We start from the raw sequence: 230,686 nt of genomic DNA on the forward strand, positions 1-230,686 counted from the left end.
TAAGCGTGTCGTAGTAATCCACCGGATAGGGCTGCAAATACCCATCATTCAGATTGGCCACTGCACTTAATTTCCCATCAGCAGACCTGAACGTACTGAGATTATCCAGTGAAAAGTGCACCAACCGGGCCCGTACTCCCTGTGCAAAAGGAAACCGCCTTTTCTGCTTCAGATTCAAATCGTAGACAAAGGCTTCCCCCTCAGAAATAAATAGAATCTCATCTTCTACAAACCCTGCCCTTACCAGCACTAGCCCAAAGGCATCAGGTCCCTCCGAGAGTTTATTTTCAGCCAAAACCTCTCCCAATTTATTGACCACAAAATAATGCCCATCCATACTGACTTGTTTCACCAGCAGGTATAGTTCCTTTTCATGATGGTAATCAAGCACACGTACAGGCTCCAGAATATCTATGACCAACGAGTCTACTTTTACCAGTTCAAATTCACGGTCAGAAAATACGTGTGGCTGATTTTTCCCCACAGGAAATCAAGAGTCCCAGCAGGCAAAACGAAAGAGAAAGAACCTTCATTTGATTATATTTTTAGCCAATCTACTAAAATTTAGTAGGACATAAAATCCCCATTTCATCATAAGGAAAAAGAGACCGGAGCAGCAAACTAAAATCTCATTACCGAACTGCTAAAAAGTGTAAGGGCATTTCCAAAAACCTAACACCACCTTTGGAAACTCTTGATACCAAACAAAGCCAATTAAAAATTGGTGAAGATATGAGGGTGGAATTACAAATTCCACCCAGACCAAACTGACATTAAATTACACCTAGAGATGGCAGTTAAACCCTGAAAATCATAACAAAGGCAAGCTTTCGGTCAAAGCCCACCACACTTTTTAAGATTCATCTTTGCCCACAAAAGGGACTTATTTGAATCCGTTCTTAATTTGGAAGTACGAAAACATAGTTCCTGCAAAAAAACTAATAGACAGAAAAACAAAAGCCAATATTGATATGAATTCATCGGAGGTCGACGTAATCAGGAAATCATTTTTCCAAAAAAGATAAATCAGGAAACCTGTAGAAAACCCCAGCATAACACAATTAAATATCAAACGTTTCATTTTAATTTATATTTTTTATTTGTCTAGAAGTCTGAATCAATTAAAAAAGCAGTCTCCCGCAGATAAGCCAGTGCCTATTCCCGCAGCCATTGCCTGTGTCATCAGCCAACCTGTTGCTGCTAAACTTAGTCCTCCTGTTGCTGGAGTTGCAATGATTAATGCCGCAATTCCTATTCCTCCAGCCACCATTCCAATACATCCCGGCATACTCCCCCCGCTCACCATTTCCATTTTTCCAATACTTAACTCTTTCATAGTTCTTGTTGTTTAAAGTTAGAAATTTGATTAACTAATACCTAAACTTAAATCCAATCCACTGCAATTTCCTTGCAGTCAATCACTTTTCTTATTAAAAAAATAGCTTTTTTTCTCTTTACTATAACTAATTTCCTTATTTAAGGTAAGACGCAGGTCATCCAGTAGAATATATATCATACGCTCCTTCAAACCCAGTTTGCTGGCCAGTTCTTTCGGACTCCCAGTCTTCTCCTTTTCAATCAGCTCTATAAGCAACTTCGTCCGTTCGTAGTATTTCAATCCTCCCATAATCTTAGCTGTTTGGTTGAAGTAGTTGGTTGATCGCTCTGCTGTAGGCATTTTCATTGTGCATGAGTTCTTCATGCCTTCCTGAATGGATAATCCTTCCTTCTTTCAACAGAAGGATTCTATCTGCTCTGGCTGCTAATGTCGGTTGATGGGTAATCAACAGCAGGCCGGCTTTTCTCTGGCGGATATATTTTCTAAGCAATCCGAGCAACTGATCTTCCAACTCAAAATCCATGGCTGCGGTAGCCTCATCGAGAATCAGGATCTTTGGCTGTCTGACAAGTGCCCGTACTATCCCCACCAGCTGACGCTGCCCACCGGAGAGGTTTCGTCCATCCTCTCCACAAAGGCTCATCACGCCTTGTGGCAATCCTAGAAAAAGCCCCCAAACCCCCAACTCTTCACCTACCTTAGCAATCCGCTCTAGCTCTTTCGGATCGCTACTCATTGCGATATTATCAAAGACCGTGGAATTGAATATTTTCTCCTTTTGATTGACTACGCCCAGTGTACTTCGCCATTGGGACAAGGAATACTCACTAGCAGGATAGCCGTTCAATTTGATCTCTCCCGACTCAGGACTATAAAACCGCTGAATCAAATCCACCACGGTACTCTTCCCTGTTCCAACCGGAGCAAATAGCGAAATATGTTCTCCAGGCTGGATAAGAAAGCTCACCTCCTTTAGAATTTGGCTTCTACCCGGATATCGAAAACTTACTTCATCCAATTCAAGTAAAGGAGCTTTTGCGGAATTTCCCTTTTCGACATTTAAATTTTCCTCGGTCTCGGTTTCCAAACCTGCAATTTCAAAAAGCCGGTCAAAAGCCACCTTGGCCTCCTGAAACTGTATATTGGCGACCACCAACCCTGCTACTGCCGGAATGGTCGTACTGCCTACGGAAATCAATGCCATCAATTCACCTAAAAGTAACTCTCCATCAAAAATCAGATAAACCCCGGTACCGAACAGCAAGCTGAGAAAGATTGCCACGATCAACTGTGTCCAAAAAGAAAAGCTGTTACCAATGATCGCCAGTTCGTAGCCTTTGCTCTGATATATGCCATAGACTTGCTCGATCCGATGCTGATATTCTGCTTCCTTTCCGTAGGATCTCAGTACATGCATCCCCGTCAGACTATCCACGTATTGGCTTTCGTTCTGAGCGTGTGCAGCCATGACTTCTTTTTGCTTTGCCAAAATTGGACCATTATATCTCCAACCTGCAATCAAAAAGCTCAATACACCACCCAGACAAATCCAGCCTATCAACAAGGATTGGTAAAACACAAATGCAAGGGAAACGATCACCACAAGTAGATTGATAATCACTGTTCCCGTAATTAGCGAGACGGTATTTCTTATCCTCAAAGAATCGTTCATTCTCGCAATCAAATCCCCTGTGCTATACCCTCTAAAGTAGCTCATCGGCAATTTCAAAATCCGCTGTATAAAAGAGGACACTATCCGCACGTTCAGATCCCGCCCCTGCCTCGCCATAAAAACACCTTGGACATATCCCAAAACTGCCCGAAACCCCAAGAGAACGCAAAGCGCAATGACTCCGAACAGGGCTTTCTCATAAGCCTGATTAGGTAAAAAATCATCAATCAGCCGCTGGGAAAAAATGGCAGTAGAAAGACCCGTGATAGCCATCAAGCCACCTAAGACAGTGGCCACTACTAAAATTGGTATATCTTCTTTGATCAGCGACACAAACCAGCCCCTTTTGGCTTGGGACAAAGCAGTTTTCTTTTGAAACGATTCAGTAGGTTCAAGCCGAAGCAATATCCCCGATTTCCATTGTTCCGCCAGTTCGGAATCTGTTAGTCCTAAAATTCCTACACCCGGATCACTTACCCAGTGTTTTTCCTCAGCAAACCCAAAATAGACAATGTAATGTTCCCAGTTTTGGTCTTGAACCACATGCAAAATAGCCGGACCGGATAGTTCTGCCAGATGATGTTTTTCAGCCTCAAATCCTTTAGCTTCGTACCCAATCTTTTGCGCAGCTTGGATCAATCCAAGTAAGGTCGTACCACTTTGGGTAGTTCCGCTAATATCCCTGAGTTTTTCCTGGGAAAATTCAGCTCCATAATAATTCGAAATCGTACAGAGACAAGCTAAGCCGCAGGCATATTCCCCCAACTGAGCTACATGATATTTCTTAAGCTTTTTTGGAGAAAAAATCATGGTGTGGTCTCCCTTCCTTGGTTAAGTTTTTCAAGAATCAGATCAATCTTCAAAGGACCGGTATAATTCTCTACAAGACTACCTGCACTGTTGTATAAAAACAAAGCAGGAACACCTTTGACCCCATAATAACCTGCTACCTCCATTTCCGAATCAATTAAAAAATGTACATTTTCACTGCTACCCAATCCCAATTCTTTAATAAATCCCAAGATTTCTTCCAGGGGTTCAACTGTCACAAAAATTAAATTGTACGCTTCAAATTCTGTGATCCGTTTGGATATTGAGCTCAATTCCATCTGGCAGATTTCACAGCTAGAGTTAAAATACATCAAAAGGGTAGCTCTATCCGCGGCTCGTTTTTCCAACGAGTGGAAATTACCCTCTGTATCTTTCAGCGTGAAATCAGGAATTTGAGAGATCTGTTCTTGGATTATTCCTTTTTGTTTGTCTTTTTTCAAAATTGAATACCCCAAGTAGGCAATCGCCGAAACTAGAATCAGAGTAAGAAATAACAAGATAATTTTACGCATAGCTTTAAAAATTATTAAGTGAAGTTGAGCGTTAAAAAGAGGATCAAAACCAGCCAGAAAATCAAGGTAAATAAATATGATGTAAGTACCACTTTGGCACTGTCACCCCAGGGAAGCACTACTTCCTGCTTGAAAAAATACACCAGCAAGAAGCAATAAGCCAACTCAAAAAGATTGACCAATTGAAGAGGATAGATCAGTAAGCTATTGAGTTCACCGAGATCAAAAAGTCCCAAAACAGAAAGAGGATAGAATACAGCAAACTCATTGTAAGTAAAATCTCCGGCAGATACAATTACAACTTTAACCAACCCTGCAATCACCAAGATGCTCTCTGCGAAAACTGCCACTTTGAAAAGTCCGGCTAAATTGGCTCCCTTATGAAGGTTGGCAAAGAAAAGCCCAGCATACAGAATTAGTGCTATTAAGCAACACTTCACGAGCAAAAGCAAAAAGGTAAACAACACGCTGAATTTATTCCAATAGCGCATATCCTCCAGCGCATCCAACAAGACATTCTCCGGAATCTCCATCTCGGTTTGCTCCGCAAAAGCATTGAGCACCATCCCTTCCACATCCAGCAAAAAGTAGGAAATCAGGAATAAACTGAGCGAATAAAAGACAAGCAGTAAAAGTATTCTCATAAAAACCGGTTATGGAAAAAGAAGAATTAAGAACAATAATTAAAATCTGATTTAAAAAAACAATAATAGCTTAGTTCAATTAAATCTTGGATTAATTCAAAAAATAACAAAAACAAGTAATATCAAAATGTAATTTCTCCAACCACTGCTTTTCGAGATATCTTTAAAATATAATTTTTAAAATACCCGAAAAACAACCGTCAATTTTTTCTTAAAATTTCAAAAAAACCCATAAGCCCAATTTATCAATCAACTTAAGCCCTTCTCCCTCAACTTATAAATATAATAGCACTGATAGTCCTTTTCATACTCATGAAGTTCGGCTTGATCGCCGGTTTGCAAGTACCTCCTTGGTCCTACATTGAGTCTTAGCCTTCCGGGAAATAAAAAGCGTATCATAAGGGCTAGCGACAACTAATCCCTTACATAAAAAACATTCATGAACTAGGGTTTCACAAACGGAAATGAAAGAAAAACTTCCTTTTCGTGTAATCCGCGCTGATCTGCGTCTTTATCTGCGAAATTCTGCGGGAACTATTTTAGACTTTCAGAAAAAAGCCCACCTAGTATCAACTAACTAAATGGGCTCTTCAACAGCTTAACTATGATCAAAAGTAAAACCTTCGAGGTCTTGAAGACCTCAAAGGTTACTTCAAATTCTTATACCGGATCCTCTTCGGCTCTACATCTCCAAGTCGTTTCTTTTTATTCTCTTCGTAGTCGGAGAAGTTTCCTTCAAACCACACCACTTGAGAATCTCCCTCAAATGCCAGGATATGCGTACAGATTCTATCCAAGAACCATCTGTCGTGGGAGATGACCACTGCACAGCCACCGAAGTTTTCCAAAGCTTCTTCCAGCGCACGAAGGGTATTCACGTCCAAGTCATTGGTAGGCTCATCAAGCAGCAATAGATTTCCGCCCTCTTTCAGTGTCAATGCCAAGTGAACTCTGTTGCGCTCCCCACCGGAAAGCACACCCACTTTTTTCTCCTGATCTCCTCCACCAAAGTTAAACTTGCTCACATAAGCACGTGCATTCACTTCTTTATTGCCCAGCATCATCAGTTCATTTCCTTCGGAAATCGTCTGATAAACCGTTTTATTCGGATCAAGGGCATCGTGGCTTTGATCCACGTAAGCCAACTGTACCGTTTCCCCAACTTCGAAATTACCTGCATCAGGTTTTTCCTGCCCGGTGATCAGTTTGAAAAGTGTGGATTTACCTGCGCCGTTTGGCCCGATCACACCGACAATTCCGCCTTGAGGCAGGGCAAAAGTCAAGTTTTCGAATAGTAGCTTATCTCCAAAGGCTTTCGAAACCCCATTTACTTCGATCACTTTCGCTCCCAGACGAGGTCCCGGAGGGATAAACAGTTCGAGCTTTGCTTCTCTTTCTTTGGATTCCTCTCCTACCAGTCGATCATAGGCACTCAAACGTGCTTTCCCTTTAGCCTGACGGGCTTTTGGTGTCATTCTGATCCATTCCAGCTCTCTTTCCAAAGTCTTCTGACGCTTGGATTCGGTTTTCTCTTCCTGCTTTAACCGATTCTGCTTCTGATCCAGCCAAGAGGAATAATTCCCTTTCCAGGGAATACCTTCGCCACGATCCAGTTCCAGAATCCACCCGGCCACATTATCCAAGAAATACCTATCGTGGGTTACCGCAATTACGGTTCCCTTATAATTCTGCAAGTGCTGCTCCAGCCAATGCACAGATTCAGCATCCAGGTGGTTGGTCGGTTCATCGAGTAGCAATACATCCGGCTCTTGGAGAAGTAAGCGACAAAGTGCCACCCGTCTCTTTTCACCACCGGAAAGATTGGCGACAAGGGCATCACTAGGCGGCAGTCTAAGCGCATCCATAGCTTTATCCAGCATCACATCAAGCTCCCAAGCGTTGGCTGCATCCAGCTTCTCCTGCACCACTCCCTGCTTCTCAATCAAGTCATTCATCGCGTCAGGATCTTCCATAAGTGCAGGATCCATGAATTTCTCATTGATTTCTTCAAATTCCTTCAACAAGGCGACTGTTTCCGAAACTGCCTCTTCCACTACCTCTTTCACTGTTTTGGTAGGATCGAGTTTTGGCTCCTGCTCCAGCATGCCTACAGTGTAGCCCGGAGACCAAACTACTTCTCCCTGAAACTCCGTATCCATTCCGGCGATTATTTTTAAGAGGGAGGATTTACCGGAACCGTTCAAACCAAGGACTCCGATTTTGGCTCCATAAAAAAATGAGAGGTAGATATCTTTGAGGACTTTTTTCTGTGGCGGATAAATTTTTGAAACTCCTGCCATGGAAAAGATGATTTTTTCTGAACTCATGCGTTATATTTTTACTTTAAAATTGCACTTAGGCATCAAAGATGGCAAAAAAACCGCTTTCTTAGGATAAGTGCTTTTGAATTAATTAATTTGCGGAAATTTGAAAACCGCCACCTAACCTACTGTAGAACAATGGAGCATCCGTATGGATATATCAAAGACAACAAAGTTTATTTGAGGGGTTTTTTGGGACAGGAAGACAGGGTAATCGGTGAAGTAAAAGAAGATGAGGCCTCTACACTCAAATATTTTGAGGAAAGATTTGAACAACTCAAAGAAAAAGTAGCCAAACTCAAGAATGATATTCAGGAAAATCAGAACAAAGGTTCTTTCCTGATGAAGCTCATTCACCTCAGAGAGTCTCTTATGCATTCCGATGCATTGGGGGATTTTGAGCCACTGATCAACGACCTAAGCCAACAAGAGGAGTACTTGAACGAGATTATTCAGGTAAATCGAGCCAAAAACCTTGAAGTAAAAAAAGGGTTGATTCTGGAAGCCGAAGAAAGAAAAGACGATACTGACTGGAAAGAAACCACTGAGTTTTACAAAGAGCTCAAACTTCGGTGGATCAAGACCGGTCCTGTGGACAAAGAAAATCAGGAAGAAGTCGAGAATACCTTCAATGCACTGGTGCAGTATTTCTTTGAAAACAGAAGACATTTCTTCGAGGGTCTCGCTCTTCAAGCTGAAGAAAACATCAAAATATACGAATCGCTGGTGGAGCAAGCCAGGGAAGCGCATGATTTCCCTGACGCCAAAATTGCATTCGATATCTCAAAGAAGATCCAACGCCAATGGAAAGAAGCAGGCAAGGTACCTGCCGAAAAGAGGCAGCCACTTTGGGATGAATTCTCCCGATTGAACAACCGTATTTTCTCCCGATATAAAAGAACGCTCCAGACCGGCCCGCAAATGAACCCTCGGGAGCTAATGAGGAAGATAGATACCTTGACAGAGGAAATCAAAGGATTGGCGGCTAAACCTACCTCCTATGAACTCATCGGTAGAGCTAAAATAATTCAGGAAGAATGGAGAAAACTTCCCCCGAGAAAACCAAGAGAGGCAAATTTGACGGTCAGGTCTTTCCAGTTCTTCTCGGATATCGTATTTGAAAAAGCATTCCTTGAAAAACTGGTTCATGGCAAATACCCTGACTTTGACGAGAAACCTGAAGCAGAGCAAACTCAGATAAAGGTTGCTTTATTGAAAGATTTATTGCGTAGAGATCAAACTGAGCTGGAAGCGGCACAAAACAATACGGAGAATTTCCGCGTTCAGTCAGCTGATTTTGATATTATGATGAAGAAAAAATTATTTGCTGTGAAGAGGAAAGTTGATGTCAAAAATTATATTTTGAAACAACTTTCTTTTAAATAGTCTGTACACCACTGAATATTTCAAAAAAAGAATAATTTTGCAACCCTTAAACTCCGGAACTCCTTTAAAATAAACATTATGTACTGGACACTCGAATTAGCATCCTATTTAGAGGACGCACCCTGGCCAGCCACCAAGGATGAATTAATTGATTATGCCATCCGATCCGGCGCACCAATGGAAGTAGTAGAAAATCTACAAGAATTAGAAGATGATGGCGAACCTTATGAGACCATCGAAGAGATTTGGCCTGATTACCCAACCAAAGACGACTTCTTCTTCAACGAAGACGAATATTAAATTTAAAGCCCTGAGAGATTCAGGGCTTTCTTCTTTTTTTCAAGTATCTAACCACCAGAACCTCCGTGGGTGTTTTTCTCATGTAGAAACGGTTATTGAAGCTTCAAGTTTGGTCTTCAGACTTGGTCCTACCATAATGAAGTCTCTTGACTTCTATTTCAATTTCACAACATAGCAGTCTGAAGACTGCATTTAGCAAGGCACAGCCAACCGCTGCGCCCCAGCCACTGCGACTGATCCCTGACCATTTCCACTCTCTACAATCCCAAGACCTGTCTCAGCCTAGAATATCCCGTCTTACTCACCGGCACTTTTAGACCATCTCTAAGTATAACCAGGTAATTATCCCGCTCATAAGGCTCTATTTTGGTGATCTCATTCAAATTAATCAGGTAAGATCTATGTACACGTACAAATCTGGCCGGATCCAGTGCTTCCTCCAGAGATTTCATCGTCATTTTCTTCAAGTATTTGCCGGTAAGTGTATGAATGGCTATGTAATCATCTTCGGCTTCGAAAAAACTCACCTCATGCGTAGGGATGATCTTGATTTCGTTCTTGACACGCACGACCAGACGGTTCCGCTTCTCTGCCAATTCATTCAGTTTGGGAGTGGATTCTTTAACTGCCCCTTGCTGCTGGGACAGAAATCGCTCTATAGCTTGGGCAAATCGCACTTGAGAGAATGGCTTGAGCAAGTAATCAATAGCCATCGCATCAAAAGCCTTCAAAGCATACTGATCAAAAGCCGTGGTGAAAATCACCGCCGGAGGTTCATCGAGCAGTTCCAGCATTTCGAAGCCGGTGATTTTAGGCATCTGCACATCCAAAAAAATCAAGTCGGGCTCATGCTCGTGGATGGCTTTAAGCCCCTGAAACCCATTCTGACATACTGCGGCAAGTTCAAACTGAGGGAAATCTGCTAAAAATTCCCGGACAATACCCGCTGCCAACGGCTCGTCGTCTATAATTAACGTCTTGATCATTTCTGTTGGGGGATTTTTAAAATTACGCTAAAAATCGAGTCTGTTGACTTAGATTCCAGCAGATCCTTTCTGCCAAAAAGCAAAAACAACCTGCGGTCCACCGAACTCAACCCAAAACCTGTTCCCTTGGGTGCAGCCATCTCCGGATCGAATGGATTCTCGATTTTGAGCATCAAATAGTTTTGTTCTTTGAACGCCTGAAGGGTTATCTTCACATCTTCGGTGATTCCGTACAGTCCATGTTTGATAGCATTTTCAAGTAAGGGCTGAATTAGAAGTTGTGGCAAGCGCATCTGCTTTACTTCGTCACTTACTTCAAATACCACCTCCAATCTATGTCCGAAGCGGACGTGCTCTATATCGAGATACATTTTAAGGTAACTCAATTCCTCTTCTAGGCTAACCCACTGCTGATGATCCTTTCGGATCGTCCCCCGCAGGAAATCTGAAAGCTGAAGCACCATCTCTCTGGCCTTCGCAGGCTGAGAAACAGTCAACGCACTGATAGAATTGAGACTATTGAACAAAAAATGAGGCTGAAGCTGCTGTCGCAGCTGGGTCAATTCAGCTTCTCTGGAGAGTTCATTCATCATAGCCTCTCTTTTCTGGGCTTCATCCTGCTGCTCTAACTTGGATACTACGATAGCAATCAACGCCACCAGAATCTCCGCCAAACTCAATATAGTCCAGCGAAGATAAAAATGGGATTTCAGGAAGACCACATACATCTCCTTATCAGAATACACCCACTTCAGCATGTATTGATGCCCTAAGACAGCCACAAAGCTAAACACTAGAGGCAATCCCAGGAGTAACCAATTGTTGCTCCCTTTCGGGATGTAGAAGCCGAAAACCCGGTCCAGCATAGTAACACCCATAGAAAAAAGCATGGCAAAAACCAATGAATCCACAATAGCGGTGGACTGGTCGACTCCGTAAAACAGGAGGAGCCCAAACGTACCAAGGAACCAGATTACTCCGGCTCCCTGGATGATCCAGTTACTTTTGGTTGGGTTGGAAAATGCTCTTGAAAACAAAAGTTTGGGGATTTACAGGATGGAATTTCGTTAATATGATTTGATTTCCAAACCGCCGAAGAAGACTGTTCCTCTTATCACCATGACCTTATCCGATTCTACCTCAGACTGACGATACACTCTTTTGTCTTCTACCCCTGCGGCTATGTTGGTGACTTCTACACGTACATCCCAATGAGGAGGCACCACCAGCTTGATAGCTCCGAATATCACATCTACCTGAAGTGTCACCATCCCTGAAAAATCAGACTGCGTAAGATCCAAATCAATCCCACCAAAAGCAGCTGTCAATTTTCCTCCCTGAAAATTCTTGGTAAGCATCCTCTTATTGATGCCGCTCATAATAGAATCAATAGAAACGCTGTCCGAATAACTTATGCCTGAGACACCTGACATGCCTGCGTAAGATTTATCCTTTGCGGACTCGTTGGTGAAGGAGGTTTTTTCTCCTTTATTGTAATCTTCGCTTGAGGTGGCCGAATAAGTCGATTTATGCTTTATTTTGTCCTGTATATCATTTAGCACTTGGTGTTCCCTTCGCTTCTTTGTGATCAGGTAGATCCCCACAAGAATCAATGCTATCGGAAATACAAACCGCTGAATGCCAAAATGAAAATTAAATTCCCGCTCTAACAGAAAGTATGTTCCCAAGCCTAGCATTATGATTCCAAAAAAACTTTTGAACTCATGCTTGACCAGTGTAATCACGCCTATCGCTATTAATATCATCGGCCACGAAAGCAGCCAATCGGGATAGAAAACATTAAGCTTTCTAAGTAAAATCAGGACACCTACAGCCAAGATTACAAATCCGAAGATCATGCCTCCATCATTGTTGTTTATACGATTTCGACTCATCATATTGTTATTTTATTGATGACCGAAAGTACAGAGAAGGGTAATCTCTAAAAACATACAAAAGGCCAATGCAATCCAAAAGTCGGTAAAGCCCACAAAAAAGTCGGTAAAATCCCGAAGGAAATCTTACCGATTATCCGATAGTTGCTTAGCTGCAAGAAATTCTGCGTACCCCATATCTTCAGGCGAGGTGAGTTTTATGTTTTCAGGGTTTCCCGAGATCAGGGTCACCTGCCAGCCTTGGTTTTCATAGACTGTAGCATCATCGGTAAACTGCTGAAGTTCCGTCACTGAAAAAGCTTTCTTGATTTTTTCCACTTGAAAAGTCTGTGGTGTCTGCACCAATCGAAAATATTGCCTCTCTTCGTAAAATGACTTTCCATTATCCGTAAGCTTTCTGATAGAGTCTTTTAATGCGATCACAGCAACGGCACTTCCGGACTTAGCGGCCACTTCAAAGCTTTCTGCAATAACCTTTTCCTCTACAAACGGTCTAACCCCGTCATGTATCGCTACTAACTTGGTGTCAGGATTCAGGGAATCCAATCCATTTCTCACCGATTGAAATCTGGAATTTCCCCCGGCGACCAAACGATGGGGAATAGTGAATTTATATTCCGCACATAGTTCCTTCCAGTACAAAAAATCATTTTCCGGCAATACCAGTATCAAATCAGTAGCCGGATCCACCCGATAGAAAACAGAGAGTGTTCGCATCAGTACCGGTTCCCCGGCTACGGGCAAATATTGCTTGGCAATAGGCCCACCCATTCGAGTACCTCTTCCTCCTGCTACCAGGATTGCAGCTTTGTTTGTCATAGTATTTTTGCGCAAAAGTAAGAATTCAGATTTCCCGGGGTTTTACTGCAAAGTTATATCTGTGTGAAGATACAAACTATGATGACTAGGTCTGCAAAAACGGGGATTAAAGCAAACTGCTTAAACATGGCTTCAACTTCGCTCTTCCTTACATCAAACCCTACGAAAACCTCCCTACACTCCCCCGTTAAAAGATATCCAGTAAAACCTCTCATGAATCGGCAACTTCACTACCTGGGATGAAAAAACCCGCCAAGTCCAGCTTCTGGAGAAGCAGGATAACTGCCACCTTTGTAAAACCTTTGTGTCCTCTGTCGTTAAACAAAAAAAGCTCCGTTTTGGAGCTTTCAGTATTAAAGGATCAACATTGCGTCTCCATAGGAGAAGAATCGATATTTCTCTTTGATGGCTTCTTTGTATGCTTTCATGATCAAATCATAGCCTCCAAAAGCTGCTGCAGTCATTAGCAAAGTTGACTCCGGCAGGTGGAAATTAGTGATCAGTGCATTTGCAATTTTGAATTCGTATGGAGGAATGATAAACTTATCCGTCCAGCCTGCACTGGCTTTCAATCGGCCGTTTGCAGTCACGGAGGACTCAATAGTCTTCAGGGAAGTGGTTCCTACAGCCACTACTCTCTTTTTGGCATCCAGTGATCTATTTACCAATTGCACCGTGCCGCTGGGGATTTCATAATTCTCCGAATCCATCTTATGCTTAGTCAGATCTTCCACGTCTACCTGACGGAAAGTTCCAAGACCAACATGCAAGGTAATAGGAGTCACATCCACACCTTGAAGTTCCAGTCTTTTCAGCAAATGAGGGGTAAAGTGCAAGCCGGCTGTAGGTGCAGCTACCGCTCCCACATTCTTGGCAAACACCGTTTGATATCTTTCTTTATCTTCCGCTTCCACTTTTCTTTCGATAAACTCCTTCAAAAGAGGGGTTTCACCAAGCGTATCGATCGTCTTATGGAATTCTTCTTCTGTCCCGTCAAACAGGAACCGAATGGTACGTCCTCTGGAAGTAGTATTGTCAATCACCTCTGCTACCAGGTCAGAATCACCAAAGTAGAGCTTGTTACCTACTCTGATTTTTCGGGCAGGATCTACCAAAACGTCCCATAATTTCAATTCGGCGTTTAATTCTCTCAATAGAAAAACTTCGATTTCTGCACCGGTTTTTTCTTTATTTCCGTATAGCCTAGCCGGGAAAACTTTAGTATCATTGGTAACAAAGACATCACCCTCACCGAAGTATTCGGTAATATCTTTGAAAACTCTGTGTTCAATTTCACCTGTATCCCGATGGAGAACCATCAATCTGGATTCATCCCGATTTGCTGCAGGATAAAGAGAGACTAGTTTTTTTGGAACGTCAAATTTGAAATCCGATAATTTCATAGGTAAGTTTTAGATGTCTTGAGTGATTTAGAATAACTCTAAAAAATGCAAAGATACTAACAATATCAGGCAATTTCAGCTAACTTAACAAATTGTTTTAAACCAACTTCATAGGCATGCTCTTTTTCAAACTCTCATGGGAAAGTTTTCGCTTTGCGATATCAGCATTGAAAACCAATCTAACCCGTACCATATTATCTCTTCTCGGAGTTACAGTGGGTATTTTCGCCATCATAGCTGTATTTACATTGGTCGATTCTTTGGAAAGCAATATTAAATCTTCCTTCTCATTTTTAGGCACCAATGTGATGAGAGTTGACAGATTTCCCTTTGCAAGCGGCCCGCAGGATTATCCTTGGTGGAAATATTTCCGCAGGCCTCCGGGCACTGTCGCCGAATATGAATTCTTGCAGCAAAGACTTACAGCTGCTGAAGCGGTCACTATTTCAGCATCAGCCACTACTACCGTCAAAGCCGGAAGCAATGCCTACCAAGGCATGTCTCTCACAGGGGCTGTTTATTCCTATCAGGATGTGTACGAGGTTGATTTGGAAGAGGGCAGATATTTCACCCAATCAGAAATCAAGGCTTCCAGAAACTTAGCTATCGTAGGAAGGAAAATCGCAAACACCCTCTATCCGCAACAAGATGTAATCGGAAAGCAGATCAAGATAAAAGGAATGAAATTCACCGTGATCGGGGTATTTGAAGAAGAAGGCGAAGGATTGTTTGACGCACCTTCCAAGGATGAGGCATGTCTGATTCCTTACGGGGCTTTTAATAAAATGTATTACACAGGAAGAAACGGCATGGAACCGACCATCGCAGTCAAAGGCTTGGAGGAGGATATAGGATTAGTAGCCTTAGAAAACGAAATGACGGGCTTACTTCGCGCCAAGAGAGGTTTAAGACCAAGAGATGAAGACAATTTCGCTTTGAATAAAACTGAATTTATTCAGAATGCCATCGGATCCATCTTTGATGTAATCTCAGTGGCAGGGTGGGTTATTGGAGGTTTTTCGATTCTGGTAGGAGGATTCGGTATAGCAAATATCATGTTTGTCTCGGTGCGGGAACGAACCAATATCATCGGCATTCAAAAATCTTTGGGAGCAAAAAATTACTTTATTCTGTTTCAATTCCTATTTGAATCCGTCTGCTTGAGCCTGATAGGAGGCATCACCGGAATATTCATTGTCTTCCTGCTGACCTTTATCCAACTGGGCAGCCTGGAAATAGTGCTTTCTCTTGCCAACATCATGCTTGGGCTCGGCGTATCCACTATCATCGGAGTAGTTTCAGGGATAGTACCTGCCACGCTCGCAGCACGAATGGATCCTGTAGAAGCGATCAGAACAACATAAAACAAGCGCAGTAAGCCATAAAATAAAAAGAGGGTGGTCATTCTGACACCCTCTTTTTTACTTTATACTCAGCGATAGTCCTGCGACTTATTCCTGCTCTACAACCTCACTTTCACTTACCCCTTTGGAGGAAGATAAGCCTGATGCAGATTTGATTTTTACCTCTAGCTCATCCATCAGCTCGGGATTATCAAGAAGTAGGGTTTTCACAGCCTCCCTACCCTGACCAAGCTTCTCCCCATTGTAAGAGAACCATGAACCGGCCTTTTTGATAATATCCAACTCTACTCCCAGATCAATTATTTCTCCCACTTTGGAGATCCCCTGCCCGTACATGATGTCAAATTCTACAACTTTAAATGGCGGAGCTACTTTATTCTTCACCACTTTCACTTTGGTTCTGTTACCTAGAATATTATCAGCACTTTCCTTGATCTGACCGATTCTTCGAATATCAAGCCTCACCGAAGCATAGAATTTCAAGGCATTACCACCGGTAGTAGTCTCCGGATTGCCAAACATCACACCGATCTTCTCACGCAGCTGGTTAATGAAGATACATGAACAGCCCGTCTTGTTGATCGCACCGGTAAGCTTACGCAAAGCCTGAGACATCAATCTGGCCTGAAGTCCCATTTTGCTGTCTCCCATATCACCTTCCAGCTCGCCCTTAGGCACCAAAGCAGCCACGGAGTCAATCACAATGATATCGATGGCGCCGGAGCGGATCAAATGCTCAGCGATTTCAAGTGCCTGCTCTCCGTTGTCAGGCTGGGAGATCAGAAGGTTTTCAGTATCGATTCCCAGTTTTTCCGCATAGCTTTTGTCAAACGCATGCTCTGCATCGATGAAGGCAGCTAAGCCACCTGCCTTCTGTGCCTCAGCAATACAGTGCAACGTCAATGTAGTCTTTCCTGAAGATTCCGGCCCATAAATCTCTATCACGCGGCCACGTGGAATCCCTCCTATCCCCAAAGCAATATCCAACCCTAGCGAGCCGGTAGAGATAGCGGGAATATCCACAACCTTGTTATCGCTTAGCTTCATTACGGTGCCTTTGCCGTAAGTCTTGTCCAGCTTGTCGATAGTCAGTTGCAGGGCTTTTAATTTTTCAGCGTTATTACTCATGCTTTTATTTTGTTAGAATCTATAGTTATATGAAAGTAAATAAACAGCAGTCTATAAGCAAGACGTGCGGTACTATTGTTTTGGACTGGCAAATTCGTAATTTTAATCGCCTTTCGGCACGTTTTTTCGTAATACCTATAGAATACCGCCCTTTTCGTCAGGTATTGTCATTAAAATTTATGAAAAGAATCTCCGGATTACTTATACTTCTTTTTTCCCTTACCCTATCGGATCTCGCAGCTCAAGGTCAAATAGGCAATCTCCCCTTTACTTTCGGAGAGGAATTGTCATTTGAAGTATCCTACGGATGGTTAAATCTTGCTGAAGCAAAAATGCATATTTCCAAAAGAGCCCAGGATCAGAATGACAAACCCCATCACAAGATTGACGTGTATGGCAAAACCAAAGGGGCTGCGACTATTTTTGGGAAGGTAAATGACAACTGGGGCACATACCTGGATGTAGAAACCATGCTGCCATCCTTATCCTACAGGCATATCGAAGAGGGGAAATATAGAAAGCACGAATTCGTCCACTTTGACCAGCCAAACAAGAAAGCTGTAATGAAGCTTTATGACAAAGAGAACAGGAACCTGAAAGAAACAAAGGACTTTGATTTGCCCGGTCAGGTACAGGATCTGGTCAGTGGTTTCTACTATTTGAGATCGCAAGATCTACGGAATCTAAAGGAAGGAGAAGCAATTGTAATCAGAGGATTCTTCGATAAAGAAATATATAACATAAAATTAATCTACGAAGGCACCGAAACACTGGACACCAAGCTGGGAAAGAAGGAAACGTACATTTTCTCACCCCAGTTGCCGAAGAACAAACTATTCAGGGGGGAATTCCCCGTGAAGGTGTGGGTCACAAAGGATCAGAACAAAATCCCTGTAAAAATCAAGGCAAATCTCTTCATCGGTTCATTGAATCTGGATATAACTTCAGCAAAAGGACTAAAGAACCCTTAATTCAAATTTTCATAATATAGCGGTAACATTGCCCTGGGAATGCGAAACAAAATGCCAGTATACCTACCAAATGGCAACAGCATACCATCTTTTATTTGGCATCAATCCTTAAATATTCCTTAATTTTAATGCAAACATTAAGAAATCACTGATGAGCGATAAGCAAAAAATCAAAGTTCTGGTAGTTGACGACGAACCTGATATTGTTGAAATCCTGAAATACAATCTTCTAAAAGAAGGCTACGATGTAGCCACAGCGGAAGATGGAATGAAAGCAGTAAAGACTGCTGCAAAATTTTTGCCTGATGTGATTCTACTGGACATCATGATGCCTCATCAGGATGGTGTAGAGACATGCCTGCAGATCAGACAGATTCCGGAACTCAAAAACACCTTCATAATTTTCCTCACGGCCCGTATGGAAGAATATTCCGAAGTGGCCGCATTTGATGTCGGTGCAGATGACTACATCACCAAACCTATCAAGCCTAGAGCATTGATGAGCCGGATTTCAGCCTTGTTTCGGCGTGAGTCCAAAAAAGAACAAGAGCAGATCCAGATTAAAATCAGAGATCTGGTCATTGATCGTGGAAGTTATACCATAGACAAGGCAGGGAAGACCATCATCCTCCCGAAGAAAGAATTCGAACTCTTGTATTTTCTGGCCAAAAACCCCAATATAGTATTCAGTAGAGACGAACTTCTTCAAAATATATGGGGAGCCGATGTTTTTGTGTTGGCCCGAACTGTAGATGTACACATCAGAAAAGTACGTGAGAAAATCGGAGAAGACTACATCACTACCGTAAAAGGAGTAGGCTATAAATTCGAATTAGGGCAATAGATGTTTACCACCTCCAGAGGAATTTCATTAATCCTGGCTTTAGCTATTTCAGCTCTGGTGGCAGCATTTTTATCCTTAGTGGAAGGAGCTACCCCAGTTCTCCTTTTTGTGGCGTGGGGGGTATCCTTTTCATCTGCATACCTGCTGATCTCATTCATGTTGGAATTTCTGATTTTCAAAGAAATCGGAGACATCTACTCGCTTTTGGAAAAAATCCAACGAAAAGACCTGTCTGAGATCAGTGAAAAAGGGAGGAAAGGTTCAATTTCTCCCTTGCGAAAGATCAATAAAGTCATCAACTCCTATGCGATCGCCCGACAAAAGGAAATTGACACACTTCAAAAAAATGCCGAATTCAGAAGAGAATTTATCGCGGATATCTCGCACGAATTAAAGACTCCGATCTTCGCTACTCAAGGTTATATCCATACCCTGCTAGATGGAGCTATCGATGACAAGCAGGTACGCATGAGGTTTCTGAAGCGTGCCGCCAAAAGTCTGGATTCGCTGGATGTATTGGTTCAGGACTTACTTACCCTGAACCAAATGGAAAGTGGAGTAATCAAGTTTAACTTCACCCAATTTGACCTCAAAGAACTCTTGGAAGAGGTCATAGAGGAGCTTGAGCACAAAGCTTCGAAGAGGGAAATGCACATACAGTTTGAGTTTGAGCCCAACAAAACATTTATCACCTCGGGAGATCGTCAGAAAATTTATCGGGTTTGTCAAAATCTCATTTTCAATGCCATGAAATACAATCACAATGGCGGAGAGGTGAGAATAGCCATGAAGACCCAGAAAAGTACTATTCAGGTGGACGTGCAGGATGATGGTCAGGGAATCCCCCCTGAAGACCTGAAGCGGATATTTGAGCGTTTCTACAGGGTAGAAAAAAGTAGAAACAAGAAAGAAGGGGGCACTGGGTTAGGACTAGCCATCGTGAAGCACATTCTCGAAGGCCACAAAAGCAAGATTTCCGTCAGTTCTACCGTAGGAAAAGGATCGATTTTCAGCTTCTCCCTTCCCTTAGTGAAAATAGACTCCCCCGAAGAAAAACTAAAAGCGGTAACTGGCTAAGAATAAAAGTAGGAGAAGTTTTTTAGCCATCCATTTTTATCCTACTTTTGCAGCCTCAATTGAAGAGGCAGGAGAATCCATGAAGAAAGTAGATTTTGACAATCTTATTCTGTTAGAAAACGAGGATTACCTGGTAATCAATAAACCGCCGTATCTATCAAGCTTAGACGATAGGCACGAAGCGCAGAACATCCTAGACCTAGCCAAGGCACACACCCCCGATTCACAACTGTGCCACAGATTGGACAAGGAAACTTCAGGATGTCTAGTGATTGCCAAGAATCCAGCGGCCTACAGGCATTTGGCTATGCAGTTTGAAAGCAGAAAAGTAAACAAAGTCTATCATGCGGTGGTAGAAGGGATCAAGGAATTCAGCAATGAGCTGGTGGACCGAAATCTTTTGGCCAACAACAAAGGAATCGCCAAAGTAAGTAAAGAAGGCAAGCCTGCGAAGACGATTTTCAACACGTTGAAGACGTACTACGCCCATACCTTAGTCGAGTGCAAGCCCATCACGGGAAGACTGCATCAGATCAGGGTACATTTGGCTTACCTGAAGTCTCCCATTTGCGGAGACACTTTATATGGAGGCAACCCTTTGTATCTTTCTTCTATCAAGCGTCGCTTCAATTTAAAAAAAGAGACAGAAGAATTACCAATTATGCAGCGAGTTTCGCTTCATGCTTATTCGATTGGATTTGAGGGTTTGGACGGTACGGAAATATTCGTAAATGCGCCTTATCCGAAGGATTTCAAGGTTTTGGTCAATCAATTGGAGAAAACCGGCTGAGAAATCCAGATCGAGAAAGCGGTGGAAACAACCGAAAATGCATAGTGGTAAAATGCTAAGCCTGTGAAAATTAGGACTTAGTCTTGGAAATATTTTGCATCAAAAATAAAATACTCCTATCTTTGTGTCCCTTTTTGAGGGTGAAATAAATTTAACAAGCTAAATATTAAACAGTTACACAGTGGATACTTTGAGCTATAAGACCGTATCAGCCAATGCCGCGACTGCAGATAAGCAATGGGTGGTAGTGGATGCCCAAGCTGCAGTTTTGGGTAGATTGGCTAGTGAGGTAGCGAAAATCTTGAGAGGTAAAACGAAGCCAAGCTTCACTCCTCATGTTGATTGTGGTGACAACGTCATCGTAATCAACTCAGACAAAATCAGACTAACTGGTGACAAGTGGGACTCCAAAGTTTATGTGAGACACACTGGCTATCCAGGCGGACAGCGTATTTCTACGCCAAGACTTTTGAAAGAGAAATCTTCAACAATCTTGATCGAGAAAGCTGTAAGGGGCATGTTGCCTAAAAACAGATTGGGAAGAAAATTATACGGCAACTTGTACGTGTATGAAGGATCTGAGCATCCACATACTGCGCAGCAGCCTAAAGCCATCACTCTTTAATCGTCTATTTCATGGAAATGATCAACAAAATCGGTAGAAGAAAAACCTCTGTAGCCAGAATTTACATGACTCCGGGCAAAGGTGACATCACCGTTAACAACAGATCTCTGGAAGTTTACTTCCCATTTGATCTTCATCAGATCGTCGTGAAGCAGCCTCTAGCCCTAGTAGGCGTGGACGGTAACTACGACATCCAGATCAATGTAGACGGAGGAGGAATCAAAGGTCAGGCAGAAGCAGCCCGTATGGCTATCTCCAGAGCTTTGTGCGAATTCGATGCTGAGCACAGACCTGCATTGAAAAAAGAAGGCTTCCTTACCCGTGATCCTAGAATGGTAGAACGTAAGAAGCCGGGACGTAGAAAAGCAAGAAGAAAATTCCAGTTCTCTAAACGTTAATACCGGATATTCTTCCTTATTAAGAAAAACACATTTTATAATGGCCAAATTAGAATATAAAGACTTACTAGATGCTGGTGTTCACTTCGGACACTTGACGAGAAAGTGGGATCCGAGAATGGCTCCATACATTTTCATGGAGAAAAATGGTATCCACATCATCGATCTTAACAAAACGCTTGCTAGCCTCGACGAAGCATCTAATGCTATCAAGCAAATCGTACGCTCAGGCAAAAAAGTGATGTTCGTAGCTACCAAAAAGCAAGCGAAAGATCTTGTAGCTGCTGAAGCGAAAAGACTTAACATGCCCTTCGTAACCGAAAGATGGTTAGGCGGTATGTTGACCAACTTCGCTACTATCCGCAAATCATTGAAGAAAATGTCCGGTCTGGACAAATTGATGAAAGAGGAAGCTTATAAGAACCTTGCGAAGAAAGAACGTTTGATGGTTTCACGTCAGAAAGACAAAATGGAAGACGTTCTTGGCGGTATTGCCGACTTGAGCAGACTCCCTGCTGCACTTTTCGTAGTGGACATCAAAAGAGAACACATTGCAATCGCTGAAGCAAAAAAGCTTGGTATCCCTGTTTTCGCATTGGTAGATACGAACTCTAACCCGAACGAGGTAGATTTCCCAATCCCTGCCAATGACGATGCTTTCAAGTCCGTTTCTTTACTGGTTAAAGCGTTCGGCGCAGCTATCGAAGAAGGTCTTTCTGAGCGCAAGAAAGACAAAGAAGAAGCTAAACTTTCTGAAGAGGAAGAAGCTAAGAAAGCTGTGGACGCTGAAACAAAAGAATAATCCACAACTTGATTTGAAATAAATTAAAAATTGAACATCAGGTTTCGGCCTATGTTCAATTTTTTTGTTTTATCCTATTCTTCTAAGGTGCCAGCCACCCGGAAGTATCTATATTAATCCTTCGGACAGACTTTCTTGCGGAAGCTGTCCAGAAGGCCACAAAAGAATTTATCCCGTTTTATTTTAAACTGATAACACAATGGCAATTACTGCACAAGAAGTAAACAAATTGAGACAAATGACCGGTGCCGGTATGATGGATTGTAAAAAAGCTTTGACCGAATCAGAAGGTGATTTCGAAAAAGCTGTGGACATCCTCAGAAAGAAAGGTCAAAAAGTATCTGCTTCCAGAGCTGATCGTGAGACTAAAGAAGGTGTAGCTGTAACTAAAGTGTCTGAAAATGGTGCTAAAGGTGTGTTGCTTACATTGACTTGCGAAACTGACTTCGTGGCTAAAAATGATGGCTTCGTTAGCTTTGCTAATGAATTGCTTGATCTTGCTGTAGCGAAAGACGCTTCTTCTGTAGAAGAACTTTATGCGCTTCCTTTCGAGAATTTGACTGTTGCTGAAAAAATCGTTGAGATGACAGGTAAAATCGGTGAGAAAATCGAAGTTTCCCACTTCGAAATTATCGAAGCCGAGACAGTTGTTCCTTACATCCACTCTAACGGTAAATTAGGTGTATTGGTAGGATTGACCAACACAGGCGGAATCAATGTAGAAGAAGCAGGTAAAGATGTAGCCATGCAAATTGCTGCAATGAACCCTGTTGCCCTGGACAAAGACGGTGTAGACGCATCTTTGGTAGAAAGAGAAATCGAAGTAGGAAAAGAGCAAGCAAGAGCTGAAGGCAAGCCTGAAGAAATGCTTGAAAAAATCGCTTTGGGTAAACTGAACAAATTCTACAAAGAAAACACCCTATTGAGCCAGTCTTTCGTGAAAGACAACAACAAAACTATTGCTCAATACCTTGATGGTGTAAATAAAGGAATGACAGTTTCTGCATTTAAAAGAGTTTCCATCGGTTAATCCGAATTGGATATACAGATTATCAAAAAAACCTCTTCAATTAATTTTGAAGAGGTTTTTTTATTAAACTAATGAGATCCAAGTCTGAAGACCTTGAACCAAGAAAGATAATATTTCAATCAAAAATGCTTCCAGCCCTGCGCCTTAATCTGCACGGCAGTCCCACTTTTAGTAACCAAAAATTTTCCTTCTTCCGGCTTGGTGATATGCCCAATGAAGTGGATATCGGGATGCTTTTCCAGCTTTGCAAAATCCTTCTGATCAATGGTGAAAAGCAATTCATAATCTTCCCCCCCATTCATCACACAGGTGATCGGATCAAGGTTCAATTCAACAGCCGTGTCAAAAGTCTGCTTGTCAATCGGCAACTTATCTTCATAGATCGTCGCTCCCACTCCCGAGGCTTTACAGATATGAAAAATCTCCGAGGCCAGTCCATCCGAAATATCCATCATACTGGTAGGCACCACTCCCATTTCGCGGAATTCGTGGATAATATCCACACGTGCGTCCGGCTTAAGTTGGCGGCCGGTGACAAGGGTATATTTACCTAAATCGGGCTCCATATCAGGATTGGCCAAAAAGACCTCTTTCTCCCGCTCCAGAATTTGCAATCCCACCAAAGCAGCGCCAAGGTCGCCAGTCACACAAAGAATATCATTTTCCTTAGCTCCTGACCGATAAGAAATTTGCTCAGGTTTGGCTTCACCGATCGCCGTCACAGAGATCACCAAGCCACTCCTAGAAGCAGTTGTATCCCCTCCAATGAGATCCACACCATAATGCTCACAAGCAGCATGGATGCCTTCGTACAATGCATCAATCGCCTCCACAGAGAATCTGTTGGAAAGTGCTATGCTCACTGTGATCTGCTTGGGTATAGCATTCATAGCTGCCACATCGGATACATTCACCGCTACCGCTTTGAAGCCCAAGTGAGGCAAGGGCGCATAGGATAGATCAAAGTGAACTCCTTCTACCAACAAATCAGTGGTGACGACCTTCACAAAATCACCGGCTTCAATCACCGCAGCATCGTCTCCAATGCCCTTCAAAGTACCCGGATTTTTAATAACAACTTTTTCATTCAGGTGATCGATCAAGCCGAATTCACCCAAATCACTTATTTCTGTTCTTTTTTCTGACATACTATTGATGACCTCCCGCTAAGGCGCAGAGGCGCTGTTTTTAATTTTTTTATTGATTGATACTCTCGAGCATTCTTGATTTTACAAAGGACGATTTACGAGATTACCGGCAGAGGTGATATCTTTTCCCAAACCTTACCACTTTCCAACCTTGCTACAAATCCCAATTTTGAATTGAAAATATCGAATGATGAACGTCGAATAATAAATGTCGAATTCACCCCCTCTCCTGACACAACTCAATCAAAACTCCATTGGTGCTCTTGGGATGCAAAAATACCACTAATTTATTGTCTGCGCCCAGTTTCGGCGTTTCATTCAGGATCTCAAATCCTTCTTTCTTTAAACGCTGCATTTCGGCAGCTATATCTTCCACATCAAATGCAATATGATGAACACCCTCAGATTTCCTTTCCAGATATTTGGCAATAGGACTGGCGGCATCGGTTGCCTGCAGTAATTCCACCTTTGTTTCTCCCACTTGAAAAAAGGAAGTCACTACTTTTTCACCATTCACTTCCTCCGTCTTAAAGTGTTCTTTTCCGATCAGCTTCGCAAAAAGTGCATTGGATTCCTCCAGATCCCTCACCGCTATACCTATATGCTCGATTTTCCTCATGTTATAATTTGCTATATTTGCAATGAATCTTTTCGGGAGCAATTCTGTTTTCCCCATACTTCAACTTTAGACAAAGTAATAAATAAAGATATGATAATCGTTTCTGACAAAGCCAAAGAGCGTATCCTGCAGCTCAAAAAAGAGGAAGGACGCGCAGAAAATGAAAATATTAGGGTTTCTGTAAAAGGCGGTGGCTGCTCAGGTCTGATGTATGACTTGGGTTTTGATGGCGCTCAGGTAGAAACCGATCACGTTTTTGAAGATAAAGGCGTGAAAATCCTAGTAGATAGAAAAAGCTTACTTTATCTGGCAGGAACTACGCTGGAATTCACTGATGGACTGAATGGCAAAGGCTTTCAATTCGTCAACCCAAATGCAAGCAGAACTTGCGGATGTGGTGAAAGCTTCTCCGTTTAAGGTTTACTTAAATTAATTATTAGAAGGCAATCGTATCAGATTGCCTTTTTTAGTACATTTTTTTTTGAAGGTCTCAACTAGTTTCAGCAGATATTATGCACTAAAAAGGGCGCTGATCTCCGTTGAATATTCTTGATAAAAACCTCTTTTTCATCTCCGTTTGTGTTTGTGCTTGGCATGCCGTCGGCATGCTCCCGAAGAACAGTCCAAATTCAGGTAGTTTTTCGCAAATTTTCCCAGAAGCTGAATTCATGGTATAATCCACCCGCTCAGTCAAACTAACCAAATAATTTCACTCAGTCACCATGCGTTTTTGATCCTTTTCCCACTTTGAAAAAGGATCAAAAACTCAATGAAAACATTTCTTTCCTCACCTGCCGTTTATTGCCTCCTATAATTAAAATGGGGTTAATTATAACAAAAACAGGCAAATAGTTATGAATTATTAACATACTCTCAATCTAAACTTTTAAATTTGACTACGTTAGTCTCAGATAGACAACTACTTTATAACCTAAATCAACTTAAATGAAGAAAAGTTTACTAAGTCTACTGGCTCTTTTTATGCTCTTCAGCATAGAGTCATTAGCTCAGAACCGAACTATTTCCGGTGTAATTATTTCCGCTGAGGACAATCTTCCTCTTCCCGGAGTAAACATCAGGGTGAAGGGCACCTCAAAGGGTGCAATCACGGACGTGGATGGAAAATATTCCATCGAAGCGGCATCAGGAGAGACTTTGGTCTTTTCGTTTGTAGGATTCACTTCCCAAGAGATTCTCATCGACAATAGAAGCATCATAGATCTAACGATGAGTGTAGATGATAGAATCCTGGGAGAAGTAGTAATCGTAGGGTATGGCACAGTGGAAAAACGGGAATTAACCGGTTCAGTTGGTCAAATAAACGCCGAAGCAATTCGTGATGTACCGGCTTTGGGGGTAGATCAAGCTCTCCAGGGTAGGGTTGCCGGTGTTCAAATCACTCAAAACTCCGGAACTCCCGGCGCAGGTATTTCCATGCGTATCAGAGGCTCATCTTCTATATCGGCATCTAATCAGCCTTTATTTGTCATCGATGGAGTGCCTATGACCACAGGAGATCCATCCCAGCTAGGTTTTGGAGGCCAAACTACCAACGCATTAGCAGACCTTAATCCAAGCGATATTGAATCGATGGAAGTATTGAAAGATGCTGCTGCCGCTTCTATCTATGGCTCTAGGGCAGCCAATGGAGTAGTCCTAATCACTACCAAAAGAGGATCTGATCAAAAAACCCAAGTCAACCTCAATGTATATGGAGGAACTCAACAACTCTGGAAAAAACCCAATTTTCTGGATAGAAGAGGTTATCTGGATCTAATGAATGATGCCATTGGAGACTTTGTCGCCGAGGATTTTGGGGTGGATAGAGCAGACGTCACTGATACTGATTTGCTTGATTGGTTCTATGGAGGTATTCCTTACGAAGAAACTGTAAATACAAACTGGATAGATCAAGTGACAAGAAGTGCTCCTATCCAAAACTATGAACTCAGTATAAGTGGTGGAAACGAGAAGACGAAATATTACTTATCCGGTAACTATTTTGATCAGCAAGGAACTGTAATCAATTCTAGCTACAGTAGAATATCAACCCGCTTCAATCTAGACCATAAGGTGAACGATCGTTTTGATATTTCCTTCAATTCGGGGATAAGTAGAGCTGTTCAGAATAGAATAGTATCTGATAATACCCTTAATGGTCCTTTTGCAAACTCATTGGCAGCATCTCCTTTGTGGCCAGTTTATGAAGAAGACGGAGCCTATACCCGTCCACAGTTCTTCTACTCCAACCCGGTAGCTGAAGGAACTGAAAATGACAATGACAACCAATCCATTCGGATTTTCACTAATGTCCTTGGTAAGTATCGTATTATCGAAGGATTGAACGTCAATGTCCGAGCTGGAGCAGATATACTGAATTTTCAGGAGAGAAGGTATACTCCAAACAATTATCCGGGCAGTTCTTCCGCAGCGGAAGGCGGGTCTGGATCATTTGCCACGTACAACCCCATCAAATGGGTGGCGGAAGTATTCGTGGATTACACAAAAACTTTCAATGATATTCATAATATAAGTCTTGTAGCAGGACACAACAGGGAAGAGAATCTGATCTCTTCCTCCTTTGTCAGAGGTATTCAATTCCCCGGTGAAAGATTTAGATATATTGGAGCAGCTGCATTGGTAAATGAAGGAATCAATGATTTTGTAGGGTGGGGATTGGAATCCTATTTCGGTAGAGTTAATTACAATTACAATGAGAAGTATCTTTTGAGCGGTTCATTTAGAGCAGATGCCTCTTCCCGATTTGGCCCGAATAACAGGTGGGGTTATTTCCCTTCAATATCAGCAGGATGGAGAATTAACGAAGAGAATTTCATGAAAGACGGAAATCTATTTTCAGATTTGAAAATCCGCGGTTCATTTGGGCTTACAGGAAATCAGGAAATTGGAAATTTCTCTTGGAGAGGACTTGTTGAATCCGGGAATTATTTGGGAGGATCTACTATTGTTCCTGCCCAATTGGGAAATCCGGATCTGAAATGGGAGAATACCGCACAGACCGATATAGGTATTGATTTTGGCATTTTCAACGGCCGCCTTAATGTAGTAGCCGATTACTATTACAAGAAAACAACGGATTTGTTATTTAACAGGCCATTACCTACGCAGAACGGATACCTTAATTACCAATCCAATATCGGGGCTGTCGAAAACAAGGGCTGGGAATTCACACTTTCAACCGTAAACATAGACAAGCCCAACGGTCTAAATTGGAGAACGGACTTAAACTTAACATTCAACAAGAATAAGATTCTCGAACTGTATAATGGAGAGGATGTATTCTACGGTTTTGGTGGCAATTCCATTGTATTGAGAGAAGGACAGCCGATCGGTACATTCTATGGACTTATATCGGATGGTGTATTCGCTACTCAAGCTGATGTTCCCGAATCCAGACAAGAATTTGGAATTCAGGCAGGAGACATCAACTATAGAGACGTCAATGGTGATGGAGTAATTACTGATGATGATTTTACAATTATCGGAAATGCACAGCCTAAGTTCTTTGGCGGTCTGACAAACACATTAACCTACAAGGGATTTGACTTACAGCTCTTCATGCAGTTTTCTTATGGAAATGAGATATGGAATGCAGCAGGATCCTATCAAGAAGGCATGTTTGCAAACTACTTCGATGATAACAACAAAGCTACTGTAGAAGGAAGATGGAGGTCTGAATCTAACCCGGGCAATGGATCAATCCCAAGAGCTTCAGTAGACGTATCAGCAAATAGAAACAACCAATCCAATTCGAGTAGATTTATTGAGGATGGATCTTACCTGCGGGTTAAAAACCTCGTACTGGGATACAAACTGCCTCAGCCTCTAATCGAACGATTGAGTTTGAGAAGTGTAAGATTGTATGCTCAGGCCCAAAACCTACTTACTTTCACCAACTACTCCGGATTTGATCCGGAGGTAAATTTTGATGGGACTTCCAATACAACTATTGGAGTTGACTTCTACACCTTCCCACAACCAAGAACCTATACTTTCGGCGCTAACATTGGATTTTAATCGTCATGAATAGAAAAAACATATATCAATATATCGTATTGGCACTCTTTGCTGTTTCCTGTGACACACTGGATCAGGAGCCTGTCAATAGAATCGACGTAGATGGTGCGATTACCACCAATGCAGGTTTACAATTCGCGCTTAAAGGCATGTATGACGGCATGCAAATCGAAGATTATTATGGATTTAGGTACTTGTTGTATCAAGATACTTATACTGACAATCTGGCCCACTCAGGCACATTCTCTACCGATCAGGAAGTAAGCTCAAGAAGGATCAACCCTTCCAATCTCCAGCTTAGAACCACTTGGAGAAGAATGTATGAGGTAATCCGAAATGCGAATTTTGTACTTTATTCCATTCCGTCTGTGGACAATATCTCAGAAGAAGAAGCTTCCGCAATTGAGGCAGAAGCCCGCTTCATTCGAGCTTTTGTACATTACGATCTGCTGAGAGTTTTCGGAGGTATTCCGATCATGACAGAGTTTGTTGAAAACACAAATGCTCTAATTCTATCTCCACGTGACTCGGAAGAGGAGGTCTATAATTTTCTTATCAGTGAGTTGACTTTTGCCGAAGCAAACTTAGGAAACACAGCTGACAGACCTTTCAGAGCCGGGCCGGGGGCAGCGACCGCATTACTAGCCAGAGTACAGTTGCAAGCTGGAAATTACGCTGAAGCTGCTACCAAAGCATCTGAGGTTATCGAATCAGGGAATTATGCTCTTCAGACTTCATACTCGGATTTGTTCTCCATAAAGGGGAACAATGAGATGATTTTGGAGCTTAATTTCACCAATACGGATGGCGATCAAAGCTTACTTGCCATTGCTTCAGACCCTGCTACAGGTGGCCAGAAGTTCTATTTAAGACCTCCTTTCTTCAACGCTTTCCAAGCTTCAGGAGATCAAGGAGACGTGAGATTTGATGCATCCGTATTGGATAATGGCTCAAGGCTGAGAGCAGTGAAATATTACAGATCTTCTACCAGTGACGACAATGTCCCACTTCTTAGATTAGCTGAAATGTATCTGATCCGAGCAGAGGCTAATGCAAGATTGGCAGGAAGCGGAGCATTATCAAACCTTAGTATCATTGACGATATCAATGTAATCAGAGGAAGAGCAGGATTGGAAGAATTAACAAATGCTGATCTTCCTACTGTACAGCGTGCTCTGGATGAAATACTGGTTCAAAGAAGATTTGAATTCGCTTTCGAAGGACATCGCTACTCTGACCTACAGAGATATGGACTAGTCTCAGGATTATTCCCTGCCAATGAGCAATTCCGTGTTCTATGGCCAATCCCTCTTCAGGAGATCGAAGTCAACAATAACTTGGTCCAAAATCCGGGATACTAGAAATTGTCAGTATCACAGTCTTAGAAAAGGTTGCTTTCGCTCAATGAAGGCAACCTTTTCTTTTAACCCGGATTATGCATTAGGTTTCGTGATGAAGCCATTAATTGCAAGAAAATCAGGTTGTTTGGAGAGTGAGGCATAGCACAGCTATGGTGAACTCGAAAACAGCAATGAAATGGCTGATTTTGAAGCAATTAATGGCTGCAATAGAATTACTAATGCATATTTCGGGTTTAATTAACCATCATTTTAGTAGAGTAATTTAATTTCGATGGCTCCATTTCTTACCTTTGCAGCCATTATATAAACCCCAACTATGGAAGAGCAAATCAAAAAAATCCAACTCAATGACTTGCACGTTGCCCTTGGAGGCAAAATGGTGCCTTTTGCAGGATATAACATGCCTGTACGCTACAGTTCTGATAATGAAGAGCATCTCTGTGTGAGAAATGGCGTTGGCGTTTTTGATGTCTCTCATATGGGCGAATTTATGGTAGAAGGACCCGAGGCCCTAAACCTTATCCAAAAAGTCACCTCAAACGATGCTTCCAAGATCGTGAATGGACAAGCACAATATTCTTGCTTCCCCAATGAAACAGGCGGAATAGTGGATGACCTGATCGTCTACAAGTTTTCTGAAGAAAAATACATGCTTGTGGTGAATGCTTCAAACATTGACAAGGATTGGGATTGGGTAAATAAGCACAATACCATGGGTGCCAAGCTCACTAATATCTCAGACGAGATATCACTTTTTGCTATTCAGGGTCCAAAAGCTATAGAAGCAGTACAAGCTTTGACTCCGGTTAATCTAGCCGACGTGAAATTCTATCATTTTACCGTTGGCGAATTTGCGGGAGTGCGGGATGTGATTATCTCTGGAACCGGCTATACAGGTGCCGGAGGATTTGAAATCTATGTGAAAAACGAAGATGCAGAAAAAGTCTGGAAAGCAATTTTTGAAGCGGGAAAAGACTTTGACATCAAGCCAATAGGCCTGGGAGCAAGAGATACACTTAGAATGGAAATGGGCTATTGTCTATATGGAAATGACATCACTGATACTACATGTCCATTGGAAGCCGGTTTGGGCTGGATCACCAAATTCACCAAAGATTTCACCAACTCTGAAGCACTAAAAGCTCAGAAAGAAGCCGGGGTTACCAAAAAATTAGTGGGATTTGTCATGCAGGAAAGAGGTATCCCAAGGGGTCACTATCCAATCGTAGATGCCTCAGGAGAAGTAATCGGGGAAGTAACATCAGGAACACAATCTCCAAGTATGGGTGTAGGAATCGGTTTGGGCTATGTGAAAACCGACTTCAGTAAAGCCGGAACAGAGATCTTCATTCAGGTACGAAATAAGAACCTTAAAGCTCAAGTGGAAAAACTTCCACTATTGAAAAAATAAATGAAACAAGTAGAAATCTGCTTTAGCCCGGAATTAATTCACTTACATGAACTGCAAGGAAAACTGGTGGTGGTGGTGGACATATTCCGGGCTACTTCCACCATGGTGGCTGCGCTGGCAAACGGCATCTCTGAAATAAAAACCTGTGCAGATCTGGAAGAATGCCGCGCTATGGCAGCTAACGGCTACCTGATCGCCGGAGAAAGAAACGGGATCACCGCGGAAGGCTTCCAACTGGGAAACTCCCCCCTAGCCTATTTGACAGGTAAGTACCGGGGCAAAAGACTTGCCATGACCACCACAAATGGAACGTTGGCTATTTCCAAATCGAATGGAGCAGATGAAATTCTGATTGGAGCTTTTCCAAATCTCCAAGCGACGGTGAGTTATATCCAATCACGGGATATAGATGTGCTTATTCATTGTGCAGGATGGAAAGGAAAATTCAATTTGGAAGATTCACTCTATGCAGGAGCTTTGGTGAAAGCTCTGGAATCCACCCACGAATCAGAGGATGATGGTGCAATAGCAATGAAATCCCTATATGAAAAAGAAGGCTATGATTTGAAAGGATTTCTCTCCCAAGCTTCTCATGCCAAGCGCCTTCAAAATCACAACATCGATTCAGATATCGACTTTTGCCTGACCTTAGATTTATTTACCTTGGTAGGAAAAGTAGAAAACGGTGTACTTATTGGAACGACTCCTAATTAACTGAAAACAGCTAAAAACAATAAAAAAAACCTAGTTCTGCAGTTTTATAAATCTCGATATAGCTTTTATTCCTTGGTCGAAAAGAGTCGGGTAATTATATAAATTGAATAGTCAATTAACAAAATCCGATCCGTTGGACTATAGAATTTTACTTTTTATGTATATCCACTTTTCTACCGGTAAGGAAGAAAAAGCGACATAAGATTTGGTAATCCCGATAGCCATCGGGGCATTGAGGCTACTTCGGTCATCCCCGCCTGACGTCGGGCAGGGGTCTTCCAGCCAATAAAGCAAGGAAAATATGGCTACTGGGATCATTGGGGATAATCATATTACTTTTTCACTAAAAATCACAGTCTAATTCTTCTTTTTCCCCGGCTCATAAAAATAGTTTAAACTAACCGCCGGTTTTGGCGTTTATCGTTTAGTTTAACCACTAAACCAACCAACTTTTAGGTATGAAATCGAGCATGTCGAAGACGACACACAACTTGTCCCGAACTTGCTTCGGGAGAGGGGTGATTATAATGCATGCGAGATTCCATAGCCTGCCCCGATTAATCGGGGTGAAAATAGAAAAACAATTATAAACAGATGAAAAACGGAACGATGATCCAATTTTTCCATTGGTATTCCCCTGAAGATACGCTATGGAAAGAAGTAAAAGAAAAAGCGGAATATCTGGGCCAGCTCGGGATCACCGGTGCATGGCTGCCTCCCGCCTCTAAAGGAGAACTCGGAGGAATGAGTGTGGGATACGACTCGTATGATTTATTTGACTTAGGGGAATTCGACCAGAAAGGAAGTGTCCGTACTAAGTATGGCACCAAAGATGAATTCATAGAAGCTACTCAAGCACTTCATGATAGAGGAATTCAGGTTATCGTGGATTTTGTTTTCAATCATAAAGCGGGTGGAGATGAATCCGAGCCGGTACAAGCCGTAAAAGTCAACGAAGACAATCGGCTGGAAAACGTCTCAGAACCTTATGAAATCGAAGCCTTCACACGGTTCATTTTTCCGGGGAGAAAGGGACAATATTCTGATTTCATATGGGACAAGCATTGCTTCAGTGGGGTTGATTATGATCACCGCAATCAGGAACATGGCATATTCAACCTTATGAGCGAATATGGGGATGACTGGAAGGAAATGATCACAAATGAAAAAGGAAACTATGATTTTTTGATGTTTTGCGACATAGAATTCAGAAACCCTGCAGTACGTGATGAACTGATAAAATATGCCACTTGGCTGCACGAACTTACCTATTATGACGGGATACGCTTGGATGCCGTGAAGCACATTCCTCCGGGATATTTCAAAGAATTTTTATACTTGCTTAGGGAGCGTGTAGGCAAAGATATTTTTGCTGTAGGAGAATATTGGGCACCTGGCCACTTAGAACTACTTACTAAATACATAGACGCAACTGAAGGCTCGATGAGTCTATTTGACTCGGCTTTGCAGCACAGTTTCCATATAGCCTCCAATTCAGGAAGTCATTTTGACTTACGGAAGATATTCAACAAAACACTAGTGGCACAAAATCCTGAACTCGCCGTCACCTTAGTGGACAATCATGACACACAGCCACTCCAAGCACTGGAAGCACCTGTTGAAGCTTGGTTCAAACCATTGGCTTATGCGCTGATTTTGCTTCGAAAGGACGGTTATCCCTGTATCTTTTATCCCGACTTATTTGGAGCAAGCTATTGGGACAAAGGAGAAGATGGTCAGGATTATGAGATTTTCATCAACCGTGTAGACGAACTTGAGGCGTTGCTTTATGCACGGAAGGATTTCGCCTTTGGAACCCAGCGTGATTACTTTGATCAGCCAAATGCAGTGGGCTGGACTAGAGAGGGTGATGAAGATCACTCTGGATGTGCCGTAGTCATATCAAACAGTGACGGAGCTACCATCTCCATGGAAATAGGAAGTAGGTATGCAGGAAGGAGTTTCCGGGATGCCTTGGGCAAAATCCAAGACGAGGTTTGGGTAAATGAAGCAGGATGGGCTGATTTTCACTGCGCACCCGGATCAGTATCGGTGTGGACTGAGGTGATCTAAAACACTCAACGGAGCCAGAACTTAGTCTTGAGTTCTGGCTTTTCCTACCCCCCAGAATTTGTACGCTACATGAGACTTCCTATGGAAAAAGGATCTTTAGCCTCAGGAAGAAGGCTTTTCTCATTTCAACTTGTCGTTATTCTTGTGCCTATCGATGTCCCTGATATTTTTCTTCTCAAAATTCTTCTTCACAGCTTCGGTAAGATTTACTCCGGTCTGATTTGCCAAGCAGATAAGCACCCAAAGTACATCAGCCATTTCATCGCCAAGATCCCTGCCCTTATCTGAATCCTTGAAAGATTGCTCACCGTATGTCCTTGACATGATTCTAGCCAATTCGCCTACTTCTTCCATTAAGATGGTCATATTGGTCAATTCATTGAAATAGCGTACTCCAACTGTTTTGATCCACTGATCTACTTGCTCCTGGGCCTCGGCCAGCGTAATATCTTCTTTCATAGTTTTTCACTTGATTAGTCAAAATTAACATTCAATCGAATACCAATTAGGCAAAACTTGTACGAAAAGGATCGGTTATTGCAGAAAATTCATTTTAAGTTCTTAAGATTATGATATAGGAGCCCTCATTGCTTCATATAATAAAAAATGTATTACATGAACAATTATTTCGAAGCCATCCGAACTTCACTTATTTATTTTCCGCTGGTGGCGTTGCTAAGTATTGTCCCATTTGCCTATTTTCAGTATAAGAGAATGGGATATGTACAGTTTAATAGAAGTCTGGTTTTCTACATTTTCGCTTTTTATGGGATGACGGCCTTTTTCTTGACCATTCTACCGCTTCCCCCACTCTCGGAGGGATTTTGCGAATACAGGGGAAGTGTCACTCCTAATTTTCTCCCTTTCCGGTTTGTCAAAGTGACCATGCAGGAGATTCAAGGAAATATTTCCCTTTTCAGTATTGTGAAAAGCAGCACATTTATGGTGACATCTTTCAATGTATTGCTGCTTATGCCATTAGGCTTTTTTCTCCGGTATTTATTCCAAGTGAAGCATGCGGGGATCGCCACTCTAATCGGCTTTTTAGTTTCATTATTCTTTGAAATCACGCAACTCACTGCACTTTATGGATTGTACCCATGCCGCTATAGACACTTTGAAGTTGATGACTTGATTACCAATACATTTGGCTGTTTTATCGGTTTCGTAATTGCACGATATTCCAACCTCCTGCCCAATGTGTCAAGCAAGCCTCTTGTGAATCAAACCGAGGTTACCTTGACACAGCGATTTCTGGCAATCTTTTTTGACTCCTTAGTCGTGATTCTGTTCACATCATACATCATTGAAGGTCTTACACAAAATATCTGGCTACTGTCCCTGATGAAAGTTGGACTCATTTTCTTCTATTTTATTTTTATCAGTAAAATGACAGGCGGTCAGACTATTGGCAAAAAACTACTTGGAATACGAATCATCAGAATGGATGGTCTCAAGCTTACTTATAAAGATCTGATCGCCCGCTATGGTATATTTTTGATTCTCCCCTTCTTAGTAGGAGAGGTTTCAAGGTTTTTGATTGATACCCGCTTTGACGATAAGCTCTATTTATTCTTATACCTTTTTTTCCTAGCGATATGGTTTTTCGGGACAGTCATGGTCACGTTCATCAGAAAGGATCACCGGGGCTGGCTGGATAGATTTGCACATACCACACAAGTTCTGGCAAATCAGAAAAATGCCGATAAGTAATCATTTTTAAAAATATTGAGTTATAATCGAGTTATTCTTAGAAATTTTTGACTAAGTTTCATTATACTGCCTTAAATTGAAACTTGAGATTGTGATAATACACAATCACCTCAAATCAAAAACTACTCCTTAAGCCATGAGAAATTTTGTGTCATACCTTTTCTTATTCATAGTTACGATTTCCTGTACATCAAAAGAAAATTCTAAACGACTTCCACGTATTGCCATAGCAGGCTTAGCCATAGAATCCAGTACTTTTTCCCCAGCTACCAGTGATGTCGCTGCCTTCCGTACCAGAGAAGGAGCCGATATTTTCAATTATTATCCCTTCTTGGATTCTGCATCTGCCGATAGAGCAAGAGCCGAATGGTTTCCTGCTTTAAGAGGCCATGCTATCCCAGGCGGAATCGTAACCCGTGAAGCATACGAAGAACTTGTTGGAAAAACTCTGGATATGCTAAAAGAAAACCTACCTTATGATGGACTTTTCTTTGACATCCACGGCGCCATGAGTGTAGTAGGTTTGGATGATCCTGAAGGTGATTTTATCATTCGTGTTCGTGAGATTGTAGGACAGGAGACGTTAATCTCTACTTCCATGGATTTGCATGGAAATGTATCCTGGAGACTGGCTGAAAACACAGACCTCATCACTTGCTACAGAATGGCTCCGCATGAAGATGCGCTAGAGTCAAAACAACGGGCAGTAGAAAACTTGCTGGATCGATTGGAGAGCGGGAAGGGAAAGCCTGCGTATAAGGCTTGGATTCCTGTTCCAGTTTTGCTTCCCGGCGAAAAGACAAGCACCAGAATTGATCCCGGAAAAAGCCTTTACGCCAAAGTGGATCCCATGACCAAAAAAGACGGAGTAATCGATGCGGCAATTTGGATCGGCTATGCATGGGCAGATGAACCCAGAAATCATGCAGTGGTCATGGTGACCGGTGATGATGAACATGCTGTGACGGAGTCTGCTGAGGAACTTGCACAAAGCTTCTGGGATGTCCGGAATGAATTTGAATTCGTGGCTCCCGTGGCTTCTTTGGAAGAAAGTCTGAACATGGCAATTGCCAGTGACAAAAAACCATTTATGATCAGCGACATGGGGGATAATCCTACGGCGGGCGGTGCAGGAGATGTGACTTGGACTTTGACCGAAATCCTGAAGAGACCCGAGTTCAAATCCGAAAATGGACCTACGGTAATTTATGCGTCTATCCCAGGACCTGAATTTGTAGAGAAAGCTATAGCAGCCGGTGTGGGTGGAAAAGTGGAAGGCACAGCGGGAGCGGCAATTGATGATCGATTTGCTCCGCCTGTCATGCTGAAAGGAACGGTGGAAGCCATCAAGGAAGGAGACGGGGCTGCAGAAGTTGAAGTTGTGGTGAAAGTCGGTTCAGTCCATGTGATCGTGACCAAAAAACGCAAGCCTTACCATAACGAAAGTGATTTCACAAACCTTGGACTCACCCCAAGAGAAGCGGATATCGTGGTGGTTAAAATCGGATATTTGGTTCCTGATCTCTATGATATGCGGGCAGATTGGATAATGGCTTTGACTCCGGGAGGAGTGGATCAGGATCTGGAACGTTTAGGTTACAAGCGCATCAATCGCCCTATGTTTCCGTTAGACGAAGACATGGAAGATCCGGACTTAAGTGCTAAATTGGTTCCTGCAGCGGATGAACTAGATTGAAATGATAGAAAATCTTGAGTCTAGTATCTACGATCTAAATTTTCTACCTAATGATGAACGCAAAACCTTCTTCCGTAGAAGAATATCTCAGCTGGTGCTCACCTGAAGTACGGGAAAAACTTGAGCAAATGCGCGCAACTATCTTAAAATCTATCCCTAAAGCAAAAGAAGTGATCAGCTACGGAATGCCGGCTTACAAGACCACTGAGGTTCTGGTCTATTTCGCCGCCGCCAAAAAACACATTGGATTCTACCCTACGAACAGCGGCGTGAGTGAATTCAAGAAAGAGCTCAAGAATTATGCAACCTCCACCGGTGCTATTCAATTTCCACTGGACAAACCCTTACCGCTCGATTTAATCACAGCAATTAGCCAGTTTAGATTTCTTGAAGCTGAAGAAAAAGCAAAGCTAAAAAAGCAAAAATCTTAACTCAACGCCGCTTTAGCAACTTCTAGAAAGCTGTCTATTCCCTCCTTGCTATTGTAGATATAAGTGGAAATTCAATGAAAATTGAGAGTGAGAAGTAAATGAAAACTCACTGGGAATGGCTATTCCTGCACTGAGTTTTTGGAGAGATAATCCTCTGCTTGTCATAAGGCTCAGGGCTTTCACATGAGCTAGGAAATGATTTCCAAAAAATCAATGAGAAAATTATCCGGAAGCCGAAAAACCAGTTGATTGGAGAATCTCAAGGGGACGCTAAAAATGAAATCCGTTTTCTGTGCCAAACAGATCTTCCAAAAAAATAGTCTGTAGTATCTCCCTTACACTGAAGTCAACTACGGTTTATAAATTCTGTTATAACCCGAAAAAGCTAAGATCTTGCGATCAAGAGTCCAAATCTCCAACCCAAATCTTTCAGCTGAATGAATGATCACCGCATCGATCAAACCAATTCCACGATTGATTAATCCAGCTTTTCTAGAAAAATCTCCAGATTCAAAAATCAATCCCGGCTGATCCAAAATCCGAAGTTGGCGATAGAAATCTTTGATCAAATTTAATTCTCTGGTATTCTTTACCCCTTGAAGCAACTCAGCAAAGATCAATTCCAAAGAATATATTTCGCCTTTCTCCATCAAATCTATCATCGGAGCGAAGAATTCCGGATTACCTTTTAGAAACTCGATCCACACTGAGGTATCGACAAGAACCTGCTTCATTGCTGATTGGTTTCTCTCAATTTGTCAGCGCCATACGTGAAAGCTATTGGCTCCGCTACTATTTGATCAGCCAATTCACGTAACTTTTTGCGAGACAAGTAGTCGCGAAGTGCTATCCTCAATGCTTCAGTAATATTTTTAGCTCCTGAGATTTCCATCACATCTTGGATCAATTCATCTTCAATTAAAGCAGTGACTTTCATAACTTTATAGTTTATACACAAAAATACGAAAGACTATCGTATAAACAATCGCTCAATTGTAATTGAACAGAACTTTGTTAGCTATTTTTAAAGCATTTGATTAATTTGTTACTCTACAAATCATACCTTCCAATGAAAATTATAAAGGGATTTGCGGGATTAGTTGGTTTATTTCTCCCTCTGCTTATAGGTAGTTCTATCGAAGCTCCAAGAGATATGGGACTAATTTTGATATGCTTTTTTCATTTGGAATTACCTCAAAGCTTCTCTTGCAGATTTTTGAAGGACCATTTCTGAATATTTCTTCAAATAGAAAAGCCACAGATCGTCATGAAAGATTTTTAGATTTCATTAGCTCATTTATATTATTTCTTGCTGTAGGTGCTTTAGTGGGTGAACTTGCCTTCTATCAAAAAATAGGCGCTATACCAATTATTTTAATTGTCTTTGGAATTTCCATTTATTTAGGCACCCATTATATCAATAAAAAGGGTTGGTTTTTTAATCAGTAAAAACATACCATTCCTCAATCCACTCAAATCAGCTCTGCATAATGAGTCCGAAATCCGAACTCATCCATTCCTTGTGATGCTACTTTTTGATGACACCCTTTCAGGGCTGAGATGAAAACGAAACACTTTTGATCTGATCACATCGACGGGCTACCCCCATCGCTGAATATCGAGCCCTTTCAGGGCTCAAACTATGGTGACATTACATTACCTCCCTGTCGCTTTCATATCACAAACAACACTGATTCCATAAAAGCAAAACACATATAATAAACAACTAAAATTCAGTCAATTGAAACACATTTTTTAGATCGGAAAACTTTATATTTATTAGCCTTGTAAGGGCAAAATAGCATAGCGGCTACTAGCCCTGAAAGGGCAAAACAACAGAGAAATGGTCGCCAGACCATTGTAGAGATAAGTAAATTTCATTTTTAAAGCCCTGAAGGGGCGCAATAAACTATGGGACAATCACTCGTGAAAAATTATGTGCACATTATTTTCAGCACGAAAAACAGACAGCCTTTTATCAAACAGGAATATGAAGACGAACTCTTTAAATACCTCGGTGGCGTTTGCAAAGCCTATGACTGTAGTCCTATTCAAGTAGGAGGATATTTAGATCACGTACATATCCTTTGTCTCTTAGCTAAGAACATGACAATTGCTAAGTTACTGGAAGAGATAAAAACAGATTCTTCCAAATGGATGAAAAAGCGCGCAGATGAACTGAGTAATTTCTATTGGCAGGATGGGTACGGGGCATTTTCAGTTAATCCAAGTCAGGTCGATACTGTCATTTATTATATTCAAAACCAGCGTAAGCATCATGAAAGGAAATCATTCCAACATGAATACAGGGCTTTTTTGAAAAAATACAAGGTGGACTATGATGAGCGATATGTGTGGGGGTAACTGTTTTTTTGTATTACGCCCTTTCAGGGCTGGGAACTAAATGATGAAAATCACAATATCAATGGGCGATGCCCATCGCTGGTTATTGAGCCCTTTCAGGGCCAACTAATGAAAAGTAAAATCTTCTTACTACAACTTAGTATGTACCTCCCACGGAAAATTAGATCTTCAACAAATCACCAAACTTCACAAACAACTGAAATCCAATTATTTGAAACATATATTTTCAGTCTAAAAACCTATATTCAGTAGCCCTGAAAGGGCAAAACAGTAAAGCAACGGTCGCCAGGCCGTTGCAGAAATAAGTAGTTTTCATTTTTAAAGCCCTGAAGGGGCGCAATAAACTATGGGACAATCGATCGTGAAAAATTATGTGCATATTATTTTCAGCGCGAAAAACAGACGGCCGTTCATGGGAAAAGAATACGAAGACGAGCTTTTCAAAATGATTTAATGATAAAATATAGCCCTCCGAGTAAAGCAAATATTCCGGCACAGAAAATTTTAACATCACCAACAATAAATTCTTTTTTGCTGAAGGCTCTGTCTCTAAATTGAGTCACGAAAATAATAACTGATATAAGAATAAAGCAAAAGCCAATAAAAAAAGTAAAGCTATCCATATACCAATTGATTTTTTTAGTCCTTTTATTTCCTCACCAATCATACAATCCACCCAGCTCCATCACCTTCCCCACCGCCTCAGGCACATCCTCGGCATAGTGGCTGACATAGATCAGGGTGACTGTACTTCGCTCACAGATTTGCTGTACAGTATCCTTGAAAAGTCTACGCTGAAACTCATCCATACCCTGTGATGCTTCGTCGAGAATCAGCAGTTTGGGCTGCTTGATCAGCGCGCGGGCTAGCAAAGTCCAGCGTTGGTTTTCCAAAGAAAGTCGATTGATGGGGATAGTTGCAAACGCTTCCAAGTGGAAGAGTTTCATCCAAGATTCAGCTAAGGCTTCCTGTTCCCCATTAACTTTCTTGAACAATCCCATGGTATCAAAAAGCCCTGAAAGGATGACTTTGCGGCAGGTTTGGTTGGCAGGAAAGAATCTACTGAGTTCCGGTGCTACAAAGCCGGTAGGCCGCTTCACATCCCAGATGCTTTCACCCGTTCCTCTTTTTCGGCCAAAAAGCCAAAAATCTTTGGAATAAGCTTGGGGATTTTCTCCGATCAGCAAACTGATCAACGTGGATTTCCCTGAGCCATTTGCTCCTTTTAGCAGCCAGCGATCTCCGGATGTAACCTCCCAGTTGAGATTCTTAAGGATTTGCTTATCTCCGTAGTTAACACTAAGGTTCTGTAGTCGAATCACTTCATCATTCTCATTTGGTCTTTTTGGCAAAAGCGAATCCAAAAGTTCCCAATCGTAAGACAACTTTTGCTCATGCTTAGCCGTCAAACGAAAGTCCTTTGCCAGCCAATCTCCTCCAATTCCTACACTGTTTAATTTCGCTACGTGGGTGATTCCTTCAGGAATTTCATTAGCAGAAGTAGTGAGCAACACATGCACGCCCTCAGAAATTATCGCTTTCAAAATCTCTCCGAACTCCGCTCTACTTTTCACATCCAAACCTGTCATCGGCTGATCCATTAGGTAGATTTTCGGCTGTCGCATCAGCCCCAGAGCAAGTGCCAGCCGTCGCGTTTCCCCATTGGAAAGCAAGAGCAAAGATTTATCCAGCAAGTGCTCCAAATGCAGCAATCCGGATACTTTCTCCAAAGTCCAGACTCCCTCAACTTTTGCTTTTACCTCCAATAAATATTCCTGCACGGTGGCGGTATCCTCAGATTCAGAGGAATTGAATCGTTGCTGGAAATAGAAGTTTTGCTGATTGGATTTATTGCGGATTTCGTACCGCTGGGACACATATGCGATCAGATCCCGAAAGGAATTGATCTCCCCTGCCTTGGTCTTCTCTTCGGTATAGTCCTTCGCAAAAGGACGGACAATTTCACCCGTTGGAATTACCGTATTCCCCCGAATAGCTTCTATAAAAGCTGTCATCTCAGCACCGTTATTGCCGATGACGGCCCATTGCTGGCCTTCTTTCCAGTTAAAATCCAAGGATTGAAAAACTTGTTTTCCTTTGGCAAGAACCTGGGCGGAAGTGATTGTTATGAGGGAATTCAAAATGGATAAATTGAAAGATTATAAAACTGAAAGATTGAAAAATTCATTGCTGATTACACCCTGTTCTTACTATCAATCAAGATGGTCACAGGTCCATCATTCACCAAGGAAACTTTCATATCTGCTCCGAATTCTCCTGTACCAATCGGCTTGCCCAGTTCAGATTGTAAAGCACTGATCATTTTATCATAAAGCGGAATCGCGATATCAGGTTTTGCGGCCTTAATGTATGAAGGACGATTCCCCTTTTTGGTACTCGCATGGAGCGTAAACTGAGATATCAGGAGAATCTCACCATCCACATCCCGCAGACTTTTGTTCATTACTTCCTTTTCATCCGGAAAAATCCGAAGACTGGCAATCTTATTCGACAACCAGACAATATCTTCCTCCGCATCACTTTCTTCTATTCCAAGCAAAATCATCAATCCCTTTCCGATTTCGGCTTTGACTTTTCCTTCAATTTTCACGGAAGCTTCAGATACTCTTTGGATTACTACTATCATTTACTACTTAAGTCTTGCATATCTCCGGAGGAGATGATTTCTACAGAATTGGATTTTTTCGTCAGTGCCGTCTTCACTATGGCTTTGGCCACTTGATAATCATAGATTGGTCTGAGATTTTTGAAAAGCTTCAGCCAAACGAGTGGCTTCATCACGATGGATGCCACCTGCTCCCCTAGCCTGAATTCATTTCTATTTCCCAACAAAAGAGATGGTCTGAACAGACCCAAATAATCGAATCCCATTGACTTGAGATCATCCTCTGTTTTTCCTTTGGTCCGGCCATAGAATATGGAAGAGTTTGGGTCGGCGCCGGATGCTGAAACATATAGAAATTTGGATGCCCCCAATTCCTTGGCCCATTTCCCGAATGTAATCACCAAGTCATGATCAATGGCGTAAAACTTCTCTTTGGAACCGGCTTGCTTGATGGTAGTCCCAAGGGAGGAAAAAGCATGAACCTCAGCTGATTTTTCCATTAGGCTATCAACAAGGGAGTTATATTCACCTCCCAAGCTCTGGGAGGTGACTTTTTCTTCCCAATCCCACTGGCTCAGCCTACTTAGGTCTCCATCGATCTGGACTAACTTCTGATGCTTTAGTGCAAGCTTTCTCCTCCCTACAGACATCACTGTATCGTATTCCGTATTTTGCAGGAGTTGATGAAGCAATTGCATGCCTACCAAACCGGAAGTTCCTGAGATTAGCGCGATTTTCATATTAGATGGTAGAAGCGATCAATGGCAAAAGTTCATTGGATAAAGATTGATTTTTATCTCTGGCATACCAAAGATGCGTGCCATCGGCAAATTCTGTTGCCGTAATATTTTGAGAATCCAGCTTATATGCTTTCAAGCGGTTTTGAAGGAATTCCGGTCTCGGTCCCCACACAAAAAGCTCTTTGCTAAGATCTCCATTCAAACCTATTAAAATCGGGATCGATCTCGCACCTTCCGTAAGATAGGCATCCATTAGGTCGGGATTTTCATCCCGAAGCACAAATTTCAACTTGATCAGGGGATTCAATTCGGCCAGTTTTGCAATGAAAGGCAAACTTTGTGCAGCATCGCCACACCAGGCCTCGGTGATCACCAGCCAAACTTGCGGAAATGAAATAGAAGTAACTACTTTATCAAGTTCAGTCGAAATCTTTGCCGTTTTGTCCCAGCGGTTCATCCGCTGCACATTCATTTTAGTATAGTTCAAATAGCTCTCGGAGTGATTGGTTCCTGTGGTCTTGTCTTCTGCCAACATCTGATTGATCATTTCCCTATACTCCGAATAGCTTTGCCCCGAATCAATAAGTTCGGGGGTAATCAACGTAGTTTCTTGGTCTAGCATTACATGAGATTTTGGCAATAAACAGCCTGAACTACACTTGAGTTCTTTCCCAGTTCAAAAACTCACTTATCTCATCTTGTATTTTGGCATATATGGCCAAAACTACACTTAAATCATCTGCGTAACCAATGACACCCAAAAAGTCGGGGATGATATCAATAGGCGACACAAAATAAACCAACGCCAGCAAAATCAATCCTAGCGTGCTGTTGGAGAGTTTGTGTGAACCGTTGAAATGTGCTTTGGTCATTCTGATAAAAACAGAAACCGGCTCGATTAGCTTTTTCACCCGTGGATTGTCTCCGAATCTGGAAATCTTATTTCCCACTCCGGCTATCAGCTCACTGACTTTCTCCTTTTGCTTGCCGAGCATATCTACCTGTTTGCCAAACATGGATTTCGCCCTGTCGATTGTCTCGGATGCTTTGGATTGAATAGTCATGCTAGAAGTAAATTTGGATCTCTGATTTTACTTGTTTCAACGCATATCCTATAGGATCGTTTTTTCTATCCAGTGCTTGGGCAAAAATTGCCTTTGCCATATCCAAGCCTGTGGCTTCTTCATTGAGCATTTGTCGGCTTTGATTAATAATCGTAGTGACTTCCTCCACTGCTCTCTTTACTGCCTCCCAGGTCTCCTCCGAAAAATACACCTGTTGAGAGAAATTATGGTTGAACTCCTCACGAACTTCTGCCAGAAGAAGAGAATGCAATTCTCCTGAAGTCAGGCCACCGGGGTTTGATCTCCGAACCAGATTATTCGGAGTGATCCGCTCAAGAAAAAGACAAATCCGCTCAGCCGCCTGCAATCGAATCGGCAGTATGGTTTGAGAATTTTTGGTTTTCAATTCTACCAGCGTCTTTTCTCTTTCCTTCGACAGGAAAGAAACAACTACGAGGTACATGCCATATAGGACAATGCCGGCAGGCAAAAGTATTTTCAATAAATCGACTACGTATTCCATTTTTGGGGATTAAACTCGAATTTGCACAAAATATCCCCGTCAGAAAACATCATGGGAATGTAAATTTGAATTCTCACGAACCAATTCCCTGCCAAAAACATTTCTTCCACATGATTATCCCCATTAAGATCACCGAAAAAGCCGAAGCTGAAATCAAAAACATCATGGCCAACAAAAATATTCCTGCTGATTATCATCTGCGTGTAGGAGTGAAAGGCGGTGGCTGTGGCGGAATGTCCTATGCTTTGGGTTTTGACAAGCCAAAAGATGAGGATCAGCAATTCGAGATTTTGGGGATTTCTGTGTTGATAGAAAAGCGGCACTTTATGTTTTTGATGGGAATGGAAATTGATTTTTTTGAAGGAGATGAGGCCCGTGGGTTTACTTTTATCAATCCAGAGATTCCAAAGCGTCACGATCTGTGAAAGTGAATTAACCTCGGAGTCTACGGAGGTTTGCGCAGAAAACCCAATCTATAAAGTTATCCTACTTCCCCCGGTTGTATTTTTAACCGCAAAGATTGAAGAGGTCGCAATTTGATACAGTTGTCCTGCTTCTTCATAAGCTGGACTTAATTAGCTCTTGGAATCGTTTGTCGAAGCTAATTCACGGATTTTTTCTAAATTCATCCAGTCCAAATCAGTTACTATGAAATCGAGCATGTCGAAGACGACACACAACTTGTCCCGAACTTGCTTCGGGAGAGGGATGATTATTCGCCTGGCGAGATTCCATCTGACCTCTTAAAACAAAATATAAACAGATGAAAAAGTCATTTCTTTCGTTAATTCTGCTCTTTATCAGTTTCATCGCATTTTCTCAGGTAAAACAACTGGAAAAAGACCAGGAACCGGGCAAAGGGAATATTTCTGACCTGGATTGGCTGGCAGGCTTTTGGACAGGAGAAGGGTTTGGAGGCGAATGCGAGGAGGTATGGATGCCAGCGGTAGATGGAAATATGATAGGTACTTTTCGCTTTTGGAGCGAAGGCAAGTTGATTTTTTCAGAATTCATGAATATAGTCCAAGAGGGGGAAAGCTTCTCTTTGAAACTAAAGCACTTCAATGCTGACCTTACACCATGGGAAGAAAAGGAGGAGTGGACAACATTCAGATTGGTCGGAACTGACGAGAATACTGTGTATTTTCACGGCTTGACCATGAAGAGGGAGGGCAATGAAATCAAACTTTGGCTTGCCCTGACTGAAGATGGAGTAAGAACAATAGAGGAATTGAATTACGTGAAGAAGGATTTTTAGGATATAATGCCCCTGTTCACTTTTTAACCCGCAGTTAGGCTGGGTAGTACAAGGCAGTCGTAAGCTTGATCGTTTGTGACAACAGTATCACCAATCGCTTAGTGCGGACATTGCCTCAAGATTTGTAATAGCCTAATCCGATTTTTGTTGGGGAGGTTCAAAACCCATTATAAAAAATAGAGTCAGAAGACAATTAACTACCTTGAAACAGCCCACTAAAGCAATCCAGTGGGCTATTTCGGAGGAAGTTATATATCAAACTTGATCCCCTGTGCCAATGGCAAAGTGGCTGAATAATTAATCGTATTGGTTTGCCTTCTCATATAAGCCTTCCAAGCATCCGAACCTGATTCTCTTCCCCCTCCTGTTTCTTTCTCACCTCCAAACGCTCCTCCTATTTCAGCCCCTGATGTGCCTATATTCACATTGGCAATCCCACAATCAGAACCTGCCACCGAAAGAAACGCTTCAGCTTCTCTCATATTCGTAGTCATGATTGCGGATGAAAGCCCCTGAGGCACGCCATTTTGCATAGCTATAGCTTCTTCAAGTGACTCGTACTTCATCAGGTAAAGGATCGGTGCAAAAGTCTCATGCTGAACTATGTCAAAGCTGTTTTCCGCCTCATAAACCGCAGGCTTTACATAGCATCCGGATTCATATCCTTCACCGGAAAGCACTCCTCCGTCTACCACGGTCCTCCCTCCTTCTTTCTTTACTTTATCGATAGCCTTTTCATACAATTTCACTGCATCCACGTCAATCAGTGGACCGACATGGTTCTTTTCATTTAGGGGATTACCGATGGCTAACTTAGCATAGGCAGAGGCTAATCGGGATTTCACTTCTTCATATACATTCTCATGAATGATCAATCGTCTAGTACTGGTACATCGCTGCCCTGCCGTCCCCACTGCTCCAAACAATGCTCCCCGTATCGCCATATCCATATCGGCATTTTCCGTGATGATGATGGCATTGTTGCCACCTAGTTCCAATAAGGATCTGCCCAGCCTTCGACCAACTGCTTCACCTACGAGTTTGCCCATTCGGGTAGAGCCCGTGGCTGATATAAGGGGAATTCTGGAGTCATTTGACATCAGCTCTCCTATTTTATAATCTCCTACCAAAAGTGATGAAACACCCTCCGGCATACCATGTTTTTCAAAAACTTCTGCAGCAATTTTCTGACATGCGATAGCAGAAAGCGGAGCTTTTTCTGAAGGTTTCCACACACAGACATCTCCACAAACCCAAGCCAGAGCTGCATTCCATGACCATACAGCTACGGGAAAATTAAAAGCAGAGATAATTCCCACTATGCCTATCGCATGCCACTGCTCGTACATTCGATGGCCGGGTCTCTCCGAGTGCATGGTCAATCCATACAACTGTCTGGAAAGCCCTACAGCAAAATCACAGATATCAATCATCTCCTGAACTTCCCCAAGTCCTTCCTGATAGGATTTCCCCATTTCGAATGAAACCAACTTCCCCAAGTCCTCCTTGGCATCTCTGAGGGCATTGCCAATTTCTCTCACCACTTCTCCACGCAGGGGAGCCGGCACAGTGCGCCAATGCAGAAATGCTTTTTGCGCCTGATCTATAACCTGCTCAAAAGTGGCTGCATTAGCCAATTGGACTTTTGCGATCTCCTTGCCATCGACTGGAGAAAAAGATGAGAGTAAAGATTCTTTGGAATCTAACCACTTTGAACCTGTTGCTACGCCCAGGTTTTCAGGCTGGATACCGAGTCTCTTTAGTGATTCTTGAATACCGAATTGATCCGTCATGATTTGGGTTCTTTAATTTTCAATGAATAATATAAAAGCGACAGCTTTAATTAAGTGCTGAAGTCAATAGGGTTGGATATTCTTATTGATTATTCGCATAGGATTGAGCCTGTAAAACCATTCGCCAAATTTTCTTTTAACCTGAAATTTGTAGATTAAGTTAAAGCGGTAATTACCGGTGTTGACAGCATGGTCAAATGGGCCTACTGCGACCAAATTTAGATTTTTGTGCACATAATTAACGTTTGCTGAAAATCGCTTGTCATTATAGCCAAAAAATCCACGTACCAAATAAGTGGGAACTCCGCCCCATTCCTTAAATAGATTATTGCTTCGCCCATACTCAGCAAACCCCACACTATAATTAACAGAGGCAACTCCCGTCAGAAAAAACCCTTTCCCAAAAACCAATGTTCCTGCCAATCCTGCATTCGGCCCAAACTGAAAATATCTGGATTTGTCAAAGTTGAATTCCGCTACATCTTCAGAAGTAGGAAGTAAAAGAGAATCTGACTTCACACTTCCAAAATAACCTTCGAATCCAACAAAAGGTGAAAAAGCGGATTTCTTTTGTATTGCTACTTGATTGAAAGCTGCGGCAAGAGAGAGTTTGTCCCCTCCAAATAAATAGTTCGCATTGAGCCCAACCATATTTACCCGCATATCTTCACGTAAATATTTTTCATCAGAATTCAGCAAATCACCCGCATCCATGGTATATCCCCTGTAAAATTGGCCATAAAAGTCAAAAATCCACTTCTGGGGATATGCATGCATTTGAAGATCCAGAAAAAGAGGCCATTTTTTTTGTCGATTGGGATTCATGAAACCAAATGGCACAGCGATATTTAGTGTGAATGTCTGGTAAGTCAGCCCCAGCCCCATATTCAACCCGGAATTAGGATCGAAAGAATATCTACGCCCCGTCTCAGGAGCCTTTATCTGTAAGTTTGTGTATTTGTGCGACAAATACCATCTTGCCGCAAATAACAGGTCTGTTGGCTCAATATAAGCAGTGTCAAGATTTTGGGATTTATTTTGGGCATTCGCCTGGGAAAAACCCAGAAAAACCCCAAAAAACCAGATAACCAAAAAGACAATGGGTTTGGCTCGAAACATAGGTAATGGGGAATATTGTAATAGTAGGTCTAAAAATTCATAAAATAATGTTCAAAAAAAAATCCGGACCTTAATCCGGATTTTTTTTTGAACAAGTTGAGCCTGAAAAATAGACTATTTTCATAATATGTACTTCAAAAAGTCAAATATTTCCGAAAAGTTCTTTAATCACCAGTTTAAAGTTATAAATTCAGCGCAATAAAACAAGCGATTATTTGGATTTTTTACACATAACCCAACTAATGCTTTCCCCTTTTTTGAAATCGTACAACAATCTTTATAATAAGAAAACTCACATTCTATTAAATTAACTTGCAGCGAAGTTCATATATCCAAAAAAGGCATTGAAACCCACCATTTCCATAATTATTCCTTGCTATAATCAGGCAAATTACCTTAACGAAACCGCCGAATCAGCCCTCAATGCCAATTATCCTGAGCTTGAGATCATTATCATAAATGACGGATCTACTGACAACACCGAGGAAATCGCTGAAGAATTAACAGAAAAGTACAAGAATGTTTATTTACTAAATCAACCTAACTCGGGTGTTACCATAGCGAGAAATGCCGGGATAGAATTTTCTAACGGAAAATACATACTCCCTCTGGATGCGGACGATCTGATCTATCCGGCTTACATACCTGATGCCATCGAAATTCTGGAAAAACGACCGGAAGTAAAAGTAGTCTACTGTAAAGCTGTGAAATTTGATGAAGAATCAGAACGGAACTGGAAGCTTAAGCCTTTCAGTTTAAAAAGTTTGGCAAAAGACAATATGATCTTCGTGAGCGGGATTTTCAGGAAATCCGATTGCTTGGCCGTCGGAGGATTTGATGATCAAATGACCATGGGAAGAGCAGATTGGGAATTCTGGATCAACTTACTCAAAAACGGCGGTGAAGTCGTTCAACTCCCCTATGTGGGTTTCAAATATCGCCTCACAAAATCCGGAAGTATGAGAAAAAAAACCGGATCGAATGAGTTAAAAAGAAAGCGCATAGCTTTTCTGAATGCCAAACACAAGGATTTCTTTGAAAAGCACCTAAATGGCCCACTTAGGTTTCAACGCACCTGGTCAAGACCTTACAATACCCTGATGAAATTTCTGGGTAAATCCTGATTAGATTTTATCCATTCCTTTCCAAAACTTCAGGAAGTAGTATTTCAGTGGATTGCTGTATTTGAGTTGCTTCCATGGTCTGCTTGCATGAGGTCTGTGCCAGACAGGAGCATTCATGAGTACATGATTTTTAAACCCGAGTTCGACGGACTTCTTCGAGATAAAGGTATCATACCAATCTTTGGCTTCATCCAGCCCTTTAAAGTCATATGCATTCAAAAAGTCGGCAGAGAAAAGTGTACAACAAAAGCTCAAACTCCTTGATGTGTCAATCACCTGCTCCTTCACTCCTTTGAACTTCAAATAGGGAAAATTCACCACACCTCTTTCGTCTACTGTCACCGAACCTACCAGTCCTGATTTTGCAGTGGATTTTTGAAAATCCAGCAAGTCAGCAACGGTTTCTGGCTTTACCACCACGTCGGATTCAACAACCAAAAGCGGCAGTTTCTGTTCAATTGCCATTTTCTGAGCCATTTGCAATACAAGCTTATAATTTGGCGAAGGATGGTCTGTATGGTCTTCCAGGTGTACGAGTTCATAACCGATTTCAGATTGATTCAGCTCCAATCCTGCTTTGGTTTCTTCTGTACTGAAGTCGTTAAATATTACATGTTTTACCCGTATTGAAGATCCGCTTATCGCCCTGGCAGTATCCAAGGTGGTCTCAAGGGAATTTTTAACAGGAGTGATTACGATTACTTCAGCCATAGGGTAATTTTTTTCAAAAATAAGCCTTTCCGGCTAGGCAAAAAATAACCCCGGCATTTGCCGGGGTCAAGTGCTTAATTATTAGGCTAGTTCGCCAAGAGCTTTTTTCATTCTGCCCAGCGCATCCACCAGTTCCTCATCAGATGCTGCATAAGAAAGCCTGATACAATCAGGTGCTCCAAAAGCAGCTCCTGTCACTAATGACACATGAGCTTCAGCCAATAGGTACAGGCATAGGTCATCCGCATCTTTGACATCATGACCTTTGGCAGATTTACCAAAGAAGGCTGTCACATCAGGGAAGAAATAGAATGCTCCCTCAGGCACGTGGGTTTTGATCCCGGGAATATCACGAAGCAAGTCCAGCACCAATCCTCTTCTTCTTAGGTAAGCATTTGCCATTTCGGTAGTCGGAGTCTGATCTCCGGAGATACCTGCCAATGCAGCTCTTTGGGCTATGCCTGTTCCTCCTGAAGTAAACTGACCCTGGATTTTCTCTACAGCTTTTGCCATCCATACCGGCGCACAGATGTAGCCTACTCTCCAGCCTGTCATCGCATATCCCTTAGAGAAACCATTGACAGTGATAGTTCTGTCAAACATTCCCGGGAAAGAAGCAATGCTGTAATTTCTGCCTGCAAAGTTGATTTTCTCGTAGATCTCATCCGCGATCACCATGACATTCTCATGTTTTTTCACCACTTCGGCGATGGCTTCCAGCTCTTCCTTGCTGAATACCGATCCCGTAGGATTGCACGGAGAAGAGTAGATCACTCCCTTTGTTTTTGGAGTGATGGCAGCTTCCAGTTGAGCCGCAGTAGCCTTGAAATTATTCTCCAAAGTACCTTCGATCAGCACAGGAACGCCACCTGCCAATTTGATGATCTCAGCATAGCTAACCCAATAAGGGGAGAAAATCACCACTTCGTCACCTTCATTGATCATGCACATGAACACATTGGCAATGGAGTGCTTTGCTCCTGTAGAGACAACAATATTCTCAGCTTTAGCTTCAGAGATTTCATTTTCTTCGCGAAGCTTCTTTGCGATAGCTTCTCTCAAATCCTGATAACCTGCTACAGGAGGATATGAAAAATACTTTCCTTCGTCGATTGCATCTTTTGCAGCCTCTTGAATATGCTGTGGAGTCTTGAAGTCGGGCTCACCCAAGCTAAGGCTGATGATATCAATTCCCTGCGATTTCAGCTCTCTTGCTTTTTTTGCCATGGCAAGAGTGGCTGATTCCTCCATATTGATTATCCGGTCTGATAAAATAGAATTCATTGTTTGAGAGATTTTTTTACAAATTCCACAAAAATAGAGAGAAGATTATAAAATCTAAACAATCGATGACTTTTGATCCCGAAATGTTATTTTTGGATAAAATACACCGAAGTATATTGCGTTTTTCTTATCGATGAGTAGATATTATATCATTCTTATTTTCCTCTTACTTCTCACCCGGGTTTCTTTTGCCCAGCAAGATGCCGAATCAGATCCTGATTCCAGTGGTGTGGTGCATTCCAGGTTACTGCCTACCACCATGCCCTTGCTGCTTTTTGATGATTCCAAGGAGAGAGAAGAAAAAAAAGAGAAAAAAAAGAAAGCCCGCAAAAATGAATGGTTTGGGATTAAAACCCGAAAAGGATACACCCGTCAAGAAATTCGAGACCAACGAATCCTTGAGTTTTTCAACTACACCGATGAGGTCCGAAAGCCCGATCCTTATATTCGCGATGTCTATTGGTTTGATCCGCAGGATAAACGCGTCAAAGCAAGAGATTACGAAACCGGAAAAGGCTATTTACTTCATGGCCCATATGAGCGGGTAGTCAATGGAGAAGTGGTAGAAAGCGGCATGTTCTATTATGGCACCAAGCATAAGACATGGATGCTTTTTGATTCCAAAAATATACTTCAGGACAAAAGTCACTTTGAAGCAGGCTGGCCTAGAGAATCCCGCACCCGATACTTCGATCAATCCGCCAAGTCTATCCAAGAGATCATTCCGGTACAGTATGGACTGGAGGAAGGAAACTACTTCCACTTCTATGAGGACAAACAAGTGGCTGTGACTGGGGAATACCAATATGGAGAGAAAGTCGGGCTTTGGACAGAATATTGGGACATGAATAACACTAAAGCCATCCGAAAGAGAGAAATCCAATACCAGGAAACTGCCTATACAAAAAATTTCCGCCCTTACATTCGTGCAGAATGGGATAAGGACGGAAATCTCGTTTATCGAAAAGACAATTAAACCTTAATTCTCTCTGAACTTAAACTGCTGCCCCCCTACTGAGGCCTCATACATCAATCCTCCTTTGGTACGTGTAAATACAGCTACTCCTTCCACATACTTTGCATTGGCTGATGCTCCGGAAGCTGCAGCTACTGCGGATACCTGAGCGGACATTTCCACCTTGCTGTTCTTGAAGCGATCAAAAACCTCTTTGTTTTCGAAAAACACAACTTCAGAATAGGCCTGCCCACCGGCTTGGAAGCCAATAGTGAGCTGGGTCATTTTGGCATAGCCCACTTTGTCACCTCCCTGATAAGCCACTCCGCTCCCTGCGGCTCCACCGATTCCAAGACCACCTTTACCCACATTCGGTAAGATAATGTAGCCATATGAAGAGTCGAAAAAGCTCTCCATTGTTGGATCGTCTTTCAGAAATGCCTCTTTGGCATTTTCACTGTCTTCTACTATTCTCTGATCTTTCTTAGCATCTTGGGCAAAAGTGGCGAATGCCATACATGCAAATAAGAAAGTAACTGTTACCTTTTTCATGTGTCTATAATTTGTTTTTGAATGGTCACATGGAATCTCGCATATGGGATAATCATCCCTCTCCCGAAGCAAGTTCGGGACAAGTTGTGTGTCGTTTTGGACATGCTCGATTTCATGTGTTTTTAATTTGTTTTTGAATGGTTAAATGTCCGCCTGTCGTCGGACAGGGAATCCCTCCCTGCGGCAGGCAGGTCGCATGGCTGAAAATCATCCTAGTTGTGTGTGACTTTTGAGTCATGCCTGACGGTAGGCAGGCTCGATTTCATGATTTTTAAAATTGAAACGGGGGGTGATTGTTTAGTAAAATGCATCCTCAAAATGCCTGAAATTAATTTTTCCTGTACGATCCTTATAAACGCCAATGATATCAAAGCGGATATCATTATGCCAATCTTTTTCAAAGATGTAATGATCCGCTGCTTTGATGAGAAGTTTTCGTTTGGTGGAATCCACAAACTCTTCTGCAAAACCAAAGCCGGTACCGGATCTAAACTTAACTTCAACAAAAATTAACAATCCGCGGTGTTTCAGAATTAAATCAATTTCCGCATGTCTATGCCGATAGTTTGTTTCGACAAGTTCATACCCTTTTCCTACTAAAAAATCAGCCGCAAGTTTCTCTGCAAGTTTTCCGGAATCGTTGTGTTCTGCCATCTTGGATATTTGTTTAATTTTGAAAAATCAATGAACGAACCCGTTGGCAGTTCAGTTGAAAAGTAAATCCCTCGGGACTATCCGATGAATGAAATTATCAATAAAAAAGTAGAATTCCGAGATCTTGGACAGCTTGATTATCAGCAAGCTTGGGATTATCAGGAAGAATTATTTGCTGCTACAGTAGCATTGAAAATCAAAAACCGCGCTTTATCAGCAGAAGATCAGTCGCCAAGTAACAACTTCGTTCTCTTCGTAGAACATCCTCATGTGTATACTCTGGGCAAAAGTGGCAAGGAAGAGAATTTGCTTTTGGATGAAAGCGGTCTAACTGCCCATCACGCACAGTACTATAAAATAAATCGCGGAGGAGACATAACTTATCATGGACCGGGGCAGTTAGTTGGCTATCCGATCTTGGATCTTGACAACTTCTTCACGGATATACACAAGTATCTCAGATTGCTCGAAGAAGCGATCATTAGGACGCTGGCCGATTATGGCGTGGAAGCCGGAAGAATTGATGGTCTCACCGGAGTATGGATCGATCATATAGAGCAAACCAATCCCAGAAAAATCTGTGCGATGGGCGTGAAATCCAGTCGCTGGGTGACCATGCATGGGTTTGCTTTCAACGTCAATACAGACATCAGTTATTTCGGACATATAATCCCCTGCGGCATAGATGACAAAGCCGTCACATCCCTGCATCTTGAGCTAGGCAGACCAGTGGACATGCAGGAGGTCAAAGCAAAAGTAAAGCAGCATTTGACCGAATTATTTGAAATGGAGAATATAGAAGCACAATGAAGAAAGACATAGATTTTCACCCTGTGACTGGGGTAAAGCTAGCTATCGCAAAAGAAGAAACTCCCACCGGAACAGAGTGGGCTGTGTATATCATCAACTTGAATTTGATTGAACTGAAAAATGTGATGATCACATCCAAAGGATACGGGGAAATAAACGGAGAAGTACGAAAAACATCCACACTTCGACACATGCTCGATGAACTGGGTGAACAGTCTGTAGCCAAAGTCGAACCGATCGACCCTTCCGTTTTTGCGTTAAACAATGAGTTTTGGGTCAGTTACTACATAATGGATCAGATTTTTGATAAAAAGTTTATCTTTACTTCAGGCAGTTTTGATTCCGGATTTATTAAGATGATTCCGGAAATCGGCTTGGAAGGAGTTCTTCACGCATAATGTAGACTTATGGCAGATTTTTTTGATCAACTGAATGACATCCTGTTTCTGGATATAGAAACGGCTTCATTGACTGAGAAATACGAAGAACTGCCCGAGCGAATTCAAGAAGAATGGCTAAAGAAAGAACGTTTAATCCAGGGGATTGAAAACAATCTAGAGCCTGGGGCATTATATTTTGACCGAGCGGGGATTCACGCCGAGTTCGGTCAGGTAGTCTGTGTGGGAGTAGGATACTTTCAGTGGAAAAAGAAAGACAAAAAACTGGCCTTCAGATCGAAATGTTATGCAAATGAAGAGGAACGGGAACTTCTTTCAGAGTTTAAGGGGTTGTTAGAAAAGAAAAAATGGATTCTTTGCGCCCACAATGGTAAAGAATTTGATTTCCCTTACCTCTGTCGCAGAATGCTCATCCAGGGAGTAGCCTTGCCTGAGCCTTTACAGATCTCAGGGAAAAAACCCTGGGAAGTTCGCCATCTCGACACGATGGAGCTTTGGAAGTTTGGAGACTACAAACATTACACCCGCCTGGAGCTTTTAGCTTCAGTTTTTGGAATTCCATCTTCAAAAGATGATCTTGACGGAAGTCAGGTCAATACTACTTTTCATCTGGAAAAAGACGTAGAAAAAATCAAAAAATATTGCCTGAGAGATGTGGAAGTCACAGCTCGGGTATATATGGCTATGCATCCGCAGGCGGATGACCTAGAAATAGAAATCATCCATTTAGAGGATTCAAAAAAAGATCACAAAGATTAATGGGCGCAGGGACATAAATCTTTTTACCTTAACATTAATCAACAACCCAAATCATGGGAAGAAAATCAGACAGAAAACAAACAAGCAAGACTAGAGGAGGAAAACAAACAGATGCTGCCAGCCTGGCACGTCGTATCCTTCAATTTTTAGATGCACATTACGGAGAAGAATTCAACTCCAAACAGCTTATCAAGAAACTGGAAATCCGGGATGCCCTCACCAAAGGAGGGGTGGAACCGGTGCTTAGCAAACTGGTAGAAGCCGGTTCAGTTTCCCGCAATCCAAGAAATTATTATTCATCAACCCAGAACCCTGAGTTCATTGAAGGTATAGTGGATTTTGTGAATCCTCGATTCGCATTCATTGTTCCCCTCGACCCGGAAAAGGCAGAAGGAGATATTCTGGTCAAAGAAGCTGACCTCAAGCAAGCCCTTGATGGGGATAAGGTCCGCGTTATGATCTACCCTCTCAAAGGAAACACGGGGCGTGTAGAAGGCAAAGTACTGGAAGTAGTGGAAAGAAACCGCGATGAATTTGTGGGCCGGGTAGAAATATCACCACGCTTTGCATTTGTGGTTCCTGACTTTAAGAAAATGCACAAAGACATCTTCGTCCACCGTGGCGGATTAAATGGAGCAGTGCATGGGGAAAAAGTGGTAGTGAAACTAACCGAATGGAGAGAGGGAGATAAAAACCCAACTGGAGAAGTGACTCGTGTATTGGGAAAAGCCGGTGAGCACGAGGTGGAAATCCACTCCATCATGGCAGAATTTGGATTACCATTCGAGTATCCTGAAGAACCGGAAAAAGAAGCAGAAGCGATTTCAGAGAAAATCACAGTGAAAGAAATCAAGAAAAGAAAGGATTTCAGAGACATCTTGACTTTCACCATTGATCCTGCCGATGCGAAAGACTTTGACGATGCCATTTCCTACAGAAAATTGGAAAACGGCAATCATGAGATAGGAGTTCATATCGCTGATGTGACCCATTACGTGCAGCCAAAAACCGCATTGGAGAAAGAGGCATATAATCGGGCTACTTCAGTTTACTTGGTAGATCGCACCATCCCTATGCTTCCGGAGCGCTTGAGTAACGGACTTTGTTCTCTTCGCCCACATGAAGACAAGCTGACGTTTGCCTGTGTATTCGAGGTGGATGATGAGGCCAATGTGAAGAAGCACTGGATTGGCAGAACTGTGATCCACTCTGATAGAAGATATGCTTATGAAGAAGCACAGGAAAACATCGACAACCAATCCGGCGATTTCTTTGAAGAACTGACTTTGCTGAATGTGATGGCGAAAAAAATCCGCCAACGAAGGTTCAAGCATGGCGCGGTTAACTTTGAAACCGTTGAAGTGAAATTCAAATTGGATGAAAAAGGGACTCCCCTAGGCCTGATGATCAAGGAGCGAAAAGATATACATAAGCTCATTGAAGAATTTATGCTTTTGGCAAACAAATACGTGGCTGAGTTTATTTTCAATAAGAACAAAGGAAAAGATACTTTCGTATATCGTACACACGATTCTCCTGATATGGATCGCCTGGATACATTCTCCGGATTTGCGAAGCGATTTGGTCATCCTTTTGACATAGAAAACGAGAAAAACATTTCCGCTGCACTGAATAAGCTGATGGAAGACATACAGGGCAAACCTGAGCAGAATGTGCTTGAGCAGCTTGCAATTCGCAGTATGGCAAAAGCCAAATATACCACTGAGCCAAAAGGGCACTTTGGGCTTGCATTTGCACATTACTCCCACTTCACCTCTCCTATCCGTCGATATCCCGATATGATGGTTCACAGATTGCTCGAGCTTTATCTTGAGGGAGGAAAATCTCCAGACGCAGAAGCGTGGGAGCAAAAATGTGTTCATTCTTCAGAGCGTGAAAAACGTGCTGCGGATGCGGAAAGAGCTTCGATCAAATACAAGCAAGTGGAATTTATGTCCCTTGCAGAAGACAAAGATTATGAGGGAATTGTAGCCGGAGTGACAGAATGGGGAGTTTTTGTCGAGATTACAGAAACTAAGTGTGAAGGCATGATCCGTGTGCAGGACATGGATGACGATTACTACGACTTCGACCAGAAAAACATGCGTTTAGTGGGTTCGAAGACGAAAAAAATGATCACTTTGGGCGACAAAGTGAAGGTCCGGGTAGTTAATACCGATATTGACCGTAGAACAATTGATTTGGAATTTGCAGATAATGACAGGAAAAAGCCACGCGCACGCGCTGTTAGGTAAACTGGAGAATTACATCCAGAATGAATTCCCGGTAGATGCCGGAATAGGGAAGTCACCACGAGAACTTTATGAACCGATTACTTACATACTAAGTCTGGACGGAAAAAGAATCCGTCCATTGCTTAGTTTATTGGCCTATGGGATCTATAAGCCAAATCCCGAGGCAATCCTAAGTCAGGCGGTAGCTATAGAAGTTTTTCACAACTTTACGCTGATGCATGATGATATTATGGACGATGCTCCCCTCAGAAGAGGAAAAAAAGCCGTCCATATGAAGTGGAACAACAATGTAGCTATACTTTCAGGAGATGTAATGTTGGTCAAAGCATATGATTTGCTGTTGCCCACAGAAGCAGATAAACTGGGGGAGGTCATTCGATTATTCAACAAAACAGCTGCAGAAGTATGTGAAGGACAACAGTTCGATATGAATTTTGAAACCTTGGAGTCTGTCCACGAAGAAGAATATCTCGACATGATCCGTTTGAAGACAGCGGTACTTGTTGGGTTTGCCTTACAACTGGGTGCTTTGCTAGCCGGAGCGGAGAAGAGTGATGCTCAGAAACTGTATGATTTTGGCATGAACATCGGGGTGGGTTTTCAGCTGAAAGATGACTTGCTTGATGTATTTGCCGATCAGGCAAAATTCGGAAAGCAGGTTGGTGGAGATATTATTTCCAATAAAAAGACCTTTCTTTTGATAAAAGCCCTGGAACTGGCGGAAGGCGAAGATGCCGAAGCACTAAACTATTGGCTAGCTCAGACTGAATTTGACAAAGAAGAAAAAGTAAAGGCTGTTCGCAGGATTTACGAAAAGCTGGGAATTAAGGCATTTACAGAAGCCAAAATGAATTCCTATTTCGAAGCCGGATTTGCGCAGTACGAAGCGATCCATTACAAAAACGAGGACTATTTCCTCGAACTCAAGAAAATAACCCAGGACTTAATACACAGAGAAAAATAAATGACCTTATCCATCACAGTTGTCCTGATTATTCTTACTTCCATTTCCAGTTTTTACGGAATCAATAATGTAGCCTTTATGGACCGCTGCATGTTTATTCCTTATAAAATCAAGCGGGATGCACAGTGGGATCGTTTTGTCACCTCAGGCTTTATTCACAAAGACTATATCCACCTCCTTTTCAACATGTTCACCTTTTACTTCTTTGGAGGTGTGGTGGAGCAAGTTCTCGCCTATAAATTTGGTGTGGTGACAGGCGGTGTGATATATGTCCTATTCTATCTTCTGGCGATTGTCATTGCCGATATCCCTACATATCTCAAAAATCAGGACAACAGTTACTACAGAGCATTAGGTGCTTCAGGAGGAACGGCTGCAACGGTTTTTGCCAGTATCATTATCCTACCGCTTTCGAACATCTGCCTATTTGGGATTCTTTGCTTACCCGGATTTGCGTTAGGCATTCTATTTCTGATTTATTCCGCAGTGCAAGCCCGAAAAGATTCAGACAGTATAAATCATGATGCCCATTTTTACGGAGCATTATTCGGCATTGCAGTTATTCTAGTTATTTTTCCACAAAGTGGGGTAAATTTTATTCAAGAAATCAAAAGCTACCGTCCCTTTTGACGGTAGCTTTTTTTAAACTTTCACTTATATTATTTCAATTTTTGGAGCTGTCTGATATTTTTATCTGTCACGGATTTCAGCATCCCTATCCAATTATCTCCATCCTCATCAGCGTAAACATCCGGACCGGGAATAGCCACACGCATTCCCAATTTAGAGACCGAAGTCCCTCCCTGCCCCTCTTTATTGATATATAGGTTCACCTCATTGATATCATTGGCAAATCGTGTAAGCTTGTCAATGCACGATCTTAACTCCGCCTGAACTGTTTCGTCCACTTCCATATGGGGAGCCTGAACATCAATTTTGATTCCTCTGTAGTTTTCTGTGTAATTCATAATAGCAAAATTTAGTTAGTAATTATAGCATGGCTTCCTGTTTGTAGGAAAATAACATACCACTCTTATTAGATGGGGAAATAAATTACAACCTAAAATCCATAAACCATGAAAATTTTCGATCGCAAAAAGTTCGTAGATCTTTCACAAAAATCCGCCCAACCTTATATTTCAATATTTGTCCCTTCGTCCAGGCTAAGTACAGATGCCTACAAGCAGGATAAAATCCATTTAAAAAATCAGCTAGCCGCTGTGGAGAAGAAACTCGAGAAGGATTATCAATTAGAATCCGAAGAAATAAACAATCTTCTCCAGCCCGGAAAGGAGCTTTTGAACAGTTCAGAATTCTGGAAACATAACTCAGATATGATAGCCTGCTTCTTATCAGAAGGCCAAGTAGAACTTTTACAAGTTCCGATAGCCATTGAGGAAAGTATGAATTTCGTGGGAACAAAACCGTTTTTGCTTCCGCTGCTTCCCGCCATTACGGATAACGGACATTACTACCTCCTTGTATTGAATCTCGAGAAAATCCATCTTTATGAGGCAACAAGAAATGTAATTCAAGAAGTAATCCTTGACCCTGAGAAGGTGGCAACCTCTTTCATAGCGGAGGAAGAGGATTTTGAAAATCAGAAATATCTTCAAGGCCAAGGTGGTGTAGGAAGTGCGGGAGCTATGTTTCACGGACATGGAGAAGGATCGGATGAAGAGAAGAAGCAATCCATCCTCAATTATTTCCACAGAATGACAAATATGCTTGAGCCCATTCTCTACAAGAACCCTCTTCCGCTTTATTTAGCCGGAGTAGATTATTTGATTCCAATATTCAGAGAAGCAAGCAAATATAACGGCTTGATGGATGGACATGTCTCCGGCTCATTCACTGAAAAAGACATGGACATTCTTCATCATGATTCATGGGAACTGGCATCATCTCATTTTGTAGCTGAAAGAAATAATACCATAGAATCCTTTCAGGCCAAAAAAGCGGAAGGATTGGCAATGGACAGTGAAACCGAGGAATTACTCAAGGCTTCTTTTACAGGTGCTGTTGACACATTATTTGTATCCAAAGAGCACAAGCATCTATGGGGAAGATATAATGAAGAAGAGCACAGCATAGAACTGGAAGACACTCAAAACAACGGGGGACATTGTCTCATAGATGAAGCCGCTGCCACTGTCCTTCGATCCAAGGGCAATGTGTATATGACTGATCCCGGAGACATGCCTGGTGATGCCCCTATTGCCGGGATATTACGATACCCGCTTACGGCATCGGCTTCTTAATTGTAAAAAAATTTTCACCAACTGCTACAGTTGGATGTTTGGCAAAATTGGAAGGCACGCTAGTATAGAGCGAGCCTAGTCAAAAAAAAGAGAGGGTCGAACCCTCTCTTTTTAATAAGTTTAGCCAGAGACTTGATTATGCCTCAGCAGGCAATACACTTACGTATGATTTGCCATCAAATTTCTTTCTGAAGGTTACCACACCGTTAGACGTTGCAAACAAGGTATGATCTTTACCAAGTCCTACATTCTCACCCGGGTGATGCTTAGTGCCTCTTTGTCTTACAATGATATTTCCGGCGATTACTACTTCGCCACCAAATTTCTTCACACCCAATCTCTTGGATTGCGAATCTCTACCGTTTCTGGAACTACCGACGCCTTTCTTATGTGCCATGGTTTTATTCTTTTATGTTTTTCCGAAGAGAAAACTTAGATTGAAATGCTTTCTATCAATACTTTGGTGAAGTCTTGTCTGTGACCGTTCTTCTTCTTGTAGCCCTTACGACGCTTCTTCTTGAAGACGATGACTTTATCACCTTTTACATGATCTAGGACCTTCCCAGATACCTTCGCTCCTGCCAAAAGGGGAGCGCCTACAGACACAGATCCATCAGCTTCTGCCAATAGTACCTGGTCGAATTCCACGGAAGCGCCAGTTTCTAAATCTAGCTTTGGAGCATAGACGAACTGATCTTGTGTTACTTTGAACTGCTTACCTGCGATGTTTACAATTGCGTACATAATTCTTGATTCTTTTGAAATCGGAGTGCAAATATAAGGAAGTTATACAAAACAAAAAAACGGGCTTCCGAAATATTATCTGTGATTTAAAGTGAACCTTTGCAAATCGTCTTTTGGAGGCAAAATCTCCTTAATTAAATCCTCTGAAAAAGACAATTTTATTCAGAAATGATTTAAAATATTTCATCAGATTTCTATCCAACATATTGACCGTCAAATTATTGAAAAGCAAAATTGTTTATACCAAATACTTGACTGTAAGTCAATTTCAGTCTTGAATTTTGGTTGAAAATCTTTTTTGAAATTATTTCAAAATATTTCAAACCCCTAGAAATAGCCCATTCAATTAATTTAAAGCTATACTAAACCCTATTTAACCTACTGATTAATTTATAATTATACAATTATTGAACTAAGGTCAAATCACCCATTCAACTATCACTTCACAGGTTTTATTTCCCGATTTTGATTCACATATTTGTTCAAAGGCTGTTCTAAAAAGGCAGCCTTTCTTATCCCCGATCCTCAAAATATTTATTTTAGGTAAGGGCAAATTCATTACGATTAAAACAACCAAGTAGCAATGCAGAACGAACCAATATTAGAAGAGAACAAGAATCGCTTTGTTTTATTCCCCATACAGCACAATGACATTTGGCAATACTATAAGAAAGCCGAGGCGAGCTTTTGGACTGCTGAAGAAATTGATTTAGGCCAAGATATGGTGGATTGGAAAGCATTAAATGACGGTGAGCGTCATTTCATCTCCCATGTTCTGGCATTTTTTGCAGCCAGCGACGGAATAGTAAACGAAAATTTGGCAGAGCACTTCGTCTCTGAGGTTCAATATACTGAAGCTAAATTCTTCTATGGCTTCCAGATCGCCATGGAAAATATCCACTCGGAAACGTACAGCCTTCTCATCGACACTTACATTAAAGATGCGGTAGAGCGTGACAAGCTACTACATGCCATCGAGCATATTGACTGTGTAAAGAAAAAGGCCGACTGGGCGTTGAGATGGATTGACAACGGAAACTTCCAAGAGCGTCTTATCGCTTTTGCAGCGGTGGAAGGAATCTTTTTCTCAGGTTCGTTTTGCTCTATTTTCTGGCTCAAGAAAAGAGGCTTGATGCCTGGGCTTACCTTCTCCAATGAATTAATTTCCCGTGATGAGGGGTTACACTGTGACTTCGCTTGCCATCTGTACACAAAGCACCTGAACAACCAACTTCCAAAAGAAACGGTAAGAGAGATCATTCGGGATGCAGTAGAAATAGAAAAAGAATTTGTAACCGATGCCCTGCCTGTACGGCTTATCGGCATGAACGCTGACCTAATGTGTCAGTATATTGAATTTGTCGCAGACAGACTGCTAGACGAATTAGAATGTGAAAAAATATGGAACAGCACAAACCCTTTTGATTTCATGGACATGATTTCGCTTCAGGGAAAAACCAACTTCTTCGAAAAAAGAGTTGGCGACTACCAAAAAGCTGGTGTAATGAAAACGACAGAAGGCTCTGACGATTCACCAAGATTCTCCATTGGTGAAGACTTCTAAATTCCCCCTATCTATTCCATCAACCTAAAAATCCCAAAGAAATGCTAGTATTAAAAAGAGACGGAAGGCGAGAATCAGTACGATTCGACAAAATCACAACCAGAATTGAAAATCTCTGCTATGAGCTGGATCCTAGATTCATTCAGCCAATCGATGTTGCCAAAAAGGTAATCGATGGACTCTATGACGGTGTTTCCACTACAGAGCTAGACAACTTGGCGGCAGAAGTTTGCGCCTCTCTGACGGTGAAGCATCCCGATTATGCAATATTGGCTGCGAGAATCGCCATCTCCAATCTTCACAAGACTACAAGTCAGTCTTTTTCGAATACCATGAAAAGGCTATATACCCACGTGAACCCAAAGACTGACGAAAATGCAGCTCTGCTGGATCCGGAAGTATACGGCATCATCAAAAACAACGCGGCCAAACTAGATGCTGCAATTGATTACAAAAGGGATTTTGGGTATGATTATTTCGGATTCAAGACTTTGGAGAGAAGTTACTTGATCCGGTTGAATGGAAAAGTAGTAGAGCGTCCTCAGCACATGTTGATGAGAGTGGCAGTTGGGATTCACAAGGAGGACATAGACTCAGTGATTGAAACATACAACCTTCTTTCTGAAAAGTGGTTTACACATGCTACCCCTACACTTTTCAATGCAGGTACTCCGAAACCTCAGCTTTCATCCTGCTTCTTGCTTACCATGAAGGATGATAGTATTGACGGGATCTACGACACATTGAAACAATGCGCCAAAATCTCCCAATCTGCAGGAGGTATCGGTCTTTCTATTCACCACGTAAGAGCCAAAGGATCCTACATCAAAGGCACAAACGGAGTTTCCAACGGGATCGTACCTATGCTTAGAAACTTCGACATGACAGCCCGCTATGTCGATCAGGGTGGAGGAAAAAGAAAAGGAAGCTTTGCGATCTATCTTGAGCCTTGGCACGCAGATATCAAAGATTTCTTGGAGCTCAAAAGAAACCACGGAAAAGAAGAAATGAGAGCAAGAGATTTGTTCTATGCACTCTGGATTCCGGATTTGTTTATGAAGCGTGTGGAGCAAAACTTGGAGTGGTCACTATTCTGTCCTCATGAGGCTCCGGGACTCTCTGAGTGTCATGGAGAAGAGTTCGAAAGACTCTATGAAAAGTACGAAAGAGAAGGCAAGGCACGTGAGACTATCAAAGCGCAGGAGCTTTGGTTTGAAGTATTGGAATCTCAGATCGAGACAGGTACTCCGTACATGCTTTACAAAGATGCGGCGAACGGCAAATCAAATCAGAAGAACCTTGGAACTATCAAATCTTCCAATCTGTGTACCGAGATCATAGAATACACAGCTCCGGACGAAGTCGCTGTTTGTAACCTAGCTTCTATCGCACTTCCAAAATTTGTGACTGCCGGTCCTGACGGAAAACTGTTCTTTGACCATCAAAAACTATATGAAATCACTAAAGTAGCCACCAAGAACCTGAACAAGGTGATCGATGTAAACTACTATCCTGTAGAGGAAGCAAAAAGATCAAACTTCCGTCACCGCCCTATCGGTCTTGGAATTCAGGGATTGGCAGATGCATTTATTTTGCTGCGTATGCCATTCGATTCTCCGGAAGCCAAAGGCTTAAATGAAGATATATTCGAAACCATGTACTTCGCGGCCGTGGAGACTTCCATGGAACTTGCCAAAGTCCAAGGTACCTACGAAACCTACGAAGGTTCGCCGGCATCTAAAGGTGAACTTCAGTTTGATATGTGGGGAGTTACTCCAAAGTCAGGAAGATGGAACTGGACTGAAGTAAAAGAGAAAATCAAGAAGTACGGAATGAGAAATTCCCTGTTGATGGCTCCGATGCCTACAGCTTCTACTTCTCAGATCTTGGGCAACAATGAATGCTTTGAGCCTTATACTTCTAATATCTACACCAGAAGAACGCTGTCAGGTGAGTTCATTATTGTGAATAAGCACTTGATGAAGGACCTGATCGCTCTTGGTCTCTGGGATGATACCATGAGGAACAGATTGATCTCAACCAATGGATCTGTACAGAATGTACCGGGAATACCTCAGCACATCAAGGATATTTACAAAACCGTTTGGGAGATTTCACAGAAAATCATCATTGACATGTCCGCTGATAGAGGTGCCTACATCTGCCAGTCTCAAAGCATGAACGTATTTATGCAGGATCCCAACTTCGGTAAGCTAACCTCTATGCATTTCTATGCTTGGAAAAAAGGACTGAAGACAGGTATGTATTACTTGAGATCTCAAGCAGCGACCAGTGCTATCAAGTTCACGTTGGATAAAACAGGATTTGAACCTAAAGTGGAAAAAGCACAACAGGAAATAGTGGAAGTGAAAGCTCAAAAACAAGATGCCATTGCATGCTCTTTGGATGATCCCGAAGGATGTGAAATGTGCGGAAGCTAAAATTATAAGTTTGCTAGTCACCAATAGGCGCTTGAGAGATCAAGCGCTTTTTTTGTTCGAAGTAATCATACTCCCAAGAGTAGGCATATCCCACACTCCGACGAAAAGCTCACTTTCCTCTTGCTTTCATCAGGATGTAGGCAAAACCAAAACCCAGCAAGCCCAAGGCACAGGACAATATCACAGCTCCTACCAGATACTGATGAAGTTGAAGATAAATTGTCTCTAAGGTTATTTCAGAAAAATCAGGAATCAGCACTTTCTCTTTCACAAAAAAACTTCCGAAAAAATAACTGGACAATATGATCACAGGGATCAATGGAGGCAGACTAATATTCGAAAAAGTAAGGACAATGACCCGGTTAAGCTTCAGTAGACTTGCCACAAAAAATGCCGCAACCATCTGAAATCCCCAAATCGGAAATACGCCAAAAAACAGCCCCAAACCCACCGATCCTGCCATATGGATAGGATCATCCTGACGCCGCTGAAATTCCTGTTTTATCTGAGTAAAAATATTATGTTCCCCCTTTGTGAAAAATAAGCGCTTGGGCGCAAAATATCCCAGTGTCAGAAAAAAGAACAAGGTATTTAACACACTTATTCGGGCAAAATCACGAAACGGTCTAAAATGGCTGACCCGATCCTCAGGGTAATTTACATGCACCGGCACTTCTTTGATCTCCACTCCTTCCCATGCCAGCCTCACCAAAATCTCAACCTCAAATTCAAACTTTTTTGAATACCATTTCTTCTTCGAAATAGGCCCAAGCGGATAAGCCCGAAACCCCGTTTGCGTATCTGAAAGCCGAACCCCGGTATTAAACCAGACCCAGAAACTACTGAATTTATTCCCAAAACTACTTTTCTTGGGAATACCCTCCTGGCTCATATTTCGCGAGCCCATCAGAACTGTCTCCATTTCCAAGAACTGAATCTGATCCAGCAGATCCCTGATGTTTTCAGGCTCATGCTGCCCGTCCGAGTCCAAGGTTATAGCATAATCATACCCCCGTTCGAAAGCATGTTCAAACCCTTTTCTCAGTGCATATCCTTTCCCTTGGTTAGTTTCATAGCTGATATAACCCAACGTCGGAAAGGACTGCAGAATTGACTCAGTGCTGTCTGTAGATCCATCATTCACGACCAATACATCAGCACTAATCGATAAAACTTCCGAAATCACTTCACTGAGTGTAGCTTCATTGTTGTAAGTAGGTATGATGATGCAAACTTTTTTATCCATTATACCTGGCTATAGACACCTTTCATTTTAAAGAAAACCGTATCTTCTAAAAACAGATTTGCCTCTATTTTCAGCCCATTCTCTACTTCTGTATGCTTTATTCCCAAATGCACAATTTCATTTTCTGCAGGATTCAGAACAGACAGGAATTTGATGCTTAGTGCTGTCTTAAGATGAAATTCTTTCCCAAAAAGTTTTTGTAGTGAAGACCTTACTGCCTCCACCATAATCACACCGGGTAGAATTGGGTTTCCCGGGAAATGCCCCTCGAAAACGGGACTATTTCCCAGCACCCTGACTTCTATCACTGAGTCAGTTTCGGCTTGGGAAAGTATAGAAATATCAATTGTTTGATTTAAAGCTAGCTGTTGCATTCTATTGAAAAATTGATGGAGGAATCGCCGTATTTATTTTCTGGTTTTCAAAAATAATTTCCGTGAAATGCTCCTGGCTTTCGTACATTTTCAGTTGATCGAGAAGAAGGTCTTTCTCATCAAATACCAGTTCTATCTTTGCGAGCCGCTTCGCCATCCGCTTATCCATAGGCAATAGTGTGATGGACATTTTCCCATTCTTGCTCAGAAAGCGCTTATCAAATGAAGGATCATTCAAAATAGATCCATCCACAGTACTTAGAATAAACTGCCTGAAAATACTCATCTGCATGCTTAACCCCTTGGATTTTTTGACAGATTCCCCGTCAAACTGAATTACCTCATCCTTATTCAGGATAAAATAAGTGGCGCTTGGCTCCTGCTGTTCCCAGCGGATTCTATCCGGATTTTCGTAATAAAAAAGACCACTGGACACGAGTGGTTCATCAAAAAGCAAGCTCTGTTTTCTCTGGGTAAAATCAGCCGTTATGGATTTAATCGTCTTGTAGTGTTCTTGTAGTTTGGCTGCAAAAGCTGCATCCTGATTCGGGGCAAAAACAGGGCTAGATAGTGTGATGAACAATAGAAATGTAAGTAGAAATTGCATTTAATTCAATTCAGCTTTTGAGGTCAAATTTCTTCTTTTCAGTTCCAATATCAAAGGTTCTAGTATAGAAACTGTGTGTGGTTGCGTATCATGCAAGAGTACAATATCTGATCCTTTTATTTTTCTCTTTAGGCTCTCGAGAAGTTTTTCAGGATCTTTTTTGACGGTATCATAGCTTCTCACTGTCCATCCTACAGCTTGCAGTCCACACTTTTTGAGTGCAAAGGCAATGTTTGGATTAGTAACTCCAAATGGAGGTCGATACCAGTTGCCCGCCTCAGGAATCACATGCTGCAATGCTCCATGTCCGTCACCTATATCCAACGTGGTTCTACTCCTATTCCAAAGGCCAATCATAGGATCATGACTGTAAGAATGGCTTCCGAGTAAATGTCCCTCCGCATGCATTCTCTCAATAAGTGTTTCATTGCCCTTCACTTTTTTTCCAATTAGGAAAAACATAGCTTTCGCGTTATGCTTTTTCAGGATATCCAACACCAAAGGTGTATTCACTGGATCAGGGCCATCATCAAAACTAAGTAAAACGTTGTTCTTAGTAGTCTTCAGAATGAATTTAACGAAGAACTGTGGCTTGATAAACATAGCCATACAAAATAAAAAAAGTAAGAACCCCGCAGCCAAGGCAATCAAGTATAAGTTGGAAACTGAGGTCATCAAAATCACCCCCGCAAGCAGGACTGCTATTCCCAAAGCTACCTGAACCTTACTCATGGCTTAGCAATGTTAAGCCCAAACCTGAGGATGAAGTAGCACAGATCAGGACATGCTGGTACGCTTGCTCGGATAGATACGAACACCCCAAATGCATCGCTATACCTGAACTGGTCATATATCTTCCGACTAATTCTGCCACAGATCTTTGATCCATATCACAGTTACTTATCAAATCTGCTGTGGTAAGAAGCAAACAGGATTTTCTATCGACCTGATTTTTCAATAAAAAAGCATCAATTTCTTCAGAAGGGGTCTGGGCTTTCATCTTGATCAAACTATCCTTTACAAAAATCTCCGAAGGAATATCGGCACTCAGGTGAAAAAATGAGGATCCTTCGCCAAAACCGGAAATATCCGCTTCCCCGTAGCCCGCCTCTCTCGCCAAACTATCAAGCAGAGGAATATGCTCATCTGCCGCACCCAGGAGAATGTTTGTCATTCCGAATTGAGATTGAAGAGTTGCATCTTTTAGGGCACTTTCGAAAGAAAAATTCCGCTGAACATGCGTCATATTGTAGCCATGATTTTTCAGCTGCAAGGCAATCTGCCCGGAAAGCGTATTATGACTGGACTGAGTGAAGGCCGTCGGGGAATTCAAACCTGTCGCAGAACCTGAAATAAGATTCAAAAACTTCTCAGTATCCGCCAGATTCCCCAGTCCTGTTCCCACAATTATTGCATCCCAATCCAAGGTAGTAGTTTTGGAAATTGTCAGACCACACATCAAGGCCATTTTAGTGATTTTGGACATTCTGCGTAATGCCATCACCGGAATCACGGTTTTATATTCGGGGTCAGTTGCCTGGAATTCTTGCAGCTTCTCCTTCAAATCCGACAGACAAAAGCCTTCCCACAAACCTTGGGCAGAAATCGAAACTGCATGATGGATGTATAGCTTTTGCATCAATTCTTGGAAAAAATCAAAGAGGTAGAATTACCGCCAAACCCAAACGAGTTGGACATCACGTGCTGAATTTCTTTGGATACAGCTTTTCGTAAAAGTGAAGGAGAAGCTGTCATGGGCTCAGCAATACTGAAGTTTCCAAAGGCATAGTTTTGAAGCAAACTCTGCACGGCAAATACGGCTTCTATGGCTCCTGATGCAGCCAATGTATGGCCTGTCGCTCCTTTGGTAGAGCTAAAATCGGGGAGACTATCTCCGAAAACAGCTTCCATGGCTGCCAATTCAGATGAATCATTATTCTGGGTTCCGGTTCCATGCGCATTGATGTAGCTGATTTGATCAGGTTTCAGCCCCACAGTATCAAGTGCTGCACACATGGCTTGTTGTGCACCGATTCCTTCGGGTGAAGTACCTGTGTTGTGAAATGCATCATTGCGATTAGCCCAGCCTGATAGTCTGGCAAAGCATCTATTTCCACTTTGCTTTACACTCTCCTCACTTTCCAAAAGCAAATAAGCCGCGCCTTCACCAAGGTTCAGCCCGCGCCGATTTACATCAAATGGTTGACACAAATGGGTATCATAGATCATCAAAGATTTAAATCCTTCGATTGTGAAGTTGCACAAGGCATCAGTTCCGCCTACCAATACCCTGTGGAACTCTCCCGAATGGATCAATTGTGCTCCCAGCATAATGGCATTTGCGGATGAGGAACAGGCAGTAGAAATTGTATTTATATACTGGAAATCACCCAAATTTTCTGCGATGTAAGTTGAGTTGGCACCCAGGTCATGCATTTGAAAAAGAGCTGCATCTCCCTGCTCTCCCTTGCCTTTTGCCTCAAAGTACTGCTCACTCAGATCCATCCCGCCGACGGTAGTTCCATTGATGAATGCGGAGGGCATTCCAGGATCCAAAGCGGTTTTTCCTAAAGCTTCTTTGGCAGCCAAAATCCCCAGCAGTGCAGTTCTTGATGTATAATCAGAAAAAGGCACTTGGCCTAATTCCGAAAGTTGCTGATTGGTAAACGGTACTTTACCGGCATAAAAATACTGCTCAGCACGAAGATAATGTCCTATGCCTATCATCCCGGATTTGAGTTGATTGAAGTGATGCTTTGCACTAATGCCCAAAGCACTCACCACTCCTAGCCCGGTAATATTAATTTTTGTCAAGGCCGATTTTTTACGATATAATCTGCAAGTGCGTTCACTGACTTAAAAACTTCCTTTCCTGACTCCGGATTATCCAATACTACTCCGAAATGATTATCCAGAATTACGATAATTTCCAGTGCATCAATCGAATCCAATCCTATGCCTTCTTCTCCGAAAAGTGGCTGATCATCTGTTATATCCTCAGGTTTCAAATCTTCCAAGCTCAACTGCTCAATCAAACACTTCTTTATTTCTTCCTGTAAACTCATTTTTATATAGTTAATAACGACATTTTTATTTCCGCAGCTTCTACCAAATAAAGTCGCAGCCGGTAATTCTCCTGAAATGCATCTATCCAACCTCCAAGGCAATAGGTGGCTTTCTCTGCGGAAATCAGCAAATCAGCTTCCGTCGCCCATTCTTCGAAATTAAAACTTGGCTTCAAAATAAGCAGATTTTCTCCATACCATTTATTTCTGATGGCTATTTCCCCCATCATGATGTTTGGCAGGGTGTATACAAAGACCGCCGGACTGACTTTTGCCTCTTCATCTATTAGCTGTTGATGTTTTGAATCAGAATCCAAACTGGATTGCCCATTGAAAAAAACCATGGCAACTTCATCATCTCCGAAGAATAGGCTCTTCTCCTTCAATAAATACTCAGATCCCAGAAACGCCAGCTGGCACAACTTATCCATCTTGTAATACTTGGGATAAGGAGAGTCCAGTTTCTTAAACGCTGCCTTCAGGAACTCGGAAAAGTCTCCGCTTTCAAAAGAAAATACAGTTTTTCCGTTGACTACTATGTTGCCATTTTCAATGCTGCAGGAAGAGATTACTTGTATAGCCATTTTACTGTTTCCCGATTAAAACCGCCGCATTACAACCGCCAAAACCCGATGCTGTTTTCAGTGCCAACTTCACGTCAATTTCCAGATTTTCCTTCAGCACATTAAGTTCCGTTTCCGTCCCGGGGTTTATACATCCAAATGTCTTCAGCAGCAGGCCTACTCTCATGCTTCGCATAGTCATTGCGAGCTCGACCAGACTACCGGCTCCCAGAGTATGGCCAAAGTAGCCTTTCAAACTATTCAAAGGAGTTTTTTCCAAACCGAGTCGGCTGAAAGCCTTGGCTTCCATTTCGTCGTTGAATAAAGTTCCTGTGCCATGGGCTGAAATAAACCCAATATCATCGGCGTGTTTACCACTGTATTTTAAGGCTTTTGAAACTGCTCTATAAAGCCCTTCTCCAGTCCTGGAAGGCCCGGAAATATGATTCGCATCATTACTTGTAGCTCCACCCAGGTATTGGAAAGGTTTGGATTTGAAAAGATTTTTATCCTTCGAAAGCACCACACTTGCTGCTGCCTCACCCAGATTCAATCCATTTCTATGCCTGTCAAAGGGTTTGCATTGCGCTGCGTCCAATGCGAAAAAAGACTCAAAACCCAGTGTGGTAAATTCACTAAGCAGATCTGCTCCTATTACCAGCGCATGATCCACCTGATCAGCTGCAATCTTATCCGCTGCATAGATCAATGCTGACAATCCCGAAATACAGGCACATGAAATCACCTTTCCTTCGGAGGAAAAAGGAAGTTCTTTCTGCAGCTGCTGCATCAAATAATAGGGATTTGCGCGCATCACATCTCCACTTTTCAAGTGGGCAATATCGCCCTTGGTAGTACTCAGCACAAACAGCCAGCGCTCTTCCGGTTGATGGGTAAAATGCAATTCTTCCAAATTTCCATGGCAGCTTTCCCCCGCAAATTCTGCTATTGCAGAGTCTGTAGAGAAAGAAGAATTCTGAAATTTCGCAGCATGAAGTTTTTCAATCCCCTGAAATGGCTGCGCCAATTCCCTGAGACCTGTTTTTCCATTCTCTGCATTGGAAAAAGTCTCCTGAATGCCCCATCCCAATGGCGAGATGATATTTTCTCCCCCTACAAAAACCGTTATTTTTCCAGCCATACTTGATTGGACTTCCAATTTTCAAAAACCGGAGGAGTATTCAACTGCAGTTCCATTTCCTCATTCACGAAGACTTGGGTAGTTTCCCCCACGGCAGCCAGCTTGCCGGTAGTCTCATTATAGACCGTGTATTTGTAGATTACTTTGGCCGCCTGATTGTATTGAAGTCTAGTGACAAGCCGAGCCACATGCCCAAATTTCAGCACCGATTTAAATTTCATTTTGGTGTCGACTATGGGCAATATCAGCTTATTTTCGTAGAGATCCTGGTAAGACATACCATACTTCAGACCTAGATTTTCCCGGCCATCTTCAAAAAACTTAAGGTAATTCCCATGCCATACTATGCCCAAAGAATCCACTTCAGAAAAACGGATATTAACCAGTATTTCGTCCTCTATATATTTCATGTGTTTATAATTCTTCTCTATTGGCCACATGGAATCTCGCATAAGGGATAATCATCCCAGTGTGTACCGCCTTCGACATGCTCGATTTCATGTGTTTATATTCTGTTTTAAGAGGTCATAACCTGTCCCGTGACGAAGGAAACGGGATAGCCTGTCCCGTATGGCTTATAATCATCCCGCTGCGTGTTCCCGTAGGTACTGCACCATCCTTGATTTCACGGATTGATTACAATTTTCATTTCACATTCCATCAGCAATTCATCCAAGATAAAGCATTTACCTCTGATCAGTGTAATATTAAACACCTCCTGCAGGATTTCCACCTGGGTAGTAATCGTCTGTGAGACTGCCGCAAAACCGGTAACCTTCACTTTATTAATCCCTCCAATAAACCCTAAAGGGACTTCTTCGCCTATCTCCCTAGCTTCCAATCCCACCATTGCCGCTGCTGTCTGGGCAATATTTTCCAACATTCCCGATTCAGAAAAAAGATCACGATTCACAAAGATATTATCTGCTTCAACATCAAATTCTGACCTGATCTCTCCTTTAGAATACGCCACCACTCTGCTGATCATCACCATAGGAGCACGTTGGGGTATCAGAGAAATAACAGGAATTCCGGCTAATTGTTTTGCTGAAAGCATCAAAATGGATCTTGGTAAAAGTCGTAGTAATTAAACCACTGCTCTGGATATTGCTTCACTTTTTCTTCCAAAGCAACCACATAATTCGCCACAATTTCATGGATGTCACCGTCAGCCTTACATGGCTTGGTTGCACTAAACTCATATCCAAATTTACTGTGCTTCACCGCAAAAACGAAAGTATATTCAGCTTTAAGCTTATTTACTATGGAAAAGGGTCCTTCAGGAAAGTGCGCTTTCGAATTTAGAAAATTTGCTGTAATGGTTTTCGACCCCGGTAAAAAACGGTCCGCATTGATGCAGATCAATTCCTTCTGTTTGTAGTGTTTGTAGATTTTTACCAAATGTGACATATCCTCTTTGATCGGAATGATGTTGAAACTGGGCTTCGATCCTATCCTATCCAAATAGCTGTTGATTTTTTGCTCCTCGTTTTCGAACATCACCACATTGAGTGGTACATCCAGATTTTGAAGCAGGTTGCCGGCAATATCCCAATTCCCCACATGGGCAGAAAAAACAAATCCACCCTGCCCTGATTTCGCCATTCGGATCAGTTGATCCTCACCTTTCTGCCTGTAAAAAATATCTTTTCCCAGATCCATTGCCAGTGCGATCTTATCCAGGATACTTTGAGCCAACAAAAAGAAATTGGCTTTGCATAGAGCTTTTGCCTTTTGAGCAGAAAAGCCCAAGTGATTTTGATAGAAATCAAGAATATGCTCCTTGGGTTCCCGCGCAAAAATGTAATAATAAAAAGAAATAACTTTAAGCAAAATGTACGTATTGGACAAGCCAAAGACGCGAAGAGAACCCACTACTATTTTGTACCCAAGAACATTCCCCCTGCTTCTACCCGTCCATGAGGCCATTACTTCGCACTCACTTTATCAAAAATCAGGTCATAAAAATCCTGATAGGTACTCACAGACTTAAAATCTTCTCCTGTCACTTTGAATCCAAAATTATTCTCAATCACCACTACCAAATCCACGTAATCCAAACTATCCAATTCCAATGTATCCTTCAAACTGGCAGTAGGTTCAATGACGCTTTCATCCACCTCAAATTCCTCTACAAGGAAGTTATTTATCTTCTCTATTACGGTTTCCTTCGTCATATTTTCTTTATAATTAAAGTTGAATTAGTGCCTCCAAACCCGAAAGAATTCGAGACTATATGGCTTAACTCAGCTTTCTTTGAATGTGCAATAATATTAAGTTCCGAAGAAACTTCGTCAGGATTTTCGAAATTAATGTTCGGTGCAATGAAATTATTCTGCATCATCAGTAAGCAATAAACGATCTCACTGGCACCCGCCATCCAGCATTCATGGCCTGTCATGGACTTGGTAGAACTGATCGGGGTTTGCGATCCAAAGACCTCTTTAAGTGCCATTCCCTCAAATCTATCCCCCACGGGAGTCGATGTAGCATGGGCATTTACATAATCGATTTCCTCAGGATTCAGACCTGCTCCTTTCAGTGCCATGCGGATAGACCGTACCTGTCCGTCCATATTGGGGTTAGAGATATGTTCTCCATTGGAAGAAAAACCATAACCTACCAACTCCGCCAAAATAGTGGCTCCCCGAGCCGTAGCAGACTCGTAGCTCTCAATAATCAGTGTGGCAGCTCCTCCACTTGCCACCAGTCCATCCCTATCTCTATCAAAGGGACGGCAGGATGCTTTCGGATCATCCTCACGGGTAGAAAACACACCCAAGCCATCAAAACTCCCGAAAGCCAAAGGATTCACCTCTTGTGCTCCACCGACAATAATCATGTCTTGGATTCCGGCTTTGATCAATTGATATCCCATACCGATGGCATGCGAACCTGAAGCACAAGCCGCACTGATCGTATAATTGATACCCCGCAGCTTGTATATAGTCGCCAAATTCATGGTGACAGTACTGTTCATCGATTGAAAAATAGAACCTGAACCTACCAGTGTGGTATCCTTCTTTGCACGGATCGTATCCACTGCCTCTATCACTGCTTTCGCCGAAGAATCGTTTCCATAAATCACCCCCACCTCGTTCTCCTCAAAAAATGACAGGTCCAATCCTGCCATTCCCAGGGCTTCTTCTGTAGCTACGACAGCATATTTGGCTTCTTCACTAAGTGTATTACGTTGTTTTCTGCTGAGGACAGTTTTCAGATCAGGCTCTTCCACCAAGCCGGCCAACTTGGATCGAAATCCCATCCCCTCTCTAGCAGGATCAATCGAAATACCACTCAATCCATTTTGCAAAGAGTGCAGTACCTCCTCCAGATTTTTGCCAATGCAGGAATAAATCCCCATGCCTGTGATCACTACCCTGCTCATGAGATCCCTCCGTTTATGTTGATTACTTCACCGGTGATATAGGCGGCTTTTTCAGAAACAAGAAATGAAACCGTGCCTGCCACCTCTTCCGGTGTACCAAATCTATTCATTGGGATCATTTTTTTCAATTCATCCTCCGGCAAATCCTGCGTCATATCAGTGCTGATAAATCCCGGAGCTACCGCATTCACCGTTATTTTTCTTTTCGCCACTTCTTGCGCCAAAGACTTGGTAAAAGCAATCATACCTCCCTTGGAAGCTGAGTAATTCGTCTGCCCGGGTACACCTTTGACGCCCGCAAGGGAAGCGACATTGATGATGCGTCCATATCTTTTTCTCACCATATGATTGATCACAGCCTTTGTCACATTATAAGTACCTCGCAAATTGATGTCGATCACCTGATTAAAATCGTCCTTCTCCATGAAAACCAACAGATTGTCTTTGGTGATCCCCGCATTGTTCACCAACACTTTAATCTGATCCTCAGGATTTGATTTGATCCAAGTCTCTATAGTTTCCGTGGTCTTTTCGTAATCCTGAACTTTGAATTGCATCAATTCCCCCGTACCACCATTTGCTTCTATTGCAGCCAAAGTTTCCAGAGCAGCAGCCTCATTGTCAGCATAATTAATCAATATATGAAATCCATAATCCTGAGCCAGCGTGATAGCGATGGTTTTCCCAATACCTCTGGAGGCTCCTGTGATCAAGCAACAATCTCTCATTTTATACTCCTTCTTTACTTTGTAACAACTTAGCCTTTAATCTGGCCAATCCTTCATAATTAGGTCTGTCACCCTTTATCACTTCTATTTCTTCCCTCACAAAATCATACAACTCCTTCGAAGAGGTAGATAGTCGATCATAGCTCTGAGCTATATCAATCGCCTGCGCAATCGCAACCAACTGAACAGCCAATACCTCAAAGGTATTATTTATCACCCGCTCTGCCATGAGTGCTGAGTTTGTACCCATGCTCACAACATCCTGGTTATCTCCATTGTTCGGAATGGAATGAACATATACGGATGTACTGAGTGATTGATTTTCAGCCGTGGTGCTTACTGCCGTGAATTGCATCCCCTGTAAGCCAAAGTTGAATCCAAGCTTCCCCATATTCAGAAAAGCAGGGAACTTATTGTTCAACCGATCATTCATCAGGTAATTAATCTGTCTTTCCATCAGCATGCTCAGCTTAGCCACGCCGATTTTAAGCTTGTCCATCTCAAAAGAAATATAATCCCCATGAAAGTTTCCGCCATGATATACATTTCCGGTATCGGCACATACTATGGGATTGTCATTTGCCGAATTGATCTCCTCCTCCACTATTTTCTTGGCATTCAAAAAAGTATCATAAATGGGTCCGATGATCTGAGGTACACATCTAAGTGAGTAGTATTCCTGCACTTTCTCGGAGAAAAACTCTTGACCATCAATATATTTCTCATTAAAGAGATGATCTTTCCTGTTTTTCAAAACACTTCCGTCGACCAAAAAATCCCGCATCTTCCGGGCAACATATTGCTGTCCCGGATGAAGTTTTGCCCCGTTCAGTTCTTCACTAAAAGAATCCGTATAGGAGGCTGTCAGCTCATTCATCACAGAGGAAGCCAGCATACTGTAATGTAAGAGCGTGGATGTATGGATTAGATTAATAGTGGCCAATCCACTCATGCAGGAAGTCCCATTAATAAGGGACAGGCCATCTCTGAGATGAAGCTCGGTCGCCTTTAGATTGGCAATCTTGAGTGCTTGGGAGACAGGCATTAGTTCATCTTTGAAATACGCCTTTCCCTCTCCTATCAACCCCAACGCCAAATGCGCCAACTGAATCAAATCACCACTGGCACCAACTCCTCCATGCTGAGGAATAAGCGGGAAAATTCCATGCCCGATGTAGCTAGCCAGGGTCTCCAATACTTCTGGGCTGGTGCCCGAAAAGCCCAGTGCCAAAGTATTTAATCTACAGATCATAATGATCTTGGTAGCCTCGGGCGAGAGAAAATCACCCGTTCCGTTGGCGTGACTGCGGATCAAGTTATACTGAAGTTCTCTTAAATCATCTTCGGCTATACGATATTGAGCCATCGGCCCGAATCCCGTATTTATTCCATAAATCACTTTATTTTTGGAAAAATTCCTTAAAAATTGAAAAGACCGAATCGTCCTTTTCAATTGAGTTTCGGACAATACATAGGTATCATCATTCCTAAAATATCTTTTAATATCCTCCAACTGCAGATAATCACTCGGCAGATTTCCTTTCATCTGTTTATAATTTGATTTTCAATGGACACCCCGATGAGTCGGGGCAGGCTATGGAATCTCGCATGGCTGATAATCATCCCTCTCCGTGTTCCCGTAGATACGGGATCATGCTCGATTTCATATCACTAAAATAATATAAGTAACAAAACTAGGACATTTAGTATTCACGATAAACTTGAAGACCTATTTTAAACGAATATTTAAATGAGTTGCAAAGAACTTCCATAGGTAGATTGTAATATTGCACTTTGAGACCAAGAATTTGGTAGTTGGATTTTTATGCGTCAATTGATAAAATACCTCCCTGTATTTCTTTTTGTCCTGGTGCTGTCGGCAGGTGCTTTCAGTGCTTTGAATCTGGATATCCATGAAAATCTAAACAAGTCCATCCCTAAAAACCTAGACTTGAACGCCCTGCAGCCGGTGATTGAAAAAGGCGAACGTGCTGTGTTTTTCTCATTGGATATTCAAGATTTTCAAGGTGATAAGTATAAAATAGACAGTATAGGGAATATGCTGATCAACAGACTAAATGAAAATTTTGGAACCCAGATCAGCTCCCTTCAATATCGATCTGATATAGATCCCGATGTTTTCAATTCCATGGTCCAAGAACATCTTTATTTGTTTTTGGAGGAAAGTGACTACCATGCTATCGATAGTTTGCTGCAGAGAAAAAACCTTGTAACAGCCCTAGTTTCAAACAAAAAAACGCTCAACAGCACTCAGGGTTTTGGGATGGCACAGTCCATCTCAAATGACCCACTCCACTTTAGCCAATTGGCTTATAAAAATCTCTCAAAAGGTCTTTCTCTTCAAAGTATGCTTGCTACTGAAGGACTGTACATCTCGACAGATGGCACGAGCCTCATGATTAACGGTGAACTTATTTTTGATCCTAAGGAAGTAAGTAGTGTACAGCTTCTCGATACCCAACTTGCGGATTTCAAGAAATCTTGGAATCAGAATCCATCGCATGCCCATCTCGATTATTTCGGCTCATTTACGATTGTATCAGCCAATGCTCAACAGATCAAAAAAGACATTATTATCACAATAAATTTAGCGCTGCTTTTCATAGTAGGGCTGCTCTACTTTTATTACCGGAAGTTTTCCACCATTATGTTTTTTGTATTACCCGGCACTTTTGGGATTGCTGCGTCCATCACGTTGATCTACCTTTTTGCAGGAGGGATTTCACCTTTGGCACTGAGTGCCAGTGCAGTGATCATGGGAATTGTAGTGGATTATTCTTTTCACTTTTTTTCCCATCTGAGTCAGGACAAGGATGCAATCAAAACCCGAAACAGCATAGCTTTCCCATTAGTTGTCAGCAGTATCACCACAATTATCGCCTTCTTTTCATTGACTTTTGCAAATTCCGAAGCCCTGAGGGATTTTGGTATGTTTACGGGTCTGAGCCTATTATTCACGCTACTTTTCATCCTGTTCCTTTTTCCGCATCTAATCCTGCTTTTCGGTAAAAAAACAACGCAAAACGGAAGCAAAAAACTGGACAGCCTAATTGAAAAATTTAGCTCAGAAAAGATCAAACAGCCTAAATGGATACTCCTAGTCATTCTTCTGGCAACCGGATTTCTTGCCTTTTACGCGAATGACGTAGCGTTTGAAAATGATCTAAACAAGCTTAATTTCTATCCTGAGGAACTCAAAAAGAAAGAAATCGCCCATCAAAATCTGAATCCCGACACACAGAAGCGAATTACCGTAGTGGCTCACGGGAAGAATGAAAATGAAGCAGCTAAGCACAACAGAGCACTTTTCAAAACACTGACTCAGAACTCCTCTAAGACTAATCAGGAGGTAAATTCTATTGGCTCCTTTATTTTCCCGGAAGAAGAAATCTCACAAAAAGCAGAAGCTTGGATGGCTTTTTGGGATAAGAAAGGAGAAGCATTTACCAATCAATTTGCAGTAGTTTCCGATTCTTTGGGTTTCAGTTCCCGTGCTTTTTCTCCATTTCTAAGTAGCTTACAATCCACGCCGGAGAAGATCAACACCTTTGAATTTGCCGCTCAGTTTGAAAGTGTTCAAAAGCTGATTATTCATGACCGGAATACGAGTATTCTCACGACGGTAGTTTTTGACAAAGATGAGTATGGGCAGCTGAAGGAAACGATTGAGTCGGTGCAGGGAACATTTATCGTAGATGGGGAAAGCGTGGCAGAATCACTGGTCAATTCAGTGAAAGCCAACTTCAACCTGCTCCTTGTCATCGCCAGTGTACTGGTGTTTGTGACCATGCTGCTTGTGTATGGCAGATTGGAATTGACGCTGATTTCTTTTCTGCCAATGGTGTTGAGCTGGCTCTGGATTTTGGGTTTGGCGGCACTTTTTGATATCAAGTTCAACTTCATCAACATCATGATCGCCACGATCATCTTCGGTTTGGGAGATGATTTTGCCATATTCATCACCGACGGATTACAGACCAAGTATAAATATGGGAAAAACGGTCTGGCCACGAACAAAGCAGGAATATTGCTTTCGTCTATCAGTACAATTATTGGGACGGGGGTTTTGTTTTTCGGTCAACATCCCGCGATCAGGTCTATAGCGGCGATCAGTGTGATCGGAATCAGTACCATTGTAATTCTGAGTTTCGTGGTTCAGCCATTTTTATACACTATGCTGATCATCCGACGAACCGATCAGGGCAAGCCACCCTATACCTTGCTGGAATTAATCTTCAGTATTTTTGCCTTTACTTTTTTCTTCCTTGGCTGCATGATCAGCACCCTACTTACCGTGATCGTGCTGCTTGTCCCATTCTGGAAAGTGAAGAGCAAAAAACTTTTTGTACACCGACTAATACAATTTTTCACCTGGTCTTTGTTGAAATTCATGGTGTTTCTCAAGAAGCGCTACTACAATTATGAGTTGCTGGACTTTTCCAGACCTTCGGTGATCATAGCAAATCACAGTTCCTTTCTGGATATTTTGTACATCGCGATGCAGCATCCGAAAATTACGTTTTTGGTTGGTCCCTGGGTTTACAATTCACCTATTTTCGGCAAGTTTATCCGTTTTGCGGATTACATTCCGGCCTTCCTCCCTATTGAAGACAGTTTGGAAAAGCTGCACGGCTTGATCGCTGACGGCTACTCTATATTGGTATTCCCTGAGAGCCACCGATCTGTAGATGGAAAAATGACCCGATTCCACAAAGGCGCATTTTATCTAAGCGAGTTACTTCAGATTGATATTACGCCAGTACTGCTTCATGGCTTGCACTACAGCCTGCCAAAGGGTGATTACTATGTCAAGAGCGGATACTTAAATATGAAAGTCCTTCCTAGAATCTCAAACTCTGACAAAAGTTTTGGTCAAGGCTACAGCCAGCGGGCAAAAAACATTACCAAGTACTTCAAGGAGGAGCATGCACGATTCACCTTGGAAAGAGAAGATACTGACTATTTGGAAATCCCACTTACTTACGGGTATCTGTACAAGGGGCCAATTTTAGAATGGTACTTTAAAATAAAGTACCGTCATGAAAAACATAATTTTGAGCTGATTCACCAAGAGCTTATCGACAAAAGCAAAATCTATGATCTCGGCTGTGGCAATGGATTTTTAAGCTATTTTCTCAAACTGAAAAATCCGGAAAGAAGTATCATCGGAATAGATTACGACGAAAACAAAATAGCCATTGCAGAGAATTGTTACCTGAATGACGGCACCATGGAGTTTATTTCCGCTGATATTTCGGAGATAGATTTAGCTCCTGCAGAAGCCATTATCTTAATGGACGTTTTGCATTATCTGAATACGGAGAAAAAAAACAGGGTACTGGATCAATGCCTCAAAAGCTTGACAAATGACGGTATTCTTATCATCAAAGATGGTTTACTCAATGATTCCGAAAAACACAAGTGGACTGTCAATTCTGAGAAATGGAGCACCAAATGGATGAGATTTAACAAAGTAACAGATGAGCTTTCATTTTTTGACTTGGCATTTATTGAAAACTGGGCTTCCTCAAATCAACTGGAATTGAAAATCATGTCTGAGTCTAAGGACTCTAGCAACACGCTGATGGCGATTAAGAAAAGCTTTAGATAGATTGGCAGAATTCAGGAAAGAAGCATATGGTTTTAGTTTGTTCTTTTTTTTCAGATTCCAGTTTGTGTAATACAGATTTTCTTTTGGTGAAGGGCTGGTGTATACTTTGGAGGATCGTGTAAATATGAGCTTGGTTCCCGTTTGGTTTTGTGCATTTTCGGGTGGTGATGATTTTGTGGCCAATCGCTTGCCGGGAACATAAAGCTCTAAATCCTGCTATTGGAAGATATCGGGCGAGTCGTTTTGAAACCATAAATCAAATACGTATGTTTAAATAAAAAACACGTGTAATGAATACTAAACTCACATTAACGGTTGACAAGGCTATTATTGACAGGGCTAAATCGTATGCGAAAAATACCGGAAGAAGTTTATCTCAACTAATTGAAAACTATCTTATTACACTTACACAAGAAAGTTCCCAAAATGAGTTGTCTCCTAAATTAAAGAAAATAGTTGGCGCCGTGAAGCTTCCAAAGGACTTTGATGAGAAAAAGGAATTAAGAGCTGTTTTAGAATCCAAGCACCTATGAGTAAAGCTTTTTTAGATACAAATATAATTGTTGATCTCGTTGCTGACAGAAAACCTTTTAGTAAATATGCCATTGAAATTTTTCAAAAAGCTGAAGAAGGTGAACTAGAAATTTTCACTTCATCCCACTCGATAGCAACGACTCATTACTTACTAAAGAAGTATTTAGAAGAAAAAGAGTTACGTGAAGTATTGTCTAATCTACTTGACTATATAAAAGTAATTGCTGTGGATTTAGCTATAATAAAGAAAGGTCTTCGCTCAAACCACAAAGATTTTGAAGATTCTATTCAAATCTTCTGCGCATCTTCAATCGAGAATATTGACTATATCATTACTAGAAATATAAAGGATTTTAAAGAAAGCGAAATTAGGGTTATGACGCCAGACGAATTGTTATTAAACCTATAGTTGTTGCTCTGTGTAACAATCTATTGCAACAATTATGCAGTTAGCATTTAACCACAAGTCAGTTAAGGATTTAAGATCATTCCTAAACTGCCACTGCGTTTATAAACAGCCGGTTTCATGTGGTTATAATTGTTTTTCAATGGCCACATGGAATGCCCTACATAATCATTCCTCTGTGTGAGAAACCTTTCTCATGGGCATTTCATGTGATTATAACCGGCAGGCAGGCTCGATTTCAAGTAATCATACATTCTTTTACTCCTCTGCTACATTCACCGCTTTATTCTCAATATTGATCACATTTGCCAGAGTGGAGAGTATGGTGCGGTGCTTTTTCACAAACGGGTTTGTCAGATCCCAAACATGCCCGGCCAATACCGAGCATATCTTTTTTTTGATCTCTGCATTAATCTTTGGATTGAAGAAAATGGTTTGCAACTCTCCGTTATACCAGCCATTGACATAGGACCGGAAAACCTCTATACCATATTGCATTTCATCCTCATAGGCGGTTTTCCAATCTACGGATTCTCCATTCAATTCCTTCTCCACCAATTTTGCAGCAAGCAATCCGGAAACAGTTGCCAATGTGACCCCTGAAGAAAATACCGGATCCAGAAATTCCGTAGAGTTCCCGCACAGCACGTAGCCCTCTCCATACATTTGCTTTACCCCTACCGAGTATCCCAAAATCATGGTAGGATCACGCTTATACTCAGCTTCGGTAAATCTGCCCTTCAGCAATTCAAAACTCCTCACGAAGTTTAAGTATTCTTCGTAATTATCAGCGGCAAAAGCCTTTGTTTCTTCCGTCTCGGAAACCAAGCCAACGCTTGCCGTCCCATCTGAAAATGGAATCACCCAAATCCAGGAATTCTTATCGTCAAAAGGATAAATAAAGATATCATCTCCTTCTCTTCCTGTTCTCTTTTGATCTACAAAGTGCGCAAAGACAGCGCCTCTGGGCTTCTGAGCTGAGGATTTTTCCAAGTCAAACAACTTGGGCAGTACACGTCCATATCCGCTCGCATCGATAATAAAGGATGCTTCAACAGTCTTTTTCTCACCACTCTGCTCATAAGTCACTGAACGGTAATCTCCATCGATCTCCACGGAGGTCACGGTGCTCCCGAAGAGAAACTGTACTCCATTAGTTTTGGCAGCATCCACCAGGTCTTGATCAAAATTCATCCGCTGCACATTCCAAGTCCAATCCCAAGATTTCGAGAATTGCTGACTGAATAAGAATGTGCACGATTGGTTTTCTCTATTGTAATAAGAAGCTCCCATCTTCTTTTGGTAGCCTTTCTCAAGCAAAGGGGGCATCAAGCCTGCTTCCTCCAATGATTCCATGCACTTAGGCAAGAGACTTTCTCCAATCACAAATCTGGGAAACCCCTCTTTCTCCAATACAATCACCTCGAAGCCCTGCTTTACCAGATATCCTGAAGCCACAGCTCCAGCGGGACCTGCACCTATTACTACTATTTTCTTCATATCAATCCTATACCAAACCAGGCACTAAATCCCCAAAATGCACAATCATTGCAAAGCACTATCTTTTACTTACCTCGCCACCATGAGTAACCTGACTCACGGATATCCTTGACACACCGATAGAATCGAGTGAGTGAGGGTACTCACTTGGGCAAAAGCACCTGTATGCACGTAGCCCTATACTATTATCTTCATACCAAACCTTTGCCCACTTCCCCGCTAAATCTCAATCAAGCTAACTACCTCTTACCTGCCCTTTTTAGTAGCCTTCTCTTTGCTGCCCAATAGTTCATATATAGTTCGGGCCCAGTAGTTTCTAAGACCAAATCCTCTAGGTTTTTCCACAAAATACTCTGCCGAAACGACTTCAGAAGTTTGGGCATCGATTAGAATTAACCAATGTGAGCCCTTATTTGCTTTTTTGTTATAACACTCTGCCACCAAAAGCGCCGCTGTGCCTTGAATCCCGGACAAATCATATGATCTCGCAACAGTCTCAGCCTCTTCCCGGGTGATCTTATGATCCTCCTCCTGCACCATAGCCTTGGTATCAAGCCCCTCATTTATTTGATAGGTGTAAGACAAATCTATTGTCACATCAGAGGTGCCTAATGCCTTCTTTACATCATACTTGTCGGGCTCAGTGACTACAAAATCATTCCATGCCAGTAAAAATCTCGGTAAATCACCGGGCTCGGTAAATCCGGCAGCCCCTACAAATTTGGCCTGTGAGTAATCAATTCCTATCCAAGTGATAGGCCCATCAATTTTAGTAATCTCATTTTCCATAGGTGGGAAAAATGCCAGGAATGGAAGAATAAGGGAGCAAAATAAATTCATAACTTTGACGATTATTAATGTGAATATTCCTTCTCTTTTATTCAAAAGAATCAAGGGACTAAATTAGACTAGAATTGCGGAAGAAAAAACTCATCATTTCCGGAGTCATTTCTCTGTTGATTATCATCCCCTTAATTTTTATTAAAATTACGGTTTATCCCGCTCCGGAGTTACCGGAAATTCAGATTCAGAATCCACAACGGGAAACGGTAAACAGCACTACTTTTCGATACAAAAATAACTGGCTAAGAAAAAACGAGTCAGGAAATTGGGAAAGCTATATTGAGGGGACTGCTTACGAACGGGGTATAGCACTGGGACTTCTCCACAAGGAACTTATCCAAAGCCAGGAAACAGCTTTCGTGGGAGAGATCGAAAAACTTCTTCCATCAAGAATTCTGCGCACTGTAATGCAGTTGGGTCTTGGCTGGTTCAACCGTAACCTGGATAAAGACATTCCTGAGGAATATCTCCAGGAAATCTACGGAGTCTCCCAAAGCTTCTCTGATGACTATTCCTACATAGGACCAAAATTCAACAGGGTACTGAACTATCACGCCGCACATGACATCGGGCACATGGTCCAAAATATGAATCTGGTAGCTTGTACCGCTGTCTCACAATGGGATTTTGATTCCGGTGAGCCTGAGATGGTTTTGGGAAGGAATTTTGATTTTTACTTCGGGGATGAATTTGCGAAGGATAAAATTGTCCTATTCGTCAATCCAAGCGAAGGATACGACTTCGTTTCTGTGACTTGGGGAGGCTTCAGTGGAGTAGTATCGGGGATGAATGAAAAAGGGCTTACAGTCACACTGAATGCCCTTCCTTCAGAGATTCCTACCAAAAGCTCTACTCCAGTCTCCATTATCGCCAGAGATGTGATCCAATATGCCTCCACCATTGAAGAAGCCTATGAGATCATCTCCAAGTATGATGTGTTCGTGTCTGAATCATTCACAATAGCTTCCGCTCTGGACCAGACCACCGCTGTCATCGAAAAAACCCCTGAAAAAACAGCAATCTATTATCCCGAAGATAATCAGCTCATCGTGGCAAACCACTTCCAAAGCGATGAATACAAAAACTCGCAGCTTAATCTAGACCATATCCGGGATTCCGAATCCATGCCCCGATTTGATCGTATGAGAGAACTCACTGCTGACGACACCACTATTTCTGTAGAGAATACACTTCGATACATTCGCGATCAAAAAGGTCCCAATGGCAAGGAGTTGGGAATAGGAAATCCCATGGCAATCAATCAATTGTTGGCACATCATGCAGTGATTTTTGAACCTGTAAAAGGAATTGCATACATTTCTGCTGCACCGTTTCAAGAAAATGTATTCAATGCTTACAATGTAAGATCCATTAAAAACATGGCAGATCTCGACCCGATTCGTTCTCCTGAAATAGACTCATTGAGATTGGGTCAGGATCCGTTCTATACCAGTCTGGGGTTTTCAGATTATGAGCAATACAAAATTTTAAAGGTGGATTTTAAGACAGCTCCGGAGAAGAAAGTTTCAGAGAAAGGATTTATAGACAAGTGGATTGCTACAAACCCGGAATACTACGAACCTTATTTATTGCTGGCGGATTTCTACTTTAACCAAAAGGACTTTGCGTCGGCAAAAACTTACTACGAGCATGCCCAAAGTAAAGCAATCCCCTATCTTGGAATCAGCACCCACATCTCAGAAAACCTAACTAAATCAAATGAGAGGCATAGGAATTGACATCGTGGAGGTGAAGAGAATGGCGCAGAAATGCCAAAAACTATCATTTGTAAAGATGGTTTTCACTTCTGAAGAAGAAACGTATTGCCTAGCTCAGGGAAATTCTGATCAGTGCTTTGCTGCAAGATTTGCAGCAAAGGAAGCTTACATGAAAGCGGTAGGATTGGGATGGACAAGTGATGCCCAATTCCACGAAATAGAGCTCTATAAACTTGAATCCGGACAGCCTAAACTAAGATTACATGGAAATACGAAGAAGGCATTTGAAAAAGAAGGCTTTTCCGATATGCTTTTGACAATCAGTCACACTTCGCAAACTGCAGTAGCAGTGGTAATTGTAATTTAAAAAACATGAAATTGAGTATAGGGAGACATAAAGAGGGATGATTATCCAATATGTGAGATTCTCCCGAAACAAGTTCGGGACAGGCTATCTGACCATTAAAAATCAAAATATAAACAGATGAAAATCACTTCGGACAATCATATTGACTATCTGCCTGCTGATGAAATAGAAGCCAGGCAGGTAGAATTGCTGAAAAAACATCTGAGCTATACACTGGCCCACTCTCCGTTTTATAAAGACAAATTTTCAAAGCAGGACATCGCTGCTATTTCCAAACTTTCGGATTTTTCCAAATTCCCCAGAACATCAAAAAAAGACCTTGCCGAGTTCAATGCTGAATTCTTAAGCATTGTTCAACGAGAGGTAGTGGAATATGTAACCACCTCCGGGACTACAGGAAAGCCCGTAAGCATCGCACTCAGCAAAAATGACCTGGAGAGATTAGCCTATAATGAAGCCCGGTCACTCGAAATTGCCGGTTTTACAGCTGATGACATCGTCCAAATCACCACTACGCTGGACAAATGTTTTATGGCAGGAATGGCATATTACCTTGGATTGACAAAAATCGGTGCCGCTGTACTTCGGGCAGGGCAAGGTACACCTGAGTTTCACTGGGAAATGATCAGACAGGTCAATCCCACTTCATTGATAGCCGTTCCTTCTTTTCTTCAAAAATTAGGCTCGCATTCCAGTGCTATTTCCAATCGGATCACTAGAGCACTTTGCATAGGCGAGCCGCTGAGAAATGCTGATTTCAGCGATAATCAGCTGAGCAAAAACATCAAACAACACTGGAACATTGATCTGAGATCAACTTACGCTTCTACAGAAATGGCTACCGCATTCACAGAATGTCAAGAAAAGCAAGGCGGGCATCTACTTCCCGAGCTTATCATTCTGGAGATCTTGGATGAACATGGAAATGAAGTTGCAGATGGAGAACTTGGAGAAGTCACAGTGACTCCATTGGGTATCGAAGGGATGCCATTGGTTAGATTTCAAACCGGCGACCTTGCCAGGAAACATGCGGACACCTGCGCCTGCGGTAGAAACACCCCGCGACTTGGCCCCATAGAAGGGCGGTTGGCTCAGATGATCAAGCTGAAAGGCACGACAATTTACCCGAATCAGATTGAAGAAATCCTTCACAACTATCCTTCTGCAAGTCCTTACCTTATCGAAATTGACCGGGATTACAACGGTTTAGATGAGGTGAGTATAGTGCTACCTGAAACTTTTACAGAGGAAGAATCCTACAATCTTCTTATTGGATTGCAGGCAAGACTTCGAGTAAAACCGACTATAAAGAAATCATCCGCTTCAGCTATCCAGCAGTTACTTTTCCGTGGAAATAGCAGAAAGCCAAAAAAGATAATTGATCATAGAAATGCCTCATTTTAAAGAAGAATATGACATTGTCATCATAGGATCAGGACTTGGAGGTTTGCTCTGCGGATACGTGCTGGCAGAGGAAGGAAAGTCCGTCTGTATTCTTGAGAAAAACGCACAAATAGGCGGGAATCTCCAGACGTTCAAACGGGACAAGGTTAAATTCGATTCCGGAGTTCACTACATAGGCGGTTTGGAAAAAGGTCAGGCGCTTTATCCCTTTTTCAGATACTTCAACCTCATGGACAACGTGGAAAAAGAACTTCTGGATAAGGATGCTTACGATGTGATTTCTTTTGAAAATGATGGCATACACTACCCACATGGGCAGGGATACGAAAATTTTGTACTGCAACTGCTCAAGTATTTCCCCCAAGAGGAAAAAGGATTAAGGAAATACTGTGAGGAAATTAAGCGCATTTGCGAAAAATTTGAATGGTATAATTTAGCTAAGGATTATTCGGAAACTGATGAAATGAGCACTTTCAGCCTGAGTGCCAAGGAAGTGATAGCCTCATGTACCGGTAATCAAAAACTTCAGCAGGTGCTTGCAGGATCAAACTTACTCTATGCCGGGGAGGGAGAATCCTCTCCTTTTTATATTCATGCACTGATTATAGATTCCTATATCGGAAGTGCTTACAAGCTAAAACATAGTGATCAGATCTCGAAGCAGCTTCGCAAAGACATCAAGAAAATGGGTGGAGATATTTTCATTGACACTGAAGTAACCAAAATCCACAATACTCCTAAGCTTATTGAGTACGTGGAGCTTGCCAATGGACAAAAAGTCAGAGGAAAACAGTTTATATCCAACATCCATCCCACCCGGACTTTCAGTTTACTGAATACCGAAGGGCTTCGGAAAGTGAATGTCAACCGTATGCTACAGCTGGATAACACCACTTCCTCCTTTATCATGTACATCAAATTAAAACCCGATACCTTCAAGTTCTCAAATTCTAACCGATATCATTTCATAGACGGAGATGTATGGAGTGCGCACAAATACGAGCCCGACAATTGGTTGAAAGCCTTGGCAATTTTCAATTCCAGACCAAACGCCAATACAGACTATGCGCATACCCTTACCGCTATGGCATACATGAAGTATGAAGACGTGAAAAAATGGGAGAACAGTTTCAACACCACGCTTAGCGAAAGCGAGAGATCCGATGAATATATGAAATTCAAAAAAGAAAAAGCTGAGGAAATAATAGCAGCACTCTGTAAGATCTATCCGGACTTTGATAAATGCATAGAGAGCTGGTATACAGCTACGCCACTCACCCAGCGGGATTACATCGGAACTATGGAAGGGGGACTGTATGGCATCAAGAAGGATTACAATGCGCCTGTAAAGTCATTTATCAGTGCCAATACCAAACTGGAAAATTTATTTCTAACAGGCCAAAATGTAATTCTTCATGGAGTACTGGGAGTGACCATCAGCGCCATGGTCACCTGCCAGTTTATTCTAGGAAAAAAACACATGCTGGATAAGCTAAAGGCTTTTGTCTGATTCAAATTAGCTTCTATAACGAAGAATAAGCTCCAAGCTGAAAGTCAATTGCTGTTTTAAAAAATGTGATTGTCCGCTTTTCTGCCAATAAAGCGGCTAAAGCAATATAGAATTTGGTAATCCCGATAGCCATCGGGACATTGAGGCCACTTCGGCCTTCCGTCTTCGGTCATCCAACCGGGTGAGCAAAGAAATTTCAGCTACTGGCATCATTGCAGATAATCATTTAATAAAATGCATGCTATTCATTTCATCTCCAGACCTCTGAAATCAATATGACTTAGGGCTTTCATGCTTTTTTATAACAAGCTATGGCGGGACAAACTGTACTATCTCCCAAAATACTACGTTAGGCTTAACTAGCATTAACAAATAATCCTTAAAGAAAAAAACACGTATTCCATAGGCTTACGGGATAATCGGAAGGCTAATCAATACACTGGTTTTCAAAAACTTGAATCAAAAGATTATTCTAAGCTTCAGTCAAATCCCAAATTACAGGTTGTTTCGGAAAAGCTAAAAAAAGCGGAGAGATCAGCCGGAAAAGAATTCATTTTGCTTAATATTGAGATTAAATTACTCTTCAATCAACACCATGGGAAAAATCATTGCCATAGCCAATCAGAAAGGCGGAGTAGGCAAAACTACCACTGCGATGAACCTTGCGGCTAGTTTAGCTGTCCTGGAATATAAGACCCTGGTGATTGACGCTGATCCGCAGGCCAATACCACCTCCGGGCTGGGTCATGATCCCAAATCCATCAATACCAGTATTTATGAATGCATGGTAGATGGAATTGACGTCAAAGAGATCATCCATAGTACAGAAATAGAGTATCTGGATTTGGTACCATCCCACATTGATCTTGTCGGTGCTGAGGTGGAAATGATCAATCTGGACAACAGAGAAGAGAAGATGAAAGAGGTCATCCATGAGTTAAAAGACCTGTATGATTTCATCATCATAGATTGTTCTCCTTCATTGGGATTGATTACGATCAATGCCCTTACAGCGGCAAATTCCGTAATTATTCCCGTTCAGTGCGAATATTTTGCATTGGAAGGATTGGGTAAATTATTGAATACAATAAAAATCATCCAGACCAGACTAAACCCGGATCTGGAAATAGAAGGCATCTTACTTACCATGTATGACGTCAGACTTCGTCTTTCCAACCAAGTGGTGGAAGAAGTAAAACTACATTTCAAAAACATGGTATTCGATACCATTATTCCCCGCAATGTAAGACTTAGCGAGGCACCTAGTTTTGGTTTACCTGCGATTTCCTTTGATGCTGACGGAAAAGGCGCAGTCGCCTATTTGAATTTGGCAGGCGAAATAGTACAGAAAAATGACTTGCAAAAAGTGACCAAATAACCATGTCAGACCAAAAACCGAATCGTAAAAAAAGTGTCTTGGGTAGAGGTCTTGGAGCCTTACTCGAAGATAGCCCTGCCAAACATAAATCTGAGGAAATTTTGCCTGAAGTAGTTAAAACCGGCATTTTCGAAATTCCTCTTACTCAAATCCAAGTCAATCCATTTCAGCCCCGGGTTCACTTTGATAAAGATGCGTTGGCAGAGCTGGCAGAATCCATCAAAGTTCAGGGGATTATTCAGCCTATTACAGTCAGAAAACTGGATAGTGATGAATATCAGCTAATCTCGGGAGAGCGCAGATTTCAGGCTTCAAAAATTGCAGGATTAAGTCAAATTCCGGCATACGTACGTACGGCCAACGACCAGCAGATGCTGGAAATGGCACTAATCGAAAACATTCAGCGTGAAAATCTAAATGCTCTGGAAATCGCCCAATCCTATCAGCGACTGCTGGCAGAGTGTGACTTGAAGCAGGAAGAATTAGGAGAGCGTGTTGGAAAAAACAGAACGACTGTTAACAATTATTTACGTCTGCTCAAGCTCCCTCCCACTATCCAAGGTGCAATCCGTGATCAGCAACTTTCTATGGGGCATGCCCGTGCATTGATCAATGTAGAAGATGTGGATGTTCAACTCGCGATTTTCAAAAAAGCCGTAGAGGAAGAACTTAGCGTGCGAAAAGTGGAAGCAATGGTAAAGGCTTTAAGTGAAGGCAAACCTGAAAAACCCGCCGCTCCGGAACTTGATCCTGTCCGGAAATATGAGATCAATAAACTTCAGCAGCAACTAGCTTCGCACTTTGGAACCAAAGTGGCATTAAAGTCTAATCCCAAAAATAAAGGAGAAATAAAGATCCCCTTTAATTCTGCATCGGATCTGAATCGGATTCTGGAAATCCTGGAAATCATCTAATCTTGAAGCCCCGAGTGTTTCATAGCAAATTCCGTATAAAAGCCCCGCTGATTTTAGTGGGTCTTTTGCTTTTCTGTTTGAGCCTGAGCAGCACATTATTTGCACAGGAAACAGGAGAGCCAGAGACTTCAAAACCGGAAACTGATTATCCACTACTCCCAAAAAATCCGAAAAAAGCCACTATTCTTTCGGCAATTTTACCCGGAGCAGGACAAGTGTATAATGGTAAATCGTGGAAAGTCCCTATTATTTATGGAGGGCTCATTACAAATGTTTACTTTATTAACTTCAACGACCGTCGATATCAGATTTTCAAGGAATCGTTGGCTAATTTTGACAATGATCTTCCCAATGATTTCCCAAGCTTAAACCGTGATGGATTAGTACGGAATGTAAATTATTGGCGAAGAAACCGTGATCTTTGCTACCTCGTTTTGGCAGGGATCTATGCACTGAATATAGTCGATGCGAATGTGGATGCCCACCTGTCGGGATTTGATGTCTCTGACGATATTGCATTGAAATTTGAACCTCACTTCGAAAGCTTTTCATCTAACAATAGATCTGTAGGACTTTCTGTGAAAATTTACTTTTAACATGAATATATTACTTCTAGGCTACGGAAAAATGGGCCAATTGATAGGTCAACTGGCAGAATCCCGTGGTCACAGCATAGCCGGCAAAATCACTATCGACAACCGTGACGAGTTGAATTCTCTGGATCCCGAGGTTATAGATGTGGCAATAGAGTTTAGCCAGCCTGAAGCAGCGGTAGAAAACATCAAATGGGCAATAGAACAAGGTATACCTATTGTCTCCGGCACCACCGGTTGGCTTGATCAAAAACCGGAAATCGATCAACTTACCCTAGCAAAGAACGGAGCCTTTTTCTATGCCTCAAACTATAGCATAGGAGTCAACATCTTTTTCAAAGTCAACGAGTTCCTAGCCAAGCTGATGAACGAAACGACCGGGTACAAAAGCTCTGTAGAAGAGATCCATCATACAGCCAAATTAGACGCTCCTTCCGGAACAGCAATCACTTTGGCCGAAGGCATCATCAAAAACATAACTGGACTGAACACCTGGGAGCTGACCGAAGGAACGATCGAAAATGAACATTCGCTTCCCATTACTTACAAACGCATAGATCCGGCTCCGGGGACACACATTATACGCTATTCGTCTGAAATCGACGATATTGAAATCACTCACACCGCACATAGCAGACAGGGCTTTGCTCTTGGCGCAATTTTGGTAGCGGAGTGGATTCAAGGAAAGAAAGGCGTGCTTTCCATGGATGATTTTCTATCTTTCTGAACTTAAAAACCAATCATGAGTAAGTCAACTAAAAAAAAATCAGCCGCCAGAGAATGGGGTGACGCCTTGATTTTTGCAGTAGTAGCAGCCAGTTTGATCCGATGGCTACTATTGGAGCCATTCACGATCCCCACAGCCTCGATGGAAAAATCACTTTTGGTGGGCGATTTCCTTTTCGTAAGTAAAATGCATTACGGAACGAGGTTCCCCATGACTCCGTTGCAAGTCCCTCTTACCCATCAGAAAATCTGGGGAACCGAAATCCCATCCTATTCAGATGCTATCAAGATCCCTTATTTCAGGCTGCCCGGCTTTTCCAATGTGGAAAGAAATGATGTGGTCGTATTCAATTACCCCGTAGAGTTCCAGTATCCAACTGACCTAAAAACCAACTACATCAAGCGGGCAATCGGTATCGCCGGAGATGTAGTCGAAGTACGGGAAGGAAATGCTTACGTAAATAACGAAGCTTCTCCCAAGCCTGAGGAAATGCAGTATTCATACGATGTGATTACCAATAGACCTCTTACAGAAGATTTCTTCAAGCAACACAACGTCAATCCTGAAAGTCACTTGACCTTTAGCGATGGCTCAGGCTACTTGGTTTTTGCCACTGAAGAGGTGATAAATAAGTTAAAAGCATCACCCGTGGTGACCTCTGTGACTAAACGAATCCAGAAAAGCGGTGGAGAATCAGGTGTTTTTCCTGATGGAATGGCCTTGGGATGGAACCGTGACAATTACGGCCCGCTTAAAATCCCTGCAAAAGGCTGGACAATCGAGATGACCGATGAGAATGTGATGAAATACAGTTTCACTATCGAAAAGTATGAAGGGCTAAAGAATGTGGAAGTAAAAGAAGGGCAACTCTTTATAGATGGTCAAAAAGTAGACAGCTATACTTTCAAACAGAATTATTACTTTATGATGGGTGACAATCGTCACGATTCGCTGGATTCCCGCTATTGGGGATTTGTGCCGGAAGACCATATCGTAGGTAAAGCTTGGTTCCTGTGGCTTTCACTGGATAAGCATGAATCGATGTTCAGCAAAATCCGTTGGAGCAGAATATTTAGAGGAATAAATTAAGCTTTAAGAGGCTGTCTCAAATGTCAAATTTTCCCGTCATTACGAGTGAAACGAAGTAATCTCAATGTACTTTAGAGTACGTATAACAAGATTGCTTCTCCGCCTGTGGCGGATCGCAATGACGAGTACTTATGAGACAGCCTCTTTTTTTTGAAAATTTTTAACCGCGGAGTAGACACTGAGACTGAACAACTGACTGCTCTCCACATACTACCTTCCCCTGCGCCCAATATTAGTTTCACTTTATTCCGTTGTGTGGATCTCTCAAGGTTTCCTTTTACCAGTTAATTGGTTCGATACCATTAGCCATCAAATAGTCATTTGCCTTTGAAAAGTGCCTGCAGCCAAAAAAACCACGATAAGAAGAAAGTGGACTTGGATGCGGAGCTTTCAAAATCAAATGCTTCTTAGAATCAATCAGTAAAGATTTCTTCTGGGCATATGCTCCCCAAAGCAAAAACACCACATGCTCCCGGCTATCACTGATTGCCTGAATCACCCCATCGGTAAACTCCTCCCATCCTTTTTTCTGATGAGATCCTGCCTGATGAGCCCTTACGGTGAGTGTAGCATTCAATAAAAACACACCCTGATCTGCCCAGTGGGTAAGGTCGCCTGTAGGAGGCAAAGGCTTACCCAGATCAGACTCTATCTCTTTGAAAATATTCAGCAGGCTAGGCGGAAATGGCACTTCCGGCCTGACTGAAAATGCCAATCCATGAGCTTGCCCCGGACCATGATAGGGATCCTGACCAAGAATTACCACTTTTACAGAATCAATGGGACAATGATTGAACGCATTAAAAATTTCCTTGCCGGGTGGGTAAACTTTTGTAGTTGCATATTCGTCTTTTACAAAGGAAACCAAGTCACTAAAGAACTTTTGGTCAAACAAATGCATTAACGTACTTCTCCAGCTTGGCTCTATTTTCACTTCCATGGACATATTGCTAATCAAACTATAACCTATATATTTACTGACTTTTAAATTACTTAACTTATGGTAATTGCGATTACGTCCGGAATTCAAGTAAGTGTCGAAGTCACCTACCAATCAGAATTCTCCAGTCCTCATCAGCATCATTTTGTTTTCACCTACAAGGTAACTATTGAAAACAAAAGCAACCAAACCGTTCAGCTATTACGCAGAAGATGGGAGATTTCAGATGCTGCAGAAGTCAAGAAAATCGTTGAAGGAGACGGTGTAGTGGGCCAACAACCAATTTTGGAACCTGGTGAATCACATAGCTATGTATCTGGCTGTAACCTAAAGTCCGGCATGGGAAAGATGACTGGAATTTACTTCATGGAAAGACTTTTCGACGGAAGTAAATTCGAGGTGATAATCCCCGAATTTCAAATGATTGCCAGTTACTTCCACAACTGATTTGCTAAACAAAACTTACCCCCTATTCTCCTACTTGGCTTATTGGCTGAATAAAGAGGATAAATACTCCCTTCAGTCTCCCTTATTATTCAGTACTTATCAAGATCTTTTTTCCTATATCAAAGGAAGAAAAAGTATGGATCTTGACATCGAAATCTACAGGAAGCTCCTGCTTTCATCAGATGAATTAATCGAAGTAGATGATTACGGTGCAGGATCCAAAAGTGTCAATACAGCTAAAAGAAAGGTAGCTGACATCACCAAATTCAGCACCAGCAATAGAAAGTTTGCACAGCTTTATCAGTTTTTCTGCTCGCTGACTCCTGCCTATACCGTTCTGGAGCTGGGGACTTGCATGGGCATCGGCAGTAGGTACCTTTCTAGAGTTACTCAGGGGAATCTATACACCTTCGAAGGCTCCAAAGAAATAGCAAAAGTCGCTAAACCAAGTCAGGGATTCGAAAATCTCAGTTTAATTGTTGGAGAACTTAGCAAAACGCTGCCTTCCACGCTAGACACCCTGCAAAAGGTAGATTTTGCCTTGATAGATGCTACACATACTTACGAAGGCACTTTAAGTTATTTCGAACAAGTACTTCAAAAAACCCATACAAAATCCATTATTGCCATAGGAGACATTCATTGGTCGCGGGAAATGGAAAGGGCATGGAAAGAAATAAGATCCAATCCCCTGGTCAAACTTAGTTTAGACTTTTATGAATGCGGAATTGCGCTGTTGGATTACCCTGGAGAAAAAACCGGATACGTGTTAGACTTTTGAATTCTCCATGATCATAAACACCTCCGACCCCAATCGCTCCGGAATCGAATTGTAACACGGCTCACTGACTTTGATTTCAAAATACTTTCGAAAGAGCGCTATATACTCCTCCATCTTTCCTCCAAAAGGTGGGCCGTCAAAGTCAAATTCCCTGTCAAACCATACGCCTACTATTTTCCCTCCGGGCTTTAGCAATTCTTTCATTTTCACTGCATAATCCTCCCTAAGAGCCGGATCCAGTGCACAAAAGAATGTCTGCTCCAAAATCAAATCATAGGAACCGGAATGATCAAAGAAATTCTGATGATGAATTTGCTCAGGCGGAAATCCTAAGTCTAAAGCCTGAAAGCGTTCTAAAGGCTCTTTGGAAAAATCCAAAACGTGAAGACCACAGAAGCCAGACTGCCAAGCATATGCCGCTTCATACCCTGAGCCGGCCCCCGGAATGAGGACTTGAATCTCCTTATTTTCAATTTGGTCTAAATATTGCACAAGTGGTGGTGATGCAAAGCCTATATCCCAGCCGGTTTTGCCTGAAGAATACCTGTAAGTCCAATAATTTTTGTCTAAAAAAGCCATTTAACGCCTTATCTGAAATGAATACTGAATTTGAAAATACCAAACCTGAAAAGAAAGAACAGGGTAAGAACATTATAATTATCGTTTTGGTGCTCTTAGTGATAATAAGTGGCATCAAACTTTATACAGACTATGTAGACCGCACTAAAAAGTCTGAAGAAATCCTGCTCCTTTCCACTGAAAACAATGATCTGAACAAGCGCTTGGATTCTGTTGCGTATCAGCTTGACCTGAGGATTCAGGAAATCGAAAAACTAGGTGGTGACGTAAAAGCATTGGAAGAAGCGCGCGATCAGTTAATCTCCGAGCGGAATACCTCCAGACAAAGAAGTTCAAACGAAATAGTAACATTGAATGAAAAAATAAAGAACTACAATTCGATGATGGTAGAGAAAGATCAGGAAATTCTTGAGCTAAGGGCTATGAATCAACAGCTTTTCAGCGAAAATCAGGATCTGAAAACTACCCAGGCAGAAATAGAGGAAGAAGTAGCTCAGTTGAATATCCAAAAAGAAAACCTGCAAGCCAAGGTGAATGTAGCCTCCATGCTGAAGGCTGAAAACATCGAAATAGCCGCAGTAAATTCCAAGGGAAAAGAACGGGTAGAAACCACCAAAGATTTTAAAAATCGACAAATCGAACGAATCAAAGTAAGCTTCAACTTGGCAGACAATAAAGTCGCTGAAAAAGGCCCAAGGAATGTTTATGTGCAGGTGTTGGCGCCAAATGCACAGCCGATTTTTGATGTGGCCAAGGGATCGGGTACTTTTATGATGGATGGGGCAGAGCAGTTCTACACCGTGAAGCAGGATGTGATATTCGACAATACAGAGCAGGAATTGACATTCTTCTATGAAAAAGGATCAGACTATGTATCCGGTACGCATCAGGTCAAGATCTATGTGGACAACTACGAAGTCGGCTCAAAAGCCTTTACGGTAAAATAATCAAAGCTTCCTTCGGGAGGCTTTTTTTTTGATCTTTCTTGACTTTTGATTTAGCTATTTGTTTGGAATACAGCAGGATTTCCCTACTTTTGCATCCTGTTTATTAAATTCCTTAAACACATTAAAAAAATGTTCCAAAGAAATTACGAGACGGTATTCATTTTAACTCCCGTTTTATCTGATGTTCAGATGAAGGATACTGTCGACAAGTTTGTGAACTTGTTAAAAGAACTGGGGGCAGACGTTATTAATGTGGAAAATTGGGGTCTTAAGAAAATGGCTTATACCATTGAGAAAAAGACTACAGGTTTCTACGTTATGGTTGAATTCAAGGCCGATCCTACGCTTATCCGCAAATTCGAAGTAGAATTTAGAAGAGATGAGAAAGTGATGAGATTCTTGACTACTGTTTTGGATAAGCATTCTATTGTTTATGCCGAAAGAAGAAGAAAAGGAGAGTTTAACAAAAAAGTTGAAGCTAAGGAGGAAGCCACCAAATGACACTAGTAAACGAGCCAATCAATAGAGGCGAAATCAGAAAAAAGTATTGCCGATTCAAGAAGCACGGCATCAAGTACATTGACTACAAGGATCCTAATTTCTTGTTGAAATTTGTCAATGAGCAAGGTAAAATCCTTCCTAGAAGACTTACCGGAAACTCTGCCAAATTTCAGAGAAAAGTGGCCCAGGCCATCAAAAAAGCAAGACATTTGGCGTTGTTGCCATTCGTAACCGATGGGTTGAAATAATTCGGTCTTGTATCGTCCAATCACAAAAGATCATTACAAATGGAAATCATACTAAAAACAGACATCAAAGGTCTTGGCTATAAGAATGACTTGGTAGATGTAAAGCCAGGGTACGGAAGAAACTACCTGATTCCTCAGGGTTTCGCAGTACTTGGAACGAGCTCTAACAAGAAGATTCTTGCTGAGAACATCAAGCAAGCTGCCCACAAAGCAGAAAAGATTAAAACTGAAGCTGAAAATATCGCTGCAAAACTTGAAACTCTTACTCTGGAGATCAAAGCGAAAATCGGTGAATCAGGTAAAATCTTCGGTAAAGTAACAACTCTTCAGATTGCCGATGCATTGGCGACTCAAGGTATCGACATCGACAGAAAGAAAATATCCATCAATGTACCGGTAGACGGTGCAGGTGAATTTGCTGCAGAAGTTGATCTTCACAGAGAAGTGAAAACCAATGTTAAATTCAACGTATCAGGAGAATAATCCTTTCTCATTGACTAAAATAAAAAACCCCGGATTTCGGGGTTTTTTTATGCCTAAGACAACACCTTCTCTAGGCTTTCCACCAATTTCTTGGACACTGCCTTACTGTTCTTTTCCCTTGCCTCTTTGAAAACAGCCAAAGCAGCATGACTTTTTTCGATTATTCCCTCGGGATTATTGTCATACTTGAAACTTCCCAAGCACCAGTCCAGCTCTGCCGCAAGCACTTCTCCTGCCTTCAACTTTGATAGTTTCTGTACTACCTCAGGTATCATTTTTTCCAATTTCTCTACTTTCATAATAAACAATGATTTAGTGGTATTTTCAGTCCTTCATCAAAAATGATTAAAAATTTCTTATTACGCAACACAACCAGCTCAGCGTTAACAATATCGCAATTAAGATCTTTTTACTTTCATTTTTCGGAAACATAAACTTAATCTTTAATTAATTCGATTTACCCTTATTCCAAAAACATAAAATCAAGCGTTAGCCCATTTATAATGAAGCCTAACGCACCCGTAAGTTCTAGAGACCCTCGCCACTGATTCAAAGAATATGACGGCTACTTTCATGATTCCTGCTCAAGGGATACTCCCAAATCAGAAGGCATACACACTATAACTCCCCAGAGTAGGATTTATCACGTCCCAACGACGAGGTTTCATCCCATCCTTTCAACAGCCAGGCACCTAAAGCCTACTTGTCCCGTGAAATCACAGCAACTGTTTTACGGTAGACTCACCTGTGTCAACCCTGTTTCTGCAGCAATACCGTCTAATAGAGCAATATTTTCTTCTGACTGAAAGGCATTTAGCCCGAAAACTCAAAAATGTTTAGAGGCTCATTTGGAAAAAAAGAAGCAAGGCTCTACATTTGTGACACTTTAAGAGACACCCCACAGGGAATCTTAAATAAAATGGCTCATGGTGTAACTGGCAACACGTCTGATTTTGGTTCAGAAGAGTCCAGGTTCGAGCCCTGGTGAGCCAACTAAACGTAAAAAACCGCTGATATCAGCGGTTTTTTACGTTTCAAAATCAATCAATCTTAAATCTGCGCATAAGGCAATCAATCCCATCTTTTCAGGGATCAGTCGGAATATCTGGGGAGCTGGTTATTTTAAGCATAGATATTGGATCTGCTTGACTCCAACACCTGAATCAATCTCCCAATATCCTCTGCTGTATTAAACACATTGACAGAAACCCTGAGATTCCCTCCACGCCTGGAGACATAGATCTTATTTGACTGCAGCTTATTTATCAAAAGCTCAACATCAATGTCTTCAGGCAGTTTTAATCCAAAAAGATGATGGGAGGTATATTGCTCCTCCTCGAGCACTACATTCCGACTTTTCAGATACTCATAAAGCGGTATGGTCAGCTTACGACAATAACGTTCTATTTCCGAGACAGTCCATTCATTAATCTGTTTCAGACCTTCATTCAGCATAGGCAAAAGAACAAAATTACTCATCTCCCCTACATTGTAACGTCCGGAATCCTCTGTGTACTCATGGTCGTAGTTAGTCAAATTTCCAAAATCCTGCGAATTGGTTCTGTTCATCCAAGACTCTTCCAATGGCTGCCCTCCGTCAAAAGCATGGCCGAAATACGAAATCCCCATTCCATAAGGACCAAAAAGCCATTTGTAACTTGCACAGATCAACGCATCAATTTTAAATCTCTTGACATCCATCTCAGCGGCTCCCACAGACTGGGTACCATCCACAATAAAAACTGCTCCTACGGTTTTACATTTTTGGCCTATACTCTCCAGATCGAATTTCAACCCATTCATCCAGTGTATGGATGACATCAACACCACGGCGGTCTCCAAGGTGATACTATCCAGTAAATTTTTATTCCAGCTTTCTCCCGGAGTTAAAGCTTCTTTATCAGGCCCTACCACTTTCAGTGCAGCTTGATTCTTGTCACACCAGGTTTTCAGCGAAAAATACCCGCTGGGAAATTCACCTTCCAATACGATGGCATGCTGGCCGGCATCACAGGGAATATTACTCAATGCCGTGGCAAAGCCATAAGAACTTGAAGGAATCAAGGCAACCTGAAACGGATCACAATTTACCAACTCAGCAAATCTTGCTTTCACTTCTTTGGGCAATGCAAAAAAATCATCAGGTGTAATTTGAAAAGGATTTCTAGCCTGAATAAGTGCTGCTACGGCAGCAGCTTCAGCCGACTTCAACAGTGGAGATTTGGAGCCACAATTGAGGTAATGAATATCCGGATCAAGGTTAAATAGGTGTTTCTGAGAATCCATAAACTATGATTTAGTTCAATTTGTGAAGTGTAAAATTATTGATTGAACATTACATCATTCTAACACACGTAATCGATAAGCGTTCATTGCGTATTTGCCTAAATGCTCAGTAAGTCGATAATTTGCTATCGCACCCACTCCCGCCCCTATAATCGGAATCAGTTGCGCCAGTTTTGCCAGGTCAATGTAGTCCCTGTAGTCCAGCTGAAAAGTTTTCCAGTCAAACTCCTTCAAGTCCTTAGGTAAGGTTTCTCTGTATTCTTCCCAATTTTCCACCAATCCGATCAGATCATTCCGCCTCTGCTGACTGGAAAAACTAAGTTGAAAAACGTAAAGCAAAAAGAGTCGCTCATGATAATCTTTCGTATCAAAGCCATAGAGTGCTGCGATATCAAAAAGCATCTTCATCTTAATAGTCAGGAAAGCAGGAAAATCAGCAAACCCCATAAGAATTCCGCCGGCACCTGTGACGGCACCTTCGACAGAAGCAGTATTCCGGTACCATTTAATCCTACTTCTTACCTTAAATTCCCGTTGTTTGAAGGACAAGCTTTCATGTGGTCTTGGAACAATCCAACTCGAACCTGTGATCACCGCTTTGACCATGTTTTCTATCGCCAGGGTAATAGCCTTATGAACCTTTTCGGGGATCCAGCTATTGATTTTGCTTTGCACCCCATGGGTAAGCCGCCCTCCCAAGCTGGGCTTTTTCTTCATTCTATACTGCCAAAGTGCAAGCTCAGCATTGGCATAATGTAAATAGGAATCCATATAGTCAGTTTGGTGTACGATACTATCAAACGGATTTCGTTTTCAATAGTCTACTACTTGTTGTAAATGATGTTCTAAATGCGCTACATAATCATTCATCAAATCCCGGACGGATAAATTGAACATAGTTTGGAACCAAAGCAGCCAATAGTTTTCTGGATTTATCCAAAAGGATCAATAAAGTCAAAATAGAATTCTGCTCAGCTTTCATGGTGTCGAGCAGTAATTTCCAAGCTTGCATACTTCGCTCAATTGATATCATCGCAATCTTCGCAGAACCGTTATAACTTTTTTCCTCTTCAGGATACTCATCCCAAAAGTCACCCGAAAGGTCGTGAAGTACTCTTTTTGATTTTACATGGATAAAAAACAAATACCATCGAATCACCTCAAGAGCCTCTTCAATTTTAGTAACCTGATCTTTAGCATCAGAAATCTGCATCAATCCCAAATTTACCTGCTGGGTTAATTCTTCACAATAATCTTTGACCTTGGAGGAATCTAGCCATTCTTTCCCTTCCAACAAATACTGATTTGTAAGTACACTCAAGGGGTGTTCATCCAGTCTTTTATCCTCCTCTTCCAGCGACTTATCAGTCTCACTATCCTTTGCGATTTGTTCCAGGTCAATACCATGCTCCTCGGCCATCACATGAAGCATATCCAAAATCTCTTTGAAATTCTCGGATAGTGCATTCCAAAAGTCTTCCGGTTCTTTCAAATCTCTCTCCTTCTCCCTCTCAAAAACCCTACATCTCGTCGTAAATGCACAACGTTCACACCATCGATCGCACCAATTGTGTATTCCTGAGATAAACGTTGAGTTGATGTCATCCATAATGCAGTAAATTAAATAAGGAAGGATTCGAAGAATGTATACGTTCAAGATAAAAAAGATTTACGAATTACGGCTTTGCATAACGTCCGGCTTCTGGAGAAGCAGGACAACTTCAAATGGCACTGTTCGCGTGACACGAACGGCGACAGTAAAGCACATTGCGAAAATCCGTGATCGCAGCGGTTACTAATTCCCATAAAAAAAACCGCCCTTCTCAAGGCGGTTTTCAATCGACAAAGAACTAACTACTTATTTGTAAAGCCCGTTAAACAGCATTTTGAATGTGCCATGCGACTGTGCCCTAAAAGTAATCTCAGGCCCAAATGCATAGAATTTCCCTTTACCCAGTTGAGCTTCAAAGGCAGTGACTCCGTTTTTCAGGTAAGACTGACCCCATGCCCATCCACTTCTCAATGGCTCATCATCACCAAACCATGCGATTGGTTTCACTCTCTTATTTCCTGCACTTGGAGCTAACTTAAATACAGGACTTCTATTGAACATGATGTAGGCTTCATCCCCCATTCCATAATTAATAGGGACAGAATTATCAACATACATTTCAAGCACTGAGCCCGGCACGTAGTATTTTTCACCGCTAAGAGACTTGGCTTTTCCATCAGCCCCAATCTCCACCAGCGCATCTTCCACTGGAAGACCCAAGTGGTAAGCCAGTTCGGTAGCTGAGCCCACTGATATGACCACTCCCCCATCCTCTATAAATCTCTTTAGCTGAGGAAGAGATTCCTTCGCCGTAAAACTCCCCAACATGTGATGATATTTCTCATCAATTTCTTCAGGTTTTGGTTGCGCTCTGGAATAACCGCGAGATTCTGCCCCCGGAATCCCTGGACCTATAAACAGCATCACGTCATACTTATCTTTCAAATTGCCCGCATCAATTTCCTTAGGAAATACGAGTTGGTATTCAAAATGAAATTGCTCCAGCATCCATCTCACCCAGCCGGAAGGCATAGAACCTCCATAGTAATCATATAAGCCTACACGGGCTGGCTGTATCTGAGTGGCTCCTTTTGGCATAGAGACCGGTACCGGATATACTCCGTATTCTTTCGCTGCCAGTTCCAATTCCTTTTTTCCTCCACTTACATAGAAGGATCCCACAGGTAACCCATCTACCGCAGCAGTGGTCCTATAAACCTTCACGTTTGCTTTCAGCAAATCATTCACCGCCATGAAACTGTTGTTGTTTCTCACATCAAGCAGATAGCCTGAGCCATTCGCAAGAGTCTTTGCCGGTGGAGACTGAATCTCCCCATATGGTATGCGCTCAAATGGCCCATCAAAGCCTTCATATAAACGATCAACTTCCACTCCCATTTGCAACGCCAACGTCCAGCCTGCTGCATCATACGGTCTGATAGGAGGTCCACCCGGATAAAGGAAATCATTCGGATGATCCTGCGGCTCAAACATATCTATCACATGTGGGCGAAAAGCCTGTGCTGTTTTGACAATGAAAGAATTGGCAGGATAGTTTTTGCCATTGACAGTAAAGTCAGCAGTGGCTTTCTCTACCAAAACTCCTGACTTGATCAAAGCATTCATGAACTTCACTGCCGTCGGGAAGTCAGGCTGATCGGCAGAAAGAATATAACCTCTGGGATCCCTGTTAGCAGGATCTGTGTAAACTGAATCATATAACATGGCAGGATATCTTGACCTAGAACCATATTCATTCACTTCCTCAGCTTCACCTGTCTTGCTCTTTTGGGATTCATTAAAAGCATCCTGCACCGCCTGAGCATACTTTGGATACATCGTCCAATTATCCTGACTACCCTTCTCAATAGACTTACGACCCATCAAGTAAATATTCAGCAGCAATTCATCTCCGTGTCTCACAGCATGATTAAAGATCGCGTAGTTTAAAGAAACAGAATAGTCAATGGATTGTCTGAAATGCCACTCCTGAGGAGTGACAGGGTACGGAGTTCCATTGTTGGGGATCAACCGCTCAGGCACCAAAGGCACTTCGGCAGGAGTAGGATTCCCTATGATTTCGGTCAAAATACCGATAATGTTATGATAATAAGGAGTGGTTCTCAAGCCTCCATTCCACCAAGTAGAAAACACAGAACCATCTAACCTGGTATAGCCGGGCCTGTCTTCCTGATGCATCCTGTTGATCATCGCCGCGCCCACGGCATCCAAACTGGTGATAATCAGCGGATCAAACACGTGATTGAAAGGATCACGGTAAGGAGGCCCTGCCACCACTGCCCCTGCAGGAGCTGTCTGATGGTGATTGTAAATAATCTGCGGAATCCACTCTACGTATTGTTGAAGTGACATATTCGCCGCTTCACTCATATTATTCATGTAGAAGTCACGGTTATTGTCATGCCCTACATACTTTTGATAGAGAATCGGAATATTTTGATCGCGGGCCCCCGGATCTTCCTTTCTCATATACCAGTCCGACATGATTTCCATTCCGTCGGGATTGGCATGCACAAGAAGGACTATCACCTCATCAAGGATTTTCAGCGTCTCATCATCGTTTTTAGAAGCCAATTGATACAAAGTTTCTATCAGCTGGTGTGGCCCTACCACCTCATTGGCATGAAGTCCTCCATCCACCCAGACTACAGGTTTGCCTTCCACCGAAAGCTTTTCTGCTTCTTCACGGGTGATTTCGGCATGGGCCAGCTTTTGGGAGATTTCCCTGTATCGGTCTAGCTTCTCAAAATTGGCGGGAGCAGTCACGATCATCATAGGCTGTGACCTGCCATATTCCGTTTTACCAATCTCCACCATTCTCACACGGTCACTTGCTTCAGCAACTTTCTTGAAGTAAGCTTCAGTTTCGGTAAAATTGGCAAGCTTGTAATCATCTCCCATCTCAAAGCCAAAGTGCGCTTTTGGAGTGGGAACATTCTGGGCAAATACTCCTACTGAAAAGAATATAAACAGAATAACTAGTGTAGTTTTTAATCTCATAAGCATATGGGTTGGTTTATTTTCTGTCTAAAATAGCATGAAAAAAGAGGCTATAGCTGATATAAAGCCTCTTTTATTGGGATTTTACAGGACTGGAAAATAACGGCAATAAGCTAAGCATTATTCTAATGTGTACAGCCAAACCTAGCTCCCAGCATGTTTTACCCAAGCATTTCCTAAACAAGAATATCACTTAGACTACCAGCTATAGTCTAATCCAAAAGCAGTATTGCCTGCTCAAGTGATTTTCCAAAAATGGGCAAATAGGGTTCAAGCCCTAATTATCTTCCATATCAACTCCTAACACCCTAGCCTTCCATTCAAAAATTACTATTTTTGCTCTTAAATCCATTCCAAACCTTTCCCGAAAAAAACAACTAACCATGTCCGAGGTTAAAATATTTTCAGGCACCAATAGCCAATCACTTGCAGAGAAAATCGCTAAAAATTACGGCAAAAAGCTGGGCGATCTTACGCTTTCCAAATTCAGTGACGGCGAATTGTCCCCGAGCTTCAATGAATCTATAAGAGGATGTACAGTCTTTTTGGTTCAAAGCACCACACCGCCAAGTGACAACCTGTTGGAACTTTGCCTGATGATAGACGCTGCCAAAAGAGCGAGTGCATATAAAGTATGTGCTGTAATCCCATATTTCGGATACGCCAGGCAAGACAGGAAAGATAGGCCAAGAGTATCCATCGCAGCTAAGGCAATTGCCAATATGATCACCTCTGCGGGAGCGGATCGAATCATGACATGTGATCTTCATGCCGGACAAATCCAAGGTTTTTTCGACATACCTTTGGATCATTTGAATGGATCAGCTATTTTTGTGCCCTATTTGAATTCGCTGAGACTTCCGAATATGATTTTTGCATCACCTGATGTAGGAGGAGTAGCAAGAGCCAGGGCTTACGCCAAGCATTTTGAAGTAGAAATGGTCGTCTGTGATAAGCACAGAAAAAGAGCCAACGAGATTGCTTCAATGCAAGTAATCGGAGATGTAGAGGGTAAGGATGTAATTCTCGTGGACGATTTGGTGGACACCGCAGGCACACTATGCAAAGCCGCACAAATCGTCCTGGAAAAAGGAGCTACTTCAGTAAGAGCGATAGCTACACATGGCGTACTCTCCGGAAAAGCTTACGAAAACATCGAAAACTCAGTCTTGGAAGAATTGGTTATCACTGATACCATCACTCTACGGCAACAATCATCCAAAATCAAAGTATTGACAGTCGCTGACCTATTCGCAAAGGCTATTCATGCCGTGACAGGAAATACTTCTATCAGTTCTTTGTTCATCTAAGAACCAATTTTAATACAAATACATAATATGAAAACACTAGAGGTTATAGGGTTTAAAAGAGCAAATCTCGACAGTGCCAGTCTTTCTGAATTGAGAGAATCAGGTAATGTTCCCTGTGTGGTTTACGGACCTGGTATCAAAGAGCAGATTCATTTCTACTCTCCAATCATCCTTTTCAGAGACTTGATCTATACTCCGGAGGTTCACTTAGTTCAGCTGAACCTTGAAGGAACTATCATCAAAGCAGTATTGAAGGACGCACAGTTTCACCCGGTAAGTGAAACACTTCTTCACGCTGACTTTGTAGCGTATGCAGAAGACAAGCCTATCAAGTTTGAAATTCCCGTGAAAGTTGTAGGTAGCTCTCCTGGTATTGCAAAAGGTGGTAAATTGGAATTGAAAACTAGAGTATTGAAAGTAAAAGGTCTTGCAAAAGATTTCCCTGACTTTATTACAGTTGATATTTCTGAGCTTGACTTGGGCAAATCATTCAAAGTTGAAGATGTGTCCGTAGAAGGATTTGAAGTACTTACCAGTCCAAACGTTTCTATCGTGACTATTGGTGTTCCAAGAGCACTTAGAGGTAAAAAAGGCGGAGAAGAATAATTTCTTTCCCTATTCATTCAAAATCCTGCCCATTATGGGCAGGATTTTTTATTTTAAAGCCATATAGCTATTGTAAAATGAAATCGAGTACGACTCAAAAGTCACTTACTGAGACGATTGTAAGCCATGCGAGATTCTTCCCCGAATCGAGTTCGGGACAGGCTATCTGGCCATTAAAAATCAAATTATAGACAGATGAAATGCCCATGAGAAAGTCTTCTCACACAGGGGGATGATTATCTAGGGCATTCCATCTGACCTCTTAAAACAAAATATAAACAGATGAAATCGAGCATGTCGAAGGCGACGCACAGTGGGATGATTATAAACCGTGCGAGATTCCATGTGGCCTTTGAAAGACAAAACATAAACACATGAAACACCTAATCATTGGCCTAGGTAATATTGGCCCTGAATACGAACTGACCAGACACAACATCGGATTTTTGACGGTGGACAGGCTTGCTGATGCAAAGGACTGCACATGGAAGAGCGACCGTCTTGCATTCAAAACAGAATTCAAGCACAAAGGCCGAACAATCCATATGATTAAGCCTACGACTTATATGAACCTAAGTGGTAAAGCAATGAATTACTGGATGAAAGAACTTCAGATAACCAAAGAGAACACGCTGGTGATCGTGGATGATGTGGCCATTCCTTTTGGCAAACTCCGTATGAAACCCAAAGGAAGTGCAGCCGGTCACAACGGGCTGAAAAACATAGAAGAGCTCACCGGTGGTCAGAATTACCCAAGACTGAGAATGGGCATAGGCGATGACTTCCCCAAAGGTAGACAAGTCGATTTTGTTTTGGGAAACTTCACACAGCAGGAATTTGCCGAAATCCCCACCATAATGGATAAAGCAATAGAAATGACACTCAGTTTTTGTGCAATTGGCATAGAGCGCACCATGAATCAATTCAACGATTGATGAAATCGAGCCTGCCTACCGGCAAGGCAGGTGTGGCCTTTTAAAAAAAACACAAACACATGAAATAAGATTTGGAATTCCCCAAATATCGATCTTTCTTTGCATCACTTCAGGCAACTGATTTATAAAGAAGAGGCGAGAGATTAGGCTCTATGACCCTCTGGCAACCATCCCGAAACGGAGAACGGTGCCAAATCCTACCCTACGCGGGAACTATAGATTGGCTTACTTCACAAATAATCCCTTTTAGTTCGTTTCTGCATTTGGTTTGATTTTCTCAAATCTGCTTGATTAGTCTTGTCAAAATCTAAACTGATCAATAAATGAGTAAGCACTTCGAAACGAATTCTGTACGGATCTCCCCTTCCAAATCCAGCCAAAGAGAGCACTCTGCTCCGATCTACCTTACATCCAGCTTTACCTTCGATTCGGCAGAAGAAGCCAGAGCTACTTTTGCCGATGAAATAGAAGGCAATATCTACTCCCGGTATGCCAACCCAAATTCCAGTGACCTGATAGAAAAAGTCTGTGCTGCAGAAGGCACTGAAGATGGATTTGCCACTGCATCAGGAATGGCCGCAATGTTTGGAAGCATAGCCGCACTTCTCCAGCAAGGAGACCATGTGCTTGCTGCCAGATCACTTTTCGGATCTACGCATCAGCTCTTGACCCGATTATTTCCCAAGTGGGGCATTAGTTCTACCTACGGGGACATTTCTGATTATTTGAACTGGGAAAAGCTCGTACAGCCAAACACCAAAATGCTTTTCATCGAAACTCCTTCCAATCCGGGCCTGGAAATAATCGATCTGGAATGGGCGGGTAAATTTGCGGCAGCTCACAACCTGATTCTGGTAGTGGATAATTGCTTCGCCTCACCTTATCTACAACAGCCTGCTAAATGGGGGGCTCATATTGTGACCCACAGTGCTACCAAATACATCGACGGACAAGGACGGGTGTTAGGCGGACTGATTTTGGGCAAAGCTGACTTGATGCAGGAAGTGCAGTTTTTTGCGAGACACACAGGGCCTGCCATATCTCCATTCAATGCATGGATACTTGCTAAAAGCATGGAAACCCTTGGTGTAAGGATGGATAGGCACTGTAGCAATGCGCTGAAAGTAGCCGAGTATTTCGAAGGTAATTCTGAGTTACTTGCAGTAAAATACCCGTTCCTAAAATCCCATCCCCAATACGAAATTGCCAAAAAACAAATGAGTCAGGGGGGCGGGATAATCACCTTAGACCTGAAAGGCGGAGTTCAGCGTGCCCAACGCTTCATCGACCAGCTTCAGATGATTTCCATCACAGCAAACCTTGGTGACAGCAGAAGTATTGTCACGCATCCTGCCTCCACTACGCACAGCAAACTTTCTGTTGACGAAAGAGCTCAGGTTGGGATTTCGGATGGACTGGTACGACTATCCGTGGGCTTGGAACACTATGAAGACATTATTCTGGATGTAGAAAGAGCTATAGAAAGCTCAAAATAAGAACAAAGAAAAGCAGTCAGTTGTCCGGTCGCCGTGATCAGTTGCAGAAAAGTAATCTCAGGGATCAGCAATGTGCCACCCTGAAGTCGAAGAATTGTACTTTCTCTAATTGCAGTCTGGAGACTGCAATGCACTCAATTAGGTCCAAGTCCGAAAACTGTCTGTCCGATAGGCAGGCTTGAACCGCAAATCAATGAGTTCTCTCCGTGAAACGCGGTACGCATTGCAGTTAAATTAAAAATGCCCCTTCGAGATTCTCCTCTTTTAGGGGCATTTACGCTTCTGCTAACTATTTTTTCTACCAAGTGGTTTGTCTCAAGGTAGGAAAGGCCCGAATTATATCACTCAGACTAATCTGTCCCAACAGGACTCCATCTTTCATCACTGGAAATCTTCGGATTTTATGCTCCAAAAATTGGGATGCAGCATCGAATATTGATAAATCAGGAGAAAGTGTGAGTACATCAGTAGACATATGTTCGCTTACTTTTGCCGGGAATTTCGGTGTGTTGGTATATTTCCCTTTAATGATTTCTTTGAGGCAATCCACTTCCGAAATAATACCTATCAACGCACCTGAAGCATCTATCACCGGTGCCCCGGAGATTTTTCGCTTAGTGAGCACCTCCATCACCTGATCGATGGTATCATCAGGTTTGAAAGTAATCAAGCCGGTACTCATGTATTCTTTGACTAGGATTTGCGGAATCGGGGCTTTTTTGGGTTCTGCCATTCTGACCCCTTGAAAACTTTTTACCATAGGTTAAAAATTTAAGGATGAAAGAATAAATTATCGATAATTCACCACAATTAAAAATTATAGTTTTAAAAACAAACTATTTCAACACTATAATTTCAAAAATACCCCCTAGTACAATAATCACTTGCTTTTATTTTCGAGAAAAATAAAAGGTTTCCAACTTCTACTTGCCCCCTTATAAAGATCATCGAAGTCAAAGGCTCCAACCACAACATCCAGATCCCCATCCAGATCAATATCCCCGACAGCCATAGTAAGTAAATTTCCCTCGATACTTTCACTCAATACAAAAGGATCAAACCCACCTTCTTCATTTTGTCTGAAATACACCAAGTTTTGTTGTGGATCCTGCGAATCATCAGGAAAAAATGACAAAACGAAGAAATCCAAATCACCATCGCCGTCAAAATCCCCCACTTCAATACCACTGGCTCCATACATGGGGTAGAACCACGATTCTTCAAATTTACTTTCCCCATCATTCAAAAAGATTCGCACCCCATGGTAATTTTTGAGCACTTGTGACAGATCAGCATTATCTCCATTCACCACAATAATATCTTTGTGGCCGTCTCCATTCACATCTTCAAACCTAAAGTCACTTGCGCCAAATGCCGGCTGGAATCGAAGGATGGCTTTTTCCTTATACTGATTTGCCCCTTTGTTTAACCAAACATAAATCCCTTCCTGAGCCTGAGTCATAAGCCCCAACACATCCAAGTTCCCATCTCCGTCAAAATCCACAGCAATTGCCCGTCTCGCCCCAGGTTCAGGACGTAAAATCACTTCAGTAGGATTCTTAGATCCCGACAGATAGAGGCTCATTTTCCCAAAGTGATTTCCAAACTGGGAAACCACCCTATCCTGCTTCCCATCTCCATTCCAATCGGCAACAGCAAGATCAACAGGACGAATTAACCCGCTTAAAAGCTCTTTGCTTTGCCATTCCTGAGCTTCTAACCAAAACTTAGACACCATCCCCAAGGAATCATTTGAAGGATCCATCCTTCCCATAGTCAGCAGATCGAAGCCACCATCCTCATTCCAGTTGATATCCACCGGCGCAACTTCGGTGAGAACAGAATCCTTGATTTGAAAACCATTCTTTGGATCGAGAATATATATCATCTTCAAACGGTCACCGAGCCATAAATCCCCGGTCTCCGGATGAATTCGAAGCATAGTGGATAGATTGCCTTTTATTCTATGAAAGTCCGGACGTGAAGCTTGGAAACCCGGGATCCCTTTGGTTGGAGCTGCCTTTTCCGCCTGAGGCAAGGGGGTATCCGGTGCATGATCCAAGTAATAGGCAAGAATTTTCTCCCAATCTTCTTTTTTGATCAATTGTACCTTGGAATAAATACCCGAAGGAACGTCCATATCTTCAGGCAATGGTTGCCCAAAATCCTCCGGTAAAAATAGTCCCATCCTCTTCCTCATATCCGGAAGCACTTTTTCGCCCCAAGTTCCTTTGTCTAAGATTCCGGGATCAGGCTTCAAATGGCAGATTGAACAATAGGCATTTGCGAGCTGCTTACCATCTAGATTCAAATCCATGGAAGCCAATTGCTCCAACGTAGGCGATGGTTGCTTTCGCTCCGAAATTGGATTACAGGAGTTAGATACCACCGCCAATAGCAGAACAACCAGTCTCCTAAACCTCATTCTTCTATTACCTCCAAAAATTGATTAACCACATTTTGATCTATTCGTAGGTGATGTGTGAAGGATTTTGGATCATCCGAAAACGATAAATCCGGATTGAAATAGTGATTTGAAGACGGTTTCCACGTCTTGCAGGAAGCATGGATTTCTTTTAAGAAACCAGTTTTTTTCAGCTCCAAAACATGCTCGGGTTTAGTTCCTCCGCCCGGCATGATACTAATTCTATCTTCAGCCTTCCCCAGTAATTCCCTAAGAGTATCCAGACCTTCGGTGACAGAATTCCTACCGCCTGAGGTCAGAATACGATCAAAACCACAAGCGATGATTTTCTCCAAAGAATCAAAGTAATCAGCTGAAGCATCAAATGCACGATGGAATGTACAGGGCTTTCCGGAAGCTGCCCGTAACAGTGATTTACAAGAATCTGTATCTACAAATCCATGGTTGTCCAGTACACCAAATACAAATCCATCCGCTCCCAACTCGTCCAGCAATTCTATATCGCGCTTCATCACCATCAATTCCTTCTGGGAATAAGCAAAATCGCCACCCCGTGGTCTGATCATCACAAATACAGGGATATCAATTTCAGTTTTCAGAAATTTGAGCATTCCTGCGCTTGGAGTCTCTCCACCTTCGGGGAAATTAGCACAAAGTTCTAAGCGGTCTACTCCATAGCCGGCTGCATCCATAGCCGCTTCCACATTGAAAACAGGGGATTCTAGTATTATTTTGTTCATCCTTTGAAATGCGAATTAGAATCTATCATCACATTGCTTTGCAGCGTGGCCTGCGCATAGTTAAAACCCGGGTGTACCGCATAAGCTCCTACTTCTCCATCTTTGTTCATGGCAAGGAAACCAGCCTGAATATCTTTAATGTCCTTGTTTTTTGCAATCAAGCGCTTCACGGCCTCTTCACAAGCTTCCTGTGGAGTACGGCCCTGACGCATGAGCTCCACTATCAAAAAGCTTCCACAAATGCGTATAATAGACTCCCCAAGTCCTGTAGCAGTAGCTGCTCCTACTTCATTATCCACAAAAAGACCGGCACCTATGATAGGACTATCCCCCACCCTTCCATGCATTTTAAAAGCCAGTCCGCTTGTGGTGCAGCTTCCCGCCATATTACCTTTTGCATCCATGCCGATCATCCCGATTGTATCGTGATTTTCAATATTGATCACCGGCTTGTACTGGCTGGTGACTTTCCATGCCTCATAGGCCTCTTTAGCTTTTGGACTTAATTCTTCATCCTCCATCGGCATCCCCTGCGATATCGCAAACTGACGGGCTCCTTCACCGGCAAGCATTACGTGAGGAGTTTGCTCCATTACCATTCTGGCAAGCGTGATAGGGTGCTTTACCTGTCTCACAAAAGCTACCGAACCGCAGGAACCGTCCCCTGACATTATCGAAGCGTCAAGCGTAGTAATCCCTTCCCTATCCGGCAATCCCTGCAATCCTACAGACAGGTTGCTCATATCCAATTCGGTATCTCTCACCCCCGTTTCCACAGCGTCCACAATACTTCCGCCTGAATTTAGTTTTTCCACAGCAGCAGTATTTGCCGGCAATCCATGATTCCAAGTGGATAGGATAAGTGGTTTTTCTCCATTGAAAAGTGCAGGTGACTTTCCTTCAGCGATGGAAGAAACTCCCGGTATAAAAAGCGCAGAGCCCATCAGGGATTGCTTTATAAATTTTCTTCTTTGAGACATTCGAGTTAATTTAGAATCAGGCCTCAAATTATTAAAAATGGGGATATTTAGACTTACCTTTCTTCATTTCCTTTGAGATCATAAGGATTCCCCACTTTCACTACTGTAAGAATTTCTTTTAATCAGAAACCACTATTACTTATGAAACCCTATTTACTTGCCGAGTCCAATTGGAAAACACTGGAAAATCATCGCTTTGAATTGGCGGTTTTGCCTTGGGGAGCAACCGAAGCCCACAATCATCACCTGCCCTATGGTACAGATGTATATGAAGCAGATGCTGTAGCCGGAGAAGCTGGGAGAAAAGCTTGGCACAAAGGCGCCAATGTCACAGTGATGCCAACGATTCCTTTTGGAGTGAATACAGGGCAATCGGATATTTATCTGGATATCAATCTAAACCCAAGTACGCAGCTGATGATTCTTCAGGATATCATCACAGTTCTAGATCGGCAGGGAACAAAGAAACTTCTGATTGTAAATAGCCACGGCGGAAATGACTTCAAGACCATGCTCCGTGAGCTTGGGCTGAAGTTTCCTGACATGATGCTCTTCACATGCAACTGGTTTCAGGCACTTGACAAGACCAAGTATTTCGAGGAAGCAGGTGACCATGCGGACGAAATGGAAACTTCCATCATTATGCACCTGCATCCCGAATTGGTTTTGCCACTGGAGGAAGCCGGGAATGGGACAGAAAAAAAATCCAAGATCAAAGGGGTACAGGAAAAGTGGGCCTGGGCAGAGCGGAAATGGTCAGAAGTATCTGAAGACACGGGAATAGGTAATCCAAAAAAATCCTCCCCTGAAAAAGGGAGGAAATATTTTGATGATGTTACGGATAAGGTCGCTGAGCTTATGGTAGAAATCTGCAAGGTGAAGTCTGGGGAAATGTATATCTAAGAGGTACTATTCTCTAGGTTTATGAATTGCTTCCAAAATTCTGAAATCCTTTCCCATTTTATGTGTATCCGCATCACGGCATTAATGGAATTATGTCTGATTTTCATGGAGAAAAAAAACTTGCCCTCCGCCGCGGCGGAGGGAGTTACCAAATATAAACTTCCATCATTAATTTCGACATACATGCAACTAACAGGATACACATATTCTTTGTCATCCTAAGCACTTCACTTTGCAAAATCTGCGACTATCTGCGGGAAAAGTACTGACGCATCAATCCAAAGAATTCATATCTACATCCTTGATATTTCCTTTGTAATCCTGCAACTGAATTCCCTTCACTCCTATAGGCAAGTTGATTTCCCTTCCCGACTGGGAGAGGAATCCGGAGCCAAAGCCGGTTTCTATCCGCTGCTTCTTGCCGTTTTCCAATTCCAAAATCACCGCCATTATTTCCTGACCGGGAGTAATAGATCTACCCGACCGGTTATTTTGAGGTTCGAACATCAGCAGCTTCCCCCGGTTTTGAGACGCTACCAGAAGTGGATCACCTTGAGCCGAAGCTATTTTCACCAAAGCCTTTCCATCTCCCGGAACCATAAATCCACTTTCTTGGGGGCTCATCGGTGTAAATCCTCCTTTTCCATCTCCCAATAGAACAAGTCCCAAATGTGCATCCAGACGACCTACAAAGATTTCATTGCCGTAGTCATTTCCTATCATGACTACATCAGGAAACCCGTCCCCGTTTACATCCTCCGTCACCAGCCCATTCACTGGGGCTATCTGTGCCAAGGTTGGGAGCCTTTTTACTTTAAACTTGCCATTGCCTAGATTTTCTATATAAGCCGTCTTATCGTAGTTCCCGGTAAGAATCAACGCATCCTCTCGTTCTTTTTCAGTGAAAAGAGACTGCTCAGTACTTAGCGCATATAATTTATAGCGTTCAAACTTCCTTCTAAACATTGGACTCTGCCCATTTAAATCTCCCCAAAAGTGGCTTGGAAAAGAGTTGTAATTCCCCTCACGATCCTTGTAGTAAGCAAAAGTAATTGGATCCACGCTTCCGTTATTGTCGAAGTCCTTGGCGTAGATCTTCACCGGTCTTTCGGCTGTGGGGTGGTGCGAGTTGTTTTCACCAAGATTCCCTACTACAAAATCCGTATCTCCATCTTGATCAAAATCACCGGAAGTGATGGAATTCCACCAACCCAGATAATTTTCCAGCCCGGTATTTTCAAGCTTAGTAAACTTACCTCCCTCATTTTTGAAAATTGTTATCCCCATCAATTCTCCCACTACCACCAAGTCCACAAGTCCATCTGCATCCACATCTGACCAGATGGCGTCCGTCACCATTCCGACTTTACGAAGCCCGGGAGCAATTTCATCCGTCACATCCTGTAGTTGACCGTTGACATTACGAAGAAGATAGCTTTTATCAGGAAAAGGGTATTGAGCTATAGGAGTTCTGCCTCCCACGAATAAATCCATAAATCCATCCCCATCGAAATCCGCTCCCCGCACCGTAGACCCACTTGCTTTCACTGCTGAGAAGTTTTGATCAAGCGTGAAATTTCCTTTTCCATCATTCAAAAACACCCGATCTGTGTACGCTTCTGCATCTCCCATAAACTCATTACTTCCTCCCACCAGATACATATCCAAATCGGAATCGTTATCAATATCAAAAAGAAGTATTCCCATCTCCTCAAAGAAATTGCCTTCTTCAGAAATAAGATTTTTTGCGGAGAACTTTCCGTCAATACCCTGAATAAATACCCGTGGAGCGAAGCCTGAGGCCGATCCAACTACCAGATCCTCAATCCCATCTCCGTTCACATCACCTACTGCTAAGCTCGGGCCGTATTGACTCAGTTTGTGCGGAATTACCCGCTGAATATTGAAGTCAATCTTATCCACTTCTTCATGGCGGTATTCCATACCTCTAGCTGATGAAACTTCAGCGTAGAGTGCGTTTGGTATCTTGGAAGGGATTATAGCCACCTTGTTTTTTCCTTGTTTCGCATCTGCATAGGCAAATTCAAGCTGTTGGTTAGGCTTCACGTTTATGTGAGAACTTTCCTTTCCATCAGGCCAAATGACTTGAATGGATGAGATTTCAGACACTTCGCCTACTCCGAAATGCATTACTTCATCAATCGACGACATATATCCTCTCACTACCTGCTGTTCTTGGTAGAGTAGACTGCTATCCGGAAGGGTGATCAATACTTTTGCTCCCAATCCCTGGGGATTAAACTCCGTTCCACGTAGTTTAAGTTTGATGTAACCATTCTTTTGCCCCTTAGTATTTAGAGTGTTTTCAAAGACAAATGCAGGATCGTTTATGTTATTAACCACATAATCCAAGTCCCCGTCATTGTCCAAGTCCACAAAAGCTGCTCCGTTAGAAAAGGAAGGTTTGTTCAATCCCCAAGCATTTCCTTCATCGGAAAAAGTCAAATCCCCTTTATTCTTAAATGCATAATTTGGGATTTTCACGATTGGAATAGAATCCAGCAACTGACGCTTGGAAGCGATATTTCCCACATCAGCCCGATAATTGGCAAAATCCTTATCTGTAATATCCCGGGGAAATCCATTTGTCACCAAAAGATCCCTGAATCCATCATTATCGACATCTCCAAATAAAGGTGCCCAACTCCAATCAGTTTGATACACCCCGGACATCATCCCTATCTCACTGAATGGCACATCTTCACCATTATTCATATGGAGCATATTTCGGACATATTGATATTCATATCCCCATTGCTCATTACTTATATAAACTTGGTAAGAGTTGTTTCCGATGGTGGTTTTCTTTCGATAATTATCTTCGCCCAGCATATCCAGCGTGATGATATCCGGTTTGGCATCATTGTTAAAATCAGAAATATCAGCTCCCATAGAGAACATACTCTGATGTCTTAACATTTCGCCGGATTGATTGGAAAAAGTCCCGTCTTGGTTGTTGATATAAATAATATCATTGGTCACGTAATCATTGCTGACATGGATATCAGGCCATCCGTCATTATTCAAATCAGAAACCAAAACGCCCAGGCCATACCCCTCTATGGTAATACCTGCTTCGCTAGTTACGTTTGTAAACGTTCCATCTCCATTATTTCTATAGAAAGCATCATTATTCACAGCTGAACCATCGATGATTTTCTGGCGATAGTTGGTTGGTACACTTCTGCTTTGTTGATTATTCAATACATATAAGTCCAAATCACCATCTAAATCATAATCAATAAAAGCTGCCCACATGGTATTTCCGGCATCAGCAATCCCATATTCAGAAGCCATTTCTTTGAATGTAATTTTACCGGAGGCATCTTTCCCTTGATTGACAAAAAGCAAATTGTTCCGCTCTCCCGGACCAAGTTTCATAGCAGAGGCAACATAGATATCCATCCATCCATCACCATTAATATCTACAGCGACGGCGCCTGTGCACCATTGGTTGGCGGCAGCTACACCCGCATAATCCGTCACGTCTTCGAAATTGAATTCCCCTGAATTCAAGTACAGCTTATTAGAAACTTGATTTCCTGTAAAAAACAGATCCGGCAATCCATTATTGTCAAAATCAGCAACGGCCACTCCTCCACCATTGAAGATATATTCATCCGTAAGAATATTGAATGAATCGGATTCTACGATGGTATTATTAAAATCAATTCCTGTTTTGCCGGCTGGGATAAGTTCGAATAGCGTAGTTTCTTTTTTACAGGAAGAAAAAGCCAAAAGGGACAAAACCAAAAGGCTAGAGAAAGTAAATTTCATAGTAAATAGGTTGGGTACTTGGGTTGCTTTGAAGTTACTATTTTTAGTGCATAACCTAAATAAAAATTGTATTTTATAGGGGTAGTCATAAAAAAAGGGAGGCAAAAACCTCCCTTTTTAATTTATTGAAAATCCACTAATTAGAATCCAGGGTTCTGGATCAATTTTTCAGGACCTACCAAGTCTATTTGGTTCTGAGGAATAGGCAAAACTGCATGTCTCTCTGTGTAGGTCGCACCGCCAAGTGCGTTCAAAAGAATACTACCGTCAAAGGCCAAATATGCATTCAACTCTTCCGAAGCAATACCCCAACGAACCAAATCATAAAATCTATGACCTTCCATACCCAATTCCAATTTTCTTTCAAAACGAACAGCTGTTCTTGCAGCATTAGAATCTGACCATGGAGTGGTGTAAAGACCGACTTGATAATTCGCCGCAGGAGCAGAGCCGTCTAGCGTCATTACTTTAGAGTTCATCGCTCTTGTTCTTATCATATTCACGTATTCTCTGGCTTTTTCGAGACCTCCAGTTTCTATTTCCGCCTCAGCAGCCATCAGCAATACATCCGCAAATCGAATAATATTGAAGTTGATTCCTGTGTAGCCGGGAGTCCAGCTACTGTTATCTTGAAAAGAGCCAACTTCAGTTCTAGAGTAAACAAATTTTTTCACCGAATAAGGACCTGAGAAAGATTGTTGTCTTATCCAAGACTGACCTGGATGGTCCACCCAGTCAATATATGGAATACCTCTTCTACCTGCAGTGTGGTCCACACGTGGATCTATTGGCCCCTGATCTATAGTAAATGCAGCGTTTGCCGCAATTCCCATATCATTTTTCACCCGATTCGCAGCAGAGTTAAATGATCCATCCAGGAGAGGTAGGCCATTAGCATCAGTACGGAAAGAATTAACAAATGTAAAGCTAGGTGCAAAGAACCCACAGCAAACACCCGGTGCAGCAGAGTTGTATGGATTATTCAGATCAAATTCAGGATTCGCGTTGTTTACCGAACCGGTACCCGCAGCCGACTGATATGCCCAAACAGATTCCAGATTATTATCGTACTCTCCTCTAAAAAGGTTTCCGTAATTATCAAGTAAACCATATTTCAAACCACCGCTTGTTACCCCGTTATTGATTACGTCATCAAAAAGGGTCTTTGCTTCAGAAAATTTATTCTGATAGAGGTAAACCTTAGCTAAATAGGCTTTAGCAGCCCAGGAATTTACTCTACCTACCTCAGACTGCGTTGGTGGTAAATTATCAACAGCGAATTTGAAGTCGGCCTCAATCATTGGCCATATATCCACATTATTCACCACATCCTCCAAGCCATTTTTATAATCTATTGTTTCATCGACATAAGGAACGTTTTCGAAATTCCTCTTCAATTGAAAATAGTAGTGAGCTCGAAGAAATTTTGCCTGTGAGGCTATCCTAGTAACATCCTCATCAGTTACATCATCACCTTTACCCAGCATAAGTCTCAATACATTGTTTGCCCGAGCTATACCTTCATAATTCCCATTCCAGTTATCTAAGAGCGTCTGGTTTGTCGCATCTACCTCAAACCGCTGAACCGGATTAATGGTATTAAAATCTCCCGGATCCGTTCCTTTATTAGCATCACCACCTCTGATACTACCCCAAACCCAGTTTGAAGGGGATGCCATTCTATTGGCTCTACCGTTTACCTGAGAATACACTGCGATTAGAGATGCCTCAAAACCAGCCAAAGTAGTTGCTTGAGGTTGCGTCAATTCCCCTGTAGGAGTGAGTTCCAGAAAATCATCGCTACAGCTCACCGCTACCATCAATATCGTGGAGGCAATCAGAGCACCGACTTTAATTTTTATATTTTTCATGTGTTTTAATCAATTATAGTTTCTATAACACGATTCTAGTTCTAGATGTAAGCTTAGAAGCTTAAGTTTACGCCGAAAGTATACCCACGGGTAACAGGATAGTTACCTACATCGATTCCAAAGGTCAGATCAGCGTCACCACCTACTGCAGGATCAAGTCCTTCGTAACCCGTGATTGTGAACAAGTTATTTGCCGATGCAAATACTCTTAAACGCTCCATTCTCCATCTCTCCAACAAAGGACCTGGCAAGGTGTAGCCCAAGGTTACATTTTGCAATCTGAGATAGGAGCCATCTTCTACATAAAATGAGTTACCTATGCTTGAAGTAGAGAAATTAGCGGCTTTCTCCACAATAGGAATGGTAGCATTAAGATTTTGTGGAGTCCACGCATCTTTTAGGCGCTCAGAAGTAGCTGCCCCTTCAAATGTGGAATAGAAATCTGTAAACCATTTCGAGTGATTCCAAATCTGACTTCCAAGAGAAGTATATAGGTAAGCAGAAAGATCAAATCCTTTATAGCCTACTGTAAAATTCATACCACCGGTAAATTTCGGAATAGGTGAGCCAAGTGTTTTTCGGTCTTCTGCATTAATCACCCCATCACCATTCAAATCTCTATATTTAAACCTGCCGGGAGCGGCTCCTTCCTGAGTTGCATGATTGGCTACATCTTCAGCAGAACTGAACAAGCCTTCTACCTCATACCCAAAGAAGGAAGAAAGGGACTGTCCTACCATATTTCTAATAGGCTCAATACCCCTAAAGCTAGGGTTAGCAGAAGTAATTATAGTCACTCCAGGAGCCAAAGAAACAATTTCATTTTTCAATAATGATCCATTGACAGAAACGTCATAAGTGAAATCTGAGGAGAGATTTCCTCTAAAAGCTACTAAAAGGTCAACCCCTTTATTTACCATTTCACCTATATTTATCGCCGGTGCGGCTGCATCATAACCTGCGGTAGAAGGCAGCGGAAGTTGGAATAATAAATCTTTAGTATCCTTCTGCCATAAGTCAAAAATCACATCCATACGCCCATTAAAGAATGTACCATCAAAACCAACGTTTTGAGTGACCGCAGTCTCCCATTTCGCATCAGCGTTACCGATCCTGGTTCTTCTATAACCAATCAAAGCTCCTGAGTTGGATCCCGTAATATCGTAGGAAGAGGCTCCTACATTACCTCCAAATAGAGTATATTGATTATTAGGATGTACGTTATTGGAGTTCCCCATTTGCCCCCATCCGCCACGTATTTTCAATTCGTCAATCCAAGTGGAACTTGCCATAAATCCTTCTGATGAAATCCTCCAAGCTGCTGAGAAGGCAGGAAATACACCGTATCTATTATTCACGCCAAACCTAGACGATCCATCGCGTCTAACGACCGCACTAAACAAGTACTTGTCATTGTAAGTATAATTTAACCTTCCAAAGATTGAATAGAAATTCACCCCTTTGTACAAGTTAGAATTTACAATTCTGCTGGAAACCGGTAAGTTAGTAATTGTAATGAAGTCTGGATTGTCAGTAAATGGATTCTGTCCTGAAGCTAATATACTTCTACCCGCACCATCATTTAATGATTCCATTCCCGCTAAGAAGTCAAAGGCATGCTTGTCAAAAGTCTTTTTGTAAGCTAGCGTATTTGTAAAAGTCCATGCAAATTCATAGCCCGATCCTTCGTTGTAGCCAAAGGCTGAGTTATTCTCCAAATTCTCGTATTGGTGCCGGGAGTAGTTATAGCTGTAGGAATTGTCATATCGTCCACCTATAGAAGTCCTAAAGGTCAAATTATCTATAATATCAGCCTCCAGATATACGTTCCCAAAAATATTTGCATTGAAAGCTCTATTGTCCTTTAACGCATCTCTCTCCGCGACCGGATTCCTCGGGTTATTAAACCCTTGCGCAGCTGTACCGGCATACCCCCCGAACTCATCATAAATAGGAATGATTGTGGACATACGGAACGCTCCCAAAATTGAATTCTCATCCCTAGACACACCTCGTCCACCTTCTCCGCCTGTAATGCCAAGCGCTCTTCTATAAGTAGCTTGGAAATTTTCACCTATTCTGATTCGTTTAGTCACATCAAATTCAGAGTTGGCTCTAAAACTTATTCTGCGTAGCGTGTTATTCAATAAAATACCCGCCTGATCCTGAATTCCTAACCCCAAGTAAAACCTGCTAGTCTCGGAGCCCCCATTGATACCTAACGAATGACGGTTCAATGGGGCATTTCTTGTAACAGCTTTAAACCAATCAGTACCTTGACCGGTCGCAGCTCTAACCAACTGGTAAATATCCCCCTTTCCATAATCAACATTGTATTTTGCAGCCTCTTCAGCCAATCTATCCGGTGAGAAGGGACCTGCAACCCCACCTTGATCACCAACTCTAATGTAGTAAGGTAATACAGGCGAATCACCAGTCCCAAATTGAGGGTGATCAAATTTAGTTGCTCTTCCTTCAGCAGCTGCTGCATTCCTTTCTGCCAACCATGTATAATCTGCCTGATCCTGCGGGCTCATCATATCGATCCCTTTTCCTGGAGTAGTCACACCATACATCCCGTTGTAATCTACTCTGAGTTTTTGATTGCCTCTTCTTCCACGCTTGGTAGTGTAGATAATCACACCATTTGCCGCCCTCGCTCCATAGATGGAAGCTGCAGCAGCATCTTTCAACACCGTGGTCGATTCTATATCATCAGGATTAAGGAAATCAGTGTTTTCCACTGGAACACCATCTACCACATACAAGGGCTCATTGCCTCCAAAAGCTCCAAAACCACGGACACGGATAATGGAAGTAGTCCCAGGTTGACCATTGGTAATCACTGTAACGCCAGAAACACGGCCTTGAAGGGCCTGCTCTACGTTGCCTGTAGGGATTACTGCCAAATCTTTGGAAGAAACCGTAGCTATTGCTCCTGTAGTCTCTCTTCTGCTGTCGATGGAGTAACCAGTAACTATCATTTCGGTAAGTGTCCGCTCATCAGGAGCCAACTTAATATCAACGACGCTTCTATTTCCTACGGCTTGCTCTAATCTGCTGTAGCCGATAAATGAAAAAACCAGAACGGCATCATCATTTGGTACATTGAGGGAGAACTTCCCGTCAATATCTGTAGCTGTACCTGTAGTAGTTCCTTTCACCAGGACTGAAACCCCGGGAAGTCCCATGTCATACTCGTCCAGCACTGTACCGGTCACGGTTTTTTGCGCAAAGGCAGCCGTACCGGTAAGAACTAAGAGCAGTACTATTGCACTTAGATTTTTGTAAATGTTTTTCATAAATATAGATAGATTGGGTAACAAGATTAATTTCAAATACTTGTCTTTTTTATTGGGTTATCGCAATCGATTGCGATAGTGCTCAAAATAATAGCAAAAGCTCATCTCCCGATCTACAGGATACTTTTGCGACTATACCGCGGTTTTTTTATAAACCAGCTAATTGAGAAACCTTTAGGTCTGAGAGCATCAGTAGGCGATGCTGCATGGGTGGGAACACTACTTCTGAGTAGAATAGGTCATAGGCAAATATTTTGGGTTACGTAAATTGTACTAAAGCACCAATGTTAAAGAATCTTAAAGAAATTTCAAATTCAAAGGCGAAAATAATATTTGGAATTCCTATAGGATAACTGCAAAAATCCACAGCTTTAACTACTAATACGACACCAATTTAGTGCAATTAACCGGTTTACCAAAAATCACACAACCCCTATTCAGTGTTCTTAGCCGGGATATTTCTGTGAAAAGTCAATGAATTGCCTGTTATTTTTCATTTCTGTCAACAGGCGATCTAAAAATTTGAAAAAATTCATCAGATGACCTAATTTCTTCAAAAATCGGATCCACTAAAGCTTTTTGATAAATTAATTCACTTGCATGAATTGCTTTGTCCAGTTGCAGTAAAGCAATCTCAGTCTGGCCACTTTCGGCGGCTATCATGGCTAGTCCGTAAAAGCCATATCCATAATTCCTTCCAGCCATTACTGATTCCTCAAACGACAAACTGGCATTAGCATAGTCCTTGGATAAGAAGTACGCCAAGCCTTTATTGAAAAAATCCTTTGGCTCGGTGTAAGGGTAATCAAAACGGAGGGTAGCCAGCTTGTAATCTCCCCTCATGATATCCAGCGCTCCCCTCAAACTTTCGTTGTACTTCAAGAAATCCTGGTTCCGTGTAAGTACAGAAGCGTCAGAGAGCTTCTTATAGGCATCCCATGTTTTTCCCTGTAAAACCAGAATTTGACCCTGATTATGAAACACATAGGGATCAGTGGCTATTTTGGATGCCTGATAAAGTAACTCATTGGCCTCCTTCCAAAGCAAATCCTTGGTCCTCTGATCCAATGTACGCTGAGCCATCCGCATCTTCACTACAGCCAGGTTATTATAGGGCACTACAGATCTAAACAACTCCGTCATTTTACTGTAGATTTTTGCCTTATCCTCAAGTCTGGGAGATGCCTCACCTGCTATAGCCCAGTCTGCCATATCAAGATCCGGGCTTGAAGTATTCTCGCTCAACGCCTGGCGAAGTAAAGCCGTCTGAGCTTGATTCAGCCCTTGGAGAGGCTTCGCCACCACTTCAATTTTGACTGCTCTCAGAGCGGGAAATAAATCCCGGGCAACTTGATTGAATCCCGAGATTTTTTTCAATGCCTCAGTTTGGGCGGGATAGTCTGATCCATCCAACAAAACAGCATAGTATTGATCCTTTCTTTGGGAAGAAAGCTTTTCGTACTCCCTAAGCTGCAGCCTAAAATCAAACCAGTCATTCCACCTTGATTTGACTTCTGTCACACTATCTCTTAGTTGTATACCGGATCCCTGCAGCAACCGTTTAACCTCTTTTGCCCTATCCATACCCAACTTACTGCTTTTCCCTTCAGAACTCTCGGGAGATTGGGTACCGGTGATTTTAAAAGACACCACAGATGAATTCTCTGTCAAAAAAGTCTTCAAATCAGCGATTGCCTGCTTATTCGAAGCATTCATTTTTACCGTTGAAGATCCCGCGTCAAAGCGGATGAGGAATTCACCGGACCGGGAAAGATCCGCATCCATAGCTCCCGTGGAAATAAATAATCCTACCTGTGGAATTGGTTCATCAGGATTTACATTCCCGATTTTAGCCAGCAGCGGTGTTGAGATCACACCTCGGGCAAGTATCTTTTTCTGAGAAGGTTCGGACTGTATTTTCTTCCCGTGGAAAAACTGAGCTTCCAAGAATGCCCCTTCCATCCAGGGCTCATAAGCCAGCACAAAGGATTTTTTGTACTCATACGCAGCCACTTTTTTGGTCAGTTTGACATCTTCGAAGAGTACGGAATTCCCCGACGATTTCAAAAGCAACTTGACCTGGGGGTTTCTAGGACTTAGAGCAGATTCTATGGGAATACTACCGGTCACTTCAAAACGCACCGAATCCCTAAAAAACTCGAGCTTCCCGGGAGTTACTTTGGAATCTTGCAAAAAATCAGTTTCGGGCATTATTATTGAACTGCAAATAAGCGGCAATAACAGGACGAAAAACAAAAGAGGGTTTTTCTTAAACAATTGGTCTAACATTCTTATTTATTAATTCTAAATACTTTTTCCTTAAATTTACCGTAACGAACTCACCTATAACCATGGAAAAGCTGAAAATATTCTTCGAAGAAAGAGCATTTGGAGTTTGCTCGCGTTTGGGTGAAAAGCTCAATTTCCCTATAGACAGCATTCGTTTATTCTTTATTTATGCCTCGTTCGTTACAATGGGTTCACCGGTGATCCTCTATGTGAGTATGGCAATGACTATGAAAATCAGAAAGTTCTTTAGAAAAAAGAATAATCCTGTACTTTTTGATTAAAGCTGGCCGTAGCTCTTTCTCCCTAATACCTTCCGGTTCCAAAAGATTAAAGTCACGTCTCCCTGTCTTTTCACCTCTACTCTTCCATCCGTTTCCGGGTGAAATTTCTCAATAGAACTCTTTCTTAGCTTAAAGTCTCTATAGGCATCCAATACAGCTTTCGAAAACTCCTTTTTCCCCTGAATCATAAAGCTCACCGCCGCCAGATGTTCTAACAAAGATTTGACCGGAAAAATCCGGGCATATCTAGATGAGTTCTCATTTTTATAAATCATACTCAGACTATTCCTGATATTCAGATACATTTTCTTAGGGCTAGCCCTATCAAGTGTGGCTCCCCCCAGATGATATATTTCCACTGATCCTTTATATCCTATTTTCCACCCTGATTTCCGCATTCGCCAGCAAAGGTCTATTTCCTCCATATGGGCAAAAAAATCTGAGTCGAAGCCGGTCAATTCATGGAATACTGTAGCATTCACTACCATACATGCTCCCGAAGCCCAATCCACGTCAATGGAATCATTGTAGTTACCCAGATCTTTCTCTATTGAATCCCAAATTCTTCCCCTACAATAAGGATAGCCATATGCATCCAAAAAACCACCTCCTGCACCTGCGTAGTCAAACAGACTCTTCTCACTCCAAGAAAGGATCTTAGGCTGAAGCGCAGCATAATCGGGATGGGACATCATCCAATCAATCAGATGTGAATCCCATCCGGCAGTCACTTCCACATCAGAATTAAGCAGGATGTAATAATCGTATTTACCTCTGATGTGTTCGAGTCCCTTATTATACCCTCCTGCATAACCAAAATTCTCAGTGAGCTTGATCCGTTGAATCTGCGGATATTCCGCCTTCAAAAAATCTATTGAGCCATCAGTACTTGCATTGTCTATCACCCAGACGTCATAGCTACTATGCGTACAAACTGAAGGAAGAAATGTCTTCAGCATTTCTTCCCCATTGTAATTCAGTATGACGATAGCGCAGGACTTCATCCAAACATTCCGCCTAGATCCATTCCGGGGATATTCGGGATCATGCCTTCTGTAGCTGCTTTCATCTCAGCTTTGATTTTCACCTCGATTGCGGTCATCGCAATATTAGTCGCCGCCACGATCAGATCGCTCAGCATTTCCTTGTCTTTGGGAGAGAGTAGAGAGTCGTCAAAATCGATATTCATTACTTTCCTATCTCCATTCACAGTAACTTTCACCATTCCTGCTCCGGATTCACCGGTCGCCGTCAAGTGTACAAGTTTAGCCTGTGTTTCTTTAATTTTTGCTTGGGCTTCTTTCACTTTGCCCATCATGCCCATTATATCAAACATATATTTCGTATTAAGAATTATCCTATGACTGTGATTTCAGATTTACTTTAAACGCGCTATTACTTCCTCCAAACTTAAGGATTCCTGAGCTCCTGTTTCCAGATTTTTCAAGGCTATTACATTTGCATCTATCTCGGAATCCCCACAAATACCAACAAATGGGATTGCCTTTTTAGAAGCAAAATCCAACTGCTTTTTCATCTTGGTCAGATCAGGGTAAAGTTCTGCTTTGATTCCGGCTGCCCTGAATTTCTTCAACAAGCCCAATGCATAGACAAATGCTTTCTGATCAAAGTGAGTCAGGAGAATTCTAGTACTTTGAATGCTGTCCTCAGGAAATAAATCCAACTCTTCCAACACATCGTACAAGCGATCTACTCCAAACGAAAATCCTACTCCTGACATTCCCGAAAGCCCAAAAACTCCCGTCAAATTATCATATCGACCTCCTCCACTCACGGATCCGATGGACACATGGTTTACTTTTACTTCGAAAATCGCTCCGGTGTAATAGGATAATCCCCGGGCCAGCATAATATCAAGCTCTACAAAATCCAGAGTTTCGCCCATATCCTTTAAGATCTGAAATACTTCTTCGAGTTCACCCACACCTTGAAGTCCGGTTTCGCTGCTAGCCAAAAACTCTTTCAGGAAAGCTAACTTTCCTACTTGATCAGCTTCCAACGTCACCAGTGGGGTTAATTTCTTGATAGAATCGGCTGCGAAACCCCGCTCGCCCAATTCTTCTTTGACTTTATCCCAGCCGATTTTGTCCAGTTTATCTATGGCTACGCAAAGTGGACCTTCTTTCCCAGCCTCCCCTATAGCTTCAGAAATCCCCGTAAGAATTTTTCGATTGTTCAGCTTGATGCTGTAATCATTCAACTTCAATTTCTCAAAAACAGATCGGATCATCAGGATAATTTCTGCTTCGCAAAGCAAACTATCCGTACCCACCACATCTGCGTCACACTGGTAAAACTCACGATATCTTCCTTTCTGAGGTCTGTCTGCACGCCAAACAGGCTGAATCTGGAAGCGCTTGAAAGGAAAAGTCAGCTCATTTCTATTCATTACCACAAAGCGTGCAAAGGGAACCGTGAGATCATATCGAAGGCCTTTCTCAGAGACCTTTGTAAGCGTTTGTTTATAGCCATTCTGCAAATCTTCTACAGCCACGTTTTTCAAGTAATCTCCACTGTTTAAAATCTTAAACAGCAGCTGATCACCCTCATCCCCGTATTTACCGGTTAGCGTGCTGAGATTCTCCATCGCAGGAGTCTCAATCTGATTATAGCCAAAAAGTTGAAAAGTGCCTTTGATTGTATCTAGGATATAATTTCTTCTGGCCATCTGGATGGTCCCAAAATCCCGGGTTCCTTTAGGCAGACTTGGCTTTTGCATAGCTTGTTTTTTGGTGATTAGCTGCCAAATTTATTCAAAAAAAAGGAAACACGCCCTGATATCGTGCACGTCAAAGAATTAAATCCCAAAATAATTTAGGCTAAAAAGAAATGTTTATTTACTTTTGCGACTCGTTTCGAAACAATACTATTAAAAATATACGACCATGGCAGTTACTACACTGAAGAGAAAACTTAAAAGAAAAAGACAATCTCAGACCACACGTGTGATTAAGATCAAGCAATTGTCTGCTCAGCCTGTAATCAGAAACGTGGACGTTGAAGAGCTTAAGAAGTCTTTCGCGAAATAATTTTTATTTCTGCAAAAACATAGAGGGCGGTCATCTGATCGCCTTTTTTGTTTTTTTTTAACCGCGATGAACACAGAGTTGTACGCAGAGAACTCAGCTTTAATTTTTATTTGATTGCCAATTAATACAGCACAAATAGCTAATCACCTTAGTGGTTTGTGAGGCACAAACCACAGCGGCGGAAAATTCCGTAATTGCGATGCTTAACATTTAAGAGAATGTACAAATCGAGATGACAGGAATTGTTCTTGGAAGCGTGACCATGGTCACCTTGAGCGAAGTCGAAAGGTCCTCCACTCCGCTCGGACTGACCCACGTCCCCTCTAAGCAATCCCAGGCACTTGCGAGACACAGATCACGACCGCCAGATTAAAACCTGCAAACTGAGGCTAGCTCTCACTTTCCACATTTTACCTTTTACCACTTACACTTTTCACAAAACCTTCCCCCTTTTCCCCAGCTCTACCACCCGGAGATTTTTTATCTGACCTGCCTCCAAGTCAAACAGTAGCATCGTCCGCATCACATGAAAACCATGCTGTCCTATAGCCCCTGGATTCATGTAGAGGCAATTCACTGTTTTGTCAAATTCCACTTTGCAAATATGAGAGTGCCCGCAGATAAAAAGGTGGGGAGCCGATTTCTTGATTTCCGCTTTGATACCTGTGGCATAGCGGGGAGGTTTGCCCCCGATGTGCGTCATTAACACCTTCACTCCTTCCAGCGTGAATTCTTGCCATTCAGGATAGGTTTGCTGCATAGCCATATCATCAATATTCCCATAAACTGCCCGTATAGGTTTGTCAGGGGGTAAAGATTTCATCACCTCGAAACTTCCAATATCCCCTGCATGCCAAATTTCATCCACTTCCTCCAGATAGGCGAGCGTTTTGTGGTCTATGTAACTATGAGAATCAGAGATGAGAGCGATCTTAGTAGGCATTTGAACTTAATCTTGCTAAATTTTCATTTCAATATCGATTAGCAATTGTTCACATCAAACCCACAATCATGAAACTTCAAAAAATTCTTTACCTGGTACTCGCCATGAGTCTAGTTAAGATTGATTTCGTCTTAGCCCAATCTACTGAGATAAAAGTAATTAGCGTAGAAGAATTGGGAGAATTGGTAAAAAACAAAGATAAAGATGCAGTTCGGATAATTGACGTACGCACACCGGAGGAAGTAGCTGAGGGACGCATACTAAATGCCCAAAACATTGATTATAAAAATGAAAATTTCAAAAAAGAAATTGCAAAACTAGACAAGAACAGCACCTACTTACTCTATTGCAAAGCCGGGATTAGATCCGCCGACGCAGCTTTATTAATGAAGGAGGCGGGATTTACCCACATTTATTCCCTTGAGGGTGGAATTGATTCATGGCTAGAAGCCGGGAAGCCCATAGAAAAATGACACAAATAAAAAAATCCGGATTTGGAAGGGAATTGGGCAGATATGGAATTTTGGAGTTCGTTAATTCAAAAACAGTGTATTTGGGTTAATCAATTGGGGATAAAACGGCCTTAATTTTTGGTTTTGGCCAATTCCTTTCTATTTTTACGAGCCAAAATTTTGTCATAAACTAATGAGAGAAATACAGTTTCGAGAAGCCCTAAGAGAGGCAATGTCCGAAGAAATGAGACGTGATAAAGACGTCTTCCTGATGGGCGAAGAAGTTGCTGAATATAACGGAGCTTACAAAGTATCCCAAGGAATGCTGGATGAATTCGGACCGGACCGTGTCTATGATACGCCCATTGCCGAGCTGGGATTTTCCGGATTAGCAGTAGGTGCCGCGATGAACGGCCTAAAGCCTATCGTCGAATTCATGACTTTCAACTTCTCTTTAGTCGCTATAGATCAGATTATCAACTCCGCAGCGAAAATGTTAGCCATGTCAGGCGGAGCTTATAGTGTACCGGTAGTCTTCAGAGGTCCTACCGGAAACGCCGGCCAATTGGGAGCTACCCACTCTTCCAATTTCGAAAATTGGTTTGCCAACACCCCAGGACTGAAAGTCATTGTTCCTTCCAATCCTTACGATGCTAAAGGCCTGATGAAAGCAGCTATACGTGACCCTGATCCGATTATCTTCATGGAATCTGAGGTAATGTATTCTGATAAAGGTGAAGTACCTGAAGGAGAATATCTTCTGCCAATCGGTGTAGCAGACGTGAAAAGAAAAGGAAAAGACGTCACAGTTATTTCATTCGGTAAAATGATGAAGGTAGCTCTACAGGCTGCTGAAGAAATGGCAAAAGAAGGAATTGAAGCTGAGGTCATTGACCTTCGTACGGTGAGACCTATCGATTATGCTACCTGTATGGAGTCTGTAAAGAAAACCAACCGTGTGGTGATCGTAGAAGAAGCCAATCCTATTGCAGGAATTTCTTCTGAATTGACATACCACTTTCAGCGATATGCATTTGACTACCTAGACTCACCTGTAATCCGTGTGAATTCTATGGATATTCCTTTGAGCTACTCTCCTGCTTACATTGAAGCTACTTTGCCTACCGTGAAGAGAACTGTAGATGCTATCAAGAAAGTCTGCTATAAGGATTAATCATTCTTTTAAGTCATAGAAAAGCCCGGCTTTATTGAATTGAAGCCGGGCTTTTTTAGTAGTAGCAAGTATTAGACATTAGATTCTAGAGTCGAGAATCAAGAGCCAAGTATCATCACGAACTGTCCTTAACAGTCGCTTTTCCGTGAGTGAGACACTCACGGAGGCTGAAGATTAAGGGCTGAGCTTAGATAGCTAGCGCCTAGGGCTTTCAGCCCCTTAATTCTATACTGTAAAGTAGATTTTAAGCAGCCCTCTCTGCATAAATCTCTGTGAGCATTGTGGTAGAAAAATGAAAGCATAAAAAAGCCCGTCCTCAAACGAGGCCGGGTTTTTCTCTTGTAACCCAATCTACTATTTACTTTCTTTAATTATTTATTCTGTTGCATCTCAGCTCCACCGCCTTCATTACCACCTTCTTTCAAATCATCATTAGTGACTGATTTTTTCCTTCGAGGTTTTTGGTCCATGCTCATCTTGCCTATTCTATAGCTGAAGTTTACTTTGAAATTCATGTTGCGCATCACATTTGTGCTATTCTGCACAATGGTAGGCGTCGTGATCTCGTTTCTAACTTTAAATTCTTTGGAAAGAAAGTTATCCGCACCAAAACCTATAGTTCCTCTTTTTTCGTCAAACTGCTTATTGATACCCATTCCATAGGCTGCAAATCCCCCGGATGAACCCTGTAATTCAACTTGGCGGCCTCTTGCAAAGGTGAACAACTGAACCTGCCAATCTTTAGGAAGAGTGTAGTTACCGAATAGACGACCACTTATTACAAAGCCCTTATTGGATGCCGTAAAACGCGGATCTGTCAGCCCATTGTCAAGCATCGCATAGTAAAGATCCATGCTGCCGTTCAAAGAGAGCTTATTACTGATGCTGATATTGGTAAAGATATTTGTACCCACGGCTCTCTCATGACCGATATTGTCATAGGTGGTGTAAATAATATCATCCTCTTGGATAGTTCTCACTGCCTGTATAGATCCTGTGGTATTTCTAAAGAAACCGCTGAAACTTATCATTGTACTTTTGAAGAAAGTACTGTAGCCCAACTCGTAATTATCTGTGAATTCAGGATCCAATTCAGGGTTACCCTGAGAAATTTGCCGTGGATTGGAAGCATCAATATTTGGATTCAAAAATCTAAGTGACGGACGGGAAACTCTCCGATTGTAAGAGCCTTTGATCAAATTACCGTTACTAAGTTTTCTACTCACGTTCAAACTTGGTACAAATGTGCCATACGAAGGGATATCCACGGCAGACTCAGTTTTGAAATCTGCATTGATTGTTGTGTATTCGTACCTGACACCCGGTTTGATGGTATAATTTTTAAACAGGGTTGCTGTGTAAGAAACATAGCCCGCAGTTACATTCTGATCATAGTTAAACTCATTGCTCAAGGTAGGATCAGGATCTTCAACATATGCTCCGTCAGCACCTTCTGCCCGAAAGTATGCAAAGTCAGAATAGGCCTTTCTAAGGATATTTTTAGCTCCATACTCCAAGATTGAATTCCCGTTTTTCCCCAGTGGCTCTACAAAGTCAAGCTGAACAGTGTACTCCTCATTTTTGCTTGGATTATCGTTTTTCAATCTTGAGTTAATTGTGGACATATCCTCTTCAAAAAGCGTGTTTACAAAGGAATTCTCACCATTGTTTCGGCTATACAAGGTCAACAAAGAGATTTCTTTCCCTTTCCTCTCAAAAGTCTTGGTATAATTCAAGCTGACATCTATAGAATTTGAATTGTCCTTCGTATCGGTCTCTCTCAGTACATTGCTATCCAAAACTCCAGCTATGAATTTCTGCTCCAGAAAGTCACTTTGGAAGTTGCTTCTGTTCCTTATTCCAAAATTCACGGCCCCGGCCAAGAAATTGTACTGGTCTATTTCATAATCGACTCCGAAATTATAGCGTCCAAATAATTGAGATTGTTTTGTGTCTGCAGACTGGAGAATAGTGGTTTGCGTACCATTTTCATCGGTAATTAACTGGGAATTGTCAAAGCCACCCTTGATATTATAACCTGCTCGACCAAATCCGCCCAATGTAAATCCGAACTTGCCTTTTCGGGCGCTGGCATTCAACCCCAAATCAGAGCCTCTCAAACCTGTCCCTGTACGGATGTTGGCAGACACCCCTTGTAGATTGTTCTTTTTGGTAACAATATTAATCACCCCCGAGGTACCTTCTGCATCGTATTTGGCAGATGGAGAAGTAATCACTTCCACAGATTTGATTTCGTCCGCAGGGATCTGCTTCAATGCATCTGTGATGCTGCTGGCCGCAATAGCTGAAGGTCTACCATCTATTAGAACGGTGATATTGCTGCTTCCTCTCATGGATACGTTTCCGTCCAAATCCACTGACAACATAGGTACTCTTCTCAGTACGTCTGTTCCATCACCTCCTGCTGTGGTCTTATCATTCTCAGCCTTATAGATCGTGCGATCCACGCGCTCTTCAATTAAATCACGCTGACCCTGTACCGTCACTTCTTCGAGCGCCAGGCCCTCGTCAGTCATTTCGATTTCTCCAATATTAACATCCCCTGTCTTGCTGACAATCTGGATATCCTTTATCACGGTGGTCTCGAAACCCAAAAAACTAAGTTTCAGATCATAGGTCCCAGGCTCCATTCCTGTGATAAAAAACTGTCCGTCACCGTCAGCTACACCTCCTGCTACATTGACATCACTATCTGCTACATAGAGCGCGGCGGTGGCATAAGCTACAGGTTCTCCCGATTTCATATCCTTGGCCACACCAACGATTTTAGCAGGAGTATTCTCTTTCCCCGAAGCCTGCTGGGCCATCACCCCACCGGCACTAATTAGGACAAGAACTGTGATAATGTTAAATAATTTTTTCATTTGTAGTAAATAGTTGCTCTTTTGACCAGATCAAAGAAAAATGACTGTCTTACCTTTAAAAGTCACTTTTTTTGATTGCGGCAAATTTGAATTTTAGGTCTCGTGTTAGTTGATACCCCAAAGCAACAAGGTTTGTTGCGCAGTTTTTCCGTAAATAGACGGCTGGGGTGGTTTCATCGACAAACACCCGCATTCATCAGATTAAAAGCTGTAGTCGATCGACAGTTCCGTACATCTGCCGGATTAGACCTTTGGTAGTCACAATCACCGAATTCGCCGATTTAATTTTATATAAAGGAGTGCTTTGCGTTAGTTTGGATACTGAAAATCAGATTTATGATCAATCTAAGTCCCAAAAGGAGAGTTTCAATTCTAGTGCATATTCTGGGTTGGGCCATGTTGAGCACGGTTTTATTGCTGCTATCCCCGCTCTCTTGGCGTATTGACATTCCCGTAGAATTCTGGGTAAAGCAAGTATTTATGGCAGTGCTGCTTATCTGCATATTTTATGTGAATATGCTTTGGTTTGTACCCAAGGTCTTATTGGAGGGAAAGCTCGCCGTGTATCTATTGACAATCATCCTGGGTGGAGTACTTTTTGTAGGAATACTTGTGTACGCTGAAAATTTTCTAAATCTGCCGGAACTGATACACAGGGCTTTCAATCCTGACGAGCCATATACTCCAAAGCCACGCAGAATATATGGAGATATCTTCAATGTGACGCTTTATCTATTGACCATTGGAATCAGCACCTCGGTAGCTTCCGTGCAGAAGTGGCAAAAAGATGAAACCCTCAGAAGAGAACTGGACCAACAGAGAATCAACACCGAACTATCCTACCTAAAAGCTCAGATCAATCCCCATTTCTTCTTCAATACACTTAATAATATCTACGCACTCACAAATCTGGATGTAAAGAAAGCGCAAGAGGCACTTTTGAAGCTATCCCGCATGATGCGCTATGTGCTATATGAAAATCAGAAAAACGAGACCCTGCTCAGTCGGGAGGTTAGTTTCATAAATGATTACATAGAATTGATGAAAATGAGGCTGACTGAAAAAGTCACGCTCAATATTTCCATAGAAGAGCCAAAGGATGATCTGGTGATCGCCCCTATGCTTTTGCTCCCATTTATGGAGAACACTTTCAAACACGGGATAAGTAGCCAACAACAAAGTGAAATTCTTATTAAATTGGAAGTCATGGGGGAAACTGTATTTTTCGAAACACGCAACCATATTTTCCCGGTACATTCTGACAGTCCGGAAGCTAAGGAAAACGGCATTGGTCTAGTGAACACACAAAGAAGACTAAGTCTTCTCTATCCGGATAAACATCGCCTAAAATTTGGTAAAGACGAAGCCAAACAGGAGTATTGGGTAAATCTTACGATCAATCTGGAATGAAATCGAGCTTGACTCACGCGTTACTGGCCGAAGTGATTACAAGATTTGCGACCTGCCTGCCGTAGGCAGGGATTCTCCCGAAGGTCGGGACGGGCATGTGGCCTTTGAAAGACAAAATATAATCACATGAAATCGAGCATGTCGAAGGCGACACACAGTGGGATGATTATAAACCGTGCGAGATCCCATAGCCTGCCCCGACTATTCGGCGTGGCCTTTGAAAGATAAAATATAAACACATGAAACTCAACTGCGTTGCCATAGATGATGAGCCTCTTGCACTGGAATTGCTAAGCAAGTTCATCGAACAAACCTCCTTTCTGAATCTCATAGGCAAGTTTTCCAATGCCATAGAAGCCTTGGGATTTATTAATCAAAACGAGGTGCAGCTCGCTTTTATGGATATTCAGATGCCTGATCTATCCGGAATGGAGCTAGCAAGAGTGCTGGACGGCAAAAAAAATTCCGATAAGACTAAAATCATTTTTGCAACAGCCTATCATCAGTTTGCCATAGAAGGATACAAAGTAGAAGCTCTGGACTATTTGCTCAAACCTTATAGCTATGAGGACTTTTTGAATGCCGCTACCAAAGCATTTTCCTACTTCGAAAAACAAGCGCAAACGAAAGCCGAACCAATACTTGTTGATTCTTCATCGAAAGACTACATTTTTCTCAAAGTAGAATATCAACTGGTCAAAGTAATGCTGAAAGATATTGCTTACGTCGAAGCTTACAAAGACTATGTGAAAGTGCATTTGCTCTCCAAGCCAAACCCATTACTTTCTCTGACCAGCCTGAAAAGCATGGAGGAGCTGCTTCCTTCCGATACGTTTATGAGAGTTCATAGGTCATATATTGTGGCGCTGGACCATATAGATTCTGTATCCAAAAATGTGATCCAAATCGGCAAAAGCCATATTACGGTAAGTGATAATTACAAGGATATTTTCTTAGAGTTTATGAGTAGATGGATGAATTGATTAGGCTTAAAAAAAACGGATCCTACTTCAGGAAAAGCGGGTTTAATTGTAACTGAAATAGTACGCTGGAGTTCATCAAATCCTTTTCTGCTTTTGTCCCTTTCACCGCATAACTGCGGATAGTAAAAATATCTTTCCCCGTTTTTCGAAGCACTGATTGAATTCAATTTTCCCCCAAAAGAATTTCCTTTACTTTTGCACACTGATCAAATAACCAACTACTATTTTAGGAAATCCCTTTGTATATGTTAGAAACACTCCAAACAAAATTGAAAGAGAAACCGAGCAGAAAAGAACGTGAGGTTGTGATTGTGTATCCTTTCAATACTAAAACCAAAGAAATTTTCATAATTCAAGAGTACATTCACAGCTATGATAGAAAATTTTGGAAATTTGTCAGTGGAGGTGTGGACAAAGTAGACAAAAATATACTGACACACGCCATAGAGGAACTGGCAGAAGAAGTAGCCATGCAGTCTGACTCAGTTTGCCATCTGTACTCATCAGAACGCGTTTTTGGCTACAGACCAATGCATTACTTTATCGCAGAAAATCCTACTATCATGGAAAACCCACCGGAAAACCCTGATCAGGACTATATTACCGATGCCAAATGGGTAAACCAAACTGAATTTCAAAAAATGCTCGACAGCGAGGAATTGTTATGGGATCAAGGAAGCATGTGTGCATTACAGGCATTTAGAAAATACCATTAAAAATAAATTCTCCGCTTTTTTATAATAAACCAAAAAACCCGATCTCTCGACCGGGTTCCAACCTATTATCTTCTTCCCATTCCGGGAGGCAGCATCTTGCCCATGGCTGCTTTGGCTCCTCCCATCTTGTTCATCTGCTTCATCATCTTACGCATATCCGCAAACTGCTTCATCAGGTTGTTCACCTCCACGATAGTTCTGCCGGATCCGGCCGCAAGTCTTTTTCTCCTACTTCCATCAATCAGATCAGGTTTCTCCCGCTCAGCAGGAGTCATAGATCTGATTATTGCCTCGATAGGCTTAAAGGAATCATCATCGATATCCAACCCCTTCATTGCTTTACCCATACCGGGAATCATTCCCAGAAGATCTTTGATATTACCCATTTTCTTCACCTGCTCCAGCTGAGAAAGGAAATCATCAAAATTGAAATTATTTGAGCGAATCTTGGAATTGATCCGCTTGGCCTCATCTTCATCGAAGGATTGCTGTGCTCTCTCCACCAGGGAAATCACATCACCCATCCCCAAAATCCTTTGAGCCATACGATCAGGATGGAACACATCCAGATCTTCCATTTTCTCCCCTGTTGAAATAAACTTAATCGGCTTATTTACCACATGGCGAATGGAAATCGCGGCACCACCTCGGGTATCACCATCGAGTTTGGTAAGAACCACACCGTCAAAATTCAAACGCTCATCGAAGGTCTTCGCAGTATTCACCGCATCCTGACCCGTCATGGAATCAACTACAAAAAGTGTTTCTGATGGATTCAGCGCTTTTTTCAACGCTTCAATCTCATTCATCATCATATCATCCACAGCCAGACGGCCTGCTGTATCTACTACGACAGTCTTCTTACCTGTCTTCTTTGCATAGGCAATCGCATTGTTGGCGATTTCCAATGCATTCTTATTCTCAGGTTCAGCATATACTTCTACTCCTATCTGCTCACCCAGCACTTTCAACTGATCTATCGCAGCAGGTCTATAAATATCGCAAGCCACCAGCAATACCTGTCTGCCTTGCTTCTTCAAGTGTGCTCCAAGCTTGCCCGTAAAAGTAGTTTTACCGGAACCCTGAAGGCCTGAGATCAAGATAATCGCCGGGTCGCCGGATATTTTAACATCTTCTTTCTTACCCCCCATTAGCTTGGTCAGCTCTTCCTGGGTGATTTTTATCAGGAGTTGACCGGGAGATACAGAGATTAAGACATCACGGCCAAGGGCTTCTGTCTTGATCGTATCAGTGACTTCCTTGGCTACTTTATAGTTAACATCGGCATCGATCAAAGCTCTTCTAATCTCTTTGACAGTCGTTGCGACGTTTATTTCCGTGATTTTTCCGGTTCCTTTCAGCGTTTTGAAAGCCCGGTCTAATTTTAAACTTAAATTATCAAACATTCCTTACGTGGCTATTTGGTGCAAAAGTAATGATTTTCATCAGTGATAGAAAGGAGTCTTGCATCTATTCCCGCCGGGGCTCCCTATTTTTATAGATGGGGGTTTGCCCATAAATCCCTAATTTGCGACAGCATCAATTTTCCAAGAAAAACTCTTTTCATGCAGCTGAATTTCAAAAAAGACGTGCTCCCCCATTTGGTGGGAATTGCTATTTTCTATGCTATTGTAGTCGTTTATTTTGCTCCTGTAGTATTTCAGGATCAAGTGATCATGCAGGGTGATATCCTAAAGTGGGAAGGATCAGCCACCGAAGCCTTAAATTATAGGGAGGCTACCGGAAAGGAAGCACTTTGGACAAACAGTGTTTTTGGAGGAATGCCAGCTTATTTTGTCAGTCTGGAATTTGCCGGGGACATCACCACGCCGCTGTTGTCTATCATCACATTAGGACTTCCCCACCCGGTAAATAGCCTATTCTTGGGCATGGTTGCTATGTATGTGTTAATGCTGACTTTTGGTGTCAGGCCTGCATTTGCAATCATTGCCAGCGTGGCTTTCTCCATGAGTTCCTATAATCTACTGAGCTTGGCTGCAGGCCACAATGCCAAAATATGGGCAGTGAACCTCATACCGGTAATTTTGCTCGGGATACACTTGGCTTTCAAAAAGAAACGCTTGCTTGGAGCAGGCATCCTTGCTCTTGGTCTCCTCCTGCAATTGAAATTCAACCACGTTCAGATCACCTACTACAGCTTGATTATTTCGGTAATTTATGTTGCTGTCAGAATAGTATTTGACTGGAAAAAAGAACCAGTTGTACAACTGGGTAAGACAATCGCTTTCTTGCTTTTGGGAGCAGTACTAGCCGTAGGAGGAAACATAGGAAGAATAGCAACAGCCATGGAATATGCTCCCTATTCCACCCGGGGCAACACTACCTTAGAATCTGCTTCTGCAGGATTGGACAAGGATTATGCATTCTCTTGGTCAAACGGCAAGCTGGAAACCTTTACTTTTTTGATTCCAAATTTCTATGGCGGTGGAAGCAGCACACCGCTTGGCAAAAACACGGCCTCTGAAAAAGCCTTGCGAAGCAATGGACTCGACCCTGCTCAAATCAACGGATTCTTGCAGGGAGCTCCTACCTATTGGGGAGACCAGCCATTCACAGGAGGACCGATCTACGGGGGAGTAATCTTGGTCTTCCTCGCATTCATTGGAATCTGGGCTGCGCCAAAGGAGAGCCTTTATACTTTCGGAGCGATCATTCTTCTTTCCCTTATGCTTTCTTGGGGGAAAAACCTGAGTTGGTTCAACTACTTGCTTTTCGATATTCTTCCGGGCTACAATAAATTCCGGGCAGTCTCCATGGCTCTGGGAATGACTCTTTTTGCCATCCCTGCTTTGGCAGCAATTTCTTTGGAACGACTCTATCAAAGCAAAGATTTCAAACCGCTATACATCGCAGGAGTAGCCATGGGTGGACTATTATTTCTCTTTGCTATCGGCGCCGGAATATTCAGATTTGAAGGAGCTGCTGATGCCGGCTTGCCTGACTGGTTGGTCAATGCAATCCGCCAAGACCGGAAGTCCATGCTATCGGCAAGTGCTTGGAGAAGCTTAGCTCTTGTAGGAGCTTCTTTTGCTTTGGTATACTTTGCCCTGAAAGGTAAGATTTCTGATTTAATCTTGGGTCTTGGACTTTTTGCTTTAGTCACAATTGATCTCTGGGCAGTAAACAAGCACTACTTGAATGATGATTCCTTTCAGGGGAATCCTACAGGAAGCTATTTCTCCGAAACTCCCGCAGACGTGGAAATAGCCAAAGACAAGGATTATTTCAGGGTACTTGATCTGACAGAGTCATTGACAGCTACCGGAAAATCACCGTACCGCTTCCACAGCCTTGGTGGATATCATGGTGCCAAGATGCGCAGGTATCAGGATTTGCTGGATAATAGATTAAGCTTTGAATTGAATGATTTTGTAAAAAAAGCACAGGAGGGCGAATTTGATTTCGGAGGTATCCAGACTATTAATATGATGAATACTAAATACCTCATCGCGGGAACTGCAGCTAATGCTGTCTTTGAAAACCCCGAAGCCAACGGACCGGCTTGGGTCCCTTCCCAAGTGGTATCTGTGCAGACCAATCAAGAAGAAATGGATGAACTGGGGAGAATTAACACCAAAACCCAAGCTACAGTAAACACTTCGGAATTTGGTCAGGTAAATGCAGGAAGTGGTCAAATCACCCATACATATTACGCTCCCAATGAACTGAAATACACTGCAGAGATGAGTAAAGAAGGGCTTGCTGTCTTCTCAGAAATCTATTATCCTGTGGGATGGACTGCCACCTTAGACGGGAAGGAAACTGAAATCATCCGAACAGATTATCTGCTCCGTGGATTGATAGTGCCGGCAGGAACTCATGAGATCGTTTTCAAGTTTGAACCAAAAAGCTACACTGCCACCAAAACCCCAATGATCATTTTTCAATACCTAATCGTGTTGTCGTTGATCGCAGGCGTGTTTTTCACGATCAAGGAAAGGAATGGAAGAGGATAAGAACAAATTCTTCAGTTTTTACGATCAGTTTGCCGAGAATCAGGATAAGCCCGGAATAAATTCCCGTCACTTAAATATTCTCGACAAGGTGAAAGATGCTGGGTTAAGTGCCAATCATAGCATTCTGGAAGTTGGTTGTGGTATCGGTATCCTGAGTCATTTGCTTGCCAAGCAGGTGAAGGAAGGTGAGGTGTTTGCGGTGGACATCTCTCCCGAAAGCATTAAAAAAGCCAAGACCCTCTGGAAAGACCAAGTCAATCTGAAATTCGAAGTTTCGGACATGCATGACTTTGATAAGCTGGGAAAAACCTTTGACTTTTTCGTGTTTCCGGACATTATGGAACACATTTCCATGGATCAATACGATCATCTTTTCCGCAATATCAACAAGCATGCACATCAGGATTCGGTGATTTTCATACATATTCCATCGCCAAGATATCTGCAGTGGATGATAGAAAATGATCCACAGAAACTACAACTGATAGAACAGCCACTGGACTCGGGAGATCTGATAAAAAGTATCACTTCCAATGGGTTTTATTTGGAAAAAATGGAAACCTATCCAATCTTTTTTGAAGAAAAAGATTACCAATACTTCGTGTTCAGAGCCTCAAAAGCCCTAGTCAACTCAACTCCCAGAAAAAAATGGGAAATCCTGAAAGAACGTATCAGCATAAGAATAAGACACGGAATCATCAACTAATCACATGAAGATAGCAGAAAAAACAGTCGTCGGACTTACATACGAACTCAAAGTAGGCAAAGAAGCTGATGAAATAGAATCAGCACCATTCAGTGTAGAAATCCGTGATTCGGAGGATCCTTTTTACTTCTTGTTTGGGGCAAGTGACCTTCCCGAAAAATTCGAAGAATTACTCCTTGGCAAAGAACAGGGCGAAGACTTCTCATTTGTGATCCCTGTAGCTGAAGCATATGGAGCAATAGATGAGGACCTCATCCTCAACCTTCCTAAGTCACAGTTTTCGGGAGAGAATGGTTTCAATCCGGATATGCTCCAAGAAGGCAACTTTTTGCCTCTGATGGATGAAGACGGATATCCTATGCAGGCAAAAATCCTCAAGGATCTGGGAGAAGATATTCTTTTGGATTTCAACCATCCTCTGGTGGGTTTTGACTTGCATTTTGAGGGAAACATCCATGAAGTAAGAGAAGCTACCACAGATGAACTGGAGCATGGGCATGTACACGGCCCACACGGTGCTCACGACGAAGAATAACACATTGTTGCCAGTTATTAAAAAAACTGTCTCATAACAAGTTTTTCTTGTCAGACTGAGTAAGAAAAATTTAAGATTTACAAATGAATAATGACGGAAAGTGATGTAGAATTAAAGTTGGGTCACCCTGAGCACCTGACCGACGAGAGTCGGGAAGCACGAAGGGTCCTCGACTCCGCTCGGACTGACACAACATTTGCACGCTTTTTTGAATTCCGTCATTGGTAGGGGAGTCGAAGTCTTTTATGTGCTGATTAAGCCCATTTCGACTTCGCTCAATGTGACAATTATGAGTTATGAGACAGCCTCATAAAAAACATTTATGAATTAAGACTTCGATAAACGGAGATGAAAGGAAAACTTCCTTTACTTGGATATGGAATCAGCGGAGATCCGCGTCTTTTTCTGTGTTAATCTGCGGGAACTGTTTAAGACTTTAAGCAACAGCAGCGGTTAGACATGCTCTAGTTATTCAATTTGAACAAGTCTCCTTCATTATCTGCTTCATTTTTGACTTTTTCATCGGTTATTTCCTCCATATCCTCTTCCAAAATCCATCCTTTGCCAAGTGCATATTGCGAGGCTTCCAGTGTATCCTTCACCAGCAACATTTCTACTCCGAATCTCCTCAATTCTTCACTTATCTTCTCCGCATAAGCATGTCTCGAAGCATGCACATCCCGGATAAAAATCATAAATATTCTTCCGGGAAATTCACGAACTACTTGAAGGTATATCGCAGGATCTTCCTGTCCGCTATCTCCGATCAGCATAAAGGGTAGTTCGGAATAGATGGTAAGAATATGTCGAATCTGTTCCAATTTATGTTCAGAATGACTTCCTGAAATAAGCTGAGTTCTAGACAATCCTATATCCCTCAGCATCAAAGAGCCTTTGGGAATATGATGGATCTGAAGCAACTCATGCAGAAAATCGTATAGATTCCAAGGACTGCTGGACACATAAAAAAACGGATTACTCTCTATACCATCCGTGCCCTTTTGCAATGCCTTATAAAAGGCCGACACCCCTGGAAACGGTACCCGTGTATGTGCATTCTTCGCAAAAGTAGTTTTCAACATCTCGAGAATCCGCATAGCTCCTGTAGGAATAATAGTGTCGTCTACATCGGATATCACCCCATAATCTAAAGTTCCCACTGGCAGAAACACTTCACCACAAGCCTTGATATCTCCCTGATTCCGAATCACCCGATCCACCAAGGTCAACGCTATCTGCTGCCATCGGGCATGAGCTTGAATGGGTGTCTTGGGTCGAATTTCAAATTCAAAATATCCTTCCTCGTCAGTCGTCGCAAAATATTCTTCTCCCTGAAATTCTGCTTTCACTTTCACTCCGGGGATCACCACACTCATAAATCTCCTACGCATTTTCCGGATATTCCGCCACACGCTGTCTTCAGGATCTGATGCTCCGATTCTGTTATCCCGGATTACTCTGCCTACCAATAGTATCTCTTTTTCATTTCCAAAACCCTCATAAGGAACGATCAACAGAGATTTCACCAAGCCCAATTTGATCCATAACCATAGCACTGCCTGGTTAATGGCCAATTTGATTTCGTAGAGGATGGTTAGGGGTATATTTCTTTTTTTGGACATAGAAAAAAGTGGCTGGCTACATCTGAATTATTCACACAGCAAATGTTAATTTGGGCGGGGATTAAGAGTGAAGCTAGCAATTTTTGATATTTAGCCCAAAAATGACTGTGGCTTCTTACTATTGTTTTTCCGATTCAAAGGTTCATCACCCTTGAATCCTCCCAGCTTAGATAAACACGATCCCCCTTCTCATATTTTCGCTGAGGGTCATCTACTTCCCAAGTGATCCCACTTTCTTTGAGCTTCACCTGAAGAGAATTATAATGTACCAGAAAACGGGAATCCGCCACATGGGCCAATACTCCTCCTTTCGTTTTCAGCTTCACATCTGCAGGTCTGATGTAGCTATTTTTCCCGTCAGGAAGTCTGTTAATAGGACTGAATAGTTGCGCAACATACTTGGTTTTGGGTTTCTCACACAGCTGTCTGGAAGTTCCTTTTTGGACTACTTTGCCTTTTTGCAGAATGATCAGGTTATCCGTCAATCTCAGAGCATCGTCCAAATCGTGCGTTACAAAAATCACTGTCGTCCCCGTGGACTGGAATATTTCCTTCAATTCAGAAATCAAATGATGGGTCTGGATGGTATCAAGTGAAGAAAAGGGCTCGTCTAGCAATAAAACATCAGGCTCCACAGCCATTGCTTTGCCTATTGCTACTTTTTGTTTCTGTCCTCCGGAAAGCTGACGGGGATATCGGTCACGAAACGCATTCAAGCCAAGAAGCTGAAGTAGATGTTCTACTCTGCTTTTCGCATAGGTTTTCTCGTAGTGAAGCAATTGTCTGGAGATATTCTCCTCCACAGTGGAATTGGGATACAAATGGAAGTTTTGATGAATCAGCCTGATCTCATCGTAGCCTGACACGATCTTCTGGTTCGGATTCAAAATCGGTTCCCCTTCCAAGAAAATTTCTCCTGAATCCTGAGCTTCAAGCCCGGCCATTATTTTCAGCAAGGTGCTTTTCCCTGATCCGCTTTCCCCTACAATAGCAAGGAATTCTCCCTGTGCCAATTCCAAGGAAAAGGGATGCAGCGCAGGTTGATCATCGTAGGATTTAGAAACATTGGAAATGGAAAAATAACTCATGGGCGAATTTCAGCTTGCAGTTTTTTGGTCAAGCTGCCAAAGATAAGCCCGTAAGAATGATCCGCCAATTCCAAAATCAACCGATCAGGCACGCTCCCGCCGGTACTGACCGTATTCCAGTGCTTCTTGTTCATATGAAATCCTGGAATTATCCCAGGATATTCTTCACGCAATTCAACAGCTTTTTCAGGGTCACATTTCAGATTAACCGATTGAAACGTCTCAATAGAAGTAAGGGAAAAAATCTTTCCTCCTACCCGAAAAACCAAGGTATCTTCTCCAAATGGCGTATCTTCAGTAACCCCAGGCATGGCCAGGCAATAATCACGGTAATGTTCTAGGGTCATTGGATTAATAAATTTGGGTTAATTTAGAATTCGAATTGGAATTTACTTAGAAAAAATGAAGTGACCTTTTGCCCGAATCCACAATTCAGTAGTTTTCATCAAATTTCACATTCAAAATAAAGGAAATTTTATACACCATTTCGCTAGCTCTCTTTTTGAGCAGTTGCAATTCTCTCAGCAAAAGACAAGAGTAAATCTCACGCTGCCTGCATTATTAATTGTAACAAAAATCACAGGCCTAATACTACTAATTCCCCATCTTTGCTCCATGGAAAAATACATCAAGGCGATTTCAGACGGCTATTATGGCTATTGGAATTACTTTATTGGAGAGATCCTAAATCCTAGTTGGCATAATTACTTCTACTGGCTTGTGGGGGCTTCTTTGGCCATTTATGGATTGGAGATTCTTTTTCCATGGAGAAAAAACCAGCCTGTTCTTCGAGAGCATTTCTGGTTGGACATCTTCTATCTTTTCTGGAATTACTTCCTTTTTGCGCTTGTGGCCTACAATGCCTTGTCTATGGTGGCAGTGGAAGCTTTCAACGACTTCCTTGGCTTATTCGGCATCACAAATACTGTGGCTCTAAAAGTAGATCAGCTCCCGGGATGGGCACAACTGCTGATTATATTTATAGTCAGGGACTTTATGCAGTGGGGGATTCATCGCATGTATCATCATGTGGGCTGGATGTGGGAATTCCACAAAGTCCATCACAGCACCCGTGAGATGGGATTCGCAGCCCTACTCCGCTATCACTGGATGGAAAACATCCTTTACCGTACACTTGAGTACATACCGCTGGCGATTATCGGCTTTGGGATCACGGACTTTTTCATTGTCCATATCTTTACGCTAGTACTAGGTCAATTGGGCCATGCTAATCTGAAAATCCCGCTAGGCCCTTTCAGATACATCATAAACGGCCCTCAAATGCACCTATGGCATCATGCGAGAGAGTTGCCCGAAAGCCATCCTCATGGATTCAATTATGGGATTTCATTAAGTCTGTGGGATTTCCTTTTCCGGACAAATTACTGGCCTTCGGATGACGAAAATCTTCCGGTGGGATTACCCGATGAGGATAAGTTTCCAGAGGATTTTATTGGGCAGACACTAGTCCCTTTTCAGCGGATTTTTAGAAAAAAGCCACTTAAGTCCCCTTAAGCTCCATCTTTATAATTTCCGCTCTTGCGATAGCAAGCGAAGATTTCACCAATAATTATATTTAAGAATTTGGTGAGCGCTACATCTGTCATCGCCTGCCTCACCTTTAGGAGACTTACCTACCACACCGTTAAAACAAAGAAAACATGGCTGATGGCATCCTTTCGGATAATCAATAGAAGATTTTATGTATATCCGCTTCTCTGCCAGCAAAGAAACAAAAGCAATATAGGATTTGGTAAACTCTAGCTACTTCTGTCTTCAGTCTCCCGTCTTCCTGCCAATTAAGCCAAGGCACTAAGGAGCCTGACATCATTGCGGATAATCATAAAAGATTTTGATACCTTCGCAATTCCTCTCTAATGCAGAAGCTCAATAGCTATTCATGGATAACTTCCTAGCTTTCACTCTTTCAGTTTTTACGGGTTTTTTCGCGATCATGAACCCGATCGCAAACGTGCCTATTTTCGCTTCACTGACGGATGATCTGGATAAGGCCACCAAAAGAAATATCAGCAAAAGGGCGACATTAACAGCTTTTGCGATTGTGGTGGTTTTCGTGGTTTTGGGAAAGTTTATTTTTGAGCTATTCGGGATCACCATTCCTGCATTCAAAATCACCGGTGGCATTCTGATTTTCTTCGTCGGTTTTGAAATGCTCCAATCCAAAAAATCCAGTGTCAAGCACATCAAGGAACCTGAGACGGATGAAAATATTGCGATATCGCCACTGGCTATTCCTATTCTTGCAGGCCCGGGCACGATAGTCACTGCGATGAACTTTGCCTCTCAGGGAGATTACATTAATATTTTAATAGTTATCGCAGTATTTGCCGTGCTGTGCCTAATGACCCACATTGCCTTTGAATTGGGAGACCAAATCGTGAAGAGATTAGGAAAAAATCTGATTGTGGTGATCGGAAAGATTATGGGATTGATCATTGCCATTATAGGCACCAACATGATTATATCAGGCATAAAAGCCGCCTTTTTTGAGTAAACCAATCTAGTGTGGATTAGCCAAAACCTATCAGGTTTACACCATCAATTTTTGATGAATTACCCGATTTGTGCGGATCCTATCGCAAAATCCAACAGGTTTATCGGGGTCTTTTTCACTTACTTCTTCCCCAGAATATAAAATAAGTCAAGGCCTTTTGCAGGATCATCCACTATTGGGTAATCTTCATGCGTAATATCCACTACGATTTTTCCCTGCTGCTCATGAAGTTTATTTCTGTTTCTACGATTTAGAATTTCATAAGGTATCCTCAGAATGGAGGCTGGCAGCTTGTGCTGCAGGTCAAAAATATCAAAGCGCATGATTTTCTGTACAGATTTCCTGTTGGCCTCATGATAAGCCCAGACCTTCCCGTTTCCCCCCACTCCTTTTGCTTCCACCGAATCAAAAATAGAAGAACACAAGTCAACCAACTGCTTGGGAGTGTATTCACGCTCATGCCAGGGATTTCTCGAAAGTGTGTGGTTGATATTCGGAGTAGAAATCACGGCTTTCCCGCCGGGTTTCAACACACGGTAGATTTCTTCCAAAAACAACCGGTCATTTGGGATATGTTCGATCACCTGAAAACTCACGACGGTGTCGAAAGAATTATCGGCTATTCCACTGAATGGGGGGATCACCGCCTGCTGAAACTCAACAGCCGGAAATCTTACTTTCAGCTCGTCGATAACTTCCTGAATCTTATCCAGCCCCAAATAACTTTCAGCCAAAGGCAAAAGTGTCTCCACTCCACGCCCTTCGCCACAACCTACTTCCAACAATTTGCCGGAAATCCAAGGCTGAGCTGCAATGTATGCTTTCAGTAAGCGTTGATGAATAGGATTGTCACTGACCAACTTGTCAGAGGCGATTTCCGTTGTATAGGTAGCCATACAAAAATTTACTATTTTGGCAAAAGTAAGGTTAATTTTGAAAAACCGAGATCAATACCCGATGAACTGTAAAACAAGCCGACTCCTGATTTTTTTGATCCTCTTTGCAGGCACTACATTACCCACCCTTGCTCAGAAAACCTTAAGTAGTCTAAATCAGACACTTCGCTATTCTAGATACTCTAGACTTTCACTTAAGATCATCCCGATCAAAGAATCTGACACAAAATTTACCCTCCAGTTTCAGGCTGAGAAAATCGAAGAAAGTCCGGAGTTCAATTCCTTTAGCTTTACCTATTCCATCCTGGGCAGCTATGAGGAGGAGATTTTGTCAGACAATACTACCATGCTTACCTCAGATGACCTAAAGTACGATACAGATAGGCATTGGGTGTTTGAGAAAACAATAGAAATACCGGGTAGTACCGAAACTTCTATCGCATTGTTTACAGTATTGGACACCAGACAGGGCGACGAATACTATTATTCTACCGATATCAAGAGCAGCTTTGTTTTCGATCAACCTAATTTCGGCACCTATTATGCGAATAACATAGCCTTCGATCAAAACTATCTTAATGTAGGAGAATCACTACTCTTTAAATCCAAGGGGGGACCAAATCTTCATAGCTTTTATTATCCTGCTACATTGGAGGTGCCCTACCCTCCCATGGAAATCAAGCCAGCTGCAGTACCCAGAGAATTACAGGTGGTCGATCAGGGAGATTTCCTGGAAGGTGTTCCTAAAGCATTTGACCAAATTGGATACTATTTCATCCAGAGTGACACGGCTGCCAGCTCAGGTCTTTTGCTAAAAACCACGCATGAAGCATTTCCTAAAGTGAAGGATTGGGAAGAAATGGTGAATATGGTTACTTACATTTCTACACGAAAAGAACATGAAAACCTCATGGCCGCTGAAGACAAAAAGAAAGCGTTGGATGCCTATTGGATCGGACTCACCAGAAATGAGGATGCTGCCAAAGAGCTCATTCGGGAATATTTTCGGCAGGTAGAGTTTGCCAACATTCTATTCACGGACTTCAAAGAAGGCTGGAAAACTGACAAGGGCATGGTCTATATAGTAATGGGACCTCCGGAAGAAGTCAACTTTTATTTGGATCGGGAAGTGTGGAGTTATGGCGGAACCAATGAGAGTTCAAGAATTCGCTTTACCTTTGGGCGGGTTAAAAACATACTTAGCCCAAACTATTACACCTTGAACCGTTCACGGGCTTATCAGCCGGTCTGGTTCAATAACATATCCATATGGAGAAGCGGAAAGATGGCTTTTTGATTGAAAAAGGCGAACACGAAAAAGATTATATTTTTGGTACCAGGGCGGTCATGGAATCTATCCATGCCGGCAAAGACATTGACAAGGTGTTGGTTCAGAAGGAAATCAACAATGACCTGATCAAGGAATTGATCAAGCTTTGCAAAGATGAAAAAATCCCCGTAGTTCGCGTCCCTGATGCAAAACTCAACAGAATCACGCGCAAAAATCATCAGGGCGTAGTAGCTCAGATGTCTTCCATAGAATACGCTTCTTTGGATCACGTCATAGAAAGCTGCTTCAACGTAGGCAAAGCACCGTTGATCCTTATTCTAGACAGAATCACCGATGTAAGAAACTTCGGCGCGATCGCCAGAACGGCAGAATGTGCAGGTGTAGATGCAATAGTAATCCCGGAAAAAGGAAGTGCACAGATCAATTCTGATGCTATCAAAACTTCTGTGGGAGCCTTAAATTTCCTTCCTGTGGTACGGGTGAGAAACCTTTTCTACACGTGTAGAGACCTGCAAAAATCCGGTTTGGTGCTGATAGCGATTACCGAAAAGACAGATAAAACCATGTACGACGCTGACTTTTCAGTTCCCGTGGCTATGGTGATGGGTTCGGAAGAAGACGGGATTTCCACCGAACTAATGGGGATCGTGGACGAAAAAGTCAAAATCCCAATGGCAGGAAGAATTGAAAGTCTGAATGTCTCTGTATCGGCGGGTGTAGCTATTTATGAAGCTATCAGACAGCGTAAGTAAATCCAAAAAGCACTAAGAAGGGGGAATTCTTTAAATAAAGTCTTCCCCTTTCTTTTTTGCATTTGACACAAATTCACGGAATTTTTTCTCAGCATCCAGTTTACAGATCAGAAGCACGTTGTCCGTCTCGTTCACCAGATAGTTATCCAAGCCCTGCACCACCACCAACTTATTATTACTTACTTTAATGTAGCTGTTTTCCGTGTCATAGAGAATTGCATTTGCCTCCACTACATTGTTGTTTTCATCCTTCTCTCTCATGTCATACAGACTATTCCAAGACCCCAGATCCGACCAGCCAAAATCACCCAGAATCACATAAACCTGACTCGATTTTTCCATGATTCCGTAATCAATCGAAATGTTTTTCATCTGGGCATAGGCACCGGCTACAAAATCAGCCTCTTCGTCTGTACCATAAACACCCTTCCCCTCTTCAAACAGTTCTGCCATATCCGGCATATGCTTTTCAAAAGCCCGCATCAGGCTCTTGGCTTTCCAGACGAACATTCCCGAATTCCAGACAAAATCCCCACTTTCCAAAAATGTCTTTGCCAATTTTGAATTTGGCTTTTCGATAAATGTCTTTACCCTAAACGCATGGGCATTCGGCTTCTCAATGTATTGAATATAACCGTAGCCAGTCTCGGGCCTATTTGGCTTAATCCCCAATGTAATCAATTTCCCCTCTTCAGCTGCTTCAATGGCTCTGTTAAGTGTGCGTGCAAATTTCTTTTCCTGTAAAATCAGATGATCTGCAGGAGTAACGATTACTACCGCATTCGGATCTTTGGAGTGAATACTATAAGTAGCATAAGCTATACAGGGAGCAGTGTTTTTCCGCATCGGTTCGGTAAGGATCTGATGATCCTTCAGTTCCGGGAGCTGTTCTTTGACCAGGGTCAGGTATTTTCGATACGTAATGACTACAAACTGCTCCGGCTCGGCAATTTCAGTGAATCGATCAAAAGTCATCTGTAAGAGCGAGCGTCCTGTACCCAGTATATCCAGAAATTGCTTGGGGCGTTTTCTACGACTATATGGCCAAAATCGAGAGCCGATACCTCCGGCCATTATTAGGATATAGGGTTTAGTGTGCATGCCAAAAATTAAACGATTCCTTCTTTCATCAATTCATGAATATGGACAAAACCGGCGATTTTATCCCCATTCATGGCCACAAGTTGAGTGATATTGTGATTTTTCATCATATTCAATGCACGAATGGCGTATTCTTGGGTAGAAATAGCCTTCGGATTTACACTCATAATGTCCGAAGCTTTAAGCGATTGAATATCAAGAGATTTCTGAAGCATTCTTCGTAAGTCTCCATCCGTAATAATTCCTTTCAGATTTCCACCGGTATCTACCACGGCTGTAGCCCCCAGTCTTTTGCCTGATATTTCCAGAATTACCTCAGCCAATCCGGCGTTTTCATCCACAACAGGAATCTCTCCCCCTCCCAACACATCTCCAACTCTCAGGTACAACTGCTTGCCCAATGATCCACCGGGATGATACTTGGCAAAATCCTCGGAAGTGAACCCCCTTGCTTCAAGTAGGCAAACCGCCAATGCATCGCCCAGTGCCAAATGCGCCGTAGTGCTTGTAGTGGGAGCCAAGTTATTGGGACATGCCTCCTCACTGATAGTAGCGTTCAACACATAATCTGAATGCTCTGCCAAAAAGCTGTTGGTATTGCTCACCAAGGCTACGAGTTTTGACCCTAATCTTTTGAGCAATGGAACCAGAACTTTAATTTCGGGCGTACTACCGCTTTTGGAAATGCAAATGACTATATCATCTTCCAATATCATCCCCAAATCCCCGTGTATAGCATCAGCCGCATGCATAAACAAAGCCGGTGTTCCCGTTGAATTTAGTGTAGCAACTATCTTGTTAGCTATGATCGCACTCTTTCCAACCCCGGTAATTACTACCCTGCCTTTGGAAATCAAAATATGCTCTACGCACGCTTCAAAATCACCATCTAAAAAATCTACAAGATTTAACACGGCCTGAGCCTCGTTTTGCAATACTCTTGTGGCTGTATTTCTAATATTTTTAGCTAAATTCAATTTTACCTGCGTTTATAACTAATTTTGAACCTGGGTATAAATGTAATAAATCATTCCTGTTTACAGGCTTTAGTTACCCTTTTAGCCCCTTAAAACAAGTGGAAGAAAAAGTAAAAGCAGAACTCAAAAAAATCTTTGGATTCAGTCAATTCCGGGGAAATCAGGAATTGATCGTTGACAACTTGCTTAATAAGCGAAATACGTTCGTCATAATGCCTACGGGCGCCGGCAAATCTTTATGTTATCAATTGCCTGCTGTAATCAAGGATGGTACTGCGATAGTCATCTCTCCGTTGATAGCTTTGATGAAAAATCAGGTGGATCAGTTACAGGCACTGGGAATCAATGCCCACTTCCTGAATTCGACCTTGAATAAATCAGAGGCTGCAAGAGTGAAAAGTGAAGTGCTCAAGAAGAAAACCAAACTTCTCTATGTAGCACCTGAATCTTTGACCAAGGAAGAGAATGTGGAATTTCTGAAGTCTGCAGAGCTTAGCTTTGTGGCGATTGATGAAGCGCACTGTATCTCAGAGTGGGGACATGATTTCCGCCCGGAATACAGAAGGATCAAATCAATAATAGCACAGATCGCTCCCAATCTGCCCATAATAGCATTGACAGCGACGGCCACGCCGAAAGTACAGCAGGACATTCAGCGTAATCTGCAGATGGAAGAAGCGGATTTGTTCAAATCTTCTTTCAACAGAACCAATCTTTTCTATGAGGTCCGCCCCAAAGTAAAGAATGAATCGAAGAAAGATCTGATCAAATTCATCAAGGGACACAAGGGAAAATCCGGAATCATCTATTGCCTCAGCCGCAAAAAAGTAGAAGAAATCGCACAGCTACTACGGGTAAATCAAATCAATGCCGCCCCATATCATGCAGGACTGGATTCTTCAGTTAGAATCAAGACTCAGGATGATTTTCTCAACGAAGAGCTGGATGTGATTGTAGCTACGATTGCATTTGGGATGGGAATAGACAAACCGGATGTCCGCTATGTGATCCATTACGATGTACCAAAATCCCTGGAAGGATATTATCAGGAAACCGGACGCGCAGGCCGTGATGGACTGGAAGGGCACTGCCTTATGTTCTACAGATACGAAGACATCGTAAAGCTGGACAAATTCAATAAGGACAAACCGGTCACTGAGCGGGAAAATGCCAAAATCCTTTTGCAGGAAATGGCAGCCTACTCAGAAACGGGCGTGTGCAGAAGGAAATTTATCCTGAATTACTTCGGGGAGACGATGAATGATGATTGTGGCTTTTGCGACAACTGCAAGCGGGCTCGCGAGACCTTCAAGGGAATGGATCTGGTAAGTACTGTACTGGAAGCGGCACAACAAACCAATCAACGCTTTGGACTTGATCATCTGGTGAAAGTCATCGTAGGCGAATCGACAGATTATGTATTGAGCTACTCCCATGACAAATTACCGGTGTTCGGAAAAGGCAAAAAATCCACAGAAAAGACGTGGATAAGTGTCATCCGTCAGGTGATGATCCTGAATATGCTCGAGAAAGACATCGAAAATTACGGAGTACTCAAATTAACGCCAAAAGGCAAAGATTTTCTAAACGCCCCGTTTGAACTTGAGCTCCATCATGATCACGATTTCGCCGCAGAAGTACAGACAGGGCAAGCTGAGATAGATATTAGTACAGGGATTTCTTATGACGAGAAGCTATTTGAACTGCTAAAATCAGAACGGAAAAAGGTAGCCCGATCAAAGGGACTTCCTCCTTATGTCATCTTTCAGGATCCTTCGTTGGAAGAAATGGCCACAGTTTATCCGACCACCCGGGAAGAGCTAGCGCAAATCATTGGCGTGGGTATGGGAAAAGTCGTTAAATTCGGGTCTTCATTCTTGAAATTAATAGCAAACTACGTAGAGGAGAATGAGATCGAGACCGCTTCCGATGTGGTAGTAAAATCATCAGGAATCAGATCCAAAGTAAAAATTTCAATAATCCAGCAGATCGACCGCAAGGTAGGCTTGGATGAGGTCGCAGAAAACCTCAACATGAGTATGAGTGAACTGCTCCATGAAATAGAGCAGATCATTTATAGCGGAACAAAACTAAATATAGATTACTACATAGAAAACATCATGGATGAAGACAGGGAGGATATGCTCCACGACTATTTCATGAATGCTACGAGTGATCAAATCAAAGCAGCGCTCGAAGAATTGGAAGATGAGGACTTTGCAGAAGATGAATTGCGGGTCTATCGAATCAAATTCATCTCTGAGCATGCTAATTAACTTGAACTGAGTCAATGAATATACTCTTATTAGGAAGCGGAGGCAGAGAACATGCTTTCGCCTGGAAAATCGTACAAAGTGCAAATTGTACCCATCTATACGTAGCTCCCGGCAATGCCGGCACAGAAGACATAGCTACCAATGTCAGCATCAGTATTACTGATTTTGAAGCCATACACGATTTTATCACCTCTAAAAACATCGATCTTGTAGTCGTAGGCCCTGAAGAGCCCTTAGTAAAAGGAATCGTCGATTTCCTTCAAGCCCAACCGGAAACCGCAACAATTCCTGTGGTAGGCCCTTCTCAGCTTGGTGCTACCTTAGAGGGAAGTAAAGACTTTTCCAAGCGATTTATGCAGCGGAACAATATCCCTACTGCAGCTTACGAGACCTTCACCGCAGATCAGCTGGATGTAGGACTGGCTTATCTGGACTCCCAAAGTCTCCCGATTGTATTAAAAGCAGATGGGCTAGCCGCGGGAAAAGGAGTACTTATTTGCTTGACTCTTGAGGAAGCCAAAACTTCTTTGAAAGAAATGCTTTTGGATCAGAAATTCGGCGAAGCCTCTTCCAAAGTGGTAATCGAAGAGTTTCTGACAGGAATAGAGCTTTCGGTTTTTGTAGCCACCGACGGGAAAAGCTATAAGATTTTGCCGGAAGCAAAAGACTATAAACGTATCGGAGAAGGAGACACAGGTCTGAATACAGGAGGGATGGGGGCTGTTAGCCCCGTTATTTTCGCAGATGCAGCCTTCATGGCCAAAGTAGAAGAAAAGGTAGTGAAGCCCACGGTAGAAGGTCTTGCCAAGGAAAACATTCCTTACAAGGGATTTTTATTCATTGGCCTGATGAATAAAGATGGGGAGCCGCAGGTAATTGAATACAACGTGCGAATGGGTGATCCTGAAACAGAAGCGGTGCTCCCCCGAATTGAAAGTGATTTCCTAGCGTTGCTTTACGGTATAGGTACAGAAACCCTGGATTCTTATGAACTGAAAATCTCACCTGATTATGCCACAACGGTGGTAATGGTCAGTGGCGGATATCCGGGCTCATATGAAAAAGGAAAAATCATTTCCTTACCGGATTCTGTAATCGGTGCTGAAATTTTCCATGCCGGAACAGGAAGAGACGAAAACGGAAAATTAGTCAACCAGGGAGGTCGGGTAATCGCCGTGACCGGCAAAGGTGGATCATTGCAAGAAGCGCTGAGCAATACCTTTACAGCTGTGAAAGAGATCAACTGGGATCAAGCGTACTACCGCAAGGATATCGGAATGGATATCCTGAACTTAATGTAATTAAACCCAAAAACTATCAGGGGCCTTGCTCCTGTCTATATATATTATGTCTGGATGTAGCACATGCTCGACCTCTTCGGGAGGTACCGGCGGTTGCCAAAGCAACGGCACTTGCGGCACGAGTGATTGTAATAAAATGAATGTCTTCGACTGGCTGTCTCACATGGGAATTCCCGAGGTGGACACCTTTGACATTGTGGAAGTGAAATTTAAAGGAGGGAGAAAAGACTATTATAGAAATGTTGATTTTCTTGCCTTAAATACCGGCGACCCCGTCGTAGTGGACGTTCCCAGCGGACACCACATAGGCTACGTGTCACTGCAAGGCGAACTCGTTCGTCTTCAAATGCAGAAAAGAAAAGTCAGAAATGACGATGAAATCCTGAGAATATACCGTGTAGCCAATCAAAAGGACATGGAAAAATGGGGAGAAGCTCAAAACAGAGAAATCCCTACCCTATACAGATGCCGTCAGATAGTAGATGAACTGGGACTTAAAATGAAGATGTCTGACATAGAATATCAGGCCGACAATTCCAAAGCTACATTCTATTATTCTGCGGATGACAGGATTGATTTCCGGGAACTGATCAAAGTACTTGCAGGAGAATTTAGAATCCGGGTGGAAATGCGCCAAATAAGCCTCCGCCAAGAAGCAGGAAGGCTTGGAGGAATCGGCGTTTGCGGGAGAGAATTGTGCTGTTCTACTTGGTTGGTTGATTTCAAAAACGTAAGTACTTCCGCAGCCAGGTACCAGAACCTTTCCCTAAATCCCGGCAAACTAAGCGGACAATGCGGTAGGCTGAAATGCTGTCTCAATTACGAATTGGACACTTACATGGATGCGATCAAAGATATTCCATCCATAGATCGCCCACTTCAAACTGAATCCGGTCCTGCCAAACTTCAGAAAACGGATATATTCCGAAAGCTGATGTGGTTCAGCTATAACAACGATAACGATTGGCACAGCATCACTTGCGAGCGGGTGAAGGAGATTCAGGCAATCAATGAAAAAGGCCAAAAAGTCTTCAATCTTCAGTACAATGAAGCTTCAGAAATTGAAGATTTGGCAGCCAAGTCAACGAGAGAATTGGAACTTTTGGACAAGAAATTTGCTACTTCGAATCCTAAGCGCAAGAAAAAGCCACGCCCTCAAAACAAAAATGGCGGTGGAAACAAAACTCCACAAGCATCCAACAAACCTGCACCAAAACAAAATCAACCTGAGGCTCAGCAAAATACTCCTCAAAATCAGAGACCTGCGGGAGAGCAACCGAAAAAACGTAGAAACAACAAAAACAGGAATAAACCACGGAATCCTGATGCAAATACCGGCCAGGCTCCTGCTCCGCAGAATCAACAGCCCAAAGCTCAGAATACTCCTCCCAAAAGGCAAAATATTCAGAAACCAAAGGGCAATGGCACTAATAACGGAAATGTAAATACAGGAGACACTCAACCGAAGCCTCAGGGGAAAAAGAAATTTCCCCCAAGAAAAAACGAAGGTCCCAATCCAAATAAACCCGGAAATGAGTAAGGTAAAGCACTGCCTATTCTTATTGCTGGTCCTCTTGGCGGGAGCATGTACAGAAGGAAGAATTTACGAGGATTTTCAAAGTCTCCCAAATCACAACTGGGGGATAAAAGATAGCCTTGTATTCGATCTGCAAGAGGTGAAATTGATCAATTCTCCCAATCTGGTAGCAATAAAATTTAATGAGAAATATCCTTTCTCCAATTGCTACCTTAGAATTATCAGTAAAGATTCATCCGGGGTGATTCTGGACAACAAATTGATAAATGTGACTTTGTTTGACCCTAAATCAGGCGAACCGCTTGGCAATGGGATTGGTGGTTCATACACGCGTTATGACACGCTGCCTTTCTTATTCGATACACAGACCAAACATGTCACCTTATTGCAGTATATGCGCCAAGATCAACTCCCAGGCATAGAAGCAGTGGGGATCAAGATTTTGAAGTAAACTTCAGATTGAATTAGGTTTTCCCGCAGATGTATGCTTAAAAATCACGCAGATTCCCTTAGATTTTGATTTCGATCATCTAAAAATATTCAAATATCATTTAAGAAGGTCTGAGTAAATCTGCGAAAGTTATCTGCGGAGATCTGCGGGAACTAAAATCACTATATCAACTTTTTCTGAAAACATAAACTATTCTCAATTCCGATATACTGTGCATAATTCGGGATGATGGAATAGCCTCTCTTTTTATATAATTCTACCGCCTCTACTTGTCGCTTGCCCGTTTCGAGCACGCAGCTTTTATATCCAAGCTCTGATGTCCAGCTTTCCAACTCCTTCAGCACACGGGAAGCCAGCCCCTTTCCCCTAGCCTCAGGTTTGGTAAACATCCGCTTCACTTCCATGGTATTCCCATCAAACTCTTTGATAGCTCCACACGCTACGGGAATCCCATTTTCTGAGCAAACTACCACATTTTTCAGCATATCGATGGTATTGAATTGATTGTAATACCCGTGGTCTTGCCCATCTTTTTCTGCCAGATAGGCATCCAGCAGCTTTACCAAGACAATAAAATCCGGATTGGAGGAATCGGTGCGAGAGAGTGTGATCATGCTAAGATGCAGAAAAGGTGAAATAGGTTTAGCTGACTATTTTTCATAAAATGGACATAAATTCTAAATTGAATAAGATTTGCTCTTAAAGAAATATGAAACTAAAATTTGAAGTCAATAAAGGTGATGTACACGAATTTTATAAATTCAATGGGTGGTATTCACCGGAAAAAGAAGATTTCAGATTTAAACAAAGAATTAATTTTGGATTCATCTCATTCCTTCTTCCATTCACTTCATTTATCTTCTCTGATCAAAGCTTTAATCATATTTTTCTAATAGGTTTAGTCTTTCTTGCTTTTGGTTTTTTCCTCACCAGACCATTGATGATTTTAGTAATCAAGAACAACGTCGAAAAATTTCTCAAAAACGAAAAGAATCAAGAGGTTATAGGTGAAAGGTCAATGACGTTTAATAAGGATAAGATTCAATGGTCTGGACTAAACTCTGAAGGAGAAGTTAGTATTAACGAAATTGATATGATTCTGGATGACCGGCATAACTACTACATTTACTCATCTAATTTATCAGCTTTAATTCTTCCGAAAAGAATTTTTAAACCTGAGTACTCTGCGAGGGAATTTGAAGATTGGTTAAATGAAACCAGATCTAATAGTAGTTCTATCAAACCATCTCGACGTTACGAGTAAGTTTGAATGCTTCACAACCCATACTTCTCTCCCATTCCTTTGATCAACTCATAGCCTTTCTCCGCCATATCCCAAGGCTCGGAGAAATTTCTCCACACTCCGATGGAATTGGCAAAAGCAGGATCGTTTCTCGTAAAACCTTCGATGGTCAACCAGCCTTTGTACTTCACTTCTGCCAAAGCTTTGAATGTCTCATCAAAGTTCACATGACCCGAGCCGGGAGTGCCCCGGTCATTTTCGGAAATATGAAAATGGCCAAGCTGTGGAGCGATAAACTTAATCGCATCACCCAGACTCTTCTCCTCGATATTCGCATGGTGTGTGTCAAACATCGCCTGCACATTCGGATGGTCTACTTTCTTCAGTAAATAAGAAAGCTGTTCCATGGTATTGCAGAGGTAGCACTCGAATCTGTTCAGCGCTTCGGGAGTCAACAACACTCCTGCCTGCAAGGCATAATCACCCATCCCATGCAGGTATTCAGCAGACCAATTGTATTCTTCCTCCATGGGTTCCCGGGCTGCAAACACAGTAAACCCGGAATGAAATGGGCCGCAAAGCACTTGCGCATTTAGATCCGCAGCACGGTCGATTACCCATTTGAGTTGCTCACCTGCCGCCTTACGTACTTTTGCATCAGAAGAAATCGGGTTCTGCTCAGCCCCCATCACCGTCACCGCAGTGACTTCAAGACCTATATCTGCACAGTGCTTGCCTACCAGCTTAAACGATTCCTCAGGTGAACCGCCGATAAAAAACTCCGCTCCGTCGTATCCGATCCTTTTCAACCGATCCAATACCGGCAGCAATGCTTCCGACATCTCCGCTGACCATGCCAGCACGTTAAATCCTATTTTGTTCATGAATTATTCTCCCTCTTGTTAACTCAAATTATTTTGAACTTCATTTTTCAATATTCGATGTTCATCATTCATTATTGAAAATATCGAAGTCCGAATGATGAATTTTGAATACTGAAATTGCTTACTTAAAATCACTCACTTTCATTCCTTTTCGAAAGCTGTCAAACCCAAACATCGTAGGCTCATATTCGCCCACAATATCCACATTCATATCAGCTGTCACCGACTCCGGCATATCAAGCAGCCAAAATGCAGCGTTTACGATCAAGCGTCGCATATCCTCCACCTGGAAGTCTATCGATGATCCCAATGTACTTCCCAGTACCTTGCCCGTTTTCCCGCCATCCAGCAAATAGTCCTTCGTCCAGGCAATAGGCATAATCGATTTGTCCCACATCAGCGGAGCCTCCGGAGTCATTCCGGCAGTAGATTGCCCATACAATAAAACATTTGCTTCAGCAGGCAAACTCTTGATCGAATACACATCTGTAGGTGCCCAGATGTCATCCACCCCCCGCAAGATCGGGTGATCTGCATCGCGGTTTCCTCCGTCTATCAAAGCTCGTGTTCCTTCGGATTTGTGGATACCGTGATGTGCGACCCAGGTTTCGCCTACGATCTGCTGACCAAATCCACCTTCCCAACCCGGAACCTCACTGTTCCAAGTCCATTTGGCAAAGGGTGAATTCTTGTCTTTGATCGAGAAGGGATGGGTGGATGTGCGAAGAGCAATGAAAGGCTTTCCTGATTTGAAATAATTGTCCAAATACTTCATCTGGTCTAAAGGCAAATCCCGAAAACGGATCAGCATGATGACCAAATCAGCATTTTCCAAAAACTCCAATCCCGGTATATTGTTTTGGTAGCTAGGGACAATATCGCCTGTTTCCGGCTCGATGGGGAACAACACTGTCGTATTAAAGCCATAATGCGTAGACAGAATTTTAGCCATCATAGGCATGGACTCTTCAGATCTGTATTCATCATCTCCAGAGATAAGCACTACATTCTTTCCCGCACCGGCACCGTCCTTACCTGCAAACTGCAAGAAGGTTTTTCCGTTTTGAGCTGAAACATAAGGGATTAAACCCATCACTATCACACTCAATAAAAGTGCAGACTTATTAAGGAAGTATCTATTCATGGTTATTAGAGTAAGAATTCGGAAAATAGTAAAACTTTTAAGTGTTTTCGTCCTGTAGGCAAATTTCTCTTTCGGTATCGATTCCGTTAATTCTTTCGCCATTCAGCAGAAAAATGAAATAACTAGCAGTAAAAAATCCCTACTTTATCATTCAAAATTCAATCGTACTCCCCAAATAATCTTATATTATGCAAAAGGACAGAAGAAACTTTCTCAAAACCGGCTCACTCGCCGCATTTGGACTTAGCGGGATTTCTATAATTCCCTCATCGGTTTTAGGCAAATCCATGGGACACATTGCTCCAAGCGATAAAGTGAACCTTGCGTGCTGTGGTATTGGAAACAGAGGTGCTCAGATCATCCACGCACTTTACGATACAGGTCTATGTAATATCGTAGCCCTTTGCGATGTGGACTTGGGAGCTCCGCATACTACAGAGATCTTGGAAAAGTTTCCTAATGCAAAGCGATTCCAAGACTTTAGAAAAATGTTCGATGAGTTTGGAAATGGATTTGAAGCTATCACCGTAGGAACGCCTGACTTCTCACACTTCCCTATCACTATGCTAGCAATGTCAGAAGGCAAGCATGTCTATACAGAAAAACCGATGGCGCGGACTTTCAATGAAGTATCTCTCATGATGGATTGTGCCAAAAGACATAATGTAGTCACACAGATGGGAAATCAGGGACACTCTGAAGCCAACTATTTCCAGTTCAAAGCATGGAAAGAAGCCGGTATCATCAAAGATGTGACTGCTGTGACCGCCCATATGAATAGCCCTAGAAGATGGCATGGCTGGGATGTAAATATGCAAAGCTTCCCTAAAGCAGAAGCAATTCCTTCCACATTGGAATGGAACTCCTGGTTAGCGGCAAGAAGTGAGCACGACTATAACAAAGATTTCATCAATGGGCAGTGGAGATGCTGGTATGATTTCGGGATGGGTGCTTTGGGAGACTGGGGCGCGCATACGATGGATACCGCTCATCGGTTTCTGGATTTAGGTCTGCCCTATGAGGTAGATCCGGTAATGCTGAAAGGTCACAATCCCTTTTTCTTTCCGATGTCCTCCACATTAGCTTTCAAATTCCCGGAAAGAGGTGACATGCCGGCTTGTACGTTGACATGGTACGACGGACTGGACAATCTTCCACCACTTCCGGAAGGCTATGGCGTATCAGAATTGGATGCAGATATACCTGCCGCGAGTACCGGACAGATCCAACCTGCAAAACTAAATCCCGGTAAGATTATTTATGGCAAAGACCTGACTTTCAAAGGTGGTTCTCACGGCAGTACACTTTCGATTGTAGGTGAGCAAAAAGCCAAGGATATGGCAAGTAAGCTTCCCGAAGTACCGGAAAGTCCATCCAATCACTTCGCAAATTTCTTAAAGGCTTGTAAAGGTGAAGAGGAAGCGCGCTCAGGATTTGAAATTACAGGACCACTAAGCCAGGTATTCTGCTTAGGCGTATTGGCCCAACAGCTAAATACAACCTTGAAATTCGACAGAGAGACACAACGTATCACCAATAATCCGTTGGCAAATCAATTGCTCGGTGGCGAAGTCCCAAGAAAAGGATGGGAGCAGTATTATACTCTGTAAGAAAACGCCAAGTTTGAAGTTAAGAGCTGAAATGGGAGACCGTTTCAGCTTTTTTATATTTAAACCACAAAGTCCACAAAGATTACACGAAGGAAATAGTTACTCTGATTCTACAGAAGCTGGAATTCAATATTTTCTTTTATGTGTATCCGCTTTATTTGGAGTTAATGATAGAAGTTCAAATTGGGCAATTCCCCCTTTCTAAAAGGGGGCGAGGGGGGATTTCCCCATGACTAACCGGTAATAATTCCAGTACGTGCATTCATGCGGATACACATACTCTCTTTAAATCAAAATGATTGTGGCGATTCAGGATTGTCGTAAATCGTGATTCTGAAATCTTAGTTTAAAACTTAGGGCATGGGAGCAAAGTATCCCTTCTTTGTGGCTGCCCCTGCTGGTTGTTTGGCAAAGTCCAAGACAAACTCAATTCATGCGCTCCACCGGATTGAATACCCAACTGTGAAACGGTGTAGTCAAAACTATAGCCTACATTTAGACCACTGAGCAGATTGAGCCCCACCATCATGACAATCGCATCACGGTTACTTTGTTCCTCCACTTTTTTGTAAGGAAGTCCTCTATACCAAAGTCCAAAAACGATTGGCTCCGCATAAAAATAAGCCCCTACATCTAGCTGCTCAAAAGGTCCCTGCTTTTTATAGTTGACGGTAGGTGTCAAATAATACTGCTTACGTTGATGGGTAAAATCCTGTCTCATAGCACCCTCACCTAAGGAAATCCTATATCCCGCATGCGCAGAAAATTTCGTAGGCAAAGGGCTGTCTCCATCGATAAAAGACTGATTTGGCTGATTCACATGATGTGCCGATCCCCCTATCCAAAAATCCTTTGTGAAAAGCAATCCTCCAAAGGATAGCGAAAGCATATTTACAGGATCTCCCAAACCCGGGATGTCCGAGCCCGGGAAAATTGGCCCAAATGGATCATTCGGATTGATTTGATTTGCAAAAATCAGATTTTCATAAAAACCAATCTCTCTACGAATATAACTTGCCTGGAATCCGGGACGGAAATAAACATTCTTCCCAAGCTTCAACTCGTAGGAATAGATACCCGAAATAGTGGTGGAACGAAGCTTGGAGGCACCCTCTGTATCCTGCATAAGCATAATACCTATCCCTGAATTGTAATCATTCAGATAGGTATCGTAATACGCAGAAAAAGTAGTGAACTGTGCTTCAATACTCGGCCATTGATTTCTGTAATTAAAACCAACTCTTCCGGTCAACTCAGATCCTGCAAAAGCCGGATTTAAGTAAAGAGGTGCCGCATAATATTGGCTATATTGCGGATCCTGTGCATAAGCATTGGAACCATAAAATAGTCCAACCACGCAAAGAAAAACAACGTAAACCAGAGACCGTAGCAAGTATTTGTTCGTTAATTTTGAATATTCAGTAGCTTCTTAACGGTATAGATCGTATGTGGTTTAAGAAGCGGTTCGAAAATTATGAAAAGCAGCCCTAATTCCATAAGGTTAACCTACATTTTTACAATTACCCTACTATTTACAACATTTGTATTTAATTCTTCTGTCTATTCCCAAGGATTTAATGATAACGAATGGATTTTCGGAGCTTGTGAGTCTGGAGAAAGTAATTATTTGTCCTTTGGAAAAGGAAATACGGCGAATGTTCAAACATTGCCTTCCAACGTTCTATTAGGCAAGCATAACAGCGCAATAGCAGTTGACCCCATCACCGGACAGCCGTTTTTCCAGACGAACGGTGTACTTGTATACGATAACAGACCGGAAACAATACAAGGCCTAGCCCCCGGCTTGAATGGAAATATAGATGGAATCCAACAAGTGGCGACGGGATTCTTGGAATATGATCCGGATGGCAACAAACTCTTTTATATTTTCTACCTATCTCCCGGTGGTGCACTACAGTATGCGGTAGTAGACATGAATGCCCCGGGGCAAGCCACCGGCAACGAAAGACCACTGGGAGAGATTACTTCTAAAGACAATGTAATTGGCAATGGAAGTGGAGCACTGTTGGTAGTAAAAAGCCCGGCATCCCCCTCCTACTTAATCAGCTTTGCCAATGGTAACTTAATAGCAAGAAGTCTGGATCCGGGAGAGGGGAATTTCTCTACTACGGATAATCAAGCAATTTCTTCCACCCCAAAGAAGATTGTCTTCAATGAGGACAGAAATCAACTGATCATCATCCCGGAGTCCGGCAATGCCCCAATTTTAGTTTTGGATTTTGATACAAGCGGAGGGACATTCGGTACACCCACTCCTATCCCCCAATCTTCCGGAGCGGGGAATTATGGAGGAGCAGCATTTTCTCCGGATGAAAATTTCATTTATTATTCCCGTGGCAATCAGCTTTATCGGGTTCCTTCCAATGACCTGTCTGCTACCCCGGAGTTAATCCCAATCGAGGGTCCGGGAACACCACCCGCTGATCTTTTTGCCATCCATGACATTAAAGTCGGGCCGGATGGAAGCATCTATTACCTCTACGAAGAGGTAGCCGGTGGACCACAGCTGATGGGCAAGGTCACCAATCCGGATGAAGAAGAATTGGATTTGATAGAAGTGGACGAAGATCCATTTGGAGGAACTGACTTTTGTGGAACGGTATTTCCCACCTTTGCCCCAAATGCGGATATAGACCCTACGGTCGATTTCACCTGGTCTCCCGAAGAACCATGTGCCAACAATCCTGTTCAGCTCACTTCTGTACTGACCCCGGAGAATTACCGCCCGGTAAGCTTTGCCTGGGAATTCAGCCCGGCACTTACAGATGAAGATGGAAACCCCTTAGATACAGATTATTCGCAGGAGCATTTTTTAGTTCCGGGCGACGCAGCCTCAGGCCAGAGCTTAGCCGTGACACTTACGGTTACCTTTGCAGATGGGGAGACTAAGACTGTCAACAAAACCATCCCCCTAGCTGAAAATAATCTGGAAGCCAATTTTTCCCCTCAAGACACTACACTTTGTGAGAGTTGTTTTGATATAGCTCCATTACTCACTGCCCAAAATCAGGGAGGAGACGGTGAAGGTGGAGCCCCGGGTGGAGGAGGCGGTGGCGGTGGTGCAGGAGGTGATGATAATTACGAGTACTTCTGGTCCAATAAGCGGGATGAAGGCTGGGGGCCAAAAGGGACTAACCAGGTCTGCAGCCCTGGACTATACTGGGCCTTGGTCCGTGAGCCGGGCTCTTCTTGCTATGCCTATGCTGAGATCCGTGTGAAGATGTGGGACGTGGATGATCAGACGAATAACATTTGGTACTTTGGTGATGGGGCGGGGCTGGACTTCAATCCCGACCCAAATGATCCCGATGCCCCTACCCCACGACCGATAGCTTCCCGCCACCCTCGAAACATCCCTGCCGGGACTACTACCATTTCTGATCAGACTGGTCAGGTGCTTTTCTATACCGATGGCCAATCTGTCTGGGATCTGAACGGTGACTTAATGGAGAACGGTGAGGATATTGGTGGGGAGAACTCAAGCAGTCAAAGTGTGCTTGCGGTCCCTGTGCCTCAGGAAGAAACGCTCTTTTACCTATTCACTACCCAAACTTCGGCTAACCGTCAAAACGAAGCCAGCTATTCCTTAGTAGATATCAAGTCCGAAAACCCAACCGGGGTGGGCAATGTAGTCACTAAAGACAATTTCCTCTTCAGCCCATCTACAGAACATACCGCAGGATTGGATGCCGGCGATACCACCTGGGTAATGTATCATGAACTGGGAAACAATACATTCCGTGCCTATCCTGTGTCTGCAAATGGTATCGGTCAGCCCGTATTCAGCTCAGTAGGTAGCAGCCATGGATTCAATTCCGGCGTGGGCGCGATGAAATTCAATTCGGATGGAGATCAATTGGCCGTCACCATCTCCGAAGGAGGATGCAACAAAGTTGAGATCTTTGATTTTGACAGCGATACCGGAGAGATGAGTGAATATGCCCGTATTGACTTAGGCTGCGATGGAGATGTGTATGGGATGGAATTCTCGGATGATGGAGAACGGATTTTGGTTTCCTATAGAAATGGAGGACCCGGAATCGAAGAATTCATCATCAAAGCCACCGATAGCGACGATCCTGATGCGGCTGTATGTCCTTCCTGCTTTGAAGGATCAAGCAGCAGGTCAGAGATTGAAAGCTGTATCATCAGCACAAAAAATCAAGTAAGTCAAACATCCGGGCTCAACTTGGGGGCATTACAAATTGGACCAAATGGAGAGATCTATGCAGCTGTGGTGGGAGACAATAGAATTGGCCAGATTAATGTAGGATCCGGTTGTAATTCTGAAAGCACCTTCACCCAAGATGGCGTACAGCCAATGCCTGGCACATCCAATCTGGGGCTGCCATCCTTTGTTCAGAACTCGGGAAGCTCCATACCTGAACCTAGCCTGTCTGCTCCTGTACGGATCTGTTTGGATGAAAACACAAGCGGTGCCTTGCTGGAAGGCGGAGGGGAACCGGATATAGACAGCTATTTCTGGACCATTACCAATCAGGATGACGGAACGGTAATAAGAAATAATTACGGTGGTCCGGGCGAGGAATTCCAGAATCTGGATCAGGTTTTCAATAGCCCGGGCACTTACACTGTCGAACTTCGGGTTGACCGCTGTGCCGATATCGAATACTTCAGGGAAAGCACAGAAATCTTGGTAGAAGCGCCGCCGGAATTGACTTTGGCAGATGACGCTACAATATGTGCAGGAGAACCTGTCACACTGACTGCGATAGATGGGTACGACCCTGCTGACGGGTTGTATGATTTCGAATGGACCAATGCCGCGGGGCAAGTCTTTGGCGACGTGAACTCAAATGAGATCACAGTTGATGAACAAAGTATCTACACGGTCAGGGTAAGCTATCGGATCCCGGAAGGTCTATCGGAAGATGAAGCGGAACTTTACCAAACATGCCCCGCTACAGCAGAAATCTTTGTGGGACCTGCCTTTGAGTTTGACCTTACTCAGACAGCCGAGGAAGTGTGCTATGAAGAAACTTCAGTAATTTTCGCGCCTGACACGCCGATTGCCGGGGAGTGGTTTTATGAACTGAATGGCAATCCGGATAGAGTAGCTCTTGGCGAATTCTTTGAATTGGAGCTTTGGATTAATGAGTTGCCCGGTCCCGGGCAATATGAAATTATCTTTGTTACGGAAGATCCGATTTTGGATGGCTGTGTAGTGGAAAAAAGATTGGATTTATTGGTCAATGAATTGCCTCTTTTCACAGTTCAAAGTAATCCTGCAGAAGATTGTGCAACTGCTGATGGGTCTTTTGAAATCACGATGCAAGCACCCGCCAGCCTTGTCAGGGTACTGGACGAAGGGATAACCTTTACAAATGTGAATCAAGGGGATGTGCTGACTGTCCCGGATTTACTTCCCGGTCTATACGTAATCGAAGCAGAAAATAGCACAGGTTGTTTCTATACGGCAACAGCAACAGTGGAAAACAACAATCCTCCGGCCGGATTCGAATACACAGTCACTACTTCTGATGAGGTATGCGGTCCTTTTGGAGTAGAGGATGGTTTGATTACTATCAACTTCACCACTGCTCCTCCATCAGGAACTTATTATAAAGTGGTAAGACAAGGAGATGGACTGACTATAGAAAACCCATTTCCAACTACAAATCAGGTTGACATCGACGTACCTCATGGAGAATACACAGTAGAAGTCACGGATCCAAACGGCTGTGCCATTCCTGATCCTTTGACCTATACCGTTGCTCAGAAATTCGAAGTAGTATTTTCTGTCCCTTCGAATTTAACAGCTTGCGGGAACTTCACTTTCGCACCTACTTCCCCAGATGAATTGAACTATACGATGACCAGTTCTAACGGAACCGTCATTACTCCGGATGCTGATGGGGAATTCACCATCACTGAATCTGACACCTATACGGTAAGAGGAATGGATCCAACCGGTGAAAATTGCCCGAAAGAAGTGACTATTGTAGCGAATATCACACCGTCAATAGATTTTGATGTCTCTCAACCGATCGTGGACTGTCAGGCAGGAATTCAATATGAAGCAATTCTCAACAACGTGGATCCCGCTGATGTGCTCTTCCTCTGGAAAAATGAACAGGGTATAATCGTGGGAAGAAGACAAACTTTTGTACCTAGCATAGCAGGAGATTATACGCTTGAAGTGCAGCCTCTGGCAGGGGGACTATGCCCCTTGGACAAAAAGGAATTTACGGCTGAAATCATTTCGGAGCGGGTGGATGCCAGATTGGATATCGTGCCATTTTGTATAGATCAAACGAGCACGACTATTACAGTAAATGCAGATTTAACCAACGTAACAGATTTCGAATGGTATTCTGTGGTAAACAACACCCGAACAAGAATCCCCGCTTTCAACGGGCTACCTATTATCGAAGTATCGGAGGAGGGGACTTTCGAAGTATTGCTGAGAAGTAGTGTAGGCTGTGATCTTGGCCGAGCCAGCGGAGTGGTGATAAAATCCACCATAATCCCTCCAGTAGTACCTGAAGGGTTCACTATCTGTGCTATCGAAGGAGTTACCCAGTCCATTGAGCCCGGTATCTACGATAATTATTCGTGGAAATTGAACGGTGTGGAAGTTTCGCAGGATCCCGTGTTTACTCCTACTGAAGGAGGTATTTATGAACTTACCGTTTCGGATAATCTTGGCTGTGAATATATTTCAATCATTGATGTGGTAGAAGATTGTGCATTGAAAATAGTCTTCCCGAATGGTATGGTATTAAATGATCCCAACAGGAATTTTATCCTCTACGCAAACGAATACATAGATGATGTGGAAGTCTATATTTACAACCGCTGGGGTGAGCTGATCTTCTATTGCACGCATGAAAACATTGAGCCCAATCAAGCTTTCTGCCCGTGGGATGGTCAAGTAAGGGGAGAATTTGTCCCAAATGGAACATATGCGGTCGTGGTGAAGTTTACCAGTCAAAACCAAAACAAAAGAGAGAAATTAATCAAATCGATTACGGTAATTCAATAGTATGCTTATCCTTATTTCGCCGGCAAAAACGCTGGATTATAGCACCCCAAATTTCATAGAATCTACTCAACCTGATTTCAAGAATGACACGTACTCCTTAGTAAGGATCATGAAAAAGAAGTCGGCCAGGGAAATCGGCGAACTGATGCATATCTCCGATAATTTGGCAGAGCTGAATGATGGGCGTTTTAAGGGTTTTCAGAAAGATTTCACCACCGAGAATGCGAAGCAGGCCATCTTGGCTTTCAAAGGAGACGTGTACACCAAAATTGATGTGGATACCTATTCCAAGGAGGATTTTGATTTTGCGCAGAACCATTTAAGAATCCTCTCTGGCTTATATGGGTTGCTGAAGCCTTTGGATCTGATCCAGCCCTATCGCTTGGAAATGGGCATCAAATTGGAAAACAAAAAAGGGAAAAATCTGTATGAATTTTGGGATAAGAAAATTGCCAAAGCCATCAATGCCGCCGCGGGTGGCCAACCTATAGTCAATCTTGCTTCGCAGGAATATTTCAAAGCTGTTCATTTGAAGACTTTAAAAAGTCCATTGATCACTATCGAATTCAAAGAATTCAAGGATGACAGCTACAAAATCATCGGATTCTTTGCAAAACAAGCCAGAGGAATGATGAGCAATTTTGCCATCAAAAACAGAATCACTGATCCTACACAACTGAAGACTTTCAATGAAGCCGGGTATGAGTATTCTGAAACAATGAGTGATCAAAACAACTGGATTTTCATCAGGTAATAGCGCAACTTACTGACACTTGTATGGAGAAGCCATTTTTTCACCTGTGTGAAATTATATCTTAGCACATCGTACTAATTTTCAGAACCACACCAAGTATTTCAAAACCCAAATTGGGCTCCATACCGGTCATAGCTTAGCAAGTCGGCAACATCCAGAATTGATTTGGAACATTTTTTGACCGACCATCCTAATATTAGTCCATTGAGGAAAGATATTGTTATCTTTATACGCACCCAAATTTGATTTAATTGAAACCTTATTGCCAATTTTCCAAAAGGAATATTTGGATGATGTTGGTTTGGAGTTTCTTGACTCCCCTGCTTACCCAAGGGAGTTTGGTAAGAAACGCAAGTAAACCCGAAACTAACTATTCTACCGCAGCAGCCTTTGGACTCACGGGGCCTACTCAGCTATGCACTTTTTTTGGTGTAGCCACGGGAGAATATAGTATCACTTCTCCATCATCGGCAGAATATACATGGTTACTTCAGGATCCGGATGGGAGTAGAACCGTTCTAGCAAATGGCGGTTCAGGCACTGTAGGTACGATTCAAATTCAATTTACAAAAAGTGGGACTTACGAAGTAATCTTGCAAGAACGCTCCACGCCGACAGCTACTCCCAGTATAAATAGCATTAGGGTAGAAGTAAGCCCGGGACCGGCTATTGTCCTTAAGTCGGATTACCTTCTTTGTGGGGAAAACACTCCTGCTTTATGGGCTATGGACCCATCTGATCCTGATGTAGGGAACTATGAATTTACTTGGGCTAGAGATCAGGAATTTTCAAGTGTTGTAAAGCGAGGGGTCGGCAGTGCAGGAAATGAGTTGATTCCTACTGAAGAAGGTCTTTATTTTGTAAGACTTACCCCAACGGGCTCAAGACCGGGATGCCGTACAACATCTTCCACATATGTCAGTTCTTCAGCAGATTTTCAATTTATCCAAAGCAGAGAGGAAATGTGTGATGGGGAATCAGTCAGAATTGAGTTGGATACCCGGATTAATGGAGAATGGTGGTATAGAACGCAGGGAGAGTCCGCCAAAATAAGTTTAGGGAGAAATAATGAAATTACCTTAACCAGCAGTCAGCTTGGTGAGCCCGGTATATACGAAGTAGGATTTATAGGTAATCGGGAAAATTCTCCCTGCCCTTTAGAAAAAATCACTACAATCAGGCTAAATGAAGGGCCTAAAATAAATACTTCAATCGTGAGACAGCCTACAGCTTGCAGTGCAAATGACGGCTCTTTTAGGATTGTAGTAGAGAAAGACTTGGTTTCTTTAAGGGTTTTAGAATTAAATCTCGACTTGGGTCCTCAGGCAGCCGGTACAGAAGTGCCCATTACCAATCTTGATGCCGGAGTCTATACTATTGAAGCTGCAAATACTGAATGTAGAGCACATTTTTTCCAAGCGGTGCAACTATCTGCTTCAGTTAATGAAACAAATATAAGGACTTACAAAGAAGAATGTAATTTAGACGGCACCAATATGGGAAAAGTAGAAATTACCTTCCCTAATGGAAATGTCACCGGCGATTACCGCATACTTTCCAGAAATAGTAGAAATTCAATAGTTGGCTCATTGAATGATGGTGATTCAATTACAGTAGACCTTCCGTCAGGAAACTATTTTTTTGATTTCAAACACGCAGGAGACGAATGCAACACTAGAATAAAAACCTTTACCATAGATAGGAAAAGAGATGTGCCCTTCCCTATGCCTAAAGCAATTGAAATATGCGGCAGCTATGAACTGGACTTACAGTCTGATCTGAACCTGAGTTTCACCTTAACACAACCTGACGGAAGCGATATTTCAGCAAGGGCCGGAGAAAGCATAACACTCACGGATGGTGGGCAGTATAGCCTACTAATAGATCCCAGTGACAATGAGGATTATTGCCCTACAATCAAAGAATTTACTGTTAACAAACTAGACTTTGAAGTCGAGTTTAATTATGAAATTGTCGATGAAAACTGCTTGGGGGATCAAATATGGAGGGCAGAAATACAAAACCTGGCTGCTGAGGATGCAATATTCCGGTGGTACAACAGCTCCGGGGAAATCGTGGGACGTTCACAGGAATTCAGCCCGACTCAGTTTGGGGAAGTATATCAACTCACAGTACAGTCCAAAGCAGCACCGGAATGCGGGGTTACCCCTATTGACATCCCATACAACCAACCTGCTTTTAGCGTTGAGGCTATCCTAGATTTTGAAGAAGCATGTAGATTGTTTAATATCTATCTGGATGTATCGGAAAATGAAGATCAAGTCACGTGGATTGAGTGGAATCTGTATATGGAGGATGGCAGTACAGAAGAACTGCCAGGGGGACCTGATCTATATGAAGTGTCTGATGATAGGGAAGGGATTTACGAAGCTATACTTTATCGTGACAAGCAATCGGGGGGACGCTGTGAAATAGAACGTTTCAATATTTCCATAGAGGCTAGCGTCTTAACCCCCAGTCCGGATCTTGAAGAGTCCTATCCATTTTGCTCAAAAGGAAACGGAATCCCGGCAATTGACGCGGGGAAGCATGAATCTTATACCTGGCATTTTCTTACAGAGGATGTAGTAGTAGGCACTGACCAAACATTCACCCCCTCCCAAGCGGGAGACTATGAACTGACAGTACTTTCCGTAGAAGGCTGTATCTACATCGAAAAATTTAGAGTCTATGACGTTTGCGATGTTGACTATGTATTTCCAAATGCAATGATACTTGGAGACCCTGCTAGGGATTTCCGGGTAACTGTCAGCGAAGGGGTCTCCGAGGCCGAATTGTATGTATTTAACTCGACCGGAGAATTAATTCACCATGATGTAGAAACTGAAATAAGCTTTCTATCCCCTATACTAATTTGGGATGGGGTAGAGACCGGAAGATCTGTCCCGCAAGGAACCTACGCTATAGTTCTAATACTTAAGAATGAATTTGATTTGAATGAAAAAGTCACCGGTTCCCTTTTGGTTTTGGAATAAACGGATATTTCAGTAGAACATTTTTTATCAGTGGGAAAGTTGAATGCGATATTTTTCCTATTTTTCCACCTTTGGAATTATTCTTTCACAACCCAAAATTCAAAAACCTATCCATATGACTCAAACCATTAACAGAAGTGCACTCTTCAACGGAAGCTGTTTTGCATTGATTACCACCGGACTATCCTTCTCTATCAGAGCTGGAATTCTTTCACAACTTGGCTCTGAATTCGATTTATCAGGTGAGCAGCTTGGACACATAAACTCCATGTGGTTCTTCGGTTTTCCAATTTCCATGATTATTGGCGGATTATTCTACCACTCTGTTGGACCAAAAAACATCATGAAGATTGCTTTTGTAATGCATACACTTGGCGTTCTATTAACTGTTTTCGCAGGTGGATATGTAGCATTACTTATATCCATGCTATGTATAGGGCTTGGAACAGGCTGTACAGAAGCTGCCTGTAACCCAATGATTGCAGATATGTATTCGGGTGTCACAGTAGATAAGATGCTTAATCGGTTTCATATGTGGTTTCCCGGCGGCATCGTAATGGGAGCATTAATATCCAAGTTTATGACTAGTATGGATCTTGGCTGGCAAGCTCAAATGGGAGTAATTATGATACCTGCGATCACCTATTTTGTTCTGTTTTATGGAAAAAAATTCCCTGAATCATCTGTATCAGAAGCGACTTCATTGAGTAGTAATCTAAAAGCGATGATATCTCCTCTATACATTTTCTTGATCGTATGCATGGCTCTGACTGCTATTTCCGAGTTCGGACCAGGACAATGGGTTGAAGTAATTCTTGGTAGTAGTGGAGCAGATCCGATGATCATTCTAGCTCTTACAGCAGGATTAGTGACAATTCTTAGGTTCTTTGCCGGACCGGTGGTAGCTAAGTTAGGTCAAACCGGAGTTTTACTTTTCGGAGCCATTTTTGCCGCAATAGGAATTTATTTATTTAGTGTAGTAGAAGGACCAATTGCCTATGCTGCGGCCGTCATCTACGCTTTGGGATATGCTTATTTTTGGCCTGTGATGGTTGGAGCAGTAGCTCAGAGAGTACCTTTAAGCAGTGCACTCGGTATGTCTGTAATTGGTGCAGTGGGAATGTTTTCGTCTGGGATTTTCCAGCCTATAATTGGGAACTGGATTGATAATTCCACTATTGAAAATACTGCAAAAGGACTTACCGGCGAAGCATTACAGCTAGCCACTGGACAGGATACTCTTCAGAAAATGATGTTGTTTCCGATCATTTTGATCGTATTGTTCACAATATTCTACTTCTGGCAAAAAGGCAAAAGACCGGCTGTCACAGCAGCAGCACACTAAAACTTAAAAGCAGCCTTCGGGCTGCTTTTTTTATGTCCCAATATCACTTATTTACCCAGATCATCAACTTCCTTCCCTTTCTCAAGATCAACAGGCTGAACTTCATCTATTATTACTTATTTTAACGTCCAAATTTTCAAACCCTATTAACCTTTCTTCTTATGTTTAAGAAATTTACGCTTCTCAGTCTCCTGGGATTTTTACTTTTTTCCTGTGAGAAAAAACCTGAACTACTCACAGATGAAGAATACGCCAAACTCAGTGATGAGCAAAAAAGAGCTCCCGAACATGCCTTGGATGGAATAATCGTAACAGACGATAGACTGGAACTCACGCTCTTTGCTTCTGAACCCATGATGTCAAATCCTACCAATATGGATATAGATGACAGGGGGCGTATCTGGATTGTAGAAGCATACAATTACAGAACTTCACTTAATCCCCGCAATCCTACTAAAGCAGAAGGAGACAGAATCCTGATCATGGAGGATACCAACGGTGATGGAGTCGCTGATAAATCAACAGTTTTCTATCAGGGAAATGACATCAACGCCGCCTTGGGTATCGCTGTCTTTGGCGACAAAGTATATGTATCCGTCAGCCCTTATGTGTATGTATTCACAGACGCAGACGGGGATGATATCCCTGAGAAAAAAGAGATTTTATTCGAAGGTGTAGGTGGTGAACAGCATGACCACGGTATGCACTCGTTTACCTTTGGCTCGGATGGCAAACTGTATTTCAACTATGGAAATGAAGGAAAAGGAATCCGTCACGCCGACGGATCTCCTATTCTAGACCCCTTGGGGAGGCCTGTCAACAGTGACACTCCCCCTTACCGCGAAGGAATGGTGTTCCGCATGAATCCGGATGGTTCAGATGTGGAAGTCCTGGCTTGGAATTTTAGAAACAATTATGAAGTCGCTACTGACAGCTACGGTAGAATGTGGCAATCTGACAACGATGACGATGGCAATCGTAGCACCAGAATCAACTATGTGATGGATTATGGCAACTATGGCTTCAAAGATGAAATGACCGGTGCCGACTGGAGAGCCCGAAGAATCAACATGGAGGACTCGGTCTATCAACAACACTGGCACCTGAATGATCCGGGCGTAGTCCCCAACCTTCTTCAGACTTACGCAGGTTCGCCTACGGGAATTTTGGTATATGAGGGCAACTTACTTCCTGAAGAATACCGGAATCAGGTAATCCATTCTGATGCGGGGCCAAATATTGTGCGTGCTTACCCTGCTGTTCCTTCAGGAGCCGGATTCGAAGCTAAAATCATCAACCTACTCGATGGAAATCCAAGGGACAATTGGTTTAGACCTTCCGACGTCACAGTAGCTCCGGACGGATCCCTCTTTATTTCCGATTGGTACGATCCCGGAGTAGGCGGTCATGCCATGGGGGATCTGGACAAGGGAAGAGTGTACAGGCTTGCGCCAAAAGGCATAGATTATACCGTGGCCAAGCCCGACTATTCCAGCATTTCTTCTTTGATCAATTTACTTCAAAACCCAAATCGTGCCACACACTTCAAGGCATTTATGGCGTTGGCAGAAAGAGGCGAAGAAGCAAAAGATGCTTTGGAGAAACTTTTCACCGAAGGTGACAGTCGAATGAGAGCAAGAGCCTTCTGGGTGCTGACCAAACTGCCCAATGGCAATGAATACATCAAAACAGCGGCTACTGATAACGACGAAAACATCCGTGTAGCCGCTATACGTGCCTATAGAAACAATAAAATGAGTGATGTCTCATTCTTACTGGAAATGGCGGGTGATGAATCGGCTCAAGTCCGTAGAGAAGTAGCTTTGGCTACGAGGTATAAAGCCACCCCGGAAGTATGGCTGAAACTTGTAGCCGGATACGAAAGTGGAGACCGCTGGTACTTGGAAGTCTTGGGAATTGCCGCAGAAGGCTTTTGGGACGAGTACTTGCCAAAATATCTGGAAATCAAAGGACAAAACTGGACAGGTTCGCAAGAAGCCAAGGACATTGTATGGAGATCACGCGCATCCAATACCGCTGATTTGCTTGGAAAAATCATCCTTACTCAACCGGGAAGGAACAATCAGGCTTACTACAGAGCTTTGGATTTCCAATCTCCTACCGCAAAGAATGAAACTTTAAAATCCCTACTGGCAAATGCTCCGGAGGAAGATCAGCTAATAATTTTGAGACAGATCAACTTTGACCCTAAGAATCCGGATGGGCAAATACTTTCCTTGGCGAAACAAACGGCAGGAAGTATCGCTGATGATAGAGACTTTATGGATATCGTAGGCAAGTACGGTTTGACGGATCAAAAAGAAAGGATTCAGAAGCTTGTGTACCAATCGGAAAACAACCAGTATTCCCAAATGGCTGCAAACATCTATGCTTCCCTATTTGGGATGTCTGACATAGAGAAATCTTTTGGAAATCCTGATCAGGAAAAATCAATGCTGGCTATCAAGAAATTTGGAGCCATTGACAATGAAAGCATGGCAAAATCTCTCTCCAAAATCTACTTAGACGGATCTAAACCTCTAGAAATAAGAACTGCCGCTATGGAAGCTGCCAAGGGTTACAATTCCGAACCTTACCTGTGGGAGCTCGCAAAAGCTGAAAAAATTCCTGCAGATATGCTTCCCATTGCTCAGAAAATCCTTCTTTCCTCATGGAATGGAAACATCCGAGCCGAGGCAAATGAGAAATTTGGCAGTGATGATTCCAATTCTACCATTGATCTGCCTAAGCTTCTTGCCCGGCAGGGAGATGTGGAGAAGGGGCTTCTTATTTCCGATAGTTACTGCCTAGCCTGTCACAAAATAGGAAACAAAGGCATTGACTTTGGCCCCGGACTATCAGAAATCGGCGACAAACTTTCCCGGGAAGGACTTTTCAATGCGATCATAAATCCATCGGAAGGCATGGGCTTTGGCTACGAAACCCAACTGGTAAAAATGAAAGACGGGACTGAATTTACCTGTATAGTCAATTCCAAGACTGAGAATGATCTGGTCGTAAAACTAGTCGGTTCGGGAGAGCAGAAAATCTACAAATTGGCAGAGGTAGAAAGCGTCACCCAACTTGATGAATCCCTGATGCCAAAATTCCCGCTATCGGAAACTGAACTGGTGGACTTGGTGAGCTATTTGGAGACATTGAGAAAATAATTATTGTGATTATCGGCAATGATGCCAGTAGCCATATTTCCCTTGTTTTACTGGACCGACAGGTGACCCGCCGCAGCGGACTGGCCGAAGTGGCCGCTCCGCTAGCGTTTTCCGAATATTATGACACCTTTCTCCTATTACTGGCAGAAAAAAGGCAACTAGAAATCCCGGTTTATGAAAATAGGCCGGGATTTTGTTTTGAAGGAAAAACCATAAATCCCCCTTCTTTCCAACCTCATTTTCTATGAAATTCTTTGCATTTATCGCCCTACTCCTTTTCGCAATTCAGCACCAATCTGCCTTCAGTCAAGACAATGAATGGGCTTATAATTCTGAAACCCTACAGATCCGGCAAATCAGTCCAAACACCTTCGTCCACATCAGCTACCTAAATACAGATGATTTTGGAAAAGTGAGCTGCAATGGCATGATAGTCATCAATGATGGAGAAGCGCTGGTTTTTGACACCCCAGCAAATGAGGAGGCTAGTTTAGAACTGCTGGACTGGCTGGAAAAAGATCAACAAACAACCGTAAAAGGAGTGGTGGCTACGCATTTTCATTGGGACTGCCTAGGTGGGTTAAATGAATTTCATGCTAGAGAAATACCTTCCTACGCCTCCTCCAAAACTATTGGATTGGCCAAAGTAGCAGGGTATCCCATTCCTGAAAATGGCTTCAAAAAGAAGATGACTCTGAAGGCAGGAAATAGTACAGTGATCAATCAATTTCTGGGTGAAGGTCATACCAAGGATAATTTCGTGGCCTATGTTTCTTCAGACCATGTGTTATTCGGAGGATGTATGATTAAGGAGCTTGGTGCCGGAAATGGTTACCTAGGAGATGCAAATGTTGCAGCTTGGTCTGGCACAGTTCGTAATGTAAAATCAAAATTCCCAGAAGCCGCAATTGTAATTCCCGGTCATGGAAAGATTGGCGGGACGGAGTTGCTGGATTATACAGAGGAGATGTTTAAAAAGCAGAGTAAATGATATAGCTATATGATTATCCGCATCCGAGAGCTATCGGATGATCCCAGTAGACATATTCTTTGCTTTATTGGAGGACCGCAGGTAAGTGAAGTGATCTTGAAACTAAAGTTTACCAAATCCTATGTGGATTTTGCTTCCTTATTTGTAGAAAAGTGGATCCAGCTTCAGGAGAAGCAGGACAACCTTAAGATACGCTTAGCAGAAAGACCGCAAAAAAGCCCTTGCAGATATCCGCAAGGGCTTTTCCGATTTTAAACCATAATTTATTTTTTCTCAATAATCCGTAGATTCGCTTCACCGGAATGTACCTGGCCAAAGCGATCTGTAGCCTGAACGTGGATTACATGCTCCCCTGCTTCCAATCCGTTTGGTATAGCTCCCCTCCAAAGGTGCTGGCTCTGAGCGGGATTGGAAGGTCTTCTTCCATCGATCAATTCTTCCGTAATATCCCATTCGAACAAGTCTATCAAATAGGAAGGGTCATAATCGTCCACTTTTCTCGCAGTTTTCCATTCTCCCTCATCAAACTTGATCAGCACCTCATCACCTTCTCCGCCCATGAAGAAGTTCACAAAAATTCCGGCTGTAGTCCTTTTGTCCTTTTCCAAGACTTTCGGGGCAAATATTTCCATCTGATAATCGCTGGATTTACCGGCGACCTGATAGCGGATTTTATATTGATTTCCTTCGAAATGAATCAGCGCATAGCCTTTTGGCGTACCATCACGCATGGTAGACACCGGAACTCCATTTTCATCCAAGGTTCCCTTGTACCAATCTCCTGAGGTAGTGCCCACATTGTAATGATGATGCGGCTTATCCTGCTTCCATCCATCTGCCCTGTAAAACATGTCCTGCTTCTGCAGGTGCGTGTGGGCAGAAAGAGAAAGCGTGTGAGGAAAATCCTCCAATAAATCAAAAATCTCTTGCCTATCCTCATCACGGAAAGAATCTCCCTCCTCTGCCAGTGGAATATGCATTGCTATCACGATCAGGCGGTCTTTTGGGACAAACTTCAAATCGTTTCCCAGGAAGTCCAATTGATCTGGCCGAAGGCCTCCCCAGTAGCCTTCGTTATCTCTGGGATCAGGCCATAAAATATCGTCTATCACAATAAAATGGACCTTCCCCACATTGTAGGCATAAGCGCTGGGGCCAAAATGAGCTTCAAATGTTTCGTCTGCAAACTCATCCTTTTCCACATCGTAATTCTGATCGTGATTGCCAATGACATTGTACCAAGGCAAACCAACTTTCGCAACAGCTTTGGCATACGGAGTAAACAAATCCAGATCATCACCCACCAAATCTCCAAGTGAAAGACCAAACGCCACATCTTGAATTCCCACCACTTCGCTTACTATTCCACGCTCGAAGAAGTCGACTTCCTCTAGCGTGTAGGGCTGCGGATCACCGAAAATCAAAGCCGTAAAATCATCAGGCTCCTCTGTGGCAGTCATTGCAAAGTTGATTTCCTTTGGCAACGCTCCCGTGGGGGCAGACCCTGCATACTTTAGCTTGGGAGAGCCGCTTGGCTTGTGGATGTAGTAAAACTGAGGTTTATTTAAAGAGTCCAGCGCAACTGTAAATCCGCTTGGCTTGATTACAAAGAGTAGCTGACCATCTTTCAGGCCTATTTCGTAATAGCCTTTTTCATCTGTCTGAACCACCTCTTGGCCATTGGACACACTGACTGCCGGAAGTCCGACTTCTCGCCGCTGTTTCTTTCCATCTCCATTGGCGTCATGATAGACATAGCCCTTTGCCAGTTCTTGCGAAAAGGCAGTGAAACTTGTGAGGACCAGAGCAGCTGCCAGCCCTATTTGCATAATTTTTCTCATTTTTCCCACCATACTTTTGTGTTGATATCATCTGCACCCATTCTGGCTACAGCGGCACTGTAATTTTCAGGATTGTTGATCTGTACGCTCACAGGATAACGAAACCTTACCGGAGCTTGCCTGTTATTGAGCATACCTTCATTCTTTGGAAGTACCGGGAGCCCGGTTCTTCGATACTCATACCACTGCTGGTAATCATTGAAATATAATCCCAAATATTTCTGAAGCATAATCCGCTCCAAGGTTCCGTCGTAAGCGGCTTCCGGATTTTCGAAATAGTTTTCTGCAACTTCCACTTCCCACTGTTCCATGGCAGCTCTTACACCATTTTCATAATGAGTCGCCGCATCTGAGTCTATCACCGCACGCTGTGCTAATTCTGCCTTGATAAATTCTACTTCCGAATAAGTCAAAATCAAAGAAATCATCGGTGCCTCTACCAATACTCTATTATGATTGCTTGGAATAAATTGAAACTGGTTTTCATTGCCGTCAAAGCCGCTAGGAACCCCCTTGTATCCAATGAAAGTCGTTCCATCCATTGCTCTGGCTCTGGTCATGAACCGCTCCCTACGGGGATCTTCCAAAGCATTCAGATTATCGACAAAAAACGCTGACATAGAACGGAAAGTAGTGAAGTCAATCGCTCTTCCCCAAGGAGAAAGATTCGGTGTCACTCCCGTAATCTGAAGAATTGCTGATTCAGCCGTATTTTCAAACACCGGATACTGATCCGGATTATTGATTATGGTAGAAAGCTTTGCAAAGGCATTTATTTCCGGTCTATTGGAAATCCTCAACAGCAATCTCAGGTGGAGAGAGTTGGTAAATTTCCGCCATTTTTTCACATCATTGTGAAAGAGAATGTCATCCCCGTAAATCATTGTCTGCGTATCATCATACAAGCTATTTGCCCGCTCCAGATCTTCGAGAATCTGCGTATAGACAGCCTCCTGTGTATCAAACTGTGGTTGGAAAATCCCTTCCTCGGCACGGCTGGCCTCCACCATTGGAATATCCCCAAAGCTATCTGTCAACTGACTTAGGCTGTAAGCCCGCAGTGTAAGTGCGATTGCTTCATAATTCACATCGGAATTGGTGATTGCGGATGCTTCCATTTCCTTGATATTGATCAGCCACCGGTAATAAGTGTTCCATGTGGAGTTTCCCGCAGCTTCTGAAATATCATAGCGGTGAATACCTCCATTGGCACTGGGAAACGGCAATGCCACCTGCATAACCTGAAAGGTAAATGCATCTGCCCTATCCGTCCCAAAGCTGGATAAACCATAAATAATAGGATTCAGCAAGGTACCGGGACTGATCTGATCGATTCTGTTTGGATCAGTGTTTATTTCTTCAAAATCATCGGTACAGGAAGTAGAAGCCCACACCAGCGATCCTAATAGTAGTGTTGCAATATATTTTTTCATACTGTTCATCAATTAAAACTTAAGGGTAAGGTTCACTCCCATATTTCTGGTGCTTGGCAACTGCCCCATTTCTATTCCCGGAAGCAATGTTCCACCATTCAAAGCGGCTGTTTCCGGATCAAACATTGGGAACTTGGTCCACATCGCCAAATCTCTACCATACAGTGCAATAGACGCTTGGCGTATACTTGTTTTCTGAAGGAGTTTGGCAGGAATCCCATACTCCAATCTCATCTCCCGGAGTTTGATAAATGAAGCATCAAAGGAATTGGATTCCACATTTGCTCTACGATACGTTTCTGTATAATAATCTGCAATATTGACTTCTGTGGTATTTGGAGAGAAAGTACCATCGCCGTTGTCTACCACACCTTTGCCTACTATCATCCCGGTCTCCCGTCCTTCCAGCGTATGGGTTAGCTTCCCTTGCTCGCTCATTTTGTGGTGAGTCTGAGAATAGACGATCCCTCCGTATTGTCCATCGAAAAGAACACTCATTCTAAGATTCTTGTAGACAAATTCATTTCTAAGTCCACCTTTCCACTTTGCATAGGCATTTCCTTGGTATTCTATTTCCGAAGGTCTAAGAGGCAGTCCATTGCTTCCATAGACGATCTCTCCATCAGGAGATCTCACGAAACCAAATCCGTAGATATCGCCGGTGGTACCGCCCACTTTGGCTATAATGGATGCATTTCCTCCATTTCCGATGACCTGGCTTCCATCCACTTCATCAGGGAGGGAAAGCACTTCGTTCTTATTTTTTGCCCAAGTCACGAAAGAATTCCATTGGAAATTATTGGTTTTGACGGGACTTCCGTTAAGCAAAACTTCAACTCCCCTGTTCCGCACCTTTCCTGCATTGAGAATTGCACTGGAATATCCGGTGGTGATATCCACGGGAACCTGAAGAATCTGGTTTTTAGTCTCAGAGATGTAAAAATTGACATCAAAACCCAGCCTTCTATTAAAGAAAATCATCTCCAATCCAGTTTCAAAACTGGTCGTGATTTCGGGCTTGAAGTCTGTATTATAAAGCGTAGACGGTACGGATGCAGACCCCGGAAATTCACTTTGTCCGTAGTACTTGGACGTGCGGTATGGATCGGTGTCATTCCCTACCTGCGCACCTGATACCCGTAGCTTGGCAAAGGAAATCTCACTAGGCAAGACAAAAATGTCCGACAACACAAAACTTGTGCTTACCGAAGGATAGAAGAAACTATTGTTTTGGATGGGAAGCGTACTGGACCAGTCATTTCTTCCCGTGAGATCCACAAATACTTTTTCGTCAAAATCCAACGTAATCAATCCATAAAGAGAATTGATCACCCGGTTATTATCATTGGTTGTAAGCACCGGATTGTTGATACCGTTAGCCAGTTTGTACACACCCGGAATCACCAATCCGTCCACATAAGCAGACATCATCCGGTATTTTCTAGACATGTGGTTTCCCCCTACACTTGCCCTCAAAGAAATTTTCTGAGCCAATTTCCCTGTATAAGTGAACAAGAAATCTGAGTTCTGCTCGTAGTTGGTGACATTTTGCTCCTTGAAGTATCCTCGCTGGAAATTTGCCGTGCTGTATGGCCTTTGTTGAGCACGCTCTTCCTGGCTCATTGCCAAGGTGGTTCGCATCATCAATTCAAAATGATCACTAAATGTATAATTGGCAGACAAATTCCCAAACACTGTGTTATTATTCACAGAGTTGGTCATTTCGTAAGCGATCAAATAGGGATTGTCTATGAAAGAACTGAAAGGATGGACCTGATCCACATTTTCCATTCCTTTTTTCCAAATTGGCCTGTACCATTCCAAGTCAATGCTAGGATTTTGGAAGATCATGAAATAAGAGATTGATTGGTTGTTATAACCGGTAGCGGGAAGGTTATCCGAGTTCTTATTCGTGTAGTTTACTTTTGTATTTAGTTTCAGTCGTTTGCTGATCTGCTGGGAAGCCGAAAGAGATGCTACCAGCCGCTCAAAACCTGTGTTGGGCATGATCCACTCGTTCTTGGTATGGGTGATAGAAGCCCTCAAGGCACCTCCATCATTTGCTCCTTCAAGAGACACACTGTTGACCATATTGAAACCTGTTCTCCAAAATCCTGTCACATTATCCTTATAAGGTCTCCAAAGCTGGCGTTCAGCAGACTGTCCTTCCAGCGTAGGATCGTATTGGAAATAGTACTGACCGTCGAACTTCGGTCCATAGGCACTACTGGTACCACCTGTACTCGCACCATCCTCGGACACACCATAAGAATAATAAGGATCTCCGTCTGCATTGAAAGACTTGCCTGTCCCCTGCCCATATTCGTATTGTCTGTCAGGCCACTTCAATACATTCTGAAAACTAAAGTTGGAATTGACAGTAACTCCAAGTCCTTTGTTTTTTCTAGATCCGCTTTTTGTAGTGACGATCAAAGCTCCATTCGCCGCCCGGCTACCATAAAGTGCGGTGGCACTTGCTCCCTTCAGTACCGTAATATTTTCTATATCATCAGGATTCAGATCTGCTATTCCATTTCCAAAATCCACCGGCACATCATTTCCGGATCCTGCACCATAGGCATTACTCACGCCTGAGGAAGTCAATCCCGAATTCATAGGAACTCCATCTACTACAATTAATGCAAAATTTCCATTGGGATTAAGGGAATTATCCCCTCTAAGGCTGATCTGTGAGGAATTCATAGGACCCGAACCTGCAGACAGCACGTTCAAACCTGCTACTTTTCCCCGCAAAGCGTCTGACCAGTTGTTTGATCTGGCATCGAGTAACTGCTCAGAGTCTACTTTTTGGGTAGCGTAACCCAATGCTTTCTCTTCTCTTTTGATGCCCAAGGCGGTCACCACTACTTCTCCCAATACATCGCCGTCCAGTCTCAGCCGAATAGTAAGGTCAGTCTGATTAGTTGCCTGTACTTCCTGCCTGTCATAACCCACATAGGAGAAAACCAACGTTGCACCTTCGTCTACAGTGATTGAAAATTTACCGTCCAGATCCGTAGTAGTTCCGGTGGTAGTTCCCTTAATCACAATATTGACACCCGGTAGCGCTTCGCCTGTTTCCTGGTCTATTACTAAGCCCGATAGTCTTACCTTTTCCTTTTGAGAAGAGGGAATTGAGGTTTTCAGTTTAGTACTTACCGCAATTGTACTGTTGATCTGTTTGAATTTCAGATTGGATTGGCCGGAAATTTCTTCCAAAATGGATTGAAGATCCGTTTTCCGTTTGGAATAGCTCACTTTAGTAGTGAGATCCAATCCTGTTTCATAGGAAAACTTAAATCCTGACTGCTTCTCTATCTGGCTAAATGATTCCGAAAGTGCAAGTTGAGCTGCACTGAATGAGACAATGGTCTCTTCCAGTTTCTGTGCATTCACTCCGCCGGCAAACACCATGGAGTGCATCCAGCAACTGAGTAAGCAAGCCGTAAATAATCTCATAACAAAGGTTTTTAAGGCAGGTAACTTTTTCTTCATAGATTTGAATTGTTCATGTGATAAAATGTCTCAAGCGTTTTTTACTGGAACTGGGTGGATTCGTTGACGCGGATCCATTCTTCTTTTAAGGGCAATTTTTGAAGGATAGGGTTACATTTTTTCCATCTATATGATAAGACATCGGTATGGAGTACTGGATCAGCTGCAGGAGATTTTCCAGACTTTGCTTTTCGTATGTCCCGGAAATCTCGCAGGAATTGGCGACCGTGAGGTTATGGGTGATTTTCACCCCATACCAATCTTCAAGCGTTTTGATCATCTCAGCCATTGAGGTAGTATCGAAAACTATCACGTCCTTAGTCCAAGCGAATAGGGGATCATTTTCAGGCATGCTCGAAACTGAGCCAACTTGATCAGAGTAATCTAGTCGCAGATTCGGCGTAAGCATAAAAACTGAATCGACCTGATCTGAAACTTTTACCTGGCCTGTCTTGACAGCAATCAATTCTGCCTGATTGACTAGGTTTTTGATTAAAAATGAGGTACCGAGCACCTCGGTAGTAAGATTTGCAGACTCTACCCTAAAAGGATGCAATGTGTCTCTCTTCACTTCAAAAAATGCTTCTCCGGAAAGCTTGACCAGTCTGTTTTGAGAGAAGTTTTCTGCCACTTGGATATTAGTATCATGAAACAAACTCACGATTGAGCCATCAGGAAGCCGTACTTTTTTGATCATCCCTTTTGAGTTTTCAAAAGCCAGGTAGTTAATCTCCACGGTCTCTGGGACTGTTGACTGTACACTTCTAATAGCCACAAACCCAATACCTACGAGCAGAGCAAGACCTGCCGCTATCTTCCAAATGGCAAACTCTTGCTTTGGCGCAACGCGTGGTAACTGCGCGCGGGTAGCTCTCTGAATATTCTGAAGCATTTCGGATTCCACCTGCGCTTTGTTTCGCTTCTTATAATCATGAATGTGCCAAGCAGAGTCAATTCCCTTCCCGTACCAAGAATTGAACTGTTGTAATTCTTCTTTAGAAGCTTTGCCCCGGAGGATTCTGGAAATGATGCCCGAAAGGACAGAAGGTATTCTCATGCGTAATTGTCTTTCACTTATTAAGTGCCAAAACAACCACCCGACTACCACCCATTTTGATTATGTAATTATGAATTATGGCGCTGAAAAAATTAATCTCCCCGTAACAAAGAAGGAGTTAAGCCAAGATATAGACAGCAATAGCAGGAGCTAGATGCTTCAATTCACCACGCATAATCTTAAGCGATTTGGAAAGCTGATTATGTACTGTCTGCGGTGAAATATTCATCTTTTCAGCTATTTCATCTACTGAGTAGCCTTCCAGTCGACTCATCCGAAACACCAGCCGGGCTCTTGGAGGAAGCATCTCCACAGCAATTTCTATCTCTTTGTAAAGTTCTTCAAATCCAAACACATCCTCTTCGTAAAAGGATTCAGGAAGTGTATTCTTGCTGTCTGACCTAGTTTTGGCCAACTCATCAAAGTACCTCATGACCTGATATTTCACTGCGGTAAGCAGATACGCTTTGATTCCTGATGTGATTACTAAGGATTCACGCCTCTGCCAGATGTCAATAAAAATCTCCTGTAGAATATCCTCCACGACGGATTGATCACCGATTTTGCTGTATGCACTCTGGTACATCAATTCCCAATTGTCCTTGAAAACCTGTTCGAAATGTGTTGAATTCTGAAAAGTGGACATAATCCTGAATCGGGGTATATCTCAAAATTAATCCTACGCAGATGCAAAAGGGAATTCGGGAGGTTAAGATATTATTAAGAGATTACCCACTACAAAGTATTCACGCTCCTAACTATTTATTAGGTCCACTGATCTATTAAAATAGAACAAACTCATATTTTAGCGGTATGAAAAGAATACTACCATTAGTTATTTGTCTTTTATCGCTCCTATCCTGTGTGGACAATGAAAATCCAGATTCACCGTCATCTGAAAAATTCAAAGTTACATCTGTTGACTACATCGGAGAAAATGAATCAATGTATATCATCCTGCATGATTCAATTGGCAGAGCGATAGGCTATAGCGCTATTCAAAATGGGGAGACCATCGAATTTTTGGTAGACAAAAGCAAAAAATATTTCGTGAGCACCTATACGATCAGGAAAGGTGAATATGGTCATCAGGAATATATGAGCACATTTACTAATCGTGATTTAACCTTTGACATGATTTTAGAAAGAAGCACCTCACCTACACCACCTCAGACTGGTACTTTCAAAGTAAATGTAACAGATGACGAGTCAGTGGGAGCTTATGTAACAGCTGAGGGTTGGATGTCTGATCTTTCTCCTTATACAAACCTATATGACGAGAATGCGAAATTGTTCTCCGGAGTGACACGATATATGGTGGTAGCAAGCGGAGCTTCTGGAAGACGATATTCCTATATCGATAGTCCTCAGAAAGACAAAACCTATACACTTAAGTATAAGCAAATGAAGGCGTTTGACATCATACTTGAAGTCCCAAAAGCAGATTACTTATTTTTCAACTACAAAATCCAAAGTATGGAAAAGAGAAATGGACTCAATTTTCCAAATTATATTCTCGCCAATAAGGGTTTCTATGACACAAAAGAAGAAAATTATAAACTTGGGTATATTAGTGAAATTGATACTTATATAACGCACATCACTGCTTACAAAGCAGCTAATCAAAATTTATTCTATTACTATTCGAAAATTGGAAGTCCACCGGACAAGATTACTTTCCTGGATATAGAAGAAATAAAAATTGCTAAAAACACGATCTCTGATTTTCAATTTGAAACAACAGTAGAAGACGCATGGTATTACAGTGTGGGATTTCAGTCTACTAAGAGTGTTATTAATGGACTGCCTTCTTCTCGCTCCTTCAACTGGAGCATAAATGGCCCAGCAAGTTCATTTTCTATCACACTTCCAGAAGAATTAAAGGCGGATCATCCTTATTTCCTTTCTGATTTCTCACATCTTTATTTATCCGGTGTTGGAATTACTAAGAAATTGAGCGAATCAAACTCCGCGGGGGTGACAGAAGACGAATCCATATCAGTAAATCAACGGTATCAAAATTAGCGCATCTTATTACCCAACTCCTTCTCCTTAGACTTGAGGAAATACTATGAGTAAAAACTTATTCCAAATGAACTCAAATAAACTATAGTTGATTTTATCCTCAAATGACCAATATAAGACAATGGAATCACTAAAAGGAAAAATAGCGCTCATCACCGGCGCAGGAAAAGGATTAGGCAAAGCCATCGCTCTCGCACTCGCCACAGAAGGCGTCCATCTGGCACTGCTCTCCAGAACTGAATCAGACTTACTGGCTGTCAAAGAAACAGTAGCAGACATTGATTCCTCACTGAACGTAGCGATAGCTGTTGCGGATCAGTCTGATTTCTCAAGCATCAAGGCTGCCATCGCTTCATTGATCTCCGAAGTAGGTGTCCCTGACATTCTGGTGAATAATGCAGGAATAGGGAAGTTTGGTAAATTCCTGGACTTGGAGGTTAACGAATGGGAAAATATCATCAAAGTCAACTTACTGGGGGTTTATTACGTGATTCACGAAGTACTTCCGGGAATGCTCGCCCGTAAGTCGGGAGACATCGTAAATGTATCGTCCACCGCCGGGCAAAAGGGAAATGCAATGACAAGTGCATATAGTGCCTCCAAATTTGGACTGAACGGGCTAACCGAATCATTAATGCAAGAAGTGCGCAAATCAGACATCCGTGTCTTCAGTATGAGTCCGAGCACCATTGCAACTGATTTGGCTATCGGCAATAACCTGACAGACGGCAACCCGGATAAGGTACTCCAACCGGAGGATTTCGCAGAATTACTGGTAGCCCACTTGAAATTGCCTAACAGAGCTTTGGTGAAAGAGGTAGGACTTTGGTCCACCAATCCATAATAGACATTCATAGATTTCATCAAGTGGAAAGTGGTGATCGATACAATAATACTGTATTGATCACCACTTTTTTTTGCCTCGGAAACGCCCATAGAGAAAAAACCGCATCAATCCGGACAATACAATTTCATTTTCTCTTTCCAACCCCCTTTTTTGACAAAAGTCAAGGCATAAAGCCGTATAACTATTTAGCTTTGAAAAGATTATCAATCCCACCAAAAAACCATGAAACAACTCAATTACTCCATTCTACTATTATTTTCGACCACAGTACTCAGTTGCAGCACTTCTTCCAATGAGCAGACATTTGACAGTTCTGATCTCCCCAGAATGACACAGGACCAGACAGAAAAGCTCATTGAAGATTTTATTATGGCAGAAGACGGAGCCATTATAGAAATCCCCCCGGGCTTCTATGAGCTAAGCACCCAGTTAATACTTGATAATAAGTCAAACATAACGATCAAAGGTGCCGGAATGAAGGAAACAGTTCTTTCCTTTAAAAATCTGAAAACCGGAGGAGAAGGCGTGAAATTGGTTGGCAATAATATCATCATTCAAGATCTGACTATCGAGGATGCACCCGGAGACGGTGTCAAAGCACAGCATACGGATGGAATTACTTTTCGAAGGCTCAACGTCACCTGGACAAATGGAGACAAGTCGAAAAACGGCACTTATGCGATTTATCCCGTTCAGTGCAGAAATGTCATGATAGACGAGTGCGTTGCCTCCCACTCCCGCGATGCGGGAATCTATGTGGGGCAATCTGAAAATATCATTGTCAAAAATTCGCTTGCATTCGGAAATGTCGCCGGGATAGAAATCGAAAACTGCGACAATGCGGAGGTTTTCAATAATGTAGCCCGCCATAATGCCGGTGGAATTCTCGTCTTCAATCTTCCCGGATTGCCCAAAGCCGATGGAAAAGGCACTAAAATCTACGACAATGACATCATCGAAAACAACCACGAAAACTTCGCCACGGCAATCGGTGAAGGGCCAAATGGCAATACCGTAACGATGATCCCTCCCGGATCCGGAGTGATACTTCTAGCCGCCAAGGAAGTGGAAATCTACAATAACCGAATCCTTCGCAACAAAACAACCGGTGTAGCCATAGCCAGCTATCAGATCACCGGCTTTCCCAGTGAGGCACCAAACTGGTCTCCCTTCACTACGGATGTATACGTACATGACAATGAATATGACCGAACGAAAGGCTTTCCTGATCTGAGCAGAGAATTGGGACAACTGATCAGTCTATACAATGCGCATGGCAAAGCCAAAACCCAGGATATCATCTATGATGGAATCTGGGATGAATCCATCAGTAATGATATCACGACCAATCCTATGAGGATCTGCCTGGCAGAAAAAACACTGAAAGATCTTTTCTTCACGCGCTTTTCTCTCATGGATGGAGAAGACAATATCGAAGCATTTGCGGATACCACACCATTCCAAAACTGCACGGTAAGTGTAGATACAAATGTCAGCGCAATGGCTGAAATGTAATGAGAACTACCAAATTTTTATGGCAAATTAACCTATTATTGGGTCTGGTGATCCTCGTGGTTTCCTGCCAAAGCGAATCCACGAGTTCCAAAACCAAAGTCATCGTGTTGGAAGATGCGCTTGCTGATGGCAATTTCCCCTACAAAAGATTATCTACTTATGGTTTTTTTTCAGGAAAATTGAATGAGTTAACCCCTGCGGAAGAGGTGATCCCATATAGCCCTGCATCTTCTCTTTTCACAGATTATGCACTGAAGAGTAGATTTATTTTGTTACCTGAAGGTGAAAAAGCAACATTGACCTCCAGTGAACTTAACTTTCCGACAGGCACAGTTTTAATCAAAAATTTCTACTATCCAGCTGATCTAAGACAGCCCGAAAGTGATAAAAGAATCATCGAAACAAGGCTATTGATTAATAGAGAAAAGGGATGGGAAGCTTTTCCATACATCTGGAATGATGAGCAGAATGAAGCTGTCCTGAAAATAGTGGGAGGAGAAATTGAGGTTTCATTTACCGATTATGAAGGAAAAGATCAAGTGATTAACTATATCGTTCCTAACAAAAACCAGTGCAAAACCTGTCATAGCAAAAACGAAACGCTGGCTCCGATCGGCGTGAAAGTCCCCTACTTAAACAGCGAATTTGAATACACTTCCGGTAAAGCCAACCAATTATCGCATTGGACGAAATTGGATATATTGGAAGGTTTTAAGGGCAAAGAAGCACATCCTGCCATGATCAATTATGAAGACCGAAATCTTCCCTTAGACGAGCGGGCGATGGCTTATTTGGACATTAATTGTTCCCATTGCCATAGTGCGGAGGGACCTGCGAGTACTTCGGGTCTTTTTCTCACCTATGATCAGACAGACCCAAGAAAATTAGGTGTAAACAAAATCCCGGTGGCGGCAGGAAATGGAGCTGGAAGCTTTGACTTTGATATTGTTCCGGGCCAAGCGGATAAATCCATTATGACACATCGAATGAATTCCAATGAAGTAGGAGTCGCAATGCCTGAGCTTGGAAGAACGACAGTACATAAAGAGGGGGTACAGCTGATAAAGGACTGGATTAACGGAATGAAATAAAAAAGGCTCCGCAACTGACGGAGCCTCTAATTCACTAGTGAATTTCCCTAGAAAGTATAACCTGCAGACAGCTTGAAGCCTCTGTTGTAGACATCTGCATCACTGTCTTTGAAAATCGGAGTAAAGCCATAATCATACGATGCCTGAACGTTAAAGCCTTTCGGCAGATTGTATCCAAGTCCCAGCACTAATCCAAAGTCGGTTTCTTTGATAGCATCTGAATCATAGGAAATCGTATTACCGAAGAAATCACCTTCAAACTTAGAATTTGCAAGGAAGGAAATCTGAGGTCCTGCGAAAACATTAAACCCATCTGCCGGGTAAACCCTCAACAGCACAGGAACTTCTACATAATTCAAAATAGCTCTGCTGTTCGCAAAGTCGTCATTTTGGGTGCCTTTTACAGAGTAGTAGACTCCTGGCTCCAACGCCAAACGATCAGTCATAAACAACATGGCATACCCCCCAACATGAAACCCTACCCTATTTGTGTAGGAATTTTCCGAAACATCATCCCCTCCAAAATTGAAAAGACTGGCACCACCACGGACACCAAATCCTCCCGGTTTATCAGATGATTGCGCTTGGGATAGCTGAACCGTTCCGAGTCCAAGGGCAAGAATTAACAATACTTTTTTCATAATCGAATACTAGTTGGTTATACACCCAGTATCCCATGACCATGCCAAAGACCGATTACTCAGTCTAATTTCTCAATAACTTTTTTATCGATATAGTCCGAATTCAGCAAACTCAAAGCACCCATATATTTCATATCGAAATTCAAAGTATCGCCCACTTTGTAGTTGTTGGGGTTCTTCCCAAGATTGATAATCAACATATCAGAACTGGCTCCAAGCACCTCATACTTCTCATCGCTTGGAATCAAATATTTGGGATCAACATCCAAAAGTCCGATATCAATGATGGCTCTGAAGGAACTTTGTCCGTAAAGAGACTGATCGATCGCAGCGATTTCTCCTTGTGGGTTAGCTGCCAGATTCCCAACGGGTAATAAGGGTTTCTCCTGCATTTCAATAATCTCAGCATGCAGTTCAAATACATCCCCATTCATGCCTTCTATCACTTTCTCCTCAAATAAATCAACTCCAAAATACAAGGTCTCCCCTACGCGAAAATGATTGATCCCCTTCGGAAGCTGGTGAGTAAGCATCAGCGGAATCGTAACCGATGTTCCCGCAGAAACCCAGGGAATTTTCTTGTTGAATTTCAATTCTATGATTTGCTTGTAAAGAGACAGCTGAATAAGCTTGTCTGTGGAAGGCATTACACCATTGAGGCAATTCAGATTTGTGCCCAGTCCTATTACTTCGATGTTTGGAAGCTGGAAGATTTGGGAATAAAATTCCACCAATTGCTCTCCCATCACACCTTCCCGAAGATCTCCTGTCTCTACCATAATGATGATCTTATGGTTTTTGCCAAGGTCTACAGCTTCATTGCTGATCCATCGTATGGTTTCCAGCTCGCTGTTCAAACTGACATCTGCAAACTGCACCATTTTAGCCACGTTCCTTTTCGAAACCGGCTTGATGTAAACAGTCTGAACTTCCGGATAAAGAGACTTGACCATGGCTAGATTGGAGATTCTACTGTCATGCACCTCCTTCACGCCCAGATCTATAAGTTCTTGCAGAAAAAGCTTGTTTCCGCAGAGCAATTTTGAAACTACTCCCCAAGAAACTTCATTTTTCGCAAATGTATTTTTGAGAAACTCAAAGTTCTCCTTGAGCTTGGCTCTATTTAATGTCAGATACGCCATTTTACTTAGTCAACCTCATTTCGAGGTATTTATTGGTAAAGCCTATTCGTTCATAAAGTTTCCTTGCAGGATTATCCGGTTCCACATGCAATGCAATAGAACCATTGGCCATTTTGATTGCCATATCCATGAGTTTTCCGCCTATACCTTTCCCCCGCTGTGATGCATCCACAGCGATATATACGAGGATGTTTTCAGGAATATAGCCTGACATACCTGTTTTGTTCATAACAAGCACCCCGAGAAGTTTTGCGTTCTCCCGAGCCATTACGACAAATCCCCCCGCATGGAGACTTTGATCCAAGGCATAATCCAGGCATTTCATAATATCTTCCTTCGGATCACCATATTCTCCAAGGTGAACAAACAGGAAGTCTGCGATTTCATTTTTCTGCAAATAAGTAGCAGAATCAATAGTGGATAGAGTTTCTAGTTTGATCATATAGATTTTAACTTTGAACTGTGATTTTTTTCATAATAGATCACTGACAAAAAGGTCAGTAAAGAGAGTGTCAGCCCGAATAAATTGGCATCTAAGCCAAATGGGAGCACTACTTCGGAGATAATCAATCCGGCAGTCAAAGACCCGCCGGTGATCATGGATGAAGTGGCTGCCTTGGCACTGTTCTGCCCGAAAAACAAGCCTGCCACCACGGGAACTAACAGTCCCGAAACCATAAATGCATAGGAATATAGCATCAAACTGAGGACTTCCGTCATCTGCCATGCAATAATAATTGCCACGATTCCAATCATCAATGTCAATAACTGCGAGATTCGCATTTCTTCCTTAAGGGATTTATCCGTGAAGAATTTGCCCAATATATCCGTCGTCATATTTCCGGAAGCTGCCATCAGGCAAGAATCTGCCGTAGATAGAACCGCTGAGAAATAAGCAGACATCATCAATCCCAGAATACCCGCAGGCAAGATTTGGCTGAGCAAAACAGGAAGCCCCATCTCAGGATCCATAGCTGCGGTGAAGCCTTCCAATGCCCCCTGCTCCACTGCCACTCTGGATAATAAACCCAGAGAAACTCCTAAAAGTGCCATGATCGGCCATTCAAACAGCCCTGCGATAAACCAAGCTTTCTTGGCTGACTTCACATCCCGGGCTGCAAAAATCCGCTGGTAAAGCGTCATACCGACAAACCAGATGGGAATTATCGTAATCCCCCAGTTGGCAAGATCCTGCCAGGTAAGATTGGAAAAAGAGAAAAATTCCTGAGGCAAAGTGCTCTGTATTCCTTCCCATCCACCAACGTAATTATAGGAAATCGGAATTCCGATAAACATCAATCCCGCCATCAAAACAATCCATTGTATGGTATCGGTGTAGATTACAGCTTTCAATCCACCCATCACGGTATATATTACCGCGACAGCTCCCATAATCAAAAGCGCATAGGAAAGATCAAGTTCTACGAATGTCCCTGAAGCGAGCTTGGCTCCGGCCAATAACTGGGAAGAAGTAAATCCCAAGTATCCTAAAAAACAGATGACTGCCGCGACTTTGGCTGTGGTAGAATTATACAGATGACCGATGATCTGTGGAAAAGTAAAAAACTTGGCAAAAGCGGGATCTGACTTTACTCTGGGAATCAAGACCACCGCCGCTAGCCAAGCGCCTAAAAGTCCTGTGAAAAGCATCCAAGAACCGGACAAACCCATTACAAATCCCAGCCCGCCCAAGCCAATGGAAAAACCTCCTCCTACGTCAGTGGCGACAACCGACAGTCCAATATGCCAGTGTCCGATATTCCTTCCGCCCACATAGTAATCCTCCTGACCTGAATTCTTTTTCATGTAAAAAAATCCCACACCCAGCATAGCTAGCATGTAGGCCACAAAGATCCCCAGATCTAAATAACTCATATCTATTTTCTATTTGTAACAAAATCTTCTTGAAATATAATTTTTCAAAGTTAAGCAATAAGCCTCGCATTCAAAATTTTAATTGGTTTAAAGGAGGATTTTGGTCTTTCAGTGCAATTTTAAGTTGGAATAGTATAAAAATTAATGACCAAAGGAAAGATAGATAACTGCATTAGTGTAAATAACAGAATTAGTCATTCACTAATGTGATTTATAAAAATCGAAGGAAAGTATCTCGTATGAAATGAGCTCAGAGACGTATTTGCCTCCCTGACTCCAATAGCATCATAGTAAATAATAAAAATCCTTAGTTGATATATCTAGACACTCAATTTTTGTTATGCTTATCCAAGCCAAGAATTTCAAAAGCAAGCTCCTCGCTCTGTCTTAAATGTTGTTTTTGCTCCTTTTCGGAATCCAGCATGCTGATGAAGTAATAAGTCCCATCCAATAGGGAGAAAATCAAATTGGATGATTGCTCAGGGTCTTTGCAATCTATGTAGCCCAATTCATCACATTCCATTAAAAGTTCGCTGAATTTTGATCTTAAGGTTTTGTGGATTTTATTGAATTTTTCCTTTACTTCCGCTTCACGGAACACCAAGGCATACGCGCTGTAATACACCCCATCGTCAAAAAGCTCATTCCAATCTTTGGAAAACATTCTTTGAAGCAGTGCATACAGTACATCGGGTGATTTTTTCTTTTGGGTATATGCCTTTTCAAAAATCTGTAAATACAGTTCAAGACAGTGATCGATCAAGGCAGTAACCAACTCACTTTTGGATTTATAATAATGAATAATCAAACTTGGAGGTATTTCCAATGACTTGGCAATTTTGGCAATAGAAGTACTTTCCAAACCTTCCTTGATGGCTGTGTTATAGAAAGCTTCGACAATTTCCCTTCTTCTCAAATCTGAAATGTTAGATAGTCCCATGTCGGTAAAGTAGCAAAAAAAACAGTATGAAATTAATTGAACAATTGTTCAATTAATTGAATTAACATTAAGTAAACTGATCGTATGTTTAATTAATAAAAACATAAAAAGCACTTCCCTGTAAAGCAACCTCTATTGTGCTTATTTGCCCTGAATTTCAAATAAATGAAAGGGCATAATATGAAAATTATTTACAAAAGAATTTTGATTCTAGGGATTGTGGCATTCTGGTGCCTTCTCCAACCTGAATCTCTTCTGGCACAGACCAAAGAAGTATCAGGCCAAGTTTCCGATGACATGGGAGACCCCATTCCCGGTGTAACCGTCATGGTAAAAGACACCTCAATCGGTGTAGTCACTGATTTGAATGGTAAATACGAGATATCAATTCCTGATGTCTATGATGTCTTGAGATTTTCTTATATAGGGTATATCAGTATTGAAGAGACAGTCGGTTCGAGGTCTCAAATTGACATTCAACTTTTCCCGGATGTCACCGATTTGGAGAGTGTGGTTGTTACAGCTCTTGGTGTTGAAAAGAGCGTAAAATCTCTTGGTTATGCTGTTCAGAAAGTGGATGGGGAGAAATTCACAAAAGCAAGAGAACCCAACTTGATGAATTCCCTTACCGGGCAGATTGCAGGGCTTCAGGTAAACAACTCTACTGCACTTTTCCAAGATCCTGCAATCAGACTTAGGGGGGCTGTTCCATTGATTGTGATTGATGGAGTCCCCAGTACAGACAATGATTTTTGGAAGATAAATGCAGATGATGTCGAAAGCATCAACGTACTCAAGGGAGCTACAGCTTCGGCATTGTATGGTGCCATAGGTAGAAATGGAGCTTTGATGATCACCACCAAAAGGGGAGGGAAAGGAACGAAGGTAGAGGTAAATTCAAGTACGATATTTCAGCCAAGCTATCTGGTAATCCCCGAAGTACAAACTACATACGGCAATGGTGACAATGGCCAATACGCCTATGTAGATGGTTCCGGTAGCGGAACGGAGGGCTTTGGTTGGATCTGGGGCCCTAGAATGGATGTACCGGATCCTACGACTGCCAGTGGTTTTGTGGAAAGACCACAGTACAACAGCCCCATAGATCCGGCCACGGGAGAGCGTATCCCAACTCCATTCATATCCAGGGGTAGAAACAACATCAGGAATTTTTTCCAAAGCGGACTGATTTCTTCCAACAACATCAACGTGACTTCAGGAAATGATCAGGGGAATTTCAGGCTTTCTGCCTCCCATGTTTATCAGAAGGGACTTGTTCCGAATACGGATCTGAACAATACCTCCTTTACTGTCGCAGGGGGATACAAACTTTCCGAAAAGCTCAGCGCCGATGCTTCCTTGACTTACAACAGACAATACACGGACAACTTTCCCGAAACTCCATACGGTCCCGAAAACTACCTATACAACTTGGTATTATGGACAGGACCTGATGTTGATGTCAGGGATTTGAAGGATTATTGGGTAGCCGGGCAGGAAGGTTTTAGACAAAAGCATTTTAATAACTCTTATTACAACAATCCATATTTTCAGGCTTATGAGTACCTGAGGAGTTACCACAAGGATAATACTTTTGGCCAGGTAAAATTGGATTACCAGGCAAACGATGACTTGGTATTTACATTGAGGACTGGGATGAACGTATACGCACTGGACCGTACCGACAAGGAACCCAAGAGTTATATTAAATATGGCCGTGTCTCAAGAGGAAATTTTTACATCTACAATTCGGGACAAATCAACATGAATACGGATTTTTTCGCCAGTTACAAAAAACAGATAGGACAAAACCTTGTGATCAATACAAATGCCGGTGGATCCAACAGGTTTATCAGATTTAGAAGTGAGAGTTTGAATACGGACGGTTTGGCAATTCCCAACTTTTATAACGTAGCCAACTCGGAACAACCCCTACAAGGAGCCAACAGATTATCAAATGAACAGGTCAATTCTGTGTTTGGAACAGTTGATTTCGAATTCATGAATGCCATATTCCTGACCGTTACAGGCAGAAATGACTGGGTATCGACTTTACCGACAAACAACAATTCTTTCTTCTACCCTTCGGTCACCCTTGCAGGGACTATTTCCGATTTGGTCACTATGCCAACAAACATAGATTTTGTAAAGGTTAGGGGTGGATGGTCGCAAGTTTCGGATGGCAGGATTAGATTAAATCGAAATAGCGATATATATAACCCATACGAACATATCCAAGCTTACAGTCCGGGGATCAGTTGGGGCGGCAGTCCATCTTTGGTATTTCCAGGGGCATTGATCAATCCCGACATCAAACCTGAAACCTCCGATAGTTTTGAGTTTGGTTTAGATACAAGATTTTTCGGTGGAAAATTGGGGCTTGATTTCACCTATTTTCAGATTAGGGATTTCAACAATCTGATAACTGTGCCTGTGTCCCTGACCTCAGGACACAGTTCCAGATTGGAAAATGGAGCAGAATATACCAGAAAAGGTTGGGAGCTGATGCTAAACACCAATCCGGTCAGCACTAACGATTTCAATTGGAATGTTGGATTGAACCTTAGTACCTACAAAAGATTCCTGACCAAAAGTTTTGATGGATCTGACAGATTTGGGGATTTAAGAGTAGGAGAAAGGGCAGACCAAATGTTTTCCAACAGTCAGTACCAAAGGACTCCGGAAGGAAGATTGATCATTGGACAAAATGGCTTCCCAATCCGTGACCCATACCAAAGAATGATGGGACACAGGGATCCAGACGTCGTGTTTGGAATCCAAAATACCTTCAATTATAAGCATTTCCAATTGGGCTTTGGGTTTGACGGCAGGATTGGGGGAACGATCTATTCCTTGACACATGAGAAAATGTGGTGGGGAGGAACCCATCCCGGTACTGTGAACCAATACAGGGATGATGCAAACAACGGGATCAGCAGCTATGTGGCAGATGGAGTGGTAGTGACAGGTGGTACTGTGAAGTATGATGACTATGGAAACATTCTGGAAGACAGTAGGACTTACGCTGAAAACGAAACTGCGGTAAATTACATAGCTTGGAATAAAACAACACTGAATGCAGAATACAACCATTATTTTGACGCTTCATTTGTCAAACTCAGGGAAGTAAGCCTGACCTATCAGCTGCCAAACTCATTTCTGAAAAAGACTTCTATCCAAAACGCATCTGTTTCACTGGTAGGAAGGAACCTAATGCTATGGTCAAAAGTGGAAAACATAGACCCTGACTCGGGCGTGGATAATCTCCAGACACCATCTGTCAGAAATATAGGCTTCAACATCAACCTAAGCTTCTAATTCCAAAAGATATGAAATTCAAAAACATACTATATATCGTCACTTTGTCTATCCTTTTGTTGGCATCATGCCAATCCTTTGAAGACCTACAATTTGATCCGAATAGGCCTGTTCAGGCTGAACCCGGACTCATTCTTACCAGTATAGAAGCCAATGCTTTCTCTACTGTCAGTGCGGGAGCAGCTCTTGCCTCAAGACAATTGATCTATACCAACTCAATCTCCGACAATCAATACTATGGTTGGCAAAGGGGCAGTTTCGGAGATTATGACCAACTCAGGCAGGTGTCCAAACTGTCTGAAGAGGCAGAAAGAACGGACAACAACAGCTATAGGGCCTTGGCAATATTCTTTCGGGCATACTATATCATCAGGCTTACCAACACATTTGGCGATGTACCTTTCAGTGAAGCCGTAAAGGGTGGTGAAGGCAATTTTCTGCCTGTATATGATACACAGGAAAGTATCTTCACAAAAGTACTGGAAGACCTGAAGACTGCAAATTCCCTCATGGGGTCTGAAAGTGGTGAGATACTTGGTGACATCATCTACAACGGAAACCAAGACAAATGGAAACGATTGATCAATTCTTTTGCATTGCGCATCTTGATGAGCATGTCCATCAAGACAGATAATCCGACTCTGAATATCAAGGGGAAATTTACCGAGATTTACAACAATCCCTCAACTTTCCCTCTTTTGAGAGGAAATCAGGACAATGGCGCACTTGTCTTTTTGGATGTGGAAGGAAACAGGTATCCATTCTTTAATTCAAATGAATTGAAGACAGCTTACTATATGGAAAAATCATTTGTTGACATGCTAAAAGCAAGGAAAGATCCCCGGTTGTTTGTTTATGCAGACAAAACTGCAAATGGCAGCAACCTTGATGATCGTGATTTCAATGCCTACGAAGGTATGGGAGGTGCCGAGCCTTTGGCAGAAAACACCAACCAAATCCTATCGGGGGATGGATCCCCGATTGACAGAAGGTATCACAGTGATCCTGAAAACCAGCCCTCACTATTAATGGGGTTTGCTGAGCTATCCTTCACAATAGCAGAGGCGGCACATAGAGGCTGGATCACTGCCAATGCAGCCGACCATTATCATGAGGGGATCAGGGCATCCATGTTATTCAATAGTATTGGGAATTCTGACATTGACGCTTACATTACCCAGGAAGCTGTACAATATTCTGCGGAAACAGGCTTAATGAAAATTCTTGAGGAAAAATATATTTCACTCTTCATGAATACAGGTTGGGAGGCGTTTTATAACCAAAGAAGAACGGGGATCCCGGCTTTCAGCCTTTCAAACCAAATCGTCAATCCCGGAGGAGTTCCAAAGCGATGGATGTACCCTCAAAATGAAATTCAGCTCAATCTAAACAATATGAATGAGGCCCTTCAAAGACAGTTTGCCGGCAATGATGATATAAATGCAGAAATGTGGCTTCTTAATCCTTGATAGTTACCCTTTATCAGTCAATTGAAGACTGTCATTCAGAAAAAGTAAATAGACATTAACTTGATTAAACATGAAGGGCCGGTTGGAATACACCGCCCTTTTTGAATTTTATAAGATGAAAAAAATACTTTTACTCATTATATGGTTTTCCCTAGCCATAAGCGAATCATTCGCACAGGAAGCTCCCAAGAAGGTGGTGTTTATCATATTGGATGGTATAGCTTATGATGTGATCAAAGAGGTGAATACTCCAAATATTGACCGTATAGCGTCTGCCGGTGGCTTTTCAAGAGCCTATGTGGGAGGAGAAAAGGGAGGCTATTCGGAAACACCAACGATCTCTGCTGTAGGCTACAACAGTTTGTTGACAGGAACATGGGTGAACAAGCACAATGTATTTGGAAACAATATCAGAAGACCCAATTACAACTATTGGACAATTTTCAGGTACTTGAGAGAAGCTAGACCTAATGCGAAGCTGGCAGTTTTTTCAACATGGCTTGACAACAGGACTAAACTTATTGGAGAAGCACTTGAGGCCACAGGAAATATCACAATTGATTATGCCTTTGATGGGTTTGAATTGGACACCATGGCCTTTCCACACGACGAAAAGAAGGATTATATTTCCAAAATCGATGAGCATGTTTCCCAAGAAACTGCCAGATACATAATGAGCGAAGGTCCCGACCTCAGTTGGGTGTACCTTGAGTATCCGGATGATATGGGGCATCAATATGGAGACAGTCCACAATTGGTAAATGCAGTCCAAAATGCAGACAGACAGGCCGGTTTGATTTATGACGCAGTATTGAGCAGAATAGAAATGGGTGAAGACTGGTTGATTGTCGTCACCACAGACCATGGCAGACAACCCACTACCGGGCTTCACCACGGGGGACAATCTGATAGGGAAAGGGATATCTGGCTAGCGACAAATGCCCAAAACCTGAATTCATATTTCCATGAAGAGACGGTTGCGATTACAGATATATTGCCCACGATGATCAGACACCTTGAAATCCCGGTTCCGGAGCAAAACCTAAATGAAATTGATGGAGTTCCATTGACTGGTTCAATATCGGTTTTCAATCCTGATGTAAGGAGAGAAGATGGAAAAATTCTGTTTTCATGGAAATTCATAGGAGGTGAAGACGAAAAAATTGAAATTTGGTTTTCAAAGAACAATAAGTTCAGAACAACCGGCAATGCTGATGAATATAAGCTTTTGGCCACTGTGGATGGAACCCAAAAACATTGGTCAGTCAGTGCTTCCGGATTTGACTCTCCACAAATGAAAATTGTCTTTAAGGGAAAACACAATACTGTGAATAAATGGCTTGTAAAGCCAAAAAAGGATAAATGGGAATAGAGCAGTAAAAGGCATGAGTCAATTTCTAATCAGAAAAGTATCGCATACATTATCTTATAAAATAATTGAATGTACGTAAAACACCTGCCCTGAAAGTAAATGAATCACTTAAAAATTTGCTCAGGTAGAGCCACTTTAACCATTAAACTAAATTTGGCTGTTAATCTAAAATGAAATGATCGTGTTATTCGAGTGATTAATAGCATTTGGTTTTTTGAGTTTATTTTCGGTAAGTTTGAAGCTTTGAAGCATGGAATCATCTGATTAGCATATTTAAATTAACTTTTAAGACGGGGAATATTCTTTATTCTCCTAAAAATCTATTGTTAGAATTTAAATATGTTTTATAATGAAAAATTTCTTCGAGAGTCCTTTTAAGGGTGAAATTATTAAGGATCACATAACAAACCCCAATATAGTTGTAGGAAAATATTCTTACTATTCAGGTTATTATCATGGACATTCATTTGATGATTGTGCACGTTATTTGTTTCCTGACAGAGGTGATGTGGATAAACTTATCATTGGTTCTTATTGCTCCATTGGTAGTGGCGCTAGTTTTATTATGGCTGGAAATCAAGGCCATAGACATGACTGGATATCAAGCTTTCCCTTTTTTTACATGCCAGAAGTTGAAAGTTTTAAAAAGGGGCAAGATGGTTTTAAAAAATCTGCAGATACAATAATTGGGAATGATGTCTGGATTGGTAGTGAAGCTATGATAATGCCGGGAATTACTATTGGTGACGGGGCTGTGATTGGGAGTCGAGCTTTGGTAACAAAGGATGTTGAGCCTTATTCAATTATGGGTGGAAATCCGGCTAAGGTTCTAAAAAAACGGTTTCCAGAGGATGAAATTCAAAAATTGCTAGAGATCAAGTGGTGGGAATGGGACGAAAAAATACTTTCAGAAGCTATTCCGATTCTGTGTTCTAGTAATATTAGCTTACTATATGAATTTTATCTAAAAACCCAATAAGCCTTTTCAATCCTACTATTTGATGCTACCAAAAAATGACAAAATTCACTTAAAAATCTAATCGGATTCATTAGTAAACCCCACTCCAATTACCTGAAAATACTCCTATGCCTTTGACTCGTAATAAATGAACTTAGAGTTGTGGACATTTCAGCATATGATTCCGTTTTTAGATTAGAACCAAAAAAGCCGACTCTCGCCGGCTTTTTCAATTCTTTATAAATCTTTGATTTAATCAAACATTCTCACTCTTCACTGAAGCGGAGAAGTACTCTCTGTTCATCCTTGCGATATTCGTCAGACTGATACCCTTTGGACATTCTGCTTCGCAGGCACCTGTGTTGGTACAGGCACCAAAACCTTCTTCATCCATCTGAGCCACCATCTTCTCTGCTCTGGTCATTCTTTCGACTTGACCTTGAGGGAGCATGGCTAGCTGAGAGATTTTCGCAGAGGTGAATAGCATCGCAGAGGCATTTTTACAAGCCGCCACACAAGCTCCACAGCCTATGCAAGTAGCCGAGTCAAAGGCTTCATCAGCAATTCTCTTAGGAATGGGAATTTCATTTGCATCAGGTACACCTCCGGTGTTCACAGACACATAACCGCCCGCTTGGATGATTCTGTCAAATGAAGCGCGGTCTACCACCAGATCTTTTATCACTGGAAAAGCTGCTGCTCTCCAAGGCTCGATTGTAATGGTATCTCCATCAGAGAACGAACGCATGTGAAGTTGGCAAGTGGTAGTCTGCTTAGGACCGTGTGGATGTCCATTAATATAAAGTGAGCACATACCACAGATACCTTCACGGCAATCATGGTCAAAGTGCACGGGATCCTCGCCTTTCTCTGCAAGTTCCTCATTCAAGACATCCATCATCTCTAGGAATGACATGTCAGCGGAAATTCCATCAATAGGATAGGTGACAAAACCGCCCTTATCGCCGGCGTTTTTTTGTCTCCATATTTTTAATGTCAGTTTCATACTAGTATAGTTATGAATTAAGTCTTGAAATTATTTGTAAGATCTCTGTGTCAGCTTCACGTTTTCGAAAACCAACGGCTCTTTGTGTAATGTCTCAGGTGCATTTTCTGCCATAAACTCCCAAGCTGCCACATATGCAAAGTTCTCGTCATCTCTAAGCGCCTCACCTTCCGGTGTCTGGGATTCTAACCTAAAGTGTCCGCCACATGACTCACTCCTGTTCAGTGCATCATCCACCATCAATTCGCCAAGCTCCAGAAAATCAGCTACACGACTGGCTTTTTCCAGTGTCTGATTCAATTCTTCATTGGCTCCAAGCACTTTCACATCAGCCCAGAATTCTTTTCTAAGCTCCTGGATCATGCCTTTTGCCTTTTTCAAACCCTCCTCGCTTCTTGCCATACCACAATAATTCCACATAATATGTCCCAGCTTCTTATGGAAATGATCAACTGTCTTTTTACCATTGATACTCAAAAGCTTTTGGATGGCATCCTTCACTCCTTTTTCAGCTTTCGCAAATTCAGGATGGTTTATATCCACAGGACTTGGTCCTATCTGGGCCAAATAATCCCCTATTGTGTAAGGAACTACAAAGTAGCCATCTGCCAATCCCTGCATCAAGGCAGAAGCACCCAATCTGTTTGCTCCGTGATCTGAGAAGTTGGCTTCGCCGAGTGAATAGAGTCCCGGCACAGTAGTCATCAAATTATAATCAACCCAAAGTCCCCCCATTGTATAGTGAACAGCAGGATAAATCATCATGGGAGACTGATAAGGATTCTCACCGGTGATCTGCTGATACATGTCAAACAAGTTGCCATATCTTGCACGGATAGCAGCTTCGCTGTCACGGTTGATAGCATCCCGGAAATCAAGGAATACCGCCTCTCCGGTTTCATTTACCCCACGCCCTTCGTCACATACATCTTTGGCATTTCTGGAAGCCACATCCCGTGGTACCAGGTTACCGAAAGAAGGATACTTTCTCTCCAAGTAATAATCTCTTTCCTCTTCCTTGATATCTTTAGCCTTGATTTCTCCTTTTCGAAGCTTCTCAGCCATCTCTTTGGTTTTCGGTACCCATACACGTCCATCATTTCTCAGTGATTCGGACATCAAGGTCAACTTGGACTGATGATCACCCGACACTGGAATACAGGTAGGGTGGATCTGCGTGTAGCAAGGGTTCGCGAAGTATGCACCTTTCTTATGTGCTCTCCATGCTGCAGTCACATTGGATCCCATCGCATTGGTGGATAGGAAAAACACATTTCCGTAACCGCCTGTGCAAAGTAGTACTGCATGGGCAGCGTGGGTTTCGATGGCACCAGTGATCAGGTTTCTGGTCACAATACCTCTTGCGTGGCCGTCGATAGTGACTACATCCATCATTTCTGTACGTGGATAAAGCTTCACTTTGCCATTGGCTACCTGGCGACTGAGTGCAGAGTAAGCTCCCAAAAGCAATTGCTGCCCCGTTTGACCCCTTGCGTAGAAGGTTCTGGATACCTGCGCGCCACCAAATGAGCGGTTGGCAAGCAATCCGCCGTATTCTCTGGCGAAAGGAACTCCCTGCGCCACGCACTGGTCAATGATATTTACAGAAACTTCCGCCAGTCGATACACATTCGATTCACGGGAACGGTAATCACCGCCCTTGATGGTATCGTAGAAAAGTCTAAAAACGGAATCACCGTCATTTTGGTAATTTTTCGCAGCATTGATACCGCCTTGCGCAGCGATAGAGTGCGCACGACGCGGACTATCCTGAAAGCAGAATGCTTTCACTTTATAACCAAGTTCTGCAAGTGAGGCAGCGGCAGAAGCTCCGGCAAGCCCGGTTCCCACTACAATCACCTCGTATTTTCTCTTGTTTGCCGGATTTACCAGCTTACTGTTAAACTTATGCTTAGTCCACTTTTCGGCCAATGGGCCGACTGGGGATTTGGAATCTAGTATCATAGGTGACTATTGATTAGCTCTGTGATGTAAAATAGATGTAAACAGGCATGCTGGCGAATAGAATCGGTACCAGAATGCAATAGATTTTTCCGATCACGAGAATGGCTGGAGAGTATTTCTTATGGTTCAGACCCAGAGTCTGAAATGCACTGGCAAATCCATGAGAAAGGTGAAATGCCAAGAATGCCATTGCCACTACATAGCCTATGACCATCAGTTCATTTTGAAAAGTAAAAGAGACTATACTGAATAAATCTTTGTACTCTTCACCATCGTAGTTCACTACAGGAAGATCTCCCCAATGCATCTGAGCCCAAAAGGTCTGCATATGAACCACAATGAATATAAAAATGATTGTTCCCAAGATCCCCATATTTCGGGAAGAAAAGGTAGTAGATGGAGGAGTAGACACTCCATAACCAATAGGACGTGCTGTCTTGTTTCTCTTGGTAAGCCAAATAGAAAAGATGACATGACCTATGATCGAAATATAAGTCACATAAGAAAGAAGTTTTACCGCCGGATTGGTGGTCATAAACTTGGCATAAATATTAAATGCCTCACCTCCATCGTCCTTAAACAACAGTAAATTACCCGAAACGTGGCCTATCAAAAACAGGATCAGGAAAAGTCCGGTCAGCGCCATGATCAATTTCCTGCCTATTGTGCTACTCAAGGTTTTTGTAACCCAGCTCATACAATTTTTGCGATTAGATTAAAACGAAATCTTTGATTATTACTGCCAAATTTACACGCGGTAGAACTAGCAAACAATCCATTCAAAAACACTTGCCTTATTTTAATCGGTTCTAAATAAAAACCACGCCAGTTGCCCAAAAGAGCAGATTAACCGTTTGAGCAGATTTAATGTTTGATTTTGCGGAGATTTTCTACTTACTTCCATTTATTTCGTATAGGAAGAAAATGTATGTTAAAAACCTTAAAAGAGGATAAATTCGTACATTCTATTTCTCCCAACAAATGAACTTGACCAATATGAAGCTGAAAATTACCCTTGGACTTTTTCTAATCTTTCTGGTTGCCGGGATTTCTGAAGCTTGGGCCACACACATTAGAGCAGGTGAAATTGTCGCTGAGCGGGTTTCTGTTCAAAATCTGACTTACAAAATCACTGTAGTAGGCTATACAGATACCCGGTCAAGCGTGGTCTTCGGACCTGGTGAAATCAACTTTGGCGATGGCAGAATAGTAGAAGGACTAAATACAGAAAGTGATTTTTCTTTAGTGACTGATCTGGGGAACCAAATCGAAAGAAATGAATTCGTCATTACGCACACCTTCCAAGGGCCCGGCACCTATACCATCCGCTTTCAGGAATTCAATCGAAATGATAGAACACTGAATATGGATAATTCTGTGGACACTCCTTTTTATGTAGAAACTACCATTACCATTGATCCTTTTTTCGGCGTAAACAACTCCCCGGTATTGACCATACCTCCCGTAGACAATGGCGCGGTCAATGTAAGATATATCCATAACCCGGGTGCTTATGATCCTGATGGAGATAGTCTTGCATATGCAATGGACGTCCCTAAGCAACAGTTCCAACGACCGGTCAACAACTATAGAAGTCCTGCTTCTTCTGAATTCAGTTTCAGAAAGGAAGACGGAAGCACACCGGCTACCCTGACTTTAGACCCTATCACGGGAGATTTGGTTTGGGATGCTCCCGGCACCGCGGGACAGTTTAATGTGGCATTTCGAATTAATGAGTATCGAAAACTTAATGGAGAATGGATACTCATTGGCAGCGTGGTGCGCGACATGCAGATCATTATAGAAAATTCGAATAACAGACGACCCGAATTAATTTTGCCTCCTGACCTCTGCGTAGTAGCAGGCACCAAAATAGAAGAAATCATTCAAGGCCAGGATCCGGATGGTGATCCTATCAAAATAGAAGTATTTGGAGAGCCTATTGAAATAACAAGTTCTCCTGCTACTTATTCTCCTAAGGGTGATTTCCAGCCAAGTCCAGGCATAGTCAATTTTGACTGGCAGACAGTCTGTAACCATGTCCGGGCAAGGGAATATGAAGTACGGGTAAGGATTACGGACCAACCCCGCTCGGGTCCCGCTTTGGTAGACATCAAGACTTGGAGAATTAAAGTAATGGGGCCTCCGCCTGTTTTTGATGAGATAGAACAAATGACGGGCAGGTCAGTGGAATTAAAATGGGATCCATATGTATGTGCCAATTCCGCTAATGAAATGCAAATCTGGAGAAGAATTAATTCTGATCCTTATGAGCCGGACAGCTGCGAAACGGGTATCCGTGCAGGCTATGAATTGATGGGAACTACCAATATGCAAACCCGGAACTTCATCGATACGAATGGAGGAGACGGCTTAGCTCCCGGAAATACTTATTGCTACAGACTGGTGGCCGCCTATCCTGAGCCTAGACTCGGCGAAAGCATAGTCTCTGAAGAGATTTGTGTTACCATAGATGTGGATGTGCCTATCATCACCAATGTAAGTGTAGAAGAAACTGATCCTTCAGCCGGAGAGATTTTCATTAAATGGACACCTCCATACGACATAGACAAGGTGCAGTATCCAGGACCTTACACATATGAATTGCTGAGAAGCACGGGTTTCACAGGTAACGCCAGTCAAGTTTCCCTAGGGGTGACATCAGACACTCTTTTCAATGATACCGGGCTGAACACCGAAAATGTCGTGTATAATTATGAAGTAGTTTTGCTGGATAGAAATACCAAAATTGACACTTCTTCCAAAGCCTCCTCAGTCTGGACAAATCCCACTATAATTAATGAAGCCATTGAATTGAACTGGGAATTCACTGTTCCCTGGAACAACGCTGTAAGCGAATACAGACATGAAGTCTATAGAAACAAGACAGATGCCGCTGCTGAAGATGAAGATAATTTTGAGAAAATAGCAGAAGTCAATGTGACTACAGAAGGATTCACCTATTTGGACGATGGCAGTTTTAATGGGGCACCACTCCAAAAAGAGATAGAATACTGCTACTATGTGATTACCAAGGGCTCTTACAACGTAGCGGGACTTGTGTATCCACTGGAAAACAAATCTCAAATCATATGCGCCAAGCCTGATGACAACCGCTTGCCATGCCCTCCTGTATTGACATTCGAAGGCCCTGAATGCGCTGCATATGTAGCTGAATTACCGTGTAACAACACCAACTATGAGCATGATCTAAGTTGGACACCTGATGTATCAGGAGAATGCGATGATGAACTTTCCGGGTACAGGCTATACTACACTCCTGATGGCGAAGAAAGTCAATTTGAATTGATCTCAGAGCTTTCTTCCTTAAATCTCGCCACCACCATCCGTAATCTGACCACCTACAAAGGCTGCTATTACATTACCGCCGTCGACAGATCCGGCAATGAATCCGACCCGAGTAATATCGTCTGTGTAGACAACTGCCCTAGCTACAATCTGCCCAATGCGTTTACTCCAAATGGTGATGGGATCAACGAGACCTTTATGGCCTTTGACAATCCATTCGTTCAGTGTCCGCGGTTTGTTATTGGAGTTAACATCTTTATCGTAAATCGATGGGGAGTGGAGGTATTCTCATACAATAGCCTAAAAACTTCCGAAAATGACATCTACATCCGATGGGACGGAAAAGACAAAAATGGCAACGAGTTGCCGGCTGGCACTTACTATTATTCCGGTACTGTATTATATGATGTACTCGATCCTTCGCGAAAGGAACAAAATTTAAAAGGAACGATTCAGCTACTTAGATGACTCAACCCAAATCCATCATTTTCTTTGATGGGGTTTGCAACCTCTGTAATACTTCCATTGATTTTGTGATCCAAAGAGATAAAAATGATCACTTCTTAGTGGGAGCATTACAAGAGGATTTGAGCAGGGAAATCCTCTCCAGATTTGAAGTTAGAGAAGATTACCTAGATTCGCTTGTACTTTTGGAGAAGGGAAAGATCTATTACAAAAGCACTGCTGCGCTTAAAATCGCCAGAAATCTCACGGGCCTATGGCCAGCACTGTACATTTTGATTTTACTTCCGAAGTTCCTTAGAGATCCTATCTACAATTGGATAGGAAGTAACCGCTACCGCTGGTTTGGCAAGAAAAGCACCTGCCGCCTCCCTACTCCGGCCGAAAAAGCAAAATTTCTTTCCGCAGACACACTTTTCCAAACAGGACTCAAACTAGCTCACTGATTTCTTAAGTGCAGGCTGACTTTGGGAAAAGGCTTATATTTGTTCCGAACAAAAAACACTAGTTAATGAAGGCATTTGTTTTTCCGGGCCAAGGCGCCCAGTTCCCAGGAATGGGAAAAGCACTATATGAAGAAAATCACCTAGCAAAAGAATTATTTGAGCGGGCTAATGAAATTCTGGGGTTCCGTATCACAGATATTATGTTTGAGGGAACGGCTGAGGAACTGAAGCAAACAAATGTAACGCAGCCCGCTGTATTTCTTCATTCTGTGATCTTGGCAAAAACAACACCTGATTTTGCTCCGGATATGGTCGCCGGCCACTCTTTGGGCGAGCTTTCAGCCTTAGTCGCCAACGGCACCCTTACTTTTGAAGATGGTCTTAAGCTGGTATATCAGCGAGCACTTGCCATGCAGGAAGCCTGCGAAATCAATCCATCTACCATGGCCGCAATCTTGGGACTGGCAGATGATAAGGTAGAAGAAATCTGCGCCGAAATCACAGATGAAGTAGTGGTCCCGGCAAATTATAACTGCCCGGGTCAGTTGGTAATTTCAGGCTCCAACAGAGGAATTGATATTGCCTGCGAAAAAATGAAAGAAGCAGGTGCCAAGCGTGCATTGCCGCTTCCTGTAGGAGGAGCTTTTCACTCTCCTCTGATGGAACCTGCACGCGAGAAATTACAGACAGCAATCGAGGCAACAACTTTCTATACCCCTAGCTGCCCGGTTTATCAAAATGTAAGCACCACCGCAGTGACGGATGTAGCGGAAATCAAAGCCAATTTGATCGCACAACTCACTGCTCCCGTAAAATGGACTCAATCCGTGCAAAACATGGTGGCTGATGGAGCCACAGAATTTGTAGAATGCGGACCTGGGAAAGTCCTCCAAGGTCTGGTCAAAAAAATCCATCCTGAAGCTGAAGTTTCAGGTCTTTAACCACGGAAGTCCACTAAGATTTCACAGAGAAGCACAGAGAAATTAGTGTATAAGCTTGGTTCAAATCTTCATGATTTGAACCAAGCTTTTTTATTTCGACAGACATGAGGAGAAGCAGCAGGGCAGAAAATCACTTAACATTTCCACACCCTCACCTCACTCCTATCTTCACATTCCATCAGCATCTGTCGATTGGTTTTCCCCGTCACCGGATGAACATAATCAGGTAAAATCTCTACCAAAGGAACCAGAACAAACTTTCTCCCGGCCAAAAAAGGATGGGGAATCTGAAGTTGCGGGGTATCAATTACGCTGTCTCCAAAATAAATAATATCAATATCCATCGTGCGATCTCCCCAATGTTCATTCCTTTTTCTCCCAAGATCTGCTTCGGTTTGCTGGATAAAAGCCAAGATCTCGGAGGGAGAGCAGGCAGTTTTGATTTCGACCACCTGATTTAAAAAAGCCCCTTTAGCCACTCCTCCCCAAGCTTCTGTTTCATAAATCTTGGACTTGTGCGTCACTTCTCCCAATTCCATAACAGATTTCAATGCAGAATTTAGCAGTGAAATTCTATCCCCTTTATTTCCTCCCAATATCAATACTGCTTTCTCAAACATTCTCTGTGTATAATTGCTTTTGTAAACATGCCCCAAATTAGGTTATTTTGGGCTTCAAATAATTTGGCTTATGAAATTCTTGGGAAATGTGCTGGCGGTAATCGTCGGGCTTTTTGTTTTCAGTATACTGGGTGTGCTTCTTATGCTTGGCTTGATCGGTATGCTAGCCGCTACGGGAAACAAAGAAGTGACCGTAAGTGAGAATACCGTATTGCACCTGAATCTAAACGGCAGAACACTCGTGGAGCGCACATCAGAGAATGATTTGGATCTTTCCATGTTTGGAAGCCCATTCGGTCAGGAGTTAAATGCCGGGCTAATCAATCTTAAAAGAGCAATTGCCGAGGCAAAAACTAATGACAACATCAAAGGAATCTACCTGAACACAGGCTTGGTGATGGCAGGACAAGCGAGTTTGCTTGAGCTTCGCGAAGCATTAGTGGACTTCAAGACTTCGGGGAAATTCATTGTGGCATACGACGAAGCCTATACTGAAGGAGGTTATTTTGTCGCTTCGGTGGCAGACGAGATATATCTTAATCCTTTGGGAGGAATTGATTTTAACGGATTTTCATCCGAAGGGATATTCTTCAAAGGGCTTTTCGAAAAAATAGGAGTGAAACCTGAAATCTTCCGAGTTGGGGAGTTCAAATCCGCAGTTGAACCTTTCATTCTAGAGAAAAATAGTCCGGAAGCAAGATTACAGACACAGTCATTTTTGGATGACATGAACAGCTTTGCGCTGCATAGTGTGTCGGAATCAAGGGGAATTGCCTACGACAGCTTGAAGAAAATCAACAACTTGATGTTGGTCCGCAAGCCTCAAGATGCGGTGACATACGGCTTAGCTACGGATTTACTCTATTTTGACCAAGTGCTTTCCAAACTAAAAGAAAAAGTTGGAATCGATGAAGATGATGACATTAAGACAATTAATGCAACAGACCTAACCAAAGCAGCAAAATCCAAAAACATTACCTCTTCTAATCGGATTGCAGTGATTATAGCAGAGGGTGAGATCATGGGCGGAAAAGCTGAGGGTGTGATCAGTTCCGAAAAGTTTGCCAAAGAAATCCGCAAAGCCCGTAAAGATGACAATATCAAAGCAATCGTCCTTCGTGTGAACTCACCGGGAGGATCTGTGGTAGCTTCTGAGGTTATCTGGAGAGAAATGGCTGAAGCCAAAAAGGCTAAGCCCCTGTACGTATCCATGGGTGAAGTGGCAGCATCTGGAGGGTATTACATCTCTGCACCTGCAGATACTATCGTAGCACAGCCTAATACCATTACAGGATCTATAGGCATATTCGGAATGATGTTCAATGCTCAGGAATTGCTGAATGACAAGCTTGGCATTACCACTGATGTAGTGAAAACAGGAGAATTGTCCGACTTTATGAATCCTACCAGACCCATGACTGATGTGGAGCGATCCATAATTCAAAACATCATAGAGGATGGTTATGAAACGTTCATCTCACGCGTGTCCGAGGGAAGGGGAATGTCCACTGAAGCGGTAAAGGAAGTAGCATCGGGCAGAGTCTGGACGGGAAATCAAGCTAAAGAAAGAGGTTTGGTAGATGTCTTGGGAGGGTTGAATACGACTATTGAACTCGCAGCGGCCAGAATCGGTGCGACAGACGATTATCGGGTGATTTATTATCCAACCGTGAAATCATGGTTTGAGACTTTAATGGAAGATTTGGGAGAAAATGTCCAAATCAAGCTACTCAAAAGTGAGTTGGGGTCAAATTATACGATTTACAAGCAAGTAGAGAAACTAAAATCCTACGAAGGCATTCAGGTACGAATGCCTCAGGATATTATCATAAAATAGGGAAAGAAGCTGCCTCATAACTCATAATTGTCACATTGAGCAGTTTGCCTCGCTGTGGCGGGAAGTCGAAATGGGCTTAATTAGCGCATAAAAGGCTTCGACTTCGCTACCATTGACGGAATTCAAAAAAGCGTGCAAATGTTGTGTCAGTCCGAGCGGAGTCGAGGACCCTTCGATTTCGAGACTCTCGTCTCTCAAGTGCTCAGGGTGACCCAACTTTATTTCTACATCACTTTCCGTCATTATTCATTTGTAAATCTTAAATTTTTCTTACTCAGCCTGACAAGAAAACCTACTTTTGAGACAGCCTCTTTTCTACAAATGCTCTTTCAATTAGGAAGGCACGAAGGTTTTCCCGTAGAGACCACAGCTTAGGAATAATTTTCTACCCAAGTCGAATTTGTCAGGACTACCATCAAACAATGTACAGCCTCATATTATTTGACTGCTAGCTGATCACTGCGACTGAACACTTTATACGTTTGTCAAACTCCTTGAAGCAAGATCAACCACGCCCGTTCCACATCATCTTCATCCAGTGCTTCCTTGGCCAGCAAATGCAAATGATCAATCAGCGAGTCAGGATCATTTTGAAAGCGGATCTTCATTTCTTGAATCTCCGGGCTTTGCCCAAACTCAGCAACCACAGCATCACTCGGAAATGCGGCCACATTACCCAGTCTCCCCAAGTTATTCCCGCTTAAAATCGTGCTGTTCCTCACCCCTTCGGGAATCCGGTCTATCCCCATGCCCATTGTACGCAATGGCTTAGGAATCTGAAAAAGAGATGATCCACTGGCACGGCTATACCAATCCCCTCCCAATCTGGCTACAGCATCCAGCTTCCTAGGATCGATCACTCCCGCTTCATCCAAAATTCCTTCATTTACATGGGCCACCAGCACCTCACAAATCACTAAGTTTCCCGCTCCTCCACTTTCTCCCAACGGCTTCACTTCAGTGACCTTGCACTCAAATGCAACATGTGCTTCTTTAATTCTCGGGGGCTTCACCTCTCTTGATGCTATTGCCGTAAAACCGGCTTTCTCAAATTCGTTCACGCCTTTTTCATACTCCGTACTCGCCAGTGACATCTGCTCCACCATACCAAAGTGCACTATATGAATTACTGCTTCAGGAACCTCCAAGACATTTTCCAGTGTATGCTTGGTCGTATTATCACGCATTCGTCTCAGTGGAGAAAATATTAATATTGGAGGCTGGGAACTTACCAGATTGAAAAAACTGAAGGGGCTCAGATTTACACTTCCATTACCATCAATCGTACTTACAAATGCAATCGGTCTCGGAGCCACTGCTCCTTGCAGCAACCCATAAAATTCAAGCGTAGAGAGGTCTTTGGGATAGAAGGTTTTCATTTGATGAAATTATGATTCATTTTTAGATTCTTAAACCATTTTTCAAGAATAAGTTCTGAAATCATGATTAGAATCCTTAGAAGTATCTTAAAAACTAGCGTGTTTCTCATTGCTATAACGATAGGGACAAATGCCCTTTCCATAGCGCAAACACACAATTTCGCCACATTCAATATCCGCTATGCAAATCAAAATGACATAGGAAATCTATGGGAAGACCGACTTCCTCAGGTAACCAGTCTGCTCCGGTTTCACAAGATCGAACTGGTTGGTGTACAAGAAGCCTTGAATAATCAGCTGCTGGATGTAAGTACTGAACTTGGGTATTCGTTTATTGGGGTTGGGCGTGATGATGGCACCGAAAAAGGTGAATATGCTGCAATTCTATACGATCCTAAGAAGTTTGTGATTCTTGATGAAGGGACTTTCTGGCTTTCACCCACTCCCGAAAAGCCAAGTAAAGGCTGGGATGCTTCGCTGAACAGGATCTGCACCTGGGGCAAATTCAAAGATAACGACGAAAAAATCTTCTACGTATTCAATGTACACTACGATCACATCGGTCAGGAAGCACGTGAGGAAAGCAGCAAATTGGTAATGGCCCAAGTGTCCAAAATAAACAAAGAAAATGCACCTGCCCTACTTATGGGAGACTTCAACATCACTCCTGAGAACGGCGCATATACCACCATCACCGACAATCCGGAGTGGCAAGATGCCAGAATGATCTCTGAGATTCCAGCTTATGGCCCGGCAGGTTCTTTTACAGGTTTTGACTGGGAGAGAATGCCTGACGGCATCATAGATCATGTATTTGTAAAAGGGAATATAAAGGTAATCCGACATGGAATACTCACAGACAATTACGGTAAGAAATACCCTTCCGATCATTTTCCCGTGCTGGTAGAAATAAAGTGGAAGTAACCACACTGTAAAGCGAGGGCGTGAAAATCCATTCATGCCTTTGCTTTTTTATAAATATTCATTTGGAGGCCCACTCGTAGGCCTAGGGGTTTTGGGTTTGATTTTATTGTGTTTTTTAGCGAGATAGGTTTCCCATTTAGCGTATTGCCTGCCACTCAAAAATCCCGACATCCAATTACCCAGTTCCAATTCCAGCGCTTGGATTGGGGGGCTGTATTGTTTTACCTGCTCAGTATATTCTTTCACCACAGCAAAGACTTGATCAAAGTTGTTTCTATCATCTATCTCTGCCACTTTTATCCAATATGAGCTTTCAATTGCCGCCAACTGTGTTATATTTTCTTGATATATGCTATCCGTCTTGGTCACATACCAAGAAACGATACGGTCTAACTTACGGTATTCCGAAGATTGGTTTTTGAGATGTAAGCGTTTAGCGAGCTCTTCGAGATCGAAATCAATGATTCCCAACATATTTTTGACCGGCAAATCGAAGAAACCGGATACTTTTCCCTCTTTTATTTCTTGGGAATAAGAGGTGTTAACTACAAATATGAATAGCAGTATTAAGTTTATTTTCATATGTTTATATTTTGTTTTAAGAGGTCAGATAGCCTGTCCCGTGATGGAGGAAACGGGATCAGCCTCGATTTCATGGCATCACTCAAATTTTCTGCGGAAAAACCAAGTATCACCAAAGGTGAAATTGAGGGTAATTGTATTAAGGGATTCTTTGGAAATGATATTGACCTCTCCCATATTTCTGTATTTATAACCAATAGCCAACCTGCTGGATCTGTTGAGTGGAATACCTATAGCAGAACTTACTTCATAAGCAGAAACTTTGGCTCCTTCCATCCTAATGGAGCCGGTATCGTAATTGGCTCCAAGCGAGAAACTCATCTGTTTGATGAATTCTGAGTCGAAATAACCGGGGATAAATTCAGCCCCTACACTATATAGTTGATTTGCTATGCTGTAATTATTGTCTCCCGCAGCAAATCCATAGAGAACGTCCGCTCCAATGGTCCAGGATTTATTCTGGAAAGAAAGCCCCGAGCGAACAGTATTTCCAAGCTGTGAACTCAATTCAACTTCTTCAGCCTCATAAATTACTTCCTGCCCTACGTGATTTTCCACCCGAGAAGTCCCCATCCCGGTGAGCTTGGAATACCACTGGCCAGATGCCCCGAAGGTGAGGTTATGCTTTTCATTTTGTAGTAAATTGACCTGAATACCGGCTTCCGATCCTACACCGGTATATGAATTATTCCTGTCGTATAGAAATCCTGCCGCATATTGATCTAGGTAAATGGATTCCTTTTGGAAACTCCCAAAGAGAAACGAAGGTCTAATACCTACAGAAATCCGCTGCCCCAGATTAGTAGCATAGTTGAGATATGCTTTATTGATATTTCCCCAGCCCTTCACTATCCGTGTGTATTTATCTGCCATTCCTTCAAAGTAATAAGTATCGGAATAGCTGTAATCTTGGATAGTAACCGGCATTAATCCCAGTGAAACTGTGGATTTCGGAGAAAATCGAAACCACATACTGAAATAATTGAGATTGGAAAAATTGTTTGAAACAGTCTCATTTCCTGTAGTGATTTTTTGCTGGTTGTAGGACACATCTACGTCTACAATAAAAGTATGCGAAAGACCAATACTCGTTTGCGAAGCAGGATTGATGGTGTTCAAAAAATAAGGCGATCTTACCCCTGCCCCCACTCCACCGAGACGCTTGGCAAGCCCATAATTATCATAGGTAGGCAAGCCTAAACCGATGGTAGAATATAATGACCCATGACCACGCTGTGCTACGCTCTGTGTCACGGACATAAGCCAACAGCAAATCAGCAAGCCTGAAAAATATTTAATCATCTCTGAGTTTTTGTATGCAAACTATGCACAACAACTGGAGGCAGATGAGAATCTAGAGGAACGGCCAATTTTCATAGATCAAAGTATAATTTAACCAGACGTATAAGCATGCTCGTCCAAACTCACATCAGCTCATTTGGTAGATAGGATATAGCCTTTCCTCTAGACAATATGCACGTTGTTCTACTTTCTCACCATGTGCAAGGCAGGTGCGATAGCTTTGGAACAAAAAATAAAATGAAGTCCGGAATTGCTTTCAGCTTGCTGGTTTTAATCCTAAGCTCCTGCTATGAAAATAGCTTTCTGGAGGAAATACCCGAAATAGATCTCGAAGATGATTTTTCCATCCGAAAAATTGAATTTACTGACATCTCCTATGCCAGCTATTTTCAAGACAGCATGGTTACCAGCACGCAGGAGACTTTCCTGTTGGGAAACAATACGAATCCTTACCGGGGAACGGTCAAAGCAAGTCCATATTTCGAATTTGAAGTGAGCAGCGGTGTCACAGGATTTGATCATGACACCCTATTGGATTCTATTGTATTTGTTTTAAAGATAGATGCCTCACACTTCGACACCTTGCCTGAGTTTGACCTTAACATCTATCAGCTCTCACAGCGCTTGGAATATCAAAACGATGACGATGTGTTTTATGACTTTGAGACCTTCGGCGCTTATAGCAATCCGCTGGTCACCACCAAAATCCAATACCTTCCCTCTAGGGATTCGATCAGAATCACTCTACCGATAGAATTTGGGATGGAGCTATTTGAGAAAGCAAAAGGCTCAGACAAAATTTTTGATAGCAACGAGGATTTCCTAGACTATTTTCCGGGATTCATGCTGGAAGTCACTGGTCAAAGTCCTCTTATGCTAGTATCCAAAGACTCCTACATCGTGCTCTATCACAAAGCTCCTTTAGAGCTTAGAGAAGACAATGAGGAATACAAGATCCCCATTGGCCAATATTCTTTAGGATATACACACCTGAAGATTGATCGATCAAATACCCCTTTCTCAGCAGCTCAAAAGTATGTCACTCTGCCTTCTGATGAGAGTCAGGGCCTTGTTCTTGCCGATGATCTTGGATTTGGCGGAATACGGATTGATCTGGGTGATCTAACCTTTATAGGAGATGTACCTTATGACTATTACATCCCGGAAGCTTACCTCTACATGCCTGTCAAAAAAGACACCTATGACGGCAAACTCAATCCGCCTCTCCATGAATTCGATGTATATGTGATGGATAAAAACAATAATATCCAATCCTATCTTACTCAGGCTACTTTGACATCTTTTGATGAGATTTTCCAAGAAGCTACCTACTTCAAAATTCCCATCAGAGACTTTGTTGCTAATCAGATCTCCGGTAGTCGGCAGACTGACGGGCTTTGGCTCGATGTTCCTTCCTCCACTTCATTCAATATGGGCTATTTGGTGGTAGGCGAAAACAATACCCAATACAAATCAAAATTAGAAATCACAATTATCCCTTTAAACTAAGATTATGAAAAAAGTAAACCGGCTTTTATCAACTCTGGCAGCATTGATTATGCTAGTCTCACTCTTTTCTTGCCAAGACTCAGATGATACACCTACAGAAGGCAACTGGGTCAGAAAATCCTACTTCGAAGGTAGCAATCGCTCAAATGCTTCCTCTTTTACCGTGGGAAGTCGCTATTTCGTAGTAGGCGGCTATACAGGCAATGAATATGTACGTGATCTCTGGGAATATGATGCTTTATTAGATGCCTGGACAAGAAAAGCTGATTTCCCCGGAACCGCCAGATCCAATGCTGTTGCTTTTGCCATAGATTCCAAAGGTTATTATGGTACAGGCTACGATGGAAGAAACAGACTGGATGATTTTTGGTCCTATGACCCTAACTCTGATACATGGACTGAGGTCAGCTCTTTTCCAGGGACAGCACGATACGGCGCAGTGGGGTTTGAACTGGCAGGAAAGGGTTATATAGGTACCGGATTTGATGGAAGCGAGCAGAAGGATTTCTGGCAATACCGGCCTGAAACAGACACCTGGGCTTCCTTTATCAGCATGGGTGGTGCAAAACGTTCCAATGCATTTGTATTTACAATCAATGATGTAGCCTACATCGGTGGCGGTGTCAATAATGGCAGGTATGAATATGATTTTTGGGCTTTGGATGGCAGCTCCCAAACATGGACTCAAAAGAAAGACTTGGATGAAGATGATAAGTATACCATCGCCAGAAGTGAAGGAGTAGGATTCAGTATAGGTGCACTGGGATATATCACTACCGGCTCGGTAGGATCATTGACCAATACCACTTGGCAATACAACCCGAATCTGGATGTATGGAATGACAAAACGGCCTTTGAAGGAACAGCCAGAACGGGGGCTTCTGTTCTTTCTGATGGCAACAGAGCTTTCGTCTTACTCGGAAGAAGTTCCGCTTTGCGATTTGATGACATTTGGGAATTCCTCCCATTTGAAGAATCAAATGATGACGATTAAACCTAGTCTGAAGGTTTAATTTTTCTTAAAACTATTCGACATGTTGCTATCGAAAGACCTGACTCAGTTTCATTTGCAACTTGATTCAACTCCCAAATACATGGAAAAAAGGAAACTATTGAAAGGGATCGTACACCTCCTGATTATAGGTGTGCTATTGTCCCAATCAATCCCCTCTTTCACCAGACCAACCCCAGGAGGTAATGTGATCAATATCAGTCTGACTAATATCAATCTGGTACTTTTTTACATTCTTAACATTGCAATATTAATACCTAAGTTCATTGAGAAACGCTCTTATCGTAAGTACTTTGTGAGCGTTCTTATTCTATTGCTAGCCTCCCTTAGTATTCACCACTTGATTGATTATTACCTTTGGGGTCCTGATCAGATGATCCGTATAAGGAGGCATCAGTTTGACGAAATAGAAATAGAATCCTTCCCTAAGCCGCAAGGTTTCCTACTTCCACTCACCCCCTTTTTCTTCCGGACCATATCATTCACTTTCCGATATTTCCTGCTTTTAGGACTGGGCACAGCATTCGAAGTGCTACTTCTTTTCGACAACGAGCGTACCAGAAATGATGAGATGGAAAAGCAAAAAGCTATTGGGGAACTTAATTTCCTGAAAACTCAACTAAACCCACATTTTCTCCTAAATGCTTTGAACAACATCTATGCTCTGGCCCGGAAAAAATCTGAAGACACGACAAACGCTATTTTGCTACTTTCGGATATTCTGAGGCATGTCCTCTATGAAGCAGGCAAAAGTAAAATCCCTATCAAACAGGAAGTAGAGTTCATCCACAATTACATCAAAATGGAGAAGTTGAAATTCACTGAAGAAAATGCGCCGAATATAAATTTCAATGTCAAAATAAGAAACGTAAACTTACTTATCGAGCCCCTTATTCTGATGACTTTGGTAGAGAATGCCTTTAAGCATGGAGTCAGTTATTTAACTCCTTCATTTATTCTTATTTCGCTGGAAGAAAATGAGCGTGAATTAAAGTTCTCCGTAATCAACAGCATGCCTAAGAAGTTTGAAGCCCATGCAGAAAAAAGACATGTGGGACTGGGAATCAAAAATCTGGAAAACCAGATGGAGCTGATCTATCCCGGAAAGTATTCTTTCAGACAAAAAAGGGGAAACAATCTATTCAAAAGCTTTCTGACTATCAAAAAATGAACTACAAGTGTATAGTTATCGATGATGAAGCGCTCGCTGTAGATGTTGTAGAAGATTACATTAGCAAATTTCCAAATTTGGAACTAATAGGCACCTTCGATTCTCCTCTGAAGGCGATGAATACGATTTTGACACAGTCTGTGGACTTGCTATTCTTGGATATCAACATGCCTGATATCAATGGAATTTCATTTTATGAAAATCTGCCTGTGAAACCTAAAGTGATTTTCACCACAGCATATAGTGATTTTGCCGTGAAGGGATTTGAAATCAATGCCATTGACTATCTCGTAAAGCCTTTCAGTTTCGAGAGGTTTTTCATGGCTGTAAATAAGCTTATGGCAGCAGGAATAAATATGCCTATTTCCCAAATTTCTTCATCAAATTTCACCTTGAATGATTCGCAGGATTACATCTTTGTGAAATCTGAATATTCCTCCATCAAAATCAACCTGAAAGACATTGTGGTTTTGGAAAGCTACAAAGACTACGTCAAAATTCACTTGCTGAACGAATCAAAACCTATTTTAACCTTGAGCAGCATAAAACACTACGAAACTTCCCTCTTCTCAAAAGGCTTCGTCAGAGTACATAAGCGACACATTATCTCCATAGACAAAATCGAAAATATCAGTAGAAACCGGGTGAAGATGAAGACCAAGGAAGAGTTCATTATAATCGGTGCCAGCTACAAGGAATTTTTCTATGAATTGGTCGTGAATAAAAATCTGTAGCAGAAAATTTAGAAAAGATTCTTCAACTAAAAAAGGCTGGCAAATACGATATTTGCCAGCCTTTTTCTTAGTTCTAATGACTATTCATCAAGGCACCAATGCAGCAACTCCAGGAAGCACTTTGCCTTCCATATGCTCTAGCAATGCTCCGCCACCTGTGGACACAAAGGATACATCATCAGTATATCCAAACTTATTGACAGCCGCAGCCGAATCCCCACCGCCGATCAGAGAGAATGCGCCTGCCTTGGTAGCAGCTACTACTGCTTCCGCAATAGCTTTTGTTCCTTTGTCGAAAGAAGACATTTCGAATACCCCCATTGGGCCATTCCAAAGTATTGTCTTGGATTTCATAATTTCGGCTGCAAAAAGCTCGCAGGTTTTAGGTCCGATATCCAAGCCCATCCAGCCGTCAGGAATTTCACCTTTATTGGCCATTCCTTGCTCTGCATCATTTGCAAAAGCTTTTGAGATCACTGTATCTACAGGAAGAACCAAATTCACTCCTTTTGCTTTGGCAGTTTCCATCAGTTCCAGAACGAAATCAAGTTTATCCTCTTCCAAAAGAGAATCACCGATTGTTCCTCCTTGGGCTTTGGCGAAAGTATAAGACATCCCTCCACCGATAATCAATGTATCGACTTTGTTAAGCAGTTGCTCAATAATCAAAATCTTATCTGCGATCTTAGCTCCACCCATGATAGCTGTGTAAGGTCTTTCGGCGTTGCCAAGAACTTTATCTGCATTTTTCAATTCAGAAAGCATCAAGTAACCACAAACCTTATCATTGAAAAACTGTGCAATCACGGCTGTAGAAGCATGCGCTCTATGAGCTGTTCCGAAAGCGTCATTCACATAGACGTCTCCAAGTTTAGAAAGCTTTTCGGCAAAGTCCTTATCTCCTTTTTCTTCTTCCTTGTGAAATCTTAGGTTTTCAAGAAGCAACACTTCACCCGGCTTCAAGCCTTCAGCAAGCATCTCCGCTTCTTTGCCTATACAGTCTTGAGCAAATTTCACAGGTCTCCCAAGTGCTTTCTCAAGTGCTACTACAATATTTTTAAGAGAGAACTTATCTTCCGGGCCACCTTTAGGACGACCCAAATGGGACATTAAGATAGCAGATCCGCCATCTTTCAAGATTTTATTGATAGTCGGCAGAGCCGCCTGAATTCTGGTATCGTCAGTTACATTCAATTGATCATCTAAAGGGACGTTGAAATCAACTCGGACTAGGGCCTTTTTCCCCTCAAAACTGAGGTTATCTACATTTTTGATTCTAGGATTCATAAGCAAGGTTAATAGCTATTGATAATATTGATTGATAAAAATCTGGGTGAATTTATCAAAGATTATGGCAAAAATCGACTTTTGGGGATGATCAATTTGCTAAAAATGAAAAGCAAACTATTTTCACCCTTTCGTCGCAGCCCGTTTCAAGCGATCATTAATCGCCCTTCCTAGACCGGTTTCAGGCATTAGCTCAGCCAGAATCACTGTAGCACTAGATTCATCCAGAGTTCTCATGGCTGCAAAAAGACGGGTAGCCGCTTCCTTCAAATCTCCACCAGTACTTAAAGTGATTTGATTTTCTGAGGGAACAGACTGAAATAATCGCTCTAAAGAAAGGACTGCAAAATCAATTCCGTTGCTTTGATACACTGAAATCAACTCATCCAAGTCGCCTATTATAAAAGGTTTGACCGGAGCATAGTGACTTTCCATTAGACCCGGAGCCTGTGGATTCGATGAGCTATGGCTTTTCACAGACACTTTCCCTACAATACGTTCAATATCTGCAATATCCAATCCTCCAAGTCGGTAAACAATGATTTCATCAGCTTCCATCCCGACTATTGTACTTTCCAAACCTACTTTGCATGCTCCGCCATCCAGAATATAGGAAATCTTTTTTCCCAATTGGGCATCCACATGCTGCGGAGAGGTAGGACTGATGTAGCCGAAGGGATTTGCACTTGGCGCTGCCAAGGGGAAGTCTACTTGAGCCAGCAATTCCAACGTCAGCGGATGATCAGGAACACGCACGGCCACACGATCCAAACCGGAAGTAACAATGTCCGGTATGACGTTTTTCCTTGGAAGCAGTAATGTAAGCGGACCTGGCCAAAACTGATCTGCAAGCTTCCGAAGTGGTGCAGGAATATCATTTACATAGTTTTCCGCTTCCAAAAGTGAAGAAACATGAATAATCAGCGGATCAAAACTAGGGCGGTTTTTTGTCTCAAAAATAGAAGCAACAGCCACAGGATCGAGCGCATTTCCCGCCAATCCATAAACAGTCTCTGTAGGAATAGCAACCAAATGACCTGCCTCCAGAACTCTTTTTGCCTGCATTATATCCTGCCCTATCCTTGCCATTTTACTTGCAAAAGTCGTCTATCCAAGTTTTGGCTTCGGTATATCCAAGCTGAAGTGCCATCTTTAGATCAGCACAACCCTCTTCTTTTTCGGCCTCACCCAAAGCAGACATTCTAGTCACACCAAGTAGGTAATAAGCGGCACCATTTTTACCATCGAGATTAATCGCTTCTGTAAGTGACTGCATCGCACCGGCAGGATCATTATTTCCCAGTTGCGCTTTGCCGCGATTGAAGTGGACGAGTGCTTGGTTTGGTTCCACCTGTAGCGCTTTATCAAAATCCAACAAAGCGTCCTCGTATTCTTCCATCCCGAGTAATGCCAATCCACGGTTGTAATAGATATCTGTTTGTGCAGGATCGAGTAAGCTTGCCATATTGTAATCGGAGACAGCGTTTTTGAAGTTCTCCAACTTTAAGTTGGCATTTCCGCGGTTAAACCAAGCTTTATAGCTGCTGGAATCTGCCTCTATAGAAGCGGAAAAAACCGGAACAGCCTCTTGAAATTTTTCTTGCTGGAAGAGCGCTGCACCTTTCGC

General features: G+C 42.4%; 203 protein-coding genes, 1 tRNA gene and 1 riboswitch (2 of these 205 cut by a window edge). Of the genes, 102 read left to right on the plus strand and 102 right to left on the minus strand.

The genetic code is table 11. From position 1 onward, the window contains the following. The 7 genes from J2X69_RS06625 to ettA form a co-directional block, all read right to left on the minus strand. Positions 1-484: the start of a hypothetical protein gene (locus J2X69_RS06625; RefSeq protein WP_310100435.1), read on the minus strand. It extends 635 nt beyond the left edge of the window; only the first 484 of its 1,119 coding nucleotides appear in the window; its start codon is at positions 482-484; its stop codon lies beyond the left edge, outside the window. 633 nt (positions 485-1,117) lie between these two features. Beyond that, positions 1,118-1,336 carry a hypothetical protein gene (locus tag J2X69_RS06630; protein WP_310100439.1) on the minus strand — a complete coding sequence of 73 codons (219 nt, stop codon included), beginning with the start codon at positions 1,334-1,336 and terminating at the stop codon, positions 1,118-1,120. A 78-nt stretch (positions 1,337-1,414) separates the two neighbouring features. Next, complete coding sequence (locus tag J2X69_RS06635) at positions 1,415-1,627, minus strand: hypothetical protein (protein WP_310100442.1); 213 nt, start codon at positions 1,625-1,627, stop codon at positions 1,415-1,417. A 4-nt stretch (positions 1,628-1,631) separates the two neighbouring features. Further along, positions 1,632-3,821, minus strand: coding sequence for a peptidase domain-containing ABC transporter (locus J2X69_RS06640; protein ID WP_310100445.1), 2,190 nt, complete (start codon positions 3,819-3,821; stop codon positions 1,632-1,634). Beyond that, on the minus strand, positions 3,818-4,354 hold the full coding sequence (locus J2X69_RS06645; protein ID WP_310100448.1) for a TlpA disulfide reductase family protein: 537 nt from the start codon (positions 4,352-4,354) through the stop codon (positions 3,818-3,820). The genes J2X69_RS06640 and J2X69_RS06645 overlap by 4 nt, the downstream gene beginning before the upstream one ends. A gap of 14 nt (positions 4,355-4,368) precedes the next feature. After that, positions 4,369-4,998: a hypothetical protein gene (locus J2X69_RS06650; RefSeq protein ID WP_310100450.1), complete on the minus strand. Its 630-nt coding sequence runs from the start codon at positions 4,996-4,998 to the stop codon at positions 4,369-4,371. A 647-nt stretch (positions 4,999-5,645) separates the two neighbouring features. Continuing rightward, positions 5,646-7,325, minus strand: coding sequence for an energy-dependent translational throttle protein EttA (gene ettA / locus J2X69_RS06655; protein WP_310100452.1), 1,680 nt, complete (start codon positions 7,323-7,325; stop codon positions 5,646-5,648). Positions 7,326-7,457: 132 nt separating this feature from the next. On the opposite strand from ettA, the gene J2X69_RS06660 reads away from it, so the two are divergent. Together J2X69_RS06660 and J2X69_RS06665 are read left to right on the plus strand one after the other, a co-directional pair. Continuing rightward, positions 7,458-8,705, plus strand: coding sequence for a DUF349 domain-containing protein (locus J2X69_RS06660; protein WP_310100454.1), 1,248 nt, complete (start codon positions 7,458-7,460; stop codon positions 8,703-8,705). Positions 8,706-8,783: 78 nt separating this feature from the next. Beyond that, complete coding sequence (locus tag J2X69_RS06665; protein ID WP_024284896.1) at positions 8,784-9,005, plus strand: DUF2795 domain-containing protein; 222 nt, start codon at positions 8,784-8,786, stop codon at positions 9,003-9,005. Between the two features lie 257 nt (positions 9,006-9,262). On the opposite strand, the gene J2X69_RS06670 is transcribed toward J2X69_RS06665, so the two are convergent. The 5 genes from J2X69_RS06670 to queA all read right to left on the minus strand — a co-directional run bounded on the left by J2X69_RS06670 (position 9,263) and on the right by queA (position 14,108). Beyond that, positions 9,263-9,991 (minus strand): LytTR family transcriptional regulator DNA-binding domain-containing protein, encoded by a 729-nt coding sequence (locus J2X69_RS06670; protein WP_310100474.1) that lies wholly within the window; start codon positions 9,989-9,991, stop codon positions 9,263-9,265. Then, positions 9,988-11,028: a histidine kinase gene (locus J2X69_RS06675; RefSeq protein ID WP_310100477.1), complete on the minus strand. Its 1,041-nt coding sequence runs from the start codon at positions 11,026-11,028 to the stop codon at positions 9,988-9,990. Before J2X69_RS06675 ends, J2X69_RS06670 begins: the two co-directional genes overlap by 4 nt. 30 nt (positions 11,029-11,058) lie before the next feature. After that, positions 11,059-11,886, minus strand: coding sequence for a LiaF transmembrane domain-containing protein (locus J2X69_RS06680; protein ID WP_310100480.1), 828 nt, complete (start codon positions 11,884-11,886; stop codon positions 11,059-11,061). A gap of 126 nt (positions 11,887-12,012) precedes the next feature. Then, on the minus strand, positions 12,013-12,705 hold the full coding sequence (locus J2X69_RS06685; protein ID WP_310100484.1) for a 2-C-methyl-D-erythritol 4-phosphate cytidylyltransferase: 693 nt from the start codon (positions 12,703-12,705) through the stop codon (positions 12,013-12,015). Between the two features lie 353 nt (positions 12,706-13,058). After that, entirely contained in the window at positions 13,059-14,108 is a 1,050-nt protein-coding gene (queA, locus tag J2X69_RS06690) for a tRNA preQ1(34) S-adenosylmethionine ribosyltransferase-isomerase QueA (RefSeq protein ID WP_310100486.1), read from the minus strand. Between the two features lie 116 nt (positions 14,109-14,224). On the opposite strand from queA, the gene J2X69_RS06695 reads away from it, so the two are divergent. Then, positions 14,225-15,472 (plus strand): ABC transporter permease, encoded by a 1,248-nt coding sequence (locus J2X69_RS06695; protein WP_310100489.1) that lies wholly within the window; start codon positions 14,225-14,227, stop codon positions 15,470-15,472. Between the two features lie 87 nt (positions 15,473-15,559). Here the strand turns inward: J2X69_RS06695 and recA are convergent, their stop codons facing one another. Beyond that, positions 15,560-16,600: a recombinase RecA gene (gene recA, locus J2X69_RS06700; protein ID WP_310100492.1), complete on the minus strand. Its 1,041-nt coding sequence runs from the start codon at positions 16,598-16,600 to the stop codon at positions 15,560-15,562. Between the two features lie 179 nt (positions 16,601-16,779). On the opposite strand from recA, the gene J2X69_RS06705 reads away from it, so the two are divergent. The 8 genes from J2X69_RS06705 to tsf all read left to right on the plus strand — a co-directional run bounded on the left by J2X69_RS06705 (position 16,780) and on the right by tsf (position 23,137). Beyond that, on the plus strand, positions 16,780-17,571 hold the full coding sequence (locus tag J2X69_RS06705; RefSeq protein ID WP_310100495.1) for a DUF3108 domain-containing protein: 792 nt from the start codon (positions 16,780-16,782) through the stop codon (positions 17,569-17,571). Between the two features lie 151 nt (positions 17,572-17,722). Then, positions 17,723-18,415 (plus strand): response regulator transcription factor, encoded by a 693-nt coding sequence (locus J2X69_RS06710; protein WP_310100498.1) that lies wholly within the window; start codon positions 17,723-17,725, stop codon positions 18,413-18,415. Beyond that, the gene (locus J2X69_RS06715) at positions 18,416-19,492 is read left to right on the plus strand and encodes an ATP-binding protein (protein ID WP_310100502.1); all 1,077 of its coding nucleotides are present in this window, start codon (positions 18,416-18,418) and stop codon (positions 19,490-19,492) included. 79 nt (positions 19,493-19,571) lie between these two features. Further along, on the plus strand, positions 19,572-20,282 hold the full coding sequence (locus tag J2X69_RS06720; RefSeq protein ID WP_310100504.1) for an RNA pseudouridine synthase: 711 nt from the start codon (positions 19,572-19,574) through the stop codon (positions 20,280-20,282). Between the two features lie 181 nt (positions 20,283-20,463). Then, positions 20,464-20,907, plus strand: coding sequence for a 50S ribosomal protein L13 (gene rplM, locus J2X69_RS06725; protein ID WP_192348251.1), 444 nt, complete (start codon positions 20,464-20,466; stop codon positions 20,905-20,907). Positions 20,908-20,918: 11 nt separating this feature from the next. Continuing rightward, complete coding sequence (gene rpsI, locus J2X69_RS06730) at positions 20,919-21,305, plus strand: 30S ribosomal protein S9 (protein WP_310100509.1); 387 nt, start codon at positions 20,919-20,921, stop codon at positions 21,303-21,305. 40 nt (positions 21,306-21,345) lie between these two features. After that, a complete protein-coding gene (gene rpsB, locus J2X69_RS06735; protein ID WP_310100512.1) occupies positions 21,346-22,107 on the plus strand; it encodes a 30S ribosomal protein S2 in 762 nt (253 codons plus the stop codon). Positions 22,108-22,306: 199 nt separating this feature from the next. Then, positions 22,307-23,137, plus strand: coding sequence for a translation elongation factor Ts (gene tsf, locus J2X69_RS06740; protein ID WP_310100515.1), 831 nt, complete (start codon positions 22,307-22,309; stop codon positions 23,135-23,137). 119 nt (positions 23,138-23,256) lie between these two features. Here tsf and thiL read toward each other — a convergent pair whose 3' ends face one another. Next, a complete protein-coding gene (gene thiL / locus J2X69_RS06745) occupies positions 23,257-24,285 on the minus strand; it encodes a thiamine-phosphate kinase (RefSeq protein WP_310100519.1) in 1,029 nt (342 codons plus the stop codon). 217 nt (positions 24,286-24,502) lie between these two features. Beyond that, on the minus strand, positions 24,503-24,904 hold the full coding sequence (gene mce / locus J2X69_RS06750; protein WP_310100521.1) for a methylmalonyl-CoA epimerase: 402 nt from the start codon (positions 24,902-24,904) through the stop codon (positions 24,503-24,505). Positions 24,905-24,994: 90 nt separating this feature from the next. Between mce and J2X69_RS06755 the strand changes: the two genes are divergently transcribed. From J2X69_RS06755 to J2X69_RS06780, 6 genes are all read left to right on the plus strand, one after another. Continuing rightward, complete coding sequence (locus tag J2X69_RS06755) at positions 24,995-25,321, plus strand: iron-sulfur cluster assembly accessory protein (RefSeq protein ID WP_192348245.1); 327 nt, start codon at positions 24,995-24,997, stop codon at positions 25,319-25,321. Between the two features lie 528 nt (positions 25,322-25,849). Next, complete coding sequence (locus J2X69_RS06760; protein ID WP_310100526.1) at positions 25,850-28,942, plus strand: TonB-dependent receptor; 3,093 nt, start codon at positions 25,850-25,852, stop codon at positions 28,940-28,942. A gap of 5 nt (positions 28,943-28,947) precedes the next feature. Continuing rightward, on the plus strand, positions 28,948-30,303 hold the full coding sequence (locus tag J2X69_RS06765; RefSeq protein ID WP_310100529.1) for a RagB/SusD family nutrient uptake outer membrane protein: 1,356 nt from the start codon (positions 28,948-28,950) through the stop codon (positions 30,301-30,303). A 316-nt stretch (positions 30,304-30,619) separates the two neighbouring features. Then, positions 30,620-31,714: a glycine cleavage system aminomethyltransferase GcvT gene (gcvT, locus tag J2X69_RS06770; protein WP_310100534.1), complete on the plus strand. Its 1,095-nt coding sequence runs from the start codon at positions 30,620-30,622 to the stop codon at positions 31,712-31,714. Next, positions 31,715-32,428, plus strand: a complete 714-nt coding sequence (locus J2X69_RS06775) for a 2-phosphosulfolactate phosphatase (protein WP_310100538.1) — start codon at positions 31,715-31,717, stop codon at positions 32,426-32,428. A 594-nt stretch (positions 32,429-33,022) separates the two neighbouring features. Beyond that, positions 33,023-34,501, plus strand: coding sequence for an alpha-amylase (locus J2X69_RS06780; protein ID WP_310100541.1), 1,479 nt, complete (start codon positions 33,023-33,025; stop codon positions 34,499-34,501). A 120-nt stretch (positions 34,502-34,621) separates the two neighbouring features. On the opposite strand, the gene J2X69_RS06785 is transcribed toward J2X69_RS06780, so the two are convergent. Continuing rightward, complete coding sequence (locus tag J2X69_RS06785; protein ID WP_310100544.1) at positions 34,622-34,960, minus strand: nucleotide pyrophosphohydrolase; 339 nt, start codon at positions 34,958-34,960, stop codon at positions 34,622-34,624. Positions 34,961-35,116: 156 nt separating this feature from the next. Here J2X69_RS06785 and J2X69_RS06790 point away from each other — a divergent pair, with 156 nt between their 5' ends. The 3 genes from J2X69_RS06790 (at position 35,117) to J2X69_RS06800 (ending at position 38,341) form a co-directional block, all read left to right on the plus strand. After that, positions 35,117-36,214, plus strand: coding sequence for a VanZ family protein (locus tag J2X69_RS06790; RefSeq protein ID WP_310100546.1), 1,098 nt, complete (start codon positions 35,117-35,119; stop codon positions 36,212-36,214). A gap of 136 nt (positions 36,215-36,350) precedes the next feature. After that, positions 36,351-37,910 carry a M81 family metallopeptidase gene (locus J2X69_RS06795; RefSeq protein ID WP_310100549.1) on the plus strand — a complete coding sequence of 520 codons (1,560 nt, stop codon included), beginning with the start codon at positions 36,351-36,353 and terminating at the stop codon, positions 37,908-37,910. A 50-nt stretch (positions 37,911-37,960) separates the two neighbouring features. Next, positions 37,961-38,341: a DUF1801 domain-containing protein gene (locus J2X69_RS06800; protein ID WP_310100551.1), complete on the plus strand. Its 381-nt coding sequence runs from the start codon at positions 37,961-37,963 to the stop codon at positions 38,339-38,341. Between the two features lie 350 nt (positions 38,342-38,691). Here the strand turns inward: J2X69_RS06800 and J2X69_RS06805 are convergent, their stop codons facing one another. Beyond that, positions 38,692-39,075 (minus strand): PIN domain-containing protein, encoded by a 384-nt coding sequence (locus tag J2X69_RS06805; RefSeq protein WP_310100554.1) that lies wholly within the window; start codon positions 39,073-39,075, stop codon positions 38,692-38,694. Then, positions 39,072-39,278 carry a type II toxin-antitoxin system VapB family antitoxin gene (locus J2X69_RS06810; RefSeq protein ID WP_310100557.1) on the minus strand — a complete coding sequence of 69 codons (207 nt, stop codon included), beginning with the start codon at positions 39,276-39,278 and terminating at the stop codon, positions 39,072-39,074. The genes J2X69_RS06805 and J2X69_RS06810 overlap by 4 nt, the downstream gene beginning before the upstream one ends. Before the next feature lie 233 nt (positions 39,279-39,511). Here J2X69_RS06810 and J2X69_RS06815 point away from each other — a divergent pair, with 233 nt between their 5' ends. Further along, entirely contained in the window at positions 39,512-39,790 is a 279-nt protein-coding gene (locus tag J2X69_RS06815; RefSeq protein WP_310100560.1) for a hypothetical protein, read from the plus strand. A gap of 462 nt (positions 39,791-40,252) precedes the next feature. Then, positions 40,253-40,705 carry an IS200/IS605 family transposase gene (tnpA, locus tag J2X69_RS06820; RefSeq protein WP_310100563.1) on the plus strand — a complete coding sequence of 151 codons (453 nt, stop codon included), beginning with the start codon at positions 40,253-40,255 and terminating at the stop codon, positions 40,703-40,705. 656 nt (positions 40,706-41,361) lie between these two features. Here the strand turns inward: tnpA and J2X69_RS06825 are convergent. From J2X69_RS06825 to J2X69_RS06850, 6 genes are read right to left on the minus strand one after another with little or no spacing between them, the layout of a single operon-like run. Beyond that, complete coding sequence (locus J2X69_RS06825) at positions 41,362-42,846, minus strand: ATP-binding cassette domain-containing protein (RefSeq protein ID WP_310100566.1); 1,485 nt, start codon at positions 42,844-42,846, stop codon at positions 41,362-41,364. Positions 42,847-42,899: 53 nt separating this feature from the next. Next, entirely contained in the window at positions 42,900-43,352 is a 453-nt protein-coding gene (dtd, locus tag J2X69_RS06830; RefSeq protein ID WP_310100568.1) for a D-aminoacyl-tRNA deacylase, read from the minus strand. Beyond that, the gene (locus J2X69_RS06835) at positions 43,349-44,071 is read right to left on the minus strand and encodes an NAD-dependent epimerase/dehydratase family protein (protein WP_310100570.1); all 723 of its coding nucleotides are present in this window, start codon (positions 44,069-44,071) and stop codon (positions 43,349-43,351) included. Before J2X69_RS06835 ends, dtd begins: the two co-directional genes overlap by 4 nt. A gap of 1 nt (position 44,072) precedes the next feature. Further along, positions 44,073-44,693: a thioredoxin family protein gene (locus J2X69_RS06840; RefSeq protein ID WP_310100573.1), complete on the minus strand. Its 621-nt coding sequence runs from the start codon at positions 44,691-44,693 to the stop codon at positions 44,073-44,075. Positions 44,694-44,724: 31 nt separating this feature from the next. Beyond that, entirely contained in the window at positions 44,725-45,135 is a 411-nt protein-coding gene (locus tag J2X69_RS06845) for a YkvA family protein (RefSeq protein ID WP_310100576.1), read from the minus strand. Between the two features lies 1 nt (position 45,136). Further along, positions 45,137-45,658, minus strand: a complete 522-nt coding sequence (locus J2X69_RS06850) for a hypothetical protein (RefSeq protein WP_310100578.1) — start codon at positions 45,656-45,658, stop codon at positions 45,137-45,139. A 110-nt stretch (positions 45,659-45,768) separates the two neighbouring features. Between J2X69_RS06850 and J2X69_RS06855 the strand changes: the two genes are divergently transcribed. Then, positions 45,769-46,083 (plus strand): iron-sulfur cluster assembly accessory protein, encoded by a 315-nt coding sequence (locus J2X69_RS06855; protein ID WP_310100580.1) that lies wholly within the window; start codon positions 45,769-45,771, stop codon positions 46,081-46,083. A 338-nt stretch (positions 46,084-46,421) separates the two neighbouring features. Then, positions 46,422-46,916 carry a DUF6265 family protein gene (locus J2X69_RS06860; RefSeq protein ID WP_310100583.1) on the plus strand — a complete coding sequence of 165 codons (495 nt, stop codon included), beginning with the start codon at positions 46,422-46,424 and terminating at the stop codon, positions 46,914-46,916. A 248-nt stretch (positions 46,917-47,164) separates the two neighbouring features. Here the strand turns inward: J2X69_RS06860 and J2X69_RS06865 are convergent, their stop codons facing one another. Further along, positions 47,165-48,709: an aldehyde dehydrogenase family protein gene (locus J2X69_RS06865; protein WP_310100586.1), complete on the minus strand. Its 1,545-nt coding sequence runs from the start codon at positions 48,707-48,709 to the stop codon at positions 47,165-47,167. A gap of 63 nt (positions 48,710-48,772) precedes the next feature. Continuing rightward, positions 48,773-49,828 (minus strand): DUF4421 domain-containing protein, encoded by a 1,056-nt coding sequence (locus tag J2X69_RS06870; protein WP_310100589.1) that lies wholly within the window; start codon positions 49,826-49,828, stop codon positions 48,773-48,775. A gap of 344 nt (positions 49,829-50,172) precedes the next feature. On the opposite strand from J2X69_RS06870, the gene J2X69_RS06875 reads away from it, so the two are divergent. Then, positions 50,173-50,952 carry a glycosyltransferase family A protein gene (locus J2X69_RS06875; RefSeq protein ID WP_310100592.1) on the plus strand — a complete coding sequence of 260 codons (780 nt, stop codon included), beginning with the start codon at positions 50,173-50,175 and terminating at the stop codon, positions 50,950-50,952. On the opposite strand, the gene J2X69_RS06880 is transcribed toward J2X69_RS06875, so the two are convergent. Together J2X69_RS06880 and J2X69_RS06885 are read right to left on the minus strand one after the other, a co-directional pair. After that, positions 50,953-51,663, minus strand: a complete 711-nt coding sequence (locus J2X69_RS06880) for a glycosyltransferase family 2 protein (protein WP_310100595.1) — start codon at positions 51,661-51,663, stop codon at positions 50,953-50,955. It abuts the gene before it with no gap. Positions 51,664-51,744: 81 nt separating this feature from the next. Further along, entirely contained in the window at positions 51,745-52,947 is a 1,203-nt protein-coding gene (locus J2X69_RS06885; protein ID WP_310100598.1) for a pyridoxal phosphate-dependent aminotransferase, read from the minus strand. A 133-nt stretch (positions 52,948-53,080) separates the two neighbouring features. On the opposite strand from J2X69_RS06885, the gene J2X69_RS06890 reads away from it, so the two are divergent. Continuing rightward, positions 53,081-53,923, plus strand: a complete 843-nt coding sequence (locus tag J2X69_RS06890) for a hypothetical protein (RefSeq protein ID WP_310100601.1) — start codon at positions 53,081-53,083, stop codon at positions 53,921-53,923. A gap of 3 nt (positions 53,924-53,926) precedes the next feature. Here J2X69_RS06890 and J2X69_RS06895 read toward each other — a convergent pair whose 3' ends face one another. Together J2X69_RS06895 and J2X69_RS06900 are read right to left on the minus strand one after the other, a co-directional pair. Next, positions 53,927-54,454 (minus strand): YSC84-related protein, encoded by a 528-nt coding sequence (locus J2X69_RS06895; RefSeq protein ID WP_310100604.1) that lies wholly within the window; start codon positions 54,452-54,454, stop codon positions 53,927-53,929. Between the two features lie 297 nt (positions 54,455-54,751). Next, the gene (locus J2X69_RS06900) at positions 54,752-55,108 is read right to left on the minus strand and encodes a YraN family protein (protein ID WP_310100607.1); all 357 of its coding nucleotides are present in this window, start codon (positions 55,106-55,108) and stop codon (positions 54,752-54,754) included. Between the two features lie 84 nt (positions 55,109-55,192). Here J2X69_RS06900 and lipB point away from each other — a divergent pair, with 84 nt between their 5' ends. The 6 genes from lipB to J2X69_RS06930 are packed head-to-tail and all read left to right on the plus strand — an operon-like array spanning position 55,193 to position 60,924. Beyond that, positions 55,193-55,918: a lipoyl(octanoyl) transferase LipB gene (lipB, locus tag J2X69_RS06905; protein WP_310100609.1), complete on the plus strand. Its 726-nt coding sequence runs from the start codon at positions 55,193-55,195 to the stop codon at positions 55,916-55,918. Further along, positions 55,915-56,316: a hypothetical protein gene (locus tag J2X69_RS06910; RefSeq protein WP_310100612.1), complete on the plus strand. Its 402-nt coding sequence runs from the start codon at positions 55,915-55,917 to the stop codon at positions 56,314-56,316. The genes lipB and J2X69_RS06910 overlap by 4 nt, the downstream gene beginning before the upstream one ends. 9 nt (positions 56,317-56,325) lie before the next feature. Further along, positions 56,326-57,075, plus strand: a complete 750-nt coding sequence (locus tag J2X69_RS06915; RefSeq protein ID WP_310100615.1) for a 3'-5' exonuclease — start codon at positions 56,326-56,328, stop codon at positions 57,073-57,075. Positions 57,076-57,128: 53 nt separating this feature from the next. Continuing rightward, entirely contained in the window at positions 57,129-59,330 is a 2,202-nt protein-coding gene (gene rnr / locus J2X69_RS06920; protein WP_310100618.1) for a ribonuclease R, read from the plus strand. Then, the gene (locus J2X69_RS06925; protein WP_310100622.1) at positions 59,293-60,294 is read left to right on the plus strand and encodes a polyprenyl synthetase family protein; all 1,002 of its coding nucleotides are present in this window, start codon (positions 59,293-59,295) and stop codon (positions 60,292-60,294) included. The genes rnr and J2X69_RS06925 overlap by 38 nt, the downstream gene beginning before the upstream one ends. Further along, a complete protein-coding gene (locus tag J2X69_RS06930) occupies positions 60,295-60,924 on the plus strand; it encodes a rhomboid family intramembrane serine protease (protein WP_310100625.1) in 630 nt (209 codons plus the stop codon). Between the two features lie 29 nt (positions 60,925-60,953). Here the strand turns inward: J2X69_RS06930 and J2X69_RS06935 are convergent, their stop codons facing one another. Beyond that, positions 60,954-61,262, minus strand: a complete 309-nt coding sequence (locus tag J2X69_RS06935; protein WP_310100628.1) for an HPF/RaiA family ribosome-associated protein — start codon at positions 61,260-61,262, stop codon at positions 60,954-60,956. A gap of 108 nt (positions 61,263-61,370) precedes the next feature. On the opposite strand from J2X69_RS06935, the gene J2X69_RS06940 reads away from it, so the two are divergent. After that, complete coding sequence (locus J2X69_RS06940) at positions 61,371-62,555, plus strand: hypothetical protein (RefSeq protein WP_310100631.1); 1,185 nt, start codon at positions 61,371-61,373, stop codon at positions 62,553-62,555. Between the two features lie 136 nt (positions 62,556-62,691). On the opposite strand, the gene rpmA is transcribed toward J2X69_RS06940, so the two are convergent. Then, entirely contained in the window at positions 62,692-62,952 is a 261-nt protein-coding gene (rpmA, locus tag J2X69_RS06945; protein WP_310100634.1) for a 50S ribosomal protein L27, read from the minus strand. A 35-nt stretch (positions 62,953-62,987) separates the two neighbouring features. After that, positions 62,988-63,299 (minus strand): 50S ribosomal protein L21, encoded by a 312-nt coding sequence (gene rplU, locus J2X69_RS06950; RefSeq protein WP_057939980.1) that lies wholly within the window; start codon positions 63,297-63,299, stop codon positions 62,988-62,990. A 583-nt stretch (positions 63,300-63,882) separates the two neighbouring features. On the opposite strand from rplU, the gene J2X69_RS06955 reads away from it, so the two are divergent. Both J2X69_RS06955 and J2X69_RS06960 read left to right on the plus strand, forming a co-directional pair. Beyond that, entirely contained in the window at positions 63,883-64,863 is a 981-nt protein-coding gene (locus tag J2X69_RS06955) for a ribonucleotide-diphosphate reductase subunit beta (protein ID WP_310100639.1), read from the plus strand. Positions 64,864-64,904: 41 nt separating this feature from the next. Further along, positions 64,905-67,304, plus strand: a complete 2,400-nt coding sequence (locus tag J2X69_RS06960) for a ribonucleoside-diphosphate reductase subunit alpha (protein WP_310100643.1) — start codon at positions 64,905-64,907, stop codon at positions 67,302-67,304. A gap of 109 nt (positions 67,305-67,413) precedes the next feature. Here J2X69_RS06960 and J2X69_RS06965 read toward each other — a convergent pair whose 3' ends face one another. The 16 genes from J2X69_RS06965 to J2X69_RS07040 all read right to left on the minus strand — a co-directional run bounded on the left by J2X69_RS06965 (position 67,414) and on the right by J2X69_RS07040 (position 79,962). Continuing rightward, positions 67,414-68,550: a DUF2062 domain-containing protein gene (locus J2X69_RS06965; RefSeq protein ID WP_310100647.1), complete on the minus strand. Its 1,137-nt coding sequence runs from the start codon at positions 68,548-68,550 to the stop codon at positions 67,414-67,416. Then, positions 68,550-68,924 (minus strand): hypothetical protein, encoded by a 375-nt coding sequence (locus tag J2X69_RS06970; protein ID WP_310100650.1) that lies wholly within the window; start codon positions 68,922-68,924, stop codon positions 68,550-68,552. The genes J2X69_RS06965 and J2X69_RS06970 overlap by 1 nt, the downstream gene beginning before the upstream one ends. Before the next feature lies 1 nt (position 68,925). After that, on the minus strand, positions 68,926-69,531 hold the full coding sequence (locus J2X69_RS06975) for an outer membrane lipoprotein carrier protein LolA (protein WP_310100653.1): 606 nt from the start codon (positions 69,529-69,531) through the stop codon (positions 68,926-68,928). Further along, a complete protein-coding gene (locus J2X69_RS06980; protein WP_310100656.1) occupies positions 69,532-70,263 on the minus strand; it encodes a polysaccharide deacetylase family protein in 732 nt (243 codons plus the stop codon). Continuing rightward, complete coding sequence (locus J2X69_RS06985) at positions 70,256-71,170, minus strand: beta-ketoacyl synthase chain length factor (protein WP_310100658.1); 915 nt, start codon at positions 71,168-71,170, stop codon at positions 70,256-70,258. The genes J2X69_RS06980 and J2X69_RS06985 overlap by 8 nt, the downstream gene beginning before the upstream one ends. After that, complete coding sequence (locus J2X69_RS06990; protein ID WP_310100661.1) at positions 71,170-72,345, minus strand: beta-ketoacyl-[acyl-carrier-protein] synthase family protein; 1,176 nt, start codon at positions 72,343-72,345, stop codon at positions 71,170-71,172. The genes J2X69_RS06985 and J2X69_RS06990 overlap by 1 nt, the downstream gene beginning before the upstream one ends. Beyond that, a complete protein-coding gene (locus tag J2X69_RS06995; RefSeq protein WP_310100664.1) occupies positions 72,342-72,596 on the minus strand; it encodes a phosphopantetheine-binding protein in 255 nt (84 codons plus the stop codon). Before J2X69_RS06995 ends, J2X69_RS06990 begins: the two co-directional genes overlap by 4 nt. Positions 72,597-72,598: 2 nt before the next feature. Continuing rightward, entirely contained in the window at positions 72,599-73,180 is a 582-nt protein-coding gene (locus J2X69_RS07000) for a hypothetical protein (RefSeq protein ID WP_310100666.1), read from the minus strand. Between the two features lies 1 nt (position 73,181). Next, the gene (locus J2X69_RS07005; RefSeq protein WP_310100669.1) at positions 73,182-74,300 is read right to left on the minus strand and encodes a beta-ketoacyl synthase N-terminal-like domain-containing protein; all 1,119 of its coding nucleotides are present in this window, start codon (positions 74,298-74,300) and stop codon (positions 73,182-73,184) included. After that, the gene (locus J2X69_RS07010; protein ID WP_310100672.1) at positions 74,285-74,710 is read right to left on the minus strand and encodes a thioesterase family protein; all 426 of its coding nucleotides are present in this window, start codon (positions 74,708-74,710) and stop codon (positions 74,285-74,287) included. The genes J2X69_RS07005 and J2X69_RS07010 overlap by 16 nt, the downstream gene beginning before the upstream one ends. 215 nt (positions 74,711-74,925) lie before the next feature. Continuing rightward, the gene (locus J2X69_RS07015; protein WP_310100674.1) at positions 74,926-75,357 is read right to left on the minus strand and encodes a 3-hydroxyacyl-ACP dehydratase; all 432 of its coding nucleotides are present in this window, start codon (positions 75,355-75,357) and stop codon (positions 74,926-74,928) included. Continuing rightward, complete coding sequence (locus tag J2X69_RS07020; RefSeq protein ID WP_310100676.1) at positions 75,357-76,229, minus strand: lysophospholipid acyltransferase family protein; 873 nt, start codon at positions 76,227-76,229, stop codon at positions 75,357-75,359. Before J2X69_RS07020 ends, J2X69_RS07015 begins: the two co-directional genes overlap by 1 nt. Continuing rightward, positions 76,229-76,477 carry an acyl carrier protein gene (locus J2X69_RS07025; protein WP_310100678.1) on the minus strand — a complete coding sequence of 83 codons (249 nt, stop codon included), beginning with the start codon at positions 76,475-76,477 and terminating at the stop codon, positions 76,229-76,231. The genes J2X69_RS07020 and J2X69_RS07025 overlap by 1 nt, the downstream gene beginning before the upstream one ends. Then, positions 76,474-77,688, minus strand: coding sequence for a beta-ketoacyl-[acyl-carrier-protein] synthase family protein (locus tag J2X69_RS07030; RefSeq protein ID WP_310100680.1), 1,215 nt, complete (start codon positions 77,686-77,688; stop codon positions 76,474-76,476). The genes J2X69_RS07025 and J2X69_RS07030 overlap by 4 nt, the downstream gene beginning before the upstream one ends. After that, on the minus strand, positions 77,685-78,416 hold the full coding sequence (gene fabG, locus J2X69_RS07035) for a 3-oxoacyl-ACP reductase FabG (RefSeq protein ID WP_310100682.1): 732 nt from the start codon (positions 78,414-78,416) through the stop codon (positions 77,685-77,687). Before fabG ends, J2X69_RS07030 begins: the two co-directional genes overlap by 4 nt. A gap of 1 nt (position 78,417) precedes the next feature. Further along, entirely contained in the window at positions 78,418-79,962 is a 1,545-nt protein-coding gene (locus tag J2X69_RS07040) for an aromatic amino acid ammonia-lyase (protein WP_310100684.1), read from the minus strand. Between the two features lie 279 nt (positions 79,963-80,241). On the opposite strand from J2X69_RS07040, the gene J2X69_RS07045 reads away from it, so the two are divergent. The 3 genes from J2X69_RS07045 (at position 80,242) to J2X69_RS07055 (ending at position 84,991) form a co-directional block, all read left to right on the plus strand. After that, on the plus strand, positions 80,242-84,048 hold the full coding sequence (locus tag J2X69_RS07045) for a methyltransferase domain-containing protein (protein ID WP_310100686.1): 3,807 nt from the start codon (positions 80,242-80,244) through the stop codon (positions 84,046-84,048). Between the two features lie 290 nt (positions 84,049-84,338). Then, the gene (locus tag J2X69_RS07050; protein ID WP_310100688.1) at positions 84,339-84,581 is read left to right on the plus strand and encodes a DUF6364 family protein; all 243 of its coding nucleotides are present in this window, start codon (positions 84,339-84,341) and stop codon (positions 84,579-84,581) included. Continuing rightward, complete coding sequence (locus J2X69_RS07055; protein WP_310100690.1) at positions 84,578-84,991, plus strand: PIN domain-containing protein; 414 nt, start codon at positions 84,578-84,580, stop codon at positions 84,989-84,991. Before J2X69_RS07050 ends, J2X69_RS07055 begins: the two co-directional genes overlap by 4 nt. A gap of 255 nt (positions 84,992-85,246) precedes the next feature. Here J2X69_RS07055 and J2X69_RS07060 read toward each other — a convergent pair whose 3' ends face one another. Together J2X69_RS07060 and J2X69_RS07065 are read right to left on the minus strand one after the other, a co-directional pair. After that, on the minus strand, positions 85,247-86,488 hold the full coding sequence (locus J2X69_RS07060) for an NAD(P)/FAD-dependent oxidoreductase (protein ID WP_310100692.1): 1,242 nt from the start codon (positions 86,486-86,488) through the stop codon (positions 85,247-85,249). Between the two features lie 246 nt (positions 86,489-86,734). Beyond that, positions 86,735-87,328, minus strand: a complete 594-nt coding sequence (locus tag J2X69_RS07065) for a hypothetical protein (RefSeq protein ID WP_310100694.1) — start codon at positions 87,326-87,328, stop codon at positions 86,735-86,737. 74 nt (positions 87,329-87,402) lie between these two features. Here J2X69_RS07065 and J2X69_RS07070 point away from each other — a divergent pair, with 74 nt between their 5' ends. The 9 genes from J2X69_RS07070 to lepB all read left to right on the plus strand — a co-directional run bounded on the left by J2X69_RS07070 (position 87,403) and on the right by lepB (position 97,031). Next, positions 87,403-89,070, plus strand: coding sequence for a C45 family peptidase (locus J2X69_RS07070; RefSeq protein WP_310100697.1), 1,668 nt, complete (start codon positions 87,403-87,405; stop codon positions 89,068-89,070). Beyond that, positions 89,051-89,416, plus strand: a complete 366-nt coding sequence (gene acpS / locus J2X69_RS07075; RefSeq protein WP_310100699.1) for a holo-ACP synthase — start codon at positions 89,051-89,053, stop codon at positions 89,414-89,416. Before J2X69_RS07070 ends, acpS begins: the two co-directional genes overlap by 20 nt. 117 nt (positions 89,417-89,533) lie before the next feature. Then, positions 89,534-90,820, plus strand: coding sequence for an AMP-binding protein (locus J2X69_RS07080; protein ID WP_310100701.1), 1,287 nt, complete (start codon positions 89,534-89,536; stop codon positions 90,818-90,820). Continuing rightward, on the plus strand, positions 90,807-92,330 hold the full coding sequence (locus tag J2X69_RS07085) for an NAD(P)/FAD-dependent oxidoreductase (RefSeq protein ID WP_310100703.1): 1,524 nt from the start codon (positions 90,807-90,809) through the stop codon (positions 92,328-92,330). The genes J2X69_RS07080 and J2X69_RS07085 overlap by 14 nt, the downstream gene beginning before the upstream one ends. 595 nt (positions 92,331-92,925) lie before the next feature. Beyond that, positions 92,926-93,708, plus strand: a complete 783-nt coding sequence (locus tag J2X69_RS07090; protein ID WP_310100705.1) for an AAA family ATPase — start codon at positions 92,926-92,928, stop codon at positions 93,706-93,708. 2 nt (positions 93,709-93,710) lie between these two features. After that, positions 93,711-94,622, plus strand: coding sequence for a ParB/RepB/Spo0J family partition protein (locus J2X69_RS07095; RefSeq protein ID WP_310100707.1), 912 nt, complete (start codon positions 93,711-93,713; stop codon positions 94,620-94,622). 2 nt (positions 94,623-94,624) lie between these two features. Further along, positions 94,625-95,218, plus strand: a complete 594-nt coding sequence (locus J2X69_RS07100) for a DUF5683 domain-containing protein (protein ID WP_310100709.1) — start codon at positions 94,625-94,627, stop codon at positions 95,216-95,218. Position 95,219: 1 nt separating this feature from the next. Then, positions 95,220-95,942: a 4-hydroxy-tetrahydrodipicolinate reductase gene (gene dapB, locus J2X69_RS07105; protein WP_310100711.1), complete on the plus strand. Its 723-nt coding sequence runs from the start codon at positions 95,220-95,222 to the stop codon at positions 95,940-95,942. A gap of 15 nt (positions 95,943-95,957) precedes the next feature. Continuing rightward, on the plus strand, positions 95,958-97,031 hold the full coding sequence (gene lepB, locus J2X69_RS07110; RefSeq protein ID WP_310100713.1) for a signal peptidase I: 1,074 nt from the start codon (positions 95,958-95,960) through the stop codon (positions 97,029-97,031). A gap of 277 nt (positions 97,032-97,308) precedes the next feature. On the opposite strand, the gene ung is transcribed toward lepB, so the two are convergent. Then, positions 97,309-97,971 carry a uracil-DNA glycosylase gene (ung, locus tag J2X69_RS07115; RefSeq protein ID WP_310100714.1) on the minus strand — a complete coding sequence of 221 codons (663 nt, stop codon included), beginning with the start codon at positions 97,969-97,971 and terminating at the stop codon, positions 97,309-97,311. A gap of 60 nt (positions 97,972-98,031) precedes the next feature. On the opposite strand from ung, the gene apaG reads away from it, so the two are divergent. Both apaG and J2X69_RS07125 read left to right on the plus strand, forming a co-directional pair. Further along, positions 98,032-98,418 (plus strand): Co2+/Mg2+ efflux protein ApaG, encoded by a 387-nt coding sequence (gene apaG / locus J2X69_RS07120; protein WP_310100716.1) that lies wholly within the window; start codon positions 98,032-98,034, stop codon positions 98,416-98,418. A 1-nt stretch (position 98,419) separates the two neighbouring features. Beyond that, the gene (locus J2X69_RS07125; RefSeq protein ID WP_310100718.1) at positions 98,420-99,199 is read left to right on the plus strand and encodes a class I SAM-dependent methyltransferase; all 780 of its coding nucleotides are present in this window, start codon (positions 98,420-98,422) and stop codon (positions 99,197-99,199) included. Here J2X69_RS07125 and J2X69_RS07130 read toward each other — a convergent pair. Next, positions 99,188-99,778 (minus strand): methyltransferase domain-containing protein, encoded by a 591-nt coding sequence (locus tag J2X69_RS07130; protein WP_310100720.1) that lies wholly within the window; start codon positions 99,776-99,778, stop codon positions 99,188-99,190. The genes J2X69_RS07125 and J2X69_RS07130 overlap by 12 nt on opposite strands. A 17-nt stretch (positions 99,779-99,795) precedes the next feature. On the opposite strand from J2X69_RS07130, the gene J2X69_RS07135 reads away from it, so the two are divergent. From J2X69_RS07135 to rplI, 4 genes are all read left to right on the plus strand, one after another. Then, the gene (locus J2X69_RS07135) at positions 99,796-100,725 is read left to right on the plus strand and encodes a hypothetical protein (RefSeq protein ID WP_310100722.1); all 930 of its coding nucleotides are present in this window, start codon (positions 99,796-99,798) and stop codon (positions 100,723-100,725) included. A 129-nt stretch (positions 100,726-100,854) separates the two neighbouring features. Next, positions 100,855-101,226, plus strand: coding sequence for a 30S ribosomal protein S6 (gene rpsF, locus J2X69_RS07140; protein ID WP_091695017.1), 372 nt, complete (start codon positions 100,855-100,857; stop codon positions 101,224-101,226). Continuing rightward, positions 101,223-101,474, plus strand: a complete 252-nt coding sequence (gene rpsR, locus J2X69_RS07145) for a 30S ribosomal protein S18 (protein WP_057937597.1) — start codon at positions 101,223-101,225, stop codon at positions 101,472-101,474. The genes rpsF and rpsR overlap by 4 nt, the downstream gene beginning before the upstream one ends. A 39-nt stretch (positions 101,475-101,513) precedes the next feature. After that, the gene (gene rplI, locus J2X69_RS07150; RefSeq protein WP_310100733.1) at positions 101,514-101,957 is read left to right on the plus strand and encodes a 50S ribosomal protein L9; all 444 of its coding nucleotides are present in this window, start codon (positions 101,514-101,516) and stop codon (positions 101,955-101,957) included. A gap of 53 nt (positions 101,958-102,010) precedes the next feature. Here the strand turns inward: rplI and J2X69_RS07155 are convergent, their stop codons facing one another. Further along, the gene (locus J2X69_RS07155; RefSeq protein WP_310100735.1) at positions 102,011-102,256 is read right to left on the minus strand and encodes a hypothetical protein; all 246 of its coding nucleotides are present in this window, start codon (positions 102,254-102,256) and stop codon (positions 102,011-102,013) included. A 621-nt stretch (positions 102,257-102,877) separates the two neighbouring features. Between J2X69_RS07155 and J2X69_RS07160 the strand changes: the two genes are divergently transcribed. After that, positions 102,878-102,950, plus strand: a tRNA-Gln gene (locus J2X69_RS07160). 129 nt (positions 102,951-103,079) lie between these two features. Here J2X69_RS07160 and J2X69_RS07165 read toward each other — a convergent pair. The 4 genes from J2X69_RS07165 to J2X69_RS07180 form a co-directional block, all read right to left on the minus strand. Next, the gene (locus J2X69_RS07165; RefSeq protein ID WP_310100737.1) at positions 103,080-104,243 is read right to left on the minus strand and encodes an aminotransferase class V-fold PLP-dependent enzyme; all 1,164 of its coding nucleotides are present in this window, start codon (positions 104,241-104,243) and stop codon (positions 103,080-103,082) included. Between the two features lie 54 nt (positions 104,244-104,297). Then, the gene (locus tag J2X69_RS07170) at positions 104,298-105,014 is read right to left on the minus strand and encodes an EcsC family protein (RefSeq protein ID WP_310100739.1); all 717 of its coding nucleotides are present in this window, start codon (positions 105,012-105,014) and stop codon (positions 104,298-104,300) included. Positions 105,015-105,105: 91 nt separating this feature from the next. Next, positions 105,106-105,852 carry a hypothetical protein gene (locus tag J2X69_RS07175; RefSeq protein WP_310100741.1) on the minus strand — a complete coding sequence of 249 codons (747 nt, stop codon included), beginning with the start codon at positions 105,850-105,852 and terminating at the stop codon, positions 105,106-105,108. Positions 105,853-106,101: 249 nt separating this feature from the next. Continuing rightward, a complete protein-coding gene (locus J2X69_RS07180; RefSeq protein WP_310100743.1) occupies positions 106,102-108,816 on the minus strand; it encodes a M14 family metallopeptidase in 2,715 nt (904 codons plus the stop codon). 383 nt (positions 108,817-109,199) lie between these two features. On the opposite strand from J2X69_RS07180, the gene J2X69_RS07185 reads away from it, so the two are divergent. From J2X69_RS07185 to J2X69_RS07200, 4 genes are all read left to right on the plus strand, one after another. Beyond that, the gene (locus J2X69_RS07185; RefSeq protein ID WP_310100745.1) at positions 109,200-110,126 is read left to right on the plus strand and encodes a ribose-phosphate pyrophosphokinase; all 927 of its coding nucleotides are present in this window, start codon (positions 109,200-109,202) and stop codon (positions 110,124-110,126) included. Between the two features lie 27 nt (positions 110,127-110,153). After that, on the plus strand, positions 110,154-110,732 hold the full coding sequence (locus J2X69_RS07190) for a 50S ribosomal protein L25/general stress protein Ctc (RefSeq protein WP_310100747.1): 579 nt from the start codon (positions 110,154-110,156) through the stop codon (positions 110,730-110,732). Positions 110,733-111,106: 374 nt separating this feature from the next. Continuing rightward, complete coding sequence (gene pth, locus J2X69_RS07195) at positions 111,107-111,667, plus strand: aminoacyl-tRNA hydrolase (protein WP_310100749.1); 561 nt, start codon at positions 111,107-111,109, stop codon at positions 111,665-111,667. 119 nt (positions 111,668-111,786) lie between these two features. Continuing rightward, positions 111,787-111,889: riboswitch (SAM riboswitch) on the plus strand. A gap of 101 nt (positions 111,890-111,990) precedes the next feature. Beyond that, a complete protein-coding gene (locus J2X69_RS07200) occupies positions 111,991-113,163 on the plus strand; it encodes a PLP-dependent transferase (protein WP_310100751.1) in 1,173 nt (390 codons plus the stop codon). Positions 113,164-113,461: 298 nt separating this feature from the next. On the opposite strand, the gene J2X69_RS07205 is transcribed toward J2X69_RS07200, so the two are convergent. The 4 genes from J2X69_RS07205 to J2X69_RS07220 form a co-directional block, all read right to left on the minus strand. Continuing rightward, positions 113,462-113,923 carry a CBS domain-containing protein gene (locus tag J2X69_RS07205; RefSeq protein ID WP_310100754.1) on the minus strand — a complete coding sequence of 154 codons (462 nt, stop codon included), beginning with the start codon at positions 113,921-113,923 and terminating at the stop codon, positions 113,462-113,464. A 120-nt stretch (positions 113,924-114,043) separates the two neighbouring features. Next, positions 114,044-115,480, minus strand: a complete 1,437-nt coding sequence (locus tag J2X69_RS07210; RefSeq protein WP_310100756.1) for a VCBS repeat-containing protein — start codon at positions 115,478-115,480, stop codon at positions 114,044-114,046. Positions 115,481-115,584: 104 nt separating this feature from the next. Then, the gene (locus J2X69_RS07215; RefSeq protein ID WP_310100758.1) at positions 115,585-116,328 is read right to left on the minus strand and encodes a copper homeostasis protein CutC; all 744 of its coding nucleotides are present in this window, start codon (positions 116,326-116,328) and stop codon (positions 115,585-115,587) included. Further along, positions 116,325-117,308 carry a N(4)-(beta-N-acetylglucosaminyl)-L-asparaginase gene (locus tag J2X69_RS07220; RefSeq protein WP_310100761.1) on the minus strand — a complete coding sequence of 328 codons (984 nt, stop codon included), beginning with the start codon at positions 117,306-117,308 and terminating at the stop codon, positions 116,325-116,327. Before J2X69_RS07220 ends, J2X69_RS07215 begins: the two co-directional genes overlap by 4 nt. 141 nt (positions 117,309-117,449) lie before the next feature. Here J2X69_RS07220 and J2X69_RS07225 point away from each other — a divergent pair, with 141 nt between their 5' ends. Beyond that, positions 117,450-118,211: a creatininase family protein gene (locus J2X69_RS07225; protein WP_310100763.1), complete on the plus strand. Its 762-nt coding sequence runs from the start codon at positions 117,450-117,452 to the stop codon at positions 118,209-118,211. 273 nt (positions 118,212-118,484) lie between these two features. Here the strand turns inward: J2X69_RS07225 and J2X69_RS07230 are convergent, their stop codons facing one another. The 4 genes from J2X69_RS07230 to J2X69_RS07245 all read right to left on the minus strand — a co-directional run bounded on the left by J2X69_RS07230 (position 118,485) and on the right by J2X69_RS07245 (position 129,393). After that, on the minus strand, positions 118,485-122,009 hold the full coding sequence (locus J2X69_RS07230) for a VCBS repeat-containing protein (RefSeq protein ID WP_310100765.1): 3,525 nt from the start codon (positions 122,007-122,009) through the stop codon (positions 118,485-118,487). Positions 122,010-122,149: 140 nt separating this feature from the next. Continuing rightward, positions 122,150-123,880 carry a RagB/SusD family nutrient uptake outer membrane protein gene (locus J2X69_RS07235; protein WP_310100767.1) on the minus strand — a complete coding sequence of 577 codons (1,731 nt, stop codon included), beginning with the start codon at positions 123,878-123,880 and terminating at the stop codon, positions 122,150-122,152. A 53-nt stretch (positions 123,881-123,933) separates the two neighbouring features. Beyond that, entirely contained in the window at positions 123,934-127,182 is a 3,249-nt protein-coding gene (locus J2X69_RS07240; RefSeq protein ID WP_310100769.1) for a TonB-dependent receptor, read from the minus strand. Between the two features lie 486 nt (positions 127,183-127,668). Then, positions 127,669-129,393, minus strand: a complete 1,725-nt coding sequence (locus J2X69_RS07245; protein WP_310100771.1) for a tetratricopeptide repeat protein — start codon at positions 129,391-129,393, stop codon at positions 127,669-127,671. A gap of 140 nt (positions 129,394-129,533) precedes the next feature. On the opposite strand from J2X69_RS07245, the gene J2X69_RS07250 reads away from it, so the two are divergent. Next, a complete protein-coding gene (locus J2X69_RS07250; RefSeq protein ID WP_091695064.1) occupies positions 129,534-129,752 on the plus strand; it encodes a PspC domain-containing protein in 219 nt (72 codons plus the stop codon). On the opposite strand, the gene J2X69_RS07255 is transcribed toward J2X69_RS07250, so the two are convergent. The 3 genes from J2X69_RS07255 to hisS are packed head-to-tail and all read right to left on the minus strand — an operon-like array spanning position 129,749 to position 132,492. Continuing rightward, positions 129,749-130,756, minus strand: coding sequence for a glycosyltransferase family 2 protein (locus J2X69_RS07255; protein WP_310100775.1), 1,008 nt, complete (start codon positions 130,754-130,756; stop codon positions 129,749-129,751). The two genes, J2X69_RS07250 and J2X69_RS07255, sit on opposite strands and share 4 nt — an antisense overlap. Further along, positions 130,753-131,088 (minus strand): YbaB/EbfC family nucleoid-associated protein, encoded by a 336-nt coding sequence (locus J2X69_RS07260; protein ID WP_310100777.1) that lies wholly within the window; start codon positions 131,086-131,088, stop codon positions 130,753-130,755. Before J2X69_RS07260 ends, J2X69_RS07255 begins: the two co-directional genes overlap by 4 nt. 42 nt (positions 131,089-131,130) lie before the next feature. Continuing rightward, entirely contained in the window at positions 131,131-132,492 is a 1,362-nt protein-coding gene (gene hisS, locus J2X69_RS07265) for a histidine--tRNA ligase (protein WP_310100779.1), read from the minus strand. A gap of 166 nt (positions 132,493-132,658) precedes the next feature. On the opposite strand from hisS, the gene J2X69_RS07270 reads away from it, so the two are divergent. After that, complete coding sequence (locus tag J2X69_RS07270) at positions 132,659-132,802, plus strand: hypothetical protein (protein WP_170857096.1); 144 nt, start codon at positions 132,659-132,661, stop codon at positions 132,800-132,802. Positions 132,803-133,235: 433 nt separating this feature from the next. Here the strand turns inward: J2X69_RS07270 and J2X69_RS07275 are convergent, their stop codons facing one another. Beyond that, a complete protein-coding gene (locus J2X69_RS07275; protein ID WP_310100781.1) occupies positions 133,236-133,745 on the minus strand; it encodes a metallophosphoesterase family protein in 510 nt (169 codons plus the stop codon). 68 nt (positions 133,746-133,813) lie between these two features. On the opposite strand from J2X69_RS07275, the gene J2X69_RS07280 reads away from it, so the two are divergent. Together J2X69_RS07280 and J2X69_RS07285 are read left to right on the plus strand one after the other, a co-directional pair. After that, a complete protein-coding gene (locus tag J2X69_RS07280) occupies positions 133,814-134,218 on the plus strand; it encodes a rhodanese-like domain-containing protein (RefSeq protein WP_310100782.1) in 405 nt (134 codons plus the stop codon). A 172-nt stretch (positions 134,219-134,390) separates the two neighbouring features. After that, the gene (locus J2X69_RS07285) at positions 134,391-135,371 is read left to right on the plus strand and encodes a pyruvate dehydrogenase complex E1 component subunit beta (protein ID WP_310100784.1); all 981 of its coding nucleotides are present in this window, start codon (positions 134,391-134,393) and stop codon (positions 135,369-135,371) included. Between the two features lie 371 nt (positions 135,372-135,742). On the opposite strand, the gene J2X69_RS07290 is transcribed toward J2X69_RS07285, so the two are convergent. Further along, complete coding sequence (locus J2X69_RS07290; protein WP_310100786.1) at positions 135,743-138,256, minus strand: TonB-dependent receptor domain-containing protein; 2,514 nt, start codon at positions 138,254-138,256, stop codon at positions 135,743-135,745. A gap of 336 nt (positions 138,257-138,592) precedes the next feature. On the opposite strand from J2X69_RS07290, the gene J2X69_RS07295 reads away from it, so the two are divergent. The 3 genes from J2X69_RS07295 (at position 138,593) to J2X69_RS07305 (ending at position 141,365) form a co-directional block, all read left to right on the plus strand. Beyond that, a complete protein-coding gene (locus tag J2X69_RS07295; protein ID WP_310100788.1) occupies positions 138,593-139,666 on the plus strand; it encodes a histidine kinase in 1,074 nt (357 codons plus the stop codon). A 239-nt stretch (positions 139,667-139,905) separates the two neighbouring features. Continuing rightward, on the plus strand, positions 139,906-140,649 hold the full coding sequence (locus tag J2X69_RS07300; RefSeq protein WP_310100790.1) for a LytTR family DNA-binding domain-containing protein: 744 nt from the start codon (positions 139,906-139,908) through the stop codon (positions 140,647-140,649). Positions 140,650-140,894: 245 nt separating this feature from the next. After that, positions 140,895-141,365: an NUDIX hydrolase gene (locus tag J2X69_RS07305; protein ID WP_310100792.1), complete on the plus strand. Its 471-nt coding sequence runs from the start codon at positions 140,895-140,897 to the stop codon at positions 141,363-141,365. A 65-nt stretch (positions 141,366-141,430) separates the two neighbouring features. On the opposite strand, the gene ffh is transcribed toward J2X69_RS07305, so the two are convergent. After that, positions 141,431-142,771 (minus strand): signal recognition particle protein, encoded by a 1,341-nt coding sequence (gene ffh, locus J2X69_RS07310; protein ID WP_310100794.1) that lies wholly within the window; start codon positions 142,769-142,771, stop codon positions 141,431-141,433. Between the two features lie 159 nt (positions 142,772-142,930). Here ffh and J2X69_RS07315 point away from each other — a divergent pair, with 159 nt between their 5' ends. Genes J2X69_RS07315 through J2X69_RS07325 form a run of 3 tightly spaced genes read left to right on the plus strand, consistent with a single transcriptional unit; the run spans position 142,931 to position 146,583 of the window. Further along, the gene (locus J2X69_RS07315) at positions 142,931-145,342 is read left to right on the plus strand and encodes a YfhO family protein (protein WP_310100796.1); all 2,412 of its coding nucleotides are present in this window, start codon (positions 142,931-142,933) and stop codon (positions 145,340-145,342) included. Then, entirely contained in the window at positions 145,329-146,048 is a 720-nt protein-coding gene (locus J2X69_RS07320; protein ID WP_310100799.1) for a class I SAM-dependent methyltransferase, read from the plus strand. The genes J2X69_RS07315 and J2X69_RS07320 overlap by 14 nt, the downstream gene beginning before the upstream one ends. A 4-nt stretch (positions 146,049-146,052) precedes the next feature. Further along, positions 146,053-146,583 carry an FKBP-type peptidyl-prolyl cis-trans isomerase gene (locus J2X69_RS07325; RefSeq protein ID WP_310100801.1) on the plus strand — a complete coding sequence of 177 codons (531 nt, stop codon included), beginning with the start codon at positions 146,053-146,055 and terminating at the stop codon, positions 146,581-146,583. 464 nt (positions 146,584-147,047) lie between these two features. On the opposite strand, the gene J2X69_RS07330 is transcribed toward J2X69_RS07325, so the two are convergent. The 3 genes from J2X69_RS07330 to J2X69_RS07340 form a co-directional block, all read right to left on the minus strand. Next, positions 147,048-148,205, minus strand: a complete 1,158-nt coding sequence (locus tag J2X69_RS07330; RefSeq protein ID WP_310100803.1) for a phosphatase domain-containing protein — start codon at positions 148,203-148,205, stop codon at positions 147,048-147,050. A gap of 134 nt (positions 148,206-148,339) precedes the next feature. Further along, a complete protein-coding gene (locus tag J2X69_RS07335; RefSeq protein WP_310100805.1) occupies positions 148,340-149,293 on the minus strand; it encodes an ABC transporter ATP-binding protein in 954 nt (317 codons plus the stop codon). Next, a complete protein-coding gene (locus J2X69_RS07340; RefSeq protein ID WP_310100807.1) occupies positions 149,290-149,640 on the minus strand; it encodes an MmcQ/YjbR family DNA-binding protein in 351 nt (116 codons plus the stop codon). The genes J2X69_RS07335 and J2X69_RS07340 overlap by 4 nt, the downstream gene beginning before the upstream one ends. Before the next feature lie 268 nt (positions 149,641-149,908). Between J2X69_RS07340 and J2X69_RS07345 the strand changes: the two genes are divergently transcribed. Together J2X69_RS07345 and J2X69_RS07350 are read left to right on the plus strand one after the other, a co-directional pair. Further along, positions 149,909-150,808 carry a sterol desaturase family protein gene (locus J2X69_RS07345; RefSeq protein WP_310100809.1) on the plus strand — a complete coding sequence of 300 codons (900 nt, stop codon included), beginning with the start codon at positions 149,909-149,911 and terminating at the stop codon, positions 150,806-150,808. A gap of 385 nt (positions 150,809-151,193) precedes the next feature. Next, positions 151,194-151,808, plus strand: coding sequence for a MarC family protein (locus J2X69_RS07350; RefSeq protein ID WP_310100811.1), 615 nt, complete (start codon positions 151,194-151,196; stop codon positions 151,806-151,808). 119 nt (positions 151,809-151,927) lie between these two features. On the opposite strand, the gene J2X69_RS07355 is transcribed toward J2X69_RS07350, so the two are convergent. Then, a complete protein-coding gene (locus J2X69_RS07355) occupies positions 151,928-152,704 on the minus strand; it encodes a methyltransferase domain-containing protein (protein ID WP_310100813.1) in 777 nt (258 codons plus the stop codon). A gap of 61 nt (positions 152,705-152,765) precedes the next feature. Here J2X69_RS07355 and J2X69_RS07360 point away from each other — a divergent pair, with 61 nt between their 5' ends. Then, complete coding sequence (locus J2X69_RS07360) at positions 152,766-154,001, plus strand: GWxTD domain-containing protein (RefSeq protein WP_310100815.1); 1,236 nt, start codon at positions 152,766-152,768, stop codon at positions 153,999-154,001. After that, positions 153,974-154,747 (plus strand): 23S rRNA (guanosine(2251)-2'-O)-methyltransferase RlmB, encoded by a 774-nt coding sequence (gene rlmB, locus J2X69_RS07365; RefSeq protein WP_310100817.1) that lies wholly within the window; start codon positions 153,974-153,976, stop codon positions 154,745-154,747. The genes J2X69_RS07360 and rlmB overlap by 28 nt, the downstream gene beginning before the upstream one ends. Before the next feature lie 30 nt (positions 154,748-154,777). On the opposite strand, the gene J2X69_RS07370 is transcribed toward rlmB, so the two are convergent. Further along, positions 154,778-155,848 carry a mannose-1-phosphate guanylyltransferase gene (locus tag J2X69_RS07370; RefSeq protein ID WP_310100819.1) on the minus strand — a complete coding sequence of 357 codons (1,071 nt, stop codon included), beginning with the start codon at positions 155,846-155,848 and terminating at the stop codon, positions 154,778-154,780. A gap of 8 nt (positions 155,849-155,856) precedes the next feature. Next, positions 155,857-156,825 (minus strand): KpsF/GutQ family sugar-phosphate isomerase, encoded by a 969-nt coding sequence (locus J2X69_RS07375; protein WP_310100821.1) that lies wholly within the window; start codon positions 156,823-156,825, stop codon positions 155,857-155,859. A gap of 98 nt (positions 156,826-156,923) precedes the next feature. Here J2X69_RS07375 and recQ point away from each other — a divergent pair, with 98 nt between their 5' ends. From recQ to J2X69_RS07395, 4 genes are all read left to right on the plus strand, one after another. Beyond that, a complete protein-coding gene (gene recQ, locus J2X69_RS07380; RefSeq protein ID WP_310100823.1) occupies positions 156,924-159,101 on the plus strand; it encodes a DNA helicase RecQ in 2,178 nt (725 codons plus the stop codon). Between the two features lie 14 nt (positions 159,102-159,115). Beyond that, a complete protein-coding gene (purD, locus tag J2X69_RS07385) occupies positions 159,116-160,402 on the plus strand; it encodes a phosphoribosylamine--glycine ligase (RefSeq protein WP_310100825.1) in 1,287 nt (428 codons plus the stop codon). Positions 160,403-160,538: 136 nt separating this feature from the next. Next, entirely contained in the window at positions 160,539-161,942 is a 1,404-nt protein-coding gene (gene ricT / locus J2X69_RS07390) for a regulatory iron-sulfur-containing complex subunit RicT (protein ID WP_310100827.1), read from the plus strand. After that, a complete protein-coding gene (locus tag J2X69_RS07395) occupies positions 161,935-162,390 on the plus strand; it encodes a gliding motility lipoprotein GldH (RefSeq protein WP_310100830.1) in 456 nt (151 codons plus the stop codon). The genes ricT and J2X69_RS07395 overlap by 8 nt, the downstream gene beginning before the upstream one ends. A gap of 161 nt (positions 162,391-162,551) precedes the next feature. On the opposite strand, the gene J2X69_RS07400 is transcribed toward J2X69_RS07395, so the two are convergent. Next, entirely contained in the window at positions 162,552-163,004 is a 453-nt protein-coding gene (locus J2X69_RS07400) for a GNAT family N-acetyltransferase (RefSeq protein ID WP_310100833.1), read from the minus strand. A 95-nt stretch (positions 163,005-163,099) separates the two neighbouring features. On the opposite strand from J2X69_RS07400, the gene J2X69_RS07405 reads away from it, so the two are divergent. Continuing rightward, positions 163,100-163,654 (plus strand): YcxB family protein, encoded by a 555-nt coding sequence (locus J2X69_RS07405; RefSeq protein ID WP_310100836.1) that lies wholly within the window; start codon positions 163,100-163,102, stop codon positions 163,652-163,654. Between the two features lie 11 nt (positions 163,655-163,665). Here J2X69_RS07405 and J2X69_RS07410 read toward each other — a convergent pair whose 3' ends face one another. Both J2X69_RS07410 and J2X69_RS07415 read right to left on the minus strand, forming a co-directional pair. Then, entirely contained in the window at positions 163,666-164,517 is an 852-nt protein-coding gene (locus tag J2X69_RS07410) for a sugar phosphate isomerase/epimerase family protein (RefSeq protein WP_310100839.1), read from the minus strand. 121 nt (positions 164,518-164,638) lie between these two features. Then, positions 164,639-165,661 carry a ThuA domain-containing protein gene (locus J2X69_RS07415; protein ID WP_310100842.1) on the minus strand — a complete coding sequence of 341 codons (1,023 nt, stop codon included), beginning with the start codon at positions 165,659-165,661 and terminating at the stop codon, positions 164,639-164,641. A gap of 188 nt (positions 165,662-165,849) precedes the next feature. Between J2X69_RS07415 and J2X69_RS07420 the strand changes: the two genes are divergently transcribed. After that, positions 165,850-167,271 (plus strand): Gfo/Idh/MocA family oxidoreductase, encoded by a 1,422-nt coding sequence (locus tag J2X69_RS07420; RefSeq protein ID WP_310100844.1) that lies wholly within the window; start codon positions 165,850-165,852, stop codon positions 167,269-167,271. Positions 167,272-167,617: 346 nt separating this feature from the next. On the opposite strand, the gene J2X69_RS07425 is transcribed toward J2X69_RS07420, so the two are convergent. After that, positions 167,618-168,664, minus strand: coding sequence for a type IX secretion system membrane protein PorP/SprF (locus J2X69_RS07425; protein WP_310100847.1), 1,047 nt, complete (start codon positions 168,662-168,664; stop codon positions 167,618-167,620). 81 nt (positions 168,665-168,745) lie between these two features. Between J2X69_RS07425 and J2X69_RS07430 the strand changes: the two genes are divergently transcribed. The 6 genes from J2X69_RS07430 to bla all read left to right on the plus strand — a co-directional run bounded on the left by J2X69_RS07430 (position 168,746) and on the right by bla (position 183,554). Beyond that, entirely contained in the window at positions 168,746-174,298 is a 5,553-nt protein-coding gene (locus tag J2X69_RS07430) for a gliding motility-associated C-terminal domain-containing protein (RefSeq protein WP_310100851.1), read from the plus strand. A 1-nt stretch (position 174,299) separates the two neighbouring features. Further along, positions 174,300-175,052 (plus strand): peroxide stress protein YaaA, encoded by a 753-nt coding sequence (yaaA, locus tag J2X69_RS07435; protein ID WP_310100854.1) that lies wholly within the window; start codon positions 174,300-174,302, stop codon positions 175,050-175,052. Between the two features lie 251 nt (positions 175,053-175,303). Further along, positions 175,304-178,048, plus strand: a complete 2,745-nt coding sequence (locus J2X69_RS07440; protein ID WP_310100857.1) for a hypothetical protein — start codon at positions 175,304-175,306, stop codon at positions 178,046-178,048. A 115-nt stretch (positions 178,049-178,163) separates the two neighbouring features. Then, entirely contained in the window at positions 178,164-179,393 is a 1,230-nt protein-coding gene (locus J2X69_RS07445) for an MFS transporter (protein ID WP_310100859.1), read from the plus strand. A 161-nt stretch (positions 179,394-179,554) separates the two neighbouring features. Continuing rightward, entirely contained in the window at positions 179,555-182,563 is a 3,009-nt protein-coding gene (locus J2X69_RS07450) for a PVC-type heme-binding CxxCH protein (protein ID WP_310100862.1), read from the plus strand. 244 nt (positions 182,564-182,807) lie between these two features. Beyond that, on the plus strand, positions 182,808-183,554 hold the full coding sequence (bla, locus tag J2X69_RS07455) for a subclass B1 metallo-beta-lactamase (protein ID WP_310100865.1): 747 nt from the start codon (positions 182,808-182,810) through the stop codon (positions 183,552-183,554). Between the two features lie 263 nt (positions 183,555-183,817). On the opposite strand, the gene J2X69_RS07460 is transcribed toward bla, so the two are convergent. The 5 genes from J2X69_RS07460 to J2X69_RS07480 form a co-directional block, all read right to left on the minus strand. Continuing rightward, positions 183,818-185,383 (minus strand): calcineurin-like phosphoesterase family protein, encoded by a 1,566-nt coding sequence (locus J2X69_RS07460; protein ID WP_310100868.1) that lies wholly within the window; start codon positions 185,381-185,383, stop codon positions 183,818-183,820. 8 nt (positions 185,384-185,391) lie between these two features. After that, a complete protein-coding gene (locus J2X69_RS07465; RefSeq protein ID WP_310100871.1) occupies positions 185,392-186,828 on the minus strand; it encodes a SusD/RagB family nutrient-binding outer membrane lipoprotein in 1,437 nt (478 codons plus the stop codon). A gap of 12 nt (positions 186,829-186,840) precedes the next feature. Continuing rightward, on the minus strand, positions 186,841-190,323 hold the full coding sequence (locus tag J2X69_RS07470) for a SusC/RagA family TonB-linked outer membrane protein (protein ID WP_310100876.1): 3,483 nt from the start codon (positions 190,321-190,323) through the stop codon (positions 186,841-186,843). A gap of 85 nt (positions 190,324-190,408) precedes the next feature. Continuing rightward, entirely contained in the window at positions 190,409-191,380 is a 972-nt protein-coding gene (locus tag J2X69_RS07475; protein ID WP_310100879.1) for a FecR domain-containing protein, read from the minus strand. Positions 191,381-191,498: 118 nt separating this feature from the next. Then, the gene (locus tag J2X69_RS07480; protein ID WP_310100882.1) at positions 191,499-192,026 is read right to left on the minus strand and encodes a sigma-70 family RNA polymerase sigma factor; all 528 of its coding nucleotides are present in this window, start codon (positions 192,024-192,026) and stop codon (positions 191,499-191,501) included. Positions 192,027-192,193: 167 nt separating this feature from the next. Here J2X69_RS07480 and J2X69_RS07485 point away from each other — a divergent pair, with 167 nt between their 5' ends. The 4 genes from J2X69_RS07485 (at position 192,194) to J2X69_RS07500 (ending at position 196,858) form a co-directional block, all read left to right on the plus strand. After that, entirely contained in the window at positions 192,194-193,405 is a 1,212-nt protein-coding gene (locus J2X69_RS07485; protein WP_310100885.1) for a hypothetical protein, read from the plus strand. A 121-nt stretch (positions 193,406-193,526) separates the two neighbouring features. Further along, a complete protein-coding gene (locus J2X69_RS07490) occupies positions 193,527-194,249 on the plus strand; it encodes a 3-ketoacyl-ACP reductase (RefSeq protein WP_310100887.1) in 723 nt (240 codons plus the stop codon). A 225-nt stretch (positions 194,250-194,474) separates the two neighbouring features. Continuing rightward, on the plus strand, positions 194,475-195,767 hold the full coding sequence (locus J2X69_RS07495) for a parallel beta-helix domain-containing protein (protein WP_310100892.1): 1,293 nt from the start codon (positions 194,475-194,477) through the stop codon (positions 195,765-195,767). Continuing rightward, positions 195,767-196,858, plus strand: a complete 1,092-nt coding sequence (locus tag J2X69_RS07500) for an SO2930 family diheme c-type cytochrome (protein ID WP_310100894.1) — start codon at positions 195,767-195,769, stop codon at positions 196,856-196,858. The genes J2X69_RS07495 and J2X69_RS07500 overlap by 1 nt, the downstream gene beginning before the upstream one ends. Positions 196,859-196,905: 47 nt before the next feature. Here the strand turns inward: J2X69_RS07500 and J2X69_RS07505 are convergent, their stop codons facing one another. From J2X69_RS07505 to J2X69_RS07525, 5 genes are all read right to left on the minus strand, one after another. Beyond that, positions 196,906-197,499, minus strand: a complete 594-nt coding sequence (locus J2X69_RS07505; RefSeq protein ID WP_310100897.1) for a porin family protein — start codon at positions 197,497-197,499, stop codon at positions 196,906-196,908. Between the two features lie 59 nt (positions 197,500-197,558). Continuing rightward, positions 197,559-198,641 carry an alanine/ornithine racemase family PLP-dependent enzyme gene (locus J2X69_RS07510; RefSeq protein WP_310100900.1) on the minus strand — a complete coding sequence of 361 codons (1,083 nt, stop codon included), beginning with the start codon at positions 198,639-198,641 and terminating at the stop codon, positions 197,559-197,561. A 1-nt stretch (position 198,642) separates the two neighbouring features. Then, on the minus strand, positions 198,643-199,083 hold the full coding sequence (locus J2X69_RS07515) for a GNAT family N-acetyltransferase (RefSeq protein ID WP_310100903.1): 441 nt from the start codon (positions 199,081-199,083) through the stop codon (positions 198,643-198,645). Then, on the minus strand, positions 199,080-200,516 hold the full coding sequence (locus tag J2X69_RS07520; protein ID WP_310100905.1) for a sodium:solute symporter family protein: 1,437 nt from the start codon (positions 200,514-200,516) through the stop codon (positions 199,080-199,082). Before J2X69_RS07520 ends, J2X69_RS07515 begins: the two co-directional genes overlap by 4 nt. Before the next feature lie 328 nt (positions 200,517-200,844). After that, complete coding sequence (locus J2X69_RS07525; protein WP_310100908.1) at positions 200,845-201,456, minus strand: TetR family transcriptional regulator; 612 nt, start codon at positions 201,454-201,456, stop codon at positions 200,845-200,847. 165 nt (positions 201,457-201,621) lie between these two features. Here J2X69_RS07525 and J2X69_RS07530 point away from each other — a divergent pair, with 165 nt between their 5' ends. The 4 genes from J2X69_RS07530 (at position 201,622) to catB (ending at position 208,594) form a co-directional block, all read left to right on the plus strand. Beyond that, positions 201,622-204,774, plus strand: coding sequence for a SusC/RagA family TonB-linked outer membrane protein (locus tag J2X69_RS07530; RefSeq protein WP_310100911.1), 3,153 nt, complete (start codon positions 201,622-201,624; stop codon positions 204,772-204,774). An 11-nt stretch (positions 204,775-204,785) separates the two neighbouring features. Further along, the gene (locus tag J2X69_RS07535; protein ID WP_310100914.1) at positions 204,786-206,243 is read left to right on the plus strand and encodes a SusD/RagB family nutrient-binding outer membrane lipoprotein; all 1,458 of its coding nucleotides are present in this window, start codon (positions 204,786-204,788) and stop codon (positions 206,241-206,243) included. 115 nt (positions 206,244-206,358) lie between these two features. Further along, a complete protein-coding gene (locus J2X69_RS07540) occupies positions 206,359-207,615 on the plus strand; it encodes an alkaline phosphatase family protein (RefSeq protein WP_310100917.1) in 1,257 nt (418 codons plus the stop codon). Between the two features lie 349 nt (positions 207,616-207,964). Then, positions 207,965-208,594 (plus strand): type B chloramphenicol O-acetyltransferase, encoded by a 630-nt coding sequence (catB, locus tag J2X69_RS07545; protein ID WP_310100921.1) that lies wholly within the window; start codon positions 207,965-207,967, stop codon positions 208,592-208,594. 235 nt (positions 208,595-208,829) lie between these two features. Here the strand turns inward: catB and J2X69_RS07550 are convergent, their stop codons facing one another. From J2X69_RS07550 to J2X69_RS07560, 3 genes are read right to left on the minus strand one after another with little or no spacing between them, the layout of a single operon-like run. Further along, the gene (locus J2X69_RS07550; protein WP_310100924.1) at positions 208,830-209,579 is read right to left on the minus strand and encodes a succinate dehydrogenase/fumarate reductase iron-sulfur subunit; all 750 of its coding nucleotides are present in this window, start codon (positions 209,577-209,579) and stop codon (positions 208,830-208,832) included. A gap of 30 nt (positions 209,580-209,609) precedes the next feature. Further along, positions 209,610-211,544, minus strand: coding sequence for a fumarate reductase/succinate dehydrogenase flavoprotein subunit (locus tag J2X69_RS07555; RefSeq protein ID WP_310100927.1), 1,935 nt, complete (start codon positions 211,542-211,544; stop codon positions 209,610-209,612). A gap of 13 nt (positions 211,545-211,557) precedes the next feature. Next, positions 211,558-212,241, minus strand: coding sequence for a succinate dehydrogenase cytochrome b subunit (locus J2X69_RS07560; protein WP_310100930.1), 684 nt, complete (start codon positions 212,239-212,241; stop codon positions 211,558-211,560). A 299-nt stretch (positions 212,242-212,540) separates the two neighbouring features. Between J2X69_RS07560 and J2X69_RS07565 the strand changes: the two genes are divergently transcribed. The 3 genes from J2X69_RS07565 (at position 212,541) to fabD (ending at position 216,702) form a co-directional block, all read left to right on the plus strand. Next, complete coding sequence (locus J2X69_RS07565) at positions 212,541-215,321, plus strand: gliding motility-associated C-terminal domain-containing protein (RefSeq protein WP_310100934.1); 2,781 nt, start codon at positions 212,541-212,543, stop codon at positions 215,319-215,321. After that, entirely contained in the window at positions 215,318-215,761 is a 444-nt protein-coding gene (locus J2X69_RS07570; RefSeq protein ID WP_310100937.1) for a DCC1-like thiol-disulfide oxidoreductase family protein, read from the plus strand. Before J2X69_RS07565 ends, J2X69_RS07570 begins: the two co-directional genes overlap by 4 nt. A 65-nt stretch (positions 215,762-215,826) precedes the next feature. After that, positions 215,827-216,702: an ACP S-malonyltransferase gene (gene fabD, locus J2X69_RS07575; protein ID WP_310100940.1), complete on the plus strand. Its 876-nt coding sequence runs from the start codon at positions 215,827-215,829 to the stop codon at positions 216,700-216,702. A 134-nt stretch (positions 216,703-216,836) separates the two neighbouring features. Here the strand turns inward: fabD and folK are convergent, their stop codons facing one another. Next, positions 216,837-217,322 (minus strand): 2-amino-4-hydroxy-6-hydroxymethyldihydropteridine diphosphokinase, encoded by a 486-nt coding sequence (folK, locus tag J2X69_RS07580; protein WP_310100943.1) that lies wholly within the window; start codon positions 217,320-217,322, stop codon positions 216,837-216,839. 70 nt (positions 217,323-217,392) lie between these two features. On the opposite strand from folK, the gene sppA reads away from it, so the two are divergent. Continuing rightward, complete coding sequence (gene sppA / locus J2X69_RS07585; protein WP_310100946.1) at positions 217,393-219,159, plus strand: signal peptide peptidase SppA; 1,767 nt, start codon at positions 217,393-217,395, stop codon at positions 219,157-219,159. Positions 219,160-219,644: 485 nt separating this feature from the next. On the opposite strand, the gene J2X69_RS07590 is transcribed toward sppA, so the two are convergent. Next, the gene (locus tag J2X69_RS07590; RefSeq protein ID WP_310100949.1) at positions 219,645-220,538 is read right to left on the minus strand and encodes a flavin reductase family protein; all 894 of its coding nucleotides are present in this window, start codon (positions 220,536-220,538) and stop codon (positions 219,645-219,647) included. Between the two features lie 63 nt (positions 220,539-220,601). Here J2X69_RS07590 and J2X69_RS07595 point away from each other — a divergent pair, with 63 nt between their 5' ends. Beyond that, positions 220,602-221,462: an endonuclease/exonuclease/phosphatase family protein gene (locus J2X69_RS07595; RefSeq protein WP_310100953.1), complete on the plus strand. Its 861-nt coding sequence runs from the start codon at positions 220,602-220,604 to the stop codon at positions 221,460-221,462. Positions 221,463-221,510: 48 nt separating this feature from the next. On the opposite strand, the gene J2X69_RS07600 is transcribed toward J2X69_RS07595, so the two are convergent. Together J2X69_RS07600 and J2X69_RS07605 are read right to left on the minus strand one after the other, a co-directional pair. Continuing rightward, positions 221,511-222,044 (minus strand): hypothetical protein, encoded by a 534-nt coding sequence (locus J2X69_RS07600; RefSeq protein ID WP_310100957.1) that lies wholly within the window; start codon positions 222,042-222,044, stop codon positions 221,511-221,513. Between the two features lie 78 nt (positions 222,045-222,122). Further along, on the minus strand, positions 222,123-223,346 hold the full coding sequence (locus J2X69_RS07605) for a hypothetical protein (RefSeq protein WP_310100960.1): 1,224 nt from the start codon (positions 223,344-223,346) through the stop codon (positions 222,123-222,125). Between the two features lie 237 nt (positions 223,347-223,583). Between J2X69_RS07605 and J2X69_RS07610 the strand changes: the two genes are divergently transcribed. The 4 genes from J2X69_RS07610 to J2X69_RS07625 all read left to right on the plus strand — a co-directional run bounded on the left by J2X69_RS07610 (position 223,584) and on the right by J2X69_RS07625 (position 227,772). Further along, positions 223,584-224,855, plus strand: a complete 1,272-nt coding sequence (locus J2X69_RS07610) for a DUF4270 family protein (RefSeq protein ID WP_310100962.1) — start codon at positions 223,584-223,586, stop codon at positions 224,853-224,855. Between the two features lie 4 nt (positions 224,856-224,859). Next, entirely contained in the window at positions 224,860-225,849 is a 990-nt protein-coding gene (locus J2X69_RS07615) for a kelch repeat-containing protein (RefSeq protein WP_310100965.1), read from the plus strand. 100 nt (positions 225,850-225,949) lie between these two features. Beyond that, on the plus strand, positions 225,950-227,038 hold the full coding sequence (locus J2X69_RS07620; RefSeq protein WP_310100968.1) for a sensor histidine kinase: 1,089 nt from the start codon (positions 225,950-225,952) through the stop codon (positions 227,036-227,038). Beyond that, positions 227,035-227,772, plus strand: a complete 738-nt coding sequence (locus tag J2X69_RS07625; RefSeq protein WP_310100971.1) for a DNA-binding response regulator — start codon at positions 227,035-227,037, stop codon at positions 227,770-227,772. Before J2X69_RS07620 ends, J2X69_RS07625 begins: the two co-directional genes overlap by 4 nt. Before the next feature lie 87 nt (positions 227,773-227,859). Here the strand turns inward: J2X69_RS07625 and J2X69_RS07630 are convergent, their stop codons facing one another. From J2X69_RS07630 to J2X69_RS07640, 3 genes are all read right to left on the minus strand, one after another. Then, positions 227,860-229,059, minus strand: a complete 1,200-nt coding sequence (locus J2X69_RS07630) for a phosphoglycerate kinase (protein WP_310100975.1) — start codon at positions 229,057-229,059, stop codon at positions 227,860-227,862. A 123-nt stretch (positions 229,060-229,182) separates the two neighbouring features. Beyond that, complete coding sequence (locus J2X69_RS07635) at positions 229,183-230,148, minus strand: L-threonylcarbamoyladenylate synthase (RefSeq protein WP_310100979.1); 966 nt, start codon at positions 230,146-230,148, stop codon at positions 229,183-229,185. 1 nt (position 230,149) lies between these two features. Beyond that, positions 230,150-230,686, minus strand: partial view of a tetratricopeptide repeat protein gene (locus tag J2X69_RS07640; RefSeq protein ID WP_310101027.1) — the 3' portion only. Its footprint extends 135 nt past the window's final position; 537 of the gene's 672 nt are visible here — the last part of the coding sequence; the start codon falls outside the window, past its right edge; the stop codon is at positions 230,150-230,152.

The sequence above is a fragment of the Algoriphagus sp. 4150 genome (assembly GCF_031457395.1).
Lineage (GTDB): Bacteria > Bacteroidota > Bacteroidia > Cytophagales > Cyclobacteriaceae > Algoriphagus.

Excerpts from the sequence above, each read along its gene's own strand:
- J2X69_RS06630 (WP_310100439.1), bottom strand. The coding sequence starts at position 1,336 with ATGAAAGAGTTAAGTATTGGAAAAATGGAAATGGTGAGCGGGGGGAGT.
- J2X69_RS06635 (WP_310100442.1), bottom strand. The coding sequence starts at position 1,627 with ATGGGAGGATTGAAATACTACGAACGGACGAAGTTGCTTATAGAGCTG.
- J2X69_RS06640 (WP_310100445.1), bottom strand. The coding sequence starts at position 3,821 with ATGATTTTTTCTCCAAAAAAGCTTAAGAAATATCATGTAGCTCAGTTG.
- J2X69_RS06645 (WP_310100448.1), bottom strand. The coding sequence starts at position 4,354 with ATGCGTAAAATTATCTTGTTATTTCTTACTCTGATTCTAGTTTCGGCG.
- J2X69_RS06650 (WP_310100450.1), bottom strand. The coding sequence starts at position 4,998 with ATGAGAATACTTTTACTGCTTGTCTTTTATTCGCTCAGTTTATTCCTG.
- ettA (WP_310100452.1), bottom strand. The coding sequence starts at position 7,325 with ATGAGTTCAGAAAAAATCATCTTTTCCATGGCAGGAGTTTCAAAAATT.
- J2X69_RS06660 (WP_310100454.1), top strand. The coding sequence starts at position 7,458 with ATGGAGCATCCGTATGGATATATCAAAGACAACAAAGTTTATTTGAGG.
- J2X69_RS06665 (WP_024284896.1), top strand. The coding sequence starts at position 8,784 with ATGTACTGGACACTCGAATTAGCATCCTATTTAGAGGACGCACCCTGG.
- J2X69_RS06670 (WP_310100474.1), bottom strand. The coding sequence starts at position 9,991 with ATGATCAAGACGTTAATTATAGACGACGAGCCGTTGGCAGCGGGTATT.
- J2X69_RS06680 (WP_310100480.1), bottom strand. The coding sequence starts at position 11,886 with ATGAGTCGAAATCGTATAAACAACAATGATGGAGGCATGATCTTCGGA.
- J2X69_RS06685 (WP_310100484.1), bottom strand. The coding sequence starts at position 12,705 with ATGACAAACAAAGCTGCAATCCTGGTAGCAGGAGGAAGAGGTACTCGA.
- queA (WP_310100486.1), bottom strand. The coding sequence starts at position 14,108 with ATGAAATTATCGGATTTCAAATTTGACGTTCCAAAAAAACTAGTCTCT.
- J2X69_RS06695 (WP_310100489.1), top strand. The coding sequence starts at position 14,225 with ATGCTCTTTTTCAAACTCTCATGGGAAAGTTTTCGCTTTGCGATATCA.
- recA (WP_310100492.1), bottom strand. The coding sequence starts at position 16,600 with ATGAGTAATAACGCTGAAAAATTAAAAGCCCTGCAACTGACTATCGAC.
- J2X69_RS06705 (WP_310100495.1), top strand. The coding sequence starts at position 16,780 with ATGAAAAGAATCTCCGGATTACTTATACTTCTTTTTTCCCTTACCCTA.
- J2X69_RS06710 (WP_310100498.1), top strand. The coding sequence starts at position 17,723 with ATGAGCGATAAGCAAAAAATCAAAGTTCTGGTAGTTGACGACGAACCT.
- J2X69_RS06715 (WP_310100502.1), top strand. The coding sequence starts at position 18,416 with ATGTTTACCACCTCCAGAGGAATTTCATTAATCCTGGCTTTAGCTATT.
- J2X69_RS06720 (WP_310100504.1), top strand. The coding sequence starts at position 19,572 with ATGAAGAAAGTAGATTTTGACAATCTTATTCTGTTAGAAAACGAGGAT.
- rpsI (WP_310100509.1), top strand. The coding sequence starts at position 20,919 with ATGGAAATGATCAACAAAATCGGTAGAAGAAAAACCTCTGTAGCCAGA.
- rpsB (WP_310100512.1), top strand. The coding sequence starts at position 21,346 with ATGGCCAAATTAGAATATAAAGACTTACTAGATGCTGGTGTTCACTTC.
- tsf (WP_310100515.1), top strand. The coding sequence starts at position 22,307 with ATGGCAATTACTGCACAAGAAGTAAACAAATTGAGACAAATGACCGGT.
- thiL (WP_310100519.1), bottom strand. The coding sequence starts at position 24,285 with ATGTCAGAAAAAAGAACAGAAATAAGTGATTTGGGTGAATTCGGCTTG.
- mce (WP_310100521.1), bottom strand. The coding sequence starts at position 24,904 with ATGAGGAAAATCGAGCATATAGGTATAGCGGTGAGGGATCTGGAGGAA.
- J2X69_RS06755 (WP_192348245.1), top strand. The coding sequence starts at position 24,995 with ATGATAATCGTTTCTGACAAAGCCAAAGAGCGTATCCTGCAGCTCAAA.
- J2X69_RS06760 (WP_310100526.1), top strand. The coding sequence starts at position 25,850 with ATGAAGAAAAGTTTACTAAGTCTACTGGCTCTTTTTATGCTCTTCAGC.
- J2X69_RS06765 (WP_310100529.1), top strand. The coding sequence starts at position 28,948 with ATGAATAGAAAAAACATATATCAATATATCGTATTGGCACTCTTTGCT.
- gcvT (WP_310100534.1), top strand. The coding sequence starts at position 30,620 with ATGGAAGAGCAAATCAAAAAAATCCAACTCAATGACTTGCACGTTGCC.
- J2X69_RS06775 (WP_310100538.1), top strand. The coding sequence starts at position 31,715 with ATGAAACAAGTAGAAATCTGCTTTAGCCCGGAATTAATTCACTTACAT.
- J2X69_RS06780 (WP_310100541.1), top strand. The coding sequence starts at position 33,023 with ATGAAAAACGGAACGATGATCCAATTTTTCCATTGGTATTCCCCTGAA.
- J2X69_RS06785 (WP_310100544.1), bottom strand. The coding sequence starts at position 34,960 with ATGAAAGAAGATATTACGCTGGCCGAGGCCCAGGAGCAAGTAGATCAG.
- J2X69_RS06790 (WP_310100546.1), top strand. The coding sequence starts at position 35,117 with ATGAACAATTATTTCGAAGCCATCCGAACTTCACTTATTTATTTTCCG.
- J2X69_RS06795 (WP_310100549.1), top strand. The coding sequence starts at position 36,351 with ATGAGAAATTTTGTGTCATACCTTTTCTTATTCATAGTTACGATTTCC.
- J2X69_RS06800 (WP_310100551.1), top strand. The coding sequence starts at position 37,961 with ATGATGAACGCAAAACCTTCTTCCGTAGAAGAATATCTCAGCTGGTGC.
- J2X69_RS06805 (WP_310100554.1), bottom strand. The coding sequence starts at position 39,075 with ATGAAGCAGGTTCTTGTCGATACCTCAGTGTGGATCGAGTTTCTAAAA.
- J2X69_RS06810 (WP_310100557.1), bottom strand. The coding sequence starts at position 39,278 with ATGAAAGTCACTGCTTTAATTGAAGATGAATTGATCCAAGATGTGATG.
- J2X69_RS06815 (WP_310100560.1), top strand. The coding sequence starts at position 39,512 with ATGCTTTTTTCATTTGGAATTACCTCAAAGCTTCTCTTGCAGATTTTT.
- tnpA (WP_310100563.1), top strand. The coding sequence starts at position 40,253 with ATGGGACAATCACTCGTGAAAAATTATGTGCACATTATTTTCAGCACG.
- dtd (WP_310100568.1), bottom strand. The coding sequence starts at position 43,352 with ATGATAGTAGTAATCCAAAGAGTATCTGAAGCTTCCGTGAAAATTGAA.
- J2X69_RS06835 (WP_310100570.1), bottom strand. The coding sequence starts at position 44,071 with ATGAAAATCGCGCTAATCTCAGGAACTTCCGGTTTGGTAGGCATGCAA.
- J2X69_RS06840 (WP_310100573.1), bottom strand. The coding sequence starts at position 44,693 with ATGCTAGACCAAGAAACTACGTTGATTACCCCCGAACTTATTGATTCG.
- J2X69_RS06845 (WP_310100576.1), bottom strand. The coding sequence starts at position 45,135 with ATGACTATTCAATCCAAAGCATCCGAGACAATCGACAGGGCGAAATCC.
- J2X69_RS06850 (WP_310100578.1), bottom strand. The coding sequence starts at position 45,658 with ATGGAATACGTAGTCGATTTATTGAAAATACTTTTGCCTGCCGGCATT.
- J2X69_RS06855 (WP_310100580.1), top strand. The coding sequence starts at position 45,769 with ATGATTATCCCCATTAAGATCACCGAAAAAGCCGAAGCTGAAATCAAA.
- J2X69_RS06860 (WP_310100583.1), top strand. The coding sequence starts at position 46,422 with ATGAAAAAGTCATTTCTTTCGTTAATTCTGCTCTTTATCAGTTTCATC.
- J2X69_RS06865 (WP_310100586.1), bottom strand. The coding sequence starts at position 48,709 with ATGACGGATCAATTCGGTATTCAAGAATCACTAAAGAGACTCGGTATC.
- J2X69_RS06870 (WP_310100589.1), bottom strand. The coding sequence starts at position 49,828 with ATGTTTCGAGCCAAACCCATTGTCTTTTTGGTTATCTGGTTTTTTGGG.
- J2X69_RS06880 (WP_310100595.1), bottom strand. The coding sequence starts at position 51,663 with ATGGCTGAAGTAATCGTAATCACTCCTGTTAAAAATTCCCTTGAGACC.
- J2X69_RS06885 (WP_310100598.1), bottom strand. The coding sequence starts at position 52,947 with ATGAATTCTATTTTATCAGACCGGATAATCAATATGGAGGAATCAGCC.
- J2X69_RS06890 (WP_310100601.1), top strand. The coding sequence starts at position 53,081 with ATGAGTAGATATTATATCATTCTTATTTTCCTCTTACTTCTCACCCGG.
- J2X69_RS06895 (WP_310100604.1), bottom strand. The coding sequence starts at position 54,454 with ATGAAAAAGGTAACAGTTACTTTCTTATTTGCATGTATGGCATTCGCC.
- J2X69_RS06900 (WP_310100607.1), bottom strand. The coding sequence starts at position 55,108 with ATGGCAGAACACAACGATTCCGGAAAACTTGCAGAGAAACTTGCGGCT.
- lipB (WP_310100609.1), top strand. The coding sequence starts at position 55,193 with ATGAATGAAATTATCAATAAAAAAGTAGAATTCCGAGATCTTGGACAG.
- J2X69_RS06910 (WP_310100612.1), top strand. The coding sequence starts at position 55,915 with ATGAAGAAAGACATAGATTTTCACCCTGTGACTGGGGTAAAGCTAGCT.
- J2X69_RS06915 (WP_310100615.1), top strand. The coding sequence starts at position 56,326 with ATGGCAGATTTTTTTGATCAACTGAATGACATCCTGTTTCTGGATATA.
- rnr (WP_310100618.1), top strand. The coding sequence starts at position 57,129 with ATGGGAAGAAAATCAGACAGAAAACAAACAAGCAAGACTAGAGGAGGA.
- J2X69_RS06925 (WP_310100622.1), top strand. The coding sequence starts at position 59,293 with ATGACAGGAAAAAGCCACGCGCACGCGCTGTTAGGTAAACTGGAGAAT.
- J2X69_RS06930 (WP_310100625.1), top strand. The coding sequence starts at position 60,295 with ATGACCTTATCCATCACAGTTGTCCTGATTATTCTTACTTCCATTTCC.
- J2X69_RS06935 (WP_310100628.1), bottom strand. The coding sequence starts at position 61,262 with ATGAATTACACAGAAAACTACAGAGGAATCAAAATTGATGTTCAGGCT.
- J2X69_RS06940 (WP_310100631.1), top strand. The coding sequence starts at position 61,371 with ATGAAAATTTTCGATCGCAAAAAGTTCGTAGATCTTTCACAAAAATCC.
- rpmA (WP_310100634.1), bottom strand. The coding sequence starts at position 62,952 with ATGGCACATAAGAAAGGCGTCGGTAGTTCCAGAAACGGTAGAGATTCG.
- rplU (WP_057939980.1), bottom strand. The coding sequence starts at position 63,299 with ATGTACGCAATTGTAAACATCGCAGGTAAGCAGTTCAAAGTAACACAA.
- J2X69_RS06955 (WP_310100639.1), top strand. The coding sequence starts at position 63,883 with ATGCAGAACGAACCAATATTAGAAGAGAACAAGAATCGCTTTGTTTTA.
- J2X69_RS06960 (WP_310100643.1), top strand. The coding sequence starts at position 64,905 with ATGCTAGTATTAAAAAGAGACGGAAGGCGAGAATCAGTACGATTCGAC.
- J2X69_RS06965 (WP_310100647.1), bottom strand. The coding sequence starts at position 68,550 with ATGGATAAAAAAGTTTGCATCATCATACCTACTTACAACAATGAAGCT.
- J2X69_RS06970 (WP_310100650.1), bottom strand. The coding sequence starts at position 68,924 with ATGCAACAGCTAGCTTTAAATCAAACAATTGATATTTCTATACTTTCC.
- J2X69_RS06975 (WP_310100653.1), bottom strand. The coding sequence starts at position 69,531 with ATGCAATTTCTACTTACATTTCTATTGTTCATCACACTATCTAGCCCT.
- J2X69_RS06980 (WP_310100656.1), bottom strand. The coding sequence starts at position 70,263 with ATGAGTAAGGTTCAGGTAGCTTTGGGAATAGCAGTCCTGCTTGCGGGG.
- J2X69_RS06985 (WP_310100658.1), bottom strand. The coding sequence starts at position 71,170 with ATGCAAAAGCTATACATCCATCATGCAGTTTCGATTTCTGCCCAAGGT.
- J2X69_RS06995 (WP_310100664.1), bottom strand. The coding sequence starts at position 72,596 with ATGAGTTTACAGGAAGAAATAAAGAAGTGTTTGATTGAGCAGTTGAGC.
- J2X69_RS07000 (WP_310100666.1), bottom strand. The coding sequence starts at position 73,180 with ATGGCTATACAAGTAATCTCTTCCTGCAGCATTGAAAATGGCAACATA.
- J2X69_RS07005 (WP_310100669.1), bottom strand. The coding sequence starts at position 74,300 with ATGGCTGGAAAAATAACGGTTTTTGTAGGGGGAGAAAATATCATCTCG.
- J2X69_RS07010 (WP_310100672.1), bottom strand. The coding sequence starts at position 74,710 with ATGAAATATATAGAGGACGAAATACTGGTTAATATCCGTTTTTCTGAA.
- J2X69_RS07015 (WP_310100674.1), bottom strand. The coding sequence starts at position 75,357 with ATGCTTTCAGCAAAACAATTAGCCGGAATTCCTGTTATTTCTCTGATA.
- J2X69_RS07020 (WP_310100676.1), bottom strand. The coding sequence starts at position 76,229 with ATGGCCTCATGGACGGGTAGAAGCAGGGGGAATGTTCTTGGGTACAAA.
- J2X69_RS07025 (WP_310100678.1), bottom strand. The coding sequence starts at position 76,477 with ATGACGAAGGAAACCGTAATAGAGAAGATAAATAACTTCCTTGTAGAG.
- J2X69_RS07030 (WP_310100680.1), bottom strand. The coding sequence starts at position 77,688 with ATGAGCAGGGTAGTGATCACAGGCATGGGGATTTATTCCTGCATTGGC.
- fabG (WP_310100682.1), bottom strand. The coding sequence starts at position 78,416 with ATGAGAGATTGTTGCTTGATCACAGGAGCCTCCAGAGGTATTGGGAAA.
- J2X69_RS07040 (WP_310100684.1), bottom strand. The coding sequence starts at position 79,962 with ATGAAAGGAAATCTGCCGAGTGATTATCTGCAGTTGGAGGATATTAAA.
- J2X69_RS07045 (WP_310100686.1), top strand. The coding sequence starts at position 80,242 with ATGCGTCAATTGATAAAATACCTCCCTGTATTTCTTTTTGTCCTGGTG.
- J2X69_RS07050 (WP_310100688.1), top strand. The coding sequence starts at position 84,339 with ATGAATACTAAACTCACATTAACGGTTGACAAGGCTATTATTGACAGG.
- J2X69_RS07055 (WP_310100690.1), top strand. The coding sequence starts at position 84,578 with ATGAGTAAAGCTTTTTTAGATACAAATATAATTGTTGATCTCGTTGCT.
- J2X69_RS07060 (WP_310100692.1), bottom strand. The coding sequence starts at position 86,488 with ATGAAGAAAATAGTAGTAATAGGTGCAGGTCCCGCTGGAGCTGTGGCT.
- J2X69_RS07065 (WP_310100694.1), bottom strand. The coding sequence starts at position 87,328 with ATGAATTTATTTTGCTCCCTTATTCTTCCATTCCTGGCATTTTTCCCA.
- acpS (WP_310100699.1), top strand. The coding sequence starts at position 89,051 with ATGAGAGGCATAGGAATTGACATCGTGGAGGTGAAGAGAATGGCGCAG.
- J2X69_RS07080 (WP_310100701.1), top strand. The coding sequence starts at position 89,534 with ATGAAAATCACTTCGGACAATCATATTGACTATCTGCCTGCTGATGAA.
- J2X69_RS07085 (WP_310100703.1), top strand. The coding sequence starts at position 90,807 with ATGCCTCATTTTAAAGAAGAATATGACATTGTCATCATAGGATCAGGA.
- J2X69_RS07090 (WP_310100705.1), top strand. The coding sequence starts at position 92,926 with ATGGGAAAAATCATTGCCATAGCCAATCAGAAAGGCGGAGTAGGCAAA.
- J2X69_RS07095 (WP_310100707.1), top strand. The coding sequence starts at position 93,711 with ATGTCAGACCAAAAACCGAATCGTAAAAAAAGTGTCTTGGGTAGAGGT.
- dapB (WP_310100711.1), top strand. The coding sequence starts at position 95,220 with ATGAATATATTACTTCTAGGCTACGGAAAAATGGGCCAATTGATAGGT.
- lepB (WP_310100713.1), top strand. The coding sequence starts at position 95,958 with ATGAGTAAGTCAACTAAAAAAAAATCAGCCGCCAGAGAATGGGGTGAC.
- ung (WP_310100714.1), bottom strand. The coding sequence starts at position 97,971 with ATGGAAGTGAAAATAGAGCCAAGCTGGAGAAGTACGTTAATGCATTTG.
- apaG (WP_310100716.1), top strand. The coding sequence starts at position 98,032 with ATGGTAATTGCGATTACGTCCGGAATTCAAGTAAGTGTCGAAGTCACC.
- J2X69_RS07130 (WP_310100720.1), bottom strand. The coding sequence starts at position 99,778 with ATGGCTTTTTTAGACAAAAATTATTGGACTTACAGGTATTCTTCAGGC.
- J2X69_RS07135 (WP_310100722.1), top strand. The coding sequence starts at position 99,796 with ATGAATACTGAATTTGAAAATACCAAACCTGAAAAGAAAGAACAGGGT.
- rpsF (WP_091695017.1), top strand. The coding sequence starts at position 100,855 with ATGTTCCAAAGAAATTACGAGACGGTATTCATTTTAACTCCCGTTTTA.
- rpsR (WP_057937597.1), top strand. The coding sequence starts at position 101,223 with ATGACACTAGTAAACGAGCCAATCAATAGAGGCGAAATCAGAAAAAAG.
- rplI (WP_310100733.1), top strand. The coding sequence starts at position 101,514 with ATGGAAATCATACTAAAAACAGACATCAAAGGTCTTGGCTATAAGAAT.
- J2X69_RS07155 (WP_310100735.1), bottom strand. The coding sequence starts at position 102,256 with ATGAAAGTAGAGAAATTGGAAAAAATGATACCTGAGGTAGTACAGAAA.
- J2X69_RS07165 (WP_310100737.1), bottom strand. The coding sequence starts at position 104,243 with ATGGATTCTCAGAAACACCTATTTAACCTTGATCCGGATATTCATTAC.
- J2X69_RS07170 (WP_310100739.1), bottom strand. The coding sequence starts at position 105,014 with ATGGATTCCTATTTACATTATGCCAATGCTGAGCTTGCACTTTGGCAG.
- J2X69_RS07175 (WP_310100741.1), bottom strand. The coding sequence starts at position 105,852 with ATGGATGACATCAACTCAACGTTTATCTCAGGAATACACAATTGGTGC.
- J2X69_RS07180 (WP_310100743.1), bottom strand. The coding sequence starts at position 108,816 with ATGAGATTAAAAACTACACTAGTTATTCTGTTTATATTCTTTTCAGTA.
- J2X69_RS07185 (WP_310100745.1), top strand. The coding sequence starts at position 109,200 with ATGTCCGAGGTTAAAATATTTTCAGGCACCAATAGCCAATCACTTGCA.
- J2X69_RS07190 (WP_310100747.1), top strand. The coding sequence starts at position 110,154 with ATGAAAACACTAGAGGTTATAGGGTTTAAAAGAGCAAATCTCGACAGT.
- pth (WP_310100749.1), top strand. The coding sequence starts at position 111,107 with ATGAAACACCTAATCATTGGCCTAGGTAATATTGGCCCTGAATACGAA.
- J2X69_RS07200 (WP_310100751.1), top strand. The coding sequence starts at position 111,991 with ATGAGTAAGCACTTCGAAACGAATTCTGTACGGATCTCCCCTTCCAAA.
- J2X69_RS07205 (WP_310100754.1), bottom strand. The coding sequence starts at position 113,923 with ATGGTAAAAAGTTTTCAAGGGGTCAGAATGGCAGAACCCAAAAAAGCC.
- J2X69_RS07210 (WP_310100756.1), bottom strand. The coding sequence starts at position 115,480 with ATGGATTTGAATCTAGATGGTAAGCAGCTCGCAAATGCCTATTGTTCA.
- J2X69_RS07215 (WP_310100758.1), bottom strand. The coding sequence starts at position 116,328 with ATGAACAAAATAATACTAGAATCCCCTGTTTTCAATGTGGAAGCGGCT.
- J2X69_RS07220 (WP_310100761.1), bottom strand. The coding sequence starts at position 117,308 with ATGTCTCAAAGAAGAAAATTTATAAAGCAATCCCTGATGGGCTCTGCG.
- J2X69_RS07225 (WP_310100763.1), top strand. The coding sequence starts at position 117,450 with ATGAAACCCTATTTACTTGCCGAGTCCAATTGGAAAACACTGGAAAAT.
- J2X69_RS07230 (WP_310100765.1), bottom strand. The coding sequence starts at position 122,009 with ATGAAATTTACTTTCTCTAGCCTTTTGGTTTTGTCCCTTTTGGCTTTT.
- J2X69_RS07235 (WP_310100767.1), bottom strand. The coding sequence starts at position 123,880 with ATGAAAAATATAAAAATTAAAGTCGGTGCTCTGATTGCCTCCACGATA.
- J2X69_RS07240 (WP_310100769.1), bottom strand. The coding sequence starts at position 127,182 with ATGAAAAACATTTACAAAAATCTAAGTGCAATAGTACTGCTCTTAGTT.
- J2X69_RS07245 (WP_310100771.1), bottom strand. The coding sequence starts at position 129,393 with ATGCCCGAAACTGATTTTTTGCAAGATTCCAAAGTAACTCCCGGGAAG.
- J2X69_RS07250 (WP_091695064.1), top strand. The coding sequence starts at position 129,534 with ATGGAAAAGCTGAAAATATTCTTCGAAGAAAGAGCATTTGGAGTTTGC.
- J2X69_RS07255 (WP_310100775.1), bottom strand. The coding sequence starts at position 130,756 with ATGAAGTCCTGCGCTATCGTCATACTGAATTACAATGGGGAAGAAATG.
- J2X69_RS07260 (WP_310100777.1), bottom strand. The coding sequence starts at position 131,088 with ATGTTTGATATAATGGGCATGATGGGCAAAGTGAAAGAAGCCCAAGCA.
- hisS (WP_310100779.1), bottom strand. The coding sequence starts at position 132,492 with ATGCAAAAGCCAAGTCTGCCTAAAGGAACCCGGGATTTTGGGACCATC.
- J2X69_RS07270 (WP_170857096.1), top strand. The coding sequence starts at position 132,659 with ATGGCAGTTACTACACTGAAGAGAAAACTTAAAAGAAAAAGACAATCT.
- J2X69_RS07275 (WP_310100781.1), bottom strand. The coding sequence starts at position 133,745 with ATGCCTACTAAGATCGCTCTCATCTCTGATTCTCATAGTTACATAGAC.
- J2X69_RS07280 (WP_310100782.1), top strand. The coding sequence starts at position 133,814 with ATGAAACTTCAAAAAATTCTTTACCTGGTACTCGCCATGAGTCTAGTT.
- J2X69_RS07285 (WP_310100784.1), top strand. The coding sequence starts at position 134,391 with ATGAGAGAAATACAGTTTCGAGAAGCCCTAAGAGAGGCAATGTCCGAA.
- J2X69_RS07290 (WP_310100786.1), bottom strand. The coding sequence starts at position 138,256 with ATGAAAAAATTATTTAACATTATCACAGTTCTTGTCCTAATTAGTGCC.
- J2X69_RS07295 (WP_310100788.1), top strand. The coding sequence starts at position 138,593 with ATGATCAATCTAAGTCCCAAAAGGAGAGTTTCAATTCTAGTGCATATT.
- J2X69_RS07300 (WP_310100790.1), top strand. The coding sequence starts at position 139,906 with ATGAAACTCAACTGCGTTGCCATAGATGATGAGCCTCTTGCACTGGAA.
- J2X69_RS07305 (WP_310100792.1), top strand. The coding sequence starts at position 140,895 with ATGTTAGAAACACTCCAAACAAAATTGAAAGAGAAACCGAGCAGAAAA.
- ffh (WP_310100794.1), bottom strand. The coding sequence starts at position 142,771 with ATGTTTGATAATTTAAGTTTAAAATTAGACCGGGCTTTCAAAACGCTG.
- J2X69_RS07315 (WP_310100796.1), top strand. The coding sequence starts at position 142,931 with ATGCAGCTGAATTTCAAAAAAGACGTGCTCCCCCATTTGGTGGGAATT.
- J2X69_RS07320 (WP_310100799.1), top strand. The coding sequence starts at position 145,329 with ATGGAAGAGGATAAGAACAAATTCTTCAGTTTTTACGATCAGTTTGCC.
- J2X69_RS07325 (WP_310100801.1), top strand. The coding sequence starts at position 146,053 with ATGAAGATAGCAGAAAAAACAGTCGTCGGACTTACATACGAACTCAAA.
- J2X69_RS07330 (WP_310100803.1), bottom strand. The coding sequence starts at position 148,205 with ATGTCCAAAAAAAGAAATATACCCCTAACCATCCTCTACGAAATCAAA.
- J2X69_RS07335 (WP_310100805.1), bottom strand. The coding sequence starts at position 149,293 with ATGAGTTATTTTTCCATTTCCAATGTTTCTAAATCCTACGATGATCAA.
- J2X69_RS07340 (WP_310100807.1), bottom strand. The coding sequence starts at position 149,640 with ATGACCCTAGAACATTACCGTGATTATTGCCTGGCCATGCCTGGGGTT.
- J2X69_RS07345 (WP_310100809.1), top strand. The coding sequence starts at position 149,909 with ATGGAAAAATACATCAAGGCGATTTCAGACGGCTATTATGGCTATTGG.
- J2X69_RS07350 (WP_310100811.1), top strand. The coding sequence starts at position 151,194 with ATGGATAACTTCCTAGCTTTCACTCTTTCAGTTTTTACGGGTTTTTTC.
- J2X69_RS07355 (WP_310100813.1), bottom strand. The coding sequence starts at position 152,704 with ATGGCTACCTATACAACGGAAATCGCCTCTGACAAGTTGGTCAGTGAC.
- J2X69_RS07360 (WP_310100815.1), top strand. The coding sequence starts at position 152,766 with ATGAACTGTAAAACAAGCCGACTCCTGATTTTTTTGATCCTCTTTGCA.
- rlmB (WP_310100817.1), top strand. The coding sequence starts at position 153,974 with ATGGAGAAGCGGAAAGATGGCTTTTTGATTGAAAAAGGCGAACACGAA.
- J2X69_RS07370 (WP_310100819.1), bottom strand. The coding sequence starts at position 155,848 with ATGCACACTAAACCCTATATCCTAATAATGGCCGGAGGTATCGGCTCT.
- purD (WP_310100825.1), top strand. The coding sequence starts at position 159,116 with ATGAATATACTCTTATTAGGAAGCGGAGGCAGAGAACATGCTTTCGCC.
- ricT (WP_310100827.1), top strand. The coding sequence starts at position 160,539 with ATGAATGTCTTCGACTGGCTGTCTCACATGGGAATTCCCGAGGTGGAC.
- J2X69_RS07395 (WP_310100830.1), top strand. The coding sequence starts at position 161,935 with ATGAGTAAGGTAAAGCACTGCCTATTCTTATTGCTGGTCCTCTTGGCG.
- J2X69_RS07400 (WP_310100833.1), bottom strand. The coding sequence starts at position 163,004 with ATGATCACACTCTCTCGCACCGATTCCTCCAATCCGGATTTTATTGTC.
- J2X69_RS07405 (WP_310100836.1), top strand. The coding sequence starts at position 163,100 with ATGAAACTAAAATTTGAAGTCAATAAAGGTGATGTACACGAATTTTAT.
- J2X69_RS07410 (WP_310100839.1), bottom strand. The coding sequence starts at position 164,517 with ATGAACAAAATAGGATTTAACGTGCTGGCATGGTCAGCGGAGATGTCG.
- J2X69_RS07415 (WP_310100842.1), bottom strand. The coding sequence starts at position 165,661 with ATGAATAGATACTTCCTTAATAAGTCTGCACTTTTATTGAGTGTGATA.
- J2X69_RS07420 (WP_310100844.1), top strand. The coding sequence starts at position 165,850 with ATGCAAAAGGACAGAAGAAACTTTCTCAAAACCGGCTCACTCGCCGCA.
- J2X69_RS07430 (WP_310100851.1), top strand. The coding sequence starts at position 168,746 with ATGAAAAGCAGCCCTAATTCCATAAGGTTAACCTACATTTTTACAATT.
- yaaA (WP_310100854.1), top strand. The coding sequence starts at position 174,300 with ATGCTTATCCTTATTTCGCCGGCAAAAACGCTGGATTATAGCACCCCA.
- J2X69_RS07445 (WP_310100859.1), top strand. The coding sequence starts at position 178,164 with ATGACTCAAACCATTAACAGAAGTGCACTCTTCAACGGAAGCTGTTTT.
- J2X69_RS07450 (WP_310100862.1), top strand. The coding sequence starts at position 179,555 with ATGTTTAAGAAATTTACGCTTCTCAGTCTCCTGGGATTTTTACTTTTT.
- bla (WP_310100865.1), top strand. The coding sequence starts at position 182,808 with ATGAAATTCTTTGCATTTATCGCCCTACTCCTTTTCGCAATTCAGCAC.
- J2X69_RS07460 (WP_310100868.1), bottom strand. The coding sequence starts at position 185,383 with ATGCAAATAGGGCTGGCAGCTGCTCTGGTCCTCACAAGTTTCACTGCC.
- J2X69_RS07465 (WP_310100871.1), bottom strand. The coding sequence starts at position 186,828 with ATGAAAAAATATATTGCAACACTACTATTAGGATCGCTGGTGTGGGCT.
- J2X69_RS07470 (WP_310100876.1), bottom strand. The coding sequence starts at position 190,323 with ATGAAGAAAAAGTTACCTGCCTTAAAAACCTTTGTTATGAGATTATTT.
- J2X69_RS07475 (WP_310100879.1), bottom strand. The coding sequence starts at position 191,380 with ATGAGAATACCTTCTGTCCTTTCGGGCATCATTTCCAGAATCCTCCGG.
- J2X69_RS07480 (WP_310100882.1), bottom strand. The coding sequence starts at position 192,026 with ATGTCCACTTTTCAGAATTCAACACATTTCGAACAGGTTTTCAAGGAC.
- J2X69_RS07485 (WP_310100885.1), top strand. The coding sequence starts at position 192,194 with ATGAAAAGAATACTACCATTAGTTATTTGTCTTTTATCGCTCCTATCC.
- J2X69_RS07490 (WP_310100887.1), top strand. The coding sequence starts at position 193,527 with ATGGAATCACTAAAAGGAAAAATAGCGCTCATCACCGGCGCAGGAAAA.
- J2X69_RS07495 (WP_310100892.1), top strand. The coding sequence starts at position 194,475 with ATGAAACAACTCAATTACTCCATTCTACTATTATTTTCGACCACAGTA.
- J2X69_RS07500 (WP_310100894.1), top strand. The coding sequence starts at position 195,767 with ATGAGAACTACCAAATTTTTATGGCAAATTAACCTATTATTGGGTCTG.
- J2X69_RS07505 (WP_310100897.1), bottom strand. The coding sequence starts at position 197,499 with ATGAAAAAAGTATTGTTAATTCTTGCCCTTGGACTCGGAACGGTTCAG.
- J2X69_RS07510 (WP_310100900.1), bottom strand. The coding sequence starts at position 198,641 with ATGGCGTATCTGACATTAAATAGAGCCAAGCTCAAGGAGAACTTTGAG.
- J2X69_RS07515 (WP_310100903.1), bottom strand. The coding sequence starts at position 199,083 with ATGATCAAACTAGAAACTCTATCCACTATTGATTCTGCTACTTATTTG.
- J2X69_RS07520 (WP_310100905.1), bottom strand. The coding sequence starts at position 200,516 with ATGAGTTATTTAGATCTGGGGATCTTTGTGGCCTACATGCTAGCTATG.
- J2X69_RS07525 (WP_310100908.1), bottom strand. The coding sequence starts at position 201,456 with ATGGGACTATCTAACATTTCAGATTTGAGAAGAAGGGAAATTGTCGAA.
- J2X69_RS07530 (WP_310100911.1), top strand. The coding sequence starts at position 201,622 with ATGAAAGGGCATAATATGAAAATTATTTACAAAAGAATTTTGATTCTA.
- J2X69_RS07535 (WP_310100914.1), top strand. The coding sequence starts at position 204,786 with ATGAAATTCAAAAACATACTATATATCGTCACTTTGTCTATCCTTTTG.
- J2X69_RS07540 (WP_310100917.1), top strand. The coding sequence starts at position 206,359 with ATGAAAAAAATACTTTTACTCATTATATGGTTTTCCCTAGCCATAAGC.
- catB (WP_310100921.1), top strand. The coding sequence starts at position 207,965 with ATGAAAAATTTCTTCGAGAGTCCTTTTAAGGGTGAAATTATTAAGGAT.
- J2X69_RS07550 (WP_310100924.1), bottom strand. The coding sequence starts at position 209,579 with ATGAAACTGACATTAAAAATATGGAGACAAAAAAACGCCGGCGATAAG.
- J2X69_RS07555 (WP_310100927.1), bottom strand. The coding sequence starts at position 211,544 with ATGATACTAGATTCCAAATCCCCAGTCGGCCCATTGGCCGAAAAGTGG.
- J2X69_RS07560 (WP_310100930.1), bottom strand. The coding sequence starts at position 212,241 with ATGAGCTGGGTTACAAAAACCTTGAGTAGCACAATAGGCAGGAAATTG.
- J2X69_RS07565 (WP_310100934.1), top strand. The coding sequence starts at position 212,541 with ATGAAGCTGAAAATTACCCTTGGACTTTTTCTAATCTTTCTGGTTGCC.
- J2X69_RS07570 (WP_310100937.1), top strand. The coding sequence starts at position 215,318 with ATGACTCAACCCAAATCCATCATTTTCTTTGATGGGGTTTGCAACCTC.
- fabD (WP_310100940.1), top strand. The coding sequence starts at position 215,827 with ATGAAGGCATTTGTTTTTCCGGGCCAAGGCGCCCAGTTCCCAGGAATG.
- folK (WP_310100943.1), bottom strand. The coding sequence starts at position 217,322 with ATGTTTGAGAAAGCAGTATTGATATTGGGAGGAAATAAAGGGGATAGA.
- sppA (WP_310100946.1), top strand. The coding sequence starts at position 217,393 with ATGAAATTCTTGGGAAATGTGCTGGCGGTAATCGTCGGGCTTTTTGTT.
- J2X69_RS07590 (WP_310100949.1), bottom strand. The coding sequence starts at position 220,538 with ATGAAAACCTTCTATCCCAAAGACCTCTCTACGCTTGAATTTTATGGG.
- J2X69_RS07595 (WP_310100953.1), top strand. The coding sequence starts at position 220,602 with ATGATTAGAATCCTTAGAAGTATCTTAAAAACTAGCGTGTTTCTCATT.
- J2X69_RS07600 (WP_310100957.1), bottom strand. The coding sequence starts at position 222,044 with ATGAAAATAAACTTAATACTGCTATTCATATTTGTAGTTAACACCTCT.
- J2X69_RS07605 (WP_310100960.1), bottom strand. The coding sequence starts at position 223,346 with ATGATTAAATATTTTTCAGGCTTGCTGATTTGCTGTTGGCTTATGTCC.
- J2X69_RS07610 (WP_310100962.1), top strand. The coding sequence starts at position 223,584 with ATGAAGTCCGGAATTGCTTTCAGCTTGCTGGTTTTAATCCTAAGCTCC.
- J2X69_RS07615 (WP_310100965.1), top strand. The coding sequence starts at position 224,860 with ATGAAAAAAGTAAACCGGCTTTTATCAACTCTGGCAGCATTGATTATG.
- J2X69_RS07620 (WP_310100968.1), top strand. The coding sequence starts at position 225,950 with ATGGAAAAAAGGAAACTATTGAAAGGGATCGTACACCTCCTGATTATA.
- J2X69_RS07625 (WP_310100971.1), top strand. The coding sequence starts at position 227,035 with ATGAACTACAAGTGTATAGTTATCGATGATGAAGCGCTCGCTGTAGAT.
- J2X69_RS07630 (WP_310100975.1), bottom strand. The coding sequence starts at position 229,059 with ATGAATCCTAGAATCAAAAATGTAGATAACCTCAGTTTTGAGGGGAAA.
- J2X69_RS07635 (WP_310100979.1), bottom strand. The coding sequence starts at position 230,148 with ATGGCAAGGATAGGGCAGGATATAATGCAGGCAAAAAGAGTTCTGGAG.